Raw genomic sequence first — 165,437 nt, 5'->3', positions numbered from 1 at the left:
GGCGCGGGCTCTGCCCGCGCCTGCCCGGCCCAACGGGAGGAGATGTTTCGCAGGAAACGTCGACGACGGGCGGGAGCGCCCTGTCGTTCTTATTTGTCCAGAGAGCGGGCGATGAGTTCTTTCATGATCTCATTGGTGCCGCCATAGATGGTCTGTACCCGCGCATCCGCGTAAAGCCGCGCAATTGGGTATTCCATCATGAATCCATAACCGCCAAACAGCTGGAGGCATTCGCCCATGATTTCATTCTGAATTTCGCTACCCCAGTATTTCGCCATCGACGCCGTGGCCGCATCCAGCGTACCCGCCTGCAGCTGAGCCAGACAATCGTTAAGGAAGCTGCGGAGAACCTCGGCTTTGGTCTTGCACTCCGCAAGCTTGAAGCGCGTGTTCTGAAAATCCATCACGCGCTGACCAAAGGCCTTACGCTCTTGCGCGTAGCGCACCGTCTCGGCAATGGCGAAATCAATCGAACCCAGCGCGATCAGAGCAATCGTCAGCCGCTCCCAGGGCAGCTGCTTCATCATCTGATAAAAGCCCTGACCTTCTTCCGCGCCAATCAGGTTGGTCATTGGCACTTTGACGTCCTCAAAGAAAAGCTCGGCCGTGTCGTTGGCCTTCATGCCCAGCTTCTTGAGGTTGCGTCCCTTGCGGAAACCATCGGCGCCCTCGGTCTCGACCGCGATCAGCGACACGCCCTTAGAGCCTTGCGACTTGTCGGTTTTGGCCGCCACAAGGATCAGGTCAGCCGACTGGCCATTGGTGATAAAGATCTTCGAGCCGTTCAGGCGGTAGGAATTGCCGTCCTTATCTGCGGTGGTGCGGATCGCCTGTACGTCCGACCCGGTGCCGGGTTCAGTCATGGCCAGCGCGCCGACCATCTCGCCCGAGGCCAGTTTCGGCAGCCATTTCTGCTTTTGCTCTTCGCTGCCATAAGCCGTCAGATAGTGGATCACGATCGACTGGATCGGATAGCCCCAGCCGCAATTGCCGTGCGACGACTGGGCATAAAGAGTGACCGCGTCAAACCCCAGATCCCCGCCAACGCCGCCATGTTCCTCTGCGATCGAGCCAGCCATCAGGCCCATCTCACCGGCTTTTTGCCAGAATGCGCGGTCGACCATCCCCTGATCATTCCAACGCTCTTCGTTGGGGACCAGTTCGTCCTGCATGAACCGATCCGCCATTTCGGCGAACATGCGGTGTTCTTCAGTGACCCAGCTTGCAGAGCTTGTAAACAAAGACATCAAGTGTCCTCCCGTTTCAATTTCTCAGGAAGTTACTCTTCGTCTCGCTGCAATCCAATGCGCCAAAAGACGCTGCAACGCAACGTCTTTCAGACTTTTTCCCACCCGGGCAGCGCGCTTTCCAATAGAGTCAGCGCCGCGTCTTTAGCATCACGCGCCGGGTCGCAGCTTTTCAACAACACAGCGGACACGATAGCACCTTCTTTCAGGATCAATATCTGACAGCCCAGCTTTTCGGGATCAGCCGCACCGGCGGCGCGGGCCAAGTCGGTGAAATACTCCAACAACAGGCGCTTGTGCTCGGCCGCCTGAACGTGGATCGGGTGATCCTTATCCTGATATTCAGCCCCTGCCTTGATGAACATGCAGCCGCGATATCCGTCTTCCTGAAACCATTCAGCCAGTGCATCGAAACTGGCCAACAGCTTTTGCGCCGGCGTTTGGCCCAGCGCATCGATCCGCTGATAAAACCAAGTGCGAAAGTTCTCGTCTCTCAGCTGCAGGGCCGCGACGATCAACTCTTCCTTGGTCCGGAAGTGTTTGTACATCGAGGTCTTTGAGACGCCCGTTTCCGCCACCAGCTTGTCCATACCAGTGGCGTGAAACCCGTCCCTGTAAAAGACCTGCAGCGCATTGCGGACAAGTTCGTCGCGTTTGTTGGGGCGCATGATTCGGCTCCTGAGTGTACTGATCAGTACATAATTGTAGCCGCGTCCCGCGACAAGGTTACACGAAATCCAACGTCAACAGCCTTGAAAAGAAGCCGATTTAGCGTCGGTCGCAAAGTTTTTTCACTTTGAGACTTGCAAAAGTTTACCGATCAGTACACATTCTCTTCAAGATGTACCGATCAGTAAACTTAGGAGCTTTACAATGAAACGCCGCACCAGCCCGTTTTCCCCTCAGTACGTCCCGTTCCTGTTGACACTTGCGATGCTTGCCGCCGCGCTGACCTGAAAGATCAAGACATGAGCCGACCCTCTCTGCCCCCCTTCACCCTGGAAACTGCTACACAAAAAGTGCGCATGGCTGAAAATGGCTGGAATAGCCGCGACCCCGATCTGGTAACGCCCGCTTATACCGAGGACAGCCAATGGCGAAACCGCGCTGAATTCCTATCGGGACACAAAGACATCCATGCCTTCCTGACCCGCAAATGGAACAAAGAACTGGACTACCGTCTCATCAAGGAACTCTGGGCCTTTTCCGGCAACCGGATTGCTGTGCGCTATGCGTATGAATGGCACGACGACAGCGGCCAATGGTTCCGGTCTTATGGCAATGAGAATTGGGAATTTGCCGAAGATGGCCGGATGGCCAAGCGCCATGCGTCGCTGAACGACCTGCCGATTGCCGAGGAAGACCGGTTGTTCCGCTGGCCTCAAGGCCCACGGCCCGAAGATCACCCCGGCCTGTCTGATCTGGGCCTGTAGAAAGGATCGCCCATGCCCCGCGCCTTTTCCGAATTGACCTTCACCCCGGCGGTTCTGGCCCATCAGGAGCGGATGGGATCAGCAAGGACCTATGCCAAGTTCATCGAAGACGGGCCGCAGCAAGGGCACCAGATCGGTCCGGCAGAGAAAGCGTTTATCGAGGCGCGGGACGGGTTTTACCAATCTACAGTGTCCGAGACCGGCTGGCCCTATGTACAATATCGCGGCGGGCCGATTGGGTTCCTGCGCGTTCTGGGGCCCACGACTATCGGCTACGCCGATTTTTCGGGCAACAAGCAATATATCTCGCGCGGGAATCTGGACGGGAATGACCGGGTAGCGATGATCCTGATGGACTACGCCAACCAACGCCGGTTGAAAATATTGGGTCGGGTAGAGTTCACCGAGGGCGAAGCCGCCGCCGCCAGCCTCTGTCCCGATGGGGCCGAAGCACCGGCCGAACGCGCCGCGATCATCCGGGTGGAGGGGCTGGACTGGAACTGCCCCCGACACATCACGCCGCGCTTTACAGAGGCCGAATTGCGCCCGCATCTGAACACGCTTGGCCAGCAATTGGCGCAGCTTCAGGCCGAGAACGAAAAGTTAAGGCAAGAGCTGGCACAAAGATCTTGAACCGACCCGAAAGGTCTCAGCGAGTTTAGGAATGGAAAAACTGTCAATGCTACGCACGACACTCAACCTCACCGGCCTGTGCCTTTTGGGCCTGCTGGCTTGCGTATCGGTCCTGATGCTGGGCTTTTTTGCCTCGCCCGAAGCGGTGCGCGCAGCGCCGCCTGCGCAGTATAACTCGCTGTTGTTGCAAGCCTTGCCCCAGCGCTGAGCCACAATGCATGGCGGGTATGCGGCATAAACCCTTGACCTTCCCGTGACTGGAACCCCCACTTAGAGGGCAACAGCAGATCAGGATGAGTCGGATGACCACCGCACATGAAACCCGGTTGAACATCACAGGAATGGGCTGCGCATCCTGCGTGGGGCGCGTGGAAGCGGCCTTGCAAGGCGTCGCGGGCGTGTCCGAGGCAACGGTGAATTTCGCGGCCGCGACGGCGCAGGTCGCGTACGACGGCCCCCTCAGCGATGTAACGCAAGCGCTGCAGGCTGCGGGGTATCCGGCTGCAACAGCCGATGTCACGATGAAAATCGACCAGATGAGCTGCGCCTCTTGTGTGAACCGGGTCGAGCGTGTGTTGCGCACCGACCCCGCCGTGATCGCAGCGGATGTGAACTTGGCCACCGAAAGCGCAACGATCCGCTATGTAGAGGGCGCGACAGACCCTGCCTCGCTTGCAAAACTGGCGGGCGATGCAGGGTATCCGGCGCATATCGCCCAGACGGACGAGACCTCCGCCGACAAGGCACATGAGGCCACGGCACTGACCCGCACGACTTTGATCGCGGCAGCGCTGGCCTTGCCCGTATTTGTCCTTGAAATGGGCGGACACATGATCCCCGCCTTTCATCATTGGGTACATCAGACCATAGGATTGCAGGCCAGCCACCTGATCCAATTCGCCCTGACCTCGGCCTTGTTGGTCGGACCGGGCCGGGTGTTTTACGTCAAGGGTATTCCGTCGCTGCTGCGGCGCGCACCGGATATGAATGCGCTGGTTGCAATGGGTACGGGCGCGGCGTATCTGTACTCGGTCATCGCCACTTTCGCGCCAGGCCTCTTACCGCAAGGCAGCGCGAATGTGTATTTCGAGGCTGCCTCGGTCATCGTTGTCCTCATCCTTCTGGGCCGCGCGATGGAGGCGCGGGCCAAAGGCCGCACCGGCGCTGCGATCCGCAAGCTGGTAGGCCTGCAGCCAAAAACCGCGCGCGTCGAACAGGGCAACACCACCGTGGACCGCCCGATTTCCCAGATCAACGTCGGCGACGTCCTGCAAATCCGCCCAGGCGAGCGGGTTCCGGTAGATGCCGTGGTGCTGGGCGGCACGTCCTATGTCGATGAAAGCATGATCAGCGGCGAGCCCGTCCCGGTTGGTAAAGCCCCCGACGATCAGGTGGTGGGCGGCACGGTAAACGGCACCGGCGCACTGCGCGTGCGTGCGGCGCGGGTCGGGGCCGATACGGTTCTGGCGCAGGTGATCCGGATGGTTGAACAGGCGCAGGGGGCCAAGCTGCCAATTCAGGGGCTGGTCGACAAGATTACCGCGTGGTTTGTGCCTGCCGTGCTGGCTGTTGCACTGTTGACCATTGCGATCTGGCTGATCTTCGGACCAGCACCTGCCCTGCCGATGGCGCTGGTCACGGGGGTTTCGGTCCTGATCATTGCCTGCCCCTGCGCGATGGGTCTGGCGACGCCAACTTCGATCATGGTCGGCACCGGGCGCGCGGCTGAGTTGGGTGTTCTGTTCCGTAAGGGCGATGCGCTGCAACAGTTGCAACAGGCCAAAGTTGTGGCCTTGGACAAGACCGGTACTCTGACCATGGGCCGGCCCGAGCTGGAAAGTGTCACCACCGTCAACGGGTTCGATCGCGACGACGTGTTGCGCCTGGCCGCTGCGGTGGAATCGCGGTCCGAGCACCCCGTCGCCACCGCCATCACGCGCGCCGGGCCTGCGGACTTGCCGCAGCCAACAGAATTCACATCTCAGACCGGGCTGGGCGTCCGGGCCGTGGTTGAAGGGCGCGAGGTGGTGATCGGTTCTCCCCGGCTGATGGACCGGAACGGGGTGGATTTGTCGGGCCTGACGCCCGAGGCAGATCAGCGCGCCGCCGCAGGGGCCACGCCTTTGTTTGTGGCGATTGACGGTCAGGCTGCGGCTTTGCTGACGGTGTCGGACCCCGTCAAACCCGGCACGATTGAGGCTCTGGACAGGCTGCACGCGATGGGCCTGACACTTGCCATGGTCACGGGGGACAACGCCCGCACAGCGCAGGCGCTGGCCGATAAGCTGGGCATCGACCACGTGACCGCCGAGGTGCTGCCCGATGGCAAGTTGCAGGCGATCAATGCTCTACGCGACCAATTTGGCGCGCTGGCCTTTGTGGGCGATGGCATCAACGACGCCCCTGCGCTGGCCGCTGCCGACACCGGCGTGGCGATTGGAACCGGCACGGATGTGGCGATTGAAACCGCCGATGTCGTGCTGATGTCCGGCGATCTGCGCGGTGTGGCCAATGCCGTTGAGATCAGCCGCCGGACGATGCGCAACATCCGTCAGAACCTGGTTTGGGCCTTCGGGTACAACACCCTTTTGATCCCGGTGGCGGCGGGCGCTTTGTATCCCCTTGGCGGACCGCTGCTGTCCCCGGCTTTGGCAGCAGGAGCGATGGCCTTGTCCAGCGTCTTTGTCGTCACCAACGCCCTGCGCTTGCGACGGGTGCGGGCCAGCCTGCCCGAACGGGACATGAAACACCAAACTCAGGCGGTGGCCTCATGAATATCGGAGACGTGTCGACCCAGACGGGCCTGCCCGCCAAAACGATCCGGTACTATGAAGACATCGGGCTAGTCAAACCGCTGCGGGACGACAACGGGTATCGGGTATTTCGCAGCCAGGACGTGCACAAGCTGAACTTTCTGGGCCGCGCTCGCGCCTTAGGGTTCACCATCGAAGACTGCCGAACCCTGATGGCACTTTATGAGGACGAAACCCGCGCCAGCGCGGATGTCAAAAAGGTCGCCCGGGCACATCTCGCGCAGATCGAGGCCAAGATCGCCGATCTGAACGCCATGCGGGATACGCTGGGCCATCTGGTAGAGGCCTGTGCCGGAGACGACCGTCCAGATTGTCCGATCCTGCAAGATTTGGGCGGCAAACCATAGCGCAGGGTTGCCCTTTTCGCGCAGCTTTGCTTTGTCTCTGCTAAACATTCCGATCTGCTGCACTAGGTGGGTATCGGACAGCAGAGAGGATCTCCACATGGCAAAAGTCGCGTTTTTGGGTTTGGGTGTAATGGGCTATCCGATGGCTGGTCATTTGCAAGCCGCCGGTCACGACGTCACCGTATATAATCGCACCACAGCCAAAGCTGAGGCTTGGGTCGCCCAGCATGTGGGCTCGATGGCGGCGACACCACGCGAAGCAGCTGAGGGGGCGGCCTTTGTCATGGCCTGCGTCGGCAATGACGACGATCTGCGCATGGTCTGCAATGGCCCGGACGGCGCGTTTCACGGCATGTCCGAAGGGTCGATATTTGTTGATCACACAACCGTATCCGCCAAAGTCACGCGTGAGCTTTACGAGGCCGGGAAAGCCGCAGGTATTGCGTTTGTTGACGCTCCGATCTCAGGCGGTCAGGCGGGGGCTGAGAATGGGGTCTTGTCAATCATGTGCGGCGCAGATCAGGCGGCTTATGATGCGGCAGAACCGGTGATGCAGGTCTATTCCAAAATCTGTCGCCGTATCGGCGAAAGCGGCGCAGGTCAGATGACCAAGATGTGCAACCAGATTGCCATTGCCGGATTGGTGCAAGGTCTGAGCGAGGCGCTGCATTTCGCGGAAAAGGCCGGGTTGGACGGGCGATCGGTTGTTGAAGTGATCAGCCAGGGGGCGGCCGGCAGCTGGCAGATGGCCAATCGCTATGAGACGATGCTGGACGATCATTTCGACCATGGTTTTGCTGTCGACTGGATGCGCAAGGATCTGGGGATTTGCCTTGATACCGCGGATGAGACCGGAGCCTCGCTGCCGGTGACAGCCTTGGTCGATCAGTTCTACAAGGATGTGCAGAAACTGGGCGGGGGGCGGTGGGATACGTCCTCGCTGATCAAGCGGTTGCGCGCTTTGGGGTGATCGGGAAAGGGGGGCTGTCTGCCCCCCCATCGCGCCAGGGCGCGATTCCCCCCGAGGATATTTTTGGCCAGATGAAGAGGATCCCGTTTTGCGCGGGTCAGGGTTTGGAATGGACGACATAACTGTGTTCTGGGCGGCCGCGTTGCGGACGCAATGGGGATTGGACGCCAAGCTGACCCGGCTGGATGGCGAATATGATCTGAACTTCTTGGCGCGGGCGACCAATGGGCAGGATTATGTTCTGAAGGTTATGCGGCCAGGATGCGAGGCCGGGCTGGTGGACTTGCAGATCAAAGCGTTGGAGCATCTGGCCTCGGAAGCGCCCGGACTCCCGTTTCCCAAGGTGTTTAGCGATTTGAATGGGCGGCTATTGCCCCAGATTACGGATCAGGACGAAAACCCCCGGCTGGTGTGGCTGCTCGAATGTCTGCCGGGTTCGTGTTACGCCAACGCCGCGCCTAAATCCGAGGAGTTGATCCTGAAACTGGGCCGAGTTCTGGGAGCGACCGACCGAGCGCTTGAGCGGTTCGATCACGAGGGTTTGCATCGCGCGGGTTTCAAATGGGACCTGATGCAAGCCAGTTGGATTGCGGATCATCTGGATACGATCAGTGACGCCGCGCGCCACTTGTTATTGTCCGACATTTGCGCAGAGTTCGACACTGTCCGGGAGACTTTGAACGACCTTCCGAGACAAGCCATCCACAACGATGCCAATGACTACAATATTTTGGTTGAAGGAGAATTAGGGCAGCGCCAATCTATCGCGGGCTTAATTGATCTTGGGGACATGTGCGCGGCACCCCGGATTTGTGATCTGGCGATCGCTGGGGCCTATATCGTTCTAGACCACCCACAGCCTGAGAGAGCGCTGGCCGCTTTGGTACGAGGGTATCATGCGGCCAATCGATTGCGGGCAGATGAGGTTGATCTGATCTGGCCGCTGTTGCGGATGCGGTTGGCGGTGTCGGTTGTAAACTCGACCTTGATGGCAATTAAGAACCCAGATGATCCCTATGTGACAATTAGCCAGGCCCCTGCCTGGCGGTTTCTGGAAAATGATACGGTCAATGGCGGCTTGATGGGCGCGCGGTTGCGCGTGGCCTGCGGGTTGCCTGTGACCGATGGGGCCGAACGGGTCCACGCTTACCTAACCGAACATCGAGGGCAGTTCGCCCCGATTTTCGGACAGGATCTGAATGATGTGCCGATGGGGTCGCTGTCGGTTGAAAACTGCGTCTGGCCGCAAAACCCGTTCCACATGCCCTTGGCCGAGGCCGCGCGCGTAGGTGAGGAATATGGCGAAGGCCTGTGGCTGGGCTACTATAACGAGCCGCGCCTGATCTATGCCGAACCCGGGTTCCGCAAGGGGCCGTGGAAGGCCTCTGACCGGCGCACGGTGCATTTGGCCGTAGACGTCTTTGCCCCGGCGGGTACCGTGTTGCATGCTCCGGTCAGCGGGCGGGTTGAGGCGGTCGAGAACCGCGATACTCATCTGGACTATGGCGGCGTGGTGATCCTGCATCATGAAACGCCCGAAGGGGATGCGTTCTATACGCTGTATGGTCATCTCGACCCCGAGGTATGTGATCGACTTAAGCCCGGTGATCCGGTGGCGCAGGGCGCAGCGTTCGCGCGGTTGGGGGATGCCAAGCAGAACGGCGGCTGGGCCCCACACGTTCATTTTCAACTGGCAATGACCACCGACGGGATGCAAAGCGACTGGCCCGGCGTGGGCGACCCGGATGAGATGGAGCTGTGGCAGGCGGTTTGCCCCAACCCGGCGGCGCTGCTGAACCTGCCCGATGACAAGGTGTTTTATCAGCCGGCCGACAAACACGCGATTCTGCAGGGGCGGCGCGACCACTTTGGAGGCAATCTGAGCCTGACCTATGACGACCCAGTCATGCTGGTGCGCGGTTGGAAGCACCACCTATTCGATGAATGGGGTCGCCCCTATCTGGACGCCTATAACAACGTCCCCCATGTAGGCCACGCGCATCCACGCATTCAAGCGGTGGCGTCTGATCAGTTGCGGCGCATGAACTCGAACACTCGCTATCTGCACCCGGCGCAGACCGAATTTGCCGATAAGGTGCTGTCGAAATTGCCTGATCACCTTGAAGTCTGTTTCTTTGTGAACTCCGGCACCGAGGCGAACGAACTGGCCCTGCGGCTGGCCCGCGCACATACCGGGGCCAAAGGGATCGTGACACCCGATCACGGCTATCATGGCAATACGAATGCGGCGGTTGCGATCTCGGCCTATAAGTTCAACAAGCCTGGTGGCGTGGGTCAGGCGGATTGGGTCGAACTGGTTGAAGTGGCCAACGACTATCGTGGATCGTTCAAGCGCGACGATCCCGACCGCGCCACAAAATTCGCGAATTTTGTGGACCCTGCGATTGCCGCTTTGCAGGACAAGGGCCACGGCATCGCCGGTTTCATCGCCGAGACCTTCCCCTCGGTCGGGGGTCAGATCATCCCACCCAAAGGATATCTGCCCGCAGTCTACGAAAAAATCCGCGCCGCCGGAGGGGTGTGTATCGCCGATGAGGTGCAGACCGGACTGGGGCGTCTGGGTGAGTACTACTTTGGCTTTGAGCACCAGGGCGCGCTGCCCGATATCGTGGTGATGGGCAAACCGATCGGTAACGGGCACCCCTTGGGCGTGTTGGTCACGACCAGGGAAATCGCACAAAGCTTTGACAACGGGATCGAGTTCTTCTCGACCTTCGGCGGATCGACCTTGTCTTGCCGGATCGGGAAAGAGGTGCTGGACATCGTCGATGACGAGGGGCTGCAGGACAATGCCCGCGTGATGGGCGGACGGCTGATGGACGGGTTACGCAGGATCGAGGCCGATTTCGGTTGTGTCGGCGATGTGCGGGGCATGGGCCTGTTTCTGGGGGTCGAGTTGATCAACCCAGACGGCTCCGAGGGCACCGAGATCTGCAAATACGTCAAGAACCGGATGCGCGATCATCGCATTCTAATCGGCAGCGAAGGGCCCAAAGACAATATCCTCAAAATCCGACCGCCTCTGACAATCGAGGCCGTGGACGTTGACATGATCCTGTGGGCATTGGGGAATGTTTTGGCCGAGGTGGGCGACTATGCCCCTGCCCCAACATGTGATCATGATCACCACCATGCCGGCTGCGGGTGCTGCTGAACGATCAGACCTCTGGCCAGAAATGACCAGAGGTCTGGATCGGCATCGCTGTCAATGCAACGCGGCCGAGGGGGATAGATGCCCGGTTGAGGGCAGAGGTTGCGGCGCGGTCATCCGGCGCAGCGCCAGACCCAGCTCTTCGGACAAGGCGGTAAGTGCGGGGGCAAAGTCCGGCCGGACAATCAGCGTCGCCATCATCATCGCGTCCTCGCGCGCCCCTTCCGAGGCCGCAGCGATCATCTGCGCAAAACAGTTCTCATCCGCGCCAAGACAGGAACACCCAACCTGATGACGGATCAAAGGGCGTCGCCCGTGATGCGCACAGAGCGCGCACAGTCGATCAATGGTCATCATTGCAACAGCTTCAGGTTCGGTGCCAAGGTCGACCCCGATCTTGCAGGCGATATCTTTGCGCGCCGTGGCGTCGCCCCAAAGCCGCAGGTACAGGACCGCGCTGGCCTCGATCGGGCTGAGATCGGACAGCTTTCCAACCGCCGCCCCTCCGCGTGATAACGAGGCGGTCATTTAGTCAGGATCAGCTTGCCCGCGCGTGTAATGCGCAGGGTGTAAAGCTGGTCGCCCAACGCGATATGAGCAAGGTTCCCGCCTTTGGTCAGCTCTTCGGCCTTGTGTGCCGGCAGCATCGATACGGGGTAGGATTGCGTCGGGTTCGGGTTCTGCACATTCATCAGGTCAACTCCAGAGGGTCACGGGCGAAAGGCCGATTTCTGTTCTCGTTTTTTGGGATGGCTGACCCGATTCCGGGTTGGCTGTGTGTCTTGCTGGTTAATCTGATTATTTTACTCAGGTATGTCAAGCGGCAATCTATACGCTGCAACCAAGAGTGTGGAATTGCGCTGAAATTGCGAAAAGGCTAGGTCTGACTGAACAATTTCAACGACCGAGGTTTCAATGACCGCAACGCTGATGTTCGACCTGGATGGTACGCTGATTGACAGCTTGCCCGATATCGCCGCAGCGGCGAACCGGATGCTGGGCGACGAAGGCAAACCCGCGCTGCCGCAGGAGATCATCCAGAAATTCGTGGGCAACGGCCTGCCGAAACTGGTTGAGCGTGTGATGGGCCACTGCGACATACCGCTAGACCGCCACAGCGAATTGGCCAAACGAACTCTGGACTACTACGGGGCGGCCTCCAGTGCGCAGACCGTTGTCTACCCGGGCGTACCGGAGGCTTTGGCCCAATTGCAGCAAATGGGCTGCGTACTTGGCATCTGCACCAATAAGCCCGAGGCCCCGGCTCGCCACATCCTGGACGCGCTAGGGCTGTCGCAATTTTTCGATACCGTTTTCGGCGGCGATACGCTGAACACCCGCAAACCCGACCCCGCCCATCTGCACGCCAGCTTTGACGCGATCCCTCAAACCGGTCCGCGCTTGTTCATCGGCGACAGCGAGGTCGATGCGGAAACAGCGCAACGCGCAAAGGTTCCATTCCTGCTATTCACGAAAGGCTATCGCAAATCATCGATTGACGAGATCCCCCACATGCTCAGCTATGACCAAGCGATAGAATTGCCGTCAGCGGTGAGGGCGTCGCTGACGATGTTGGAAGAAACAGCCTGACCCGAAAATGAAGGGCCGGCCGAGGGGGAAAGTAGCCAGCCCCTCATCCGGGGAAGTGGATTGTCCTCGGTGTAACCTTGGATGAACTAGAGTTATCCGCCCGCGCCCTCCGAAGATATTGGGGGTTTCCCGTATTCGGCGAGACAGAGAATTTTCGTCGAAAATTCTTGTGCGTCAATTATGCGCCCGGATTGCACTTTCCTAACTGGCCACCAGAAAACATCGGATGCTGAGGGTCATATTCGACCTGCGCCCTTGGGGTAACATCGACGACTTCCAGCCTGTCATAAGGGTCGGTCGGGCTATCACGTCCCTGCACAACAAGTACGTCTTTGAAACACTGGTGATCCGCACCACGGTACCAGCTTGGCCCATTACCCAAACCGTCAAACTCGAAATCTTCGAGAGCTTCGACAACACCACATGGGTTGAAGGTTCCCGCCCGTTCGACTGCATCGGCATAGAGCAAAACCTGAGAATAGCCGGTCTGTGCCGCGATCGAAGGCGGGAAGCCATATGCTTCCTGAAAGGACGACACGAACGCCTTTGTCCCTTTATCCTGCAGCTGCCAGTTCCAATTCATCGAACCCAGCACGCCCTTGATACTCGGACCCGCCCTCGCGGCCATGAGATCGGAAAGTACCGGGACGACAATCTTGAAATCCTTGCCATTCGCGACCTTGTCCAACAAACCGAATTGCAACGCGCTGGCCAACGAATCCTCCAAGTTGGCACCATAGTGGTTCAGGATCAGAACATCCGCTCCCGAGTTTAGAATCGACGCGATATGTGTCGTAAATTCCGTCGATGTCAGAGTGGTTTTAACCCGATTGACTGTTTGCCATCCCAACGCTTCGGTCGAGGCAACAATCGCCTCTTCCTGGGACCAGCCCCAATTGTAGTCAGCACTCAGATGATAAGCACGGCGGTCCGTGCCCAGCTCAGCCGCCAAAACCGGAGCAAGGGAGGCACCCGTCATATAGGCATTGAAGTAATTGCGGAAACCATTGGCTTTCTTCTCCTTACCCGTGAGGTCATTTGTATGCGCCAGGCCAGCCATGAAGATCACGCCCGCGTCTTGGCACAGGTTCTGAACCGCAATGGCCTCGCCCGACGTCGACCCGCCATTCAGCATCACCGCGCCATCGGAATTTATCATTGCCTTGGCAGAAGAATGCGCCTTGGACGCCTTGCCTTCTGAATCTGCCACGACAAACGTGACTTTCTTGCCCAAAACACCATTCCCGGCCAGCGCCCGCGAGGAAAACGCGTTCAGGCACCCGCCATCTCCCTGGCCATTAAGATGCTCGACGGCCAGTTTCTGCCCGCGCAATTGGTCATTTCCTTCTTCCGAGAAGGGTCCTGACAAAGCCGCATTGAAGCCAAACGTAACCGTGCTTCCGTTTGGTGCATTCGTGAAACCAGCAGAGGACGAAGTGGGAAAGATCATCGGCAACGCCAGGCCGGTGCTCGCTACGACTCCACCGGTCAGCGAGTAGCGACGTGTGACAGATTTGCTACTCATCCACTCTTTCCATTCCCCGTGTCATGCCGTCAAACCTATCCAGTCACAGCCGAAACTGAGGGTAACCATAGGGTTGTGCAAGAAAACAGTTTCAAAGCATCGGGCTTCAATCGCAACACACCTACGCCTATGACGACACATCGGGCCAGCAGTATTTTCTGATTGGAGCGCACCTATCACACTATTTCCATTGAAAATATCGAGGCTTACACCAACTGCCTTTCGCTTTGAGAAACGACGCCACGGCAGCCGTTTTGCTCAGATTTTAACGCGAGAGCCGCCATATCTGGGGCATAGAACGCATCTCTGATTAAGGCTTCTAAAGATACATTTCGATACTTTACAACCGTTTGTCTCCGACATTCGACCAATAAGACACATGATTAGATGCACCGCTAGGATATATGTAATGTTAATTTTCGGTTCATGTACGATTGGTAGGATTTTTGGACTATTGAAGAATCGGTTGAGGCGAAAATACAATTCGTGCCATTAGCCAGTAAGTTGTTTTAACCAGTGTGGAACGGTAACTCATGATTGGGGGGAAAGCTCATAGCGGTGCGTGGCTGCCAAACGCGCAACATGCCAGAGCGATCATCAATTTCATTCATTGGAGTCAGGGCGGTCTTGTATTGGACGCCGCGCTGAATGGTATTGCCGAAGCATTTGGCGCCGAATGCGCCGTAATCAGCCGTCTGTGGCTGAACAAGGGTTCTCATCGCGTTGCCGCCAGGGCAGACACCCGAGATCCTGCCCATTGCCGTCCTCTATTCCTGTCTTTCGCGAATGACGCGTTGGGGCCGTTTCGCAATATGCCCAAGCGGGCCTCGGTCTTTAGTCTGGTTGAAGATGGCGAAGACCCGAGCGATCTTTCCCCCGTCCTGACCGAGTGGATTTCACATCGCAGCCTTTCGGACATTCTGTTTGTCTGTCTTGATCACCAGGGCGGTGAGATTGACTTCTTAGAGCTGCATTTCGGGCGCAACCCGGAACCGGGTTTCAAAGAGGCAATTGAACAAATTGCACCCCAATTGTCCGAAACATTCCAAAGTCGCCGTCCCGGTCTGGTAACCGAAGCGCTGTCGCGCCAGTCGGTTGCGACCATTCGGAAAAGTAGCACGGAAAACGTTGCGATTCTCAGCACCGACAACCCGACTGGTCTGACGCGGGCTGAGTGGCGGGTCTGTGTACTGGTATCTCGAGGATTGTCCTCGCAGGCTATTGGCGCCGAGTTGGACATTGGCGCTGCTACTGTCAGGACACACCTCAAGCATATCTATTCCAAAACGGGTCTGGACAACTTCCATATGCTGGCCCGTCGGCTAGTATCCGTTGAAGAGCGTGAAGCTCTGCATGGGAAACAGCATCAAGCAAGGGCTTAATGCCACAACTGGACTGGCAAAATTGGATCTCGCTTTGGCTGTTCGCCCCTCTGTTCGTGGCAACGGCCTGGACCGATTTCACCCAGCTTCGCATCCCTAATCTGTATTGCCTGATTGGCCTAGGCCTATGCCTTGTCGCGGCCCCGTTTCTGGACTGGAATACTTTGCTGATCCGGCTGCTGATCGGCGCTGCATGTTTTGTGGTTTGCCTAGGGCTTTTTGCGCTGAACTGGTTGGGAGGTGGGGACGCCAAGATGTTGCCTGTTGTTTTTTTGGCCATGCCCCCAAGCGCCGTGCCATTGTATATGATTGTATTTTCCGCAGCCATGGCTCTTGGTTTGATCGGGATGTCGCTCTTTCGGCGCTACGCCAAGCGTTTATCCCCTAAATTTGAGTCGACAGCGCAATCACGAGAGTTTCCAATGGGCGTCGCCATAGGGGCGTCAGGCCTGGTCATGATTACGCTGTCTGTGTTTTAATTGTCCTAGTCGCTTAGTTACCTGCTGCTAGCGAGCTAGAATAGCGGATAACAACCGGGGCCAGGATCAATCCTGCAAGAGCCGGTAGCATCAACATTGCCATTACGCCAGACATCTTGACCGGCAGCTTGTTTGCCATCTCTTGCGCTCTGAGTTCGCGTAGTTCCCGCATCTCGTCAGCGTATGTTTTCAATGCGGAAGCAAGTGGCACACCAAATCGCGTCGATTGCAGAACAACACTGACAAAGGAACTCATTTCTTCAATTCCGGTTCGGCGCGCCATGCGCATTAAGGCTGCATCACGGTCGCGGCCCGCTTGAATTTCACTCAGAGCAACTAGAATTTCTTCCGACAATTCTGGCGAAACAAGCTGCAACTCTACCGCCACTTTTAGCAAAGCCTGATCGAACCCCATTCCAGCCTCGACACCAATCTGAAGCAAGTCCAGCATATTTGGGAAAGCGTTTTCCATCAAACGGCGGCGTTCTTTGATACGCGAGTTCATCCAAAGCTGCGGAACGAAGAAGCCAATGGCACAAAGGATCACGACATTGCGTAGGATAGAAAGCACATCCAGCCCAGACATATAGTCTGCGATCCGCGCCCCAATGCTCGTCGGAAGTTGCCAACTCAATAACGCCAAAAAGATCATGGGCAAAGACGTCGCTAGCGCCAGGCGAACTGCATAGTATCCTGCTATCGCGTTCTTGCCACGAAATCCAGATTGCGCCAACACCTGCCCCACTTCAAATCGCAGATTGGCATCAGCGGGTATTAAGGCTGCAGTCAGACCAGTTGGAGCTGGGTCTTCACCTCTATCGATATTGACGCGTGCCAAGTTTTGCCTCGGTCGGCTTGGCACCATACGGTCTGCTGCCGACGAGCGCTCGCTCAGCGAAGACGAAATACCAAAGAAAGCAATGAACGCCCCGGCAATCACTAGAAGAAAAATCAAAGCTTGAAGGGCAAACTCATTTTGCAGCAAAGAGTCTAAAAGTTGCATCGCAAACGCTCCTTATATCCGGAAATTCACGAGTTTGAACATAACGATGGCGTTCAGGACAATCGCAGCTGCGATAACTCCCATCACCGGCCAAAAAGACGGTGCGTCCATTACATCTCCGTAGTAGGACGGCGACAAGATCGTCATGGCCACCGCAATCACCACCGGAATAGACGATAGAATGTAAGCTGTCATACGCCCTTCGGCTGAGATGGCCTTGATCTTACGGCGCAAAGACATGCGCGCTCGGATCACCTGGGCGAGGGTCTTAAGGATTCCGGCTAGATCGCCGCCGGAACCATGCTGCATCATTAAAGCAACCGCCAGATATCGGACGTCTTCCTCGTCAACTCGATCAGCCATATTTTTCATCGCCTCGGTCAATTCCTCGCCAAAGGCTACCTGATCGACAACGAGACCAAACTCTGTTCCAATAGGATCAGGCATTTCTTCAGAAACGCTCTGAAGTGTCGTGTTTAACGGATGACCAACTTTTAGACCTCTCGACATCAAATCCAACGCGTCGGGCAGTTGCTTAATCAATGCTGCCTTTTGCCGTCTCAGCGCGGATCCGAGAAAAATCAAAGGAGCGATTATGAACAAGAGGATAGAAATCGGGATGACCTGAAGTGGATTTGCAACCATTGTGCCACCGATGGCACTAATCAGAAACGCAACACCACACCCGATCAGAAACATTTCCGGAACCATGTTCAACCCAGCTGCCTTCAAAGCGGCCGGCAAATCACCCACAAAGGGAAACTTGCGCAGGATTGGGCGCGTCTCCTGAGGTTTGAGAAGGTTGAGAACATCTTCGCCAGTCTTGCCTTCGTTCAGCATCTGAATACGGCGGTTTATCGCTTCTTCCCGGTTTTCACCGCGACGGGAAAACTGACGAATACCTTCAAAAGCGATAAGAGCGCCAAGAAAAATCACTAGTGCGATAATAAAGCGGACATCAAACCCGGCGACTTCCATTTCGGGGCCGACGATCGTGCTTAGATCCAGGTTTTCTATAAAAGCGCGAAGCTGTTCCATACCGCTGGCCCTCCTTAGTTGAACTGGATCGAGGACATGTCGATCCCGGCAGCGGCCAGAGCATCGCTGGACTTCGGACGAATGCCGGTCGGCATAAAGCGACCCTTAACCTTGCCGTTCTCGTCCTTGCCTTCGCGTTTGAAGACAAAAATGTCTTGCATGGTGACGATTTCGCCCTCCATACCAGTGACTTCGGCGATCGAGGTTACGCGGCGGGTACCATCGGACAGGCGGTTCAGCTGCAACACGAAGTGAATGGCCGAGGCAATAGTTGCACGAATGGCCGAGTGCGGCAGTTCCATACCACCCATCTGAACCATCTGTTCAACACGAGACAGGGCGTCCCGAGGGCTGTTGGCGTGGACCGTAGTCATTGAACCATCGTGGCCAGTGTTCATCGCCTGCAGCATGTCGAACGCCTCAGAACCGCGCACTTCGCCCACCACGATGCGGTCAGGGCGCATCCGCAGAGCGTTGCGGACCAGATCACGCTGTGCAACGGCACCGGTTCCGTCCAGACCTGCCGGGCGGGTTTCCATACGCAGTACATGTTCCTGCTGCAGCTGCAATTCGGCCGCGTCTTCGATGGTCACGATGCGTTCGCTCCCACCTATATAGGTTGAAAGTGCATTCAGCATCGTGGTCTTACCAGAGCCGGTGCCACCCGAGATCAGAATGTTCATCTTGGCCTCGACCAGACCGCGCAGCAGCGACGCCGCGCTATCATTCAACGCGCCATTGTTCACAAGGCGCTGCATAGTCAGAGGCACGCGGGCAAACTTACGGATAGACAGCGCGGGCCCGTCCAGCGCACAAGGCCGGATGATCGCATTCACACGGCTGCCATCCTCAAGACGCGCATCTACCCAAGGTTGACGTTCGTCGATACGGCGACCAACGCGGCTGACGATCTTGTCGATGATACGCAACAGGTGACGTTCATCACGGAACCGAGCCGGGGTTTTCTCAAGAATACCGGCGCGTTCTACGAAAATCTGCTGATGGCCGTTCACAAGGATATCGTTGATTGTCGGATCGGCCAGCAAAGGTTCAAGCGGGCCAAGGCCCAGAACCTCATGCATCAGCTCTTCGACCAGTTGTTTGACCTCTTCGCTGCGCATGGCGCGGCCTTCGTAGCGCAACAGCTCGGTGGCATGTTTGCCGATCTCACCGCGCAGCGTGTCTTCTTCAACCTTGTCGATCACCGCCAGGTTCAACTTGTCCAGCAGCGAATTGTGCATCCGCGCTTTCAGGTCGATGCGATCCATCTCTCTGGCGTGCTTGGTCGCCTTTTTCTCGGCTTCAAACACAACCGTATCCGAAGCTTTTTCAGAAACCTGCTTCGTTTCCAGCGGAACGACCTTCGCGGCGTTCGAAGTTGTGCGACCTGTCCTGTCAAATTCACGAAACATGTTCTTAAACCTTTACTACTTTTTACTTCACGTCTGCGGATATACGGTTACGAGTTGCCAACACGCGGCGGCATTGCAGCGCGGGCATCATCGGCCAGTTTCTTGATCGCCCGCGTTGCAGGCGCACGGTTGGAAACATCTTGCAACGGGATGCCTCGGTCCACCGATTCACGGACCGTGCGGTCGTCCTTGGGCACCCAATGGGCAAAATCCTGTTCCAGCAACTTGGCCGCTGCGCGGTGATGAGCTGCGGGCAGCAGAGGTTTCTTTTCAAGGCTCGCCACAAGTTGGATATCGATGGCGGGGTTCTCGCTTTGATAGAAATCCATCAATTTGCGGGCCGATCGCACCGACGGGACGGCGACATCCGTCACCAGATACAGCCTGTCGGCCTGCGTCAGCACCGGAGAGATCCATTCCACCAGCGCCCGTGGCAGGTCGACGACCACATAATCATGGGTCCGCTTCAGGTTATCCAGAATAGCCGTGATCTGGTCTTCCTGAATGGCCGACAGCGGGCCATAGCGCGAGGGTGCGGCCAGAACGTCGACACCGCAGGGTGCCTTGACCATGGCCTGTTCCAAAAACGCACCGTCTGGGATGCTTTCATCCATCGCCATGCGCCACATCGCGTCGCTTTCTTCCACGTCCATCAGCGCCGCGATCGACCCGAACTGGAAATCCAGATCCACAACCGCAACCTCATTGGTCGCTTTCTTCTTGAAGAAACCCTCCTTGGCCTGCAACTCGTTTGCCATATTCGCAGCCACCAGCGAGGACCCAACCCCGCCACGCGACTTGGCAACCGCAATCACCTTGCCGAGAGTTGCATGTCCACTCCAAACGGTGGGCAGTTGCGCCTGACGGCGGTTGCGGATCGCATCCACCTGCGGCACGATCTCTTCGTTGATGGCATTTCGGGGCAATACCTCGTCCACGCCCAGTTTCGTAAGCTGCCGCGCCTTGTCCAGCGGCAGATTTTCGGGGGCAAGCGCGATGATAATGGCATTGGGCATCCGCGCATCGCAAATGTTCTGCGCCGTCTTCAGCGCGCCTTCGGCGTCATCTTCGACATCGAACAGGACAACATCATGCAAAGACGCAAGGTTTGCGGCCTTTCCATTGACGCCGGACACCGTTTCTTTCCGACCGGTAAAGCTGCAATTCTCCTGATCTGCCAGAGACCCCTCGATAGCCGAGTAAATCTCTTCATCGGGCGAAATCAAAAACACTGAAATCTGCTTGGAATTCATTATCTTACTCCTTACTCTACCGGCACACCAACAGCCAGGTCTTCGGCAGGAACCGAAGTGCTCATGGCGGGCAGGGAAATACTGTTTGGGGTATTCGACGTGACCGCCGGATTGCCCGAGGCCAGCGCAGCCAGACCAGCCAGCGGCATTACGAAATTGAAATCGACACCGATCAAATCAGCCGTCACGACCGGGGTATAGGGACCACCTAGGAATCCCAGACGGGCATCATGTGAATAAGTGAACTGTACATTCGCAGGTCCTGTGCCCGGCGGCAACAGAGGACCGATCTGGTTCCAGATGCGCGCGCCGTACGGGGTCGAAGTATCCAGCGTGCACGGCGCCGGAAGATTGGGGACAGCGCAAATGCCACCATTGCTTCGGCACAAGGCCCCAAAACGGGTATTCGCATCTCCACCAGGGCCCAGTGTGTGAGTTGCCGGCAACGCTCCACATTGCGGTGGGCCAACCGTCGCCAAACGGGCAGCGGTGTGCATCGCTTTTTGCGACGCCGTCGTCGACCAGTAAAGACGCCCGTAGTCTACGACCCCGAAAATCAGGAACAGAAAAAGCGGGATGACGATTGCCAACTCGACCAAAGCGGCACCACGCTGATTGCGGGCAAACGCTTGTAGGATATGAAGAACCTGGTTCATACGCCATACACCCTGCTTTGATCCGCAACTTGGAAATTCAACGCGCCAACCCCGTCACCAAAAAAGTCAAAAATTCCACCAAATATCAAATCAATGCGTACATCGGCCGTAACCTCGACCACCGAGGTGGGATTCAAACGATAGTCACCAGCCCGCTCGAAACAAGCGAAAGACACATCCGACAAAATTGCGCCTGCCGGAATTACAGTCGACCCATCCAATTGTGTTTCAACAATATCAGTCGCCAAATCTTCCAAATCCTGAAAATCGCCGGGGGTCCCCGTCTCGCACAGATCCAATGGTGCAATACGCGCAATCATTCGCGAAGCGTCGCGGACCCCGGCGGATGTGGATTGGTGTATCCATGTGATCCTGCCCCCTTCGATGATCACCGCCAAGAACAGCAAGATCAGGGGCATGACCAGTGCGAATTCGACCATCGGAGCACCGGATTCACAGCGCTTGAAGCGAGTGATATGGGACAGCAAACGTTTCACCGGTACAACCTCACGACATCGCGGAAGATACCTTCGTCGATGCCTGCTCCGGCACCTCCGACCTGTTCAACCACTTCGACATAGATATCGAAATCAGTCCCCGAAGTTTGCTCCAGTGGCTGGATCAGAAAGACTCTTACGAATTCCTGTACCGGCACGTCCACAGCTCGACCTGCAACTGGATTGGTATCGCAATCGATAGCGGCGGCGATGAATGTGCGGCGATCAGGGTCAGGGTTCGTTGTGCTCGCACATTGCCGACGACCCGTTTCACTGCGTCCCTCAAGAATGTCACGGCCAGCGAACTTGTTAATCTCATCCAGATACATCTGGTAACGCGTATTGCCGGTAGGCAAGCTTATGGTCCCATCAGCAATCTGCGGATGTGGTTGCAGCGGGTTTAAAGGGTCTGTTCCAGTACCATAGTTCGTCGCCAAATAGTCGGCTCTCCCATCATCCCAGTCCCCATCACCGAAGCGGCCGCCACCTTCGGGCACCAATGCGGCGCAGTTTCCGGCATCAAAACAGTCGTCGCGCGGGAACGGCATGGTGTCATCTGAAATAGTTGGATTGTTATTCAAGCACCGGCCCGTCGGATTCTCCCACCCAGCAATAACTTGAGGACCAGGGGCATAGGCAGGATCATTCCGCAAGTTGCGCATCGTCGCAAGGAACAAATCAAAACGAGAGTTATAGATGGCCGAACCAATACCGTTCCGTTGCCCCGGTTCCGTGTCCACCCCGCGCTGCGACACGCACTGCGTCAGGTTCCCTTCGGCGGCGATAAGGCAGATATAAAGGCTTGATCCATTCAAACCCGCACAAGGGCCGTTGGGATTGATCCCGATATCTTGAGGATCAAGGAAGCCAAAGTTGCCCGGCCCCCAGGCCGAACTGTTCCCGCCGGTACGCAACTGGATAGCCTGACCAACATTAGCGTTGGCCGTCCAACCATTCGGGATGCAAAACATCAGAGGCGTCACATCGCAAGCAAAAGCTGTATAGCCAGCAATCGCGGTCGCGCCGACTTGTTCATTCGGAGCAGGGGCCCCCAACAACGCAGCCAAACCACGTGTAAAGGGCAGGAGAACGGTTCGCGGCGTTGCTTGCACCTCGACCATAACTGCCGCAAGTGGATCGGTGGTCACAAATGCGTCGACCGCGTCATCATCATCAGGGTCGACAGCAGGGTCCGGCAAACCGGTCAGAAAGCGCAAGCTGAAATCGGCGGCCGAGTCAAGCGTCTGATCCCCATCGGCAAAGAATTGGCGATCCGCGATCATGTTCTCGGCGGCTGTACGCGCGCGGGTAATAGCGTCGGCATTGCCGTCAAGTTCGCCCGCCGCGGCCAATGCCACATGGTCGGCATAAGACTGCAGGTCGGTCTGGGTCGAGGCCATACGGCCAAGGTCAAAGGTCAGGGCGGCGAAGCCGAGGATCATGGCCAGGCTAAGTGCCACAAAAATCAGGATCGTTCCGTCTTCTTCTTTCTGGAACTTGGAAACAAAAGTCATCGTTTACCCTCCCTAACCCTGACTAGCATCAATTCACGGTGCTGGATGTGTCCGTAAGCGGAACCTCGTCGTCGGTTGCCGTAATAGTTACCTTCTCTTCCTGAACGTCCGAGATACCGCGACGCACTTTCACAACAGGTTGCGGGGTACCATCTTCGACTGGTGATTTTTCCAGCAGGATGTCGCTCAAACGTACAGCCTCAAGAGGTTTGTTTTCAGTCTCATCCAGTGAACGCAGAGACAGGCTCAGCTGTCCGGCCTTCTGTGCCAGGGCCAAACGCTGGCTTTGTTCCGGAGTCACCTCGACGGTAACGGTCCGCGCAATGCCAGGTCTGTCAATTTCTTCATCGGCTTGCTGGTCGACACCAATTATGCGGATATTTTGAAGGATCGTAATGGCGCGCAACTCCTCATCTCGCCCGCGTGTCAGAACAATGTCGATATAGTCACCGGGAGTTACAAACCCACCAACGCCGGTTTGCGCGTCGACGTTGATCGCCATGGCGCGGTTGCCTTCACCAAGTGTCTGAACAATAGTGACTTTCTCGCCGAATTCTGATACTTTGGAGGCAAGAAGAATTTCACCTTGTGCCAACGCTCGCTTGGCGCGGCGCGGCTCTCCACCCACTGCGGGCAAAACATCATTGTAACTAGTGAAAACACCGACCGGCACAGCTTCAGCCGGCCACTCGATCGTCGTCAGTTTATGACTTTCAATCGGGCTTCCAAACGGAATGTCTTCTGATACAGCAACAACCCGAACAATACTCGCGTCGACAGCAGCCGCTTGGTTGCGCTCAAGCTGGTCTTGGGTCCAGAGCACCGCACCCCCAGCGAGACCAATACCGAAGATAGACATTAATAGGGATTTAACGCGCATTTTGCCCTCCAATTTCCGAAAGTAGTTTTGGCTGTCAGGTTTGGGCGATGTTCAATATAACTGAGCAATTCAGCATTCACACTGACGCATTTTACCATCTACGTGTTGCCCCCGCCCCATCTAAAAGGCGGGGGCAACTTAATATAGTTCAGAGGCTGTACATTTTCGTCCCAACAGAGGTGATTGGTACTCGTGACACAACGCGACACGACTTACTCCAACCAACTATGTGTAAACCTCAGAACAAACTTAAAATATTAGGGAGCCACCGCGCGAGTATCGCTCAGAACGTCAGCCGCATCATCAAAGTTGGCCGAGGTGTCTTGTGCGATGCTTACCAGCGCAGTACCGCCAACAATAACGGCGAGCAGCAGGGCAACGCCATATTCGACCAGGGTCGCGCCGCTCTCGTCTTTGCGCAGCTTCAGAAACAACTCGCGAATAGTTTTCGACATAATTTTTACTCCAGACTGTTTTACCAAGTGCGAAATCCGCACGCTTACGAGGTACCAGGCAGCATCCCCGTTAATAGAATGTTTACCAGCCGTGAACCTTTAGAGCCTCCCCACAAACGAAAAGGTTTTCCCGTATAACGGGAAATTTTTGTCGTTTAAGGCAGATTTGTGACCTTGCTCTTGCGTTGAATCAGCGATTCGATCGGTGATTCCCGCTTATTTCACACGCAAACACGTCTATGGCCGATCTGAGAACACAGATCGGCCACATTTGCCCCCAATTCGCGGATTGAGTGTTCTAAACTGTTACGCCTTGCAGAACCCGGTCGCGCGACAGCTCTTGCCGCGATCCTTGCATCAAAATCTCACCGCGCCTCAGAACAACGAAGCGGTCAGCGAGGTCATAGGCGAAATCGAAATACTGCTCGACCAGAACGATCGCCATCTCACCTTTAGAGCGCAGATGGCGAATGACCTCACCGATCTGCTGGATGATGTTGGGCTGAATACCCTCGGTAGGTTCATCCAGCAGCAGCAGGCTGGGTTTGGTGATCAGGGCACGTGCGATGGCGAGTTGTTGTTGCTGGCCACCTGACAGATCACCTCCGCGGCGGTTCTGCATTTTCTTGAGAACCGGGAATAAGTCGAAAATCTCATCGGGGATAAAGTGTTCGCTGGACGGCAGGCAGGCAAAGCCGGTTTCCAGGTTTTCGCGCACGGTCAGCAGAGGAAAGATCTCGCGCCCCTGTGGAACGTATGCCACCCCCTTCCACGCCATTTTATGCGCCGGAAAGGGCGGGAGGGCCTCACCATTCAGCTCCAGCGTACCGCCAGAGCGGGGATGCGTGCCCGAGATTGCCTTGATCAGGCTGGTCTTTCCGACACCATTGGTGCCCATCACGCAGGTCACCTCACCCTGCGCGGCTTGCATCGAAACACCGTGCAGGATTTGCGAATGCCCGTAGTGCAGGGTCAGATCGTTCAGTTTCAGCATCGCCTAGCGCCCCAGATAAACGTCGATGACGTCCTGATTTGATGTCACGTGGTCCAAGGACCCCTCGGCCAGAACCGAGCCCTCGTGCAACACAGTCACCTTGCAGTTCAAACGGCGGACAAACTCCATATCATGCTCCACCACAACCACGGCGCGGGTTTTCGCGGCCTGCACCAGAAGATCGGTGGTGTGTTCGCGTTCCTGCGGGGTCATCCCGGCAGCGGGTTCGTCTACCAAAAGCAAGCGCGGCTCCTGTGCCAGAAGCATCCCAATCTCAAGCCATTGCTTCTGCCCGTGGCTGAGTTCGCCCGATTTGCGGGTCAACTCGTCCTTCAAGCCGATCTCGGCGGCCAGTTCCTCGACTTTCTCCAGATCGCCCTTTGAAGGGCGGTAGAACAGCACGCCCAACCATCCGCGTTTGTTCTTCAGCGCCATCAGCAGGTTTTCCTGCACGCTCTGATCTTCGAACACGGTGGGTTTCTGGAATTTCCGCCCGATCCCGGCCTGCGCGATCTTGGCCTCACTCATGCGCAGCAGGGAAACGGATTTCTCGCCCCAGATGACGCGGCCTTCGTCGGGTCGGGTTTTGCCTGTGACGATATCCATGAAAGTGGTCTTGCCCGCACCGTTCGGCCCGATCACGGCGCGCAGTTCCGCGTTGCCGATCTGGAACGACAGGTTGTTGATGGCGCGGAACCCGTCAAAGGTGACGGAAACGCCGCTGACTTCTAGCAGAGTGCTCATTCCGTGGCCTCCTTTTCGCGCAACGCGCTTTCATCAGGCCCCAGGGCCGCACCGTGGCGCTGCGGTGCCCTGCGGTTGGTCCAGAGGTCGAACAGCCCCCCGATCCCTTGTGGGGCGAACAGTGTGACCAGCACGAAGGACACGCCCAGCAGCACCTGCCACCAGTCAACCCATTTGATTGTATAGAAGCCCAGCGGGATGTCCGGGGCCTGCCCGCCGGTGAACCATGTGCTAAGCAGACTGACGAACGCCGCGCCGATGACGGCACCGTACAGGCGACCGCGCCCGCCGATGGCGACCCAAACGGCCAGATAGATCGAGGCGATGGGGGCCATCTCCTCGGGGTTGATAATGCCCGCCTGCGGATAATAGAGTGCGCCCGCGATGGCGGCGATGCAGGCGGTCAGAGTGAAGACGGTCAGCTTGTAGACCTCGACCGAATAGCCGAGGAACCGCACCCGCGCCTCGTTATCGCGGATGCCGCGAATGACCGAGCCGAACTTGCCCGACACCACCCATGCCGCCAGCAAATAGCCCAGCCCCAAGGCCAGTGCCGAGGCCCAAAGGAACCAGATCGACACCACGTCCTGCGAGACGGTGACACCCGGCAGGTTCTGTAGGCCCGACAGGCCATTGTTGCCGCGCAAGCCACTGTCGTTCTGAAACAGGTACAGCGCCAGTGCCAAAGTCATCGCTTGGGTCAGGATCGACAGGTAGACGCCCGTCACCCGACTGCGGAAAGCGAGCCAACCGAAGATCAGCGCCAGAAGGCCCGGCACCAGCACCACCAGCGCCAGTTGCAGGAACAGGCTGTCCGAAAAGGCCCAGATCAACGGGAATTCGGACGAACCAACCACGCCGAAGATTTGCGTACCAATGGCGTCCACGACTTCGGATGACGTCGGAGGGATTTCGGCTTGCGACAGTGACTCGACCACGATCAGCCGCGTGCGTTCATACATCAGCCACATGCCGATCATGTAACCGCCCAGCCCGAAAAAGGCGAAATGGCCGAGGGACAGGATGCCGGTGAAACCCCAGACCAGATCCATTGCTACGGCAATCAGGCAAAGGCACAGGGTTTTGCCCAGCGTCTTGACGAAACTGGTCGAGATCACGCCGATCCCGAACCCTTCGGACAGGACGGTGACGCCCAAAGTAAACAGCGACAGGATGGCCAGAAAGACCAGTACCGAGGGGTTTTTGGCAACAAAGCTGCGTTCCATGGCTCAATCCCCCGCCGCGCGGCCTTTGAGGGCGATGATGCCCCTTGGCCGGAACTGGATGAAAATGATGATGAAGATGATCATGTAGGTCTGCGCTGCAAGGGTATTCGACGGGTTCATCCACTCGATCCCCTTTTGCAGGAAGCCGATCATGCCCGCACCAGCCAGAGCACCCCAGATGTTGCCGACACCCCCGACAACCACGGTCATGAAGCTTTGCACGATATAATCGCTGCCTAAGTCGGACGTGACCTTGGCGAACAACCCAATCGCAACCCCCGCGATCCCGGCGATGCCCGAGCCGAGGCCAAAGGTCAGCATGTTCACCCGCCCCGGGTTGATGCCCATCGACCCGGCCATGCGCGGGTTCTGCGTGACGGCGCGCATCTCAAGCCCCAGCCGCGTGCGTTTCATGATGTACAGGAACAGTCCCAGAAAGATCATCGCCAGAACAAAGATCGCGATGCGGATGTAACTGATCGAAACCACATCGTTCAGCACCCATGCTCCGTCCAGCCAGCCCGGTGCAGTCAGTGGGCGGGCCTGCGTGCCAAAGATGTTCTTGGCCAGTTGTTGCAGCGCAATAGAGATACCAAACGTCGCCAGCAGAGTCTCCAGCGGGCGAGAATAAAGCCAACGGATCACCAGCCGCTCCATCGCGACGCCCATGGCGAAAGTGACGGCAAAGGCCATCGGGATGGCGACGATGATCGACAGCGTATGGTCGGGGATAAACTGCTGCACCACATAGCCGGTATAGGCGCCCATCATGATGAACTCGCCATGGGCCATGTTGATCACGCCCATCACGCCGAAGGTGATGGCAAGACCGATAGCGGCGAGGAAATAGATCGAGGCCAGAGAAATCGCGTCCAGAGTCAGGTCGAGGGTCTGGTTCAGGCCGACCTTCAGTTCGATTTGGTCCAGCGCCTTTTCGGCGGCGGCTGTGACTTCAGGAGAAGGCTCGGCATAGGTTTCAAAGAACACATGCGCGCCCAGCGCTGCATCGATGTCAGTCTGCGTTATCAACGCGGGAACAGTTCCGGCTTCGGCCAGCGCCGCATAAGCCTGCGCGCGGGCGGCGTCGGAGTTCAGTTGCGCGACGGGAACACCCCCCACGCGGCCTCCGTGGATATTGGCAGCCAACGCCGCACGGATGTCATCCGCCGAAACACGCGGCGCGGCCAAATCGCTGGCAACCAACAGGTCATAGGCCGCATCACGCGACAGGTCATCCGAGCCGGGTTGCAGAACGCCGGCGATATTCACATCCGAAGGTAAGTCTGTCGCCGTTTGCAGCCTGGTCACGACCAGAGGGTTCAAAGCCGCGCGCACGTCCACACCCAGATCGTCGGAGATCTCCTCGATCGCGACCACACGGGCTTCAGTATCTTCGTTGTAGCCGATGGTCAGCAACCGCTCGAGGCGTTGCTTCTGCGCTTTCAGATCGGCGTCGGGTTCGCCATCAATCGACGCGCGCAGCGGCTCAAGCAGAGCGCCCTCGGGATCGCGTTGGATAGACGTCAAAGCGGCCAGTCGTTTTGCACGATCCGGGTCGGTCAGTTGGAATTGTACCAGTGCCGTGCCGATCATCGCGCGGATGCCGCTATTGGGTTTCAACTGTTTCAGGTCGGATTTCTCAAACGTCCCGACGACCTCTCCGGTGTCGAAATCGGTCAGCTCATATGAACGCCCTTCACCCTTTTTGCCAGCAAAGAACAGGCCATCGGACTTGCGCATCCACACGTTTTTGGCGGCCCACGTCTCAAGCATGACCTGCGCTTGCGGCAACCCGCTGCTGGCAATCGCTTCAATCGCCGGTCCGATCGTCTTGCGCGAGCTTTTGGCGATGATCTCCTGATGCTCTTGCAGGATCGGTTGCAGACCGCCCTCTTGCGCGTTGGCCGTCAGGCAGGCGCACAGGATTGCGAGGCCCGCAAGGAATAGTCGTAACATGTAGAGAAACCCGAGGTGTCTTAAGGGCAAGGCGGGCGATCACACCCGCCTTGCGTGTCGTTTAGTAGTTTGACAGCGTCTGAACGCAGGTCTTGGTCTCGGTGTTGTACATACCGCAGCCCAGATCTTTCCAGTCAGACTTCAGTACCGCCGATTCCGGCAGGAAGTCGGTCCAGGCGTCGCCCGGAACAACGTCAGTTTCGCTAATGATGTCGAACTGACCGTCTTCCTGAATCTCACCGATCAGAACCGGTTTGGCCAAGTGGTGGTTCGGTAGCATGACTGCGGTTCCACCGGTCAGGTTCGGGAACTCCTGGCCGTACATCGCGGCGCGCACATCGTCGACTTCGGTCGAGCCGGCTTCAGTCGCGGCGTTCACCCACATGTTGAAGCCGATATAGTGTGCTTCCATCGGGTCGTTGGTCACGCGGTCTTCACCCATGGTGGCTTTCCACGTCTCAACGAATTCGGCGTTCACATCGGTATCTGCCGACTGGAAGTAGTTCCACGCGGCCAGGTGACCGACCAGGTTGGTGGTATCCAGACCCGAGAGTTCTTCTTCTCCGACCGAGAAGGCCACGACCGGAATATCGTCCGCCGAAACGCCTGCTGCTGCCAGTTCCTTATAGAAGCCGATATTTGCGTCGCCATTGATGGTCGAGATCACGCCAACTTTCTTACCGTCTGCACCCAGCGCGACCACGTCCGCAACGATCTTGGACCAGTCGGAATGACCGAAGGGGGTGTAGTTGACGAAGATATCCTCGTCCGCGATGCCTTTACCCTTCAGATAGCTTTCCAGAATGTTGTTGGTGGTTCTGGGGTAGACATAGTCTGTGCCGAGCAGAGCGAATTTCTCGACCCCCAGTTCCTCTAGGAAATAGTCGGTCGCAGGGATTGCCTGCTGGTTCGGCGCGGCGCCGGTGTAGAAGACGTTCTTGGACGATTCTTCGCCCTCATACTGAACCGGGTAGAACAGCAGGCCGTTCAGTTCTTCGATCACCGGCAGAACCGATTTGCGGCTGACCGAGGTCCAGTTGCCGAAGATCACATCCACTTCATGCACGGTCAGCAGCTCGCGCGCCTTTTCAGCAAACAGCGGCCAGTCGGATGCGGGGTCGACGACAACCGCCTCAAGCTGTTTGCCCAGCAGGCCACCCTTGGCGTTTTGCTGGTCTATCAGCATCAGCATGGTGTCTTTCAGCGTGGTTTCCGAAATCGCCATGGTGCCAGAAAGCGAGTGCAATACACCGACTTTGATCGTGTCTTCGGCAGACAGTGCAGCGGTCGCCATGGCGGCAAAGACAAGAGATCCGGCGAGCGTGGATTTGAGAGATGTCATATGATTCTCCTGGGCGGGGCCGGGAGAGAGGGCTTGCGCAGATACGCACTCTTCTTCTACCTGATCCCCGCAACTGTTGTTGCGATCCGTGTGGCGGTTGTGTCCGAGGTCCAATTCGCGCAGCCGTCACACACCCTCGGGGATCGTCCCCGTGGCGGGCACCCATACCGTTTCTGCATCGCAGAGAATTTGGCAAATAGTTGACAGATCATTTCCGACAATCCGTCTCATTTGTTTAATTTTCAGGCAGTCGTTAACCAATTCGCTCAAAAATTAATCCAATCCGCCGGATATTGGCCCAATTCCGACAAGGCAGAATAGAGTTCCGACGTCCAAACGGCGAAACAAGCGGCAGAACAAAGTGATCCGCAGGTGCGCCATTACACATCATGCCTCGATATTGCCCACGCAAACCGCGACCCCGCCGCGCGCGCAAGGTGCGATTCGGCTGAGTGCCAAACGATTGGGCACATCCTCGGTTCTGGACGGGTTCCGGCAGTCGGGCTCGTTCAAGTGCCTGTTTCCGCGCACCGATTGCGACGCACTGGATGCGGTGCTGCTGAACACCGCTGGCGGGATCACCGGCGGCGACAATTTCCGCTTTACCGGCCATGCGGGCGACGACACCACCCTGACGCTAACAACTCAGGCCTGCGAGCGCGCGTATAAAGCCAAATCTGGTCCCTCGGGCCAGATCGTGAACCACCTAAGCGTCGCTCCGGGTGCGCGGCTGAACTGGCTGCCGCAGGAAACCATCCTGTTTGACGGCAGCGCGCTGGAGCGTCGGTTGCAGATCGACCTTGCCCCGGAAGCCACCGCACTGATGGTAGAACCGCTGGTCTTTGGCCGCATGGCGATGGGCGAGACCCTGACCGATATCCGCCTGCGCGACCGGGTCGAGATCCTGCGCGATGGCACACCGCTGTTTCTGGACGCGATGCAATACGACGGTGATCTGCACGCCCACCTGTCCAAACCGCATATCGCAGGCGGCGCGGGGGCGATGGCGCTGGTTGCCTTTGTCTCTCCCACAGCCGAGGGCCAGCTCGACCCCATCCGCGATATGCTATCCGAAACCGCCGGAGCCTCGCTGATCCAAGACGATCTGCTGGTAATCCGGGTGCTGGCCGAGAACAGCTTTACCCTCCGCCGCACGCTGATGCCGGTTCTGCGGCGATTGAACAATGACACGCTTCCCAGATGCTGGATGATCTGACATGAACCTGACCCCCCGTGAAAAAGACAAACTGCTGGTCGCCATGGCCGCCGAGGTCGCCCGAAAGCGGCTGACCCGTGGCGTAAAGCTGAACCACCCCGAGGCGATCGCGCTGATCACCGACGCCGTGGTCGAGGGCGCGCGTGATGGCCGATCGGTGGCTGACATGATGCAAGCGGGGGCCGAAGTGATCACCCGCGCGCAATGCATGGAAGGCGTGCCTGAGATGATCCACGAAGTTCAGGTCGAAGCCACCTTCCCTGATGGCACCAAACTGGTGACCGTCCACAACCCTATTCGCTAACAAAGGAACACAAATATGACCCGTATGCTCTTCCCAGCCCTGATCCTTGCTGGCCCTGCAGCCGCCCATACCGACACGCATATTCATGCGCACGGTACGGACTATGCCACTTTGGGCGTCGGTTTGGCGGTTGTCGCGCTGGCAGCTTTGGTCGTGATGACAAAGCTGAACAAATGATCCCCGGAGAGCTGTTCCCAGCCGAGGGTGAGATCACCCTGAACGCGAATGCAGAGGCAATCACCCTCATGGTCGCCAATACCGGCGACCGCCCGGTTCAGGTCGGCTCGCACTATCATTTCGCCGAAACCAACCCGGCGCTGGATTTCGACCGCACTGCCGCACATGGCATGCGTCTGGACATCGCGCCGGGCACCGCCGTTCGGTTCGAACCCGGTCAGGCGCGCGAAGTCTCGCTGATCCCCATCGGGGGCGCGCGCAAGGTGTACGGGTTCAATCAAAAGGTCATGGGGTCGCTCTGATGCCAGCAACAATCAAACGCTCTGACTATGCCGCCATGTTCGGCCCCACCACCGGCGACAAGCTGCGGCTGGCAGATACCGATCTGGTGATCGAAGTTGAACGCGACCTGACCGCCGAACGGGCCGGCGCTGCCGCGACTGGGGGAACGGGCGACAATGCGCTGCTCTACGGCGAAGAGGTCAAGTTCGGCGGCGGCAAGGTGATCCGTGATGGGATGGGGCAGTCTCAGGCCACGCGGGCCGAGGGGGCCGTGGACACGGTCATCACCAATGCGCTGATCGTGGATCACTCGGGCATCTACAAGGCGGATGTGGGTCTGAAAGACGGACGCATCGCCAAGATCGGCAAGGCCGGCAATCCCGACACGCAGCCCGGTGTTGACATCATCATCGGCCCCGGCACCGAGGCCATTGCGGGCGAAGGGCGTATCCTGACCGCCGGCGGGTTCGACAGCCATATCCATTTTATATGCCCGCAACAGATCGAAGATGCGCTGCATTCCGGCCTGACCACCATGCTGGGCGGCGGCACTGGCCCGGCCCATGGGACGTTGGCCACCACCTGCACCCCCGGCCCTTGGCATATCGGGCGGATGCTGCAGGCCGCCGACGCCTTTCCGATGAACCTCGCCTTTGCAGGCAAAGGCAACGCCTCGCTGCCCGCCGCGCTGGAAGAACAAGTCAACGCAGGTGCCTGCGCCCTGAAACTGCATGAGGATTGGGGGACGACCCCTGCCGCCATCGATTGCTGTCTCTCGGTGGCCGATGCGATGGACGTGCAGGTGATGATCCACACCGACACGCTGAACGAATCCGGGTTTGTCGAGAACACCGTGGGCGCCATGAAGGGCCGCACGATCCATGCCTTCCACACCGAGGGCGCAGGCGGCGGTCATGCCCCCGACATCATCAAGATCTGTGGCGAGAACCACGTTCTGCCCTCGTCCACCAACCCGACGCGCCCCTTCACCGTGAACACGGTCGAAGAGCATCTGGACATGCTGATGGTGTGCCACCACCTCGACAAATCCATCCCCGAGGACGTGGCCTTTGCCGAAAGCCGCATCCGGCGTGAAACCATCGCAGCCGAGGACATTCTGCACGACATGGGCGCGTTCAGCATCATCGCATCCGACAGTCAGGCCATGGGCCGCGTGGGTGAGGTTCTGATCCGCACGTGGCAGACCGCCGACAAGATGAAGAAACAACGCGGTCGCCTGCCCGAGGAAACCGGCGAAAACGACAATATTCGCGTGCGCCGTTATATCGCCAAATACACGATCAACCCGGCGATTGCCCACGGTCTAAGCCATCAGATCGGCAGCATCGAAGAAGGCAAACGCGCCGATCTGGTGCTGTGGAACCCAGCTTTCTTTGGGGTCAAACCCGAGATGGTTCTGCTGGGTGGCACCATTGCCTGCGCGCAGATGGGCGACCCTAATGCTTCGATCCCCACACCGCAGCCGGTCTATAGCCGGCCTATGTTTGGGGCCTATGGGCGCTCGGTCGAGCATTCGGCGATCACTTTCGTCTCGGGCGCGGCGCAGGCTGCGGGGATTGGTGATACACTGGGACTGGCAAAGCAAACCGTTGCCGTCGAAAACACCCGCAATATCGGCAAGCGCGACCTGCTGCTGAACAACGCCACGCCGCAAGTTGAGGTTGATCCCGAAACCTACGAAGTCCGCGCCGATGGCGAATTGCTGACCTGCCAACCGGCCGAGGTTCTGCCGATGGCCCAGCGGTACTTTATGTTTTGACCAAAAATTGTGCTGCGTTGCTGCATTTGCAACGCGGCCATGACCAAAAACCCACTACTCAATGAGGCTGACATGACACATTTTCAAGCTCATGGGAGGACCAACGGAAACGAGGGTCCAAATGGCACATTCAGCAACGCACACTCCGGCACGGGTTTCACTGTCCGGCCTGATCGCATCCACCACATCGCGAATCTACTTGGCATTGATCCGCGTGGCCGAAGCCCAGACACGCGTACGGCAAGTCGAATTCCTGCAATCGCTCAGCGACGAAGAACTTCGCAAACGTGGACTTACACGGGATCGGATCGTTCACCGGGTATTCGCGGACTCGATCTGGCTCTGAAAATCTCCGCTGCAGAGGGGGCAAGCATATGACCGCCCTACTCTGCACCGCGCGCCAATATTCGAACCACTCACATGGTGAACCGGCCGATCATCTGTCGCTGACCTATGAAGACCGCTTTCTGCGCCGCAAGGTTCTGACCTGCGACAGCGGCGAGCAAATTCTGATCGACCTCGCCCAGACCACCTCGCTGGATCACGGTGGCGCGCTTGTCCTTGATGATGGGCGCGAGGTGGTCATTCAGGCCGCCCCCGAAGCATTGCTGGAAGTCACCGCACCTGACCTGACCCGCATCGCCTGGCATATCGGCAACCGTCATACGCCCTGCCAGGTCGAAACCGAGCGTCTGCTGATACAGATCGATCACGTCATTCGCGATATGTTGCTGAAGCTTGGCGCCACGGTGCGAGAGGTGCGCGAACCTTTCACCCCCGAAGGTGGGGCCTATGGCCACGGCAGGACCCATGGCCACGCCCACTGACACCGACATACTGACGCTGGCGCAATGGCTCTCACCTGCCTACCCCGTAGGCGGATTTGCCTATTCGCATGGGCTGGAATGGGAAATCGAGAGCGGCAGCGTTTCCTCGGTCGCCGAAACAGGCGCGTGGATTGCCGATCTCGTCGAGTTCGGCACAGGACGCAACGATTGTATCTTGCTGTCGGCGGCATATGCCGCTCCGGCAGATGCTCTGGCCGAAATCGATCAAACCGCACGCGCCTTCTGTCCCTCATCCGAGCGTCTGCGGGAAACACGTCTTCTGGGTGAGGCGTTCAGCGGGCTTACAGCCGATGTCTGGTCGCTTGACCTGCCACCCCTGACCTATCCTGTCGCGCTGGGCCATGCCGCCGGACTGAGGGGGCTGCCCTTGGCGCTGACCGCGCAGATGTACCTTCAGGCATTCATGTCGAACCTGGTCGCCTGCGCGACACGTCTTGTGCCGTTGGGCCAGACAGAAAGCCAGCGGTTGATCCGGGATTTGACCCCGTTGTGCCAACGCGTCGCAACGGGTGCTCTTGCAGCTAAAATGGACGACCTTGGCGCGACCGCCTTCTTGTCCGACATCGCGTCGATGAAACACGAAACCCAATATTCAAGGATGTTCCGAACATGACCAGTATGAACGGCCCCCTACGCGTGGGCATCGGAGGCCCCGTGGGTGCAGGCAAAACCACCCTGACCGCCGCTCTGGCAGAGGCACTGCGCGACAAGCTTTCGGTGGGCGTGATCACCAACGACATCTACACCCGCGAAGATGCCGAAGCGCTTATGCGCATGCAGATCCTGCCGCAGGACCGGATCATCGGTGTCGAGACCGGAGGTTGCCCCCACACGGCGATCCGCGAGGATGCTTCGATCAACCTTGCCGCCGTGGCCGAAATGCAGGACCGCCATCCGGAGGTCGATTTGGTGCTGATCGAAAGCGGTGGCGACAATCTGTCAGCCACATTCAGCCCGGAACTTGCGGATGTGACGCTTTACGTAATCGACGTTGCCGCTGGCGAGGAAATCCCGCGCAAAGGCGGCCCTGCGATCACCAAATCCGACATTCTGATTATCAACAAAACCGACCTGGCACCGCATGTCGGCGCATCGTTGGACGTCATGAACCGCGACGCGACACGGATGCGCAGCGGCAGACCTTTCGTATTTGCGTCACTTCGAAATCGCAAAGGGGTGGATGATATCGTGTCTCTCCTTGCTCGGATCGGAGGCCTGCCAACACTCATGGCGGCAACCGAGTCGGAAACGGTCTGAGGTTTGCACCCGCAAACTTGGCTTTGCGCTAAGCCGGATAAGCGTGTCCGGTTTGGCGCACCTTTGGCCATTTACTTGCGTTAAACAGCTTCTTCTCTAGACCGACTTCCCCTCGCAAAGACGGCGACTATCGTTTTCCGGCGACAATCCTGTCAAGGATCAGAGCGCAGAACAAGATCGCTAGACCGGCAAGAATGCCTTGTCCTGCTGCCGCGTATTGCAGAGCTTCAAGCACATCTTCGCCCAGCCCTTTGGCACCGATCAGTGAGGCCACAACCACCATCGCCAGAGACAGAAGAATAGTCTGGTTCACCCCTGCCATTATGGTCTTGGCCGCAAGCGGAAGATCGACACGCCACAGCAAATAGCGCGGTGTCGCACCAAACGCCAATGCGGCTTCGCGTACGGTTTCAGGCACTTGTTGAAGCCCGAGTACAGTAAAGCGGATGACCGGTGGGCTGCCAAAGATCATGGTCGCGACGACACCCGCGGGTTTGCCCGAACCGATAAATGCAACAACCGGGATCAGATAAACAAAGCTTGGCATGGACTGCATGAAATCGAGGATCGGACGAACAATTGCAAATGCCTTGGGACGACGGGCGCAATAGATCCCAAGTGGGATGCCAAGCGTGATCGAGATCAACGCCGCAGCCCCTAACAATGCAATGGTTGTCATTGCTTTTTCCCAAAAATCGAGCAAACCCAAATATGCGAGCGCAGCCCCGGTGAAGATGGCAACGCGAGCACCAGCAGTGAGATAGGCCAGCAACACGATGACAAGCCCGACTACGGGCCACGGGGTTTGCACAAGAATAACCTCTATGCAGTCAAGAAGGGTTCTCATGCCGAATGTCAGACTGTCAAAAAAACCGCGTCCAGTGGTTTTGGTCCAATCAAACACGGCCTGAACGCCATCGCCGACGGTCAATCTCCAGGTGCGATCCGTGGGAAAGGACTTCAGCACAGCAAACGCATCGGGCTGGGCAAACTTAATCACCGACAGGCTCACAACGCTGCCAAAGAGAAACACAGCGATCAGCAGACGCTGGGGTGACCACCCACTGGCTGCGCTTCGGTCCGAGCGCCACCGCGCGAACTGGCCCTCAAGCGTCCAGTTGGCAAGAGCGGCTTGGATAAATTTGAACGCCACCAACAACAGCAGCCCAACAATAATGAATCCAAGTCCAGTCGCATCCGCCTGAACCGCCGCGTCCTGAGCTTGTGCCAGAGCTGTTTCCAGTGACTCTGCAGCCCGTTTCAAGGAATCCAGAGATGATGCCCCTGTTTGCTCAGCGACTGCGATCTGCTCACGACGAAGGTCGAGCGTCTCTCCGATTTTTTCCGCGCGCTGCCGGGCTTCGCGGCCAAGATCCCCAAAAAGACCTTTGCCAATCTGAATATAGGCAAAGGTTTCCAGCACCATAAAGCTCAGAAACCACGACCAAAGACCGCGCGCGCCAAACCAGAGCGGCCCAAGGATTGCAGCAGCCAGGTTCAGCGTGAAGCGATAGCCAGGGGCTTCCATCATATAGGCAAATGTTTTGCAGTAGTAATCCGCGCCGTTGTCAACAAATTCTTCGACCAGACGGCCCAGTCTTTCGGCGGTTTCCGGTTTAATATCCGACATGCCAGTCCTCACGCCTGATTTTGTTGAATTGCGCGGATGAGGCCGGTGCGATTGATCACTCCGACTGTCTTGCCATCATCGACGACGGCAACAATCCCATGTCCTTCGACGCACAGGTTCATGAGTTCGTCCAGATCCATCTCAGGATGCGCTTGATGAGGGTCATCGGGCATGGGACCGTTCTGGGCCTCGTGTTCATCAACAGGTGTCATGACGGAATGAGCAAAGATCATGTGAAGCTTTGATATTCCGGCGACGAAGTCCGCGACATAGTCATCTGCGGGGTTAAGGATGATCTCTTCCGGGGTGCCCACCTGCACGATGCGCCCATCCTTCATGATTGCAATTCGGTGACCAATGCGAATTGCCTCGTCTAGGTCATGGGTGATGAACATCGTTGTCTTGTTCAACTCGCGGCTCAGCGCCATGAACTGATCCTGCAACTGTTTGCGGATCAATGGATCAAGCGCAGAAAAAGGCTCGTCCATCAGCAGGATTTCCGGATCCGACGCAATGGCGCGGGCCAGCCCGACGCGCTGCTGCATCCCACCCGACAGTTCATGCGCGTATTTGTCTTCCCAACCTGTCAGCTCTACCAGGTTAAGAACGCGCTCAGCCTCTTCCCAGCGCCGCGCCTTACCTGTACCGCGAATTTCAAGCGGCATCGCCACATTGTCTCGCACGGTCCGATGCGGCATCAGGCCAAAATTCTGGAATACCATAGCGACGCGACGATTGCGCAAGTCCCGCAATCCTTCGGGCCCCAAACCCATGACATCTTCGCCATCAAGCAGGATCTCACCTGCAGTCGGCTCCAATAGCCGATTGACGTGACGTACCAAGGTCGATTTGCCCGATCCAGACAGCCCCATGACGCAGAAAAGCTCTCCGCGTTCGATCTCAAAGCTGGCATCGGCGACACCTACAACGCAGTTAAATCGTTCAAGAACCTCAGGTTTTCCCAACCCTTCCGCGTGAATAGCCTCAAGTGCTTCTTTTGAACGATCCCCAAAAACTTTCCACACGCCTCGCGCGTCGATGGCTATATCTTTGGCCATGGCTCCACCCAGAAAATGATAGTGCGTGCCAACGGCGCTGCCCGCCGTCGGCGATTTCGATCAAGCCCGGTTTAGTTTAGGCCCAGCCATCCATCCACGGTGTCCCCATTCTCGGCAATCCATGCGGCGACTACTTCGGAAATGTCGCCACCCTGAACAACGACCTTGTAGGTGAGCTCCGACAGCGCATCCGAATCCATGTCGATATTAGCCAATAGCGACGCGGCTGCAGGGTTCCATTCGTTCAACGAGTTCGAGTAGGCAACCTTGACGGTTTTAACAACGTCGCCGCTGGTGATCTTCGATTTGGCATACCAATCCGCGTCATCACCGGGCTGAATAATCGTGTATTCATCAGGGTTGTGGGGCGGTTCTTCGATCATCGTCATATCGTAAAGCGCATGAACATAGTGCGGTTTATAGCAATAAAAGACGACACCCTCTTCGTTCGACACTGCATCCTTCAAGCGTGCGTAGAAGACGGTTTCGTCTTCAGTGCTCGGCTCAAGAAATGTCTCGACGCCGTAGTCGCGCACTTTGACCCGGTGCACGTTGGTCGACGCCCATCCCGAAGCACCGATCCAGATCTCACCCTTACCGTCACCATTGGCGTCATAGAGTTGCTGAGCGTCCGGGGTCGCCAGATCAAAGATGGATTTGATGTTGTGCTTTTCGGCCATGTAAGTCGGGGTGCAGAAGCCGGCTTTACCTTCGTATGAACCAGACGAAAGAGACACCGTGCCCTTTTCATCCACATACTCATCCGTGAAGGACGACTGGTTTGGCAGCCAGACATCCGGGTGCACGTCAATGTCACCACGCCCGCCGTCCATCGCGGCGAAAATGACGGCATTCGCACCGGGGGCATAGCCCACTTCGCCGCCTAGACGACCTTCGATAATCTGGCCAATCACGTTGGCCATGATCTTTGCTCCGGGCCAGCTCGGCTCACCAATCATTACCTTTTCTTGCGCAAATGCACTGGTTGCGCTGAGGCTTAGCACAATGGCTGTTGAAATTTTAGTTAACGTTTTCATCCTGTTGGTTCTCCTTTTTTTGATTTATGCTCTGGCGCGCGTGCGTTGCGGATCCACAAACGGGATATCCACAACCACCCCACCAAGGCGTTTTAAGCGACCGTCCAATTGTCCAATTTCCAAGCGGGTGCCAGTCTCGGAAAATTCGATCGATAGCCGTACCATCGCAATGGCGCATTCAAACGTGGGCGAATACGTGGCAGAGGTTACCTCGCCGATTTGCCGTTCTCCGGCAAAGATCGGAGCGCCATTCGCGGGAACATCGCTGCCGCCCAGCGTCATGCCTTTTAAAACCCGACGTGGGTTTTCGGCATTTCGCGTCAATGCACCCTTGCCGACGAATTCGGGTTTGTTCAGATCAATCGCAAAGCCCAGCCCCGCTTCAAACGCATCCACACCTGGGGTGAATTCGGCACCAGCCGCAGCTAGCCCCGCTTCGATCCGAATGGTCTCAAGCGCGGCCGACCCCATTGGCGTGATGTTAAACTCTTGCCCGGCTTCCATAAGAGCATCCCAGAGCAAAAGCGCATCGGCCTGAGAACAGAACACCTCATATCCTAGTTCGCCGGTATACCCCGACCGTGACAGCATAAACGGCGCCCCGTCGCGGGAGTGCAGCCGGGCGATTGTGACACCAAACCACTTTAGTTGTTCCAGAGACGGGACATGCGGCTGCGTAAACACAATCTTGCGCAACAGGTCCCGCGAACGCGGCCCTTGCAGCGCCAGATTGGGAAGAGACCCTCGCATCGCATGAATGCGCACATGAAGGTTGTTTTCCAAGGCCAAAGCTTCAAGCACGCGGGCACTCTCTTCAGTGCCGCAACACCAGCGGAACAGGTGATCGCTTAGCCGGAACAGCGTGCCGTCATCAATCACAGCCCCCGTCTGATCGCACATCAAAGTATACGATCCGCGCCAAACCGACAGCTTTGCAACGTTGCGTGTCGTGGCCAATTGCAAAAGCTTCTCGGCATCTGGCCCGATGATGTCAAATTTCCTCAGACCGCTCATATCCTGAAGGGTCACGGCTTCACGACACGCCCAATATTCTCCGATCGAACCGACTGAAGGAAAGCTGACAGGTGCCCAAAGATCCCGCGCAGGTGCGAAGTCCTGCGTCAAAGGCTCCAACCGCTTGAAGAATGCAGACTCCTGACTGAGCGACATTGGGGCATCTTCCTTTTCACGATAAGCAACAGCGCGGCGAATTGGGGTGTTCGGCTTGTAAATCCGGACGTGTACGTCTGTTGGATTCCAGCCGTTGATCGGGTCTATGTCGTCCGGACAGGCGGTTGACACACAGGTGAGCCGCTCCATCGCTCGCATCGCCACATAATCACTAGGTCGCGAATAGCTCTCCGCAGTCCGGAGATCATGGGTGTGGGGATCAACCCAGGTATTCCAAAAGAAATTGATCGCAGGCCAGGCTGAACGCCGCCGTACTCCGAATGGGTCCAACGCCGCCGAAATATTGTCCGAGCAGTTTACGTGGCCTGGAAAACCGCGCTCTTCGTACCCCCGTGCGGTGCAGGCCAGTCCAAAGGTATCATGACGCCCACAAGTGTCCTGAAGTACATTCAAAAGCGGGTTCATGTCCTGATCAAAAAATTTGTCCAATGATCCAGGCCCCGGATAGCTGCGCCGAACCAGAGATCGCGTGGCCGTATTGTCAATCAACAGCTCTTCGCCCCTGTCCAGCCCGTCGGTGCGCAGCGCAAGAAAATCCGAACATTGCTGTCCTTCGACATCAATGATCTGAACAACTTCGCCGGGGGCCAATTCATAGGCCACGCCAGTACCCCGTGCGACGGTGAACTCGTCTCGCACATCTCCCAATTCAGGCGGCAAGATTGGCGTATTGCGTTTGGCGGGCTGAAAGGATGCCGTGACCCAGCTGTTGAGAGCGCCAGATACCAGTTGTTCGTTATTGCCCAAGCGCACCACCCAGACAGTGACGCGCGCTTTCACGCTGAAAACCACCTGATCTTCCGACGCCGGAACATTGGTGACGGGAATGTCACAAGATGCATTCCCACCCATTGCAGTCACCCAACCCAACAAAGCCCGACAATCAGCAGCATTCATGTCCAGCTTGCCTGTGGCATTTACCCCGAGGGCCGCGAGAGCATCTTTGCCTTTTGAGTCGAATGCACCGATCTGCAGATCGGACGTCAGCCAGCGGCCCGATAGTGAAAGCAGGTCCCCGGGCTGCATGTCAAACCGTTTAGCTTCTCGTGCCGCGAGCCGATGGGTTGTCCCGCTTTGCGCCTTAGGAAAGCCAAAGAAGGATCTCTCGGGAGAAGTCCACCCGATGTTGCTGAAGTCGTGAATGACCGAATGGGACGTCATGGAAACCTGCAGCCGCAGCTAAATGTAACTAGTTACATAAGTTGATGAAACTAGTTACATGTGTCAAGTTTATTTCTATAGCGCTTGCTGAACAGCCTCGATTAAGAAAGTAAATGACTGAAAAAGAGACAAAGAAACGAGCCAACCTCAGGGACGTAGCCAGAGCCGCCGGTGTTTCCGTCGCCACGGTTTCGCGTGTATTAAACACACCTGAGGCTGTATCCAAGAACACGCGCGACCGCGTCCAGCAGGCAATCGAATCCCTTCACTTTGTCCCCAGCGCAGCTGCCAGGGCCATAAACTCGGGGCGAACTCGGGTGGTGGGTGCTTTGGTGCCGACACTGGACAATGCGATCTTCGCCAGATTCCTCTCCGCACTCGAATATGAACTCGGCGAGTTCGGGTTATCCTTGGTGGTTGCAACAACCGCAGGAGACCCGGGAATCGAAGCCGAGAAGGCGCAACGTCTGATCGACATTGGTGCAGAAGCGCTAATCGTTTCCGGAATTACCCATAGCCCTGATTTCGACAACCTGATTTCTCGCACGCGGCTGCCAACCATAGCCACATCTTACTACGACGACGGATATTCACTACCGACCATCGGCTATGACAATGCGCGCGCTTCCCGCATGGCACTGCAATACCTCATCGACGCGGGGCACCGTCAAATTGCCGTTGTTCACGGCCCAGCGGACAACAACGACAGAACACGGGCGCGCCTTTCAGGCCTGCTTGTCGATGTGCCGGGTTTGGAGACTTTCAAATTTGAAACCAAAATCACTTTGGAAGGCGGCGCAACAGCCATCCAAAACGCCCTGAGCGCTGGAACTCACTTCACCGCCGTAATGTGCACGTCGGACGTTCTCGCGCAGGGCGTACTTTTTGAGCTACATCGGCAAGGCATGGTGGTTCCATCAAACGTCTCTTTGGTTAGCATCGATGACCTGCCCGTATCCGGTCAATCGGTACCAGGCATTACAACGGTTCACTTGCCGGTGGTTGAAATGGGAAAGAAGACCGCAAACGCGGTCATCCGATGGATTGAGGACGGCATCCGCCCTGACTCACAGTTGATTGATGTTACTCTTAAATTGCGACAGTCGGTGGCTGAAATAACATGACAGTTAGCAGGTAGCCCCCCTGAACTCGGATGACCGCTTGTCGCGCCAAATCAGCCCTTTTCTTATGCAGTTCAAATGCCTGGTTAGTCCGCCCACCGGACGTTCGATGGGCTACAATACGCAGCTAGACAGTGAGCGGCGACTCAGGAGCCCAATTTACCTAACACTGCAGACCGATTGAATGTCAGCAATGCAGGTTGCGCCTGCGCTCGCGTTCGGCCCAACTTGGACGCTGCCTCCAAACCCATAATCTGCTTTGATGAAGCCAGAACCGCCACCCTAAACAAGTCCGTTTTGGGCAAACTGCCTATTTGCCTTTGGACTTGTGGCAGACGTCAATCACGCACAAGGTGACCGCCATCCACATCCAAGACCGAGCCCGTTAGAAACCCGTTTGTCATCGCCATGACAACGGCTTGTGCGATGTCCTCGACCTCTCCAACCCGTCCTGCGGGCAGGCTGCTGCCAACCTGCGCATACATGGCTTCACGTGTCTCTTCAGTCATTGCGGCATAGGCTTCGGTTGCAACCATGCCAGGGCTGACGCAATTCACCCGCGCCCGACCAGCCAACTCTAGCGCCAGCCCTTTGGCCAGCGCTTCGACCGCCGCGTTTACTGCGCCCAGGCCAGTAGCTCCGGCGGATGGGCGACGACTGAGCACGCCGGAAAAGAACGTGATGGAGCCGCCTTTGACCAACACCGGCATCACTTCACGTGCAGTCATATAGGGGCCGATGAACTTGGCCTCGAACATAGCGCGCAGATCGTCGATGGGCAGGTCGGTGAACGCCCCACGCGCAGCACTTGAAGCAGAGATCACCAAGTGGTCAACCGATCCCAGCCCTCTGGCCCAGGAGGACACTCCTGCTCCATCAGTCGTATCCACGGGCGCGATCCGTACCCCGCTCCCAATTTCGCCCGCGGCAGCCTGTAGCTTGGCAGTATTGCGACTGGCGATTGTAACTTTTGCCCCGAGGGCGGTAGCCATTTTTGCTGTTGCTTTCCCCATGCCGCTGCTGCCACCAACGATGACAATGTGTTTGCCACTCAGGGCGGTCTCGAAAACAGTGTTCATTGCTGTGATTCCTCTTTTACTGGATGGGTCAGTCGAAGCTCAGCACCAGCTTGCCGGTTGTTTCACCGGCTTCTAGGCGGCGGTGCGCCTCGGCAGCTTGAATAATGGGCAGGGAGGTGACTTGAGGGCGCAGAACGCCCCTCTCAAGCAGATCAAACACTGTGGCCATATCCGCGCCAAACTGATCAGGTCGATTGATGAAATAGGTGTATATGTCGCTGACACGGACCGAGACGGACTTTTGGAAGTGCTTCGCCAAGTCTTCGGCAAAACTGCCTGTGGTAGGACCGGCAAGAAACCCGAATAGAACGGTTGTGCCCAGAGGTGCCAGTACATCGAGGTCTGATTTCAGGGTATCGCCCGAGATCGGGTTCAGCGTCAGATCCACACCGCGCCCCTCGGTAAGGTCCATCACCCGCGCGGTGACATCCTCGGTGCGATAGTCGATGACGTGATCGGCGCCCTGATCTTTGGCATATCCAACCTTGGCAGTGCTGGTCGAGGCGATTACCGTCATGCCCAGATGCTTGGCAACATGCAGGGCCATGGTGCCGACACCCCCGGCTGCCGCGTGAACCAGTACCGATTTGCCGGCCGCCGCGCCGCCCAGATTGACCAGCATGTGATAGGCGGTCATCCCGTTGACGGGGATTGCAGCGGCTGTTTCGAAGTCCACGGTATCGGCCAGCCGAGTGACGTAGGGCGCAGCGATTAGCGAATGGGTACCGTATCCACCGGCCCCGATTGGTCCCATCCAAGCCACACGGTCCCCAACAAAAAAGCCTTCGGCACCCTCACCCAGCGCCTCGACCACACCGGCACCTTCGACCCCTGGTACATGAGGCAGATCGGGCATCATCCCCTCGGGCATCTCACCGCGTCGGATGATCGTGTCGATAAAGTTGACCGCCCCGGCTGAGTTGCGGATCAGGATTTCCCCGGCATCGGGGGTCGGGGTCGCCTTGTTGGTCTTAAATAAGACGTCCGGTTTGCCGGTTTGGGTGATTTCCATGGCGAAAGGCATCAGCTATCTCCTTCTGTTGCGCAGAAGGTAGAGGTCACATCAAGCAATGATAATGATTGATATCAGGAGTTATAATCTCAAAAATAGAATAATGATCTACAACGACCTTGCCCTGTTTACTGTCGTCGCAAACCATCTGAGCTTTTCCAAGGCTGCAGACGGTCTGGGCATACCGCTCAGCCGGGTCAGCCGCAGGATTGCAGAGTTAGAAGACCATCTGGGCACCAAACTGTTCGAGCGGACAACCCGGCAGGTTCGCCTGACGGAGGAGGGCCGGCGCCTTCTGGACCGATGCCAGGATCCGATCGAGGCGTTGCAGGGTGTTGCAGGCTTTGCCGACGATACCAGACGCCAGAGTATCCGCATCACGGCACCTCCGCTGGCAGCACGCACGACGATTGGCCCTCGGCTGTTGGATTTTGCGGAACAGAATCCGGATGTGGCGCTTGAGATGACCACCACCAACATCATGCTGGACTTCTTTCGCGACAATATTGATGTGGCTTTTCGGGTAGGCCCACTCACCGACTCCAGCCTTGTCGCGAAACGGCTCTGGTCGGTTCCCTACTGCTTTTGTGCCGGACAAGGGTTTATTGGAGAGCGTGGGCTAAGAGGGTTGATTTCCAGACCGGACTTTCTTGCTTTGCCCGCGCTGACAGCTGGTCAACCCTGGGTGCTAGAGAGCGGGGAAACACTGCACCCGAAGCAAACCGCACACAACTTAACCGACCTTGATGTCATTGCGCAGGCCGCCCGTCGAAACCTGGGTGTCGCGATGCTGCCTTCGGATATGGTAAACAGCGATCTAAAACGGCTTGAGGTTATAGACACCGTCCCTCTGACGCGGGACATGTTCGCAGTCTATCCCAGCCGCCGTCTGTTGCCCGCACGGATCAGGAAGCTAATTGATTTCATGACACCCGGCTGAACCTACCAATCAATTGCAACACCATCGCGAAAGAACCCTCCGGTCGGGCCGCCTTTCGGCAAGGTCGCTGCCCAGACGACTCCTTTGGCCCCTTCGGAAATCGGACGTCCCCCGCCGCCCATATCCGTGGCAACCCAGCCGGGACAAACGGCGTTCACGAGAATGCTCTGAGGTTTCAAGGCGGCAGCGGTCTTGAGGGTCAGCGCATTCAGAGCCGCTTTGGACACGCCATAGCCAGGCGTTCCGGCGGACATGCTGGACAGCTACCCCGCCCCAGAGGACACGTTGACGATCCGGGCATCCGTGGCTCGTTTTAACAGTGGCACCGCCGCGATCGTCGTCTCCCATGGTCCGAAAAGGTTCGTATCGAATGCTTGGCGGACCCTGTCCAGATCGGCGTGGTGAACCTGTTGGTCGGCGTCATAATCCACGCCCGCGTTGTTCACCAGAACATCAAGGCGACCATAGACCGATTCAATCGTCAAAAAGAAAGCGGCAGCAACAGAGTCCGGATTAGAGACATCCAGTTGCAAAGCTTCCGCCCCATATCCGATTTCATCCGCAGCGGCCTGCCCTTTTGCCAAGTCGCGCACACCGATCAAAACTTTCATCCCATGGTCTCGGGCCAATTGCCGGGAGACCTCTTTGCCAATACCACGATTGGCTCCGGTCACGAGTGCGACGCGCTGACTGGTCATGGTCCTTCCTCAATTTGCCTCGGCCGCGCGCTGACCGGCAAGAGCCACAAGCCCACGGTCACCGGATTCCCAGATTGCCGTCATGGTCATCGATGTGACAACCCAGCGATCATCTGATTTCTCAAGCTCATAGTCATAGCGGCCACCCAGCACCCACAAGCCGTCATCAAGACGATGGGTTGCTGTGAAATCCGCCTGTGCCGTCGCAGATGTATCGGACAGAGAGGTGACGGTGTGATTGGTCACCATGTGGTGCGTCGCGTCGAAACCGGGAAGAAAGGCGGACCATCCAGCCACGAGCTCGTCGGCGGGTTGTGTGACCGGGTCTCCGCCCCAGAGGCTGGTGTAGTCCGTTGTGACGGTATCGGAGAACGCGCCGCGCACGCGGGTCCAGTCGTGGCGGTCAGCACCTGCCGCGATGTCGGTGATTGCGGTCGAGATATCGGCCTGTTGTTCAGCAAAAGCCGCGGATCCGATCATAGAGACGGCCGCAAGGGTCGATGTGAGTTTTCTACGCATGAGGATGCTCCGAATAGATGAGGGTGGACGCCGAACGATTGCTCGGCGTCCGGACAGGGCTTAGTTGCTCGAACCGACGCGGAAGTGGTCAGCGACGGTATCCGCCGCGTGAGTGACATTCTCGGGGTCGTCGTAGAAGTCGAACTGCGTGACATCCTCCAGCCATTGCGCGGTCGCCTCGCCTGCACAGCCGGCAAGGAAGGTCTGCACGCCCTGTGGGATCGCCGCGCTTTCCGAATGAACAATGGCCAGTGGCTTATCCAAACGCTGCGGATTGTCGGCGGGGTGATAGGTCAGCCAACCTTCCCAGCCCGCATTGTTCCATTTGTCATCGTATTCGGGAATCGCGCCACGGTCAGCCTCATAGTAATATCCGCCGATCGGCATCAGTACGCCCTCGGCACCCTCGGGGCCTGCGGCAGGAATGATCTGACCGCCAGCCGCCTCGGCAGCGTGGGACACCTCGATCAGCCCGGCGACACCTTCTGCACCGCCATAAACCGCCTCGACGATCTCGGCGTTCTGCAACCAAGGTGCAACCAGACCCACTCGCTGAACCAACGGGTTGCCCGAGACAGCATCGACCATGTACCCGGCCGAGGCACAAATCCCCAGACCGTTGATGTGGTCGGCATCTACTTCGGGCAAGGTCGCGACGAATGCAATCGCGGCTTGGATGTCCGATGTCTTCGCCTCTGGGCTTTCAACAAAGCGCACGTTGTTCGGCAGATCACCCGATTTGCCCCAACCGCGGAAATCGAAGGTGAAGGCCGCAAAACCGCGTTCGGCCATCTCGCGGGCATAGTTGGCGGGCATCTGTTCCTGAACCGAGGTCCAGGCCCCGGTCACGACGACGGTCGGCAGCGGCTCGGCTCCGCGCTCTTCCGGCAAATACAATGTGCCGGACAGGGTGGCGCCTTCGTTCTCAAAGGTGACGGTGCGGGTTTCCACCTGCGCAACGGCGGCTGTCGACGCCATCAACGCGGCAGCAGTGTTCATAGCAAGGGTGTTCATAGCGGTATCTCCCAAAATCTGTCTGGATGGGCGTACGCCCGATGACACCTGAGATACGACGCCGGTGGCAGGGATACTTGCACCGGACTGCCGCGTTATTGAAAGATTCTGCTTCAGAGAGCCCGCGCTGCACGGAACGCGCGCGGGGTCTGGCCCACCACCTGTTTGAAACTGCGCGTGAAATGCGCCTGATCCGAGAACCCGCAGGCCAAAGCGATGTCGCCCAGAGGGCGCGCGGGGTCTTCGATCATCTTCATCGCCTGCTCGACCCGGTAGGCCATGACATATTGCATGGGGGTCGAGCCCAGCGTTTCCTTGAACACCCGCGCGAAATGCGAGGAGCTCATGCCCGCCTCAGACGCCAATTGATCGACGGTGATCGTCTGGTCCAAACGGTCCTGCACATAGGCCAGCACCCGTTGGTAGTGCTGAGAGGTAAAGCGCGAGGACAGCTCAACCTCTTCGGCGCGGCGTTTGCCGTATTTCTGCAGCAGTTTGACCAGAAAAACCCGGCTCATGGCTTCGAACATCACCCCCGAGGACATATCGTCGGTCGCAAGCGCGTCGCGCAGGATGACGCCCGCAGCACATAGGTCAGGATCAGAAAACTGCGGCTGGTCGTGAAACTGCTCCGGGGCCAGCAGCATACCAAGTTCAGACTGCGCAAATCGCTGAACCTTGTCCGGATGCAAAGTAATCACGATCACGTCGGACTGCCCGTACCACCGCCAACCCGACCGCATGCCTGCCGGGGTCACGATGACCTCATCTTTGCAAAAGGTGAAATCCCGCAGCGTGCCGTCCCGCCAGTTTTGCACGCGATGCCCCTTTACCTGCAGGTTCAGAAGGACGTGGTGTTCCGAAAACACCTCTTCCGGCATCTGATCGGGTTCGGCGCGAAAATACCGCACTGACATCAAACCTGCCGCCGAAGGGCGCTGCATCGCATCGCTGTTCAGCAACGGTTCTGACGGGTAGATATCAGCGTATCTTAGGGGCAAAGAGCGGCTCCGGCTGGCACTATTCGATATGTGGGGTCTGCGCGCGCAGGGTCAAACGCTTTGCTGGCGCTTTATGTGGTCGATGAACAGCTTTAGGGGCATCATGGATTTATACTCGCGTGGGAAATACATGAAAAAGCCAGGGGTGGGTCCCAAGTGGTCGTCCAGAACCGGTTGTAACTCTCCCGCAGCGATCTGGGTGCCGACATAGGCCTTGAATGTATAGGCGAGGCCCAGCCCTCGCTTAGCCAGATCGACGGAGGCTGGAAGGGCGTTGGCGATCAGGTTGCCCTGCACATCGACGTCATACCCTCCCTCGCTCGATTGAAAACTCCACGGCGCAATCTGGCCCGAGGATTGAAACCGGTAGCGGATACAAGTATGCCCCAGAAGATCACGTGGTGTGTCCGGGATGCCTCGTGCCGCCAAGTAGTCCGGACTGCCGACAATGGTCACCGGGAGCGGCGGCGTCAACCGCACTGCCACCATATCCTGCGCCACACGATCCCCCAGACGGAAACCGGCGTGCAGCTCCTCGCCCAGTATGTCTGACAGCGCATCCGTTAGCGACAGTTCCAACTCGATCTCGGGATACGCGGCGCAGAAACTGTTGAGGATCGGACCAACAAAGAGGTGATAGGCAAACTCGGGCATCGCCAGTTTCAACGTGCCCCGCGCGGCGTGACCGGTGCTGCGCGCGCTTTCGACGGCCTCAGAGAGTTGATCAAAGGCAGGCCCAGCGCCACGGATCAGGGCGCGTCCGGCCTCGGTCAGGCTGATCGAGCGTGTTGTCCGAATGAAAAGCGCGGTGCCCAACCGATCTTCCAACGATTTCAATTGATGGCTAACGGTTGACGGCTTGATACCCAGCGCCTCGGCCGCAGCACGTAGCGATCCGTGGCGCGCGATGGCCGTAAAGATTTCAAGCGTGGCAAGTGGCAGGCGCATCATATCTCCGAACTACCTCATTATTCGATATAATACATGAAAGTAATGCCACCTTGGCCAATTATCACGCGCAATGAAAATTATTAACTTTGTGTCACCACGTATTCAGGAGGACACAAGATGAACACTCTGACCAAAGTTGCTGCCCTCACCGGTGCTCTGATCACAGGAGAGATCGCCATGGCCGCATCCCCCGAAGACAATATCAAGGTCGTACAGGGCTTCTTCGCCGCCTATGGCGCCAACGATCTGAACGGCATCGCAGCCGTGATGGACGAGAACGTAAAATGGCACATCCCGGGCCGCCATCCCTTGTCCGGAACCAAGACCGGTCGGGATGAAGTACTGGCGTTTTTCGAACAGCTGGGCACCGCCGGATTTCAGGCCGAACCCATCTATTTCGGAGCGGATGAGACCCATGTGGTTGATATCCACCGCGGCTGGTCGAACGCCGACGGCAAACCGAATGTCGATACGACCTGGGCGCTCGTCTACCGGATCGAGAATGGCAAGATCGTCGAGGCAACCAACCTGTCCGCCGATCAGGATGCGGCAAACACGTTTTTCTGGTCCCAGTACTCGCTGGCTCCGGTCCCTGAGCGGCTGGCTAAGTGAACTATCAACAGGTGATTCAAGTGACCGATTACCCCGAAATCCGCGGTTTCATCGCCGACTGGTTTGCCCGGTTCGACAGGCTGGATCCGATCGACGCGTTCCTGCCTGACCTCCATCCAGACGTAGAGTGGGATACGCCTGACATCGACACCGCACTTGGCGGACATGACCGCGTGCGGGCCTGGTATCGGGGCGTGTTGGAAACCTTGCAGCGCCCGACCGAGCATCACGTCAGCAAGATCGTAATCAAGCCCGGTGCCGCACAGTTTGAAGTTCTGTTTCGCGCCACGACCGTTGCGGGCGACCTCATTGAAGCCAGCGTTCAGGAAGACTGGCGCTTTGAAACCCGAGCCGACAGCCGCCCGCTAATCACCCATTTTTCCGCAAAATTCTTGCAAGAGGCTGATACATGAAAACCCTCGTACTGACCGCCCATCCGGACCTGAGCAAATCGCGCATCAACCGCGCATGGTTCGACGCACTTTCTGATGTTTCGAACGTGACGACCCGAGATCTAACCGCCATTGGTGGTGCCGAGATGCGTTTTGACACAGAAGCCGAACAGGCCCTCTTGCTGGCGCATGACCGGATCGTGTTTCAATTTCCATTCTACTGGTATTCCGCACCGCCGGTGATGAAGGCTTGGATGAATCAGGTGCTGAACTATGGGTTCGCTTACGGGCCGGGCGGGGACCGGTTGAAGGGGCGCGAGCTGTTGATCCTCGTCTCAACCGGTGGCCCGGAGCACAGCTATCACGCAGGTGGATACAACAACTTCTCCATGGCTGAGTTTCTGAAACCGTTCCAACAGACGGCGAACCTAGCAGGCATGACATATCTACGCCCGTTCGTGGCTCACGGCATGGCGGTGGCAACTCAGGATCAGATTGACGAGAATGTGCCCCTTATGCTGGCTTATACGAGTGATCCCGAACTGGATCCAAGAGTGAGACAAGCCCGATTGCTTAAGCAACTAGAAGACGACCCCTCGCTGGCGGCGGCGGTGAGCTGAAGCCGACGGATCCCGCGTCTGGCAGAAAGGCATGAGTTTTTCAGCCGGCGTGGGTTCTTTCGCGACCATTGACAGCTAAAGTATCAGCGCGGAACAAGAGTGTGAGACCACGATGACCGAGACTGATCACCTGAAACACTGGTTGATTTCCGATGGTCGCCTGCTGGGCGACGAGGGTCTCATTGTCAAAGGGTATTGCGAAGGATTGGTGGCGCTTGGCGTACCCCTAGCCCGCGCAAGGATCGCCCAGAATTACTCGAACCCTTTGCTTAGCGCGTGGGGCATCATCTGGACGCCGGAAGAAACCCGCCGCTACACCGTACCGACCACGGTTCTGGCAACAAGTGCATGGCACGGCAGCCCGTTTGAATATGTCGTCACGCAGCGGCGCCCATTGCGCAAACGCCTGACCGATCTTGACGTTCTGGAAGAACATCCGGTCTATGCCGAGTTGGCCGAAGCAGGTGCCACAGATTTTCTGGCCATCCCGCTGGAGCATGGCAACGGTTCGGTTCAGGGCACCAGCTTCACCTCGGACGCAGATGCTGGGTTTTCGGACGCGCATATCCGATACATCGAAGACACGCGATACGCACTTGCCGCTGCTTTGGAACCCATTGCAATGCGTCATTCGCAAAAAAGCCTTCTGCAAACCTATCTGGGGCACGGTCCCGCCGAAGAGATTGATCAGGGCCACATAAAGCGCGGAGAACACAGAACAGTTTCAGCCGCGATCCTATTTGCGGATCTTCGTGGCTTCACCAGCAAAGCCTCATCCTGGTCCGAAGACGCTTTGCTTGCCATGATGGGTGAGTATTTCGAAATGGTCGTGTCGCCTATCCAAGATCAGGGCGGTGACGTTCTCAAGTTCATGGGGGACGGCATACTTGCAGTTTTCAACATTGATGACGACGCGGAAACCTCGTGCAGATCTGCTGTGCTAGCTGCAGAACAAGCCCTGACCACCCTGAGAGGCTACAACGAAACAGCCGCCGACACGGGAAAAGAGCCAATAGAATTCGTAGTCGGCATTGATTTCGGTCGTGTCACCTTTGGCAACATCGGCAGTCCGGATCGCTTGGATTTCACAGTTGTCGGACAAGCTGTGAATGTGGCCAGTCGTGTTCAGGAGCTATGTAAGAATTTGGATGAAAAGTTACTGGTGACGCAGAGCGTCGCAGAACATTTGCCACACCATATGCAATCAGCCGGCTGTCACTCAATCCGCGGTTTATCCAATGAAATCGAGGCGTATAAGGTCCGAGAATAGCTTTTTCAAAGCCAGGTTTTCGGTGACTGCGACCACTGTTATCGCCTCGATCAAAAGAAATTTTCGTTTGCGCCGAACAAGTGGGTACTTCTGAACTTTCACCCGGGTCAACACAAGATAGAGAAGAGCTTACGACGGCCTCGCGCCTCTGAATATGTTTGCAATACGAATGCCAGTTTGAGGTGAAGTTGAACTACTACGTCGACTCAGAAGAGAATAACCGACGCCCACCTATGGTGTATCTTGGCTGTCGGAGATGTCTCGAAGGCGGACGCAAGAAGGAGACCGGCGGCTTGGTCCGTGGTGCTGGGCTACTGCAGCTTCCTTAACAAGTAGGAAATCGTGTCACTTAATTCTAACCCAATAGCGGCGACTTCAGGATCAGTTGAAAGGTGAAGTTAACCTTTCGCGCCCATCTGGAAAATAGAATACTTGGGTGCCTTTAGCGAAATCGACATGAGTCTCAAATATTGTCAAAACGGCGCTTACTATGAGTGCTGCCAAACTGAATTTGGCACTTTCGACAACTGGCACCGCTGAGTTGGCCCGGTTCTTTTTGAGCCCTGAATTTGGGATTTTTCAACAAGAATTCCCGTTTTCGATCGGTTTTTGTCGTTGCTGATCAAACCAGTCCTCGATCATGTCCAGCAGTGCCGAAACGGCCCGGTAAGCTGCAGCCACCCGCCATGTGGGACGATGATCGTCCGTTTCCAGTATGCTTAACCGACCGTCGGTCACGTATGGCTTCAGCAAGTGGCGCGGCGCACACGTCGGCATGTTCACGCTCTGGACAACATCCATGATCATTCCGTACTGATCTGTCGGAAGCGTCGCGCGAAACGGACTACCAGTTTCTTGCTCCAGAAAGGCGAGATGATTTTGCAAATCAAGGGGTACTTCGGTGCGAATTCATCTGAGTCTAATGTGGAACGTTGTGAAAATGCACTGGGCGCAGCCCGGCAGTTGGGCGCGTTGGCAACAGGTAATTCGCGGAAAAAAAATCACCTCGAAAGCCAATGGATCTGGCTCACAAGCTTACAAAGGGTTGGGGTGGCCGAATGAGAAGGTGCGCCAGGCTTGATACTACTCCATGCAGGACCGCATCGTAGCGGTCAGCCTGCACTATCCTCCCGCAGCGGGGCAAACCGTCCTTCAGGCATGTCCACAGCTTTGTAAGCTTCGACAAAAGGCAGGATATGTTGATCCGGGCGCGCAAAGCGCCGATACATCCAGACAATGTCGGCAATTTTTATCCCCGGACGAATTTTGTAGAGCCTGTCTCGCGCGGAAATGGCTGCGTCTCGAGGACCCAGTTCAGCCAGAATTGCAACCTCAATAGAAACCGACCACCAGACGTCTGGCTGTGCACCCTTGCGATAGGTCTTCAGCGCTGTTTCGTAATCTCCGTTCAGGAAATGATACTCGGCCAGCGCCTGATACCAGTTTGGGTCTGCTGCATTTGGGTCTAGCGCGATTGCATTTTCGACAAGCGCAGCCCCAAAATCCAGACGACCGGACCATATGAATTCATAGCCGATTTGCCCTTGCAGATAACGATCGGTTCCCAATGCCAGTGCTGTTTCGGCGGACGAGAAGAACCCGTCAAGATCGCGTTGAATCTGAAGCACAAGCGCCAGAAGGAAATGAGCGCGCGCAGAATACGGGTTCAGCGACACCGCGTTCCGCGCGGCCTCTTCCGCGCGTTGGATTTTCTGGTCCTGTGTCCCTGGATAAAGCCCGGTAAAAAGCTTCACATCGGTCAGCAGTGCCTCGGCCAATTGCGCCCACCCGCGCCAATACTCGGGTTCGTCCTCGACAACCCGCACAATACAGCCCCGGACGCGCTCTTGCATATCTCGTCGGTTCAGAAAACCAACGCGCAGCAAGGAACATTCATAAGACGAGAGAAGTTCCGGAGGTTTCGCACGCGCATGACCTGCGTGAATGCGCTTGATCGCCCCGCCTGCGTCACCCAGAGCAGAGGCAACTTTTTCGGTGATGCTCAGTTGAACGTCTAAAATGTTTGAAGTCGTAAGACTTTCATCATACGCCCCAGACCAGACCTGATGCCCCGAGGTTGTGTCTATCAGTCTTGCCGTCACGCGCAGACGATCTGCAACCTGCCGGACGGAACCCTCCAGCACATAGTCCGCGCCGAATTTCTGCCGGATGCTGCTCGGGTCACTTTCGCCCGGCCCAACAGAATGGGTGGATTGGCGGGACAATACATTGAGGTCCTGGTAGCTCCCCAGCTCAACGATGATGTCTTCGCCAATGCCAACAGCCAACAAATCGCGGGCGTCCGTATTGCTAAGGTTTTGAAACGGCAGAACCGCAACGGTCGGACCTGTTGGCTCTGACAACAGAGCGGCTTCATCAAAGGTCATGGCATCGGACGGCTCGTGATCAAAGCTGATCCACCACGCAATCAAGCTTGCAACGCCCAGACAAACCAACACCGATGCACCGGTCATCAACGGAAGTTTGTTGGATCGCTGTTCAGAGGCGGGTGCTCCGTCAGGCATGACGCGAAAAACCCGAACCGGTTCAGCGATGTTCTTTAGGGTTTTGGGGCCGAGATCCTCAAACTCGGCATCTACCTTTGCCATTGCTTGCTGCGCGACACTCTCAGAAACTGCGACGCCCCCTGGATCCGCCAGACCTTCAATGCGAGAGGCAACATTCACCCCGTCACCATACAGGTCTCCATCAGCGATCATGACATCACCGAGGTTTATCCCGATCCGAAGTTGCAATCGCGACCCGTTGGCGAGGCCAGGAGCAGCCTCAGCCATTGCCCGCTGGATCTCGACACCACAGTTAACGGCATCGACAACCGAAGCAAATTCGACAAGAGCACCATCCCCCATCAACTTGACGAGGCGCCCGTGATGTCTCGCAATTGCGGGATCAAAAATCTCTATGCGCAACATCTTGAGAGCGGACAATACCCCTGTTTCGTCGCTGCCCATCAACGACGAATACCCAACGACATCGGCAGCCATGATCGCGGCGAGTCGGCGCTGCATAGGACCCTCCTGCTCGCAGTTTAACGGATGTCGCGAAATCTCGACAGTGGATGCCTTACTGATAGACTAACCAATTTGGCTGTCATGGTTCAGACTAAGTGTTCGCTTCACCTCAACGGCCCCTACTCTTAGCAGACGTAGCAAATGTCAGCTTTCCGTCCTAAGCCGTCATCTGACTGAAAGACTCAGATGACTGCCTTGAGCCCAAAGCTGACGTTACTTATCCCGGCCATGCAAAAGTCTGCGATGACCTCATAAGTGCATCAAGTGCAGGCGAATGTTTTCGGCCGGGGACTGTAAAGGCCGCGATAGTTCTTGAAACTTCTGGCTCAACAAGCGGGCGCTGCATCAAGCCCGGTAGAGTAACCGAGTACTCAGGCATAAAGGCAAAACCAATGCCCGCAGCAACCATTGCTTGTACCCAATCTTCTCGCTCAGACCTGAAGCGAGCGTACAGCTCAACGCCTTTTGACTGACAAACCGACATTACCATCTCGCGCAACTCACAGGCCAAGCGGTCAACGTAGTTTTCTTGTGATAAGTCTTGGAGCGAAACTGAGTTGAGTTGTCCAAGGCGGTGTTCCGGCGGGAAAACAACCACATATCTTTCGTCGTAGAGTGGTCTAGTCCTGAACTCCTCTTCAAGCTCTTCAGTCAGGGTCATTAAAGCAACATCGATATCGCCATCGGCAAGTTTTTTCTTTAGGTCCGACACGCTTGCTTCGTTGACAGACAACTCCAATCCGCTGTGGTTTTTCTCGAATTGAGCTAAAAAGCGAGCAAGGCGAACGTGCCCAATTGTTGATAGGACACCCAAGCGCAGCGGTACTTTTTCCAGCAAACGAAAATTCTGAGCCAGCGCTTGTGTAGCTGCTGCTTCGTCGACGATGTGCTGTAGATGCGGCAGCATAGACTTCCCAAAGTCGCTAACCAGTATTTTCCTACCTTCCCGATGGAAAACCTGTGCGCCCAGTTCGGTTTCTAGTGACTTGACGCCCTTGGTAAGCGCTGGTTGGCTCACATTGCATTCTGCAGCAGCTTTGGTGAAATTCAGATGCTTTGCGGCAGATAAGACATATCTAATCTGAGACATCTCCATGTTGGGGCACCTCGTCACTGAAAGCTAATAACAATCATGACGCAGGATACACCGTTTTATCCAAACCTGGAGTTATTAAGTCATAAGGTATTGATAGTTCCCCGAGCCACCGCTCCGTGATGCAATAGGCGCACTAGTTTTGACTATTCGGAAAGGGAGCGAAATGTCTGTTTTTATGGTCGAAAGAAACCTTAAGGGTATCAGCATAGATGACTTGGGCGCTGCTCAAAAAGCCGCGATAGCAACTGCGCAAAAAATGACGGCAGATGGAGACAAGATCAGCTACGTTCGTTCAACATTTGCTCCCGAAGACGGGCGCTGCATGTGCTTGTTTGATGGTGAAAGCGCCGATCAAGTTCGTCGATTGAACGATACCGCTGGGCTTCCTTACGAAAAGGTCGTAGCCGCAATGGACCTTACCCCGTAACGGCTTGTAATATTGATTGCTTTTTGGGCCCTGAGTATATGCTCATGGGCCCTTGGCAATGGTTGAGCAGCTCGGCAGGGAGGTGCAGGTTTGTCCCGCAGATACTTGGTACACCGAGTTTTGCGGAAGCGCAGCATCATCTCCAATGCAGACTAGAACTCATCTCGTTTTAGCTTCTTCGAAAGACTAGCTCAGGCTCCCTGGAGTTCTGCTTACACAATGCGACCACAGACTGCCGGATGGATCACTTGGTCAACCTGCGCGACTGTTTGCATTGGACGCTGCAGTACAGAAGGGAACTCGGGCTAAGGCCTGCCCTCGCCATCCCAATACTCTTGATCAGGCCTTTGATATCCAGCCCCTTGATAGCTGTCATAGCTGCACACCCTCACAACAATAATTACAAAGAGTGCTATGAGGATTGCCCTGGCAGTTGGGGTTTGGAGCAAGTACTTCATTATTCATTTTTAATTTTGCGAGAGTGAAATGGCAAAGAAGTCCTGCGCCCCTTCATTCAGACCGCCAGTAGAACCGAACTAGACGAACGCGAAATTACACTGCTGAACAACGCGCTGAAGGTTTGCGAGGTGGCTTGGATATCGCTTGTTAGGCAACACCTGCTGATGACGGTGTTAACGGCGGCTTCGTCCACTTAGCAGACTCTAAAGGACTTGATCTGTTCGACCAGGAATGACAATTCAATACGTAACCAGTCTCACGTGAAAAATGTCAGATGAAAAATCTTCTTCTAACGTGCTGCTTTGGATTTGTTTTTCTTGGGTTCACCTCGCTTCCGTCGGCTGCCCAGCCTCGGTTAGGCTGGGCGTATCAGGTTGATGGGCTTGCCGCGTTTCAAGGGGATGCGGATTTGAGTGACGGCGGCAAGTTCTCTGCAAGTCGAGCGTTTCTACGTGCCACCGCACTTTACAATCTAGAAGGCGGAAGCTTCGTTGGGCTTTCCACCAGTTTTGGCAAGCTGGACTATAAATTCAGCCAATCGAACAACCAGCCATGGGAAAACATACGTGACCTTCGCGTAGCTGTTCCTGTTCGGTTTCGTGTGGGGGATACAACAACGGTTTTTGTATCGCCACAGATCAGGTGGGACTACCAAAGCGGGGCCTCCTCATCTGACGGTAGAACCTACGGTGTTTTTGCAGGTATTGCATGGCAACTGAACGAGCGCCTAACGATAGGCCCAGCCTTTGGTGCGTTTTCTGAATTTGACGAAAGCGGTACTGATTTTTTTCCGGCTCTGCTTATCGACTGGGACATAAATGACCGCTGGAAATTGAACACCGGCTCTGGTGTCGGAGCAACGCAAGGTCCCGGTTTGTCGCTGAGCTACGCTCTAAATGAGGCTATCGACCTTTCGTTGACCGCACGCTCAGAGAGGATCCGTTTCAGGCTGGATGGGGATGGCCTCGCCCCGGATGGGGTGGGTGAAGATAAGAGTATTCCTGTGGTTCTTTCTCTTGGGTACAATCCGAATCCTGGAGTTTCATTGAGCGTATTTGCGGGAGCAGAATTTGATGGCCGCCTGAAGTTAGATGATGCGAATGGAGTAGAAATCAGTCGGCAAAGCTATGACACTGCGCCGTTGGTTGGGCTGGCGTTTAGGGTCAGGTTCTAATCGCGGCATTGAGCCTGTTTGCCAGATGTGTGCGGAGGTTTTTTCGCGACTGAGTTCACACTTCTGCTTTGTCCGCACGGCGGTCATTGATGCGCTGCTTAGCGAACGACTGCTCCGAGCCCAAACCAAAAAATGTCGCGCGGCAAATGATTGGCCACTTTTAAAGATTCGAGTTTACGTCTCCCAGACTTTCGCGAGTGTATCTTCGTCGATGTTCACGATTTGGTTTGCATTAGGAAACCCTCCGTTCGTGACGTCTGGAATTTTTCACGGTAGGCGGCGACACGTTCATCTTGTAGCCTGTCCCGCTCTCCGGCGAAGCTACGGTAGGTTTTGGCATGGCGCGGGATATAGCCGCGGTTTTCGCCCAACAAATTAGCCGAGAACAGATATTGCGCGTCGCATCCATCGCCTGACCGCAGCGAGACCGTCGGCATAGATGTGCGTTTGGTGATCTCGATTGCAAGACCTGCGGCCACGACCTCCATCTCTACGGCGAACGCACCGGCGTTCTCGAACTCCTGAACTTGCGTCCGGATCATCTTGGCTTGTTCCAGCGTCTTGCCCACCGCCTTGAACCCGCCCGTCCAAGCTGCCTTGGGCGGGCAAGACCCACGTTGCAAATGGCAGGAACACCGTGATGGGCAAGCGCCTCCACGACCCATGGGTTGTAGCCGCAATAGACAGATTGAGCGCCTGCCATCATTGCGGCCATGGCATCGCGCAACGCCTCTGTTACGTCTGCGGGTATGCCCCATGGTAGGCCAAACTGGAAATGCGTGTCGGGCACAGCTTTGGCAGAATGGCCCTGCTCTGGTACAAAGGCTGAGCCGATCATGTCTATACCCGCTTCGCGCGCCGCAATCGCTTCTTTTTCGTGGGCGACCTGCACGTAGTTGATTGTGCGTTTGCCTTTGGTCTCCAGCAAGTCCTTGACTGTCATGCCACCCAATTCATTTGGCCCCGTTGGTAAATTTCTTGCGCCGCTCGCGGATTTTCGCGTCAGATTCTACGGTGCCATCATGGAATGAACCGAACCACTTGTCCCAAGGCAATTCGAGCGAGCCATAGTTACACTCAAAATAACGATGGTGCATCTGGTGATGGAATGTTCCCAACTTCAAGCGGTTCTTGTCCTTGATCATCATGCCTTCAAAGCCCGTATGCGTCGTCGCAGCCGTCAGCGCGTAATATTGCAGGTGGAACAGAATGTGCAGCGGGTGTGCCGCAACAATAAAATGGATCAGCACCGACCCAAGAAAGATCAAATGTTCTACCGGATGCATCGCCATGCCCGACCAAGGCCCTACGTTAATGTTGCGATGGTGCAGTGCATGCACGTGTTTGTAGAAGAACGGGATGTGCAGGAAGCGGTGAATCCAATAGAAATAGAAACTTTCCCAAACGGGGATCAGCAGAAATAGAGCGATGAACCAGATGGGGTTCGCTGCCCATGTCAGCATCGGTGCATAACCGTTGGCCATCGCCCAGAACATCAGCACCTCATAGAACGTCCAAACTGTGACGCCACTGGCGATGGTCCAGAACATGTTGTCGCGGATTTGCCCGCCCAGCGTGAACTTTCGCCCGTTTTTCATCAGGGGACGCGGGTCGTATTTCAACTCCTGGCCCTGTTTGGTGAAGGTATAGAAATAGAGGTGAAGCCCTCCGGCGACGAGTGTCATCAATGCGACGTTACGGATGAACATCTCGGCAATCCAACCGAACGCCAGCGTTTGCGTTTCGGCTAAGGGGGGGTGGAACCAATAGAACGAAATGCAGGCAATCGCGACGACGATTAATCGTTCGGTGAGGAAGAACCAAGAGTTCCAGAACCATGCGACCATCGCCATTGGGCGCGGGGGCCAGCTAAAGAATGGCGACACTTGCAACGGGACATTTGGCGTGTGGTTCCAGCCTTTGAGTGGTGCGCCAGACATCAATGGTCTCCTAGAAAAGCAGCGCATTTACGTTGGCATGATTTGTTTCACCGGAAAAATAGTATTAAAAGACAAACATCATCATAAATTCAGAGATAAAGATGCCGCTAACCCTTAAGGCCATGGAATATTTCACAACCGCGCTGCGTCATGGCAACATTGCCAAAGCGGCGGCGGAACTGAACATTGCTGCCTCTGCAGTATCCAGCGCGATTGATCAGGTCGAGGCAGAATTTGATCTTACACTTGTGATCCGCCAACGCGCGCGTGGTATTCAGCCGAACGCAGCGGGACGCGACGTGGCGCGGAAATGCGAGCATTTGTTGGAAGACTACCGGTCACTTCTAATTGAGGGCGCGGAGTTGAAGCAATCGCATAGTGGAACGCTTAGGGTAGGCTACTATGCTCCCATCGCCCCAGCGTTTCTACCGCAGATTTTTGATACGTTCTTGTCTCACCGCACAGGTGTCACGCTCGAATTGCAAGAATGTAACAATGATGAAGTACAGGACGGGCTGCTCTATGGGACATACGATGCCATTTTGTTTGTCGCAGAGGGTGTAAGGCCCTCCATCGAATTTACCCCCCTCATCACAGCACCGCCGTACTGCTTGCTGCCACAGTCCCATCCATTGGCAGACCAAGATGCAGTCACGATGGCTCAGATTTCAAAGGAACCTTTGGTTGTGCTGAACCGCCCCTTGGCCGCTTCCTATTACAAAGGTCTGTTTCAATCCCGCACAAGGCAAGTGCCAATCGCGGCCTACGCGAACTCGACCGAAATGGTACGCAGTCTTGTGGCAGCGGGGAGGGGATGCGCAATCCTAAATATGCTGCCTTTAACGTCCGAGACGTATGTTGGTGCGCCTGTCGTCGCGCGCCCGATTTCAGATACTTTGCCGCCACTAACGCTGGCCCTCGGCTACGACAGTGCGCGTCCAAGACGGATCGTTCAAGAATTCGCTCAAGCTTGCCGAGATTACTTCTCTGAATCCGGGTCAACACAATGCGTTGTCTTGAGCTAGTCCTAGACAGGCGACCATTGGGGCGCATGCAGCGAAATGACGTAGTGTCCGCATAGCGGTCCCTCAGACAGATCGTAGCGAAAGACCGCACCGAGCCCGTCGCTTACCTTGGAGTACAGGGGTGAAACTGGTTGTTTAGCGCACCAAGCTAGGAGGCGATAGCAGTGCTGTGATACAAAAGGACTGAAGGCTCGGAACAAGACTCCCTGCGCTCATTGTGTCAAATCGGTCTAAGGTCTCAGTATCGAGCTGGTTCAATACGCTTTTTTGGACAAGAAAGTGTCTCAGTATGATTGAGTTCAGCAGGTCTCCACTTTTAGATAGCGTTGCCGCTTGGCTGATGGGGTGCGGTCTTCGCGATACCAAGGCCGAGGATGTGGTGCGAGGCTTTGGCAACCGTCTGGTTTCCGCTGGTGTCCCTGTTGCTCGGATCAACGTCGGGGGCATGGTCCTGCACCCAATTTTTGGCGCTTTGAATGTGCTTTGGACGGTCCGCGACGACCAAGCCAAAGTCGAACTAACGCCCAGAGACCAGCTTGCGACACCTGGATTCCGCAATACACCTTTTTTCGATTTGGCGCATAACGGCGGTTCCTATCGGCGTTACAAATTGGAGGATGGGTCGGTCGAGGCCAGTTTTCCGATCCTGGAAGAGCTTCGTTCAGATGGCGCAACGGACTATCTGGTTCAGTTTGAAAGCTATCATCGCGATGACGCTAGCCGCTGGTCGGATTTTCCGCCTGGAATGGAGGGCGTTATGATGTCGATTTCTACACGGCGTATAGGCGGATTTAGCGACTCTGAAATCAACTATATCCGAGCACTCATGCCTGCCCTTGCACTGGTTATAAAAAACGCTCAATCGCGCATTCTTGCGCAAGGTCTCATGGATGCCTACCTAGGAAGCTACTCTGGAAACCGTGTCTTGGATGGTGTAATCGAGCGCGGCGATGGAGGGGCAATCGACTGCATTTTGTTTTATTGCGACCTTAGAAACTCCAGTCGGATGGCAGAAGACATGCCATTGGATAGATATCTGGCGTTAATTAACGACTATTTTGATTGCACGGCCGGGGCAGTAGAAGATCACGGCGGTGAGATCCTTAAATTTATCGGCGACGCTGTTATGGCAATCTTCCCAGTAGACGAAAAGTCGAGGCCGGCAGTCGACATGAGCCGTGCCGCATTGTCTTCAGTGTTGGAGTGCTTAGCTCGCGCGAGGGAAAAGAACATCATTTGGCAAAAGTACGGCGGCAGAATTGAATTTGGAATTGCCTTACATCGGGGTTCCGTAATGTATGGAAACGTCGGCACGGAACGTAGGCTGGATTTCACCACGATTGGCCCTGCGGTAAACCAAGTCAACCGGCTTGAGGGTCTGTGTAAGTCTCTTAAAACACCTTTGGTAATGTCCTCGGAATTCGCAGCAGATGTTGCAACGCGGCTTGAGCCCTTGGGGCAACACCAGCTAGCAGGTATGTCGCAATCAACAAAGGTCTTTACGCTTCCAGAGTTCGCACCACCCGTCCATAAAAGTAGCTCAATTAATCGATCCAAATGAACGATTTATTTGATCTTAAGTTAGTAACTTCGGATTTCTGCAACAAATGATGAACGGATGCTTTGTCCGCAAACCAGACTTTTAGTAGATTTCAGCGAACGTCCGCTGCCGTTCAATGCAGACCTTCAGGCGAAATTTCTCGGAATGACCACCAACAATGACCGCTTTCCGTTCCAAATCAGACCTTCACTCCATTGACCCCATACTGCGGCGCGGCCTAGCAAACCAACCGCATGCTGCGCGCGCAATATCAGCCAAAGACCGAATTGCGGACAACTTGCCAATTCGCCGGTAACTAAAACGACCGCTATCGGAAATTGACCGGCCCGAAAAGTTTGGCTCGTTACATGGCTTGGCGTTTGCGTTTTTCCTGCAGGGCTATTGAACAGTTTCGAAAACCCGATCTTGTCTTGGAGAGCGCCCGAACTTGCGGGCATATTCTCTTGAGAATTGAGCCGGGCTTTCATATCCAACCCCGTAGGCAATCTCTGATATCTTTGCTCCGGTAGATTGAAGCTCATTGCGGGCATGAAGCAGACGCAGGTCTTTCTGGTATTGTAGCGGTGATGTTCCCGTTACCGCCTTGAACTGCTCGAAGAAGGCCGAACTGCTCATACCCACACGCCCGGCAAGCTCTCCGACAACAAAAGGATTGGCCAGATCTGACCGGATTTCGTGTGTCGCCGCGAGAATCCTGCTAGACGTGTTTTCGTGCCACACCAGTTTTTGAAGCGTGCCGCCATGTTGCCCGATCAGCAGGCGGGCATGGATTTCCCTAGCCGTGATCGGTGACAGCATGTGACGCGTCTCTTCGGTTTCGCACTGCTGAAAATACCGCAACAGGGCGCTTTTCATGTCATCATCGGTGTCAGCCAGGCAGATCGAAAATGGATCCGACACGCGTTTACTAGAAGATTGAGGCAGTGAGGATGCCAGACCGCGCACGAGATCCAGATCAAGGGGGAACACGAGCGCAACGTAGGGACGTTCAGGTGTGGCCTCGGTAATCCTTGAGACAACCGGCAGTACGTTGCTGACGATCAGCGACTGCCCTGCCTGTACGGAGAGCGTTCTGGTACTGGTCCCAACCTCTTTGGCGCCTTGTAAAACTGCGCACAACAGCGGGCGGTAGACATTTGCGTCATGTTGAGTGGTCGAAGGATGGGTGAGAAAAACCGCCCCGCTTTCCTTATGTGTCAAGACACCCTGCGCGACGCCCGCGTGGTCAAGCAGATCCCGAACATAGTCCAATAGTGTATGAGGTCTCATGAATGCCTCCAGTCGTTGCCCTCATCGCTAGCACGGAATAAAAATGACTATTACTGAAAACGCTTACTTGTGGAGAATTAGGCAAGAAAATTGGAAGATTTAGAAAGATACATCCTCTTTTTTGTGACTATTGTATGCTTATAAACTTGCGGAGCAACAATGTGAAAACCATTCTGATCACCGGGGCGTCATCCGGTATTGGCGCAGCAACCGCCCGACATTTCCAAGCGAATGGTTGGAATGTCGTCGCTACTATGCGCAACCCTGCAGGCAGCACCGATCTTGGGGCTTTGGAAAACGTGCATCTGACCCAACTGGATGTGACGGATGCGGGCTCAGTTGCAACGGCCGTTCGCGATGGCATCGAACGGTTTGGCCAGATTGATGTTTTGTTGAACAATGCGGGTTACGGCGCCTACGGTGCACTAGAGGCCTTTTCGATGGATCGCATCCGACGTCAGTTTGACACCAACGTGCTTGGTTTGATGGAAGTGACCAAAGCGGTTCTGCCTCATTTCCGCCAGAACCGGTCAGGCACGGTCATAAATATCTCGTCCATCGGAGGACAGATTACATTTCCGCTTGGCGCGCTCTATCATGGTACCAAGTTCGCAGTAGAAGGGCTGTCCGAGGCGCTGCATTACGAATTGGAACCCCTTGGCATCCAAGTTCGTATTGTCCAACCAGGCATGATACGGACGAACTTCGGCGGCAGCTCTTTCGATTTCGCGATGGATGAGAACCTGTCGGATTACGCGCCTATGGCCGAAGCCATGGGGCGTCTTTTTGGCAAACTGGCCGCGAACCCTTCTGAACCAGAAACGGTCGCGCAAGTCATTTGGGATGCGGCCAACGAGACCGGAAACCGCCTGCGTTTTCGCGCAGGGCCCGATGCCGAAGAATTGCTGAACGCGCGCAAACAACAGGATGACGAGACGTTCATTGACGGCCTCAAGCAAAAGATGGCGCCCTGAAGGACCCTTTAGTCATTCGCAGAAAAAAGGGATGCTCCATGTACCGAAAAGCAATCGAAAAAGGTGGCCTGGCTGTTGTAACCGGGGCCGCAAGCGGTGTCGGCAAGGCCGCGGCCCAACGATTTATTCAAGACGGCTTGGGGGTTGTGCTGGTCGATCTGGCGGGCGAGGCCTTGGACAGAGCTGAGGCAGAATTGCGCGATCAGGCCGGGGCGCCCGCAATTGTTCAGGCGGTTCCGACGGATGTTAGCGACGCCAAAGCTGTGAATGCCTTGGCAGATCAGGTCTTTGCGCTCGGTGAGGTGGCTGTCCTGATGAACAATGCCGGTATCGCAGTGCCGTCCGGCAGCTGGGAAAACGCGGAAAACTGGCGCAAATTGTTTGAGGTCAATCTTTTTGGCGTCATTAACGGTGTCCATGCTTTTCTTCCGCGTATGATTAAGGCGGCGCGTCCGGCAGTAGTGATAAACACTGGGTCAAAACAGGGCATCACCACACCACCCGGAAACCCCGCTTACAATACCAGCAAAGCTGCTGTGAAGGTCATGACAGAAATGCTTGCGCATGATTTGCGGCAAGCCGAAGCGGATATCACCGCCCATCTGTTTGTGCCGGGATTTACCTATACCGGTATGATTGAAAAGTTTTTGCCGGAAAAACCTGCCGCAGCCTGGACAAGCGAAGAGGCCGTTGACTATCTGCTGAGGCGCATGTCGGACGGGGACTTCTATATCCTCTGCCCTGACAACGATGTGTCAGAAGAACGCGACCGCAAACGGGTTGAATGGGCCATGGGCGATATCATCAACAATCGCCCGGCTCTTTCACGCTGGCATCCCGATTACGCGGATGCCTTTTCGACGCACGAGGTCTCGTAATAGTCAAACTAGACAAGATGCGGCCATAAACACACCGAGGGTGCTGGTGGATGGGGCGAGTAAGACCGTTGTGTATCTGACAGGGTCAACACCGAAACTTGAATCTGATCGGACAAAACCGGGGGATGTGGTCGGACACTCGTACGAACCACAGTATCAATTACTTTGGGATCGTTGCTGGCCTGAAGGGTTTACAACAATGGCCAAGATAACTTTGCCCCTTAGGATAAAGGATCGGCCCATTTCGGTCATTCGCCAGAGTACCTCAACGCTGCGGACGTTGCCCGCATTGCGGACATTGACCACAACGCAAAGGATTGCACAGTATTGAACAGGCATAACCTCCAATTCCTTCGGTCGCCGGTCTATTTGGGATAGGTCAGCTCACGAAAATCGCCATTCCAATACGCCAGCGGTTTAGTCTCAGAGCTTTCGGCGCGTTCGACCTTGCCGATCAGAATGCGGTGCGTGCCGAATGAGACTGTCTGAATATGCAGGCATGTGAAGATTGCGGCAGCATTTGACAGGACCGGCAGGCTCGTCCGTTGGTCAATCGTCCAATGTTCAGAGGTAAAACTACGCTGATCCGTAAGGTCGGGGGCACCGGCGAACGCAAGCGCCAGCATGTCATGCTGAGGCGCGATATAGTTCACGCAAAAGATCCCGTGTTCCTCAATCATGCCCAGAATGCGGCTTTTCTTGTTGATGCAGATCAGCACTGCAGGTGGTGCTGCCGTCAGGGAGCAGGCTGCGCTGACGGTCGCGCCATGCGGGCCGTGCTCGCCGCTGGTAGTGACAATTGACACAGGCGTCACCGCCTTGCGCATTGCGGATGTAAATTCAGTAGGGTCCAGCATGTCGCCTCCGTCGGTCTCAGGCATTTCTGTGGCGGCGACCGCCTTGAATACAAGAACGAATTGCTTAAGCTTTGCCTAACAAAAACTTATGCAGGCCTGTGATGCGACGCGCCCTTCGAAACAAACTGGATCATCTTCGCCCCGGTGCTTTGTCGAAACTGGAACCTGTTGGCTTTGACAGCAACCGAATGCGTCGCCCGCTGCCGCCGTTGCAGACCCTGATCGCATTCGAAGCCGCCGCGCGGCTGCAGAGCTTTACGCTGGCCGCGGCGGAACTAAACCTGACACAACCGGCTGTCAGCCAGCAAGTCAAGCTGTTGGAGCATCGACTAGGCGTCAAACTCTTCCGTCGCCGCAACAACATGATCCTGCTGACCGAACAAGGTGAACAATTTGCCGAAGACGTGGCCGAGATCCTAAATACGCTGGGGGAAAGCGTACAGAACCTGGCCCCGGACGCCGGGCGGACGACGCTGACGGTTAGTCTGCTGCCCTCGTTTGCGTCGACATGGTTTGCAGCGCGGGCGCACCGGTTTGTGACGGCCAACCCTACGGTCGATTTGATCACTCTGTCGACCGTGGCAAAGACAGGCTTTGGCCAAGAGGATGCAGATGTCGCCATTCGTTGGGGGCCAGGCGGGTACGAGGACGGGTACGAGGAACGCCTATTCGGCGAGAAGCACATACTTGTGGCCTCTGCGCAAACGGCCGAAACGTTGCGCGACATGTCGGACATCAATGCGCTGGCGGATCGCCCCTTTCTGCACGACACAAATTACAGCGAGTGGCGCGCTGTGATCGAGAAAAATGGCGGTGATCCTGCGGCGTTCGAACGGGGGGCCTTTTTCGGCGACAGCAGTGCCACGGTGAACGCCATTCTCTATAGTCAAGGCATTGGCGTTGTGCGCGATGTGATTGCCCGGCATCTGCTGGTCTCGGGGGCTTTGGTGCAATTGCCATTCGAACCGGTCAAGGGGCCGTATTCCTACCACTTTATCTGCCCCGAACGGCGGGTAGAACAACCGCGCGTTCAGGCCTTTCTGACTTGGTTGCGGAAGGAGGCACAATCTCCATAAGAAATTCTTTGCCACTGGTAAAGGATTCAACATTTGGTGCTTTGCCAGCTTTCCGACAAACTGCACAGACCAAGTGATGTAGCCAGACCGGAGCCCCAACGACATGGAATTTTCGTTGTTCAACCTGATGACCAAGCCTGTTGATGGCTCGTCGCATGCGGATGTGTTCAACCAGATGCGCACCATGACGAAAATGGTGGATGAGGCAGGCTTTGACGTCGCCTGGTTCGCCGAACATCACCTATCGAACTATTGCATCTCGCCCTCGCCGCTGATGACAGCCGCGAACATGGCTGCCCACACCAAACGGATCAAGGTCGGCCCTGCGGTGGTGGTGATGCCTTTCTACGAACCCTTGCGTTTGGTCGAAGATATCTGCCTAGCAGATCAACTGACCGAGGGCCGTCTGGTTCTAGGTCTGGGCACTGGCTATCAGCCCCGCGAATTTAAGAAATTCGGATTCGATATCGACGACCGTCTGATGCGCGGGCTGGAAATCTGGGATTGCATCGAACAGGGCGTCTATGGCGGCGTGATCGACTTTCAGGGCGACCACATTCAGATCAGCGACGCGGCCCTGTCCATCGCTCCGGTTCAAGATCGTATCCGCACCTTTGCCGTCGGAAACGCACCAGAGATGCGCCAGAAGATGATCGACTACGGGGCCGAAACGCTGACCACGCCGGCTATCGGACCAAACGCGATCGTGGGCACTGCGCGGCGGTTGTACAAGGAAACGCGCATCGAGAACGGCCTGACGGGGGATGATTTCCCCTTTGCGGTGCAGCGCTATGTCTATGTCGCTCAGGACAAAGACGATGCCCGTGCGGCAGCCGAGCAGGTGCTGATCCATGCCCGCATGGCCAACAACATGCGCCGCGCCGAACCGCTGATGGAGGGCGCGGACCTCAAGATCGTACCCTTCGACAACGAACCGGATATCGACACGGTTCTGCAGCGCGCCATCATTGGCGATGCCGAAGACATCACGCAACGTCTCGTGGCCGAAGCGCGCGAGTTTGGCATCACGCATCTAAGCGTCTTCATGCAGATTGCTTCGATCCCCTTTGCCAACACCCTGCGCTCGCTCGAGGTGTTCTGCGATCAGGTCATGCCTGCGGTGAATACCGCGCTTGCGGCGGATAAGGCGGCCCTCGCCTCATGAGAGGGCCGAATTTCTCGCTGGCTGGCAAAACCATTCTGATCACCGGGGCCGCACGCGGATTGGGTGCGGCGATGGCACATGCCTGCGCCGCGCAAGGTGCGCAATTGTGCCTACAAGACATAAACGGCGAGGCCCTCGAAGCCACAGCAGACGGCTTACGCGCGGATGGAGCAACTGTCCGAACGGCCGCTTTTGACCTAACCGATTTCGACGCCTGCACCGATTGGGTGCAGGGTATCGACCCGATCTGGGGTCTGATTAACAATGCCGGAATCACCAATCACGGGCACGTACTGGACCAGACGGTTGGTGACTACCGCTCGATCTATGATCTGCATGTCTTTGCACCCTTTGTACTGGCGCGTGAAGCGGGCCGAGTGATGCGTGCCAATCAAGGGCCTCAGCGAGGGCGGATCGTTTCGATCTCGTCCATTGCCGCCACACATCCGCGACCGGGGGTCGGCAATTATGCCTCGTCCAAAGCGGCCGTCGCAGGTTTGACTCGGTCGCTAGCGGCGGATTTCGGTACGGACGGCATCTGCGCCAACGCCATTGCACCCGGCTATGTCCTGACCGAGATGAACCGTAAAATCCTGGGCGACGAAGGTTTCGTGCGCCGAATTGAAAACCGGACACCAGCAGCGCGGTGGGCGGATCCAGCGGAAATCGCGGCACCTGTGGCTTTTCTGATGTCCGAGGCCGCCTCTTACATCAACGGGCAATTGATCGCCGTTGACGGCGGTATGAATGCCTTTTTGCAATCCAATGAGGGATGACTGATGAAACGGTTGGAAGGAAAAGTCGCCCTGGTGACGGGTGCGGGATCCATGAAGGGTGGCATGGGCAACGGCAAAGCCACCGCCATTCGTCTCGCGCAGGAAGGCGCACGGATCTGTGCCCTGGATTTGCATCTGGCCGCGGCTGAGGAAACCTGCAAACTGATCCGTGCCGAAGGGGGCCGCGCCGTTGCGCTGGCCGCCGATGTCACGCAGGAAGATCAGGTTCAATCATCAATTGCTCAATGCCTGTTCGAATTCGGCCAGATCGACATTTTGCAAAACAATGTCGGAATCCTGAAAACCGGCGGCGCCATGGACAGCACAGTCGAGGATTGGGACATGCTGGTGCATGTGAACATGAAGGCGGTCTTTCTGCCAACAAAGCATGTTCTGCCTCATTTTGTGGATCGCAAGGGGGGAGTTGTGACCAACATTTCCTCGATCGCCGGGCTGCGTTATCTGGGCACGCCCTATATTGGCTATAACGCCACCAAAGGGTCGATCATTTCCTTCACCCGCAATCTGGCAGCGGAAATGGCACCACATGGAATCCGCGCAAACGCGATTCTGCCGGGCTTTATCGACACACCAATGGCGCGCGATATCACCGAACAGAATGCAGAAGACCCCGAGGCAATTGACTGGGATGCGCTGGACAAGCAGCGCGCAGCACGCATCCCGCTGGGCCGAGTGGGCATCCCGTGGGATGTGGCCAACGCCGCCGTGTTTCTGGCCAGTGATGATGCGTCCTATATCACCGGCACTGAAATTACCGTCGACGGCGGCGTTTCATGCCGCGTGTAGAGGGACGATCAAGCCGCGCCACACGGGTATTGAACCAGAAAGCAGTGCAGACACGCCTCGCGCCAGCTGCATGCGTGTTTGAAACCGCTTGAAGTGCTGGACCCTGACGCGATCGCCTATCTTCAGCACTACCGCTTCGGAACCCCTGCGATGTATGGGCAATATACCGACTCGATCTCGAAAAAATCCAGCACACTAATGACAGGCATCCCCGAGGTCGCTTTGATCACGACAGCAATCGGTCAGCCTGCATGCAAACTCGACGTGCCTTGGCGAACCTCTTCTAACCATGTGTCCCCGAAGTCCTTTTGACGCGCAATCGGGCTATGAAACGGCTACAACCTTTACGTCTCGGGGCCAAACCTGGTGCTGCATTCCGGAGGCAGGGATACGGGTCGGCTGGCCATCTGCGATGGCAAGTTCATCGCCAAGTACGCACAAAACCAGTTGATGGCGCGACATGCGGACGGGACATCAGTAGACCGGTTCGATGAGGCGCTTCAGCCCATGCGGCGGGTCGGACCAGTTGCGCGCTATCTCAGCGACCGTTTTACATTGGACCTTTTTCGCAGCGCCTTATTTGGACGGCGTCGTTTGTAAAGAACTGGATGCCTATGTTGCGCGTCGGGAATGAGAACATCAGTTACCTGCGCATTGATGCGTTTCTTGTTCGATGATATCGCAACGAGCCCACCGCAGCGCAGGCAGTTAGCCGAGTTTTTGGTGACAGTACACGGCTCCTATTCCGCCAAACTGACTGCCTGATAAAGCTTCCGAAACCTCGCCAACCGCTTGAACAATAGTGGCATATCTGCGGGCTCGAACCTGTCCGATGTTGGTGGCTGAAGCGCAAGATCAGCTATATCCAAAGCCCCATCACCACAAGCTGCCAACCGAGCTGCACCATAAGCCGGACCGGCATCAGCTCCGGCCGATCGCACAATTGGCTTTCCGGTCACAGTCGCGATCAACCTCAACAGAAGATCTGATTTGCTGCCTCCTCCTATCGCTGCGAGCTCTGGCAATTCTTCTATAGTGTCACCGAAACTCTGCGCCGCATCGGCAAAGCAGAAAGCAATCGCCTCCACCACGGAACGGCAGATGTCTGCGCGCGTTGTGGAATCCTCCAGGCCAAAGAAACAGGCTCGGATATGCGGATCGCCGTGAGGGCTGCGTTCTCCCGTCAGATAAGGCAGAAAAATTGGCACACGGTCCCCGCTGACCGTTTCGGCAAGCGCGACAACTTCGGCTTCGGAAAGCCGCAATTGGCCACCTATCCAGGAAATTGGTCGCGCGCCGTTCAGCATCGCCGCCATTTGGTACCATCGGTCGGACAGTGTGTGCGCAAAAGCATGCACATAGCGTTCAGGGTTTGGCTTGTAGCTTCGATCTGCCACAAACAGCTGTCCAGAAGTCCCCAAAGAGACAAATCCCCGGCCCGGTTCGGTGGCGCCCAAAGACACCGCCCCGGTTGCTGCATCTCCACCTCCGGCAACGACTGGCGTGCCGGGTTTCAAGCCGGTCTCGGTCGCCGCTTGTGGTGTCACAGACCCGACGACACTATGACCATCGTATACCTGCGGCAGCCAATCCAAAGCTACATCTGTGGCTTCGGCGATACCGGCGTGCCAGCCACGCGACGCCTGATCGAGCCACATTGTCCCGGCGGCATCGGACGTATCAGTTCCCAATTCGCCATGCAGCCGTAAACCGATGTAGTCCTTGGGAAGCAGGATGTGGCCCAGTTGGGCATAGTGCTTTGGCTCATGCTGTTTTAGCCATGTAACCTTAGGTGCGGTGAAACCCGGCAAAGGAAGGACCCCAGCGATTTTACCAATCTGCGGCAAGGCCTGTCGCAGATCGTCGCATTCCCGCGCCGCCCGGCTGTCATTCCACAGGATTGCCGGGCGGATTGGGCGCAGATCGCGGCTCAGCAAAACGGCCCCGTGCATCTGACCTGACAACCCGATGCACTTCACCTCCGACAGCGTAACTTGCCCAGAAATTTGGCCTAAGGCGTCGCGTGTCGCCTGCCACCAAAGATCCGGGTGCTGCTCTGACCAACCGGGTTTAGGAGAGGAAGTCTTTATACTCACCGAAGACGTTGAAAGAATTCGGCTGGAATCCGCGCAGACAAGCTTGACCGCTGACGTACCGATATCGATCCCGAGATACATTCAAACCCCTTACCTGCACAAAAGTCCGGAACTTGTCTTGCTATTGATCTTTTTAGCGCGCGCAAAGAATATGTAAAAATAGGATAAGATCAAGGCGGCTGAGATACGCAGGCAGACTGGCATGACCAAGATAAAGAATATGGAAGAGTTCGCAGCCCTCAGCGGGATCTCGCGCCCCACGGTGTCCAAGTACTTTCACGACCCAGACAGCGTTCGCCCAACTACACGGGCACGCATAGAAGAAGCGCTGGAACAGTTCGACTATCGCCCGAACATCTATGCTGTGAACCAGAACCGCAAGCTGACCAAGAATATCGGCATCGTCGTGCCCTACCTGGCCGATCCGTTTTTCGCTGAAATCGCGCGGTATCTAGAACAAAGCTGTATCGCAGCCGGGTACCGCCCGTTTCTGTTTAGCTCTCATGGCGAACAAAAACTGGAAAACGAAATCCTGGACGGCTTACAATCCTTGAAACCCGCGGGCGTTTTGTTGGCGCCTTTGGGACGTATCTCAGACAAGTCCGCTATTGAGAAATTCTGCGCCAGTGTGCCAACGGTTCTGTTCGACAGTAACCTCGATGGATTGGGCGCAGCGTTTATCGGGTCCGATAATTTCAGCTTTGTGTCCCAGACCGTAGAATACATGACTCGCACCGGCGAGCCGCCTTCGTTTTTCGAAATGCGGACACCTGCGAACCCCAATGCCAACAAGCGACGCAAGGCTTATGTCGACGTAATGGATCGGCTGGGTTTTGAGCCGCATGTGATCAAAATCGAAGGCACAGGTTGGGCCTTTGAAGAGATTGGCCGAAAGGGTGCGCTCAAGGCTTTGGATGAACGCAAGCTGCGCACGGATTCAGTTCTGTGTAGCAATGACCGATTGGCCATCGGCTTTCTGGCGGCGTGTTTCGAACAGGGGATTCGCGTTGGCAGGAAAGACGATTGTACACTGCGGGTGGCGTCGAACGACGATCATCCGTTTGCAAAATTCACCTGCCCGTCACTGACGACCGCCGCGCATGACTATGACAATGTGGCCGCGCGAAGTGTTGAAACACTTTTCGAACTCATTGAAAACGGTGGGAAATTCGAGAGCCGAACAGAAACTCTCTTCCCTGCGCGATTGGTGCTGAGGGAATCTGCATGACGATCTAAAATTAACGCGCGTAAAGTTTTTATTGACGGCGCGACAAATCCTGAACTAGGCTCTCTGCACAGCATCCAAGCTCAGGGAGGACAGGGATGTACTTGAAACACGCACTTCGTGCGGCGACTGCGCTAACATTCGTCGCAACGGCAGCGGCCCACGCACAATCCATAACGATCGCAACCGTGAACAACGGCGACATGATCCGGATGCAGGGTTATACCGACAAATTCACCGAAGCGACGGGCGTTGAAGTCGAATGGGTGACGCTGGAAGAGAATGTTTTGCGCCAGCGCGTGACCACCGACATCACCACCAAGGGTGGTCAGTTCGACATCATGACGATCGGTATGTACGAGACCCCGATCTGGGGTGCGAACGGCTGGCTGGTTCCGCTGGATGGTCTGTCCGAAGACTATGATGTCGATGACATCCTGCCCGCGATGTCGGGTGGTCTGAGCCATGAAGGAACGCTCTATGCGGCACCGTTCTATGGCGAAAGCTCGATGATCATGTATCGCACCGACCTGATGGAAAAAGCAGGCATGGAAATGCCCGAAGCGCCAAGCTGGCAATTCATCAAAGAGGCCGCGGCGGCCATGACCGACCGTGACGCTGACATTAACGGTATCTGCCTGCGCGGCAAAGCCGGTTGGGGTGAAGGCGGCGCGTTCATTACTGCGATGTCCAACTCATTTGGCGCGCGCTGGTTTGACGAAGACTGGAAGCCTCAGTTCGACCAGCCAGAATGGGCCGATACGCTGAACTTCTACGTTGAAATGATGTCGGAATCTGGTCCCGCAGGCTATGCCACAAACGGGTTCAACGAGAACTTGTCCCTTTTCCAGCAGGGCAAATGCGGCATGTGGATCGACGCGACCGTTGCGGCGTCATTTGTGACCAACCCCACAGACTCGACCGTAGCGGATAGCGTTGGTTTTGCACTGGCACCTGACACCGGATTGGGCAAGCGCTCCAATTGGCTTTGGGCTTGGGCATTGGCTATTCCGGCCGGCACACAGCAGGAAGACGCAGCCAAACAGTTCATCGAATGGGCAACGTCCAAAGACTACATTGAGCTGGTTGCCGAAAACGAAGGTTGGGCAAATGTTCCGCCGGGTGCGCGCACCTCTTTGTATGAGAATCCGGAATATCAGAAGGTCCCGTTTGCCAAGATGACGCTGGACTCAATCCTGTCCGCTGATCCGAACAACCCAACGGTCAAGCCGGTTCCATATGTTGGTATCCAGTTCGCTGCGATCCCGGAATTCGCAGGCATCGCGACCCAGGTCAGCCAAGAGTTCTCGGCAGTCTATGCCGGACAGCAAACGGTTGAAGAAGCCCTTGCCAAAGCGCAGGCCTTCACCGCCGAAGAAATGGAAGCCGCAGGGTACTGAGGTTTTCTCCCCGCGGGCGGGCAGTAATCTGCCCCCCGCCCTACCCTTCCACAATTCGCGTTTTTCTCGCAGGCTGAGTTATGCCTGAACAGAGAGGTTTTGCGTCATGGCTACCCAACATTCCCGATCCGTTGCTCGCCTGATGATGGCACCCGCAGTGGTCCTGCTGCTTGGCTGGATGCTCGTGCCGCTGACGATGACGCTGTACTTTTCTTTCAAGAAATACCTGCCGCTGCGCGGTGGGGATTTGGGCTGGGTCGGGTTCGACAACTACATCCGGTTCGTATCGTCCAGCTCTTTCTGGCCAGCCGTTCAAGCCACCCTTGTGATCGTCGGGGGGGTGCTGGTTATCACCGTCGTCCTAGGCATTCTGCTGGCGATGCTGCTAGATCAGCCGATGTGGGGGCAAGGTGTTGTCCGCATTCTGGTGATCGCGCCCTTCTTCGTCATGCCCACAGTGTCTGCGCTGGTCTGGAAGAACATGTTCATGGACCCGGTCAACGGCCTGTTGGCCCATCTGTGGCGCTTTTTCGGGGCCGAGCCGATCTCATGGTTGTCCGAGGCGTCTATGACCTCGATTATCATGATCGTGTCTTGGCAGTGGCTGCCCTTTGCGACGCTCATCCTGCTGACTGCGATCCAATCGCTGGATAGTGAACAGCTGGAAGCGGCCGAGATGGATGGTGCCCCCGTTCTGAAGCGCTTCTACCACATCATTCTGCCGCATCTGAGCCGCGCGATTACCATTGTGATCCTGATCCAGACAATCTTTCTTCTGTCGATCTTCGCCGAGATTTTCGTGACCACCGGCGGCGCGTTCGGCACGCGCACTCTTACCTACCTGATCTTCCAGCGGGTGCTGGAAAGCCAAAATGTTGGCCTTGGATCAGCCGGAGGTGTCTATGCAATCATCTTAGCCAACATCGTTGCCATCTTCCTGATGCGCATCGTCGGCAAGAACCTGGACGCGTGAGGAGGTAAGACTATGGCCCGCGCTGTCACAACCCGCCGCAAATCGCTGAATACCGCCCTCGCTTGGGCCGTTGGCTTGCTGATCTTTTTCCCGATCCTGTGGACCATCCTGACCAGCTTCAAGACCGAGGCACAGGCGATCGCCAGCCCACCGCTGTTCTTGAACTTCAACTGGACGTTGGAAAACTACGCCATCGTGCAGGAACGCTCGGACTATATGCGGTTCTTGTGGAATTCGGTCGTTATCGCCGGTGGCTCGACTGTTCTGGGTGTCATCATCGCGGTACCCGCAGCATGGGCCATGGCCTTTGTGCCGTCCAAGCGCACCAAGGACATTCTGCTGTGGATGCTGTCCACCAAGATGTTACCTGCCGTTGGCGTGCTCTACCCGATTTACCTGCTGTTTATCCGTCTGGGCCTGCTGGACACACGCGGAGGGCTGGTGGTTGTCCTGATGCTGATCAACCTGCCCATCATCGTCTGGATGCTATACACTTACTTCCGCGAAATCCCCGGCGAAATTCTGGAGGCCGCGCGGATGGACGGCGCAACGCTGAAAGAGGAAATCCTCTACGTCCTGACCCCCATGGCCATCCCCGGCATCGCCTCAACCGTTTTGCTGAACTTCATCCTGGCCTGGAACGAGGCATTCTGGACCCTCAACCTGACCGCTGTCGACGCGGCCCCGCTGACGGCCTTCATCGCCAGCTATTCCAGCCCCGAGGGCCTGTTCTTTGCCAAGCTTAGCGCTGCCTCGACCATGGCCATCGCTCCAATTCTGATCCTTGGCTGGTTTAGCCAAAAACAACTTGTCCGCGGCCTGACCTTCGGCGCTGTGAAATAAGGAACACGACACATGGGACGTATTCAACTCAAGTCCGTGACCAAAAGCTTTGGCGATGTGCAGGTCATTCCGCCGCTGGACCTGACCATCGAAGATGGCGAGTTCACCGTCTTCGTTGGCCCCTCGGGCTGCGGTAAATCCACCCTTTTACGTCTGATCGCTGGATTGGAAGATATCACCTCGGGCTCTATCGACATTGACGGCGCGGACGCCACCGATGTCCCGCCCGCGAAACGAGGGCTGGCGATGGTGTTTCAGTCATATGCTCTGTATCCCCATATGACCGTGCGCAAGAACATCGCCTTTCCCCTTCGTATGGCGAAACTGGATCAGGCCGAGATCGACAAGCGCGTCGAAGGCGCGGCAAGCGTCCTGAACCTGACCGATTATCTGGACCGCCGTCCAGGACAACTATCGGGCGGCCAACGCCAGCGGGTTGCCATCGGGCGCGCGATTGTGCGCGAACCAGCGGCATTTCTGTTCGACGAACCTTTGTCGAACCTCGACGCGGCGCTGCGGGTCGGCATGCGGCTAGAGATCAGCGAATTACACGAACGCCTCGCGACCACCATGATCTACGTGACCCATGATCAGGTCGAAGCCATGACGATGGCCGACAAGATCGTCGTCCTTCAGGCCGGAGTAATCGAACAGGTCGGCAGTCCGCTGGAATTATACCGGACACCTCGAAACCTGTTCGTTGCGGGTTTCATTGGCTCCCCCAAAATGAACTTCATCGAGGGCGAAGAGGCCGCGAAATACGGTGCTCAGACCATCGGAATAAGGCCTGAACATATCACAGTCTCAGACACCGAAGGAGACTGGTCCGGGGTGGTGAGCGTTTCTGAACATCTGGGCTCGGATACATTTTTCCATGTCCACGAAACCGGGCTGGCCGACACAATCACTGTCCGCGCGGATGGCGAGGTGGGTTTCCGCCATGGCGACCGCGTTCACCTGACACCGCGCGCTGATGTGATCCACCGGTTCGACGCGAAAGGCTTGCGGATCGGATGACACGTCTGGCTGGTAAAACCGCCCTGATTACTGGGGCCGCGCGCGGCATAGGGCTGGCCTTTGCAAAGGCCTATGTTGCGGAGGGAGCCCGTGTCGCCATAGCCGATATCGGCATCCAGCGCGCGCAACAAGCCGCGACTGAGATCGGCGCATCTGCTCTTGCCGTGGAAATGGACGTGACAAACCAGCCGAGCATCGACAACGCCATCGCCCGCACGACGGCACATTTCGGGCCGATCGACATATTGATCAACAACGCAGCGATCTTCACTGCCGCTCCGATTGTTGAAATTGATCGTGCCGACTATGAGCGTGTCTTCGACATCAACGTTGCCGGTGCCTTGTTCACCATGCAGGCCGTCGCCCGCCATATGATCGCCCATGGTACTAAAGGTCGGATCATCAACATGGCATCGCAAGCTGGGCGGCGTGGAGAGTCTCTGGTTGCCGTGTACTGCGCCAGCAAGGCCGCGATCATATCCTTGACCCAGTCTGCAGGCCTGAACCTGATCCCACATGGGATAAATGTAAACGCGATAGCTCCGGGTGTGGTGGATGGCGAACACTGGGACGGTGTAGATGCGTTCTTTGCCAGACACGAAGGAAAACCCCTCGGACAGAAGAAACGCGAAGTGGCCGCTGGCGTACCCTATGGTCGCATGGGCCGGGCCGAAGACCTGACCGGCATGGCCGTGTTTCTCGCCTCTGACGAGGCAAAATACATCGTTGCACAAACCTATAATGTCGATGGCGGAAATTGGATGAGCTGATGAACCCTGTGGCACACGCAACCCCTCCGATCCAGCTGCGGCGAGACAGGCTGGCAGACTTGCCAGCAACCGTCAGAACCCCTGCTTATCAACCCTCGGACTTGACGCCCGGTATCGTTCACATCGGCCTTGGAAATTTCCACCGCGCTCATCAGGCTTGGTACATTCATAAGCTTATGCAGCAGGACCAGGCCCGCGATTGGGCCATTATAGGAGCAGGAGTACGCAGCTATGACGCCGGGATGCGCCAGAAGTTGCTGGCGCAAGATTGCCTGACCACGTTGATTGAGCTGGATCCACAAGGAATATCCGCAGAGGTCATAGGCCCGATGATCGACTATCTACCGATTGAGGCTGGCAACGCTGCATTGATCCGCGGGATGGCTGATCCGTCTATCCGAATTGTATCTTTAACTGTAACTGAGGGCGGCTATTTTCTGGATGCCAACACCGGCGCTTTCGACACGGATCACGATGATATTCTCCACGATGCGGCAAACCCAAATCACCCCCGCACCGCTTTCGGCGCCATTGTTGCAGCGCTCGGGATACGTCGTGCAAATGGCTTGACCCCCTTCACCGCGCTAAGCTGTGATAACCTGCAGGGCAACGGCACTATCCTTCGAAACTGTATCGTTGGGTTAGCGCGCCTGTCGGACCCTGATCTTGCCGATTGGATCGACCGGAACGGCGCATTTCCCAATTCGATGGTGGATTGCATCGTGCCAGCAACGAGTGATCAGGTGATTTCACAATGCAACGCACTTGGTATTGATGACCGCGCCCCGGTTTCACACGAGAACTTTCGCCAATGGGTCATCGAGGATAACTTCTGTGCCGGACGACCATCACTTGAACAAGTTGGAGCCACCTTAACCGAGGATGTTCACGGATATGAGGCGCAGAAGCTGCGCATATTGAACGGAGGCCACCAACTGCTCGCCAATGTTGGAGAGATACTAAACGTCCCGACAATTTCTGCTTGTATGCAAGACCCTGACATATTGGCTTTTTTTGAAAAAGTCCAAATCGAAGAAATTCTACCCCATGTTGACGCTGTTCCAGGAACGACCCCGCAAGAGTACCTTGGGTTGGTTGAACGTCGGTTTGAGAACACTGCAATTCACGACACAACGCGCCGGGTCGCGTTCGACGGATCAGCGCGACACCCTGGGTTTGTGCTGCCCTCGATACGCGATGCAATTGCTTCGCGCTCTTCCATAAACGGGCTTGCTCTAGCAGAAGCTTTTTGGTGCAGAATGTGCGCAGGGGTTCGCGAGGATGGCTCAGAAATCGCCCCTAACGATCCTGTTTGGGAAAATCTGAGAAAAACGGCGCTGGCGGCCAAAATTGATCCCGGACTTTGGCTTGAACAGGACCTGTATTGTGGCGATTTTGACCATAACACGCAGTTTGTGGCTGCTTTTGCTCGGTGGTTAAACGAGATCTGGAAAAATGGGAGCAAAGCGGTTCTAGCCGAATTTGTCTCTCACAACTCTTTATCCCATTAGCTTCCCACAACTCCAATCAAGCAGCCGCGGCGCAACTTCATCTTCGCACTTAGAACGGCATTGTCCTCTCCAACACAGAATCTAACGAACGATACTGGTACAGCGAACTTTGGAACGTCATCACGATCTAAAAACCACTAACTCGTTCAATGAGCCAATACATCGACACTGAACCAATGCCATAAGCGGTAACAAGCGTTGCGGTTTGGCTGATCGGAAGTGCTGTGAGCCGCCAAACCAAAACCAGAACAGCCAAAGCCCCGACAAAACTTAGTTGTCCGGCCTCGACGCCAAGGTTGAATGCAAGCAAGGCTTCAGGAATGTCGTTAGAGGGAAGCCCTATCTCGGCCAAAGCGCCTGCAAATCCAAGCCCATGCAAAAGCCCAAACCCGAAACATACGATCCAGGGTTTCTGTTTTGAAAGTCGGAACCGACCTTCGCCGCCCTTTACAATCTCCATCGCCAAAAAAACGATGGAAAGCGCGATAACGGCTTCGACCGGTGGCCCGGGAACATTTAAAACTCCGAGTGTTGCCAATGCCAGTGTAATCGAATGGGCAAGCGTAAAGGCTGTTACGGCTCCCACCAGCCTCCAGGGATCGCGAACTAGAATAAACAGCGCGAAGACAAATAACAGATGGTCCCAGCCTTCCAGAATATGTTCAAAACCCAACTGAAAATACGCGATGAAAACAGACCATGCCGTCTGTTCATAAGGTATTTTCTGGACAGTAATATCTGAGGTGAAACGGAGTGTAGCAGAGTCGGCCTGAAGGGGATGCCAACTGAACAATACATCGTTTTTTTGGGTCTCCAGCCCTTCGATTGTAATGGATTGACCCGCGACATCCGCGCGGCACTCCACAATCCAGCTAGAAACCCATGCTCGCCCATCGGACATTGGATCAGGTCCGCTGGCAGGCGTACAGCTATCCGGCAGCACCACGTCGATCGCCATTGGCTGACCGTTCACGTCTGGCTTACGCCAATGAACACTCCAGGCATCCGGTGAGATTTGACGAATTTCTAGATATCCCGGATCAAGCGCATGTGCGGCTGCATTGCCGGCAGACCAGGCAAACAGCAGAGCATACAATAGGCCAAGTATGAATTTCATTTGGCCTGACCTGTGAAATTGGGTGCAATGATCTCATAATTGTCGGCAAGAGCCTCATATTGCGCTTGCGCCAGATCTTCGCTCATGACGCGGCGCCAATCCCGCAGCACTTCATCGTAGATATCTGGCAATGGAGGTATCCGGCTTGGCTCGATCTTCAGCAGCTGTACCAGGTGGACCCCGTAGCCTGATTGGATTGGCCCCACCCATCGACCTTCTTCGAGATTGACGAAAACATCGGAGAATCCGGTTCCGAAGACGGAGTCGATGACCCGCGTCGCGGTCAGCGGCATCGACGCAGGCAGCAATGTCGCGCGGTCCAAGTCGGATACCTCTTGTTCCGCTCGCAACGCGGACAATGCCCTTTCAATGTCGGCGTCACTTGGCTTTTCACCAAGAAAAACCTGAGTGAAGGCAATCTTTTTTGGTGTCGCGTAGCGGTCCAGATTTTGCTGGAGGAAAACTTCTAGATCTTTGTCTTCTGGTACAACTGACGTGGCCATCGCTTCGGTCAGAAAGTCCATCTTTTGGCTCAGACGCGATCTGATCACGCTATCCCCGCGATCCAGACCAAGCTTTCTCGCTTCCCTAACCAGAACCTCTTCGCGGATGGATGCATCGACCAAAGCCTGAAGCTCGGCATTGCTGGGCCGACGTTTCCACCTGGCTGCGAACTGTTCAGCTAACCGCGCGGCATCGCTTTCGCTTATTGCTATGGCCTCTGGATCTGCGATCAACTCGTCATTCGGAGAAACAATGTGAAACCAAATGAATATGGCAGCTCCGATCAAGAAGAAATGGAATAGAGGTTCTTTCACTATTCGCATGAAGGCTCCTGCGTGAAACGCCATCCGGCGATATGTTTTATGCTGGCTTCAGTCAGTTAAATTTTCCAAGGAATCGTAGCCCACGACGTTTTGCAGCTCAGGTGAGAGCAACGCGGCAAAGGTTGCTGCCTCATTCTTCAAACGCGTGCGAAGAAACGTCACTCTGCCGGTGTATACCAAATCGGCGAAGAGTACGCGCGTTCCTGATGCGTAAGCACCGCATCCTCTGGTAGCTCGGCACCAAACCTCAATTTGTCGTACAGTATCCAACGTGGCGTCGGGATTTCGAGCGCACGTACGTAGTAGAATGCGCGCGCATTTGGATCGAAATCAGGATCAGACCAAACGGTTACAAGTTCGGCGGTCCCGATTGTGTTGGTCCAACTTGCGGTTTCGGTATCCACCGTGTTGCCAACCGCAGGGATTTTGCCGTTTTGATCAGCAACTCGATCGTCCGACCATGCCACATCGTAGACCTTCTCCTGCAAAGCACCTTCGGAGTCCAGCCATCCCTTAATCACCTGCACACGATCCAGATTGGCCCCAACCGGGTCGCGTAATGCAGCGATCAGGAATGAGGGTGCTCCGTCGCCCTCATTAGGGCGCATGTCGGAACCCATTGGAACGCCCTTCGTGTAGCCAACATTTGCAATGAACCGGGTTTCAACATCGGCGTCATTGAAATCCCATCCACCAAAGAAGCGCAGACCAATCCGTGGCCCCGTGGTCGCGTAGGTTTCGCGCCGCTTGAATGCATCGAAAATCGCCGCGCGCGTATTTTCAGTCGCCCAAACGGCCGTGTAGCCGGACGCGACGAGGAGGTCGCCGGGAATTTCGCCAAGATCATTGGCTATGAAAGGATGCTTGATCCTTGTGGCCGAAGGCTCAACGCTGACGGATTTTCCGAAGAAGTTATCTTCTTCGGCTGTCGCCAGAGATGTATGGCTGTCCGTCGCGCCGCCCATGCCGAACTTATAGGGGTTCACGCCGAACTTTTCTTCCAACATCAAGCCGCGCTTCAATGCCTCGCGCGCGTATTCACCAGCCAGCATGTCGTCGGTTTTAAGTTCAGAGATATCAAGATTGCCGACATCCCAGTTTTCGTAATCCGCAAATTCATCATCAGGGCTCAAGAAGGGATGCGCTTCGCCGTCGCCCTTGATCTGAGTGACCTCATAATGCGGCTCCCATTTAGCGCGGGCAGCGACGTATTCTTCGTCAACCTTTCCACCGTGATAGGTGTCTTCGGTTGGGAACATCCATCCATTTGACAAGTTGCCATTATGAGCGAATGCAACCGCGCGCCCGCCTGTTTTCTGCTGATACTCTTCAAGCCAAGCATAAAGCGCCTTTGGATCTGTATCACCATAAGGGGGTTGCGTGACCGGAGGTACCATTTGAAGCGCCCTGATAGGCCCATCGCGCAGCATAACGTTCCGGTGCAGGTTGAAGCCTTTCGGAACCGACGTCCACTCGAACCCAATGAAAGCGGTGAAATTGCCAGGGTCGTTGTGTCGTTCAGCCGCCAGAACGATATTTTCCCAAGTAAAGGCAAAAGCATCAGCGCCCGGGCTGTATGATTCAAGCAAAACTTCCGGCAGAGTCATCTGTGAGAAGTTGGTTATAATGTCGAATGCAGCCTTGCCAGCTTCTTCTCCACCCGCTTTGTAACCTTTGTACCACTCCAATCCTTTTGGATCGGCGAGAACACCGGGTTTGCCTGCCTGCAGATCAGGAGCGAATCCCATCAAGTCTGTGTGGTCCGTAAGAACCATCCAATCCAAAGGCCGGGCCAGTCTGACGGGCTGGCCCGTCGAAGAAATGACTTGCTCACCTTTGGCAAAGCGCCAGGCTTCGTCCGGCAGCAGAGTGTTGCCAAAGGCTCCGGCGTCCAATGAAAGTCCCGTATGAAGGTGAGTGTCCCCCCATAAAGGGCGTTCCGGGAAGGATCTGTTGGCATATGGAGAATAGGGTTGCTCCGAGAACAAGCCCTCGGCAGCCTCTTTACTTGGGACAGCATCGGCGAAGGCGCTAACCGGCGTCAATCCTAGAGCTGTTAAGCTTAGAAGCATACGAAACATTGTGACCTCCCAAATCAATTTTTACCCGGCAGCGTCGGTGATTTACGTCGCATCGGACTAATATTCGAATTTCTTTATATCATATTGATTTTGTTCTTCGGAAAGATTCTTGTTTCGTTGTGACGGTGCTAGAAATGAGACAGGCCAAAGACCCCTTTCCTAACATCGTTCAAATGACAGTTTGCCAATAAAATAAGGTCTTTATCCTACCAATCTATATGGTTGGAACGTTGCTGGTCGATTTCCTTAAAACAGACTGGACGGTCATCTCGTTCTTGACGCCCGAGAAAGCTTCCTACTGACAATTTGGAGTTTATCTGAGAATCGACTCTCACGTGATTAAGCGTCAATCGCAGCACGACATTACATGACAAACGACCGTAAATGGCTGCAGTTTATGGGAGAAGAGTTCTTTCGTCGGTGCGATGGCATAGGTAGAGTTCCAAATCATCGACCACATTGGGAACAGTTGAAGCGGTTCGCTTGAATCCGACTTTGCATCCAGTAACACGTCAAGAGAGCCAATGAAGCCCTTGACCTCTTACAAAACGGTAGTCTTCATTAAACAAGAAACTGATCATACTGTTGGACAAATGAGCCACCGGTCATTTGACGGGTTAAGTTAACAAGGAGATGCTTGCTGGCAGTACGCATTCAGAGATCCTGCTCCTAACGCAAGCAATACCAATTGATGTCAGAAATTGCGTCTTGGCTAAATAGACATGGTTTGTCCAAGTATGCTGCCGCTTTTGCCGAACATGAAATTGAACTTTGCGACCTGTCTGAACTATCTGACGAAGACCTTGTAACAATCGGACTTCCGCTGGGGCCGAGAAGGCGTTTTCTGAAAGCCGTTCGCGCCAGCATGGAAATGGGGCAGCGCCCGCCCAGCAATAGCAACAGCGCCGAGATCGTGGCTGAGCGGCGACAACTTACTGTAATGTTTATCGATCTTGTCGGTTCAACGGAAATAGCGCAAAGCGTCGACCCGGAGGATTTGGCTGATGTTCTTCGACTTTTCAAGGAAACCTGTGCTGCGGCCGTTGCAGCATTTGATGGCCATATTGCCAGCTACTATGGCGACGGGATTATGGTTTTCTTTGGGTTTCCCCACGCCCATGAAGACGACCCGGAGCGCGCTATTCGTGCCGGTCTGCGCATCATTGATGAGATGCCAGATGTTCGCACCCACGCGAAACTCAACGTTCGGATTGGGATAGCAACCGGGTTGGTTGTGGTCGGCGATCTGCGCGGCGAAAAGATGTTTGAAGACGGAACGGCGATGGGTGAGGCACCCAATCTGGCCGCGCGTCTTCAAGCGATGGCGGATCCGGGTACGATGATCATCGCCCCAACCACTCATCAGCTGGCGGGTGATGCTTTTAAATACGTTCTGCGCGGTGCGTTTAAACTCAAGGGTTTTGCTAAGGAAGTCGAAGCCTGGCAAGTAACCGGGGAGCGGGAAACAGTCAGCCGATTTATGGCGATCGACAATATTTTGCTCAAGCCCTTGGTCGGTCGCACCGCGGAATTGGAGGCGCTGAACGACAATTGGGCTTTGGCCGGTGATCGCCAGGGTCAGGTTGTGTTGGTGTCAGGTGAGCCGGGAATTGGCAAGTCGCGTCTGGTAGAAGAATTTCGGCAGAACATCTCGGACTTACCCCACAAGCAAATGCGATATCAGTGTTCTCCATATCATTTTGCGACTTCCCTGCATCCCATCATTCGCCAACTTGAGAATGCAGCTGATCTTCGCGCGGACGAGCCAAATCACGTTAAGCTTGAAAAAATCCGCGGCGTGTTGAGCGATCAATCGGACGATGCTTTGAAGTTGGCAGGATCCCTATTGTCTGTTCCGTTTGAAGATCATTTGGGACCTATAGATCTGACACCGCAGCAGATTATGGAACAGTCGCTGGAATTGTTGCTGGATAATCTTGCGTCAGAGGCTGACGGTCCTCCAGTTCTCTTCCTTTTGGAAGATGCCCACTGGATTGATCCAACAACCAAATTGCTGCTTGATCGGATGGTGGATCGAATTCGCAACCTTCCGGTGCTGGTCGTCATGACCTTCCGGCCCGAGTTCGATCCAGGTTGGACACTGCAATCCAACCTTACGAAGGTTGATTTGAAGCAGCTAAACTTTCGACAGGTAAAGAGCATTGTTGACGAAGTCGCCAAAGGCGAGATGGTCGCTGAAGAGATGTATGACGTGGTCGCGGCAAGATCCAACGGCGTGCCGCTATACGTTGAGGAGGTGACGAAAGATCTCCTTGAATCTGGCGTCCTGACCAGGGGAAGGGACACCTACACGATGGGCGGGGCATCGCCGGCAAACTCGGTGCCCAGTACGTTACATGATGCATTGATGGCACGCCTTGATCGCCTGAGCTCTGCCAAAGAGGTCGCCCAGATTGGCGCTGTAATAGGCCCTCAGTTTACTTTTCAATTGATCTCAAAAGTGGCGAACGTAGGCGATGGTGCGTTGCGCGCAGGACTGGAACTTTTGGTTGAGGCTGGCATAGTAACAGCGTCTCGTTCAGAAGGTTTTGAAACCTTCAGCTACTGTCACGCCCTTATTCGTGACACCGCTTACAACAGCCTTCTAAAGCGGGAACGTCGGGTTCTACACTCTCGTGTCGCGCAATATTTGAAAGAAAAGTCGGCTCATACGGGTGATGCAAGCCCGGAAATTCTGGCTCATCACTACACCATGGCAGGCATGTGTAAGGAGGCAGTGGACTATCGTTATCTTGCAGGCCAGCGAGCAGTCCAGCGGTCTGCTAACATTGAAGCAGGCACGCAATTGTCCCTGGCGATTGAGCAGCTTGGCGCAATGGATCAAAGTATCGAGCGGGACCGCAAGGAAATTGAGGTTCAGGTTCTCAAGGCCGGTGTCTTACGAACGACCGCCGGAATAGCCGCCGACGAAACCGGTTCTGTTTACGAAAGAATACGCGACTTGTGTGAACGCGTTGAAGAAACAGAGCAGCTATTTCCAGTTCTGAATGGTTTGTATTCCTTCCATTTGGTGCGCGCCGAGTATGATTTGGCCAGGAACGTCGCTGCGCAATTGCTGGATCTGTCGACCTCGACTCGTGAGACGCAGCATCAGATGGTGGCGCATCGCGCAATGGGCGCAGTTCTGTTTCATATTGGTGATCTGGAGCCCGCATACGATCATTTAAGCAAAGCACTCGAACTCTACAGCCGGGAACGTGATGCACATCTGGCTTACATCTATGGATCCGACCATGCGGCGATTACGTCGTGTTTCCTAAGCTTGGCAATGTGGATGCGCGGGGACCCAGACAAAGCACTTGAGGTTCAAATGCTGGCGGTTTTGGGTGCAAAAGAGCTGGAGCATGCTCACAGTATCGCGCAGTCTCTGACCTATCTATGCATGCTTCATCTGTTGCGCCGTGAACCCGAAAAAGTGCTGGAGATCGCAAAACAGCTTGACGAGCTGTCAGCCAAGCACTCATTCACATTCATGTCTTTGACTGCGACCTTGTGGCGAAGCTGGGTGAAAGCCCATGTTTCGCCAAACCAAGAATCGATCGATGCGTTACACGAAGCGTCGATAGCGTGGTGGGAGAGTGGTGCAGGAAACTACAAACCATTCTTTCTGACCCTTTTGGCGGAACTCACATTGAACATAGGTGACCGAGATAGGGCCCTAAATTTTCTGGCTCAGGCTCGTGAACAACAGCAGTACACAAATGAAGGATGGGCCCGATCTGAGACGGATCGAGTCTACGCGCTGGCACGTTGCGACAATGAATTGGCAGAAAAAGAATTTCGTGGGGCACTAGCTACTGCAAGAGAACAGAAAGCAAAGATGCTTGAACTTCGAACATCCGTAGATTTCGCAAAACAATGCAAACTATTTGGACAGGCGCATAGGGCGATATCTGATGTTCGCACTGCTTTGGATGGGATTGCTGGAGGTGAGACTACGATCGATGTGATTGAAGCAGTCAAGCTCCTTGATCAACGACCCGCAAACTAAGTTTCTTGTTTTCCTGGGCATTGCGCGGCTCTATCGCTTGCGAAACTCTTTCGGAAGAAATGCGCGCTGCAACGGTCGCAAAATTAGCTGTACTCTATGTCATCCCAGAGCCGCCAATCGCAAAAAGCAAGCTTGCCCCTGTGCCCTGCCACAAGCGACCTTGCCATTCGTTTAGCTCGGCAAATATTCCGCACTCCACGACTCTGCAACATCGCCAGATTTGATCATCACTTCGATGGCCTCCTCCACATAACCGAGTTCACCGAGGATCATGCGGGTTGAAGTGCCAAACTTCTCGGATGGCTCGACTGCAAATACCTTTGCACGGGTTGGGCGCACTGCGTAGGGGTCAAGTTGTGTTACCTCATGACCGCTGGGGTGGTCGGGGTAAATCGAGAAAGAGTAGCTGCCATTTTCAGTGCCCGGTGTACCATCCGCCTCGCGTGAATTCCTCGCGCGCAAAGCGTCGAGATTTTCGCAGATTGCCACGCCGATATCAGCCGATTGCAGTTTTTCCACCCAATCCGACGCAGGAAGGGTTTGGAATGCAGTCGCAAGATAGGCGGCACGGTCTTCTTCTGGCAGATCAGGCAGTTCCTCTAGGCCCTCGACTTTTCGGAACCGCGGCAGATCGGCTTCGTAGGCACTGAGCAGCACATAGCGCCCCGACGCGGTACTATAGAACCGTGTCAGAGCATCATAGCCATTTGCCTCGGGGCCCGACGGTTCGTCGAAAAGCCCTCGCCCCTTGTAATCAAAAGCAAAGGGGATTTGCAGAAGACCGCTATTAGCATTGAGCGAGGTGCGACCGCGCCCAATCCGACCGAAGCGGTATTTCTGATAGAGTGCTGCGGCCACTCCAAGTGCGCCACCAAATCCGCACATAACGTCGATCGTGCCCACATGGGCGTGTTCCTCTGGTCGGTCCATAGCACCACCAAAGCGCAGCATGATACCGGTTGTCGCCTGAACCAAGTCATCGTAGCCGATGTAGTCAGTACGCGTGCCCCGGCGCACGCCGCTGAAACAATCGAGTTTGCAGAACAACGCATCCGGGTTGAGTTTGCGCAGGTTGTCAGCATCAAGACCCATTTTCTTGATCTGATTGTCCGGTGCGTTCCAAACGATAACGTCGACGGATTTAACAAGATCCTCGAAAACCCGGCGTCCGTGATGAGAGGTGATATCTGCTAGAATGGAGCGCTTGCCGCGCATCTGGGACATGCCATAGATGACGGTGTTCCAACTGTCATACATCGGCACGGAGGGGTCGAGCTTGATCACCTCGGCCCCGAACCGCGCCAGATAACTGGCCGAATGTGGGCCCGCGATCACATTGCATAGGTCCAGAACCCGTACGCCGGTTAACCACCCTACTTTCGCGGTTTCTTCAGAAGGGTCTGGGATCTCGGTGCGGTGTATCTTCAATATTTTCAGCGCTTCGTCGAAATCGACCCATCGACGGGGCTCCGGCTGCAATGCCTCTTCGCCGCTCTCTTCCATCCAGACCACTGGGCCGGGTTGCGTCATATCACCATAAATCGGGTCGTGAACGTCGATCATCAGACCCGAAGTCTCGGCGTATTCGTCATGAATCCATTCCTGTAGCCAGCGCTGCGGCGCTCCGGGGATCAGGCCCCGGCCGAACATTTTTTTCCATTCGTGCGATGTGCGGGTCATAAAGACCTCTTTCATACGCGCCGCGATTTTATCGGCCCAGAATTTGGGCATCGGATAGACCCCGAGTGAGGTGTCGTGCGACCATTCCGACCAAGGTTTGTATGTGTCTTCTTCCGAAGTCAGCCCGTCAGCAACCAACTCGTCATAAATGCCGAGTACTTCCAGACAGCGACGGGCGTGGTTCTTGTGGCTGGGGCAAACGACGTAGAACATGCGCCCGTCCTTACACATGTAACTGCGGAAGAACGGGTCCAACAATTCCTGCAGTTCTTCATATGCAACGTTCATCGGCAGACCTTCGATACGCCGACGTTCAATCTCGACCTCGCGCTGGGTCAGATAGCGCTCGGGCATGTTTTCTACCTTGATCGAGTTGTAACAGAGCCCCTCCATCACGGCGGCTGCCAGCGGAACTTCGATCTGGTCGCCAAGACCTGTTACCTGCCGTGATTGCAAAGCCAATACCGTAGCCGACGCGGCGATCTGCGAGGCATAAGCCGAGGCAAGTGGCAGGGGAGAAAATGACGGGTTCAGCCCCATTAGCACTCGGTTTAGCCCCATGTCGGTAAATACGCCCGAACTTGCCGCGACGATGCTTTCGTAGGCCCGAAGTTCGCGCCGTTCTTCGTCATTTGATGCAAAACCGGGGATCGAGATCGTGATCAATTCGGGCCTTTCTTCGCGCATCGCGGCAAAGTCCATTCCAAGCGCGGCCAACTTACCCGGGCGGAAGTTCTCGACGATAATATCGGCCTCGGCGCAGAGCGTTTTGGCTCTCTCCAACCCCTCTGGCGTCTTGAGGTCCAAATTAACGATCACCTTGTTCCGGTTCAGTGCAGCATTTGCCGGGCTGTCCCACATCGGACCGCTGGGCGGATCAATATGCACCACGGTTGCCCCCAAATCGCCCAGCAACATTGCGACGGCAGGGCCCGCGATATACTGGCCGAAATCGACGACCTTCACACCGGTCAGCGGAAGATTGGAAAACGAATTGCGCATGGATCCTCCGGGAAACTTTTACGTCCGGATGCTGACAGGTCTTATTGACCCGCCAGCATCCAGCCCGCGGCTTTTTCTGCGATCATGATAGTGGGCGAATTGGTGTTACCGCTGGTAATCTCTGGCATGACCGAGGCATCAACCACACGCAGACCAGCCACCCCCTTCATTCGTAGATGCGGGTCAAGAACGGCGGTTTCATCGTCCTCGCGCCCCATTTTGATCGTGCCGACAGGATGAAAGATCGTGCTGGCGATGTCGCCTGCCAACCGGGCAAGTTCCTCGTCAGTTTGATATTGGATACCCGGTTTGAATTCTTCCGGCTCGTAAGCTTCCATCGCGGGCTGCGCCATGATTTCGCGCACCTGCCGCAGGCTTTGGGCGGCAACTATGCGGTCTTCGTCTGTGTCAAGATAGTTGGGCGAAATCTGAGGTGGCTGACGGAAATCCGAAGACGCAATACGGACATGCCCGCGACTGGTCGGATTCAGGTTACATACACTGACGGTAATGGCCGGGAAGTCATGTAGGTCTTCGCCAAAGGCTTCAAGGCTCAGCGGCTGTACATGATATTCGAGGTTGGCATGAGGGCGCTGAGGATCGGATCGAGTGAAAGCCCCCAATTGGCTGGGCGACATGCTCATCGGGCCAGACCGCTTCAGCACATATTCCAAACCGATCTTGGCTTTGCCTACCAGAGAATTGGCCAAGGTGTTCAGCGTCCGAGTGCCCTTTACCTTGTATACCGCTCGTATTTGCAGGTGGTCCTGCAGGTTCTCACCAACGAAGGGCGCATCCATTGCTACGTCTATCCCGTGCTCTTTGAGAAGCGCCGCTGGGCCTATTCCAGACAATTGCAGGATTTGCGGAGAGTTCACGGCACCCGCCGACAGAACCAACTCCTTTGAGGCTTGGACCGTAACGGGCTGCCCTTTGTGGTGGACAACCGCGCCGGTGCAACGCAACGCGGTGTCTTTGCCATTCTCAAAGGTCAGTTTCTCGACCTGCGCCTCGGTCCAGATCGTCAGATTTGGGCGTGACTTGGCCGGGCGCAGAAACGCCTTGGACGTGTTCCAGCGCCAGCCTGAGCGCTGGTTGACGTCGAAATAGCCCACCCCGGCATTGTCACCCGTGTTGAAATCATCCGTCTTGGGAATGCCGTTCTCAACGGCGGCATCGGCAAAACTGTCCAGAACATCCCAGCGCAGCCGCTGTTTTTCGACCCGCCATTCGCCACCATGCCCGTGCAGGTCGGGAAACCGGCTGTTGTCACCAGTGCTCGGGTCGGCGCCATCGTCTAGCTTGTAGTGGTTCTCATGAGCCTTAAAGTCGGCCAGCGAGTTGTCCCAACTCCAGGCCTCTTCACCGGTGAGCTTGGCCCAATTGTCATAGTCGCGGGCCTGACCCCGCATATAGATCATCCCGTTGATCGAAGAGCATCCACCCAGCGTCTTTCCGCGCGGATACAGCAGGCTGCGACCGTTCAGCCCCTTGGCTGGTTCGGTTTTGTACATCCAGTCCGCGCGCGGGTTGCCGATGCAGTAGAGATAGCCAACAGGGATGTGTATCCAAGGATAGGTATCGGCCTTACCCGCCTCAAGCAGCAAAACTCGGTTCTTGGTGTCGGCGCTCAGCCTGTTGGCCATCAGGCACCCGGCCGATCCGCCACCAATTACGATATAGTCGAACCTGTTTGCGCCATCAGACATCCGTGTCGTCCACCTATTCAGTCGTTGCTTCGCCTTATGCGCACCGGAAAGGAAATGGATTCCGATTTTCTTGTACGCGACCCTTTCATTTACCTCCGAAGTTCGGGAGGCTGTTCACCTGGCCCCGCATCATTGGCTTCACTGATCTCTGCGCGAGAGGCACACAAAAATCTAATGACAATTCGCACAATGCCATATTAGTAAATTTTATATGGACCGGTTTTCGAATATTAACACCATTTTGGCCTTTGTAACGGTGGCCCGTGAAGGCAGCGTTTCCCGCGCAGCCGAAGTGTTGAACCTTACCCAGCCGGCCATCAGCCATCAGATCAAGCGACTTAGCGAAGAGACTGGACTGACGCTGTTCAACCGAACCGCAACTGGGTTGCAGATCACCCATGACGGCGCTGCGGTTTTGGCAAAGGCGCAACAAGTCCTCGATGCAGTCAGTGATTTCCAACGCAGTGCCCGCCAGCGTATTGGTCGTTTGAGTGGAAAACTGACGATCGGCACGATCGTCGATCCGGAGTTCATACGCTTGGGCCGTCTGTTGGCGCATCTGCGATCAGAGCATCCTGATGTCGAAACCGAGTTGGTACACGGGGTCAGCGGGGACATCCTGACATGGCTCAGACGGGGTCGCGTCGATGCCGGGTTCTACCTGTGTGGACCCGACGACCTTTCCAGTATTGGGTCGGACGGCGGTGATCCTGTGCACGCCATAAAGCTGGCCGATTTTGTGTATCGCGTGATCGGGCCAGCTGGCTGGCAGAAGCAGGTGGAAGAGTCCGACTGGCCTTCGCTTGCAGCCTTGCCTTGGATTGGCACTCCCGAAGCCTCTGTCCACCATCGCTTGCTGGCCAAGATTTTCGAAGATCAGGCCAGCCGCCCGAACGTGGTCGCATTGGTGGATCAAGAAGCTTCGATGCTTGAAATGGTGAGATCCGGGATTGGCCTGAGCCTCTGCCGCGATTCCATCGCGCTTCATCAAAAACAATCCTTTGGACTTGCCGTCTGTAATTCTGTTTCAGTTCCTGCGTGCCTGTGCTTTGTGACGCTAAAACGGCGCAAAGATAACCCGATGATCGCCGCAACATTCGACCTACTAAATCGGTCCTGGTGATCGCACGAAGCGGACGGAGCCTGATGTGTCAATGGACGCTACTTTCACATTCCTTGTGAACATGGTGCGGGCTGGAACCGGGCAAATGATTAATCCCAAGCTGGTCGAGCTACGGCGAAGACCAAGCGAACGGCTTTGTTTGCGCGAAAACTGCGTCCATAGATATCATTTCAAAGCTGTCGCTTGACGCCATCGGTCGACGTGAAAACCAAAATATTCTATTTTATAACTTGAGGTTACGCGGGATTGAAAACAGCAACACGCGTCACTTCAATGGTTGCAACTTCTTCGCGGAAAATCCCGAAACGATGATCGAGGTTTTTGCAACCGCACGGGATGACGATGAGATTTCTGCGGGACCGTTCACGCGATCCCGCAACTCATCAATCGAAAAGGCAGCGGTCGCGAAAGGGCCTCTGCCTTTACAGTTTATCTGCCGAAGAACTCAGCGACCGCGTCAGTCGACGCCTTTACAGCTTCAGGTTTGTAGTAGAAGTCCACGTGGCTGAATTCATCAAAGGCCAGTTCCTCGTGTTCATTTGTCAGCTTCTTAACAAACTGGGTTGAACAAGGCGCGGTGAAAGCCGTTTTGCTGTAGATGGTCAGTGACGGCTGCACGATTTTGTCGGCATAGGCTTCGCCGATGGAGATCAGCGACTGCATGCCCTGGTCTCCGATATGCATGTTGGTGTAGGTCGGAACCGCGACCGGGCCTTTGACACCATCACGCCCGTAGTAGTCATAGGATTCTCCGGCCATCGGATTGACGCCTGATCCGACAAAGTCTTCGCGGGTTTGCTCATCATTCAGCCCAAATGGTGCGACATAATCGGGCTCGCCGGTTTCATACATTTTCTGCATCGACGCATTAGCGGCTGCGATCTGCTGGTTAACCACATCGCGGTCGGTCCACTGGAAAGCGTCCGCCGCCATCATGCCCGACACCATCGCGATCTTCTTGATCCGATGGTCCGTCACAGCTGCCGATGCGATGATGGACCCGCCTTGACAAACGCCCAGACCGTAAATCTCGTCAACAAACGGCAGCGTGCCGAGAAAAGACACGGCGTCCCAAGTGTTTTCGATCAGACGGAACATATAACGCGACTGCTTGTACTCCCCCGGCAGCGCCGGGGAGACGCCCATGCCGAGGTAGTCGAAACCAAGGTAAATGAACCCGCGCGCGGCCATTTCCGGTCCGTAAGTTGCCGGGATTTGGTCCATGACCTGCGGGAACGGGCTGGCCCCCACGATAGCCTTATAGGTCGTTGTCTCTTCAAAGCCTTCGGGCAGGTACAGATCGCCCGCCAAATCCACGCCAAAGGATTTGAAGGTGACTTCGTTTTTGCCCGCTGTGAAATTTTGGGTTGTCATGGTCTTGTTCCTTTCGGGATCAGGCATCATTGCGCCTTGCTAAAGTAAATCGTTGTGTTTACTTATGGTGAATAGATGATGTTTGTAAACACATCTTTTTACTTTTTGAGGTTGAAATCGTGAAACGTACTGAAAAAAAACGAAAAGATATTATCGATGCGGCCATCGATGAGTTCAAAGAGCAGGGGTTTCTGGGGGCGAAAACAACTTCAATCGCCAAAAATGCGAACGTATCGAGTCGCACGCTCTACAATCACTTCGAAAGCAAAGAAGCGCTGTTCGATGCAATCTCAGAGATCATGTTGGAACAGAACCGGCGCATGGAGCCGGTATCCTATGACCCTACTCGCGACTTTGCCCAGCAACTGAAGGATGCTTTGTGGCGCTACGTCGAGGTGATCACAGAAGAAACAGCTATTGGACTTAATCGAATGGTTCTATCTGAGCTGATCCGTGACCTTGATCGTTCCCGGCGGTTTTTCACTGAGACCGAGTCCCATGACTACCCAATGACAGGCTTGATCAGTGGAGCTATGGACGCAGGCGTCATCCGAAAAGCTGATCCGGCCTTCGCAACCAACCAGCTTTTGGGGCTGGTGAAAAACTTCTTCTTCTGGCCAGAGTTCTTCCTCGGTCAGAACCCGACATCAAAGAATGTTTTGGACGATTGCGTTGCTATGTTCCTCGCGCACTACAAAGCGGACGTTTGATTGGCGATCGCCCGCTTCGTCCCACGATTTGTGAGTCCGTGAGAGACAGCACTTTGCTCGCACCGCGAAGGTCCAGTCGGGTGAGCAGCACCGCAGCGATTGGAAATCTCGACCTATGACAGGTTTGGGACGTGAGGAACTTCTAGCAAATTTGCCGAAGGTGTGGATGCTACGCCGCATCCGGGGCTGGCAATGAACCCAAAGTTCTAGATACTGCGGTTCGCATAAAGGTCCGCTGCTTAAAGTGCGGTTGAAAGAGTGTTTGAAATGCGAAAATTTGTTTAGGCAATAGTCGGATCAGCAAGCCTTAAGGCAAGCTGAGTTTACTCATTCTACCACCGTCGATCGTGTAGACCTGCCCTGTTACAAAACTGGCTTCACTTGACGCCAGAAATGCGACCAGTGCGGCCACTTCGTCGGGTCGCCCGGTTCGGTTAACCGGATGAATGCCGCCGATCTTACGTCGGAACGCATCAGGCTCTGGCATCGAATTCACGAAGTCTTCGTTGAGTTCCGTGTCGATCCATCCGGGTGCTACAGCGTTGCATCGGACTCCTTCCTCTCCGTGATCCACAGCGACAGACCTAGTCAGGCCGTGCAGGCCCGCTTTTGCGGCACAATAGGCCGCGTGACGAGGATTGGATCCCAAACCTTCAATCGACCCAGTGTTGACAATGCTCCCGCGTGTTTTGCGCAAATGGGGGAGCGCGGCCCGGATCATCAAGAACGGAGCCGTTAGATTCAATGCCAGGCTACGTTGCCAATCCTCAATGCTCGTGTCTTCGATTTTGGCCTCCTGCATCATACCGGCATTGTTAACGAGCACGTCCAGTTGACCGGCACGCCCAACCACTGTCTTGACGACCTCGGCGGGCAGCTGCGGATCGCTCAGGTCCGCGACAATGCCTTCAAAGACCTCATCGGTTTGACGTTGCGCCGTGAATACACGCGCACCCTCCTGCCGCAGTCGTTCTGCAATGGCGAGGCCGATGCCAGATCGACCACCGGTGACCAGTGCGACTTTCCCTTCAAATCGCCTCATGAGACTGGCTTTCCACCATTCACCTCAACAAGTGCGCCGCACATGTAACGCGCTGCGTCGGAAGCCAAAAACAAAACGACATCCGCAATGTCCTGGGGTTCAGCTATCCGGCCGATGGGGACAGTGGCCCCTAGTTCAGCCACGGCAGTGTCGGGGTCATAACCGCGCTTTTCAAAGCCGCTACGCAACATGGGCGTGTTCACTTCATTTGGGCACACCGCGTTGATCCGAATGCCCTGATGCGCGTGGTCCATTCCCATGCATTGGGTCAAAGATGCGATTGCCGCCTTGGTCATACAATATAGCGCGTGGTTCGGGCCTGGAGCTTTTCCACCCCAACACGAAGCTGTGTTTACGATCGCCCCACCGCCATCACTGGCCATTATCGGGATTGCTGCCCGACAAATGCGAAAGGGGGCTTCGACGTTAACCGTGATCGAGAGATCCCAATCTGCGTCTGTCGTCTCTGTTACGGCACCGCGTGTAATAACGCCTGCGTTGTTGATTACGATGTCCAGGCCGCCGAGCGCAAGATTGGCAGCCTGAGGGAGGGTATCTGCATAGTCAGCCTGCGACAGATCACCCGGCAGGTGAGCGTCAGAATCAATGCCATCAACATTTCGATCCGCCGCGGCCACCAACGCCCCTTCGGCCCGCAAGTTGGAAACGATTGACGCCCCGATCCCACCAGCTGCGCCTGTGACCAGTGCTTTTTTGCCTACAAATCTCATATCCATCCTCACGCTTGGAAGCTGGCAACAGGATCACCAAATATCTCGGGATTTGGGGTAACGCCGAGACCCGGACCTTCGGGTAGCGCGATAAACCCGCTTTCGATGCGAATACCGTTTTCGGGGTCATAGTGCCCGTCGATGTAAGGTGCGGCCACCCATGCTCCTTCGCAAAGGTCGGGGCGCACGGTTGCTGCAACATGGACACAAGCCGCCGCGATAATGTCGCCGCCCCAGGCATCGTCGCAGGTATGCGGCAGGTTGCGGGTTTCGCAGATATCTCGGAAGCTGCGCATGTTGGTCAGTCCTCCGATGCGCGTGACCTTCATTCCAAACCCGTCTACTAGGCCGGCCCCCGCTGCGCTGATCACGGTATTCAAGTCAACGCTGCTTTCATCCATGTAGATGGCGTGGGTGACTTGCGGGCGGATCTTTTGCAAGTCTTCGACCGTGTTGCAGGGCTGTTCCATAATGAACGGAATGTCAGGGCATTCGCGGCTCACGCGCAGTGCATCGCGCGTTGTCCAACCTCGATTGCCGTCAACCGCAAGACGCATTCCTGAGTTCTTGATCTGCTCCCACACTTTCCGGATCGTTTCGATATCCAGCTCGACCGGACGCCCGCCAACCTTCACCTGAAGGCGCGGATAGCCCTCATCGCGCTTATCAGCAGCGAGCCGGGCGATCTCATCCGGAGCACCCACACCTGTCGCATAGTAAGAGGGTACGCGTTCCGTCACAGCACCCCCGAGGAAGTCTGCCACTCTTATCTCAAGCAACTTGCCCAACAGGTCGTGCGCTGCGATGTCTATCGCCGCTTTTGCATAGTTGTGGCCATTGAGCAGGCTGTGCATCTTTCGTTGCAACACCAATGGCCAGAGCGGCATACCGATCAAATCTTGTGCCATATGTTTCAAAGCCGCGCGTGCGCCAAGCGCATGCGCTTCGGCATAGGTGGGGCCTACCGGGCAGGTCTCTCCCCACCCTTCTGTCCCATCGGTCGCTACAATCTTCACCAGTGTTGTGTCCAGCGCCCAAACTTCGGCATTGGCCATCGTATAGGGTCCATTCTTTACCGGCAGATTGTGCTGATAGATATGGATCTCTTCGATTTTAGGACCGTGACTCATGTGATGCCTTCCGTTTCCAGCACTTTGCGGGCTGCAAGAAGCGCAGATTGGGTGGCCGCCGCAGGACCCCTTAAGCGGGCCACGTCAGTCAAACCTTCGTGCAAAAGAAACAAGGTTTCGGCTGCGTGGCGCGTGTTCTGGTCTGGAGCAATACGTTCTAAGCGGAGCTCAAACTCATTCGCCAATTTGAGCTTGTGCGCCTTAACCAGATCGGAGATCGGCGCGCTGTTGGGGTGCTCCGCCAGTGCATTCAAAAATAGACACCCAGTGTTTGATACATCACTCAACCAGTCACCCAGTCGCACAAGCGGGTACAATACATGGTCAATGCCCTGTTTCGGACCACCCGCAAGCCACTCGAAATATGCAGCGTCCCGATGCTCCAAGGCGCCAACAATCATCTCTTCACGGCTCGGGAAATGCTTATAGAGCGTGCGGATCGAAACATCTGCACCTGCACGCAATGCCTCGACCCCTAGGCCCGCGAAACCCAACTCCGAGAATTGTTGGTGAAGGGCACGAGCTATCTTTTGTTTGGTTCCAATCATAAACATAGTGTAGAATGTTCGCTCTACCATCCGCCTAAAAAAACGTCATGCGCGTGCCGGTTCGCGACGTTTTATTTGGCAGCTTGGTTGCTCTGGTCTAACAATCGACATTTACTGAGACGCATCTACAGCACGTTCCCATTTCATCGCAGAGAGACCGTTCTACCTGGTGCGCCTTAGGGTCAGGACCCATTGATTTCCGCGTTGGTGCATGAGTCACGGTTCGAAAAACGAGCGGTGACCGTGTCTGATCTTTTCTGGCTCACAGATGCGCAGATGGCGCGTCTTCGGGAAGCGTTGAAAGACAAAGGGAACGGGCCTGTATCCCTGGTCGGAAGCAGCGGAAGAAACCGGTAAAGTACGACAGGCGTCGATACAAACGGCGCAACCGGATCGAAATCATGTTCGGAATGTTGAAGGATTGGCGGCGTGTGGCAACCCGCTACGACAGGTGCCCCAAATTCTTCTTGTCCGCCGTCGCACTCGCAGCGCTGCCATATACTGGCTATGAGACCTGACCCTAAAAGACGAACAGTGTATGGTGTGACCTGCATTCCCAAAACGGCTATTGGGTTCCACGTTCACCTGCCCTTTAAAAGAGTTTGTTCCAAGTAGTTTCGAAACGACCGCACGACCTCGGGTGTTTAAATTTTTTGTTTTCAATACAGTAAGGCTCTGTATCTTTAGGGGAAAGGTCCAGCGTTTGGACTCTGGAGATTTCAAAATGGAATTGATTACAGAACAACTTCGCGCCTTCCCGATCATGGCTCTGTTTCTTTGTCTGGGCCTGGGGTATGGCGTTGGAAAGTTTCGGGTCGGCAAGTTCGAATTAGGAGGCATTGCTGGCACGTTGTTGGTGGCGGTCTTTATAGGCCAGATCGGCGGCATCAATCTTAGTACCGATGTTCAGAATGTATTCTTTTCCCTCTTCATATTTATGGTCGGTTACAATGGGGGGCCTCAATTTTTTGCGGCCTTGAACCGAACTGCGCTGACCAAGCTATTGGCCGCGTTTATGATGACCGTCTGGGGGTTGTTTTTTGTTATCGTTGTTGCTCGGTTGGCGGGCTTGGACAAAGGGCTGGCCGCAGGACTGGCCGCTGGCGGTCTGACACAATCTGCAATCATTGGCACCGCTGGAAACGCCATCGATCTGCTTGGGCTCGCCGCTGATGAGGCGGAAAAGCTGAAAACCAACATCGCTGTAGGATACTCGGTTACTTACATCTTCGGCTCAATCGGCCCGATATTGGCAGTTAGCATCATTCCCATCATCATGCGTGTCGATCTGCGGCAAGAAGCGATTAAGCTGGCTCAGAAACTCGGCGGCGGTGGTCCCAAACTAGAGGAAGGTGAGTTCCTTCCCATGAATCGGTTCGACGCCCGCGCCTATCAGGTAGATGCCGATGCAAGCATTGCCGGAAAATCCGTCAAGGACATCGAAAATGGCTATGATGGTGATCTGATCGTCGAACGGTTACTCCACGATGGCGCTCCTGTGGATCCGACTCCTGAAACGATAATCAACGCCGGAGACGTTGTGGTCGTCTCCGGCCTCGTCACGACTTTGACCCAGTTCGAGGGGAGCGCCAGTGGTGAAATCGGAGAGTATCCTCCTGAATTGACCGTTGTTGAGGAGCGTCGCAACGTCGTGGTCACCAACCGTAAACTGACCGGCAAAACCTTGGTGGAGCTGCGCGAGGCTCTGACGGCAGATCAAAGGCGCGGTGTTCATATCTCAAAGATCACCCGCATGGGCCATGATGTCCCCGTCCTGCACAACACCGAGATTCACGCAGGTGACGAGATCAGTATTGTCGGTCACAAGGACGACCTGAACCGAGTTGCCAAAGTTGCAGGCTATGTGCCGCCTTCGGCCTCGGTCACCAACTTCATTGCCTTGGGGATCGGGGTGGCCATCGGCTATCTGATCGGAGAGATCAGTTTTGTCATTGCAGGAACGAAGGTGGCTTTGGGGTCCGGCCTCGGTTGTCTGGTTACAGGATTGATCATCGGCTATTTGCGCATCCGGCAACCCAAGATCGGCGGTATTAACCGTGGAGCCGCGAATTTCCTTCAGAGTTTCGGTTTGGCCGTGTTTGTTGGTGTGGTTGGCCTAAATGCAGGCAAACCCGCACTGGAGGCGATTCAGGAATATGGGATCACGCTTCTGCTTTTAGGCGTTGTGGTTACATTGATGCCCATGATCGTGCAGTTCCCGATCAACTATTTTGCCTTGCGTATCAAGAACCCGGTTGAGGCCTGTGCGGTTGTGACCGGATCACGCTCGGGTAATCCCGGTTTTGCGACACTCTTGGAAAAAGCCGGGAACTCGACACCAACGCCAGCCTTCACCATGACCTATGCCGTGGCCAATATCTTCCTGACACTCTGGGGGCCTTTGGTTGTGGCTTTTGTTCCGTAAGTCAGACCGCACAACAATCAGAGTCCTGGCTTGGAAGGGTGAGATCAGCATGATTGCCAATCATCATGCTGAACCGTTGCTCTACGCTGCAGCTAGACCTCAACCATGCAAAGGCAGTCCTTTCGAGGCACGGTAGGCCTGCACGTAGCCAGTGGCCACTGCGCGCACCGCTCTTCCGATCTGGCGGTAGGCACTATCATCCAAATTGGCAAACGATACCCGCGCCGACCAGTTAGGCGCGTCAAAGCCCGATCCATTCAGCAACACGATCCCGTGGTCCTGAGCCAGTTTGAAGGATATATCCAACGGGTGCACATTCTCCTTGATCCACTCGACGACCTCTTCACCGACGTATTTGCGAAGCCAGAATTCGAAGTCGATAATACCGTAGTATTTGTCGAACAGCGGATTTTCGGGAACTTCAATGCCCATCCCTTCGACCAGCTCGTCAAAGCGATGTTTCAGAATACCCCAGCAGAATTTCTGATAGGCCTTCTCTTCGTCCATAAGCTCGACGAGTGAAAACAAGGTCATCATCACCTGTTGCGGCAGCGATAGACCTGCAGTGTGGTTCAGCGCAACATCGCGGCTGTCGGCGACGATCCTGTCGATGAACTTGAACAAGGATGGATCAGGCGTCAACGTTTCGTAGCGTGCGTTGACGATGGCCTTGGTTTCATCCGGAGCATCCGCAATCATCTTGTCGAAGATGTTGTTCTCGGCCACCAAAATCGCGCCCAGACGCCATCCGGTGCACCCAAAATACTTGGAGTAGGAATAAACCCCGATGGTGTTCTCGGGCAGATGCCCCAAGATCGACTGAAAGTTTGGAACGAAGGTCCCGTAAACATCGTCAGTCAAAATGATCAGGTCCGGGCGGCGGGTCTTTACGAACTCGACGAGCCGCGCCGAGACCTCTGGGCTGATAGCGACGGAAGACGGATTGCCCGGGTTGACCAGAAAGAGTGCTTTGACCTTCGGGTCGGACAGAATTTCGAAGTCTTCGTCGTTCAGTTGAAAGTGGTCCTCTTCTTTCGAAGAGACATCCACTGTATTTAGCCCATAGTCTTCAAGGACGGGCATTTCCAGATAGGGCGTGAAAATCGGTGTACCCAACGCAATGGTGTCACCGGCATTCAGCAATCGCTGGTTCTTGAGCGCTTTGAAGATGTAACACATCGCTGCGGTTCCGCCCTCAACCGCGTAGATATCGAACTTCGCATCCGGTCGGTGCCCCGCGCACATCGCCCACATAATGTATTCGTGGACAATAATTTCGTTGTGTTCCATGCAACGGTCGGGCATCGGGTAATGGTCGCCGACAATACCGTCGGTCAACTCGAGCACAAAATCGTCAGGCGTAAATCCAAATTTCTCAATCGCAAAATCAACTGTGGCCATCAAAGTATCCGCACCAGGAGGGCCGTTTCCTTCAACCGATTTGGCGCAATACGTCTTTAGCCTGTCATAACATCCTGGCCCTTGCGGCATCCCAGCCAGACCAACCTCCGGCTCATTCCGATGGCGCTGAGCTTCTGTCAAGGCGAACTGTCCCAAAAGGAAAAATGCTTCCCGCGCTTTGGTAGCGATCCAGTTGGGGTTCCCTCGACCGGCATTTAGGTATGGCAGAGCCATCTGTCGCGCCTCTTTTTGCGCCAACTTGATAAGTTCGTCTTTGATTTGGAAAGGACTTAGGTTTTCAAATTTATGCAGGTTGAGCGATTCTGGCATGACATCAAATCCTTGCGTTAAAATGGATGACCTGGTTCAGCGGATCGCATGCAGGGCAATGTGTCAATTAAAACAACACCAATTGAAGAGGCCGGTGAGAAGCGGAGGATTGTTTGTCTTCATTGGAAGCCTTAGCTGCAACCATTCTACAAGGTAGTCAGAATGATAGAAATTGTGCTGAAGCTCTGCGCTTGGAACTGACATTCCAAATGAAATTGGGCAATTCGCTAGATTAAGCAAGAAAGCCATTGGTCGGGACCGTTGAGGTGATTGCAGCGAACCACAGATTTGTCTGCAATCTGCGAGTACGATCATTTCCAGATTGCGCGATTGCCGCGAACGACGGCAATGCGGGCGCGGCCGCGGCGTCAGAGCTGCGTGACGAGTGTCTCTTATAGGCCGTTCAAGCTGTCGCGCTGGTCAGCTATTCGCCCGCAACCCTGCCCGCTGCGCGCTGCGACCCAATCCAGACAGCGATGCATCCCACGACCAACACACAGATACAAATCTGCAAAAGCTGCTCGTATTTGTGCCCATCAATGAGGACCTGCGCCACAAAACCCTGCCCACGGAACAGGTAAGCCATTGCGCCAAGCATGGCGGCGGCAAAGCTGACAAGATACGCCCAGAGGGCCACCTGTCGACCGCCAATAAGCCCAGCCAGCAGGATCGGCGTCAAAAACATCGAGGCGGTGCCCGAGACCGCGACGGCATCAAACAGGGTCTGGTTACCCCAGAGCGTCAGCGCCGCGCCCGCGACTGCGAAGAGGGCCATGGCAATGCGCCCACCGGTTAGGGTGCGAGGGGCTAGGCACAGTTCTTCAACCACCAGTCGCGCGGCCGAAGACAGCGCGGAATCCAGCGTCGAGAGCGCCGACACCAGGAGTGAAACCAAAAGCGCCATAAAAACCCAGCCCGGCAGGGATTGCGCCCAGGTGCTGATCAGCTCGCCCTCATATGCCGCCCCATCCAGTGCCGCCTGAATGCCAAAGAACCCAAATGCCACGATGCAAAGCGAGGAAATCCAGAACGCGTGCAAGAAGCTCTTCCGGGTTGTATCGCTGTCCGCAATAAACCCACGATCCATCATGACCGGATCATGCACGGGATAGGAGAACACCTGCAGAAAAGCCACGACCAGCAAAACCCAGCCATTGTGCGGGCCCGAAGTGCCTTCGGCGGTCAAAACCGCGCCCAGATCAAAGTTGGGGCTGAGAACCAGCGCGACAAAGGCCAAGGCGAAGACCACAAGAAAGACCGCCATCTGTAGAACATCCGTCCGAAGCGCTGCGCTGAGCCCGCCCCAGGCCGAATAGGCCAGCGCCAATAGCCCGACCAAAAGGATCGAATACGTGCCGATATTGGCGCTGTCAGGTGCTAGTGCGCTAAAGATCAGACCGACCACGATCAGGTTGGCAAAGACCTCAGACAAGAGTCTGAGAGCAATCACGAGGTTATAGCACCCTGTTCCCATGGTTCCGAAACTGTCGCGGAGCCAATCCTGAACCGACCGTGCACCCCGCGCGCGCAACCGTTGCACTACAAAACCACCAGTCAGGAAGGAGCCGTAATACGCGGCATAGGCCAAAACCCCTGCGATGCCGTAGAAATAGCCCAGAATGGCAGAATTCATGAGGGAGCGCGCAAAAATCCAAGTTGTGACTTGGCTCAGCACCAACGTCCAAAGGCCTGGCGCGGCTCCTTCGTTGGTTGTCCCACCAAAGAAGCCCGAAACCGAAGCACGCCGAGGCGATGCCCAGAGACTTGCCAGAATGACAGCACCGAATAGAACAATAATCGCCGAAACCTGCATGGATTCTCCTGCTGTTGATCTGTGGCGCAGCTAACAGGCAAGTGCGCCAACGACCATTCAATTGAACGTGAAGCTGATTGTGGGCGTTGTGTCGCAAACTTCTTGGAGGGCGGTGTTTGTGGAATTGGCAACATGATATTAACGGGGCGGCGTCAGTTGATCGGGCAAACCAAAGGCAGCATGAACACTAAGTTGCCTGCTGCTACAGATAGTCTGGGATGCCCGATACGCTTCGCCATATCCGCCAGGCAGTTCAGCGACTACACGGGCGCTCGGGCTCTGATGATTAGCCCGGAACCTGATATTCGCACGACGGCAGCGAATGAGGGCTCTTTCCGTGGACTGTGAGTTCGGCCGCCTAAGAATTTCGATCCTTTGGCGAACGGCAGGTTTGATGGGCCGCAGCGCAGCGTCGGCGTGCTATAACCAATGGCAGGAATGGGCCCAATTTGGCAGATCGCAAACTACACAAATGATCGAACAAATTACAAGATACAGCGACTGATCTGCAGCCCTGGATCTCACTTCGTTCACAAAAGAAAATATGACTTGGGTTGCCCTCAGATGTCGGATACTCACCGCTTTTCTGGTCTAACTACGACGGTTGGGTCAGGTTCGTGTGACGTTCAACAGGAAGGCAATTGCGGAGAAAGGAGCAACCAAATATTTTTTGTAAATTGCTATTAAATATATACAAAATTTTGTCATCTAAAATGCATACCACCCAATATACCTCACTTAACATTGGAGCCAGCGCTTCAATGCCTCAGGTTCGAGCATGACGGAACGACTGGTAAAACACATGAATAGCAGACACTCATACAAAGTGCAGCGAACGTCTTCTTCGAGCCCAAAGCAGTCACTTCAAAAGGTCACTAACTACTCACGCGCCGCCGCAACGTACTGCCGACGATATTTCTCCGGAGAGGTGCCAAACCAGCGATGACAGGCGCGTGTGAATGCGCTGGCGTTCTTGTACCCCAGGTCGCGTCCGATTTGAGTTATGGAGCGCGTAGCTTCTCTCAGCCCCAGATCAGCGAGATGCTCCTTCGCGCGATCTATTAGTTCCGCACCGTTCGTTCCATGACTGCCGAGTTCTCTTTGCAGCGCCTTTGGATGAACTCCGACAAAGGCAGCCAGCCCGTCCAAGCCGGGCCAGTCAGAATAGTCGAACACTCGAAACAGTGCGAACAAATCCAGCGGTTGTTGTTGCGTGGAAGCATTGTCCGGTTCTGTGTTTCTGGGAAACGGGGATTGTTGCATAAGCCAAGCTGACGGAAACGACATGCTCAAACCCCAAGCGTCGGCTTTCTTCACGTTGTGCGACGGCACCAATTCGGCTGGGATAGCGTGAGGATCAAACACATGAATTTCAACGTCGCTTTGATCCCAAACTTTCCCCAATCTCGCCTTCAACATTTCAGACCAAGTAACGACATCCCATGCGTCCGCTTGCCCAGGCGGTTGCGGCGCTTTGAGAAAGCGCCTCCCGACCAAATTGGCGCGTTCTGTTTCAACGATCAGTTGGTAGTGCATCGAGACTTGAACTGTCTCGACAAAGTGCAACCAGGCCACCAGCAGATCGCCTAAGCTGGGCGTGTTGCTCATAGTGGCTGGAGGCACGAAGCCGGTGTTCCACTCATACTCTCGTGCGATCTCCGCGCAGAGGTAATGATTACCCGACTGCTGTGCTGCTTGTGTCGAGGCCAGATAGACGCAGGCACTGGGTATTGGTTGGCTTGGTGCGTCGAATACTTCGGGCCGCAGCAAACACCCTTCCAATATTTGATTGCGATCCGCACCCAACTTACAGGCTCGGTCAATCACCTCTGCCAAAAATTTTGACTGCATCACTGGAAGCGTCGTTTGGGCGATCAGTGGCTTGTTCAATGAGTTATCCTTACTGGACTGAGAAAGCAGAAATTGTCCAGAAATGGCAACACGCGAATTTCCCGCTTCCTGCTAACGTACATCTAAGGTCAGAATTTACAAATCAGGGAGATATATTGATGGGTGTCCAATTCAATCCAAATGTATTGCTCAAGGCAGTCGCAGCCGCTTCGACGCTTTCCATCTTGGGACTTTCGGCGTCACAAAGCGTTGCACAAGAAGAAGACTTTCCGATCCTTTTCACGAACGTCCACGTCTTCGATGGTGTCAGTGAGCAGCGGATCGAGAACGCTAACGTGCTAGTGGTCGGCAACCTTATCGCTGAAGTGTCTGCCGAGCCTCTTGCCGCAGCGAATGCTCGGATCATTGACGGCGGTGGTCGGACGCTCATGCCGGGATTGATCGATGCGCATGTCCACATGACGATCACGGAACCGCTCGCCGATCTGAGGGACAACTTCGATTGGATGTATTGGGGCGCAGTTTCAACAATTGAAGCAGAAAAGATGCTTCTGCGCGGTTTTACAACTGTCCGTGATGCCGGTGGCCCCGCGATTGGACTGCACAAGGCGATTGAACGTGGCAAAGCAGTCGGACCGCGCATTTATGCATCGGGACCGGTTATTTCACAAACCTCCGGACATGGTGAGCACCGGCTTTACAATGAACCGCACCCCAATTTCATGGGCGCGCATCCGTCTTTCTTCAATCAGCACGTAGAGTTTTTGGCAGATGGTGTGCCTGAAACACTTCGTGCGACACGCGAGGCCCTGCGGCTTGGCGCAGTGCAGATCAAAGTCATGGCGGGAGGCGGCGTGTCCTCCAGCGTTGATCCACTGCATACGGTACAGGGATTGCCCGAAGAGTTGGAGGCTTCTGTGCAAGCGGCGGCTGATTGGGGAACCTACGTGATGGTGCACGCCTACACAGACGCATCCATCGTGCGCTCCATTGAGGCAGGCGTCATTAGTATCGAACACGGACAACTGATGACCGAAGTCGGTGCTCAGGCCATTAAGGATGCGGATGCGTGGATTGTGCCTTTCTATTCTCTATTGGGTTTGGAAGAGGAGGCCGTCGTCATGGCATTGGGGCCAAGCGCTGGTGCAAAATTCCTAAGCGTGCAGGCCGGTGCGAGAAAACAAATGCAGCTGATAAAGGACTTTGGGATCGAGAACGTTGCTTTCTCAACGGACATCATCGGTGATCCTGTTGCGCTGACCAAGCAGAACGATGAGTTTAAGTATCGTCTTGAAGTCTGGAGCAGCCACGAAATTCTGCAGCAAGCGACGTCGAAGACAGCTGAACTTTTGGCACTTTCTGGTCCGCTCAATCCCTACCAGGATGGCCCTTTGGGTGTTATTTCGGAAGGCGCTTACGCCGATCTTCTGCTTGTGAAGGGCAACCCTGTCGAAGACGTTGAATTGCTCGTCGATTTCACAAACAACATCGACCTCATCATGAAGGATGGGGTGATTTACAAGAATACACTCGATTGAGTGTTGCGCGGGGTGTAATAACCTCGGCACCCCGCGCGTCTATTTTCTGAAACCGAAGTGGTCGCTAGTTCGCTCTGTCGGGAACGTCTGTTAAGTCCGCGCAGCAGACATTCACTGAATTCTGCCGAACGTCTGCACCGAGCCCGAAGCAGACTCTAGATCACGACACCAAACCAACTCACGTTCAATAATTTGTCCGCGAGCCGAGATGGTCTGCAAGCTGATCAAAAACCAACCTGATCCTTCGCGCTGTTTGCAACCCAGAGTGTGTGGCCAACCAGATAGGAAATTTGAATGGCTCGCGTTCTGGCAGAACACGCTCCACACCGGGTGTAAGGGCCGCCACATCGTCTGACATGACACTAATTCCGAAGCCTTGGCGCACAAGCTCCCATGACACTATCCCGCTCTGCGATCCAATGCGAAAATTCTTGCGGGTTATTTCGATGCCAGCCGGATTGAGAAATCCAATCATCGTGTCAACATCGCCAAAGCTGACGAAATCCAACTTAGCAAGTTCGCCGTCATTTTGTGGCCGCCCAACTTGTTCGAGGTATGAAGGGGCAGCGTAAAAATGTGCTGTCGCTTCTGCCACGAGCTTTGCAATCAGGTCCGGTTGTGTTGGGCGCACATGCCGAATTGCAATATCTGCCTCGCGCCGCTGTATGTCGCGTATGTCATTTGCTGCGACAACGTCGATCTCAATCCGTGGTGCCGCGAGCCTGATCTGCTTAAGAATAGGCGGAAGCTGATAGGCTGACATCACGTCGGACGCAGTGATCCTGACCTGCCCTTCAATGGCTTGCGACTGGCTTGTCGCGGTCAGAGAAATCCTATTCGCTACATTTGCCATTTCACTGACATGCACCAAAAGCTCAGCACCGGCTGTTGTCAGATTAAGCGACTTGCCAACCCTTTCAAACAAGGTGACGCCAAGCGCCAGTTCTAGTGCGGCGACGTGCCGACCGACGGTTGGCTGGGTCTGCCCGAGCACGCGCGCCGCGGCCGTAAACGAGCCTTCTTCTGCCGTTGCAAGAAAGGACCGAGCCTGGTTCCAATCGAAATCGATAACCTTCCAATTCATGCATTAATGCATAACAGTTCTGCAATAACTGGCAATTTAATAAATCGGCATTTTAAAATATTGGCTGCGGTGACACCAAAAGAAAAGAGAAACGATATGGCTGCATTGTCCAAAGATGCCGCATTTTGGAGCAAGATTTCGCGCAAATATGCGGCTGATCCTATCCGAAATATGGAAGGGTATCTGAACACGCTCGCACGCACAAAGTCCTACCTGAATGCCGAAGACAGCGTGCTAGAAATCGGCTGTGGAACGGGGTCGACCGCGTTGCTACTGGCACCGCATGTGGCTCAAATAACTGCCTCCGATCTCGCACCGGGGATGATCGAAATCGCCAACGAGAAACTCGCTGCAGAAGAGCTGGAGAATGTCACGTTCAAAGTGGCCGAGGTTTTGCAGCACGATCTTGACGAAGGTTCTTTCGACGCTGTCCTCGCACATAATCTGCTGCACCTTGTTCCCGATCTGGGCCAAGCACTCGAACACATTGCGACCCTTACAAAACCCGGTGGGGTATTCATTTCCAAAACCGTCTGCGCGCCAGAGAGTGGAGGGTTCAAATATGGCATAGTCAGCCGAATAGCGATCCCGATTATGCAGGTGCTCGGGAAAGCTCCGTTCGTAAATTTTGTATCCGTAGCTGAACTCCAGCACGCCATTGAACTTGCGGGCTTCGATATCGTCGAGACAGCGGATCAAGCCGGGTTATTGCCGAGCCGGTACATTGTCGCGAGAAAGTTGTGAAACAGTATTCGCGCCATAATTACTTTGCATGCAAGGGACAGCTCGGGCCATCAAATGAGTATAATGATGAAAGATGGGATTTCATTTGCACGCCTTTCGGAAATCGATCCGAATGACATTGCGGTTCATATGTCCGACCCCCGGGTAGCAGAGCATATGCCGCTATTGACGTTCAAACGGAATTTTGACGTCGCAAGAGAGTTTATCGCCAAGAAGGAAGGCTACTGGGCACGGGACGGCCTTGGACATTGGGCGTTTTTGTCAGGCGGTCGGTTTGTTGGTTGGGGGGGCTTTCAAAAAGAAGGTGACGAATGGGATTTTGGGTTGGTTTTGCGGCCCGATGCCTTTGGACTTGGGAAACGGATTTCCAAAATGGCAATCGATTTTGCGATCGCTGACAAACGTATCCCCTTTGTCACGTTTCTGTTGCCACCAAGTCGAAAAAATCTGGGTGCGCTCCGGAAACTCGGCGCCAAACACATCGGCGAGATCGAATACGAAGATGCTCAGTTTCTCAAGTTTCGCCTGGATACGGAGTGAACTCCGTTCTTCCTGATTTTTCCCGGTGGTGCGCCATACACCCGTTTGAAGGCCTTGTTGAACGCAGGCTCTGACAAGTATCCGATGTCAGCGGCAATCTGCGAGATTGGTTGATCCGTGTACACCAACCTTTCGCTGGCCAGGTGCATACGCCACGTTGCAAGATACTGGATTGCTGGAATGCCTACCAACTCAGTAAACCGCGCCGCGAAAGCGGATCTGGACATACCAGCAACCTCCGCGAGAGACTCGACTGTCCAAGCCACAGCAGGCGTTCGGTGAATTGCGACTATCGTGCGCCCGATCTGCGGATCTCGCGCAGCTTTTAACCAGCCTCGATCCGCATCGGGTGCGCTGTTCAGCCAACGACGAATGGCCTCAATGACAACCACATCGGCCAGTCGCGTGATCACGGTTTCGCCGCCTGGTCTCAATTCCCGCGCCTCCTTTGCGATGAATTGCAAAGTTGCCTGTAGCCAGCTTCCGGCATCCTCTTCCCACGGGTCGATTTTGAGTACATCCGGAAGCAAACCCATCAACATATCACTGGCGGCGTGATCGATCCGGACGAGGCCGTACATGATGCCCGTCTCCGCTCCACCACCACCGTACTCCAGTGTTTCATAGAGCTCGGTCACCTTGCGAATGGGCAACTCTTCCAGCGTCAAAAGCGGCGCGTCTTCTGAGCTAAAGAAACCGACCGGTGCTCCGTTGGTCATCAAGACCAGATCGCCTTTTTCGACCTCGAATGGGTCATCGTCACCGACCCTCATCAAGCACCGCCCGTGTGTGATGACTGCAAAGCTCAGTACGCTGGGAAACCCTGGGATGGATACGCCCCATGGTGCTGTCATGCGAGACTGGCAATAGAATGTGCCAGTGAGTTTCAGAAGATGAAGGATTTCCCCCAGCGGATCGCCGATCGGCTTTGCCAGCGCATCTGGGTCAGGGACATGTGGTTCAACCTTGTTCATGTCGCGACTTTGGCTAAAATTTGGCTCTTCGTCTATCCATTTAGGACGATTGGATAAGAATACTGGATTTTGAAGAATAGAACATCTCTATTGGTTGCCTAATTTCGGGTCATCAACTGAACTCATGGAGATGACCAATGATACAGCAAACCATTCTCGTACTTGGCGCAACAGGCAAAACGGGATCGCGGATCGCGACACGTCTGGAAGAAAAAGGCCAGACAGTCCGGCGCGCATCGCGGAACAGTGAAACGCCATTTGACTGGGGCCAACCGCAGACCTGGCCCGCAATTCTGGAAGGCGTCTCGGCCGCCTATATTTCCTACTTTCCTGACATCGCATTCCCAGGCGCAGTTGAGCAAGTCGAAGCGTTCACAGCATTGGCGCGGAAAAAAGGATTACAGCGCCTTGTGTTGTTGACCGGACGTGGCGAGTTCCATGCGGAACGGGCCGAAGCGGTCGTTCGCAATTCTGGAGTGCCATTTACGATCATTCGCGCCGCGTGGTTTGCACAGAACTTCTCTGAAGGGGCATTGCTTGGTCCAGTCATAGCAGGTGTCTTGCCAATGCCCGCAGGTGATGTGCGCGAACCGATCATCGACGTGGACGACATTGCCGATGTTGCCGTAGCCGCGCTGATCGAAGACGGACATATCGGTGAACTTTACGAAGTCACCGGCCCCCGTCTCATGACGTTTGCAGACATGGCCGCAGAGCTTTCTCGCGCCATGGGACGGACTGTGCAATACCTGCCCATTTCATTCGAAGACTTCCACGCGGAAATCGCGCATGCGAATGGAGAGATGATTGCTGATGTGATTACGGACATCGCGCGTGAAACGCTGGACGGGCGCAATGCGAACCTCGCCGACGGTGTCCAGCGTGCGCTTGGACGTACGCCACGCGACTTCGCCAACTTCGCACACAAAGCTGCAACCTCTGGCGCGTGGACCAGAGCCGCTTGAGTCGGGTCAAAGGGCAATGGAGACGATTATGAAACTTGGACTTAAACGCAGACTTATATTGGGCATGTCCGGATTAACGGCATTCGCCATAGGTCTGGCAATCACTCTGGACCCACAGTCTTTCTATGCCAACTACGGCATCGTACTCTCGCCGCAACCAAACCTGATGAGTGAGTTGCGTGCACCTGCTGCCAATCTCGCAGTACTTGGCCTGATCATTTTTTGCGGAGCATTTCACCAAAAGTTGGTCCAGGCCTCAGCCTTGCTTGGGGCTACGGTTTTCTCAGCTTTTGCCGTCGGCAGGACAATCAGTTTCGTCCTCGATGGTTGGCCATCAGAAAACACTCTTGCCGCATTTGCGATAGAGATTTTGCTTGCGGTGTTGTGTTTGTGGGTTGTCGGTAGAAATGCGAAATCTGCAGCGTCGGCCTGAGGCGGCTTTAGACCGCAAAACTGTCATTTGGCGAATTTCACTGAGTGACCGTTTTGCGGACTCAACTGCCATTCGCTCGAATGATTTAAGTGCCTGCTTTCCATTCAAGGCATTCAGGTATCTTCGGCGGAGCGCGACTTGAGCCATGCCAAAACGTTGGTCACCGACTCATTGTTTTTGGTGGCTCGCGGCATGAGGACATAGAAGTCATTTCTGCCCGGATCCCAGGCGGCACCAATCTCGACTAAGCGTCTGGCTTCAATGTCATGAGCCACTAGAAACCGGCTTACCAGGGCCACACCTTGCCCGACAATAGCGGCATCGACCGCAAGAGACGTTTGGCTCAGATGGAGGTCACGAGGAGACTGGTACTCGACGCCTAAATGCGCAAGATAGCTGGGCCAAAGATCATGGGTGTCATGGATTTTTGGAAGTTTATTGAGGGTTTCTGGCTCAAGAAGACTATCGTCCTTGGTCGCAAATTTTGGCGCAGCTACCGCGATGAGCAATTGCTTGAACAGAAGGGTTACGTCAAGTGATGCGCCAAAGGGCGGCGATCCTTGGCGTACTGCAAGGTCAATCCCGTCGCTATGAAAGCTCGAGACTTTCTCAGTGGCCATGATCCGCAAATCAATATTCGGGTATGCTGCGGAAAAGTCGGGTAGGTTGGGGATCAGCCATTTTGCGGCGAAAGTCGGAGTGACGCTGATAAGGACTTTGTACGGCTCTGGCTCCAACTCGGCAGTTGCGGATCGAAGGTCTGCGAACACGTCAGCGATCCGCTTGTGATAGATGCGTCCGACCGATGTGAACCGCAGGCCCTTCGGTACCCGTTCAAACAAGGCCACATCAAGATGCGCTTCGAGCTGACGCACTTGTTGCGCCACGGCCCCTTGCGTGACGCCCAATTCATCGGCGGCGGCTCGGAAACTAAGGCGGCGGCCTGCTGCATCGAAAGCACGCAGACTATTGAGTGGGGGAAGTTCAGTCATTTTGCAATAGTATTTCTACTGCCACGCAACATCAATTCTCAATCGCACTTTCTCAACAAGCCTATCATATGTAACCCAACCACCAAAGGACACTAGATATGACAGTAGAAAAGGTAGCTCTGATCACAGCAGGTGGTAGCGGCATGGGTGCGGATGCAGCCCGCAAATTGGCGGAAGACGGGTTCAAGGTTGGCATCCTGTCCTCGTCAGGCAAGGGTGAGGCGCTCGGCGCCGAACTCGGGGGCTTTGGCGTGACGGGCTCTAACCTTGACGGAGAAGCGCTCAACGCTTTGGTCGAAGGCGCGAAGGATCGTTGGGGTCGTATTGATGTCTTGGTGAACTCTGCTGGCCACGGACCGAAGGGTTCGATTCTCGAAATCAACGACGACGAATGGCATAAAGGGATGGAAGTGTACCTGATGAACGTGGTCCGCCCTACAAGGCTTGTCACGCCGACAATGCAGGCGCAGAGCGGCGGAGCAATCATCAACATCTCAACCTTTGCGGCATTCGAACCCGACCCTCTCTTTCCAACGTCGGGGGTATTCCGGGCCGGGCTTGCAGCATTCACGAAGCTCTTTTCGGACAAACACGCGTCAGAGAACATTCGCATGAACAACGTCCTTCCGGGCTTCATCAATAGCCTGCCCGAAACCGAAGACCGCAAATCGCGTATTCCCATGGGGCGTTACGGTTTCGCGTCAGAGGTGTCTTCTCTCATTTCATGGCTCGCCTCGGAAGATGGTGGCTACATGACGGGACAAAACCTGCGTATCGACGGAGGTTTGACCCGTGCAGTCTGACGCCTTGGCCTTTGTATTGCCGCGCGAGCGCCTTGTCTTCACGGTCAAGTGGGGCGCATCTGCTGTTCAGATCATGGGATACACCGCAACGGGGTTTAGCTGGACACCTTGGAACCTTTACATGTTTCTTGTCGGTCTCGTTGGTTGGTTCGCCGTTGGCGCACTGTGGAATGACAAAGCACTCATGCTTGTCCAACTCGTCGCGCTAAGCGCAATGATTGCTGGTATGGCAGGCAGCCAATAGGCAAGAGCAGCCATACGGTGCTGTGCAGTATCGGGGAGGTATGGGCGCGAAGCCGTTATCGAAACAGTTCGGTCGAATGACTGCTTTGCCTTGGCACTGGTCGGCGCCGAGTCAGTTGATCAATTTCTGCAGCTTCGTATCTGCCCCTCCAACACATAGTCAGATGCCAGCGCGCGCAGCGGCTCCAGAATGGCCAGTATTTCATCGGTGAAGGGGACAAGATGGACCTACCTGCCCGCCTTTCATGCGCTCCGTAGGTATGGTCCATAGATGCGCATCTACGTCGACCTCGGGCCATTTCACCTCCAACACTTCTGAAGTGCGGCAGGCGGTAAGAATGGTGAACTGCAGAGCTTTGGCGGCCATGGCTGAACGGGTCTGCGACTCGGCATAGAACGCCGGCACCTCTTGCCACGGCATAGCATCGTGGTGCTGAACATTGGCTTTGACGGTAGGCAGCACCTTGCCTTCGCGGATCGCGGTCACCGGGTTCTCGCCAGAGCGGAAGCCCTTAGACTTTGCCACGTCGAGCACCGTCTTGATACGCTGAGACAGTCGCTTTGCAGTTTCGTGTTTCTCAGTCAAGATGGGCGACAGGCACATCAGCACTTCGGGCTAATCGACGCTATCCACGGGCATGCGGCCGATCTTGGGAAACGCATAGTCACGGGAAGTATTGAGCCATTGCTGGCCATTCTTGGCGTTCTTCCATGTGGGCGGGCGTTCGATGTGGATCTGGCGGCTGAGTTCTTCGAAGGTCGAGATTTCACGCTGAGCATTGAAACGCGGGTTCAACCCGCTTTCGCCATCCGCCGGTATCCGAGCGCCCTCTTGCGCGCCTGGTTCAATGTGACCAAATCCGAGTCGCCCAAACCGAAATCTGTGCGTAGGGGAGAGCCCTTGCGGTTCTTTTGTGCCTTAGCCGTTACGCGCACGATCCAGCGCCGCGCTCCAGATGGATCAACAACGAGGTACTGGCCAAAGCCGTCACCACGCCGACCCGGACCGATATTCTCTACCAGCTTCTTTGTCAGCTTCCCGCCGAGCGCAGCTTTGACAATACCACAAAATATACCACTCAATGAAAGTACACGGGTATGATCGGATAAAATCCAACGAAACCCACCAAACCGGCTGCAGCCATAAAACACAGAGGCTTAAGCAACCTAATGTGTCTCATCGAAATTTTGGAAAATCACCAAGTGGCGGACCGAGGAGGATTCGAACCCCCGACCCCTTGATTCGTAGTCAAGTACTCTATCCAGCTGAGCTATCGGTCCGCGTTGGTGAGGCGCTGTTTAGACCCCGTGTTCGGGACGTGCAAGCCGATTCTGCAAAAATATTTTAAAAAGTCACATCGCCCCGCGGCAGGCGGATTTCAAAGGTAGTCCCCATCGGGCCCGTCTCGGCCATAACGAGGTCGCCGCCGTGACCGCGCACCAATTCCTGCGAAATTGCCAGACCCAGGCCCGAGCCGCCTTTGCGCACGCCACCCTGAAAGGGCGTGAACAGGTTTTCGCGGGCCTTGGGCGGCAATCCCGGTCCGTTATCCCGTATCTCGATGCACCAGTTCGTTTCATATTCACATCCGGCAATCGTGATTCTACCGGGCTTCCCAGCGGCCACAAGCGCCTGACGCGCATTGCGCACAAGGTTCATGATCACCCGGAAAATCTGTTCGGGATCTGCACGAGCGATCAGATCCTCGGGTAGTTCGTTGACGATCTCGACACACCCGCCTGCGACGGCCAGCTGCTCGCTTGCAACGACATCGTCTGCGACGGCGCGCATGGGGACCATCGTCAGCGTGGGGGCCGGTTCCTCGGCCCGGCCAAAGGCCAGCGTGCTTTCGCACAATGACACCGCGCGAGTGATCGAGTTCACCAGCTTAGGCGCCATGCGACGGACCAATGGATCATCACTGGATTCAATCCGGTCTGTGAAAAGTTGGGCCGAGGTCAGGATATTGCGCAAATCGTGGCTGACCTTGGCCACCGCCCCGCCCAGTTGCGCCAGACGCTCGCGCTGTTTCAGCGCGTGGGTCAGTTCGGTCTGCATCTGTTGCAACGCTTCCTCGGCCTCACGCAGCTCGGTCACCTTGGAATTGGGCGAGATGATCCCGCGCGCGTCCTCGGGCGCGCCGGCATAGCGCTGCATGTAGCCAACCACGCCCTTGATCGGCTTCACCAGAACTACGCGCACGGCAAGGAACAGGAAAAAGGCGGTGATGATTGAGATCACGAAAGACAGCCCGAGAATGCGCAGCCCGTAATCGGTCATCGCCATGCGCAAAGGCATACTGTCGGTGGTCACTTCGATCAACAGACCGGCGCCCTTGACCGGCTCACCAATCACACGGATTACTTCGTTTTCCGGAGTGAACAGACGCGCGACCGCATCGCGGATCAATATCCACGGGGTTGCGTCGCGCAGGTCATAAGTTTTGGTGATCTGTTCAGGGATGGGGGAAGACAGCATCAGCTGCCGCACTTCATCGCGACGCAAAACAACGTTGTAGACGCCCGCATTGGCCAGCAACTCGGCCTCGAGATCATCGGCCAGCATGTCATCGGCCAACAGCGCCAGCGACGCGATCTGGGCGCGCTCTAGCCGGTTCAACAAAAAGTCTTCGCGGAACCGCGCTATCGAGGGGACAAAAATCAGGATCTCGGCCAACATGACGAAGACCGTGGTCAGGATCAGAAATCGGCCCGACAGCGAGTTCACTTTTTACTCTCCTCCCAGTCAGGGCAGCCAGCGCTGGACGAACCCGACCACTCGTTTAACTGTCTGATTCTCAAACAGCCTTGGCGAGAAATAGGCACCCGCCACGCGTTTGTTAAGCTCTCCGATCGTCGGATAAGGCGAAACCATCGCGGCGACCTGTCCCATCTTCAGGTTATTCGCCAAGGCCAGCGACCACAAGTTGATCAATTCCCCCGCCTGATGCCCTACGATTGTGGCCCCCACGGGTCGGCCTTTTACGACCATGACCTTAATGAAGCCTTTCGTTTTGCGCTCGGATATGGCGCGGTCGTTGTGGTGGTAGTCAAAGCGCGCGATTTCCACCTTGTCGCTATGCTGCGTGCGAGCCTGCGCCTCAGTCAGACCAACCTGAGCCAGTTCGGGGTCGGTATAGGTGGCCCAAGGGATATGCGCGGTTTTCGCCTTGGAGGGCAGACCGAACAGGGCCGAGCGGATGATGATGCCCGCGTGATACCCCGCGACATGAGTGAATTGCAGCCCACCTGCAACGTCGCCGATGGCATAGACCTTTTTATTCGTGGTGCGCAGCGCGTCGTCGACTTTGATGCCGTTTCGTATTGGCTCAATCCCGGCCGCCTCAAGGTTCAGGCGATCAGTATTGGCCTTGCGCCCAGCGGCCAGCAACAAGTGCGAGCCGGAATAGATCTGGCCCGTCTCGGTCACGACCTCGACCTTTCCGTCCGCGCCGCGAATCTGTGCCACCATAGCTTGTTCATGAATTTCGATGCCCTCCGCACGCAACGAATCCAGAACGATCTCTACCGCCTCGGGGTCGTCCTTACCCAGAGCCTGCATCCCCTCGATCACGGTGACTTTGCAGCCCAGTCGGATATGCGCCTGTGCCATCTCTATTCCGATGGGGCCGCCGCCGATGATAAGCAGATGCTCGGGCTTGTCGCGCAGATCGAAGATCGTCTCGTTGGTGTAGGATGGCACCTGATCTAGACCGGGTATCGAGGGCACCATTGGCGAGGAACCGGTCGCAATCACGACACGCCGTGCAGAGATCAGATTGTCCCCCGCCTGCACCTGCGTGGGCGAGACGAAGTGACCATATTCGCGGATCACCCTGACGCCGAAGCCTTCAAACCGTTCCTGACTGTCCATCGGTTCAATCTGCGCGATCACGTCATGGACATGATCTTTTGCGGCGGCGTAGTCCACCTGCGGCACTACATCCGCGACGCCCAATGCCGAGGCATGCGCCTGCCCGTAAGCCGCCTTGCCGCTGGCGATCAGCGCCTTCGAGGGCACGCAGCCAAAGTTCAGGCAATCTCCGCCCATCTTGTGACCCTCCAGCAGGATCACATCCGCGCCCATCTGGCTGGCCCCGGCAGCCACCGACAAGCCACCCGACCCGGCGCCAATGACCAGGATATCCGTCTTCAATTCTTGCATAAGATCAGGCGTCCTTTTTGCCGCGCAGGGCTTTGATCAGGATGGGCAACGCCGCCAGCATACACAAGCCAATGATGGGTCCGATCACAAACGGCTCCCACAGTAGGGACACGTCAGGCGTCTCACCCCGGTCAAACACGCCACCCAGACCAACACCGATCCAAGTGTAAACGATGCCGCCCGGAATAATGCCCAGCGCGGTGGTGAACAGGAAATTTCGGAATTTGACGCCCACCAGTGCTGGCACCAGATTGGCCACAAAGAACGGCACCACCGGTACGAGGCGCAACAGGAACAGGACCGAGATTTCATTCTCGCGCAGCCCGTCCTTCAACTTTTTGACCGTCCCTTCGGATGACTCCAGCTTGGCGGTCAGAGATTCGCCCAACCCCCATCGCGCCGCCAAAAAGATCGCCGATGCGCCAATGGTGGCCGCAAACACGTTGAACACGGTGCCTGCAAATAAGCCGAACAGGAACCCTCCGGTCATCGAGGCTACAGCGGCGCCCGGCAGTGAAAAGGCAACGATCACGATATAGATCACCACGAATGCACCTGCCATGGCCCAGTAATTTGCATCTCGCCATGCCAGCAGGGATTCGCGGTTATCGCGCAGGGTCTCAAAGGTCAGGTAATCGCCCAAGGTGAAGAACCCCGCCACCGCAACGGCAAGGATCACCAGCAAGGGAATATGGCGCGCAAGCCCGCTGCGCGGGGCCTGTGTTGTATCGCTCATGTCTGTGTCCGGTTTTGTGCGTTTCATCTGTACACAACATGCGCTGTCCAGTGCCTGCGCAACAGGCCCCTCACGCGGCGTTGATCTTGACCGCAGGGAATGTGACGGAATAAAAGGGCAACACTGTCATTTTGAAACGTTTGTCCCGGTGGGATACCAGAATTGTTGCAAAAGGCGGCAAAACCCCCACCTAAGGGTTTGACTTACCCCCCGCCACCCAGTAGAGGACGGGCTTCGAACACTAGGGCAAGGCGAATCTGCGCCGCACCCGACCGCTATAGATTGGAGACGGAGCGATGAAACGCACCTATCAGCCTTCGAACCTGGTTCGCAAACGCCGCCACGGTTTCCGCGCGCGCATGGCCACCAAAGCCGGCCGCAAAATCCTGAACGCACGTCGCGCACGCGGCCGCAAGTCGCTGAGCGCGTAAGCCGCTCGACCTTTCAGGTTATGAACATGACGCCGCCGGAGGCCCCTGAGGATGGTTCAGTCCAGCCCAGCAAGCCTCCGGCGGCGTCCGTTTGCGTGTCTGCACCTGTGATCATCCTCAAGAAGCGATCCGATTTCCTGAAGGCGGCCCGCGCGCGGCGGCAGGGGACGTCGTCGATGATGGTACAGGCCCGCAAGCGCACCCTGGACGAAGGATCGGGGATTCGCGTGGGTTTTACCTGCTCCAAGAAGGTGGGCAATGCCGTCGCTCGCAACCGCGCCAAACGCCGTCTGCGCGAGGCCGCACGCGCCGTTCTGCCGGTGCATGGCCACGACGGTTGGGATTATGTCCTGATTGGCCGCGCCGAGGTGACGGCGAACCGCCCCTATGACGCGCTGTTAGGCGATCTGCGCTATGCGCTGCGCAAAATCCATAGTGACCGGAAATGACCCCGCTGGCGCGCGTCTTTGCCCTGCCGGTCAAGGCCTATCGCCTGATCTTCAGCCCTTGGGTTGGCCATAATTGCCGCTATCAACCTACCTGCTCGGCCTATGCGCTTGAAGCGCTGGAAAAGCACGGGGCCATCAAAGGCGCCTGGCTGACCGCGCGCCGTATTGGCCGATGTCATCCGTGGGGCGGTACCGGATATGACCCAGTGCCAGATGAGTCCGACCATCGCTAAGTCAGGCTTGACCAGACGGGTTGCGGGCGGAACACTCAGCCCATGACCACACCCGCCCGCGATACCCTGCCAACCCATGAAGTGACCAACCAACCAACCGATCGCGATCCAATCAACCTATGGGCTGCGGACCCTGTGCTGCAAGAGTGTGTGACCCGTGCCAAAGGGTGTTCCGAGCCGCTTGCCCGATATGGCAAAACTTTGGGAATGCCCGAGATCCACGAGGCGGCGCGCGCGGCCAATGCTCACCCGCCGCACCTGCGCCTGTTCGATAGCGGTGGGCGACGGCTGGACGAGGTTCGCTTTCACCCCGCCTATCACCAGTTGATGCAACTAAGCCAAAGCGCCGGATACGCCGCACTACCGTGGAATGACGAACCCGGCGGCCACTCGACCCATGCCGCTATGGTATATATGGCCAGTCAGGTCGAGCCCAGTCATTGCTGCCCCCTGACGATGACCTATGCTGCGGTACCTGCATTGAAAACCGACGCCAGTATCGCCCAGCTCTGGGTGCCGAAACTGACCGCGCATACTTACGATCCTACAATCCGGCCCATAGCGCAGAAACACAGCGCTACGTTGGGTATGGCGATGACTGAAAAACAAGGTGGATCGGATATCCGCGCCAATACCACCACCGCCACGCGGGACGGCGATCATTGGCGGTTGCGCGGTCATAAATGGTTCTGCTCGGCCCCGATGTCTGACGGATTCCTGACCCTGGCGCAGGCCCCCGGCGGGCTGACCTGTTTCCTTGTGCCACGCTGGTTAGAGGGGGAACGCAACGCCATCCACCTCATGCGCCTGAAGGACAAGTTGGGCAACCGCGCCAACGCCTCGGCCGAGATCGAGTATCACGACGCACTGGCCTATCAGTTAGGGGACGAAGGCGCGGGCATTCGCACGATCCTTGAGATGGTGCATCACACGCGGCTGGACACCGCGATGGCCCCTGCCGGGCTGATGCGCGCCGCCTTGTCCGAGGCGCATCACTGGGTGAGTCACCGCAGTGCCTTTCAACGCCACCTGATCGACCAACCCCTGATGCGCGTGGTGCTGGCCGATCTAGCGCTGGATTGGCAGGGCGCAGTGACCCTTGGGATGCGCGTGGCCCAGGCCTTTGACGGACAAACCCCGGAAGACCGCGCCTTTGCCCGTATCGGCGTGGCGCTGGCCAAGTTCCTCAACAACAAACGCTGCCCTGTGGTCGTGGTCGAAGCGATGGAGATACTGGGCGGCATGGGGTACGTCGAGGATACACCCCTGCCCCTGCTCTACCGCGAAGCACCCCTGAATGGCATCTGGGAGGGGTCCGGCAATGTGATCTGCCTTGATATTCTGCGGACATTGGCGCGTGAACCTTTGGCCGCCGAAGTGCTGCGCGCCGAAGTAGACGCCGCAAAAGGCGTGGATCGAGGATATGATGCGGCCCTGCGGGATCATATCGGACGCTGGCCTGACCTCCCTCCCGAGGCTGAGGCCCGCTGGTTTGCGGAACGCACCGCTCTGCTGCTGACGGCCTCACTGCTGTTGCGCCACGCCCCGCCTGCCGTGGCCGATGGTTTCATCGCGACGCGCTTGACCGGCGACAGCGGTCGGGTGCCCGGGTCGGTTCGAGGGTTGGACACCGAAGCCCTGTTGGCCCGCCTCGGCTAAGCGCCGCCCTTGCCCGGTTGCAGCAACTATTGTAGGGGCTGCGCATGTTTGACGAAGCTGACGATATCCACCCGCTGTTTTCCGGTGCGCCCTCGACCACCGAGTTCAAGAAGCTGCGCAAGCGCATTGTGCGCCAAACCCGTGAAGCCATCGAGCAATACGGGATGGTGGACCCGTCTGCCCATGACAAAGACGGCAAACCGCCGCGATGGTTGGTCTGCCTGTCCGGCGGCAAGGACAGCTATACCCTGCTGGCAGTTCTATACGAGTTGAAATGGCGCGGCTTGCTGCCCGTCGATCTGCTGGCCTGCAATCTGGATCAGGGTCAACCCGGCTTTCCGGCCACCGTTCTGCCCGAGTTTCTGAACCGCATGGGCGTACCTCACCGGATCGAATATCAAGACACCTATTCCGTCGTGATGGACAAGGTTCCGCAAGGTCGGACTTATTGCGCGCTGTGCTCGCGCTTGCGCCGGGGCAACTTGTACCGCATCGCACGGGAAGAGGGATGCTCGGCCGTGGTGCTGGGACATCACCGCGACGATATCCTCGAGACATTTTTCATGAACCTCTTCCACGGTGGGCGTCTGGCCACGATGCCGCCGAAACTGGTGAATGAAGAGGGCGACTTGTTCGTCTACCGCCCGCTGGCCCATGTGGCCGAGGCCGATTGCGAGAAATTTGCCATCGCGATGAACTATCCCATTATCCCCTGCGATCTCTGCGGCAGTCAGGACGGGCTACAGCGCCAACAAGTGAAACAGATTCTGGATCAGTGGGAAAAGAACAGCCCCGGTCGCCGACAGGTGATGTTCCGCGCCCTGACCAACGCTCGGCCTTCGCGTCTGCTGGACCCGAAATTGTTCGATTTTCAAGGTCTTGCGTTGCACCCCGGCAAAAATGACGAAAATTCGGATGAAATTCCGCGTCTGCGTTAACGTCTGACTCAGAATGGTTTTCTACGGTTTTCCCAAGCGTGCGATGCCCAAGGGAAAGGCCCGGAACACCAATGTGGAAACGTATCCCGGTTGAAAAAGCTCTCAATGTTCTGACCACCGCCCTCAGCGGCCCGCCCGCGCTGGCCTTTGCCCCTGCGATCAGCCTGGCCGCGTTCTGGATGGGGGGAGAGCGGGCTTTGGTTACTGTGGCTTTGACCCTGCCGCTTTTACTGGCGGCATTTTCCGCGCTGGCCACAACACCCGGCGACCAAACCGTGCCCAGCGGGTTGATCCCGCTCGACAGCTTTGCCGCAGGGATGGAGGGATTTTTCAGGTCCACCGCCACCACGCGTGACGACTCGGCCTGCCTAATTGTGGCATTGGACGGGTACATTGAATTCGAGGATTTGCACGGCACCGCAGCGACGGCACATGTGGTTGATCAGTTCCGCAGCCGGATGCTGTCGGTGATCCGCGCTCATGATATCGCCGCCCGGCTGGATGAGGACAAAATCGTAGTCGGACTAAACCCGTCCAAGCATCTTGATCTTGAAGCTTGCATCCAAATGTCGGGGCGCATTCAAGCCACTATCGAAGAACCCGTGGTGCTGAACGGCACTGGCATTTACCTGTCTTGCTCGATCGGGTTCAGCCTGTTGTCCAGCATCCGGAATGATGGGTTTGAGGCATGGATTGACGCTGCCTCAGCAGCTTTGGATGAGGCGCAAAGAAATGGCCCCTCGACCATCCGCGCCTATTCAAGCGAAACGCGGCGCCGCTCACGCATCCGGGCCAACCTGCGGCGCGAGTTTGATGCCGCACTGGATAGTGGCGAGATTCGACCCTGGTTTCAGCCTCAGATTTCGACGGATACCGGCCGCGTCACCGGGTTCGAAGCGCTGGCACGTTGGGAGCATCCGCAAAAAGGCGTGCTGAGCCCGCATGTATTTCTGCCTTTTGCCGAACAGGCGGGTCTAATGGAGCGTTTTGGCCAAACCATGCGCCACCACGCCTTCGCCGCCATGCGTCAATGGGACAATGCCGGGATCGTTGTGCCCCGGATCGGCGTGAATTTCTCCTCAGATGAGCTGCGCGACCCAGCGTTGATCGACCGGCTGAAATGGGAGCTGGACCAAAACGACCTGACCCCTGACCGGTTGGCCGTTGAAGTGCTGGAAACCGTCTTCTCGCGCCGACCCGATGACGTGATTACACGCAACGTGACTAGCCTGTCGAAACTGGGGTGCTGCATTGATTTGGATGATTTCGGGACGGGACATGCCTCAATCGCGTCGATCAAGCGCTTTGATGTTTCTCGGATCAAGATCGACCGCTCTTTTGTGGCCAAGGCAGATCGGGATGCCAGCCAGCAGCAGTTGGTCAGCGCCATCCTGACCATGGCCGAGCGGCTGAACGTCGAAACTCTGGCCGAAGGGGTCGAAACGCCGGGCGAACACGCACTGATGGCTCAGCTGGGCTGCAACCATGTTCAGGGCTTCGGGATTGGCAAGCCCATGCCCTTCGAAAACACGTTCGACTGGATCATGACCCATCAGAACAAGCTGAACGGTGTGCCCAAGATTGGTCGCAAAGCCGGCCCATAAACGCAAAATTGCACCACAAATACGCACTCAGCGGCGGTTTGACGGGCGAATCCGCTTGACCTTTGGGGCTGCACTCTGTTGAACCCACCGGGTGTGTTTCACTGCTTAAGGTGGCTGTCCCAGATGGACGATCAGAACAAGAATCTCATCCTCGCAACCGCGCTCAGCTTTCTCGTGATCCTCGTTTGGTTCGTGCTGTTCCCGCCGCCGGAACAAACGACGCTGCCCGATCAGGCCGAGATCAGCGCCATCGACGCGACCGAGGTTCAGACGCCCAGCGCGTCGGATGCAGGCACGACTGGCGAGGCAACAGCCGCAGCGGAAGAAACACTGCCTGATGCCGAAGCACCGCGCATTGCGATCGACACACCGCGCCTGGAAGGCAGCCTATCCCTGTCAGGTGGCCGCATCGATGAGCTATTCCTGAAGGACTACAAAGTCTCGATCGAAGAAGGCGCACCGATTGTGGAGCTACTGTCCCCGGTGGGATCGGAATCGGCCTATTATGCGTTGTACGGCTGGGCGCCTGGCGCAGGTGTTGCAGGCACCGATGTTCCGGGGCCCAATACGCTGTGGACGTTGGAAAGCGGTGAGACGTTGGGCGTCGACACGCCGGTCACTCTGAAATGGGATAATGGTAACGGCCTGACCTTCCGCCGGACCATCTCGGTGGACGAGAACTATATGTTCGACGTTACCCAATCGGTGGAAAACAACACGCAGGCCGAAGTGGGCATGGCCCCCTATGGCATCCTAGCCCGTCACGGGATCGGCGAAGATGGCGATCTGCCCGGTCTCAAGAACTTCTTCATCCTGCACGAGGGCGTCATGGTCATGGCCGATGGCGTGCTGGACGAGATCGACTATGGCGATGTCCGCGACTTTGACATCGACCCGAATGAACGTGCGCAGGCCGAGGTGTTTCAGGTCAAGGAAGGCGGCTGGGTTGGCTTCACCGATCACTACTGGATGACCACCCTGATCCCCGAAGAAGGATCGGCCTTCAAAGCCGCCGCCAAATACGATGCGCGCCGCAAGATTTACCAAACCGAAACCGTTCTTCCGACATTGTCTGTAGCCCCCGGCGCGACTGAAGAGGTTACGACCCGTCTGTTCGCGGGCGCCAAGGAATGGGAAACCATTCGCGAATACCAGGCTGAAGGCGTTCAGAAGTTCATCGACAGCATCGACTGGGGCTGGTTCTATTTCCTGACCAAGCCGATCTTCTGGCTGCTGCACAACATCAATGCGCTGATTGGCAACATGGGCTGGTCGATAATCGGCCTGACGTTGATCATTAAAGCCATCTTGTTCCCGCTGGCGTTCAAATCCTACGTCTCGATGGCGAAGATGAAGGAGCTGCAGCCGCAGATGGAGGCCCTGAAAGAGGCCGCAGGCGACGACCGCCAGAAGATGCAGCAAGGCATGATGGAGCTGTACAAGAAGGAAAAGGTAAACCCCGCCGCGGGCTGTTTGCCAATCCTGTTGCAGATCCCGATCTTCTTCTCGCTGTATAAGGTGATTTTCGTCACCATCGAACTGCGTCAGGCCCCATGGTTCGGCCCTTTCCAAGACCTGAGCGCGCCGGATCCGACCTCGATTATGAACCTGTTTGGTTTGTTGCCCTGGGCGGCGCCGCAACCTGAAAGCTTCATGGCGCTGATCTTCATCGGTATCCTGCCATTGCTTCTGGGTATCTCGATGTGGCTGCAACAGAAACTGAACCCGGCCCCAACTGACGCGACGCAGGCGATGATCTTCGCCTGGATGCCTTGGGTCTTCATGTTCATGCTGGGTGGGTTTGCCAGCGGTCTGGTCGTCTACTGGATTGCAAACAACACGATCACTTTCATGCAGCAATACCTGATCATGCGCAGCCAGGGCTATACACCGGATGTGTTCGGCAACATCAAATCAGGCTTCAAGCGCACGCCAAAAGCGGATGACAAATGACCGGTGAAGTAACCAGCCTCTGGCGGCATCCGATCAAAAGCCATGGCCGCGAGGCCGTCCAGACCGTCACTCTGAACCCCGGGCAGACCATGCCCGGGGATCGCGTTTGGGCAGTCGCGCATGAGGCGTCCAAGGCCGATGGGTCCGAATGGGTGCCGTGCCCAAATTTCAGTCGCGGGGCCAAGGCACCGTCACTGATGGCAATCTCGGCCCGGACCGACGGTGACATCGTCACCCTCACCCATCCCGATCGCCCCGAGCTGCGCTTTCAGCCGGACACGCAGCAGGATGTCTTTCTGGATTGGGTCAAACCGTTGATGCCTGTAGACCGCGCGGCCTCGACCCGGATTGTCCGAGTACCCGGGCGCGGCATGACCGACAGCGATTTCCCCTCGATCAGCCTGTGCAACATGGCCTCACATCGCGCGGTCGAGCAAAAGCTGGGGCAGGAGCTGTCCCCCATTCGCTGGCGCGGCAATATCTGGTTCGACGGCTTGCCCCTGTGGGAAGAATTTGACTGGCTGGGCCGCGACATTCAGATCGGTCAGGCCGTTCTGAATGTGCGTGAACGGATCACCCGTTGCCTTGCGACAACCGCGAACCCGGATACCGGGCAGCGCGACGCTGACACGCTGGCGGCCCTGAACACATGGGATCATCAGGATTTTGGCGTCTACGCCGAAGTGATCCAGGGCGGCGAGGTCAAGCCGGGCGACAAGGTTCAACCGCTATGACCACCCTGCCCTTTCCCCTAGCCGAAACACCGGATGAGTTCGCGCAAGAACGTGGCCGCAAACTTTTTGCGGGCGAATCCGAGTTCGTCAAAGGCGTGGTCGCCATGGACGGCCTGCCCGCACCCGACCGGCTCGAGGTGTGTTTCGCGGGTCGTTCGAACGTGGGCAAGTCTAGCCTGATTAACGCGCTAACCGGCACCAAAGGATTGGCGCGTGCCTCGAACACGCCGGGCCGCACGCAAGAGATCAACTTTTTCACCCAAGGCCCCGAGCTGTATCTGGTCGACCTGCCCGGTTATGGTTACGCCAACGCTCCGGTCAAGGTAGTCGAGAAATGGCAGCGGCTGCTGAAACAATACCTGAGCGGACGTCAAACGCTGCGTCGAGCCTTTGTCCTGATCGACTCGCGCCACGGGGTGAAACCGGTCGATGCCGAGATCATGAAGCTGCTGGATACCAGCGCCGTGACCTTTCAATGCGTGATGACCAAGGCCGACAAGGTCAAGGCCAAGGATCGCGATAAGGTGCTGGAGCAGGTGCGCGGCGCGCTGTCGAAACACCCTGCCGCCTTCCCGGAGATCGTGCTGACGTCGTCCGAAAAGGGTGACGGGATTCCAACCTTGCGTTCGATCATCGCTCATCTGGAATAGCTAACCTCTTGGCAGCACCGTGCAAAGGCCCTAACACGGAACGTCAGAGGGACCTAAGCCATGAAGACACGAGATATGAACCGGGACTGGATCGCCACCGCTGCCACTTTGAACAGCGCCTTGCCGTATCTGCAACGCTATGACGGGGCAATTGTCGTCATCAAGCTGGGCGGGCACGCCATGGGCAGTGATGAAGCGATGGAAAGCTTTGCCCGCGACGTGGTGCTGATGCGTCAGGTCGGGGTGAACCCGGTGATCGTCCATGGCGGTGGTCCGATGATCAACGCGATGCTGGATAAGCTGGACATCCAGTCCGAATTTGTCGGCGGCAAGCGTGTCACTGACAAACCGACCGTGGAAGTGGTCGAGATGGTCTTGTCCGGTCTCGTGAACAAGCGCATCGTGCAGGCGATCAACGGCCAGGGCGGCACTGCCGTGGGCCTGTCGGGCAAGGATGCCAACCTGATCATCTGCGAGCAGACAGACCCTTCATTGGGGTTCGTGGGCTCTCCGTCGCAGATGGACCCGAAAATCCTACATGATCTGTTTGCCCATGACGTGATTCCAGTGATCGCGCCGTTGGGCGCCGGGCGCGGGGGTGAGACATTCAACGTCAATGGCGACACCGCCGCCGGTGCGATCGCCTCGGCGCTGAAGGCGGACCGCTTGCTGCTCCTGACCGATGTCTCGGGCGTAAAGAATGCCGCCGGAGAGGTCGTGACCGAGTTGAAAGCCGGCCAGATCCGCGAAATGACCCTGGAAGGCACGATTGCGGGCGGCATGATCCCCAAGACCGAAACCGCGCTGGACGCGCTACACAGCGGCGTGCGAGCGGTGGTCATTCTGGACGGGCGCGCGCCAAACGCGGTACTACTGGAGCTGTTCACCGAGCATGGCGCCGGGTCATTGATCCGCCCTGACTGACCCAAAGAGCCAAAAAGAGATGACCGCACTTCCACCAGCCTCAGCCTATCGCACAGCGATCAGCTATGGCTGGGTGGGGCGCGTGGCGCATCAGGCAGGCCTGATCGTGATGGGCGCAACGCATCCCCGGATCAGCGAGGCCAAAGGACTGGACGGGGGCACTTTGGTTCTACTGGGCGCAGGCTCAGCCTTCTGGCCCGTTCTGAAAGCCGCACCGGAATGGCAGGAACCTGACCCGGTGGACCAATGGTCGACCCGTGTTATTGGCCAGATGGCGCGGGATTTGGGCGCTACCGCACATTTCCCGTTTGGTGGCACACCCTATGCACCGTTCATCGATTGGGCACTGAAATCGGGCCGCACGTTCAGCAGTCCGGTCGGCGCGCTGGTACATGATACCGTGGGCATGATGATCTCATATCGGGGTGCCCTGCATTTTGAGCAGGAATTTTACATACCCGAGGTCTCTGATCTCTCTCCCTGTACGAACTGCCCAGCCCCTTGTGTGACTTCCTGTCCGGTGGAGGCCCTAAACAGCCGCGAATTCTACAACGTGGCCGCATGCCATGACCACCTGTCCACCGTCGAAGGCCAGACCTGCATGACCGGCGGTTGTCAGGCGCGGCTGGCCTGCCCTCTGAGCGCCGGTGCAGGCCGCGACCCGGAACAATCCGCGCACCATATGCGGGCCTTTCACCCGTCATGAGCCTGACGCTGATCCTGACCCGGCATGCAAAATCCAGTTGGGGCAATCCAACGCTTGACGATCATGACCGTCCTTTGAACAAACGAGGCCGGAAGTCCGCCCAAGCGGTTGGTGCATGGTTGCAGCAGCACAACCTTGTCCCGGACGAGGTTCTCAGCTCGACCTCAGCCCGCACGCGCGAGACCTGGGACCGGATGGGGTTGCAAGCGGAAAAAATCTGCTTTCATCGCACGCTCTATCTGGCGGAGCCCGAAGAGATGTTGATCGAATTGTCCGGGGCGACCGAGCCCACGGTGCTGATGCTGGGCCACAATCCCGGTATTGCCGAATTTGCCAGCCGTATCGTACGACGCGCGCCGGATCATGCGCGGTTTCACGACTATCCCACAGGCGCCACAACGATCATCCGCTTTGGCATCACCGATTGGGCCGACATAGACTGGCACAGCGGGGGCGTTCAGGACTTCGCCATTCCGCGCGAACTGCTCGAATAGAAAAAGGCGAGGCCAAAGCCCCGCCCTTTCCCAAATTTCGAATGGATCAGTGGCCCAGAATCTGGCTGAGGAACAGCTTTGTCCGTTCGCTTTGCGGGTTGTTGAAGAACTCTTCGGGTTCGTTCTGTTCCACGATCTGGCCTGCGTCCATAAAGATCACACGGTTGGCGACCTGACGGGCAAAGCCCATCTCGTGCGTGACGCACAGCATGGTCATACCTTCCTCGGCCAGTTCGATCATGGTGTCTAGCACCTCTTTGATCATCTCGGGGTCCAGCGCCGAAGTGGGTTCATCGAACAACATGATCCGCGGCATCATGCAAAGCGAGCGCGCAATCGCCACACGCTGTTGCTGACCACCCGACAATTGACCGGGATACTTCAGCGCCTGATCGGGAATTTTCACCTTTTCCAGGAAATGCATTGCCCGCTCTTCGGCCTCTTTCTTGGGCGTCTTGCGCACCCAGATCGGGGCCAGCGTGCAGTTTTCCAGAATGGTCAGGTGTGGGAACAGGTTGAAGTGCTGGAACACCATGCCAACCTCGGACCGGATCTTGTCGATGTTCTTAAGGTCATTCGACAACTCGGTCCCGTCCACCACGATCGTGCCCTGCTGGTGTTCTTCCAGAGCATTCAGACAGCGGATCAGAGTGGATTTGCCCGAGCCCGACGGCCCCGCGATCACAATCCGCTCGCCCTGATTGACGGTCAGATTGATGTCGCGCAGCACGTGGAAAGACCCGTACCACTTGTTCATGCCGTTGATTTCGATGGCGACCTCGTCGCTCACCTGCATCTTCGAGCGGTCGATTTCGCGTTCTACTGCAAGTTCAGACATGTGTTGAACTCCTTAACGATGGTCCGTGGCAAGGCGACGCTCGAGCCACTGGGAATATTGAGAGATGCCGTAACAGACGACGAAGAACAGAAGCGCGGCAAAGCCCAGAAGCTCCCAATAGACGCCGTTCCATTCGGTCGACGCCAGGATGGGGCCCCGGATCATGCCCACCAGATCGAACATCGAAATGACCGAAACCAGTGTGGTGTCCTTGAACAGGCCAACGGCCACGTTCACGATACCAGGGATCGAGATCTTCAGTGCCTGCGGCAGGATGATCAGGCGCATCGCCTGCGGGTAATCCAAACCAAGGCTGTCTGCTGCCTCGTACTGCCCGCGTGGTAGAGCTGCCAGACCGCCACGGATAACCTCGGCGATATAAGCGGCCGAGAACATGGTGATCATGATCACAACGCGCAGGAACAGGTCGACCGTGCTGTCAGGCGGGAAAAAATAGGCCAGCATCACCGAAGCCACGAACAGCAGCGTGATCAGAGGCACACCACGGATGAATTCGATGAAGATGACACAGACCCACTTAATCAGCGGCATGGAAGATTGACGGCCCAGTGCGAGTGCAATCCCAAGCGGAACCGACAGTGACACGCAGGTCAGGCCCAGCATCATGTTCAGCATAAAGCCGCCCAGATCACGACTTGGAACAGCCGTGAGCATAGCCCCTTCGTTGGCGTCTTCCGGGATCAGCGCCCCGCCGATATTCCAGATAATTAGGGCCACCACAATCGCGCCGAAGAACCCGGCAGCGAAGCTGTTGCGGCCAAGCTTCTGAAACACTGCTCCTGCCGCTATAAAACCAACCAATGCCACGAGTGGAACAAGAATAGTGCCGCCCCAGATCAGCCAGAAAGCGATAAAGGGGTAGAGCGCCGTGAACACCAGCAGCTTGCGCGGCAGGTCAAAGAATAGGACCGGTGCCAGAGCCACCAACATCAATACGAATGCCAGATTCGGGCGCCAGTAGGCCTCGTCAGGGTATTTGAAACCGTAGATCAGTTGCGGCCAGCGTTCTGTAAGAACCGCGAAACAGGCCCCAGTCTTACCAGCCAGAATTTCACGGCATTCCGCCAGAGAATTGGCATTCCATACCCCGTTCATAATCCACGGCAACGTGTTTTTGAGCAGAACATAGATCAGAATCAAAGACAAAAGCGTCAGGATCGTGTTGGTCACGCCCGAGAACAGGTTCTCGCGCAGCCATTTGACGATCCCCGTCTGGTTCGCTGGTGGAGGAGAAGGAGGAATGGTGCCTTCAGCCACAAAAGCGATCGGATTTGTTGTTTGATCAGCCATGGCTCAGCGCTCCTTCAACTTGACGGATGCGTTGTAGACGTTCATCGCCATCGAGATCAGCAGCGAAGCCGTCAGATAGAACAGCATAAGCAGCAGAACACACTCAATCGCGCGGCCAGTCTGGTTCAGCGTGATACCCCCCAAAGTGGCGGTGATATCCGCATACCCCACGGCAATCGCCAGTGACGAGTTCTTGGTGATGTTCAAGTACTGTGAAATCAACGGCGGGATAATCACACGCAATGCCTGAGGCAGGATCACAAGATTCATGATCCGACCGGGGCGCAGGCCCAACGCAGCAGCAGCCTCAGTCTGGCCTTTGCTGATCGCCTGAATACCCGCGCGCACGTTTTCCGCGATGAAGGCGCCTGTATAGATCGACAAGGCGAACCAAAGTGCGATTAGAGGTCCACCGATCTTGATGCCACCGGAGAAGTTAAAACCCTTCAGCTCGGGCACATCCCAAGTCAGCCCCATCAGCACCATCAGCAACGCGACGGGCACTAGCCAGACACCCAGTTTGACAAGGCCGGTTTTGGGTCGTTGGCCGGTCTGTTCCTGTTGCAGGGTTGCACGCTTCTCAACCTCGCGCGAGGCGAACCACGATCCAATCAATACAGCAATCACCAGCAACCAATTCAGAAAAGCTGCACTGAAAAAACCGCTGGAGAAATGAGGCCCGGGGATATAAACGCCGCGGTTGGTAAAGGCGAACAAGTCAAACAGCATACTTGATGTCGGGTTGTCACCTCGGAAGGCGCGCGGACCCGGCAGCACAGCCGTCATGATCGTAAAGATGATGATGATCCAGATCAGCACAGGAATATTCCGGAAGATCTCGACGTAGACCGCCATTAGCTTTGAGACGAGCCAGTTGTTCGACAGACGCAAGACCCCAGCGATCACTCCAAAGACAGTGGCGGTGATACACGCAAGAAACGCCACCAGCAGAGTGTTCAGAATGCCCACAACAGCCGCACGTCCATGCGAGGACTGGCTGTCATATTCGATCAAACGCTGGTTGATGTCGTATCCGGACGGATCGCCCAGAAAAGTATAGGAAATGTTCAGGCCTGCGGCCCGCAGGTTCTGGATCAGGTTATTGCCCAGATACCAAATGGAAAGCGCAATAGCGATGGCCGCGATCACTTGAAATGTCAGCGAGCGATAGCGGGTATCGTTTATGAGCATAGACAACCGAAAGTCAGCTTTCGGCGGGTCGGTCATAGTCGACATATTTTGGATCCCCGTAGTCTGCGGATTCTTCTTTTCCGGCAGGGTTCTCCCCGCTCATGAGCTGTCCGCAGCAATTTGATGAGAAAAGGGCGCAGGTTCCCCCGCGCCCTTTTCCTTAGGATTTAGCGGAACGGCGGCGAGTACAGCAGGCCGCCATCGGTCCACTGCGCGTTCAGGCCGCGTGCCAGACCGATCGGAGTTTCTTCGCCGATGTTCTTGGCAAAGACTTCACCATAGTTGCCGCCCGATTTGATCGCGCGCATCGCCCACTGAGCGTCGAGGCCCAGCATCTCACCCAGAGTGCCTTCGCTGCCCAGCAGACGGTTCACTTCGGGGTTGTTGGTGCCAGCGGCCATCTCGTCGATGTTTGCCGAGGTCACGCCCAGCTCTTCAGCCGAGACCAGCGCGTTCAGAGTCCAGCGGACAACGTCGCCCCACTCGTGATCGCCGTGACGGACCAGCGGGCCCAGAGGCTCTTTCGAGATGATTTCGGGCAGAAGGACATGCGCCGCCGGATCTTCGAACGTGGCGCGGGTTGCGGCCAGGCCCGATGCGTCGGTGGTGTAGACGTCACATGCGCCAGCCAAGTACTGCTGCTGCGCTTCGGCGTTGGTTTCGATCGGAACCGGCTCGTAGCTGATGTTGTTCGAGCGGAAGAAGTCCGCCAGGTTCAGCTCTGTCGTGGTGCCGGTCTGGATGCAGACGGTTGCGCCGTCCAGTTCCTTGGCCGAGCTGACGCCCAGCGCCTTGGGAACCATAAAGCCCTGACCGTCATAGTAGTTCACGCCCACGAATTCGAATTTCAGGTCGACGTCGCGGCTGAAGGTCCAGGTGGTGTTACGGGCCAGCATGTCGATCTCGCCCGAGGCCAGCGCGGTGAAACGCGTCTTGCCAGTGGTCGGAACGAATTCTACGGCGCTTGCATCGCCCAGAACGGCAGCAGCGACCGCGCGGCACAGCGAGACGTCAAAGCCTTGCCATTCGCCATTCGCGTCTGGTGCAGCAAAGCCAACCAGACCGGTGGTCACACCGCAGTTCAGCTTACCGCGCGCTTTGACATCATCGACAGTCCCCGCTGCCGCTGCGCCTGCAGCCAGGCCGGCAACGGTTGCCACGCCCAAGATTACGGATTTTTTCATTTTTACCTCTTCCTGATTTTCCGCCTCTGTCCAGAGACGGCTCTGTCCGGCACCTTTGGCACCAGAAAGGTTTCCCCAAAGGTGTCTCCCCTTTAGTGCGCCCGAGTTTGGTCGCATTCATAAACAAACGTCAAGGGTCGGATCAGTGAAAACGATGGATCATCTTCCAGATGTCCGCAGTAACGGCAAAAATTCCAGCATAAGGGCTCAAACCGAGAGGTCAAAGAACCGCTTGGCGTGTAGGAAAGCGGCCCTTTTGACCTCGGACGCGGCGTGGGCCTCGTCGTCGTGACCCCATTGTTCGATTTGCCACAACTCGTCCAATCGAGAGGCTTGCCAGATCTCCTCGGCAGGGCGCCAATCTGCGGTGGCAGCAAATCCAAGCACCAGTGAACCAGACAGGCTGACCAGATCGTGGAAGGCGGCCAACTGGAAGTCGCTGAAACCATGGACACGTTGGCGCAGGCCCAACAAAGCTTGCGGGTCCTGGGGTTGATGCAAAACCCCCGCGACCGGCAGCAGGCGCGCGGCAAGCGTCTCGGCCGCCCAATCAAGGGCGGGGTCCCACTGATCCGCCTGCCGCTGCTGCAACTCTTGCGGGTGCGTGGCGCGGTAGCACAGCAGATCCGAATCGCCGTAGTCGGCCAGCATATCTGCAACCTCGGCGTGCTGATGCCGGACCTTGTCGATGGCTGCATTGGCCGAGCGGGTGAAGGGCATGGTGGTCGGGTCGACCTCTTTTTCCTGCGCGTCCCACTCGGTGGCGATTTCATGAGCCATGGCCTGTGTCGGCACGACCAACCCCGCCTTGGCCGGGGTTTTCACACGTCGGCCGTCCAGCTCGACGGTAAAGCCGCCTTCGGTCTCAACCACTGCGCTTTGGGTCCAGAATCGTTTCGGTTTCCAATCGCTCATCGTTTCAGGTCCAAATTTGATCCAGCGCGCCGGGCAACTGGTCGAAGGTTTCGATGATAGAGGTTGCTTCCTCTAACGCGGGCCGCGCGTGATAACCCCATGTGACGCCGACGCTGCGCACACCGGCAGCCGCGGCCATGTCCATGTCAAACCGGGTGTCGCCGATCATCACGGTATCGGCAGCCTCAACCCCCGTCTCAGCCCGCGCGGTGTCAATCATCGACGGGTGCGGTTTTGAAGGGTGATGATCCGCCACCTGCCGCGTCACGAAATAGCCCTGCAGCCCGTGCCCTTCGATCAACGCATCCAATCCGCGCTGAGATTTGCCGGTCGCCACGCCCAGCAGCACCTCGGGGATGGCGTGCAACGCCTCAATCACCTCGCGGGCACCGGGATAGAGCGGCGATCCCGCCATACCCTGTTCCAACCGATGTGCGTGATAGGCCTGTTTATACCCCTCGACCAGCCGCACCTGATCTGCATCCGAATGCTGCGGTGCAAGCTGCGCCATCGCCTTGGGCAAGGACAGGCCAACAATGGACAGGATCGCCGTGCGATCCGGCACCGGCAAGGACAGCGCGTTGAAACTGGCGGTCATAGCAGCAACGATACTGCCCTGACTGTCGACCAGAGTGCCGTCCACGTCGAACAGAACCAGACGCAGCGGTGCGCTCATTGCAGTTCCTCGAACGGGTCGTCGGCGGCCAAATCCTCGGTCCAGCCGAAGGTGTCCCAGCTGTGTTTCATGTGATCCGGCAAGGGGGCCTTCACGGTGATCGTCTTGCGCGTCACCGGGTGTTCGAACGATGCCTGCCGCGCATGCAGGTGCAGCTTTTTGCTGATGATCCCGCCCAACTGCGCACCCCAGCCATCGCCAAGGTTTTCCTGACCCGAGCCGCCATATTTGCCGTCACCGATGATCGGATGACCAATCGCCGCCATATGCGCCCGAAGCTGATGCGTGCGGCCGGTGATCGGCTCCATCGCGACCCAGGCCGCGCGCCCGGCCACACGGTAAAGCGTGGCATAATGCGTATGCGCCCGTTTCGCGCCGGGGGTTTCGTTGATCTCGTTCAGATGAACGGGGATCATTTTCTCACCCTCGCCGTGCTTGCCGTGACCTGCGGCCTTGACCAAACCGGTCTTGATCTCACCCAGATAAGGGGTCGGCACACCGGCCACCAAAGCCCAATAGATCTTGCGCGTGTCACGGTGACGGAAAGCGGCGGTCAGGCCCTTGGCGGCTTCGCGCGTGCGGGCCAGCAGCAGAACGCCGGATGTGTCCTTGTCCAGACGATGCACAAGGCGCGGGTTCTCGTCATAGCCAAAGCGCAGCGCTTCGGACAGGCTGTCCACGTGGCGGGTCTGACCGCTGCCGCCCTGCACCGGCAGGCCGTGCGGTTTATTCAGCGCCAGCACGTGATCGTCGCGATAGATCACGCAGGACTGGATCATCTTGGCATCGGCATCCGAAATCCGCCGCTTGACCTCAGCCGGTTTGTGATCTGCGTCGGGCAGAGGTGGCACGCGCACGACCTGCCCGACCTCAAGCCGGGTCGCGGCTTTCACCCGCCCGCCATCCACGCGCAATTCACCCTTACGGCACATCTTTTCGATGCGGCCCTGGCTGACATGCGGAAATAGACGGCGCAGCCAACGGTCAATCCGCTGGTCGCCATCGCCTTCTGCCACGGTGATCATTTGTACGCCACTCATACCGATATCCCCTTCACGCGGCGGGTCCGTGCGGATTGCATGCCATTCAGTGCCATTGAAAACATGCGCGTCTGTGGCGTGCCTTACCGGCAGAGTCAACCGTTGCGTTGCGCCCGCAGCTTGGCGAAATAGTCCAACCGTTTTTTCAACTCGCGCTCGAACCCGCGTTCGACCGGTTGATACAGCTCAGGCCTGTCCATCCCGTCGGGAAAATAGTTCTGGCCGGAAAACCCATCCTCGGCATCATGGTCATAGGCATAGCCCGCGCCATAGCCCTGATCCTTCATGAGCGAGGTCGGCGCGTTCAGGATATGCTTGGGCGGCGGTTCACTGCCGGATTGCTTGGCCAGCCGCATCGCCTCCTTATATCCCACATAGGCCCCGTTCGATTTGGGGGCGAGCGCCAGATAGACCAGCGCCTGCGCCAGCGCCAACTCGCCCTCGGGGCTGCCAAGGCGTTCATAGGTCTGCCACGATTGCAGACAGATCGCCTGTGCCTGCGGATCGGCCAGCCCGATATCCTCGACCGCCATGCGCGTGATGCGTCGCGCCAAATAGCGTGGGTCTTCACCCCCGTTCAGCATCCGCGCGAACCAGTACAGCGCCGCGTCTGGGTCCGACCCGCGCACCGATTTATGCAGAGCCGAGATTAGGTTGTAGTGTTCATCCCCCGACTTGTCGTATTTCGCCGCCCGCCGCATCAGACGGGTCGACAGCGCATCCGGGTCAAGCGGCGCGTCGACCTTCCACGCCGCAATCTGTTCGATGAGGTTCAGCAGCGCGCGCCCGTCGCCATCGGCCATTTCCTGTAGTGCCTCGCGTGCGGCGCTGGTCAGGGGCAGCGCCGTGCCCAGTTCCTTTTCGGCACGCTGGGTCAGACGTTCCAGATCGGCCAGATCAAGGCGTTCCAGCACTAACACCTGCGCGCGGCTCAGCACAGCGGCGTTCAACTCGAACGAGGGGTTCTCGGTCGTCGCCCCCACCAGCAGGATCGTGCCGTCTTCCATATACGGCAAAAACCCGTCCTGCTGGGCCTTGTTGAACCGATGGATCTCATCCACGAACAGCAGCGTACCCTGCCCGTTCTGGTGGCGGATCTTCGCGGCCTCGAAGACCTTACGCAAATCGGGAACACCAGAGAAAATCGCGCTGATCTGCACGAAATGAAGGTCGGTTTCCTGCGCCAAGAGGCGTGCAATGGTCGTTTTGCCCACGCCCGGCGGCCCCCAAAAGATCAGGCTGGACAGGCTGCCCGAGGCCAGCATGACACCCAACGGAGCATCCGGTCCCAGGACCTGCTCCTGCCCGATCACATCCGCCAACCTTTGGGGGCGCAAACGGTCGGCCAACGGACGATGCGCTGACGGGGCTGGTTGCGCCGCGCCGGTACCGAACAGATCACTCACAAGCGGAACCTTACCGAAACCGAACGCCCCCTGCGCGACACATCCAGCTGCAATCTGCGCCCCGGATCGGTCAGCGCCTGAACCACATCATCAGGGTGGTCAATTGAGACCCCATTGATGCTGTTGACTACGTCACCAACACGCAGACCCGAGCGCCCGCCATAGCGCCCCGGATCGGTGACGACCACGCCGGTCTGCGACAAGATCAACCCCATCCGTGCAATGACAGCCGGGTTGATCCGCGCTACTTTCAACCCTGGCATAACCGTCTGGTTGTCCAGTATTGCATCGTCCGATGGCGGAACCTCGGGCGCTTTGATCAGGGCGATCTCGACCTCTTCCCGAACTTCGCCCCGCAACAGCGTCAGGACCGAGCTGCCGCCCACACCCGCGACAGACATGCGAAACTTCATTTCAGCGGGTGAGTTCACCTCGTCCCCATCCACATGCGTCACCACGTCGCCAACCCGCAACCCGGCTTCGCCCAAAGGACTGAGCGGATGCAGATCGGACACCACGACGCCCTGCGGAATTACAAGACCCAGAGACTCGGCGATGTCCGCACTCATGTGCTGGCCCGCCATCCCGGCCCATGGGCTTATGAAACTGTTGTTTCCAGCCTGAGCCTGACGCAGGAATTCCGCAACCAAATTGGCCGGTATCGCAAAGCCGATTCCGTTCGACCCGCCCGAACGCGTCAGGATCGCGGTGTTGATGCCGATCAGATCACCGTTCACGTCAATCAATGCCCCGCCGGAATTGCCCGGATTGATCGCTGCATCGGTCTGGATGAAATAGCCCCGCGCATTACCGGTTGCCGTGCCCGTACGCGCCAACCCCGAGATAATCCCAGACGACACCGTTTGTCCGACGCCAAACGGGTTGCCAATTGCCAGCGCCAGTTCACCAACCTCAACCTGATCGGAATCGCGCAGAGGCAGATAAGGCAACGCCTCGGCCTCATCCAAACGCAGAATGGCGATATCACTTTCCTTGTCGCCCAGCACCACCTGCGCGGAATACTCGCGACGATCGGTCGTGACCACCCGGATCTCAGTTGCCTTGCCGACAACGTGGAAGTTCGACACCACATACCCGTCTGCAGTCAGGATCACCCCCGACCCCAGCGAGTTCTGAACCCTTGGGCGCGGCTCGGCAAAACCGCGGCCGAAAAAGTCCTGAAAGAACGGGTCCGAAAACAGAGTGTTCCCCCGCCCTTCCCGCACGATCTTGGCATAGATATTCACCACCGCCGGTGCCGCTTGCTTCACCACCGGCGCAAAGCCGAGACTGATTTCGGCCTGAGAGGTCGGCACTTTGGTTTCAGCGTGGCTGTGGGATGCAAGACTCAATAGCATCAGGGTCAGTAAGACGCGGATCATGAGACCTCCGGGATTTGGATCGCCCCAGATATGCGGACCCGCGCAGCCGAATGCAAGTCAGCGATGCCGCAAAAGAAAAACCTCCGCCCGACGTGGGGCGGAGGTTTCTAATCAGCCAGACGGCGCGATCTTATTCTTCGTCAGCGGCTTCTTCGGCGGCAACGCGGGCCTTGTCGGCTGCGCCTTTGGCGTCGACGTCACGATCAACGAATTCGATGATCGCCATCGGCGCCATGTCGCCATAGCGGAAGCCTGCTTTCAGGATGCGGACATAACCGCCCTGACGCTCGGCGTAGCGGGGGCCCAGAACTTCGAACAGCTTGGCGACGTCTTTGTCTTCTTTCAGCTGTGCTGCGGCCTGACGGCGGGCGTGCAGGTCGCCGCGCTTGCCCAGAGTGACCAGCTTTTCGATGATCGGGCGCAGTTCTTTTGCCTTGGGCAGAGTTGTCTTGATTTGCTCATGTTCGATGAGCGAGCCAGCCATGTTTGCAAACAGAGCCTTACGGTGCTCATGAGTACGGTTCAGGCGGCGGTAACCACGTGCGTGACGCATTTTCTAGTTCCTTCTTTCGCGTTGTGCTTTGTCTGGCCGGCGATGCGTGTCACCGGCTCTCCTTGGGGCGGAAGTGCCCATATGATCCCCGGAAGTCCGGGCATTTGTGAAGACGCGCTTAGAACGCGTCTTCGAATTTCTTCGCCAGATCTTCGATATTGTCGGGCGGCCAATCCTCGACATCCATGCCGAGGTGCAGACCCATGCCGGACAGCACTTCCTTGATCTCGTTCAGCGACTTGCGGCCGAAGTTCGGGGTGCGCAGCATCTCGGCTTCGGTCTTCTGGATCAGGTCGCCGATATAGACGATGTTGTCGTTCTTCAGGCAGTTTGCCGAACGGACCGACAGTTCCAGCTCGTCCACTTTCTTCAGCAGCAGCGGGTTGAACTCCAGACCATCGTCTTCGTCTTGGCGGCTGGCCGATTCCGGCTCGTCGAAGTTGACAAAGATCGACAGCTGATCCTGAAGGATGCGTGCGGCAAATGCCAACGCGTCTTCGGGAGTGATCGAACCATCGGTTTCGATCTTCAGGGTCAGTTTGTCATAGTCCAGAACCTGACCTTCACGGGTCGGCTGAACGTCATAGGCAACCTTCTTGACCGGCGAATAGATCGCGTCGATCGGGATCAGGCCGATGGGTGCATCTTCGGGCTTGTTCTTCTCAGCCGAGACGTAACCCTTGCCGGTGTTGACGGTCAGTTCCATGAACAGGTCGGCGCCATCATCCAGGTGGCAGATGACGTGATCGCGGTTCAGAACCTCGATACCGGCGCTTTCGCTGATGTCACCAGCGGTGACAACGGCGGGGCCTTTGGCATTGATCGACAGGCGCTTGGGACCTTCGACTTCCATACGCAGCGACACGCCTTTGAGGTTCAGGATGATGTCGGTGACGTCTTCGCGGACACCAGCAACCGACGAGAACTCGTGCAATACGTTGTCGATCTGAACGCTGGTAATGGCCGCGCCTTGCAACGAGCTCATTAGAACGCGGCGCAGCGCGTTACCCAAAGTCAGACCAAAGCCACGCTCCAGCGGTTCAGCAACCAGCGTTGCCTGACGCGCGGGGTCGTTGCCCGGCTTGCCGTCCAGCTGAGTCGGCTTGATCAATTCTGCCCAATTCTTATGGATCATGTAATCCCTCCATTCCTGTCCGCGCCCCATGACCAACAAGGTGCAGACGCCCGAGGTTCAAAATGACGTGCTGGGGCCGTGCAAAAACACAGCCCCAGCTCAATTCAAAATCGCTTAGACGCGGCGACGCTTCGGCGGGCGGCAACCATTGTGCGCAATCGGCGTCACGTCGCGGATCGACGTGATGTTGAAGCCCACAGCAGCCAGAGCGCGCAGAGCCGATTCACGACCCGAACCAGGGCCTTGAACTTCGACTTCCAGCGTCTTGACGCCATGTTCCTGCGCCTTCTTGCCTGCATCTTCTGCAGCCATCTGAGCGGCGTAAGGTGTCGATTTCCGCGAGCCTTTGAAGCCCATGGTACCGGCAGACGACCACGAAATGGCGTTGCCCTGGACGTCCGAGATCAGGATTTTGGTGTTGTTGAAGGTCGAGTTCACATGGGCAACGCCCGATGCGATGTTCTTACGCTCTTTGCGCTTGATGCGAGTCTTATCGCGTGCCATCGGTCAGACCCTCCCTTATTTCTTCTTACCAGCAATGGCCTTCGCGGGGCCTTTGCGGGTACGAGCATTGGTGTGGGTACGCTGACCGCGAACCGGCAGGTTGCGGCGGTGACGCAGACCGCGGTAGCAGCCCAGGTCCATCAGGCGTTTGACGTTCATCTGAACTTCACGACGCAGGTCACCTTCGACAGTGTAGTTTTCGTCGATGTACTCGCGGATTTTCAGAACTTCAGCGTCGGACAGTTCGTTGACGCGACGGGTCGCTTCAATGCCCACGGCTTCGCAAATCGCTTTGGCCGAGGTGTTGCCGATACCGGTGATATATGTGAGGGCGATAGGTACCCGCTTTGCAGTCGGGATGTTTACGCCGGCAATACGTGCCACGTGTCACTTTCCTTTTCGTTGCGGTTCCGTAACTCCAGAACCTTTTTTCACAACGCTTGACCTTGGCAGTGTCGCCAGCGGGCCCAGCATTATTCGAGGTGGTCGGGGCGGTTGGGACGAATCCCTCACGCAGTCTTGATTCCCTTTAGGGATGGGGGTCGATATGGGCTTTTGGCAGTGCCGTCAAGCCCATATTCAAATGTGGATCGATCAGGCGTCCAACACGCCAGCAATCGCGTCCTGAACCTCATCAATCTCGCCCAGACCATCAACCCAGGACAGGTTGCCCTTGGCGTGATAATAGCCGATGAGCATTGAGGTCTTTTTGTAGTACTCCATCAGACGGGTCTTGAGGCTTTCCTCATTGTCGTCCGCACGGCGTTTGAAGTCACCTTCCTTGCCGCAGTTCGAGCATTTGCCGTCCGCCGGGATCGGTTTAGTGATGTCGTTGTAGACTTCACCGCAACCGCCGCAGGTTGACCGAGCCGTGATACGTGCGACCAGAGCGTCGTCGTTCACTTCCATTGCGATGACCGCGTCCAGCGTCTCGCCGGTGCTGTCCAGCAATTCACCCAGCGCATCAGCTTGGGCCAGAGTGCGCGGGAAACCGTCAAAGATGAACCCGCCTTCAGCGCCTTGTTCCAACTTTTCGCGGATCAGGCCGATCACGATCTCATCCGTCACAAGCTGGCCCTTAGCCATCACCTCGGCTACGCGGTTGCCCATTTCGGTGCCGCTGTCTTTGGCTTCACGCAGCATGTCGCCAGTGCTCAGCTGGACCATGCCGCGGGTTTCAACCAAGTGACGCGCTTGCGTTCCTTTGCCTGCCCCCGGGGGGCCGAGAAGAATGATGTTCATCGACGAGCGGGTCCCTTCCTGCCACGTTTCTTACCTTTGCCGCGCAGTTGGGACTTTTCGATCAGCCCTTCGTATTGGTGCGCCAGCAGGTGGCTCTGGACCTGTTGGATCGTGTCCATGGTCACAGAGACGATAATCAGAACCGAGGTGCCGCCGAAATAGAACGGGATGGCAAACTGGCCCCGAAGAATTTCAGGCAACAGACAGACCGCCGCCAGATAGGCCGAACCCAGAACAAGTACGCGGTTGACCACGTATTCTAGATACTCGGCGGTTTTCTTGCCCGGACGGATGCCCGGCACGAAACCGTTCTGCTTTTTCAGGTTATCCGCCACATCGTCCGGTTTGAACGACACGTTGAACGTGTAGAAATAGGCAAAGAAAACGATCATCGAAGCGAAGAACAGCAGGTACAGAGGCTGTCCGGGACCAAAGTTGGCCAGAAGCCAAGACATGACCGGCCCGTTGGTCGCCCCCGAAGAGAAGGTCGAGATCGTCACCGGCAGCAGCAGCAGCGAGCTGGCAAAGATCGCCGGGATCACGCCCGCTGGGTTCACTTTGACCGGCAGGTGGCTCGAGCCGCCCTCATAGATCTTCATACCGGCCTGACGACGCGGGTATTGAATATGGATCTTGCGCAAGGCGCGTTCCATGAAGACCACGAATGTAATCACGGCAATCACCATCACGATCACACCGATGATCACAGCAGGGCTGATCGCGCCCGAGCGGCCCGAAGCGAAGAACTGTGCCAAAGCGGCCGGAACTTCGGCGATGATGCCCACGAAGATGATCAGAGAGATACCGTTGCCGATGCCGCGTGCTGTGATCTGCTCACCCAGCCACATCAGGAACATTGTGCCACCAACCAAGGTGATCATGGTCGACAGGCGGAAGAACAGGCCCGGATCGGTTGCCAGATCGCCGGATTCCAACGAAACCGCCAGACCGTAAGCCTGAACGGTGGCCAAGGCCACGGTGCCGAAACGGGTATATTGGTTGATCTTCTTGCGGCCCTGCTCGCCCTCTTTCTTGAGCTGTTCGAGCGCGGGAACCATAGATGTCAGCAGCTGCACGATGATCGAGGCCGAAATGTAGGGCATGATGCCGAGGGCAAAGATACCCATCCGCCCCAGCGCCCCGCCGGTAAACATCGAAACCATGCCGCCGATGCCCTGCCCCGCTTGCTCCATGAACTCGCGCAGTGCTTGGCCGTCGATGCCCGGAACCGGAATAAAGGTGCCCAGACGATAGACGATCAGCAATGCAAGCGTGAACAGGATGCGGTTGCGCAGATCGGTGGCTTTGCCCAAAGCAGCCCAGCTTGTGTTGGCTGCCATTTGTTCTGCTGCTGATACCATAAATCGGTCTCTCTTATGCAAACACCGCCCGGAACCGTTTTCCGGCTCGGGCGGCGTCTTGGAAAACTCTGAAGTCTATGTAAGCGGGTCTTGGCCCGCTCACAAGCGCTTACTCTGCCGCAGCGGCTTTTGTGACCGTCAGTGAACCGCCCGCTTTCTCAACTGCCTCAACGGCAGATTTCGAAGCACCGGTTACTTCCAGGTTTACTTTGGTGCTGATTTCGCCTTTGGCCAGAACGCGGATACCGTCTAGCTTGCGACGCACCAGACCGGATGCAACCAGCGCATCCTCGGTGATTGCTGCTTTGGCGTCCAGCTTGCCGGCGTCGACGAATTTCTGGATCAGACCCAGGTTGATTACGGCGAATTCCTTGCGGTTCGGCTTATTGAAGCCACGCTTGGGCAGGCGCTGGTACAGCGGCATCTGGCCGCCTTCGTAGCCGTTGATGGCCACACCCGAACGGGATTTCTGGCCTTTGATACCACGGCCACCCATTTTACCTTTGCCGGAACCCGGACCACGGCCAACGCGGGTGCGTTTCGGGGCGGCGCCAGCATTGTCGCGCAATTCGTGCAGTTTCATTTCGCTTCTCCTTAGCCGGATGTGACCCCCGAAGCGTGATGGGCCAAACGCGGCGTTTCTTGGTTTTGATTCTCGTGGACATAAATCCACCGGAGCGCTCTACAGCTTTGTCCCGCTGGATGCAAGGTTTGTTGTATCACACCCCCGAAACCAAAAGAGGCGCCAATTTGGCGCCTCTTCATCAGTGAGTGGTGGTAGCGTTACGAGCAGTATGTGTGCTCACGCGCGATGTCTTTGATATCGCAGCGACGCACACCGATGTCGTTCAGTTCCCGATCGGACAGGCTTTGCAGCTCTGCATAGGTGCGGTTGTACTCGGTGCGCAGGGCAAAACCCTCTTTGATGCGCGCAACGAGCGATGCGATACGGGCGGTCAGGCCAAAGCCTTCGCGAGTAAATGTTGCTGTATGTGCCATAATTCGTTTCCTTTCTAAGCCCGAGGCGAATTCCCCGAGTGACTGTTTGCGTTCCTGTTTCGGACAGGGCTCAGATAAGGAGGGTGGGTATCGCCAACAACGGATGTTTCGGTCTATCCGGTATGCGTCGGGGGAATGGCCCAGTAATTGGGTGCTTGGCACTACTTAAGACACGATCCGCTTTGCGGACAAAGCCGACCTTGGAACTTGCAATTCTTTGGGGTGCTCCGACGCCTTATTCACTCTTGGAAGGGAATGCTTGTATAAGCTCCGACCTCGTCATTTCCTGTGCGTTCGTTGAATGCCCTGATCATTTCGTTTGTAGCTTCTGCTGCCCCGAGGTCCATGCTCTCGAGATCAAATTCGGAGAACGGGAACTCTGCAGCTGAGTCAGGTGGTTGCTTGGGCATTTGTACTGGTGCCGGGAAAGACTCTTCATTGGGCACTCCTTGACGAGTACGAATACTATCTTTGGTTACATTCCAGGTCATGAAATCAGCCGCCAAGTCCAATGGCCCATCATATGTCTCTCGGATTGCTGAATAGACGGCCAGCGCGATGTCATGATCGTTTTGGAAGTGGTAGCAAACCGCCAATCTTGGTTCCGTTTCGGACATAATCTTGCCGAATGCTTGCGCGGAAGTGTGCCCTTGAGAACCAACAAAAATTGCTTCGGAAGGGGCAAACCCATATTTCTCGATCATGAAATCTGGAGGGGTGAAGCACTCATGAATTGCAAGGTCCGCACCTACCGCATGCTCTCTCCACCATCGCGTAGGTAGCGTGTCGGATGAAAAAGCAAACTTCAGACCGTTCCATTCAAGTAGAAAACTAACTGATTGTTCACCATGTATGGCCGGCAGGGTTCTGACCTGAACACCGTTTTCGTCAAAAATGACGTTATTCACGATTTTCCAATCGAATTCGTTAACCTCAAGTTGAAGCCCTCTGGGGTCGACCGCCGCCCCACGAGTCGCTTCTTCCCATGCCCACATTTTCTTCATGTGATCTGCCCAAGACTTTGTTCCCCACTCAGGCTTGATACCTTCGGGCCCCCAAAGGCGAACAGGCGTTAGACGGTTGTTTACGGGACCGGTGAAGTAAAAGGCTGGAAAATCGCCAGCATGATCTAGGTGCAGGTGACCCAAGAAGACTTTATCCAGCTGATCCAGTGGAATCCCAAGCGCCATGATCCTTTCATAGGATCCCTCTCCCATATCGAAGATAAACTTTTCGCCATTTCCCAATTCAACCAAGAAACATGCCGCAGCTTGTTTCAGACGCGGCTGTGGCATACCGGTGCCACAGGCGACAACTCGCATTTCGTCAGGACCCAGAGCCTCGGTTCCTGGATAATAAACAGTTTGGTTAGGAAACGGCTCCGTCCTAGACCATTCGGCTGGATCATTACTTTGCGCGCCTACAGTATTCGCCGAAGCCCAAAAAAACGTAGATATTAACGCCAAAATACAGTTTCTGTTTTGAGCGGAAAAAGCCATTGCAATTGCCTCCGATTAGGACGACCGGGAATTTTCAATAGTGTGAAGCCGACTCATAATAGGATCGCAGATTTTGAATACGTCTGGCAAGGCCTCAAGAAATCGGCGGGTTTAAGGTAGGGCTTTCTTTAAACTTCTGTTGCCGCATTGGGCTCAAAGCAGACATATATTACAAAAAAAACGCCCCCAAAAATCGGAGGCGTTTCTTTGTTCGATAGAACTCGCGCTTAGCCGCGCTCTTCAATGATCTCAACCAGATGCGGGATCTTGTTGACCATGCCGCGGACAGAAGGTGTATCCTCCAGTTCACGGGTGCGGTGCATCTTGTTCAGGCCCAGACCGATCAGGGTTGCGCGCTGTTCGGCGGGGCGGCGGATCGGGGAACCGATCTGCTTGACGACGATGGTTTTTGCCATGGTACGCTACTCCTTACGCTTCGGCTTCAGCCGGCGCTTCGTCCCGCTTGGGCAGGATGTCAGCAACTTTTTTGCCACGACGTGCGGCAACCGAACGCGGGCTCTGCTCTTTCTGCAGGCCGTTGATGGTGGCGCGGATCATGTTGTACGGGTTCTGCGAGCCCAGCGACTTGGACACAACGTCCTTAACGCCCAGCATTTCGAACACGGCACGCATCGGACCACCGGCGATGATACCAGTACCTTCAGGTGCGGTGCGCATAACCACCTTACCAGCGCCGTGACGGCCCTCGATGTCGTGGTGCAGAGTACGACCTTCGCGCAGTTGCACGCGGATCATCTGACGCTTGGCTTGCTCAGTCGCCTTGCGGATGGCCTCAGGTACTTCTTTCGCTTTACCTTTGCCAAAGCCGACGCGGCCTTTCTGATCGCCGACAACCACCAGAGCGGCGAAGCCAAAGCGCTTACCACCTTTTACGGTTTTCGACACGCGGTTGATTGCGACCAGACGATCTGCAAATTCCGGTGCTTCTTCACGGTCGCGGCCACGGCCCCGACGGTTTTCACGTTCTGCCATTTGGCATCCCTTTTCTCATGTGGCGCATCCGGCGCCGTTTTCTTCAATCCAAGTGAGCCCCGACTAACGTCAGGGCCCCCGGATCATCGGGGCAGCCGTCAAGCTGCCCGCAGGTCTTAGATCTTCAGACCACCTTCACGCGCGGCGTCGGCAACTGCCTTCACCTTGCCGTGGAACAGGAAGCCACCACGATCGAAATAGGCCTCTTCGACGCCTGCCTTCTTGGCACGCTCGGCGATGGCCGCGCCCACTTTGGTGGCCGCTTCGACGTTGTTCTTGCCAACAACACCCAGATCTTTTTCCAGGGTCGAGGCTGCGGCCAGGGTCACGCCACGAACGTCGTCGATCAGCTGAACGCTGATGTTCTTGTTCGAACGGTGAACCGACAGGCGTACGCGGCCGGCGTTGACTTTGCGAAGTTTGTTCCGAACGCGCAGGCGGCGCTTCAGAAACAGGGTTCTTTTGCTGTTTGCCATTGTCTGCGTCCTTACTTCTTCTTGCCTTCCTTGCGGAAGATGAACTCGCCCTTGTAGCGGATGCCCTTGCCTTTGTACGGCTCGGGACGGCGCCATTCGCGGATTTTGGCCGCGACTTCGCCCACCTGCTGCTGGTCGATACCTTCCACAACGATTTCGGTCTGCTTCGGCGCGGTGATGGTGACACCTTCCGGAGCAGTGAAATCAACATCGTGGCTGTAACCCAGGTTCAGCTTCAAGGTGTTGCCCTGCATCTGAGCCCGGTAACCAACACCCTGGATCTCCAGCTCTTTTTTGAAGCCAGTCGTCACACCGGTTACCAGGTTGGCAACCATGGTGCGGCTCATGCCCCACTGCTGGCGGGCACGCTTGGACATGCCACGGGGGTCGATCTTGACCACGTTGTCTTCAACCGACAGTGTAACGTCGTCGGTGGCGGTGAAGCTGCGGGTGCCTTTCGGACCTTTCACTTCGATGGTCTGGCCGGACACAGAGGCGGTAACGCCGCTGGGCAGCTCGACCGGTTTTTTACCAATACGAGACATTGCAGACCTCCTTAGAAGACGGTGCAGAGCACTTCGCCGCCAACATTGTTGGAGCGAGCGTTTGCGTCCGACATCACACCTTTCGGAGTGCTGACAATCGACACGCCCAGACCCTGACGGACCTGCGGGATGTCATTGACGCCCATGTAGACGCGACGACCGGGTTTCGAAACCCGCTTCAGTTCGCGAATAACAGGGGTGCCTTCGTAGTATTTCAGGCTGATTTCGATGGCCGGATGACCGTTTTCACCGGTCGTCTTTTCATAACCACGGATGTAGCCTTCGTCCGCCAGCACGTCCAGAACCCAGCCACGCAGCTTGGAAGCCGGGGTGGAAACGGTGGACTTGCCGCGCATTTGCGCGTTGCGGATACGGGTGAGCATATCGCCGATAGGATCATTCATATCTATGTCTCCCTTACCAGCTCGATTTCACCATGCCGGGGATCTGACCAGCAGAGCCCAGCTCGCGCAGCGCGATACGGCTGACCTTCAGCTTACGATAGTAAGCGTGGGGACGACCGGTCAGCTGACAACGGTTGTGCAGACGGGTAGCCGAGCTGTTGCGCGGCAGTTTCGCCAGTTTCAGACGCGCTTTGAAACGCTCTTCCATCGGGCGGCTCTCGTCATTCGCGATTTCTTTCAGCTCGGCACGCTTTGCGGCATATTTGGCCACCAGGCGTTCGCGCTTCTTTTCGCGTTCGATCATTGCTTTTTTAGCCATGTCTCAATCCTCGCGGCGCTTAAGCGTTGAAGGGCATGTTGAAAGCTTTCAACAGGCTCTTTGCTTCAGCGTCGGTTTTCGCTGTGGTGGCAATTACGATATCCAAGCCCCAGACCTCGTCGACCTTGTCGAAGTCGATTTCCGGGAACACGATGTGCTCTTTCATGCCCATGGCAAAGTTGCCCTGACCATCGAAAGAAGGCTTAACACCGCGGAAGTCACGAACGCGCGGCAGCGCGATGGTGATCAGACGATCCAGGAATTCGTACATCCGGTCACCGCGCAGGGTCACTTTCGCGCCCAGCGGCATGTCTTCACGGACGCGGAAACCCGCGATCGACTTCTTCGCCTTGGTTGCAACGGCCTTTTGACCAGCAATCGCAGTCAGATCTTCGACAGCAGCTTTCGCTTTCTTCGAGTCTTTGACCGCCTCAGCACCACAACCGATGTTCAGAACGATTTTCTCCAGCTTGGGCAGCTGCATGTCGTTCTTATAGCCGAACTCTTCTTTCAGAGCGGCCCGGATGGTTTCGGCGTACTGAGCTTTCAGACGCGGGGTGTAGGTTGCGGAATCAAGCATCGATCACGTCCCCTGTGGTCTTGGCGAAGCGCACCTTCTTGTCACCTTCCATGCGGAAGCCAACGCGGGTTGCTTTGCCGTTTTTGTCCAGCAGCGCCAGGTTCGACAGTTGGATCGGGTTTGCCTGAGGCAGACGACCACCTTGCGAAGTTTGCGACTGACGGGTGTGACGGATGGCAATGTTGATGCCTTCGACAACAGCTTTACCGGCTTTGGGGTCAACCGAGGAAATGGTTCCCTCTTTGCCCTTGTCCTTGCCGGCCAGCACGACGACCTTGTCGCCTTTGCGGAGTTTAGCAGCCATGATTACAGCACCTCCGGAGCCAGCGAGATGATTTTCATGAAGTTCTTGCCGCGCAGTTCGCGAACAACGGGGCCAAAGATACGGGTACCGACTGGCTCGTTGTTGTTGTTCAGGATGACGGCGGCGTTGCGATCAAAACGGATCGCGGTGCCGTCTTCGCGACGGACTTCCTTGGCGGTGCGTACGACGACGGCCTTACGGACGTCACCTTTCTTTACGCGGCCGCGCGGGATGGCTTCCTTCACCGAGACGACAATGATGTCACCAACGGAGGCGTATTTACGCTTGGAACCACCCAGGACCTTGATGCACTGAACTCGGCGTGCGCCGGAGTTGTCAGCGACATCCAGATTGGTCTGCATCTGGATCATGTGGTTTCTCCCGACCTGTGGGGGCTGGTCTGATTAGATCCCCCAGGGTTTCGACAAATGGGAAAATCCCGGAGGCTTACGCCTCCAGAACTTCCCAACGTTTCGTCTTCGATTTCGGCGCGCATTCGATGATGCGGACTGTGTCACCGACCTTGAAGGCGTTCTTTTCGTCATGAGCCCGGTATTTCTTGGACTTACGAACGGTTTTGTGCAGCAGCGGGTGCTTGAAACGACGCTCAACCGAAACGGTTACGGTTTGCTCGTTGGCGTCGCTGGTTACCACGCCGGACAGGATACGCTTGGGCATAGGATTACTCCTCCGATGCCGCAGCAGCGGCCTTTTCGTTCAGAATGGTTTTGACGCGGGCAGCGTTGCGGCGGGCCGCTTTGATACCAGCAGTGTTTTCCAGCTGACCGGTTGCCTGTTGAAAGCGCAGGTTAAAGCTTTCTTTCTTCAGGTTGGCCAGTTCCTCGCGGAGCTGGTCCGGGGTCTTGTCACGCAGTTCTTGGGCGTTCATCGCCTTTTTCCTTTGCTCAAAACACCAGAAGGCCCCGTACACGGGTCACCTTTGACCTGGTGGATGAATGATAGACATACGAATCGCCCGACAACGCCGGGAGATCGCAAGATGCCGCCGTATAAGGGTTTGAGGGTTGGGTGGCAAGAGGAAGTTTGAAAGACTCCAATCTTCCAGCCCTTTTACTATTCGAGCGATCGGAGTCTATCTGCAAGTTGCGTGTCCAACTCCGTGCACAGTTTATCAAAGTCGATGAGATGTTGGAGTTTTCGACTGTGATCTTGGTGGAATTTATCAGCGTCTCCCCGAGTCAACTTAACGTTTTTCCAGTAATGTAGGCTTTGAAACTGATAATGGTTAATCTGGAAGGTCTCGTTGTCAGAGATCGTGCGGCATGAATCCGCGCCACGTACATAGTGTACCCCGATATCCCCTAGTTTTTTCGGGACTGACGTCCTCACAAGGTACTTTCGCCATTTGTGTGGGCTCAAACCGGGTTTTCGTTTGACCAGATTTTTTCTCAAGCTGTTGGGATGTTCTTTGTGACCTGAAGTACCAAAGACCGTCCAGTTCGCATAAACAACGTCCACATCGTCAAATTGCTCTAACGCATCAACCAGCTTGGCCCCATCTTTGCAGAACCAAAACTCATCAACGTCAGCAACCAACATCCACTCAAACAACTGCGGAACCTGAAATTTTTGGAATGCCTTCCAATAGTGAGCCACTTGCTTGTGTTTTTGGGGGAGACTGACAACTTCTACGAAACCAGAACTTAGGAAGCTCGAAATTACTTCCATCGAGTTGTCTGTACTTCCATTATCGATAAGAAATACTTTGTCGGCACCCTGCTGTGCGTAGTGCTCGACCCACTCGGCCAAATTCAAGGCCTCGTTTTTTGCTGTTCCAAGTACGCAAAGGCGGTTCTTGTTGGAGTTCTGAGTTTTAGCCTTGGCAAGCTCATTCCTACGAACCTTTCTCCTATGATTCCAGAACCTGGCCCAAAGATACAGATTGTTGAGTTTGTGAAGTATTGTGCTCGAACTCATCTTGATCACGTACAATCTGGATGTTTAATGAAAAATGCTCGCGCCTGAGGTAACTGTCATCACTCCCACTTGTAGTTAAAGCTGACACTGATCCGCTCATCCTCGGCCATGTTCATCGGCACCTCGTGGCGCAGCCAGCTTTCCCACAGCAGCACGTCCCCCACCTGCGGCTTCATATAGATGAACGGCTGCAAATCCCTCCGCCCGCCTTTAACGCGCGTCGGCGCAGCCATCATGCGACCCGAGCGGGGATCCTCCAGCTTCAACGCACTCGCCCCCTCGGGCATCGCCACATAGGTCGTGCCCGAGATTACGCTGTGCGGGTGCAGGTGGCTGGAATGCATTCCGCCCTCGGGCAGGATGTTGATCCACAGGTCTTCCAGCTTCAACGCGCCCTCACCCAGATCGAACTCCAAATCCTTGGCAAAAGCGGCGACGTGCTGATCCAAGGCAGCGACCAGATCGGCGAAAATCGGGAACCGCCACGGCAGGTCGGTCAGCGAAGCATAACTGGTATAGCCGGGATAGCCGTTCTCTTCGCACCATTCCTGCCCCGCCTCATCATCCTCGGCGATAACAAGGCAAGAGCTTTCCAATTCCTGAGCGTCGATCTTCGGATCGAACTCGGAAAGAGACGCGCGGTAGAGACGGGTTACGAAGAGTGATTCAATCTGTGCCATGGGCCGGGCATACCGCAGTGTTTTCTACAAGGCCAGTCGATTAGCTTTTGACGGGTCCTTTGCCACAGCGGGGAATTGGGCGGCCGCCATCAGCATAGGCGAGGCACAGTACGATCTCATCCGGTTTCGGCGCGTCTGGAATGTTCAGCGTCATAGTGTCGAAATGGTCGAACGACCACGGGTTATCTTTATGCCCCAGTGGCAGATCAATCGCGCAACCCGGCGCGCCTAATTTGGCATTCGAGGGGATAACCGCCTCGCCTCCGCCCGCCGCCGCGCGCATGGGAGCACCGAGTTTGGGGTGGATCACCGCCCCGCCCTGTTCAAGATCGCCGTTCACGCCGATGATCGCTGCCTTACCGTAGGATACCGGCGCACCGTCCAGTTGGGATATCGCTTCGGATGCGAGGTCCGGGCCAAGAAGCGCACCAATCTCAAACAACTCTGAAAGGTCATCCGAGAACCGTCCAGCCAGAGGGTTCATGAACACCGCCAGAGCTGCAACCCGGCTTATCGGATCACAGGGCTGGCCCAACTGATCGGTGGTTATGATTTCCTTGATGAACATCTTTTTGCGCAGCTGAACCATAGGGCCCTCCCATTTCTACCGGGCAGCCTAGGGGCGCGATAGGAAGAGGTCGACGGTTTTTGCGGCCCTTAACTTCACAAGCGCAACAGAAAACCCCCGCCGGCTTCCCGACGGGGGTCAATCTTGTCACGAACGGGGTTGCCCCCTGATCGCTTACCAGTCTTCGCGAACCACGACGCGAGTCTTGATCGGCAGCTTCATCGCGGCCAGGCGCAGGGCCTCACGCGCGATGTCGTCATTAACGCCGTCGATCTCGAACATCACGCGGCCAGGCTTGACCTTGCAGGCCCAGCGGTCGACCGAACCTTTACCTTTACCCATACGAACTTCGATCGGCTTGGCCGTGACCGGAGTGTCGGGGAAGATGCGGATCCAGACACGACCCTGACGCTTCATGTGACGCGTCATGGCACGACGTGCAGCTTCGATCTGGCGTGCAGTTACACGCTCAGGCTCAAGAGCTTTCAGGCCGTAGGTGCCAAAGTTCAGATCAGAACCGCCTTTGGCGAGACCCTTGATCCGGCCTTTGTGCATCTTGCGGAATTTAGTACGCTTTGGTTGAAGCATATCTTTCCCTCCTTAGCGACGACCGCCACCAGCACCACGAGGTGCAGGGCCGTCCTGGAGTTCCTGTGCTTTACGGTCACGTGCCTGCGGATCGTGCTCCATGATCTCACCTTTGAAGATCCAGACCTTGATCCCGATGATCCCATAGGGGGTCATCGCTTCGGCATGTGCGTAATCGATGTCGGCACGCAGGGTGTGCAGAGGCACGCGGCCTTCGCGGTACCACTCGGTCCGTGCGATTTCAGCGCCGCCCAGACGACCAGCTACGTTCACCCGGATACCCAGGGCGCCCATGCGCATGGCATTCTGAACTGACCGTTTCATTGCACGACGGAACGAAACACGACGTTCCAGCTGCTGAGCGATGGACTCGGCAACCAGCTGCGCGTCAAGCTCGGGCTTGCGCACTTCGACGATGTTCAGGTGCAGTTCGCTGTCGGTCATACGCGCAAGCTTTTTGCGCAGAACTTCGATGTCTGCACCTTTCTTGCCGATGATGACACCGGGACGTGCGGTGTGGATCGTAACGCGGCACTTTTTGTGCGGACGTTCGATGATCACACGGGCAACACCGGCCTGCTTGCACTCTTTGTTGATGAACTCACGGATCTTGAGGTCTTCCAGCAGAAGATCACCGTAGTCCTTGGTGTCGGCGTACCAGCGGCTGTCCCAGGTGCGGTTGACCTGCAGGCGCATGCCGATCGGATTTACTTTATGACCCATTAGGCTTGCTCCTCAACTTGACGCACCTTGATGGTGATCTCCGAGAACGGCTTCATGATCTTGCCGAAACGGCCACGGGCACGCGGACGACCGCGCTTCATGACCAGGTTCTTGCCAACCCATGCTTCGGCGACGATCAGCTCGTCAACGTCCAGGTTGTGGTTGTTTTCGGCATTCGCGATTGCGGACTGCAGGCACTTCTTGACGTCCTGCGCGACACGCTTGTTGCTGAAAGTCAGGTCGGTCAGAGCCTTCTCAACTTTCTTGCCGCGGATCATTTGCGCAACCAGGTTCAGTTTCTGCGGGCTGGTGCGAAGCATGCGGGTTTTCGCCATTGCTTCGTTTTCAGCCACCCGGCGGGGGTTCTTTTCCTTGCCCATGACTTACTTCCGCTTCGCTTTTTTGTCTGCGGCGTGGCCATAATAGGTACGGGTCGGCGAGTATTCACCGAACTTCTGACCGATCATGTCTTCCGAGACGTTGACGGGGATATGTTTCTGGCCGTTGTACACACCAAATGTCAGACCCACGAACTGGGGCAGAATGGTGGAACGACGCGACCAGATTTTGATGACTTCGTTGCGGCCCGACTCGCGCGCTGCTTCGGCTTTTTTCAGCACGTAAGCATCGACGAAAGGACCCTTCCAAACAGAGCGAGACATGGATTAACGTCCCTTCTTCTTGGCGTGCCGCGAGCGGATGATCAGCTTCTGGGACGCTTTGTTCTTGTTGCGGGTACGCTTACCCTTGGTGTCCTTACCCCAAGGTGTAACCGGCGTACGGCCACCCGAGGTACGACCTTCACCACCACCGTGCGGGTGATCGATCGGGTTCATTGCAACACCACGAACCGACGGACGCACGCCCTTGTGGCGCATACGACCGGCTTTACCGAGGTTCTGGTTCGAGTTGTCAGGGTTGGACACGGCACCAACGGTAGCCATGCATTCCTGACGGACCATGCGCAGCTCGCCCGAGCTCAGACGGATCTGAGCGTAGCCGCCATCGCGACCAACGAACTGAGCGTATGTACCGGCTGCACGTGCGATCTGACCGCCTTTGCCAGGCTTCATCTCGATGTTGTGGACGATGGTACCAATGGGCATGCCCGAGAACGGCATTGCGTTGCCCGGCTTGATGTCGGCTTTTGCCGACGCGATGACTTTGTCACCAACAGCCAGACGCTGCGGAGCCAGGATATATGCCTGCTCACCGTCTTCGTATTTTACCAGTGCGATGAATGCGGTCCGGTTCGGGTCATATTCGATCCGCTCGACGGTTGCCGCGACATCAAATTTGTTCCGTTTGAAGTCAACGATCCGGTAGAGACGCTTTGCGCCACCGCCGCGGCGGCGTGAAGTGATCCGTCCGGTGTTGTTCCGGCCGCCCGATTTGGTCAAACCCTCAGTGAGAGACTTGACCGGACGTCCTTTCCAAAGCTCCGAACGGTCGATCAGCACCAGCCCGCGCTGGCCCGGCGTCGTCGGCTTGTACGACTTGAGTGCCATGCTTTCTGTCTTCCGTTTAGCAAGTGCAGGGGGTTTCCCTGCTATGTGATAGGCCCCCGTAGGTGCCAAGGGTATAGGGCCCCGAAGGTCCCCGGTTACAAATATCAGAGGCCCCGGAACGAATCCGAGGCCACAAGATTGGGAGCGTGTAACAGGGTTGGGGGTGGGTGTCTATAGGGAATACTGGGAAATCTCTTGGATGCTAGTCCTTAGAAATCTCCACTTTGTTTGAGATTGCGTAGCTGACCTTTGGATCGCGGATACGATAGTTAATCTGCCCCTGCTCACTGTCTTCTATCGAAATCAACCCAAGGTTCTGCATTCCAACAGTGTAGTTCTGCGTCGAACTACCGGTACCCGCCTTTTCATTGAGTTTGTTTCTTGTGAATTTTACATCATCCAGCTTCAATAAATGTTTGATGAACGCATAAACATCCATCGAATTGGCGCGGGCATTCGCTTTGCGGGGATAGTACTCATAAAAGTTAAAGTTCTGCACGAAACTCGACATTCCGCGATCAACTGCATCATTCGAAATTTTAGTTTTGCTTGCATCAAGGTCATATTGAGCTCTGAAGATCGCGTTCATTAAGTGCCATAAATCCCGCGGATTTTTGTTGCTCAAGGATAGCACTTCACGGCGCTTCTCGCTTGCCACGTCCTCCTCAAAAGCAGTGTCGAAATTGATGGCCGCTTGGCTTGAAAACACTTCGACCCTCTTGTTGAAAGCTCTTGTCAAATCATCGTAGTCCCAATGCACTTCTGGACTATGAACCTTCTGCGTCCTAACTTTGTCACGAATGAAATTGAGCGGAACAACCCACAAAGACATCACGACTTGAAAGCGGTCATCCAACAAAAATTTGTTGTTGTTCAAAATAGGCAATATGAAGTCAGCTATTTCTTCCCCCGCGTTTTCCAAACGCGGGTCCTCGTCAACTTTATCGAAAATAATGACGATACGATCATAGCCAACTTTGCCTATTAGAGTGGCGAACCTTCTTAATGCCTCAAGCGTATCCTCTGACCTAGGTAAATCAGCTTCCACGCCAGCAGCAATTTCAGGGAAATACTCCGACACCTTAGAAGTAATAGCAGACGGAACCGAAGCACTCGTTGCCTTCGCGACAACGTCCGCAAGCAAACTCACGCCAACGTTAGCTGCCAAATTCAGTGGATTGCGAATGGCGTTGTATATCTTAAGACCCAGAAGCTTCCACTTTGGTAGTTGAATGTTCTTAGCAGCTCTCTGGGCCAACCCACGTGTCGCGTCGCCAGCAAAGTGCAGATAGTAGTAGGTTAGCAGAATCCGTTCATCTTCGGAGAGGCTCCTATTGGCCTTCCCAAACGTAGCAATGTCTTGAAAAAACGTATTCACAAGCTGCTTCAAAACGAAGTTATACAGCTCAACCTCATTGTACTCCTTTTCAAGGCCAGAGAAGTCGTCGATTGAACAAATCAGCCAGGTATCTTTTGATCTACGTTTGAAATCGTAAGTGATAGCGGTTTTTCCTGTTCCTCGATCCCCACTTAGAAGCATGGTTCGACCGGCTTCATATGCCTCAAATAATGGACTGTATAGCTTAGTGGAAATGAAGAGTTCTGGTTGTTTTTTTTGCTCATCTTCCGCTGTGAACGAATTGAACGGGTACACCTCGAAACCAAAACCTTTGCAAAACTCTTCAAACGAAATCGTATCAGTCATCTTACTGCCAAATCTGGGGACTTTCTCTCCAAGTAGAGCACAATCTAAAGCAGAACAAGAACCTAACGTTGAGTGCAGCAACAAAAAACCCGCGTTCGCGGGGGCCTTTGGCGCTTTCCAAAGACGCCTTCGATCAGAGACCGGTGGACACATCGATTTTGTCACACTTTTTCAGATCCACGTATGCTTTTAGAAGTCGGCCCACTTACCGAACCCAGCGCGGGACAAGGCCGAAGGCCGCCGTGCCAGCGACTGCCCGTCCCGGCGGGCTGGCGCTTTGGGGACGTTTGCGCCTCACTATGAGTTCGGATGTATTTGGCACCATAAAGCGCACTGATCAGGCGTGACAGCGCCATCCCACGGGTCGTCGCTGGCGCGGCTTGCGACCTTACCCGAGGGACCGCCTGCGGCACAGCGGCTCGGACTCCACCGCGACCCTCTGCTTAAGCTTGATATGCCCCAGCACCTCGCGGAAGGCGCGGTGTTTGGGTTTGCCTTCCAGATAATCCGCCAGTTTGAGCAGGTTGATCGGGTGCTTCGCAATCAACGCCTCGATCCGCTGCACCGCCTCGTCCAACTCATAGTGATCCACGTACTGACAGGCCACCTGCGTGGGCGTCAGCAGGCAGTAGTCCTGCGGGCGTTTGTCGGTATAGCGCGCGATGTCGAAGGGCGACGCGCCAAGGGCGTGGAACTTGGGGATGTGGACACGCATATCAGCCTCGGCGTGCTCCAACACCGTACCGGAGGTCTGGCGGAACCCCAGCGGGCCGAGCTTGCCGACCACATGTTTGCGCATCGCCGGAGAGATCATGTCCACATCCGCCCGGTCATATTTCAGATCATCGAAAACCGAGAGCAGCCCCAGCTTTTCATCAGCGATCTGGAAATAGGGCTCGCCGCTGAACGCCCGCATCTGCTCCAGCACCTGCGCACGCACAGTTTCAGGGTCTGAAACGAAATCGGCCCCGGCGGGTTGAACCGCCGAGGCCGCGAATAGTCGCAGTAAGCGTCGGATCAAAGACCGGTGCTCACGTCGATTGTGTTGCCCTCTTCCAGGGTAACATATGCTTTCTTGACGTCTTTCCGACGGCCCAGCTGGCCGCGGAACCGCTTGACCTTGCCTTTGGTCACGGTGGTGTTCACCGCTTTGACCTTCACACCAAACAGCGCCTCAACGGCCTCTTTGATCTGCGGCTTGTTGCTGTCGATCGCCACTTCAAAGACAACCGCGCCGTTTTCGGACGCCATGGTCGACTTCTCGGTGATGATCGGCTTGCGGATCACGTCGTAGTGTTCTGCCTTCGCGCTCATTTCAGACGAGCCTCCAGTGCTTCGACAGCCGCTTTGGTGAGCACCAGAGTGTCACGCTTGAGGATGTCATAGACGTTTGCGCCCATCGACGGCAGGATATCCAGACCTTCGATGTTCTTGGACGCTTTCAGGAACCCTTCGTTCACGGTCGCGCCGTCGATGACCAGAGCGCGTTTCCAGCCCAGGTTTGCAACCTGTTTGGCCAGAGCAGCGGTCTTGCCTTCGGCTTCGGCGTTTTCGATCACAACCAGTTCACCAGCCTTGGCTTTGGCCGACAGAGCGTGGCGCAGGCCAAGCTTGCGGAACTTCTTCGGCAGGTCGTGGCCGTGCGAACGCGGGGTCGGGCCCTTGTAGATACCACCCTTGCGGAAGATCGGTGCGTTACGGTCACCATGGCGTGCGCCACCGGTGCCCTTCTGGCGATAGATCTTCTTGGTCGAGTAGCTGGTTTCCGAGCGGGTCTTGACCTTGTGGGTGCCGGCCTGCGCGTTGTTGCGCTGCCAACGGACCACACGGTGCAGAATGTCCGCGCGCGGCTCCAGGCCGAACAGATCGGCGTTCAGCTCGATGTCGCCGGCTTTGCCGCCGTCCAGTTTGATTACATCAAGTTTCATGCTTCACCACCTTCCGCGGGAGCTTCTTCCGCAGGTGCTTCGGTTGCAGCCGATTTCACAGCAGCCGGGAAAGGCAGACCTTCCGGTGCTTTCTTCTTCACGGCGTCCTTAACGGTAACCCAACCCGATTTCGGTCCGGGAACGGCGCCTTTGATGAAGACCAGACCACGGTCGGCGTCGGTTTTGACGACTTCCAGGTTCTGGGTGGTTACACGGGCAGCACCCATGTGACCGGCCATCTTCTTGCCTTTGAAAACCTTGCCCGGGTCCTGACACTGACCGGTCGAACCGTGCGAACGGTGGCTGATCGAAACACCGTGCGAGGCGCGCAGACCACCAAAGTTCCAACGCTTCATCGCACCGGCAAAGCCTTTACCGATCGAGGTGCCCGAAACGTCAACTTTCTGACCTTCCAGGAAGTGTTCTGCCGAAATCTCGGCACCCACATCGATCAGGCCGTCTTCGGAGACGCGGAACTCGGCCAGCTTACGCTTGGGCTCGACCTTTGCAGCAGCATAGTGACCGCGCATGGCTTTCGAGGTGCGTTTTGCCTTGGCAGCACCAGCACCCAGCTGAACGGCGGTGTAGCCGTCTTTGTCAGCGGTACGCTGGGCAACAACCTGCAAGTTGTCCAGGTGAAGAACGGTCACAGGGATCTGCTTGCCGTCTTCCATGAACAGGCGGGTCATGCCAACTTTTTTTGCGATAATACCAGAGCGCATAATCTATACCCTCCGATCTTACGACTGCAGCTTGATCTCGACGTCCACACCAGCAGCGAGGTCGAGCTTCATCAGCGCGTCAACGGTCTGGGGGGTCGGATCAACGATGTCGAGCAGACGCTTGTGCGTACGGATCTCGAACTGGTCGCGGGATTTCTTGTCAACGTGAGGGCCACGGAGAACCGTGAACTTCTCAATCTTGTTCGGCAGCGGGATCGGGCCGCGCACGTTCGCGCCGGTCCGCTTGGCAGTGTTGACGATCTCTTGCGTGCTGGCATCCAGAACGCGATAGTCAAATGCCTTCAGCCGAATACGGATGTTTTGGCTTTGCATATTAACAGCCTTTTTTAGGCGTTGAGGTTGAGAGGAGGACAGACGCGCATCGCCAACCCTCTTCGAACCCAAAAGGCGGGAATCACCCCGCCTTGACGTTCTTATCGAGAACTCGCGCGTATTAGTTGGGTTGGTGGGGTTTGGCAAGGGGTTTGTTGGCCTTGTTGGACCTAAAAGGGCGACAGGAGCCGGCGCCAAAAACCAGTCTTTAGATTGAACTTCGCAACGATAGTGCGCAGCAGGACTACGAATGAGCTAAACAGCCTGCGCGCGACAATCATTGAGCCTAAGAAAACCAAAATGACACTTGATGGATCTCACCCCACGCAACGACTAGCACGAAGCTTGACGGTAGTTATTTTGGCCGCGCGTTTACGCGTCAGGCTCTGTTAGGCAACTCCGCAAGCGTGACTTTGAACCGCTTACGCTCGCGGCAAAAGTCGCTGTTATCACGTTCGATTTCCTGATCGTCGCCTCCAAGTATGGCGGCGCGCATGTCCTCCAAATCCTTGCTGTGAAGGATTTGCGTTCCATAGTTCAAGAATTCAAAACCAAACATGATTTCCTCCTGCTTACTTCAGCGGTTCGCTAGATACGCGCCCCACTTTTTGTTTCATTTCACATGTGGGTTTCCTGTCTTTCCGTGAGGTGGACGTAGGATTAAGAAGCCTCAATCCGGTTCAGTTCTTGGGCGACGGCGGGCATTCCAAGCGTTTGCTCCCTTCGAACACATTCAGATTCACCTCGGAAATGCCTCGCCAAAAACGAAAAAGGCCGCCCCATGTGGAACGGCCTTCTTTTGTTCAACGTTTAGGACCGAGATTATTCGACGAATAATCTCAGCACCTTCACCGATTACTCAGTGATTTTCGACACAACGCCGGCGCCGACGGTGCGGCCGCCTTCG

General features: G+C 56.3%; 168 protein-coding genes, 1 tRNA gene and 4 pseudogenes. 68 read left to right on the top strand and 105 right to left on the bottom strand.

Annotated features, from left to right (window positions below):
* Window positions 1-89: 89 nt before the first annotated feature.
* Window positions 90-1,247: an acyl-CoA dehydrogenase family protein gene (locus tag ACR0CA_RS12945; protein ID WP_480899423.1), complete on the bottom strand. Its 1,158-nt coding sequence runs from the start codon at window positions 1,245-1,247 to the stop codon at window positions 90-92.
* A gap of 89 nt (window positions 1,248-1,336) precedes the next feature.
* Window positions 1,337-1,915 carry a TetR/AcrR family transcriptional regulator gene (locus tag ACR0CA_RS12940; RefSeq protein ID WP_480899422.1) on the bottom strand — a complete coding sequence of 193 codons (579 nt, stop codon included), beginning with the start codon at window positions 1,913-1,915 and terminating at the stop codon, window positions 1,337-1,339.
* A 300-nt stretch (window positions 1,916-2,215) separates the two neighbouring features.
* Here ACR0CA_RS12940 and ACR0CA_RS12935 point away from each other — a divergent pair, with 300 nt between their 5' ends.
* From ACR0CA_RS12935 to ACR0CA_RS12905, 7 genes are all read left to right on the top strand, one after another.
* Window positions 2,216-2,680 (top strand): nuclear transport factor 2 family protein, encoded by a 465-nt coding sequence (locus ACR0CA_RS12935; RefSeq protein WP_480899420.1) that lies wholly within the window; start codon window positions 2,216-2,218, stop codon window positions 2,678-2,680.
* 12 nt (window positions 2,681-2,692) lie between these two features.
* Window positions 2,693-3,313, top strand: a complete 621-nt coding sequence (locus ACR0CA_RS12930; RefSeq protein WP_480899418.1) for a pyridoxamine 5'-phosphate oxidase family protein — start codon at window positions 2,693-2,695, stop codon at window positions 3,311-3,313.
* A gap of 31 nt (window positions 3,314-3,344) precedes the next feature.
* Window positions 3,345-3,521, top strand: coding sequence for a hypothetical protein (locus tag ACR0CA_RS12925; protein WP_170773835.1), 177 nt, complete (start codon window positions 3,345-3,347; stop codon window positions 3,519-3,521).
* A gap of 94 nt (window positions 3,522-3,615) precedes the next feature.
* Entirely contained in the window at window positions 3,616-6,087 is a 2,472-nt protein-coding gene (locus ACR0CA_RS12920; protein WP_480899416.1) for a heavy metal translocating P-type ATPase, read from the top strand.
* Window positions 6,084-6,473 carry a Cu(I)-responsive transcriptional regulator gene (cueR, locus tag ACR0CA_RS12915; RefSeq protein WP_170773831.1) on the top strand — a complete coding sequence of 130 codons (390 nt, stop codon included), beginning with the start codon at window positions 6,084-6,086 and terminating at the stop codon, window positions 6,471-6,473. Before ACR0CA_RS12920 ends, cueR begins: the two co-directional genes overlap by 4 nt.
* Before the next feature lie 52 nt (window positions 6,474-6,525).
* Window positions 6,526-7,443 (top strand): NAD(P)-dependent oxidoreductase, encoded by a 918-nt coding sequence (locus tag ACR0CA_RS12910; protein ID WP_480899431.1) that lies wholly within the window; start codon window positions 6,526-6,528, stop codon window positions 7,441-7,443.
* 109 nt (window positions 7,444-7,552) lie between these two features.
* Window positions 7,553-10,618 (top strand): aminotransferase class III-fold pyridoxal phosphate-dependent enzyme, encoded by a 3,066-nt coding sequence (locus tag ACR0CA_RS12905; RefSeq protein WP_480899413.1) that lies wholly within the window; start codon window positions 7,553-7,555, stop codon window positions 10,616-10,618.
* Window positions 10,619-10,669: 51 nt separating this feature from the next.
* Here ACR0CA_RS12905 and ACR0CA_RS12900 read toward each other — a convergent pair whose 3' ends face one another.
* Together ACR0CA_RS12900 and hemP are read right to left on the bottom strand one after the other, a co-directional pair.
* A complete protein-coding gene (locus tag ACR0CA_RS12900; RefSeq protein WP_480552010.1) occupies window positions 10,670-11,143 on the bottom strand; it encodes a hypothetical protein in 474 nt (157 codons plus the stop codon).
* Window positions 11,140-11,307 (bottom strand): hemin uptake protein HemP, encoded by a 168-nt coding sequence (hemP, locus tag ACR0CA_RS12895; protein WP_170773822.1) that lies wholly within the window; start codon window positions 11,305-11,307, stop codon window positions 11,140-11,142. Before hemP ends, ACR0CA_RS12900 begins: the two co-directional genes overlap by 4 nt.
* 223 nt (window positions 11,308-11,530) lie before the next feature.
* Here hemP and gph point away from each other — a divergent pair, with 223 nt between their 5' ends.
* Window positions 11,531-12,205 (top strand): phosphoglycolate phosphatase, encoded by a 675-nt coding sequence (gene gph / locus ACR0CA_RS12890; protein WP_480899411.1) that lies wholly within the window; start codon window positions 11,531-11,533, stop codon window positions 12,203-12,205.
* Window positions 12,206-12,383: 178 nt separating this feature from the next.
* Here the strand turns inward: gph and ACR0CA_RS12885 are convergent, their stop codons facing one another.
* Window positions 12,384-13,730, bottom strand: a complete 1,347-nt coding sequence (locus ACR0CA_RS12885; RefSeq protein ID WP_480899410.1) for an ABC transporter substrate-binding protein — start codon at window positions 13,728-13,730, stop codon at window positions 12,384-12,386.
* 533 nt (window positions 13,731-14,263) lie between these two features.
* On the opposite strand from ACR0CA_RS12885, the gene ACR0CA_RS12880 reads away from it, so the two are divergent.
* Window positions 14,264-15,112, top strand: coding sequence for a response regulator transcription factor (locus ACR0CA_RS12880; protein ID WP_170773817.1), 849 nt, complete (start codon window positions 14,264-14,266; stop codon window positions 15,110-15,112).
* The gene (locus tag ACR0CA_RS12875) at window positions 15,112-15,591 is read left to right on the top strand and encodes an A24 family peptidase (RefSeq protein WP_170786933.1); all 480 of its coding nucleotides are present in this window, start codon (window positions 15,112-15,114) and stop codon (window positions 15,589-15,591) included. The genes ACR0CA_RS12880 and ACR0CA_RS12875 overlap by 1 nt, the downstream gene beginning before the upstream one ends.
* A 13-nt stretch (window positions 15,592-15,604) precedes the next feature.
* On the opposite strand, the gene ACR0CA_RS12870 is transcribed toward ACR0CA_RS12875, so the two are convergent.
* The 14 genes from ACR0CA_RS12870 to urtA form a co-directional block, all read right to left on the bottom strand.
* Window positions 15,605-16,594, bottom strand: a complete 990-nt coding sequence (locus tag ACR0CA_RS12870; RefSeq protein ID WP_480505070.1) for a type II secretion system F family protein — start codon at window positions 16,592-16,594, stop codon at window positions 15,605-15,607.
* Between the two features lie 12 nt (window positions 16,595-16,606).
* Entirely contained in the window at window positions 16,607-17,632 is a 1,026-nt protein-coding gene (locus ACR0CA_RS12865) for a type II secretion system F family protein (RefSeq protein WP_170786937.1), read from the bottom strand.
* A 14-nt stretch (window positions 17,633-17,646) separates the two neighbouring features.
* The gene (locus tag ACR0CA_RS12860; protein ID WP_480899408.1) at window positions 17,647-19,044 is read right to left on the bottom strand and encodes a TadA family conjugal transfer-associated ATPase; all 1,398 of its coding nucleotides are present in this window, start codon (window positions 19,042-19,044) and stop codon (window positions 17,647-17,649) included.
* A 47-nt stretch (window positions 19,045-19,091) separates the two neighbouring features.
* Window positions 19,092-20,297, bottom strand: a complete 1,206-nt coding sequence (locus ACR0CA_RS12855) for a CpaE/TadZ family protein (RefSeq protein ID WP_480899406.1) — start codon at window positions 20,295-20,297, stop codon at window positions 19,092-19,094.
* 11 nt (window positions 20,298-20,308) lie between these two features.
* Window positions 20,309-20,953, bottom strand: a complete 645-nt coding sequence (locus tag ACR0CA_RS12850; RefSeq protein WP_480899404.1) for a TadE/TadG family type IV pilus assembly protein — start codon at window positions 20,951-20,953, stop codon at window positions 20,309-20,311.
* On the bottom strand, window positions 20,950-21,393 hold the full coding sequence (locus ACR0CA_RS12845) for a TadE family protein (RefSeq protein WP_480899429.1): 444 nt from the start codon (window positions 21,391-21,393) through the stop codon (window positions 20,950-20,952). Before ACR0CA_RS12845 ends, ACR0CA_RS12850 begins: the two co-directional genes overlap by 4 nt.
* Window positions 21,394-21,446: 53 nt before the next feature.
* Window positions 21,447-22,964: a pilus assembly protein TadG-related protein gene (locus ACR0CA_RS12840; RefSeq protein ID WP_480899403.1), complete on the bottom strand. Its 1,518-nt coding sequence runs from the start codon at window positions 22,962-22,964 to the stop codon at window positions 21,447-21,449.
* Window positions 22,965-22,992: 28 nt separating this feature from the next.
* Complete coding sequence (cpaB, locus tag ACR0CA_RS12835; protein WP_480899401.1) at window positions 22,993-23,844, bottom strand: Flp pilus assembly protein CpaB; 852 nt, start codon at window positions 23,842-23,844, stop codon at window positions 22,993-22,995.
* A gap of 257 nt (window positions 23,845-24,101) precedes the next feature.
* A complete protein-coding gene (locus tag ACR0CA_RS12830) occupies window positions 24,102-24,299 on the bottom strand; it encodes a Flp family type IVb pilin (protein ID WP_480899399.1) in 198 nt (65 codons plus the stop codon).
* Window positions 24,300-24,597: 298 nt separating this feature from the next.
* Complete coding sequence (gene urtE / locus ACR0CA_RS12825; protein ID WP_480552003.1) at window positions 24,598-25,293, bottom strand: urea ABC transporter ATP-binding subunit UrtE; 696 nt, start codon at window positions 25,291-25,293, stop codon at window positions 24,598-24,600.
* A gap of 3 nt (window positions 25,294-25,296) precedes the next feature.
* Window positions 25,297-26,037, bottom strand: a complete 741-nt coding sequence (gene urtD / locus ACR0CA_RS12820; protein WP_170773791.1) for an urea ABC transporter ATP-binding protein UrtD — start codon at window positions 26,035-26,037, stop codon at window positions 25,297-25,299.
* Window positions 26,034-27,263, bottom strand: a complete 1,230-nt coding sequence (urtC, locus tag ACR0CA_RS12815; protein ID WP_480899398.1) for an urea ABC transporter permease subunit UrtC — start codon at window positions 27,261-27,263, stop codon at window positions 26,034-26,036. Before urtC ends, urtD begins: the two co-directional genes overlap by 4 nt.
* A gap of 3 nt (window positions 27,264-27,266) precedes the next feature.
* Entirely contained in the window at window positions 27,267-29,219 is a 1,953-nt protein-coding gene (gene urtB / locus ACR0CA_RS12810) for an urea ABC transporter permease subunit UrtB (RefSeq protein WP_480899396.1), read from the bottom strand.
* 61 nt (window positions 29,220-29,280) lie between these two features.
* Entirely contained in the window at window positions 29,281-30,561 is a 1,281-nt protein-coding gene (urtA, locus tag ACR0CA_RS12805; protein WP_480505053.1) for an urea ABC transporter substrate-binding protein, read from the bottom strand.
* Between the two features lie 400 nt (window positions 30,562-30,961).
* Between urtA and ACR0CA_RS12800 the strand changes: the two genes are divergently transcribed.
* The 9 genes from ACR0CA_RS12800 to ureG all read left to right on the top strand — a co-directional run bounded on the left by ACR0CA_RS12800 (window position 30,962) and on the right by ureG (window position 36,425).
* Entirely contained in the window at window positions 30,962-31,777 is an 816-nt protein-coding gene (locus ACR0CA_RS12800) for an urease accessory protein UreD (protein ID WP_480899395.1), read from the top strand.
* 1 nt (window position 31,778) lies between these two features.
* Window positions 31,779-32,081 carry an urease subunit gamma gene (locus ACR0CA_RS12795; protein ID WP_170790661.1) on the top strand — a complete coding sequence of 101 codons (303 nt, stop codon included), beginning with the start codon at window positions 31,779-31,781 and terminating at the stop codon, window positions 32,079-32,081.
* Window positions 32,082-32,096: 15 nt separating this feature from the next.
* On the top strand, window positions 32,097-32,258 hold the full coding sequence (locus ACR0CA_RS12790; protein ID WP_170773783.1) for a hypothetical protein: 162 nt from the start codon (window positions 32,097-32,099) through the stop codon (window positions 32,256-32,258).
* Window positions 32,255-32,560, top strand: a complete 306-nt coding sequence (locus tag ACR0CA_RS12785; protein ID WP_170790659.1) for an urease subunit beta — start codon at window positions 32,255-32,257, stop codon at window positions 32,558-32,560. Before ACR0CA_RS12790 ends, ACR0CA_RS12785 begins: the two co-directional genes overlap by 4 nt.
* Window positions 32,560-34,320 carry an urease subunit alpha gene (gene ureC / locus ACR0CA_RS12780; RefSeq protein ID WP_170790651.1) on the top strand — a complete coding sequence of 587 codons (1,761 nt, stop codon included), beginning with the start codon at window positions 32,560-32,562 and terminating at the stop codon, window positions 34,318-34,320. Before ACR0CA_RS12785 ends, ureC begins: the two co-directional genes overlap by 1 nt.
* 121 nt (window positions 34,321-34,441) lie before the next feature.
* Window positions 34,442-34,666 (top strand): DUF1127 domain-containing protein, encoded by a 225-nt coding sequence (locus ACR0CA_RS12775; protein WP_170790649.1) that lies wholly within the window; start codon window positions 34,442-34,444, stop codon window positions 34,664-34,666.
* A gap of 28 nt (window positions 34,667-34,694) precedes the next feature.
* Window positions 34,695-35,147: an urease accessory protein UreE gene (locus tag ACR0CA_RS12770; protein ID WP_170773775.1), complete on the top strand. Its 453-nt coding sequence runs from the start codon at window positions 34,695-34,697 to the stop codon at window positions 35,145-35,147.
* Window positions 35,131-35,781, top strand: a complete 651-nt coding sequence (locus ACR0CA_RS12765) for an urease accessory protein UreF (protein ID WP_480899394.1) — start codon at window positions 35,131-35,133, stop codon at window positions 35,779-35,781. Before ACR0CA_RS12770 ends, ACR0CA_RS12765 begins: the two co-directional genes overlap by 17 nt.
* Window positions 35,778-36,425 carry an urease accessory protein UreG gene (gene ureG / locus ACR0CA_RS12760; protein WP_480551995.1) on the top strand — a complete coding sequence of 216 codons (648 nt, stop codon included), beginning with the start codon at window positions 35,778-35,780 and terminating at the stop codon, window positions 36,423-36,425. Before ACR0CA_RS12765 ends, ureG begins: the two co-directional genes overlap by 4 nt.
* Window positions 36,426-36,552: 127 nt before the next feature.
* Here the strand turns inward: ureG and ACR0CA_RS12755 are convergent, their stop codons facing one another.
* The 4 genes from ACR0CA_RS12755 to ACR0CA_RS12740 all read right to left on the bottom strand — a co-directional run bounded on the left by ACR0CA_RS12755 (window position 36,553) and on the right by ACR0CA_RS12740 (window position 42,367).
* Window positions 36,553-38,055 (bottom strand): ABC transporter permease, encoded by a 1,503-nt coding sequence (locus ACR0CA_RS12755; protein ID WP_480899392.1) that lies wholly within the window; start codon window positions 38,053-38,055, stop codon window positions 36,553-36,555.
* A gap of 8 nt (window positions 38,056-38,063) precedes the next feature.
* Window positions 38,064-39,113 (bottom strand): quaternary amine ABC transporter ATP-binding protein, encoded by a 1,050-nt coding sequence (locus ACR0CA_RS12750; RefSeq protein WP_480899391.1) that lies wholly within the window; start codon window positions 39,111-39,113, stop codon window positions 38,064-38,066.
* Window positions 39,114-39,184: 71 nt separating this feature from the next.
* Window positions 39,185-40,150, bottom strand: a complete 966-nt coding sequence (locus ACR0CA_RS12745) for an ABC transporter substrate-binding protein (protein ID WP_480899390.1) — start codon at window positions 40,148-40,150, stop codon at window positions 39,185-39,187.
* 24 nt (window positions 40,151-40,174) lie between these two features.
* On the bottom strand, window positions 40,175-42,367 hold the full coding sequence (locus ACR0CA_RS12740; protein WP_480899389.1) for a DUF1989 domain-containing protein: 2,193 nt from the start codon (window positions 42,365-42,367) through the stop codon (window positions 40,175-40,177).
* A gap of 248 nt (window positions 42,368-42,615) precedes the next feature.
* On the opposite strand from ACR0CA_RS12740, the gene ACR0CA_RS12735 reads away from it, so the two are divergent.
* Window positions 42,616-43,626, top strand: coding sequence for a LacI family DNA-binding transcriptional regulator (locus ACR0CA_RS12735; protein ID WP_480899387.1), 1,011 nt, complete (start codon window positions 42,616-42,618; stop codon window positions 43,624-43,626).
* Between the two features lie 335 nt (window positions 43,627-43,961).
* Here ACR0CA_RS12735 and ACR0CA_RS12730 read toward each other — a convergent pair whose 3' ends face one another.
* Together ACR0CA_RS12730 and ACR0CA_RS12725 are read right to left on the bottom strand one after the other, a co-directional pair.
* Window positions 43,962-44,702, bottom strand: coding sequence for an SDR family oxidoreductase (locus tag ACR0CA_RS12730; RefSeq protein ID WP_480877488.1), 741 nt, complete (start codon window positions 44,700-44,702; stop codon window positions 43,962-43,964).
* A gap of 28 nt (window positions 44,703-44,730) precedes the next feature.
* A complete protein-coding gene (locus tag ACR0CA_RS12725) occupies window positions 44,731-45,726 on the bottom strand; it encodes a quinone oxidoreductase family protein (RefSeq protein ID WP_480899386.1) in 996 nt (331 codons plus the stop codon).
* Between the two features lie 91 nt (window positions 45,727-45,817).
* On the opposite strand from ACR0CA_RS12725, the gene ACR0CA_RS12720 reads away from it, so the two are divergent.
* Entirely contained in the window at window positions 45,818-46,654 is an 837-nt protein-coding gene (locus ACR0CA_RS12720; RefSeq protein WP_480551984.1) for a LysR family transcriptional regulator, read from the top strand.
* A 2-nt stretch (window positions 46,655-46,656) separates the two neighbouring features.
* On the opposite strand, the pseudogene ACR0CA_RS12715 reads toward ACR0CA_RS12720, so the two are convergent.
* The 5 genes and pseudogenes from ACR0CA_RS12715 to ACR0CA_RS12695 all read right to left on the bottom strand — a co-directional run bounded on the left by ACR0CA_RS12715 (window position 46,657) and on the right by ACR0CA_RS12695 (window position 50,834).
* Window positions 46,657-47,352, bottom strand: a pseudogene (locus ACR0CA_RS12715) (SDR family oxidoreductase).
* Between the two features lie 9 nt (window positions 47,353-47,361).
* Window positions 47,362-47,871, bottom strand: coding sequence for a nuclear transport factor 2 family protein (locus ACR0CA_RS12710; protein ID WP_480877484.1), 510 nt, complete (start codon window positions 47,869-47,871; stop codon window positions 47,362-47,364).
* A gap of 60 nt (window positions 47,872-47,931) precedes the next feature.
* Window positions 47,932-48,885: an alpha/beta hydrolase gene (locus tag ACR0CA_RS12705; protein ID WP_480899385.1), complete on the bottom strand. Its 954-nt coding sequence runs from the start codon at window positions 48,883-48,885 to the stop codon at window positions 47,932-47,934.
* 113 nt (window positions 48,886-48,998) lie between these two features.
* Window positions 48,999-49,886, bottom strand: a complete 888-nt coding sequence (locus tag ACR0CA_RS12700; RefSeq protein WP_480899384.1) for a helix-turn-helix domain-containing protein — start codon at window positions 49,884-49,886, stop codon at window positions 48,999-49,001.
* Between the two features lie 51 nt (window positions 49,887-49,937).
* On the bottom strand, window positions 49,938-50,834 hold the full coding sequence (locus tag ACR0CA_RS12695; RefSeq protein ID WP_480899382.1) for a LysR family transcriptional regulator: 897 nt from the start codon (window positions 50,832-50,834) through the stop codon (window positions 49,938-49,940).
* A gap of 120 nt (window positions 50,835-50,954) precedes the next feature.
* Between ACR0CA_RS12695 and ACR0CA_RS12690 the strand changes: the two genes are divergently transcribed.
* The 4 genes from ACR0CA_RS12690 to ACR0CA_RS12675 all read left to right on the top strand — a co-directional run bounded on the left by ACR0CA_RS12690 (window position 50,955) and on the right by ACR0CA_RS12675 (window position 53,731).
* Window positions 50,955-51,449 carry a nuclear transport factor 2 family protein gene (locus ACR0CA_RS12690; RefSeq protein ID WP_480899380.1) on the top strand — a complete coding sequence of 165 codons (495 nt, stop codon included), beginning with the start codon at window positions 50,955-50,957 and terminating at the stop codon, window positions 51,447-51,449.
* A 20-nt stretch (window positions 51,450-51,469) separates the two neighbouring features.
* Entirely contained in the window at window positions 51,470-51,862 is a 393-nt protein-coding gene (locus ACR0CA_RS12685) for a nuclear transport factor 2-like protein (protein WP_480899378.1), read from the top strand.
* Entirely contained in the window at window positions 51,859-52,461 is a 603-nt protein-coding gene (locus ACR0CA_RS12680; protein ID WP_480899377.1) for an NAD(P)H-dependent oxidoreductase, read from the top strand. Before ACR0CA_RS12685 ends, ACR0CA_RS12680 begins: the two co-directional genes overlap by 4 nt.
* 112 nt (window positions 52,462-52,573) lie before the next feature.
* Window positions 52,574-53,731, top strand: a complete 1,158-nt coding sequence (locus ACR0CA_RS12675; protein ID WP_480899375.1) for an adenylate/guanylate cyclase domain-containing protein — start codon at window positions 52,574-52,576, stop codon at window positions 53,729-53,731.
* 579 nt (window positions 53,732-54,310) lie between these two features.
* On the opposite strand, the gene ACR0CA_RS12670 is transcribed toward ACR0CA_RS12675, so the two are convergent.
* Complete coding sequence (locus ACR0CA_RS12670; RefSeq protein WP_480899373.1) at window positions 54,311-54,616, bottom strand: LysR substrate-binding domain-containing protein; 306 nt, start codon at window positions 54,614-54,616, stop codon at window positions 54,311-54,313.
* Between ACR0CA_RS12670 and ACR0CA_RS12665 the strand changes: the two genes are divergently transcribed.
* The gene (locus ACR0CA_RS12665; RefSeq protein ID WP_480899432.1) at window positions 54,605-54,793 is read left to right on the top strand and encodes a hypothetical protein; all 189 of its coding nucleotides are present in this window, start codon (window positions 54,605-54,607) and stop codon (window positions 54,791-54,793) included. The genes ACR0CA_RS12670 and ACR0CA_RS12665 overlap by 12 nt on opposite strands.
* A gap of 50 nt (window positions 54,794-54,843) precedes the next feature.
* Here the strand turns inward: ACR0CA_RS12665 and ACR0CA_RS12660 are convergent, their stop codons facing one another.
* A complete protein-coding gene (locus ACR0CA_RS12660) occupies window positions 54,844-56,760 on the bottom strand; it encodes an adenylate/guanylate cyclase domain-containing protein (RefSeq protein WP_480899371.1) in 1,917 nt (638 codons plus the stop codon).
* A 220-nt stretch (window positions 56,761-56,980) separates the two neighbouring features.
* Complete coding sequence (locus ACR0CA_RS12655) at window positions 56,981-57,859, bottom strand: LysR family transcriptional regulator (RefSeq protein ID WP_170773677.1); 879 nt, start codon at window positions 57,857-57,859, stop codon at window positions 56,981-56,983.
* Between the two features lie 163 nt (window positions 57,860-58,022).
* On the opposite strand from ACR0CA_RS12655, the gene ACR0CA_RS12650 reads away from it, so the two are divergent.
* Together ACR0CA_RS12650 and ACR0CA_RS12645 are read left to right on the top strand one after the other, a co-directional pair.
* Window positions 58,023-58,286, top strand: coding sequence for a DUF4242 domain-containing protein (locus ACR0CA_RS12650; protein WP_170773675.1), 264 nt, complete (start codon window positions 58,023-58,025; stop codon window positions 58,284-58,286).
* 733 nt (window positions 58,287-59,019) lie between these two features.
* A complete protein-coding gene (locus ACR0CA_RS12645; protein ID WP_480899368.1) occupies window positions 59,020-59,919 on the top strand; it encodes a hypothetical protein in 900 nt (299 codons plus the stop codon).
* A 215-nt stretch (window positions 59,920-60,134) separates the two neighbouring features.
* Here ACR0CA_RS12645 and ACR0CA_RS12640 read toward each other — a convergent pair whose 3' ends face one another.
* Genes ACR0CA_RS12640 through ACR0CA_RS12630 form a run of 3 tightly spaced genes read right to left on the bottom strand, consistent with a single transcriptional unit; the run spans window position 60,135 to window position 61,859 of the window.
* Window positions 60,135-60,488, bottom strand: coding sequence for a 3-methyl-2-oxobutanoate hydroxymethyltransferase (locus ACR0CA_RS12640; protein ID WP_480899366.1), 354 nt, complete (start codon window positions 60,486-60,488; stop codon window positions 60,135-60,137).
* Window positions 60,458-60,862 carry a hypothetical protein gene (locus ACR0CA_RS12635; RefSeq protein WP_480899364.1) on the bottom strand — a complete coding sequence of 135 codons (405 nt, stop codon included), beginning with the start codon at window positions 60,860-60,862 and terminating at the stop codon, window positions 60,458-60,460. Before ACR0CA_RS12635 ends, ACR0CA_RS12640 begins: the two co-directional genes overlap by 31 nt.
* A gap of 10 nt (window positions 60,863-60,872) precedes the next feature.
* A complete protein-coding gene (locus tag ACR0CA_RS12630) occupies window positions 60,873-61,859 on the bottom strand; it encodes a sterol desaturase family protein (protein WP_480899361.1) in 987 nt (328 codons plus the stop codon).
* A gap of 101 nt (window positions 61,860-61,960) precedes the next feature.
* Here ACR0CA_RS12630 and ACR0CA_RS12625 point away from each other — a divergent pair, with 101 nt between their 5' ends.
* Together ACR0CA_RS12625 and ACR0CA_RS12620 are read left to right on the top strand one after the other, a co-directional pair.
* The gene (locus tag ACR0CA_RS12625; RefSeq protein WP_170774024.1) at window positions 61,961-62,884 is read left to right on the top strand and encodes a LysR family transcriptional regulator; all 924 of its coding nucleotides are present in this window, start codon (window positions 61,961-61,963) and stop codon (window positions 62,882-62,884) included.
* Window positions 62,885-63,173: 289 nt separating this feature from the next.
* Window positions 63,174-64,445, top strand: a complete 1,272-nt coding sequence (locus tag ACR0CA_RS12620; protein WP_480899359.1) for an adenylate/guanylate cyclase domain-containing protein — start codon at window positions 63,174-63,176, stop codon at window positions 64,443-64,445.
* A 378-nt stretch (window positions 64,446-64,823) separates the two neighbouring features.
* Here ACR0CA_RS12620 and ACR0CA_RS12615 read toward each other — a convergent pair whose 3' ends face one another.
* Entirely contained in the window at window positions 64,824-65,645 is an 822-nt protein-coding gene (locus tag ACR0CA_RS12615) for an AraC family transcriptional regulator (protein ID WP_480899357.1), read from the bottom strand.
* Window positions 65,646-65,875: 230 nt separating this feature from the next.
* On the opposite strand from ACR0CA_RS12615, the gene ACR0CA_RS12610 reads away from it, so the two are divergent.
* On the top strand, window positions 65,876-66,688 hold the full coding sequence (locus tag ACR0CA_RS12610) for an SDR family oxidoreductase (protein ID WP_480899355.1): 813 nt from the start codon (window positions 65,876-65,878) through the stop codon (window positions 66,686-66,688).
* 38 nt (window positions 66,689-66,726) lie between these two features.
* Window positions 66,727-67,566 (top strand): SDR family NAD(P)-dependent oxidoreductase, encoded by an 840-nt coding sequence (locus tag ACR0CA_RS12605; RefSeq protein ID WP_480899353.1) that lies wholly within the window; start codon window positions 66,727-66,729, stop codon window positions 67,564-67,566.
* 365 nt (window positions 67,567-67,931) lie between these two features.
* On the opposite strand, the gene ACR0CA_RS12600 is transcribed toward ACR0CA_RS12605, so the two are convergent.
* A complete protein-coding gene (locus ACR0CA_RS12600) occupies window positions 67,932-68,423 on the bottom strand; it encodes a flavin reductase family protein (RefSeq protein WP_480899351.1) in 492 nt (163 codons plus the stop codon).
* Between the two features lie 101 nt (window positions 68,424-68,524).
* Between ACR0CA_RS12600 and ACR0CA_RS12595 the strand changes: the two genes are divergently transcribed.
* The 5 genes and pseudogenes from ACR0CA_RS12595 (at window position 68,525) to ACR0CA_RS12575 (ending at window position 72,847) form a co-directional block, all read left to right on the top strand.
* The gene (locus ACR0CA_RS12595) at window positions 68,525-69,499 is read left to right on the top strand and encodes a LysR substrate-binding domain-containing protein (protein WP_170787007.1); all 975 of its coding nucleotides are present in this window, start codon (window positions 68,525-68,527) and stop codon (window positions 69,497-69,499) included.
* A gap of 103 nt (window positions 69,500-69,602) precedes the next feature.
* Window positions 69,603-70,664: an LLM class flavin-dependent oxidoreductase gene (locus ACR0CA_RS12590; RefSeq protein ID WP_480505004.1), complete on the top strand. Its 1,062-nt coding sequence runs from the start codon at window positions 69,603-69,605 to the stop codon at window positions 70,662-70,664.
* Complete coding sequence (locus ACR0CA_RS12585; RefSeq protein WP_480899348.1) at window positions 70,661-71,440, top strand: SDR family NAD(P)-dependent oxidoreductase; 780 nt, start codon at window positions 70,661-70,663, stop codon at window positions 71,438-71,440. The genes ACR0CA_RS12590 and ACR0CA_RS12585 overlap by 4 nt, the downstream gene beginning before the upstream one ends.
* Window positions 71,441-71,443: 3 nt before the next feature.
* On the top strand, window positions 71,444-72,247 hold the full coding sequence (locus tag ACR0CA_RS12580; protein ID WP_480899346.1) for an SDR family NAD(P)-dependent oxidoreductase: 804 nt from the start codon (window positions 71,444-71,446) through the stop codon (window positions 72,245-72,247).
* Between the two features lie 93 nt (window positions 72,248-72,340).
* Window positions 72,341-72,847: pseudogene (locus tag ACR0CA_RS12575) on the top strand (trimethylamine methyltransferase family protein).
* A gap of 140 nt (window positions 72,848-72,987) precedes the next feature.
* On the opposite strand, the gene xylB reads toward ACR0CA_RS12575, so the two are convergent.
* A complete protein-coding gene (gene xylB, locus ACR0CA_RS12570) occupies window positions 72,988-74,424 on the bottom strand; it encodes a xylulokinase (RefSeq protein ID WP_480899344.1) in 1,437 nt (478 codons plus the stop codon).
* A 121-nt stretch (window positions 74,425-74,545) separates the two neighbouring features.
* Here xylB and ACR0CA_RS12565 point away from each other — a divergent pair, with 121 nt between their 5' ends.
* The 7 genes from ACR0CA_RS12565 to ACR0CA_RS12535 all read left to right on the top strand — a co-directional run bounded on the left by ACR0CA_RS12565 (window position 74,546) and on the right by ACR0CA_RS12535 (window position 82,082).
* Window positions 74,546-75,571 carry a LacI family DNA-binding transcriptional regulator gene (locus tag ACR0CA_RS12565; RefSeq protein WP_170787019.1) on the top strand — a complete coding sequence of 342 codons (1,026 nt, stop codon included), beginning with the start codon at window positions 74,546-74,548 and terminating at the stop codon, window positions 75,569-75,571.
* A 95-nt stretch (window positions 75,572-75,666) separates the two neighbouring features.
* Window positions 75,667-76,968: an ABC transporter substrate-binding protein gene (locus tag ACR0CA_RS12560; RefSeq protein ID WP_480899342.1), complete on the top strand. Its 1,302-nt coding sequence runs from the start codon at window positions 75,667-75,669 to the stop codon at window positions 76,966-76,968.
* A gap of 106 nt (window positions 76,969-77,074) precedes the next feature.
* On the top strand, window positions 77,075-77,941 hold the full coding sequence (locus ACR0CA_RS12555; RefSeq protein WP_170787021.1) for a carbohydrate ABC transporter permease: 867 nt from the start codon (window positions 77,075-77,077) through the stop codon (window positions 77,939-77,941).
* A 12-nt stretch (window positions 77,942-77,953) separates the two neighbouring features.
* The gene (locus ACR0CA_RS12550; protein WP_480899340.1) at window positions 77,954-78,784 is read left to right on the top strand and encodes a carbohydrate ABC transporter permease; all 831 of its coding nucleotides are present in this window, start codon (window positions 77,954-77,956) and stop codon (window positions 78,782-78,784) included.
* 12 nt (window positions 78,785-78,796) lie between these two features.
* On the top strand, window positions 78,797-79,801 hold the full coding sequence (locus tag ACR0CA_RS12545) for an ABC transporter ATP-binding protein (RefSeq protein WP_170773719.1): 1,005 nt from the start codon (window positions 78,797-78,799) through the stop codon (window positions 79,799-79,801).
* On the top strand, window positions 79,798-80,571 hold the full coding sequence (locus ACR0CA_RS12540; protein WP_170773717.1) for an L-iditol 2-dehydrogenase: 774 nt from the start codon (window positions 79,798-79,800) through the stop codon (window positions 80,569-80,571). Before ACR0CA_RS12545 ends, ACR0CA_RS12540 begins: the two co-directional genes overlap by 4 nt.
* Window positions 80,571-82,082, top strand: a complete 1,512-nt coding sequence (locus ACR0CA_RS12535) for a mannitol dehydrogenase family protein (protein WP_480899338.1) — start codon at window positions 80,571-80,573, stop codon at window positions 82,080-82,082. The genes ACR0CA_RS12540 and ACR0CA_RS12535 overlap by 1 nt, the downstream gene beginning before the upstream one ends.
* Before the next feature lie 127 nt (window positions 82,083-82,209).
* On the opposite strand, the gene ACR0CA_RS12530 is transcribed toward ACR0CA_RS12535, so the two are convergent.
* The 3 genes from ACR0CA_RS12530 to ACR0CA_RS12520 form a co-directional block, all read right to left on the bottom strand.
* Entirely contained in the window at window positions 82,210-83,199 is a 990-nt protein-coding gene (locus ACR0CA_RS12530; protein WP_480899336.1) for a HupE/UreJ family protein, read from the bottom strand.
* On the bottom strand, window positions 83,196-84,050 hold the full coding sequence (locus ACR0CA_RS12525) for a peptidyl-prolyl cis-trans isomerase (RefSeq protein WP_480899334.1): 855 nt from the start codon (window positions 84,048-84,050) through the stop codon (window positions 83,196-83,198). The genes ACR0CA_RS12530 and ACR0CA_RS12525 overlap by 4 nt, the downstream gene beginning before the upstream one ends.
* Before the next feature lie 134 nt (window positions 84,051-84,184).
* Complete coding sequence (locus tag ACR0CA_RS12520; protein WP_480899332.1) at window positions 84,185-86,107, bottom strand: DUF3604 domain-containing protein; 1,923 nt, start codon at window positions 86,105-86,107, stop codon at window positions 84,185-84,187.
* Between the two features lie 691 nt (window positions 86,108-86,798).
* Between ACR0CA_RS12520 and ACR0CA_RS12515 the strand changes: the two genes are divergently transcribed.
* A complete protein-coding gene (locus tag ACR0CA_RS12515; RefSeq protein WP_480899330.1) occupies window positions 86,799-90,119 on the top strand; it encodes an ATP-binding protein in 3,321 nt (1,106 codons plus the stop codon).
* Window positions 90,120-90,290: 171 nt separating this feature from the next.
* Here ACR0CA_RS12515 and ACR0CA_RS12510 read toward each other — a convergent pair whose 3' ends face one another.
* Together ACR0CA_RS12510 and ACR0CA_RS12505 are read right to left on the bottom strand one after the other, a co-directional pair.
* On the bottom strand, window positions 90,291-92,801 hold the full coding sequence (locus ACR0CA_RS12510; RefSeq protein ID WP_480899328.1) for a CoA transferase: 2,511 nt from the start codon (window positions 92,799-92,801) through the stop codon (window positions 90,291-90,293).
* 41 nt (window positions 92,802-92,842) lie between these two features.
* Window positions 92,843-94,510, bottom strand: coding sequence for a GMC family oxidoreductase (locus ACR0CA_RS12505; protein WP_480899326.1), 1,668 nt, complete (start codon window positions 94,508-94,510; stop codon window positions 92,843-92,845).
* A 211-nt stretch (window positions 94,511-94,721) separates the two neighbouring features.
* On the opposite strand from ACR0CA_RS12505, the gene ACR0CA_RS12500 reads away from it, so the two are divergent.
* Window positions 94,722-95,633: a LysR family transcriptional regulator gene (locus ACR0CA_RS12500; protein WP_480504978.1), complete on the top strand. Its 912-nt coding sequence runs from the start codon at window positions 94,722-94,724 to the stop codon at window positions 95,631-95,633.
* A 429-nt stretch (window positions 95,634-96,062) separates the two neighbouring features.
* Here ACR0CA_RS12500 and ACR0CA_RS12495 read toward each other — a convergent pair whose 3' ends face one another.
* Entirely contained in the window at window positions 96,063-97,007 is a 945-nt protein-coding gene (locus tag ACR0CA_RS12495; RefSeq protein WP_480899324.1) for an alpha/beta hydrolase, read from the bottom strand.
* Window positions 97,008-97,126: 119 nt separating this feature from the next.
* Between ACR0CA_RS12495 and ACR0CA_RS12490 the strand changes: the two genes are divergently transcribed.
* Window positions 97,127-97,717, top strand: coding sequence for a TetR/AcrR family transcriptional regulator (locus ACR0CA_RS12490; protein ID WP_480899322.1), 591 nt, complete (start codon window positions 97,127-97,129; stop codon window positions 97,715-97,717).
* Between the two features lie 307 nt (window positions 97,718-98,024).
* Here the strand turns inward: ACR0CA_RS12490 and ACR0CA_RS12485 are convergent, their stop codons facing one another.
* From ACR0CA_RS12485 to ACR0CA_RS12470, 4 genes are read right to left on the bottom strand one after another with little or no spacing between them, the layout of a single operon-like run.
* Window positions 98,025-98,759, bottom strand: a complete 735-nt coding sequence (locus ACR0CA_RS12485; protein WP_480877437.1) for an SDR family NAD(P)-dependent oxidoreductase — start codon at window positions 98,757-98,759, stop codon at window positions 98,025-98,027.
* Complete coding sequence (locus tag ACR0CA_RS12480) at window positions 98,756-99,490, bottom strand: SDR family NAD(P)-dependent oxidoreductase (RefSeq protein WP_480899320.1); 735 nt, start codon at window positions 99,488-99,490, stop codon at window positions 98,756-98,758. The genes ACR0CA_RS12485 and ACR0CA_RS12480 overlap by 4 nt, the downstream gene beginning before the upstream one ends.
* An 8-nt stretch (window positions 99,491-99,498) precedes the next feature.
* A complete protein-coding gene (locus ACR0CA_RS12475) occupies window positions 99,499-100,620 on the bottom strand; it encodes a mandelate racemase/muconate lactonizing enzyme family protein (RefSeq protein WP_480899318.1) in 1,122 nt (373 codons plus the stop codon).
* Complete coding sequence (locus tag ACR0CA_RS12470; protein ID WP_480899316.1) at window positions 100,617-101,174, bottom strand: TetR/AcrR family transcriptional regulator; 558 nt, start codon at window positions 101,172-101,174, stop codon at window positions 100,617-100,619. The genes ACR0CA_RS12475 and ACR0CA_RS12470 overlap by 4 nt, the downstream gene beginning before the upstream one ends.
* A 282-nt stretch (window positions 101,175-101,456) precedes the next feature.
* On the opposite strand from ACR0CA_RS12470, the pseudogene ACR0CA_RS12465 reads away from it, so the two are divergent.
* A pseudogene (locus tag ACR0CA_RS12465) lies at window positions 101,457-101,679 on the top strand (transposase); the annotation flags it as partial.
* Between the two features lie 213 nt (window positions 101,680-101,892).
* Window positions 101,893-103,593 (top strand): aspartate-alanine antiporter, encoded by a 1,701-nt coding sequence (gene aspT, locus ACR0CA_RS12460; RefSeq protein ID WP_480860014.1) that lies wholly within the window; start codon window positions 101,893-101,895, stop codon window positions 103,591-103,593.
* Between the two features lie 99 nt (window positions 103,594-103,692).
* On the opposite strand, the gene ACR0CA_RS12455 is transcribed toward aspT, so the two are convergent.
* From ACR0CA_RS12455 to ACR0CA_RS12445, 3 genes are all read right to left on the bottom strand, one after another.
* Complete coding sequence (locus ACR0CA_RS12455) at window positions 103,693-105,324, bottom strand: bifunctional aspartate transaminase/aspartate 4-decarboxylase (RefSeq protein WP_480899314.1); 1,632 nt, start codon at window positions 105,322-105,324, stop codon at window positions 103,693-103,695.
* A gap of 424 nt (window positions 105,325-105,748) precedes the next feature.
* Window positions 105,749-107,137: an SLC5/6 family protein gene (locus tag ACR0CA_RS12450; RefSeq protein ID WP_480899312.1), complete on the bottom strand. Its 1,389-nt coding sequence runs from the start codon at window positions 107,135-107,137 to the stop codon at window positions 105,749-105,751.
* Between the two features lie 879 nt (window positions 107,138-108,016).
* Window positions 108,017-109,027, bottom strand: a complete 1,011-nt coding sequence (locus ACR0CA_RS12445; protein WP_480899310.1) for an AraC family transcriptional regulator — start codon at window positions 109,025-109,027, stop codon at window positions 108,017-108,019.
* On the opposite strand from ACR0CA_RS12445, the gene ACR0CA_RS12440 reads away from it, so the two are divergent.
* Window positions 109,027-110,526, top strand: a complete 1,500-nt coding sequence (locus ACR0CA_RS12440; protein WP_480899308.1) for a metal-dependent hydrolase family protein — start codon at window positions 109,027-109,029, stop codon at window positions 110,524-110,526. The genes ACR0CA_RS12445 and ACR0CA_RS12440 overlap by 1 nt on opposite strands.
* Before the next feature lie 184 nt (window positions 110,527-110,710).
* On the opposite strand, the gene ACR0CA_RS12435 is transcribed toward ACR0CA_RS12440, so the two are convergent.
* Window positions 110,711-111,610, bottom strand: coding sequence for a LysR family transcriptional regulator (locus ACR0CA_RS12435; RefSeq protein ID WP_480899306.1), 900 nt, complete (start codon window positions 111,608-111,610; stop codon window positions 110,711-110,713).
* A 69-nt stretch (window positions 111,611-111,679) separates the two neighbouring features.
* Between ACR0CA_RS12435 and ACR0CA_RS12430 the strand changes: the two genes are divergently transcribed.
* Together ACR0CA_RS12430 and ACR0CA_RS12425 are read left to right on the top strand one after the other, a co-directional pair.
* Window positions 111,680-112,354: a class I SAM-dependent methyltransferase gene (locus ACR0CA_RS12430; RefSeq protein WP_480899427.1), complete on the top strand. Its 675-nt coding sequence runs from the start codon at window positions 111,680-111,682 to the stop codon at window positions 112,352-112,354.
* A 66-nt stretch (window positions 112,355-112,420) separates the two neighbouring features.
* Window positions 112,421-112,894 carry a GNAT family N-acetyltransferase gene (locus tag ACR0CA_RS12425; RefSeq protein WP_480899304.1) on the top strand — a complete coding sequence of 158 codons (474 nt, stop codon included), beginning with the start codon at window positions 112,421-112,423 and terminating at the stop codon, window positions 112,892-112,894.
* Here the strand turns inward: ACR0CA_RS12425 and ACR0CA_RS12420 are convergent.
* On the bottom strand, window positions 112,861-113,868 hold the full coding sequence (locus ACR0CA_RS12420; protein WP_480899302.1) for an AraC family transcriptional regulator: 1,008 nt from the start codon (window positions 113,866-113,868) through the stop codon (window positions 112,861-112,863). The two genes, ACR0CA_RS12425 and ACR0CA_RS12420, sit on opposite strands and share 34 nt — an antisense overlap.
* Window positions 113,869-114,005: 137 nt before the next feature.
* Between ACR0CA_RS12420 and ACR0CA_RS12415 the strand changes: the two genes are divergently transcribed.
* Together ACR0CA_RS12415 and ACR0CA_RS12410 are read left to right on the top strand one after the other, a co-directional pair.
* Window positions 114,006-114,833, top strand: coding sequence for a Rossmann-fold NAD(P)-binding domain-containing protein (locus ACR0CA_RS12415; RefSeq protein ID WP_480899300.1), 828 nt, complete (start codon window positions 114,006-114,008; stop codon window positions 114,831-114,833).
* A 28-nt stretch (window positions 114,834-114,861) separates the two neighbouring features.
* Entirely contained in the window at window positions 114,862-115,266 is a 405-nt protein-coding gene (locus ACR0CA_RS12410) for a DUF4345 domain-containing protein (RefSeq protein ID WP_480899298.1), read from the top strand.
* A gap of 113 nt (window positions 115,267-115,379) precedes the next feature.
* Here the strand turns inward: ACR0CA_RS12410 and ACR0CA_RS12405 are convergent, their stop codons facing one another.
* On the bottom strand, window positions 115,380-116,258 hold the full coding sequence (locus ACR0CA_RS12405) for a LysR substrate-binding domain-containing protein (protein WP_480899296.1): 879 nt from the start codon (window positions 116,256-116,258) through the stop codon (window positions 115,380-115,382).
* Between the two features lie 98 nt (window positions 116,259-116,356).
* On the opposite strand from ACR0CA_RS12405, the gene ACR0CA_RS12400 reads away from it, so the two are divergent.
* Complete coding sequence (locus ACR0CA_RS12400; protein WP_480899294.1) at window positions 116,357-117,061, top strand: SDR family oxidoreductase; 705 nt, start codon at window positions 116,357-116,359, stop codon at window positions 117,059-117,061.
* On the top strand, window positions 117,051-117,305 hold the full coding sequence (locus tag ACR0CA_RS12395) for a DUF6552 family protein (RefSeq protein ID WP_480899292.1): 255 nt from the start codon (window positions 117,051-117,053) through the stop codon (window positions 117,303-117,305). Before ACR0CA_RS12400 ends, ACR0CA_RS12395 begins: the two co-directional genes overlap by 11 nt.
* A 201-nt stretch (window positions 117,306-117,506) precedes the next feature.
* On the opposite strand, the pseudogene ACR0CA_RS12390 reads toward ACR0CA_RS12395, so the two are convergent.
* From ACR0CA_RS12390 to ACR0CA_RS12365, 6 genes and pseudogenes are all read right to left on the bottom strand, one after another.
* Window positions 117,507-118,100: pseudogene (locus ACR0CA_RS12390) on the bottom strand (tyrosine-type recombinase/integrase).
* Window positions 118,097-118,456 (bottom strand): Arm DNA-binding domain-containing protein, encoded by a 360-nt coding sequence (locus tag ACR0CA_RS12385; protein ID WP_480899290.1) that lies wholly within the window; start codon window positions 118,454-118,456, stop codon window positions 118,097-118,099. The pseudogene ACR0CA_RS12390 and the gene ACR0CA_RS12385 overlap by 4 nt, the downstream one beginning before the upstream one ends.
* 52 nt (window positions 118,457-118,508) lie before the next feature.
* Window positions 118,509-118,585, bottom strand: a tRNA-Arg gene (locus ACR0CA_RS12380).
* Window positions 118,586-118,649: 64 nt separating this feature from the next.
* Window positions 118,650-120,032 (bottom strand): sensor histidine kinase, encoded by a 1,383-nt coding sequence (locus ACR0CA_RS12375; protein WP_480505953.1) that lies wholly within the window; start codon window positions 120,030-120,032, stop codon window positions 118,650-118,652.
* 18 nt (window positions 120,033-120,050) lie between these two features.
* Window positions 120,051-121,469 (bottom strand): dihydrolipoyl dehydrogenase family protein, encoded by a 1,419-nt coding sequence (locus tag ACR0CA_RS12370; RefSeq protein WP_480899288.1) that lies wholly within the window; start codon window positions 121,467-121,469, stop codon window positions 120,051-120,053.
* A gap of 4 nt (window positions 121,470-121,473) precedes the next feature.
* Window positions 121,474-122,205, bottom strand: coding sequence for a TVP38/TMEM64 family protein (locus tag ACR0CA_RS12365; protein ID WP_170787587.1), 732 nt, complete (start codon window positions 122,203-122,205; stop codon window positions 121,474-121,476).
* A gap of 296 nt (window positions 122,206-122,501) precedes the next feature.
* Between ACR0CA_RS12365 and rpmH the strand changes: the two genes are divergently transcribed.
* The 12 genes from rpmH to ACR0CA_RS12305 all read left to right on the top strand — a co-directional run bounded on the left by rpmH (window position 122,502) and on the right by ACR0CA_RS12305 (window position 132,980).
* On the top strand, window positions 122,502-122,636 hold the full coding sequence (rpmH, locus tag ACR0CA_RS12360; RefSeq protein WP_005980833.1) for a 50S ribosomal protein L34: 135 nt from the start codon (window positions 122,502-122,504) through the stop codon (window positions 122,634-122,636).
* A 26-nt stretch (window positions 122,637-122,662) separates the two neighbouring features.
* Window positions 122,663-123,085, top strand: coding sequence for a ribonuclease P protein component (gene rnpA / locus ACR0CA_RS12355; protein ID WP_170773665.1), 423 nt, complete (start codon window positions 122,663-122,665; stop codon window positions 123,083-123,085).
* Window positions 123,082-123,318 (top strand): membrane protein insertion efficiency factor YidD, encoded by a 237-nt coding sequence (gene yidD / locus ACR0CA_RS12350; protein ID WP_170773663.1) that lies wholly within the window; start codon window positions 123,082-123,084, stop codon window positions 123,316-123,318. The genes rnpA and yidD overlap by 4 nt, the downstream gene beginning before the upstream one ends.
* Before the next feature lie 42 nt (window positions 123,319-123,360).
* Window positions 123,361-124,977 carry an acyl-CoA dehydrogenase family protein gene (locus ACR0CA_RS12345; RefSeq protein ID WP_480899285.1) on the top strand — a complete coding sequence of 539 codons (1,617 nt, stop codon included), beginning with the start codon at window positions 123,361-123,363 and terminating at the stop codon, window positions 124,975-124,977.
* Window positions 124,978-125,021: 44 nt separating this feature from the next.
* Window positions 125,022-125,915 carry a tRNA 2-thiocytidine(32) synthetase TtcA gene (gene ttcA / locus ACR0CA_RS12340; RefSeq protein ID WP_480899283.1) on the top strand — a complete coding sequence of 298 codons (894 nt, stop codon included), beginning with the start codon at window positions 125,022-125,024 and terminating at the stop codon, window positions 125,913-125,915.
* Window positions 125,916-125,986: 71 nt separating this feature from the next.
* On the top strand, window positions 125,987-127,519 hold the full coding sequence (locus ACR0CA_RS12335; RefSeq protein WP_480899281.1) for a putative bifunctional diguanylate cyclase/phosphodiesterase: 1,533 nt from the start codon (window positions 125,987-125,989) through the stop codon (window positions 127,517-127,519).
* Between the two features lie 123 nt (window positions 127,520-127,642).
* Window positions 127,643-129,472, top strand: coding sequence for a membrane protein insertase YidC (yidC, locus tag ACR0CA_RS12330; RefSeq protein WP_480899279.1), 1,830 nt, complete (start codon window positions 127,643-127,645; stop codon window positions 129,470-129,472).
* Window positions 129,469-130,206 carry an MOSC domain-containing protein gene (locus ACR0CA_RS12325; RefSeq protein WP_170773653.1) on the top strand — a complete coding sequence of 246 codons (738 nt, stop codon included), beginning with the start codon at window positions 129,469-129,471 and terminating at the stop codon, window positions 130,204-130,206. Before yidC ends, ACR0CA_RS12325 begins: the two co-directional genes overlap by 4 nt.
* On the top strand, window positions 130,203-130,856 hold the full coding sequence (gene yihA, locus ACR0CA_RS12320) for a ribosome biogenesis GTP-binding protein YihA/YsxC (protein WP_480899275.1): 654 nt from the start codon (window positions 130,203-130,205) through the stop codon (window positions 130,854-130,856). The genes ACR0CA_RS12325 and yihA overlap by 4 nt, the downstream gene beginning before the upstream one ends.
* Window positions 130,857-130,916: 60 nt before the next feature.
* The gene (gene argB, locus ACR0CA_RS12315) at window positions 130,917-131,780 is read left to right on the top strand and encodes an acetylglutamate kinase (RefSeq protein WP_170773651.1); all 864 of its coding nucleotides are present in this window, start codon (window positions 130,917-130,919) and stop codon (window positions 131,778-131,780) included.
* 19 nt (window positions 131,781-131,799) lie between these two features.
* Window positions 131,800-132,486, top strand: coding sequence for a ferredoxin (locus ACR0CA_RS12310; RefSeq protein ID WP_480899273.1), 687 nt, complete (start codon window positions 131,800-131,802; stop codon window positions 132,484-132,486).
* Complete coding sequence (locus tag ACR0CA_RS12305) at window positions 132,483-132,980, top strand: SixA phosphatase family protein (RefSeq protein ID WP_480899271.1); 498 nt, start codon at window positions 132,483-132,485, stop codon at window positions 132,978-132,980. The genes ACR0CA_RS12310 and ACR0CA_RS12305 overlap by 4 nt, the downstream gene beginning before the upstream one ends.
* A 46-nt stretch (window positions 132,981-133,026) precedes the next feature.
* On the opposite strand, the gene ACR0CA_RS12300 is transcribed toward ACR0CA_RS12305, so the two are convergent.
* From ACR0CA_RS12300 to ACR0CA_RS12085, 44 genes are all read right to left on the bottom strand, one after another.
* Window positions 133,027-133,818, bottom strand: a complete 792-nt coding sequence (locus ACR0CA_RS12300; RefSeq protein ID WP_269149813.1) for an amino acid ABC transporter ATP-binding protein — start codon at window positions 133,816-133,818, stop codon at window positions 133,027-133,029.
* 12 nt (window positions 133,819-133,830) lie between these two features.
* Entirely contained in the window at window positions 133,831-135,129 is a 1,299-nt protein-coding gene (locus ACR0CA_RS12295) for an amino acid ABC transporter permease (protein WP_480505969.1), read from the bottom strand.
* Between the two features lie 3 nt (window positions 135,130-135,132).
* Window positions 135,133-136,365 carry an amino acid ABC transporter permease gene (locus ACR0CA_RS12290; protein ID WP_170773647.1) on the bottom strand — a complete coding sequence of 411 codons (1,233 nt, stop codon included), beginning with the start codon at window positions 136,363-136,365 and terminating at the stop codon, window positions 135,133-135,135.
* A 122-nt stretch (window positions 136,366-136,487) separates the two neighbouring features.
* Window positions 136,488-137,504, bottom strand: a complete 1,017-nt coding sequence (locus ACR0CA_RS12285; protein ID WP_170773646.1) for an amino acid ABC transporter substrate-binding protein — start codon at window positions 137,502-137,504, stop codon at window positions 136,488-136,490.
* A gap of 207 nt (window positions 137,505-137,711) precedes the next feature.
* Window positions 137,712-138,419 carry an ATP12 family chaperone protein gene (locus ACR0CA_RS12280; RefSeq protein ID WP_480877409.1) on the bottom strand — a complete coding sequence of 236 codons (708 nt, stop codon included), beginning with the start codon at window positions 138,417-138,419 and terminating at the stop codon, window positions 137,712-137,714.
* A gap of 4 nt (window positions 138,420-138,423) precedes the next feature.
* On the bottom strand, window positions 138,424-139,095 hold the full coding sequence (locus ACR0CA_RS12275) for an HAD-IA family hydrolase (protein WP_480899268.1): 672 nt from the start codon (window positions 139,093-139,095) through the stop codon (window positions 138,424-138,426).
* Entirely contained in the window at window positions 139,092-140,135 is a 1,044-nt protein-coding gene (locus tag ACR0CA_RS12270) for an RluA family pseudouridine synthase (protein WP_480899267.1), read from the bottom strand. The genes ACR0CA_RS12275 and ACR0CA_RS12270 overlap by 4 nt, the downstream gene beginning before the upstream one ends.
* A gap of 95 nt (window positions 140,136-140,230) precedes the next feature.
* Window positions 140,231-141,541: a replication-associated recombination protein A gene (locus ACR0CA_RS12265; RefSeq protein WP_480899265.1), complete on the bottom strand. Its 1,311-nt coding sequence runs from the start codon at window positions 141,539-141,541 to the stop codon at window positions 140,231-140,233.
* Window positions 141,538-142,923, bottom strand: a complete 1,386-nt coding sequence (locus ACR0CA_RS12260) for a trypsin-like peptidase domain-containing protein (RefSeq protein WP_480899263.1) — start codon at window positions 142,921-142,923, stop codon at window positions 141,538-141,540. The genes ACR0CA_RS12265 and ACR0CA_RS12260 overlap by 4 nt, the downstream gene beginning before the upstream one ends.
* Before the next feature lie 130 nt (window positions 142,924-143,053).
* Window positions 143,054-143,476 (bottom strand): 50S ribosomal protein L17, encoded by a 423-nt coding sequence (gene rplQ, locus ACR0CA_RS12255; protein WP_039538314.1) that lies wholly within the window; start codon window positions 143,474-143,476, stop codon window positions 143,054-143,056.
* 118 nt (window positions 143,477-143,594) lie between these two features.
* Window positions 143,595-144,611 (bottom strand): DNA-directed RNA polymerase subunit alpha, encoded by a 1,017-nt coding sequence (locus ACR0CA_RS12250; RefSeq protein WP_170773634.1) that lies wholly within the window; start codon window positions 144,609-144,611, stop codon window positions 143,595-143,597.
* A gap of 114 nt (window positions 144,612-144,725) precedes the next feature.
* On the bottom strand, window positions 144,726-145,115 hold the full coding sequence (gene rpsK / locus ACR0CA_RS12245; RefSeq protein ID WP_170462414.1) for a 30S ribosomal protein S11: 390 nt from the start codon (window positions 145,113-145,115) through the stop codon (window positions 144,726-144,728).
* 15 nt (window positions 145,116-145,130) lie between these two features.
* A complete protein-coding gene (gene rpsM / locus ACR0CA_RS12240) occupies window positions 145,131-145,499 on the bottom strand; it encodes a 30S ribosomal protein S13 (protein ID WP_170456119.1) in 369 nt (122 codons plus the stop codon).
* A gap of 210 nt (window positions 145,500-145,709) precedes the next feature.
* On the bottom strand, window positions 145,710-146,357 hold the full coding sequence (locus ACR0CA_RS12235) for an adenylate kinase (protein ID WP_170773632.1): 648 nt from the start codon (window positions 146,355-146,357) through the stop codon (window positions 145,710-145,712).
* Window positions 146,354-147,718, bottom strand: coding sequence for a preprotein translocase subunit SecY (gene secY / locus ACR0CA_RS12230; protein WP_170773630.1), 1,365 nt, complete (start codon window positions 147,716-147,718; stop codon window positions 146,354-146,356). The genes ACR0CA_RS12235 and secY overlap by 4 nt, the downstream gene beginning before the upstream one ends.
* A gap of 109 nt (window positions 147,719-147,827) precedes the next feature.
* On the bottom strand, window positions 147,828-148,301 hold the full coding sequence (gene rplO, locus ACR0CA_RS12225; RefSeq protein WP_480505985.1) for a 50S ribosomal protein L15: 474 nt from the start codon (window positions 148,299-148,301) through the stop codon (window positions 147,828-147,830).
* A gap of 200 nt (window positions 148,302-148,501) precedes the next feature.
* Window positions 148,502-148,717, bottom strand: coding sequence for a DUF1127 domain-containing protein (locus ACR0CA_RS12220; protein WP_480899259.1), 216 nt, complete (start codon window positions 148,715-148,717; stop codon window positions 148,502-148,504).
* A gap of 239 nt (window positions 148,718-148,956) precedes the next feature.
* Complete coding sequence (gene gntH, locus ACR0CA_RS12215; RefSeq protein WP_480899257.1) at window positions 148,957-150,216, bottom strand: guanitoxin biosynthesis MBL fold metallo-hydrolase GntH; 1,260 nt, start codon at window positions 150,214-150,216, stop codon at window positions 148,957-148,959.
* 227 nt (window positions 150,217-150,443) lie between these two features.
* On the bottom strand, window positions 150,444-150,632 hold the full coding sequence (gene rpmD, locus ACR0CA_RS12210) for a 50S ribosomal protein L30 (protein WP_074736195.1): 189 nt from the start codon (window positions 150,630-150,632) through the stop codon (window positions 150,444-150,446).
* Between the two features lie 13 nt (window positions 150,633-150,645).
* Window positions 150,646-151,209 (bottom strand): 30S ribosomal protein S5, encoded by a 564-nt coding sequence (gene rpsE, locus ACR0CA_RS12205; RefSeq protein WP_170356677.1) that lies wholly within the window; start codon window positions 151,207-151,209, stop codon window positions 150,646-150,648.
* 116 nt (window positions 151,210-151,325) lie between these two features.
* Window positions 151,326-151,685 carry a 50S ribosomal protein L18 gene (rplR, locus tag ACR0CA_RS12200; protein WP_170356678.1) on the bottom strand — a complete coding sequence of 120 codons (360 nt, stop codon included), beginning with the start codon at window positions 151,683-151,685 and terminating at the stop codon, window positions 151,326-151,328.
* An 11-nt stretch (window positions 151,686-151,696) separates the two neighbouring features.
* The gene (rplF, locus tag ACR0CA_RS12195; RefSeq protein WP_170456135.1) at window positions 151,697-152,230 is read right to left on the bottom strand and encodes a 50S ribosomal protein L6; all 534 of its coding nucleotides are present in this window, start codon (window positions 152,228-152,230) and stop codon (window positions 151,697-151,699) included.
* An 11-nt stretch (window positions 152,231-152,241) separates the two neighbouring features.
* Window positions 152,242-152,634, bottom strand: a complete 393-nt coding sequence (rpsH, locus tag ACR0CA_RS12190) for a 30S ribosomal protein S8 (RefSeq protein WP_068340741.1) — start codon at window positions 152,632-152,634, stop codon at window positions 152,242-152,244.
* Window positions 152,635-152,647: 13 nt separating this feature from the next.
* Window positions 152,648-152,953, bottom strand: coding sequence for a 30S ribosomal protein S14 (gene rpsN / locus ACR0CA_RS12185; RefSeq protein ID WP_068340744.1), 306 nt, complete (start codon window positions 152,951-152,953; stop codon window positions 152,648-152,650).
* A 19-nt stretch (window positions 152,954-152,972) separates the two neighbouring features.
* Window positions 152,973-153,533: a 50S ribosomal protein L5 gene (gene rplE / locus ACR0CA_RS12180; RefSeq protein ID WP_170574985.1), complete on the bottom strand. Its 561-nt coding sequence runs from the start codon at window positions 153,531-153,533 to the stop codon at window positions 152,973-152,975.
* The gene (gene rplX, locus ACR0CA_RS12175; protein WP_170356681.1) at window positions 153,526-153,837 is read right to left on the bottom strand and encodes a 50S ribosomal protein L24; all 312 of its coding nucleotides are present in this window, start codon (window positions 153,835-153,837) and stop codon (window positions 153,526-153,528) included. Before rplX ends, rplE begins: the two co-directional genes overlap by 8 nt.
* A gap of 2 nt (window positions 153,838-153,839) precedes the next feature.
* Window positions 153,840-154,208 carry a 50S ribosomal protein L14 gene (rplN, locus tag ACR0CA_RS12170; RefSeq protein WP_008757934.1) on the bottom strand — a complete coding sequence of 123 codons (369 nt, stop codon included), beginning with the start codon at window positions 154,206-154,208 and terminating at the stop codon, window positions 153,840-153,842.
* Window positions 154,209-154,284: 76 nt separating this feature from the next.
* On the bottom strand, window positions 154,285-154,515 hold the full coding sequence (gene rpsQ / locus ACR0CA_RS12165; protein WP_152459158.1) for a 30S ribosomal protein S17: 231 nt from the start codon (window positions 154,513-154,515) through the stop codon (window positions 154,285-154,287).
* A gap of 4 nt (window positions 154,516-154,519) precedes the next feature.
* Window positions 154,520-154,726, bottom strand: a complete 207-nt coding sequence (gene rpmC, locus ACR0CA_RS12160) for a 50S ribosomal protein L29 (protein ID WP_010437082.1) — start codon at window positions 154,724-154,726, stop codon at window positions 154,520-154,522.
* A gap of 185 nt (window positions 154,727-154,911) precedes the next feature.
* Window positions 154,912-155,775: a glycosyltransferase family 92 protein gene (locus ACR0CA_RS12155; protein WP_480899425.1), complete on the bottom strand. Its 864-nt coding sequence runs from the start codon at window positions 155,773-155,775 to the stop codon at window positions 154,912-154,914.
* Between the two features lie 59 nt (window positions 155,776-155,834).
* Complete coding sequence (locus ACR0CA_RS12150) at window positions 155,835-156,455, bottom strand: 2OG-Fe(II) oxygenase family protein (RefSeq protein WP_170773620.1); 621 nt, start codon at window positions 156,453-156,455, stop codon at window positions 155,835-155,837.
* Window positions 156,456-156,495: 40 nt separating this feature from the next.
* Window positions 156,496-157,044, bottom strand: coding sequence for an amino acid synthesis family protein (locus ACR0CA_RS12145; RefSeq protein WP_170787755.1), 549 nt, complete (start codon window positions 157,042-157,044; stop codon window positions 156,496-156,498).
* A gap of 153 nt (window positions 157,045-157,197) precedes the next feature.
* A complete protein-coding gene (gene rplP, locus ACR0CA_RS12140; RefSeq protein WP_058283513.1) occupies window positions 157,198-157,611 on the bottom strand; it encodes a 50S ribosomal protein L16 in 414 nt (137 codons plus the stop codon).
* Window positions 157,612-157,623: 12 nt separating this feature from the next.
* Window positions 157,624-158,334, bottom strand: coding sequence for a 30S ribosomal protein S3 (gene rpsC / locus ACR0CA_RS12135; protein WP_008758042.1), 711 nt, complete (start codon window positions 158,332-158,334; stop codon window positions 157,624-157,626).
* Window positions 158,334-158,714 carry a 50S ribosomal protein L22 gene (gene rplV, locus ACR0CA_RS12130; RefSeq protein WP_039538267.1) on the bottom strand — a complete coding sequence of 127 codons (381 nt, stop codon included), beginning with the start codon at window positions 158,712-158,714 and terminating at the stop codon, window positions 158,334-158,336. Before rplV ends, rpsC begins: the two co-directional genes overlap by 1 nt.
* Before the next feature lie 3 nt (window positions 158,715-158,717).
* On the bottom strand, window positions 158,718-158,996 hold the full coding sequence (gene rpsS, locus ACR0CA_RS12125) for a 30S ribosomal protein S19 (RefSeq protein WP_005980699.1): 279 nt from the start codon (window positions 158,994-158,996) through the stop codon (window positions 158,718-158,720).
* Between the two features lie 3 nt (window positions 158,997-158,999).
* Window positions 159,000-159,842 (bottom strand): 50S ribosomal protein L2, encoded by an 843-nt coding sequence (rplB, locus tag ACR0CA_RS12120; protein WP_170356688.1) that lies wholly within the window; start codon window positions 159,840-159,842, stop codon window positions 159,000-159,002.
* A 202-nt stretch (window positions 159,843-160,044) separates the two neighbouring features.
* The gene (locus ACR0CA_RS12115; protein WP_480899255.1) at window positions 160,045-161,547 is read right to left on the bottom strand and encodes a P-loop ATPase, Sll1717 family; all 1,503 of its coding nucleotides are present in this window, start codon (window positions 161,545-161,547) and stop codon (window positions 160,045-160,047) included.
* A 388-nt stretch (window positions 161,548-161,935) separates the two neighbouring features.
* Window positions 161,936-162,568, bottom strand: coding sequence for a hypothetical protein (locus tag ACR0CA_RS12110; RefSeq protein ID WP_480899253.1), 633 nt, complete (start codon window positions 162,566-162,568; stop codon window positions 161,936-161,938).
* Window positions 162,565-162,861: a 50S ribosomal protein L23 gene (locus tag ACR0CA_RS12105; protein ID WP_008757532.1), complete on the bottom strand. Its 297-nt coding sequence runs from the start codon at window positions 162,859-162,861 to the stop codon at window positions 162,565-162,567. The genes ACR0CA_RS12110 and ACR0CA_RS12105 overlap by 4 nt, the downstream gene beginning before the upstream one ends.
* A complete protein-coding gene (rplD, locus tag ACR0CA_RS12100) occupies window positions 162,858-163,475 on the bottom strand; it encodes a 50S ribosomal protein L4 (RefSeq protein WP_068340788.1) in 618 nt (205 codons plus the stop codon). The genes ACR0CA_RS12105 and rplD overlap by 4 nt, the downstream gene beginning before the upstream one ends.
* Complete coding sequence (gene rplC / locus ACR0CA_RS12095; RefSeq protein ID WP_170515968.1) at window positions 163,472-164,197, bottom strand: 50S ribosomal protein L3; 726 nt, start codon at window positions 164,195-164,197, stop codon at window positions 163,472-163,474. Before rplC ends, rplD begins: the two co-directional genes overlap by 4 nt.
* A gap of 18 nt (window positions 164,198-164,215) precedes the next feature.
* Window positions 164,216-164,530: a 30S ribosomal protein S10 gene (gene rpsJ, locus ACR0CA_RS12090; RefSeq protein WP_008756422.1), complete on the bottom strand. Its 315-nt coding sequence runs from the start codon at window positions 164,528-164,530 to the stop codon at window positions 164,216-164,218.
* A gap of 379 nt (window positions 164,531-164,909) precedes the next feature.
* Window positions 164,910-165,089, bottom strand: coding sequence for a hypothetical protein (locus tag ACR0CA_RS12085; protein WP_353394420.1), 180 nt, complete (start codon window positions 165,087-165,089; stop codon window positions 164,910-164,912).
* Window positions 165,090-165,437 lie beyond the last annotated feature (348 nt).

Source organism: Ruegeria sp. F12, assembly GCF_056533885.1.
This window is presented reverse-complemented; position numbering and strand designations above follow the sequence as displayed.

Coding starts and splice junctions, on each gene's coding strand:
- ACR0CA_RS12945 (WP_480899423.1), bottom strand. CDS start 1,247: ATGTCTTTGTTTACAAGCTCTGCAAGCTGGGTCACTGAAGAACACCGC.
- ACR0CA_RS12940 (WP_480899422.1), bottom strand. CDS start 1,915: ATGCGCCCCAACAAACGCGACGAACTTGTCCGCAATGCGCTGCAGGTC.
- ACR0CA_RS12935 (WP_480899420.1), top strand. CDS start 2,216: ATGAGCCGACCCTCTCTGCCCCCCTTCACCCTGGAAACTGCTACACAA.
- ACR0CA_RS12930 (WP_480899418.1), top strand. CDS start 2,693: ATGCCCCGCGCCTTTTCCGAATTGACCTTCACCCCGGCGGTTCTGGCC.
- ACR0CA_RS12925 (WP_170773835.1), top strand. CDS start 3,345: ATGGAAAAACTGTCAATGCTACGCACGACACTCAACCTCACCGGCCTG.
- ACR0CA_RS12920 (WP_480899416.1), top strand. CDS start 3,616: ATGACCACCGCACATGAAACCCGGTTGAACATCACAGGAATGGGCTGC.
- cueR (WP_170773831.1), top strand. CDS start 6,084: ATGAATATCGGAGACGTGTCGACCCAGACGGGCCTGCCCGCCAAAACG.
- ACR0CA_RS12905 (WP_480899413.1), top strand. CDS start 7,553: ATGGACGACATAACTGTGTTCTGGGCGGCCGCGTTGCGGACGCAATGG.
- ACR0CA_RS12900 (WP_480552010.1), bottom strand. CDS start 11,143: ATGACCGCCTCGTTATCACGCGGAGGGGCGGCGGTTGGAAAGCTGTCC.
- hemP (WP_170773822.1), bottom strand. CDS start 11,307: ATGAATGTGCAGAACCCGAACCCGACGCAATCCTACCCCGTATCGATG.
- gph (WP_480899411.1), top strand. CDS start 11,531: ATGACCGCAACGCTGATGTTCGACCTGGATGGTACGCTGATTGACAGC.
- ACR0CA_RS12885 (WP_480899410.1), bottom strand. CDS start 13,730: ATGAGTAGCAAATCTGTCACACGTCGCTACTCGCTGACCGGTGGAGTC.
- ACR0CA_RS12880 (WP_170773817.1), top strand. CDS start 14,264: ATGATTGGGGGGAAAGCTCATAGCGGTGCGTGGCTGCCAAACGCGCAA.
- ACR0CA_RS12875 (WP_170786933.1), top strand. CDS start 15,112: ATGCCACAACTGGACTGGCAAAATTGGATCTCGCTTTGGCTGTTCGCC.
- ACR0CA_RS12870 (WP_480505070.1), bottom strand. CDS start 16,594: ATGCAACTTTTAGACTCTTTGCTGCAAAATGAGTTTGCCCTTCAAGCT.
- ACR0CA_RS12865 (WP_170786937.1), bottom strand. CDS start 17,632: ATGGAACAGCTTCGCGCTTTTATAGAAAACCTGGATCTAAGCACGATC.
- ACR0CA_RS12860 (WP_480899408.1), bottom strand. CDS start 19,044: ATGTTTCGTGAATTTGACAGGACAGGTCGCACAACTTCGAACGCCGCG.
- ACR0CA_RS12855 (WP_480899406.1), bottom strand. CDS start 20,297: ATGAATTCCAAGCAGATTTCAGTGTTTTTGATTTCGCCCGATGAAGAG.
- ACR0CA_RS12850 (WP_480899404.1), bottom strand. CDS start 20,953: ATGAACCAGGTTCTTCATATCCTACAAGCGTTTGCCCGCAATCAGCGT.
- ACR0CA_RS12845 (WP_480899429.1), bottom strand. CDS start 21,393: ATGGTCGAATTCGCACTGGTCATGCCCCTGATCTTGCTGTTCTTGGCG.
- ACR0CA_RS12840 (WP_480899403.1), bottom strand. CDS start 22,964: ATGACTTTTGTTTCCAAGTTCCAGAAAGAAGAAGACGGAACGATCCTG.
- cpaB (WP_480899401.1), bottom strand. CDS start 23,844: ATGCGCGTTAAATCCCTATTAATGTCTATCTTCGGTATTGGTCTCGCT.
- ACR0CA_RS12830 (WP_480899399.1), bottom strand. CDS start 24,299: ATGTCGAAAACTATTCGCGAGTTGTTTCTGAAGCTGCGCAAAGACGAG.
- urtE (WP_480552003.1), bottom strand. CDS start 25,293: ATGCTGAAACTGAACGATCTGACCCTGCACTACGGGCATTCGCAAATC.
- urtD (WP_170773791.1), bottom strand. CDS start 26,037: ATGAGCACTCTGCTAGAAGTCAGCGGCGTTTCCGTCACCTTTGACGGG.
- urtC (WP_480899398.1), bottom strand. CDS start 27,263: ATGGAACGCAGCTTTGTTGCCAAAAACCCCTCGGTACTGGTCTTTCTG.
- urtB (WP_480899396.1), bottom strand. CDS start 29,219: ATGTTACGACTATTCCTTGCGGGCCTCGCAATCCTGTGCGCCTGCCTG.
- urtA (WP_480505053.1), bottom strand. CDS start 30,561: ATGACATCTCTCAAATCCACGCTCGCCGGATCTCTTGTCTTTGCCGCC.
- ACR0CA_RS12795 (WP_170790661.1), top strand. CDS start 31,779: ATGAACCTGACCCCCCGTGAAAAAGACAAACTGCTGGTCGCCATGGCC.
- ACR0CA_RS12790 (WP_170773783.1), top strand. CDS start 32,097: ATGACCCGTATGCTCTTCCCAGCCCTGATCCTTGCTGGCCCTGCAGCC.
- ACR0CA_RS12785 (WP_170790659.1), top strand. CDS start 32,255: ATGATCCCCGGAGAGCTGTTCCCAGCCGAGGGTGAGATCACCCTGAAC.
- ureC (WP_170790651.1), top strand. CDS start 32,560: ATGCCAGCAACAATCAAACGCTCTGACTATGCCGCCATGTTCGGCCCC.
- ACR0CA_RS12775 (WP_170790649.1), top strand. CDS start 34,442: ATGGCACATTCAGCAACGCACACTCCGGCACGGGTTTCACTGTCCGGC.
- ACR0CA_RS12770 (WP_170773775.1), top strand. CDS start 34,695: ATGACCGCCCTACTCTGCACCGCGCGCCAATATTCGAACCACTCACAT.
- ACR0CA_RS12765 (WP_480899394.1), top strand. CDS start 35,131: ATGGCCACGCCCACTGACACCGACATACTGACGCTGGCGCAATGGCTC.
- ureG (WP_480551995.1), top strand. CDS start 35,778: ATGACCAGTATGAACGGCCCCCTACGCGTGGGCATCGGAGGCCCCGTG.
- ACR0CA_RS12755 (WP_480899392.1), bottom strand. CDS start 38,055: ATGTCGGATATTAAACCGGAAACCGCCGAAAGACTGGGCCGTCTGGTC.
- ACR0CA_RS12750 (WP_480899391.1), bottom strand. CDS start 39,113: ATGGCCAAAGATATAGCCATCGACGCGCGAGGCGTGTGGAAAGTTTTT.
- ACR0CA_RS12745 (WP_480899390.1), bottom strand. CDS start 40,150: ATGAAAACGTTAACTAAAATTTCAACAGCCATTGTGCTAAGCCTCAGC.
- ACR0CA_RS12740 (WP_480899389.1), bottom strand. CDS start 42,367: ATGCAGCCCGGGGACCTGCTTTCACTATCGGGCCGCTGGCTGACGTCC.
- ACR0CA_RS12735 (WP_480899387.1), top strand. CDS start 42,616: ATGACTGAAAAAGAGACAAAGAAACGAGCCAACCTCAGGGACGTAGCC.
- ACR0CA_RS12730 (WP_480877488.1), bottom strand. CDS start 44,702: ATGAACACTGTTTTCGAGACCGCCCTGAGTGGCAAACACATTGTCATC.
- ACR0CA_RS12725 (WP_480899386.1), bottom strand. CDS start 45,726: ATGCCTTTCGCCATGGAAATCACCCAAACCGGCAAACCGGACGTCTTA.
- ACR0CA_RS12720 (WP_480551984.1), top strand. CDS start 45,818: ATGATCTACAACGACCTTGCCCTGTTTACTGTCGTCGCAAACCATCTG.
- ACR0CA_RS12710 (WP_480877484.1), bottom strand. CDS start 47,871: ATGCGTAGAAAACTCACATCGACCCTTGCGGCCGTCTCTATGATCGGA.
- ACR0CA_RS12705 (WP_480899385.1), bottom strand. CDS start 48,885: ATGAACACCCTTGCTATGAACACTGCTGCCGCGTTGATGGCGTCGACA.
- ACR0CA_RS12695 (WP_480899382.1), bottom strand. CDS start 50,834: ATGCGCCTGCCACTTGCCACGCTTGAAATCTTTACGGCCATCGCGCGC.
- ACR0CA_RS12690 (WP_480899380.1), top strand. CDS start 50,955: ATGAACACTCTGACCAAAGTTGCTGCCCTCACCGGTGCTCTGATCACA.
- ACR0CA_RS12680 (WP_480899377.1), top strand. CDS start 51,859: ATGAAAACCCTCGTACTGACCGCCCATCCGGACCTGAGCAAATCGCGC.
- ACR0CA_RS12675 (WP_480899375.1), top strand. CDS start 52,574: ATGACCGAGACTGATCACCTGAAACACTGGTTGATTTCCGATGGTCGC.
- ACR0CA_RS12665 (WP_480899432.1), top strand. CDS start 54,605: ATGATTTTGCAAATCAAGGGGTACTTCGGTGCGAATTCATCTGAGTCT.
- ACR0CA_RS12660 (WP_480899371.1), bottom strand. CDS start 56,760: ATGCAGCGCCGACTCGCCGCGATCATGGCTGCCGATGTCGTTGGGTAT.
- ACR0CA_RS12655 (WP_170773677.1), bottom strand. CDS start 57,859: ATGGAGATGTCTCAGATTAGATATGTCTTATCTGCCGCAAAGCATCTG.
- ACR0CA_RS12650 (WP_170773675.1), top strand. CDS start 58,023: ATGTCTGTTTTTATGGTCGAAAGAAACCTTAAGGGTATCAGCATAGAT.
- ACR0CA_RS12645 (WP_480899368.1), top strand. CDS start 59,020: ATGAAAAATCTTCTTCTAACGTGCTGCTTTGGATTTGTTTTTCTTGGG.
- ACR0CA_RS12635 (WP_480899364.1), bottom strand. CDS start 60,862: ATGACAGTCAAGGACTTGCTGGAGACCAAAGGCAAACGCACAATCAAC.
- ACR0CA_RS12630 (WP_480899361.1), bottom strand. CDS start 61,859: ATGTCTGGCGCACCACTCAAAGGCTGGAACCACACGCCAAATGTCCCG.
- ACR0CA_RS12625 (WP_170774024.1), top strand. CDS start 61,961: ATGCCGCTAACCCTTAAGGCCATGGAATATTTCACAACCGCGCTGCGT.
- ACR0CA_RS12620 (WP_480899359.1), top strand. CDS start 63,174: ATGATTGAGTTCAGCAGGTCTCCACTTTTAGATAGCGTTGCCGCTTGG.
- ACR0CA_RS12605 (WP_480899353.1), top strand. CDS start 66,727: ATGTACCGAAAAGCAATCGAAAAAGGTGGCCTGGCTGTTGTAACCGGG.
- ACR0CA_RS12600 (WP_480899351.1), bottom strand. CDS start 68,423: ATGCTGGACCCTACTGAATTTACATCCGCAATGCGCAAGGCGGTGACG.
- ACR0CA_RS12595 (WP_170787007.1), top strand. CDS start 68,525: ATGCGACGCGCCCTTCGAAACAAACTGGATCATCTTCGCCCCGGTGCT.
- ACR0CA_RS12590 (WP_480505004.1), top strand. CDS start 69,603: ATGGAATTTTCGTTGTTCAACCTGATGACCAAGCCTGTTGATGGCTCG.
- ACR0CA_RS12585 (WP_480899348.1), top strand. CDS start 70,661: ATGAGAGGGCCGAATTTCTCGCTGGCTGGCAAAACCATTCTGATCACC.
- ACR0CA_RS12580 (WP_480899346.1), top strand. CDS start 71,444: ATGAAACGGTTGGAAGGAAAAGTCGCCCTGGTGACGGGTGCGGGATCC.
- xylB (WP_480899344.1), bottom strand. CDS start 74,424: ATGTATCTCGGGATCGATATCGGTACGTCAGCGGTCAAGCTTGTCTGC.
- ACR0CA_RS12565 (WP_170787019.1), top strand. CDS start 74,546: ATGACCAAGATAAAGAATATGGAAGAGTTCGCAGCCCTCAGCGGGATC.
- ACR0CA_RS12560 (WP_480899342.1), top strand. CDS start 75,667: ATGTACTTGAAACACGCACTTCGTGCGGCGACTGCGCTAACATTCGTC.
- ACR0CA_RS12555 (WP_170787021.1), top strand. CDS start 77,075: ATGGCTACCCAACATTCCCGATCCGTTGCTCGCCTGATGATGGCACCC.
- ACR0CA_RS12550 (WP_480899340.1), top strand. CDS start 77,954: ATGGCCCGCGCTGTCACAACCCGCCGCAAATCGCTGAATACCGCCCTC.
- ACR0CA_RS12545 (WP_170773719.1), top strand. CDS start 78,797: ATGGGACGTATTCAACTCAAGTCCGTGACCAAAAGCTTTGGCGATGTG.
- ACR0CA_RS12540 (WP_170773717.1), top strand. CDS start 79,798: ATGACACGTCTGGCTGGTAAAACCGCCCTGATTACTGGGGCCGCGCGC.
- ACR0CA_RS12535 (WP_480899338.1), top strand. CDS start 80,571: ATGAACCCTGTGGCACACGCAACCCCTCCGATCCAGCTGCGGCGAGAC.
- ACR0CA_RS12530 (WP_480899336.1), bottom strand. CDS start 83,199: ATGAAATTCATACTTGGCCTATTGTATGCTCTGCTGTTTGCCTGGTCT.
- ACR0CA_RS12525 (WP_480899334.1), bottom strand. CDS start 84,050: ATGGCGTTTCACGCAGGAGCCTTCATGCGAATAGTGAAAGAACCTCTA.
- ACR0CA_RS12520 (WP_480899332.1), bottom strand. CDS start 86,107: ATGTTTCGTATGCTTCTAAGCTTAACAGCTCTAGGATTGACGCCGGTT.
- ACR0CA_RS12515 (WP_480899330.1), top strand. CDS start 86,799: ATGTCAGAAATTGCGTCTTGGCTAAATAGACATGGTTTGTCCAAGTAT.
- ACR0CA_RS12510 (WP_480899328.1), bottom strand. CDS start 92,801: ATGCGCAATTCGTTTTCCAATCTTCCGCTGACCGGTGTGAAGGTCGTC.
- ACR0CA_RS12505 (WP_480899326.1), bottom strand. CDS start 94,510: ATGTCTGATGGCGCAAACAGGTTCGACTATATCGTAATTGGTGGCGGA.
- ACR0CA_RS12500 (WP_480504978.1), top strand. CDS start 94,722: ATGGACCGGTTTTCGAATATTAACACCATTTTGGCCTTTGTAACGGTG.
- ACR0CA_RS12495 (WP_480899324.1), bottom strand. CDS start 97,007: ATGACAACCCAAAATTTCACAGCGGGCAAAAACGAAGTCACCTTCAAA.
- ACR0CA_RS12485 (WP_480877437.1), bottom strand. CDS start 98,759: ATGAGGCGATTTGAAGGGAAAGTCGCACTGGTCACCGGTGGTCGATCT.
- ACR0CA_RS12480 (WP_480899320.1), bottom strand. CDS start 99,490: ATGAGATTTGTAGGCAAAAAAGCACTGGTCACAGGCGCAGCTGGTGGG.
- ACR0CA_RS12475 (WP_480899318.1), bottom strand. CDS start 100,620: ATGAGTCACGGTCCTAAAATCGAAGAGATCCATATCTATCAGCACAAT.
- ACR0CA_RS12470 (WP_480899316.1), bottom strand. CDS start 101,174: ATGTTTATGATTGGAACCAAACAAAAGATAGCTCGTGCCCTTCACCAA.
- aspT (WP_480860014.1), top strand. CDS start 101,893: ATGGAATTGATTACAGAACAACTTCGCGCCTTCCCGATCATGGCTCTG.
- ACR0CA_RS12455 (WP_480899314.1), bottom strand. CDS start 105,324: ATGCCAGAATCGCTCAACCTGCATAAATTTGAAAACCTAAGTCCTTTC.
- ACR0CA_RS12450 (WP_480899312.1), bottom strand. CDS start 107,137: ATGCAGGTTTCGGCGATTATTGTTCTATTCGGTGCTGTCATTCTGGCA.
- ACR0CA_RS12440 (WP_480899308.1), top strand. CDS start 109,027: ATGAGTTATCCTTACTGGACTGAGAAAGCAGAAATTGTCCAGAAATGG.
- ACR0CA_RS12435 (WP_480899306.1), bottom strand. CDS start 111,610: ATGAATTGGAAGGTTATCGATTTCGATTGGAACCAGGCTCGGTCCTTT.
- ACR0CA_RS12425 (WP_480899304.1), top strand. CDS start 112,421: ATGAAAGATGGGATTTCATTTGCACGCCTTTCGGAAATCGATCCGAAT.
- ACR0CA_RS12420 (WP_480899302.1), bottom strand. CDS start 113,868: ATGAACAAGGTTGAACCACATGTCCCTGACCCAGATGCGCTGGCAAAG.
- ACR0CA_RS12415 (WP_480899300.1), top strand. CDS start 114,006: ATGATACAGCAAACCATTCTCGTACTTGGCGCAACAGGCAAAACGGGA.
- ACR0CA_RS12410 (WP_480899298.1), top strand. CDS start 114,862: ATGAAACTTGGACTTAAACGCAGACTTATATTGGGCATGTCCGGATTA.
- ACR0CA_RS12405 (WP_480899296.1), bottom strand. CDS start 116,258: ATGACTGAACTTCCCCCACTCAATAGTCTGCGTGCTTTCGATGCAGCA.
- ACR0CA_RS12400 (WP_480899294.1), top strand. CDS start 116,357: ATGACAGTAGAAAAGGTAGCTCTGATCACAGCAGGTGGTAGCGGCATG.
- ACR0CA_RS12370 (WP_480899288.1), bottom strand. CDS start 121,469: ATGCAAGAATTGAAGACGGATATCCTGGTCATTGGCGCCGGGTCGGGT.
- ACR0CA_RS12365 (WP_170787587.1), bottom strand. CDS start 122,205: ATGAGCGATACAACACAGGCCCCGCGCAGCGGGCTTGCGCGCCATATT.
- rpmH (WP_005980833.1), top strand. CDS start 122,502: ATGAAACGCACCTATCAGCCTTCGAACCTGGTTCGCAAACGCCGCCAC.
- rnpA (WP_170773665.1), top strand. CDS start 122,663: ATGACGCCGCCGGAGGCCCCTGAGGATGGTTCAGTCCAGCCCAGCAAG.
- yidD (WP_170773663.1), top strand. CDS start 123,082: ATGACCCCGCTGGCGCGCGTCTTTGCCCTGCCGGTCAAGGCCTATCGC.
- ACR0CA_RS12345 (WP_480899285.1), top strand. CDS start 123,361: ATGACCACACCCGCCCGCGATACCCTGCCAACCCATGAAGTGACCAAC.
- ttcA (WP_480899283.1), top strand. CDS start 125,022: ATGTTTGACGAAGCTGACGATATCCACCCGCTGTTTTCCGGTGCGCCC.
- ACR0CA_RS12335 (WP_480899281.1), top strand. CDS start 125,987: ATGTGGAAACGTATCCCGGTTGAAAAAGCTCTCAATGTTCTGACCACC.
- yidC (WP_480899279.1), top strand. CDS start 127,643: ATGGACGATCAGAACAAGAATCTCATCCTCGCAACCGCGCTCAGCTTT.
- ACR0CA_RS12325 (WP_170773653.1), top strand. CDS start 129,469: ATGACCGGTGAAGTAACCAGCCTCTGGCGGCATCCGATCAAAAGCCAT.
- yihA (WP_480899275.1), top strand. CDS start 130,203: ATGACCACCCTGCCCTTTCCCCTAGCCGAAACACCGGATGAGTTCGCG.
- argB (WP_170773651.1), top strand. CDS start 130,917: ATGAAGACACGAGATATGAACCGGGACTGGATCGCCACCGCTGCCACT.
- ACR0CA_RS12310 (WP_480899273.1), top strand. CDS start 131,800: ATGACCGCACTTCCACCAGCCTCAGCCTATCGCACAGCGATCAGCTAT.
- ACR0CA_RS12305 (WP_480899271.1), top strand. CDS start 132,483: ATGAGCCTGACGCTGATCCTGACCCGGCATGCAAAATCCAGTTGGGGC.
- ACR0CA_RS12300 (WP_269149813.1), bottom strand. CDS start 133,818: ATGTCTGAACTTGCAGTAGAACGCGAAATCGACCGCTCGAAGATGCAG.
- ACR0CA_RS12295 (WP_480505969.1), bottom strand. CDS start 135,129: ATGGCTGATCAAACAACAAATCCGATCGCTTTTGTGGCTGAAGGCACC.
- ACR0CA_RS12290 (WP_170773647.1), bottom strand. CDS start 136,365: ATGTCGACTATGACCGACCCGCCGAAAGCTGACTTTCGGTTGTCTATG.
- ACR0CA_RS12285 (WP_170773646.1), bottom strand. CDS start 137,504: ATGAAAAAATCCGTAATCTTGGGCGTGGCAACCGTTGCCGGCCTGGCT.
- ACR0CA_RS12280 (WP_480877409.1), bottom strand. CDS start 138,419: ATGAGCGATTGGAAACCGAAACGATTCTGGACCCAAAGCGCAGTGGTT.
- ACR0CA_RS12275 (WP_480899268.1), bottom strand. CDS start 139,095: ATGAGCGCACCGCTGCGTCTGGTTCTGTTCGACGTGGACGGCACTCTG.
- ACR0CA_RS12270 (WP_480899267.1), bottom strand. CDS start 140,135: ATGAGTGGCGTACAAATGATCACCGTGGCAGAAGGCGATGGCGACCAG.
- ACR0CA_RS12260 (WP_480899263.1), bottom strand. CDS start 142,923: ATGATCCGCGTCTTACTGACCCTGATGCTATTGAGTCTTGCATCCCAC.
- rplQ (WP_039538314.1), bottom strand. CDS start 143,476: ATGCGTCACGCACGTGGTTACCGCCGCCTGAACCGTACTCATGAGCAC.
- ACR0CA_RS12250 (WP_170773634.1), bottom strand. CDS start 144,611: ATGATCCATAAGAATTGGGCAGAATTGATCAAGCCGACTCAGCTGGAC.
- rpsK (WP_170462414.1), bottom strand. CDS start 145,115: ATGGCACGCGATAAGACTCGCATCAAGCGCAAAGAGCGTAAGAACATC.
- ACR0CA_RS12235 (WP_170773632.1), bottom strand. CDS start 146,357: ATGAACATCATTCTTCTCGGCCCCCCGGGGGCAGGCAAAGGAACGCAA.
- secY (WP_170773630.1), bottom strand. CDS start 147,718: ATGGTATCAGCAGCAGAACAAATGGCAGCCAACACAAGCTGGGCTGCT.
- rplO (WP_480505985.1), bottom strand. CDS start 148,301: ATGAAACTGCACGAATTGCGCGACAATGCTGGCGCCGCCCCGAAACGC.
- ACR0CA_RS12220 (WP_480899259.1), bottom strand. CDS start 148,717: ATGGCACATACAGCAACATTTACTCGCGAAGGCTTTGGCCTGACCGCC.
- gntH (WP_480899257.1), bottom strand. CDS start 150,216: ATGGCTTTTTCCGCTCAAAACAGAAACTGTATTTTGGCGTTAATATCT.
- rpmD (WP_074736195.1), bottom strand. CDS start 150,632: ATGGCAAAAACCATCGTCGTCAAGCAGATCGGTTCCCCGATCCGCCGC.
- rpsE (WP_170356677.1), bottom strand. CDS start 151,209: ATGGCAGAACGTGAAAACCGTCGGGGCCGTGGCCGCGACCGTGAAGAA.
- rplR (WP_170356678.1), bottom strand. CDS start 151,685: ATGGCAAACAGCAAAAGAACCCTGTTTCTGAAGCGCCGCCTGCGCGTT.
- rplF (WP_170456135.1), bottom strand. CDS start 152,230: ATGTCTCGTATTGGTAAAAAACCGGTCGAGCTGCCCAGCGGCGTTACC.
- rpsH (WP_068340741.1), bottom strand. CDS start 152,634: ATGAATGATCCTATCGGCGATATGCTCACCCGTATCCGCAACGCGCAA.
- rpsN (WP_068340744.1), bottom strand. CDS start 152,953: ATGGCTAAAAAAGCAATGATCGAACGCGAAAAGAAGCGCGAACGCCTG.
- rplE (WP_170574985.1), bottom strand. CDS start 153,533: ATGCTTGATTCCGCAACCTACACCCCGCGTCTGAAAGCTCAGTACGCC.
- rplX (WP_170356681.1), bottom strand. CDS start 153,837: ATGGCTGCTAAACTCCGCAAAGGCGACAAGGTCGTCGTGCTGGCCGGC.
- rplN (WP_008757934.1), bottom strand. CDS start 154,208: ATGATCCAGATGCAGACCAATCTGGATGTCGCTGACAACTCCGGCGCA.
- rpsQ (WP_152459158.1), bottom strand. CDS start 154,515: ATGCCCAAGCGTATCCTGTCCGGCGTGGTAACCAGCGACGCCAACGAG.
- rpmC (WP_010437082.1), bottom strand. CDS start 154,726: ATGAACGCCCAAGAACTGCGTGACAAGACCCCGGACCAGCTCCGCGAG.
- ACR0CA_RS12155 (WP_480899425.1), bottom strand. CDS start 155,775: ATGAGTTCGAGCACAATACTTCACAAACTCAACAATCTGTATCTTTGG.
- ACR0CA_RS12150 (WP_170773620.1), bottom strand. CDS start 156,455: ATGGCACAGATTGAATCACTCTTCGTAACCCGTCTCTACCGCGCGTCT.
- ACR0CA_RS12145 (WP_170787755.1), bottom strand. CDS start 157,044: ATGGTTCAGCTGCGCAAAAAGATGTTCATCAAGGAAATCATAACCACC.
- rplP (WP_058283513.1), bottom strand. CDS start 157,611: ATGCTTCAACCAAAGCGTACTAAATTCCGCAAGATGCACAAAGGCCGG.
- rpsC (WP_008758042.1), bottom strand. CDS start 158,334: ATGGGTCATAAAGTAAATCCGATCGGCATGCGCCTGCAGGTCAACCGC.
- rplV (WP_039538267.1), bottom strand. CDS start 158,714: ATGGGCAAGGAAAAGAACCCCCGCCGGGTGGCTGAAAACGAAGCAATG.
- rpsS (WP_005980699.1), bottom strand. CDS start 158,996: ATGTCTCGCTCTGTTTGGAAGGGTCCTTTCGTCGATGCTTACGTGCTG.
- rplB (WP_170356688.1), bottom strand. CDS start 159,842: ATGGCACTCAAGTCGTACAAGCCGACGACGCCGGGCCAGCGCGGGCTG.
- ACR0CA_RS12115 (WP_480899255.1), bottom strand. CDS start 161,547: ATGACTGATACGATTTCGTTTGAAGAGTTTTGCAAAGGTTTTGGTTTC.
- ACR0CA_RS12105 (WP_008757532.1), bottom strand. CDS start 162,861: ATGAGCGCGAAGGCAGAACACTACGACGTGATCCGCAAGCCGATCATC.
- rplD (WP_068340788.1), bottom strand. CDS start 163,475: ATGAAACTTGATGTAATCAAACTGGACGGCGGCAAAGCCGGCGACATC.
- rplC (WP_170515968.1), bottom strand. CDS start 164,197: ATGCGCTCTGGTATTATCGCAAAAAAAGTTGGCATGACCCGCCTGTTC.
- rpsJ (WP_008756422.1), bottom strand. CDS start 164,530: ATGCAAAGCCAAAACATCCGTATTCGGCTGAAGGCATTTGACTATCGC.
- ACR0CA_RS12085 (WP_353394420.1), bottom strand. CDS start 165,089: ATGTTTGGTTTTGAATTCTTGAACTATGGAACGCAAATCCTTCACAGC.